The organism is Nocardioides sp. Root122 (assembly GCF_001425025.1).
Taxonomy (GTDB): Bacteria; Actinomycetota; Actinomycetes; order Propionibacteriales; family Nocardioidaceae; genus Nocardioides.
Window position 1 is genome coordinate 339,959 of the sequence record NZ_LMDE01000001.1, and the last position, 226,563, is coordinate 566,521.

216 protein-coding genes, 4 tRNA genes and 3 riboswitches (2 of these 223 only partly in view) are annotated in these 226,563 nt (G+C 71.4%); of the genes, 124 read left to right on the forward strand and 96 right to left on the reverse strand.

The genetic code is table 11. From position 1 onward, the window contains the following. Positions 1–550, reverse strand: the 5' portion of a protein-coding gene (locus ASC64_RS01570) for a lysophospholipid acyltransferase family protein (RefSeq protein WP_056905759.1). 224 nt of this gene lie to the left of the window's left edge; 550 of the gene's 774 nt are visible here — the first part of the coding sequence; the start codon lies at positions 548–550; its stop codon lies beyond the left edge, outside the window. Between the two features lie 92 nt (positions 551–642). Next, positions 643–1,428 carry a pentapeptide repeat-containing protein gene (locus ASC64_RS01575; protein ID WP_056905760.1) on the reverse strand — a complete coding sequence of 262 codons (786 nt, stop codon included), beginning with the start codon at positions 1,426–1,428 and terminating at the stop codon, positions 643–645. Positions 1,429–1,702: 274 nt separating this feature from the next. On the opposite strand from ASC64_RS01575, the gene ASC64_RS01580 reads away from it, so the two are divergent. Genes ASC64_RS01580 through ASC64_RS01590 form a run of 3 tightly spaced genes read left to right on the forward strand, consistent with a single transcriptional unit; the run spans position 1,703 to position 4,465 of the window. Further along, on the forward strand, positions 1,703–3,199 hold the full coding sequence (locus ASC64_RS01580) for a cobyric acid synthase (RefSeq protein ID WP_056905761.1): 1,497 nt from the start codon (positions 1,703–1,705) through the stop codon (positions 3,197–3,199). After that, positions 3,196–3,936: a cobalt-precorrin-6A reductase gene (locus ASC64_RS01585; protein ID WP_056905762.1), complete on the forward strand. Its 741-nt coding sequence runs from the start codon at positions 3,196–3,198 to the stop codon at positions 3,934–3,936. Before ASC64_RS01580 ends, ASC64_RS01585 begins: the two co-directional genes overlap by 4 nt. A gap of 28 nt (positions 3,937–3,964) precedes the next feature. Then, positions 3,965–4,465, forward strand: coding sequence for a general stress protein (locus ASC64_RS01590; RefSeq protein ID WP_056905763.1), 501 nt, complete (start codon positions 3,965–3,967; stop codon positions 4,463–4,465). Between the two features lie 65 nt (positions 4,466–4,530). On the opposite strand, the gene ASC64_RS01595 is transcribed toward ASC64_RS01590, so the two are convergent. From ASC64_RS01595 to ASC64_RS01625, 7 genes are all read right to left on the reverse strand, one after another. Continuing rightward, positions 4,531–5,484, reverse strand: coding sequence for a cobalamin biosynthesis protein (locus ASC64_RS01595; protein WP_235563474.1), 954 nt, complete (start codon positions 5,482–5,484; stop codon positions 4,531–4,533). Positions 5,485–5,492: 8 nt separating this feature from the next. Further along, a complete protein-coding gene (locus ASC64_RS01600) occupies positions 5,493–6,293 on the reverse strand; it encodes a CbtA family protein (RefSeq protein WP_056905765.1) in 801 nt (266 codons plus the stop codon). Positions 6,294–6,302: 9 nt separating this feature from the next. Then, a complete protein-coding gene (locus tag ASC64_RS01605) occupies positions 6,303–6,518 on the reverse strand; it encodes a CbtB domain-containing protein (RefSeq protein ID WP_056905766.1) in 216 nt (71 codons plus the stop codon). A gap of 75 nt (positions 6,519–6,593) precedes the next feature. Continuing rightward, the gene (locus tag ASC64_RS01610) at positions 6,594–9,086 is read right to left on the reverse strand and encodes a cobyrinate a,c-diamide synthase (RefSeq protein WP_082550190.1); all 2,493 of its coding nucleotides are present in this window, start codon (positions 9,084–9,086) and stop codon (positions 6,594–6,596) included. After that, entirely contained in the window at positions 9,083–9,697 is a 615-nt protein-coding gene (gene cobO, locus ASC64_RS01615) for a cob(I)yrinic acid a,c-diamide adenosyltransferase (protein WP_056905767.1), read from the reverse strand. The genes ASC64_RS01610 and cobO overlap by 4 nt, the downstream gene beginning before the upstream one ends. Before the next feature lies 1 nt (position 9,698). Further along, complete coding sequence (bluB, locus tag ASC64_RS01620) at positions 9,699–10,325, reverse strand: 5,6-dimethylbenzimidazole synthase (RefSeq protein WP_056905768.1); 627 nt, start codon at positions 10,323–10,325, stop codon at positions 9,699–9,701. Further along, positions 10,322–12,367 carry a magnesium chelatase subunit D family protein gene (locus ASC64_RS01625; protein WP_056905769.1) on the reverse strand — a complete coding sequence of 682 codons (2,046 nt, stop codon included), beginning with the start codon at positions 12,365–12,367 and terminating at the stop codon, positions 10,322–10,324. Before ASC64_RS01625 ends, bluB begins: the two co-directional genes overlap by 4 nt. A gap of 24 nt (positions 12,368–12,391) precedes the next feature. After that, positions 12,392–12,539: riboswitch (cobalamin riboswitch) on the reverse strand. Positions 12,540–12,557: 18 nt separating this feature from the next. Here ASC64_RS01625 and cbiE point away from each other — a divergent pair. Next, entirely contained in the window at positions 12,558–13,766 is a 1,209-nt protein-coding gene (cbiE, locus tag ASC64_RS01630) for a precorrin-6y C5,15-methyltransferase (decarboxylating) subunit CbiE (protein WP_056905770.1), read from the forward strand. Between the two features lie 25 nt (positions 13,767–13,791). On the opposite strand, the gene ASC64_RS01635 is transcribed toward cbiE, so the two are convergent. Continuing rightward, complete coding sequence (locus ASC64_RS01635) at positions 13,792–14,271, reverse strand: SRPBCC family protein (protein ID WP_056905771.1); 480 nt, start codon at positions 14,269–14,271, stop codon at positions 13,792–13,794. 206 nt (positions 14,272–14,477) lie between these two features. On the opposite strand from ASC64_RS01635, the gene ASC64_RS01640 reads away from it, so the two are divergent. The 3 genes from ASC64_RS01640 (at position 14,478) to ASC64_RS01650 (ending at position 17,127) form a co-directional block, all read left to right on the forward strand. After that, positions 14,478–16,130 carry a helicase gene (locus ASC64_RS01640; protein ID WP_235563476.1) on the forward strand — a complete coding sequence of 551 codons (1,653 nt, stop codon included), beginning with the start codon at positions 14,478–14,480 and terminating at the stop codon, positions 16,128–16,130. A gap of 144 nt (positions 16,131–16,274) precedes the next feature. After that, on the forward strand, positions 16,275–16,745 hold the full coding sequence (locus ASC64_RS01645) for a hypothetical protein (RefSeq protein WP_056905773.1): 471 nt from the start codon (positions 16,275–16,277) through the stop codon (positions 16,743–16,745). Positions 16,746–16,851: 106 nt separating this feature from the next. Then, a complete protein-coding gene (locus ASC64_RS01650) occupies positions 16,852–17,127 on the forward strand; it encodes a hypothetical protein (protein WP_056905774.1) in 276 nt (91 codons plus the stop codon). Positions 17,128–17,250: 123 nt separating this feature from the next. Here ASC64_RS01650 and ASC64_RS01655 read toward each other — a convergent pair whose 3' ends face one another. The 5 genes from ASC64_RS01655 to ASC64_RS01675 all read right to left on the reverse strand — a co-directional run bounded on the left by ASC64_RS01655 (position 17,251) and on the right by ASC64_RS01675 (position 22,001). Continuing rightward, a complete protein-coding gene (locus tag ASC64_RS01655) occupies positions 17,251–17,988 on the reverse strand; it encodes a cobalt-precorrin-4/precorrin-4 C(11)-methyltransferase (protein WP_056905775.1) in 738 nt (245 codons plus the stop codon). Beyond that, positions 17,985–19,517: a precorrin-2 C(20)-methyltransferase gene (locus ASC64_RS01660; protein ID WP_056905776.1), complete on the reverse strand. Its 1,533-nt coding sequence runs from the start codon at positions 19,515–19,517 to the stop codon at positions 17,985–17,987. The genes ASC64_RS01655 and ASC64_RS01660 overlap by 4 nt, the downstream gene beginning before the upstream one ends. After that, entirely contained in the window at positions 19,514–20,167 is a 654-nt protein-coding gene (locus tag ASC64_RS01665; protein WP_056905777.1) for a precorrin-8X methylmutase, read from the reverse strand. Before ASC64_RS01665 ends, ASC64_RS01660 begins: the two co-directional genes overlap by 4 nt. Before the next feature lie 50 nt (positions 20,168–20,217). Then, positions 20,218–20,294, reverse strand: a riboswitch (cobalamin riboswitch). A gap of 156 nt (positions 20,295–20,450) precedes the next feature. After that, positions 20,451–20,951: a GNAT family N-acetyltransferase gene (locus ASC64_RS01670; protein WP_056905778.1), complete on the reverse strand. Its 501-nt coding sequence runs from the start codon at positions 20,949–20,951 to the stop codon at positions 20,451–20,453. 237 nt (positions 20,952–21,188) lie between these two features. Continuing rightward, positions 21,189–22,001 (reverse strand): nitrite reductase, encoded by an 813-nt coding sequence (locus ASC64_RS01675; RefSeq protein WP_056905779.1) that lies wholly within the window; start codon positions 21,999–22,001, stop codon positions 21,189–21,191. Positions 22,002–22,172: 171 nt separating this feature from the next. Continuing rightward, positions 22,173–22,311, forward strand: a riboswitch (cobalamin riboswitch). A gap of 30 nt (positions 22,312–22,341) precedes the next feature. Here ASC64_RS01675 and cobN point away from each other — a divergent pair. From cobN to clpB, 3 genes are all read left to right on the forward strand, one after another. Then, positions 22,342–26,040, forward strand: a complete 3,699-nt coding sequence (gene cobN, locus ASC64_RS01680; protein ID WP_056905780.1) for a cobaltochelatase subunit CobN — start codon at positions 22,342–22,344, stop codon at positions 26,038–26,040. Next, a complete protein-coding gene (gene cobF, locus ASC64_RS01685; protein WP_235563477.1) occupies positions 26,037–26,765 on the forward strand; it encodes a precorrin-6A synthase (deacetylating) in 729 nt (242 codons plus the stop codon). Before cobN ends, cobF begins: the two co-directional genes overlap by 4 nt. A gap of 237 nt (positions 26,766–27,002) precedes the next feature. Further along, positions 27,003–29,591: an ATP-dependent chaperone ClpB gene (gene clpB, locus ASC64_RS01690; RefSeq protein ID WP_056905781.1), complete on the forward strand. Its 2,589-nt coding sequence runs from the start codon at positions 27,003–27,005 to the stop codon at positions 29,589–29,591. Between the two features lie 75 nt (positions 29,592–29,666). Here clpB and ASC64_RS21875 read toward each other — a convergent pair whose 3' ends face one another. From ASC64_RS21875 to ASC64_RS01720, 7 genes are all read right to left on the reverse strand, one after another. Then, on the reverse strand, positions 29,667–29,828 hold the full coding sequence (locus ASC64_RS21875; protein ID WP_156384951.1) for a hypothetical protein: 162 nt from the start codon (positions 29,826–29,828) through the stop codon (positions 29,667–29,669). Between the two features lie 52 nt (positions 29,829–29,880). Continuing rightward, positions 29,881–31,557 carry a WXG100 family type VII secretion target gene (locus tag ASC64_RS01695; RefSeq protein ID WP_056905782.1) on the reverse strand — a complete coding sequence of 559 codons (1,677 nt, stop codon included), beginning with the start codon at positions 31,555–31,557 and terminating at the stop codon, positions 29,881–29,883. Further along, a complete protein-coding gene (locus ASC64_RS01700; RefSeq protein WP_156384952.1) occupies positions 31,554–32,582 on the reverse strand; it encodes a hypothetical protein in 1,029 nt (342 codons plus the stop codon). Before ASC64_RS01700 ends, ASC64_RS01695 begins: the two co-directional genes overlap by 4 nt. A gap of 60 nt (positions 32,583–32,642) precedes the next feature. Beyond that, positions 32,643–33,041 (reverse strand): DoxX family protein, encoded by a 399-nt coding sequence (locus ASC64_RS01705; protein WP_283099927.1) that lies wholly within the window; start codon positions 33,039–33,041, stop codon positions 32,643–32,645. Between the two features lie 199 nt (positions 33,042–33,240). Further along, on the reverse strand, positions 33,241–34,653 hold the full coding sequence (locus ASC64_RS01710) for an FAD-binding oxidoreductase (RefSeq protein ID WP_056905785.1): 1,413 nt from the start codon (positions 34,651–34,653) through the stop codon (positions 33,241–33,243). 43 nt (positions 34,654–34,696) lie between these two features. Then, the gene (locus ASC64_RS01715; RefSeq protein ID WP_056905786.1) at positions 34,697–35,035 is read right to left on the reverse strand and encodes an ArsR/SmtB family transcription factor; all 339 of its coding nucleotides are present in this window, start codon (positions 35,033–35,035) and stop codon (positions 34,697–34,699) included. 1 nt (position 35,036) lies between these two features. Continuing rightward, positions 35,037–35,678: an SRPBCC family protein gene (locus tag ASC64_RS01720; protein ID WP_056905787.1), complete on the reverse strand. Its 642-nt coding sequence runs from the start codon at positions 35,676–35,678 to the stop codon at positions 35,037–35,039. A gap of 147 nt (positions 35,679–35,825) precedes the next feature. On the opposite strand from ASC64_RS01720, the gene ASC64_RS01725 reads away from it, so the two are divergent. The 3 genes from ASC64_RS01725 to ASC64_RS01735 all read left to right on the forward strand — a co-directional run bounded on the left by ASC64_RS01725 (position 35,826) and on the right by ASC64_RS01735 (position 39,665). Beyond that, positions 35,826–36,326 (forward strand): hemerythrin domain-containing protein, encoded by a 501-nt coding sequence (locus tag ASC64_RS01725; protein WP_056905788.1) that lies wholly within the window; start codon positions 35,826–35,828, stop codon positions 36,324–36,326. A gap of 61 nt (positions 36,327–36,387) precedes the next feature. Beyond that, positions 36,388–37,776 (forward strand): NAD(P)-binding protein, encoded by a 1,389-nt coding sequence (locus ASC64_RS01730; protein WP_056905789.1) that lies wholly within the window; start codon positions 36,388–36,390, stop codon positions 37,774–37,776. A gap of 86 nt (positions 37,777–37,862) precedes the next feature. Then, positions 37,863–39,665, forward strand: coding sequence for a sensor histidine kinase (locus ASC64_RS01735; protein WP_156384954.1), 1,803 nt, complete (start codon positions 37,863–37,865; stop codon positions 39,663–39,665). Here the strand turns inward: ASC64_RS01735 and ASC64_RS01740 are convergent. After that, positions 39,637–40,101, reverse strand: coding sequence for a GNAT family N-acetyltransferase (locus ASC64_RS01740; RefSeq protein ID WP_235563478.1), 465 nt, complete (start codon positions 40,099–40,101; stop codon positions 39,637–39,639). The two genes, ASC64_RS01735 and ASC64_RS01740, sit on opposite strands and share 29 nt — an antisense overlap. Before the next feature lie 85 nt (positions 40,102–40,186). Between ASC64_RS01740 and ASC64_RS01745 the strand changes: the two genes are divergently transcribed. After that, positions 40,187–41,098, forward strand: a complete 912-nt coding sequence (locus ASC64_RS01745) for an SDR family oxidoreductase (protein ID WP_056905791.1) — start codon at positions 40,187–40,189, stop codon at positions 41,096–41,098. Positions 41,099–41,221: 123 nt separating this feature from the next. Here ASC64_RS01745 and ASC64_RS01750 read toward each other — a convergent pair whose 3' ends face one another. The 5 genes from ASC64_RS01750 to ASC64_RS01770 all read right to left on the reverse strand — a co-directional run bounded on the left by ASC64_RS01750 (position 41,222) and on the right by ASC64_RS01770 (position 45,386). Beyond that, complete coding sequence (locus ASC64_RS01750; protein WP_056905792.1) at positions 41,222–42,043, reverse strand: hypothetical protein; 822 nt, start codon at positions 42,041–42,043, stop codon at positions 41,222–41,224. Beyond that, positions 42,040–43,026 carry a PfkB family carbohydrate kinase gene (locus tag ASC64_RS01755; protein ID WP_200937431.1) on the reverse strand — a complete coding sequence of 329 codons (987 nt, stop codon included), beginning with the start codon at positions 43,024–43,026 and terminating at the stop codon, positions 42,040–42,042. Before ASC64_RS01755 ends, ASC64_RS01750 begins: the two co-directional genes overlap by 4 nt. Next, the gene (locus ASC64_RS01760) at positions 43,023–43,568 is read right to left on the reverse strand and encodes a cysteine hydrolase family protein (protein WP_056905794.1); all 546 of its coding nucleotides are present in this window, start codon (positions 43,566–43,568) and stop codon (positions 43,023–43,025) included. The genes ASC64_RS01755 and ASC64_RS01760 overlap by 4 nt, the downstream gene beginning before the upstream one ends. A 109-nt stretch (positions 43,569–43,677) precedes the next feature. Further along, on the reverse strand, positions 43,678–44,493 hold the full coding sequence (locus ASC64_RS01765; protein WP_056905795.1) for an ABC transporter permease: 816 nt from the start codon (positions 44,491–44,493) through the stop codon (positions 43,678–43,680). Continuing rightward, positions 44,490–45,386: an ABC transporter ATP-binding protein gene (locus ASC64_RS01770; protein ID WP_056905796.1), complete on the reverse strand. Its 897-nt coding sequence runs from the start codon at positions 45,384–45,386 to the stop codon at positions 44,490–44,492. Before ASC64_RS01770 ends, ASC64_RS01765 begins: the two co-directional genes overlap by 4 nt. A 169-nt stretch (positions 45,387–45,555) precedes the next feature. Here ASC64_RS01770 and ASC64_RS01775 point away from each other — a divergent pair, with 169 nt between their 5' ends. Next, complete coding sequence (locus ASC64_RS01775; RefSeq protein ID WP_056905797.1) at positions 45,556–46,629, forward strand: hypothetical protein; 1,074 nt, start codon at positions 45,556–45,558, stop codon at positions 46,627–46,629. A gap of 70 nt (positions 46,630–46,699) precedes the next feature. Then, entirely contained in the window at positions 46,700–47,587 is an 888-nt protein-coding gene (locus ASC64_RS01780; protein WP_156384955.1) for a hypothetical protein, read from the forward strand. 17 nt (positions 47,588–47,604) lie between these two features. On the opposite strand, the gene ASC64_RS01785 is transcribed toward ASC64_RS01780, so the two are convergent. After that, positions 47,605–48,780: a pyridoxal phosphate-dependent aminotransferase gene (locus tag ASC64_RS01785; protein ID WP_056905799.1), complete on the reverse strand. Its 1,176-nt coding sequence runs from the start codon at positions 48,778–48,780 to the stop codon at positions 47,605–47,607. A 57-nt stretch (positions 48,781–48,837) separates the two neighbouring features. Between ASC64_RS01785 and pyrE the strand changes: the two genes are divergently transcribed. Continuing rightward, positions 48,838–49,365, forward strand: coding sequence for an orotate phosphoribosyltransferase (gene pyrE, locus ASC64_RS01790; protein WP_056905800.1), 528 nt, complete (start codon positions 48,838–48,840; stop codon positions 49,363–49,365). A gap of 22 nt (positions 49,366–49,387) precedes the next feature. Here the strand turns inward: pyrE and ASC64_RS01795 are convergent, their stop codons facing one another. Next, a complete protein-coding gene (locus ASC64_RS01795) occupies positions 49,388–50,134 on the reverse strand; it encodes a DedA family protein (RefSeq protein ID WP_235563479.1) in 747 nt (248 codons plus the stop codon). Positions 50,135–50,171: 37 nt separating this feature from the next. Here ASC64_RS01795 and ASC64_RS01800 point away from each other — a divergent pair, with 37 nt between their 5' ends. After that, a complete protein-coding gene (locus ASC64_RS01800) occupies positions 50,172–50,864 on the forward strand; it encodes a TrmH family RNA methyltransferase (RefSeq protein ID WP_056905801.1) in 693 nt (230 codons plus the stop codon). Here the strand turns inward: ASC64_RS01800 and ASC64_RS01805 are convergent, their stop codons facing one another. From ASC64_RS01805 to ASC64_RS01825, 5 genes are all read right to left on the reverse strand, one after another. Continuing rightward, on the reverse strand, positions 50,865–51,599 hold the full coding sequence (locus ASC64_RS01805) for a septum formation family protein (protein WP_056905802.1): 735 nt from the start codon (positions 51,597–51,599) through the stop codon (positions 50,865–50,867). A gap of 91 nt (positions 51,600–51,690) precedes the next feature. Next, the gene (locus tag ASC64_RS01810) at positions 51,691–52,197 is read right to left on the reverse strand and encodes a SigE family RNA polymerase sigma factor (protein WP_056905803.1); all 507 of its coding nucleotides are present in this window, start codon (positions 52,195–52,197) and stop codon (positions 51,691–51,693) included. After that, complete coding sequence (locus ASC64_RS22610) at positions 52,194–52,991, reverse strand: hypothetical protein (protein WP_056905804.1); 798 nt, start codon at positions 52,989–52,991, stop codon at positions 52,194–52,196. The genes ASC64_RS01810 and ASC64_RS22610 overlap by 4 nt, the downstream gene beginning before the upstream one ends. A 62-nt stretch (positions 52,992–53,053) precedes the next feature. Beyond that, positions 53,054–53,536, reverse strand: coding sequence for a SigE family RNA polymerase sigma factor (locus ASC64_RS01820; RefSeq protein WP_056905805.1), 483 nt, complete (start codon positions 53,534–53,536; stop codon positions 53,054–53,056). Beyond that, the gene (locus tag ASC64_RS01825; RefSeq protein WP_056905806.1) at positions 53,533–54,645 is read right to left on the reverse strand and encodes a hypothetical protein; all 1,113 of its coding nucleotides are present in this window, start codon (positions 54,643–54,645) and stop codon (positions 53,533–53,535) included. Before ASC64_RS01825 ends, ASC64_RS01820 begins: the two co-directional genes overlap by 4 nt. Before the next feature lie 159 nt (positions 54,646–54,804). Between ASC64_RS01825 and fbaA the strand changes: the two genes are divergently transcribed. After that, positions 54,805–55,839: a class II fructose-bisphosphate aldolase gene (gene fbaA, locus ASC64_RS01830; protein WP_056905807.1), complete on the forward strand. Its 1,035-nt coding sequence runs from the start codon at positions 54,805–54,807 to the stop codon at positions 55,837–55,839. A gap of 62 nt (positions 55,840–55,901) precedes the next feature. Here fbaA and ASC64_RS01835 read toward each other — a convergent pair whose 3' ends face one another. From ASC64_RS01835 to ASC64_RS01855, 5 genes are all read right to left on the reverse strand, one after another. Then, positions 55,902–57,419: a DHA2 family efflux MFS transporter permease subunit gene (locus ASC64_RS01835; RefSeq protein ID WP_082550192.1), complete on the reverse strand. Its 1,518-nt coding sequence runs from the start codon at positions 57,417–57,419 to the stop codon at positions 55,902–55,904. A gap of 125 nt (positions 57,420–57,544) precedes the next feature. After that, positions 57,545–59,260 carry a monocarboxylate uptake permease MctP gene (gene mctP, locus ASC64_RS01840; RefSeq protein WP_082550112.1) on the reverse strand — a complete coding sequence of 572 codons (1,716 nt, stop codon included), beginning with the start codon at positions 59,258–59,260 and terminating at the stop codon, positions 57,545–57,547. Then, positions 59,257–59,472: a DUF3311 domain-containing protein gene (locus ASC64_RS01845; protein ID WP_056905808.1), complete on the reverse strand. Its 216-nt coding sequence runs from the start codon at positions 59,470–59,472 to the stop codon at positions 59,257–59,259. The genes mctP and ASC64_RS01845 overlap by 4 nt, the downstream gene beginning before the upstream one ends. A 167-nt stretch (positions 59,473–59,639) precedes the next feature. Next, a complete protein-coding gene (locus ASC64_RS01850; RefSeq protein WP_156384956.1) occupies positions 59,640–60,404 on the reverse strand; it encodes a YoaK family protein in 765 nt (254 codons plus the stop codon). A gap of 28 nt (positions 60,405–60,432) precedes the next feature. Continuing rightward, positions 60,433–60,858 carry a DUF3151 domain-containing protein gene (locus tag ASC64_RS01855; protein WP_056905809.1) on the reverse strand — a complete coding sequence of 142 codons (426 nt, stop codon included), beginning with the start codon at positions 60,856–60,858 and terminating at the stop codon, positions 60,433–60,435. A 37-nt stretch (positions 60,859–60,895) separates the two neighbouring features. Between ASC64_RS01855 and ASC64_RS01860 the strand changes: the two genes are divergently transcribed. Next, positions 60,896–61,360, forward strand: coding sequence for an acyl-CoA thioesterase (locus ASC64_RS01860; RefSeq protein WP_056905810.1), 465 nt, complete (start codon positions 60,896–60,898; stop codon positions 61,358–61,360). Positions 61,361–61,420: 60 nt separating this feature from the next. Here the strand turns inward: ASC64_RS01860 and lysS are convergent, their stop codons facing one another. Beyond that, complete coding sequence (gene lysS / locus ASC64_RS01865) at positions 61,421–63,136, reverse strand: lysine--tRNA ligase (RefSeq protein WP_056905811.1); 1,716 nt, start codon at positions 63,134–63,136, stop codon at positions 61,421–61,423. 251 nt (positions 63,137–63,387) lie between these two features. Between lysS and ASC64_RS01870 the strand changes: the two genes are divergently transcribed. After that, positions 63,388–64,377 carry a helix-turn-helix transcriptional regulator gene (locus ASC64_RS01870; protein ID WP_056905812.1) on the forward strand — a complete coding sequence of 330 codons (990 nt, stop codon included), beginning with the start codon at positions 63,388–63,390 and terminating at the stop codon, positions 64,375–64,377. A 67-nt stretch (positions 64,378–64,444) separates the two neighbouring features. Here ASC64_RS01870 and ASC64_RS01875 read toward each other — a convergent pair whose 3' ends face one another. Next, positions 64,445–65,356, reverse strand: coding sequence for a diacylglycerol/lipid kinase family protein (locus tag ASC64_RS01875; protein ID WP_235563480.1), 912 nt, complete (start codon positions 65,354–65,356; stop codon positions 64,445–64,447). A 180-nt stretch (positions 65,357–65,536) separates the two neighbouring features. Between ASC64_RS01875 and ASC64_RS01880 the strand changes: the two genes are divergently transcribed. The 4 genes from ASC64_RS01880 (at position 65,537) to purB (ending at position 70,148) form a co-directional block, all read left to right on the forward strand. Beyond that, positions 65,537–66,820: an adenylosuccinate synthase gene (locus ASC64_RS01880; RefSeq protein WP_056905813.1), complete on the forward strand. Its 1,284-nt coding sequence runs from the start codon at positions 65,537–65,539 to the stop codon at positions 66,818–66,820. After that, positions 66,817–68,085, forward strand: a complete 1,269-nt coding sequence (gene purD, locus ASC64_RS01885; protein WP_056905814.1) for a phosphoribosylamine--glycine ligase — start codon at positions 66,817–66,819, stop codon at positions 68,083–68,085. The genes ASC64_RS01880 and purD overlap by 4 nt, the downstream gene beginning before the upstream one ends. Positions 68,086–68,146: 61 nt before the next feature. Further along, positions 68,147–68,713, forward strand: a complete 567-nt coding sequence (locus ASC64_RS01890) for a TetR family transcriptional regulator (RefSeq protein WP_056905815.1) — start codon at positions 68,147–68,149, stop codon at positions 68,711–68,713. A 7-nt stretch (positions 68,714–68,720) separates the two neighbouring features. After that, complete coding sequence (gene purB / locus ASC64_RS01895; RefSeq protein ID WP_156384957.1) at positions 68,721–70,148, forward strand: adenylosuccinate lyase; 1,428 nt, start codon at positions 68,721–68,723, stop codon at positions 70,146–70,148. 123 nt (positions 70,149–70,271) lie between these two features. On the opposite strand, the gene ASC64_RS01900 is transcribed toward purB, so the two are convergent. Continuing rightward, complete coding sequence (locus tag ASC64_RS01900) at positions 70,272–71,708, reverse strand: MFS transporter (RefSeq protein ID WP_056905817.1); 1,437 nt, start codon at positions 71,706–71,708, stop codon at positions 70,272–70,274. Positions 71,709–71,794: 86 nt separating this feature from the next. Between ASC64_RS01900 and ASC64_RS01905 the strand changes: the two genes are divergently transcribed. From ASC64_RS01905 to ASC64_RS01980, 16 genes are all read left to right on the forward strand, one after another. Beyond that, the gene (locus tag ASC64_RS01905) at positions 71,795–72,064 is read left to right on the forward strand and encodes an acylphosphatase (RefSeq protein ID WP_056905818.1); all 270 of its coding nucleotides are present in this window, start codon (positions 71,795–71,797) and stop codon (positions 72,062–72,064) included. Positions 72,065–72,208: 144 nt separating this feature from the next. Continuing rightward, complete coding sequence (locus ASC64_RS01910; RefSeq protein ID WP_056905819.1) at positions 72,209–72,757, forward strand: antibiotic biosynthesis monooxygenase; 549 nt, start codon at positions 72,209–72,211, stop codon at positions 72,755–72,757. A 97-nt stretch (positions 72,758–72,854) separates the two neighbouring features. Then, on the forward strand, positions 72,855–74,243 hold the full coding sequence (locus ASC64_RS01915) for a serine hydrolase domain-containing protein (protein ID WP_056905820.1): 1,389 nt from the start codon (positions 72,855–72,857) through the stop codon (positions 74,241–74,243). A gap of 32 nt (positions 74,244–74,275) precedes the next feature. After that, a complete protein-coding gene (locus ASC64_RS01920) occupies positions 74,276–75,910 on the forward strand; it encodes an ABC transporter substrate-binding protein (RefSeq protein ID WP_056905821.1) in 1,635 nt (544 codons plus the stop codon). A 4-nt stretch (positions 75,911–75,914) separates the two neighbouring features. Further along, entirely contained in the window at positions 75,915–76,934 is a 1,020-nt protein-coding gene (locus tag ASC64_RS01925; protein WP_082550113.1) for an ABC transporter permease, read from the forward strand. 42 nt (positions 76,935–76,976) lie between these two features. After that, positions 76,977–78,926 (forward strand): dipeptide/oligopeptide/nickel ABC transporter permease/ATP-binding protein, encoded by a 1,950-nt coding sequence (locus ASC64_RS22945; RefSeq protein ID WP_056906250.1) that lies wholly within the window; start codon positions 76,977–76,979, stop codon positions 78,924–78,926. Then, positions 78,923–79,669 (forward strand): ABC transporter ATP-binding protein, encoded by a 747-nt coding sequence (locus ASC64_RS01935; protein ID WP_056905822.1) that lies wholly within the window; start codon positions 78,923–78,925, stop codon positions 79,667–79,669. The genes ASC64_RS22945 and ASC64_RS01935 overlap by 4 nt, the downstream gene beginning before the upstream one ends. Next, complete coding sequence (locus ASC64_RS01940) at positions 79,666–82,995, forward strand: serine hydrolase (RefSeq protein ID WP_056905823.1); 3,330 nt, start codon at positions 79,666–79,668, stop codon at positions 82,993–82,995. The genes ASC64_RS01935 and ASC64_RS01940 overlap by 4 nt, the downstream gene beginning before the upstream one ends. Beyond that, complete coding sequence (locus ASC64_RS01945; protein ID WP_082550114.1) at positions 82,992–84,266, forward strand: M20 family metallopeptidase; 1,275 nt, start codon at positions 82,992–82,994, stop codon at positions 84,264–84,266. The genes ASC64_RS01940 and ASC64_RS01945 overlap by 4 nt, the downstream gene beginning before the upstream one ends. 32 nt (positions 84,267–84,298) lie before the next feature. Then, positions 84,299–85,171, forward strand: a complete 873-nt coding sequence (locus ASC64_RS01950) for a GNAT family N-acetyltransferase (protein ID WP_156384958.1) — start codon at positions 84,299–84,301, stop codon at positions 85,169–85,171. Further along, entirely contained in the window at positions 85,168–86,274 is a 1,107-nt protein-coding gene (menC, locus tag ASC64_RS01955) for an o-succinylbenzoate synthase (protein WP_056905824.1), read from the forward strand. The genes ASC64_RS01950 and menC overlap by 4 nt, the downstream gene beginning before the upstream one ends. Before the next feature lie 83 nt (positions 86,275–86,357). Beyond that, a complete protein-coding gene (locus ASC64_RS01960; protein WP_056905825.1) occupies positions 86,358–88,016 on the forward strand; it encodes a PucR family transcriptional regulator in 1,659 nt (552 codons plus the stop codon). 41 nt (positions 88,017–88,057) lie between these two features. Then, positions 88,058–88,960: a phosphoribosylaminoimidazolesuccinocarboxamide synthase gene (locus ASC64_RS01965; protein WP_056905826.1), complete on the forward strand. Its 903-nt coding sequence runs from the start codon at positions 88,058–88,060 to the stop codon at positions 88,958–88,960. Beyond that, positions 88,849–89,409, forward strand: coding sequence for an SRPBCC family protein (locus ASC64_RS01970; RefSeq protein WP_268788220.1), 561 nt, complete (start codon positions 88,849–88,851; stop codon positions 89,407–89,409). Before ASC64_RS01965 ends, ASC64_RS01970 begins: the two co-directional genes overlap by 112 nt. A gap of 31 nt (positions 89,410–89,440) precedes the next feature. Continuing rightward, positions 89,441–91,006: a long-chain-fatty-acid--CoA ligase gene (locus tag ASC64_RS01975; RefSeq protein ID WP_056905828.1), complete on the forward strand. Its 1,566-nt coding sequence runs from the start codon at positions 89,441–89,443 to the stop codon at positions 91,004–91,006. After that, positions 91,006–91,191 carry a hypothetical protein gene (locus ASC64_RS01980; protein ID WP_056905829.1) on the forward strand — a complete coding sequence of 62 codons (186 nt, stop codon included), beginning with the start codon at positions 91,006–91,008 and terminating at the stop codon, positions 91,189–91,191. The genes ASC64_RS01975 and ASC64_RS01980 overlap by 1 nt, the downstream gene beginning before the upstream one ends. A gap of 58 nt (positions 91,192–91,249) precedes the next feature. On the opposite strand, the gene ASC64_RS01985 is transcribed toward ASC64_RS01980, so the two are convergent. After that, positions 91,250–92,152 carry a DUF72 domain-containing protein gene (locus ASC64_RS01985; RefSeq protein WP_235563481.1) on the reverse strand — a complete coding sequence of 301 codons (903 nt, stop codon included), beginning with the start codon at positions 92,150–92,152 and terminating at the stop codon, positions 91,250–91,252. Between the two features lie 79 nt (positions 92,153–92,231). On the opposite strand from ASC64_RS01985, the gene purS reads away from it, so the two are divergent. The 3 genes from purS to ASC64_RS02000 are packed head-to-tail and all read left to right on the forward strand — an operon-like array spanning position 92,232 to position 93,621. Beyond that, positions 92,232–92,516, forward strand: a complete 285-nt coding sequence (gene purS, locus ASC64_RS01990) for a phosphoribosylformylglycinamidine synthase subunit PurS (protein ID WP_056905830.1) — start codon at positions 92,232–92,234, stop codon at positions 92,514–92,516. Continuing rightward, complete coding sequence (gene purQ / locus ASC64_RS01995; protein ID WP_056905831.1) at positions 92,513–93,181, forward strand: phosphoribosylformylglycinamidine synthase subunit PurQ; 669 nt, start codon at positions 92,513–92,515, stop codon at positions 93,179–93,181. The genes purS and purQ overlap by 4 nt, the downstream gene beginning before the upstream one ends. Further along, on the forward strand, positions 93,178–93,621 hold the full coding sequence (locus ASC64_RS02000) for a DUF3817 domain-containing protein (protein WP_056905832.1): 444 nt from the start codon (positions 93,178–93,180) through the stop codon (positions 93,619–93,621). Before purQ ends, ASC64_RS02000 begins: the two co-directional genes overlap by 4 nt. Positions 93,622–93,732: 111 nt before the next feature. Here the strand turns inward: ASC64_RS02000 and ASC64_RS02005 are convergent, their stop codons facing one another. The 3 genes from ASC64_RS02005 to ASC64_RS02015 all read right to left on the reverse strand — a co-directional run bounded on the left by ASC64_RS02005 (position 93,733) and on the right by ASC64_RS02015 (position 96,694). After that, positions 93,733–95,088 (reverse strand): glycoside hydrolase domain-containing protein, encoded by a 1,356-nt coding sequence (locus ASC64_RS02005; RefSeq protein ID WP_056905833.1) that lies wholly within the window; start codon positions 95,086–95,088, stop codon positions 93,733–93,735. 83 nt (positions 95,089–95,171) lie between these two features. After that, positions 95,172–95,603, reverse strand: coding sequence for a hypothetical protein (locus ASC64_RS02010; RefSeq protein WP_056905834.1), 432 nt, complete (start codon positions 95,601–95,603; stop codon positions 95,172–95,174). Further along, positions 95,600–96,694 (reverse strand): hypothetical protein, encoded by a 1,095-nt coding sequence (locus tag ASC64_RS02015; RefSeq protein WP_056905835.1) that lies wholly within the window; start codon positions 96,692–96,694, stop codon positions 95,600–95,602. Before ASC64_RS02015 ends, ASC64_RS02010 begins: the two co-directional genes overlap by 4 nt. Before the next feature lie 151 nt (positions 96,695–96,845). Between ASC64_RS02015 and ASC64_RS02020 the strand changes: the two genes are divergently transcribed. Beyond that, complete coding sequence (locus tag ASC64_RS02020; protein ID WP_056905836.1) at positions 96,846–97,226, forward strand: hypothetical protein; 381 nt, start codon at positions 96,846–96,848, stop codon at positions 97,224–97,226. A 1-nt stretch (position 97,227) separates the two neighbouring features. Next, on the forward strand, positions 97,228–98,412 hold the full coding sequence (locus tag ASC64_RS02025; RefSeq protein WP_056905837.1) for a hypothetical protein: 1,185 nt from the start codon (positions 97,228–97,230) through the stop codon (positions 98,410–98,412). Between the two features lie 12 nt (positions 98,413–98,424). Here ASC64_RS02025 and ASC64_RS02030 read toward each other — a convergent pair whose 3' ends face one another. Further along, a complete protein-coding gene (locus ASC64_RS02030; RefSeq protein ID WP_235563482.1) occupies positions 98,425–99,852 on the reverse strand; it encodes an MFS transporter in 1,428 nt (475 codons plus the stop codon). A 170-nt stretch (positions 99,853–100,022) separates the two neighbouring features. On the opposite strand from ASC64_RS02030, the gene ASC64_RS02035 reads away from it, so the two are divergent. Continuing rightward, entirely contained in the window at positions 100,023–100,571 is a 549-nt protein-coding gene (locus tag ASC64_RS02035; protein ID WP_056905839.1) for a TetR/AcrR family transcriptional regulator, read from the forward strand. 77 nt (positions 100,572–100,648) lie between these two features. After that, positions 100,649–102,931, forward strand: a complete 2,283-nt coding sequence (purL, locus tag ASC64_RS02040) for a phosphoribosylformylglycinamidine synthase subunit PurL (protein WP_056906253.1) — start codon at positions 100,649–100,651, stop codon at positions 102,929–102,931. 116 nt (positions 102,932–103,047) lie between these two features. On the opposite strand, the gene ASC64_RS02045 is transcribed toward purL, so the two are convergent. Further along, positions 103,048–103,794 carry an ABC transporter permease gene (locus ASC64_RS02045; RefSeq protein ID WP_056905840.1) on the reverse strand — a complete coding sequence of 249 codons (747 nt, stop codon included), beginning with the start codon at positions 103,792–103,794 and terminating at the stop codon, positions 103,048–103,050. Continuing rightward, on the reverse strand, positions 103,791–104,804 hold the full coding sequence (locus tag ASC64_RS02050) for an ATP-binding cassette domain-containing protein (RefSeq protein WP_056906254.1): 1,014 nt from the start codon (positions 104,802–104,804) through the stop codon (positions 103,791–103,793). Before ASC64_RS02050 ends, ASC64_RS02045 begins: the two co-directional genes overlap by 4 nt. A gap of 61 nt (positions 104,805–104,865) precedes the next feature. On the opposite strand from ASC64_RS02050, the gene ASC64_RS02055 reads away from it, so the two are divergent. Then, positions 104,866–105,822, forward strand: a complete 957-nt coding sequence (locus tag ASC64_RS02055; protein ID WP_200937435.1) for a helix-turn-helix transcriptional regulator — start codon at positions 104,866–104,868, stop codon at positions 105,820–105,822. Between the two features lie 53 nt (positions 105,823–105,875). On the opposite strand, the gene ASC64_RS02060 is transcribed toward ASC64_RS02055, so the two are convergent. Beyond that, positions 105,876–107,144: an MFS transporter gene (locus ASC64_RS02060; protein ID WP_056905842.1), complete on the reverse strand. Its 1,269-nt coding sequence runs from the start codon at positions 107,142–107,144 to the stop codon at positions 105,876–105,878. Positions 107,145–107,212: 68 nt separating this feature from the next. On the opposite strand from ASC64_RS02060, the gene ASC64_RS02065 reads away from it, so the two are divergent. The 19 genes from ASC64_RS02065 to purM all read left to right on the forward strand — a co-directional run bounded on the left by ASC64_RS02065 (position 107,213) and on the right by purM (position 127,048). Next, a complete protein-coding gene (locus ASC64_RS02065; RefSeq protein WP_056905843.1) occupies positions 107,213–107,785 on the forward strand; it encodes a winged helix-turn-helix domain-containing protein in 573 nt (190 codons plus the stop codon). 130 nt (positions 107,786–107,915) lie between these two features. Then, entirely contained in the window at positions 107,916–108,671 is a 756-nt protein-coding gene (locus ASC64_RS02070; protein WP_235563483.1) for an alpha/beta hydrolase family protein, read from the forward strand. A 100-nt stretch (positions 108,672–108,771) separates the two neighbouring features. Beyond that, the gene (locus ASC64_RS02075) at positions 108,772–109,119 is read left to right on the forward strand and encodes a sterol carrier family protein (RefSeq protein ID WP_162245758.1); all 348 of its coding nucleotides are present in this window, start codon (positions 108,772–108,774) and stop codon (positions 109,117–109,119) included. Next, positions 109,116–110,018 carry a 2-hydroxyacid dehydrogenase gene (locus tag ASC64_RS02080; RefSeq protein WP_056905844.1) on the forward strand — a complete coding sequence of 301 codons (903 nt, stop codon included), beginning with the start codon at positions 109,116–109,118 and terminating at the stop codon, positions 110,016–110,018. Before ASC64_RS02075 ends, ASC64_RS02080 begins: the two co-directional genes overlap by 4 nt. A gap of 59 nt (positions 110,019–110,077) precedes the next feature. Further along, positions 110,078–112,495 (forward strand): phosphoketolase family protein, encoded by a 2,418-nt coding sequence (locus tag ASC64_RS02085; protein WP_056905845.1) that lies wholly within the window; start codon positions 110,078–110,080, stop codon positions 112,493–112,495. Positions 112,496–112,551: 56 nt separating this feature from the next. Continuing rightward, positions 112,552–113,358 (forward strand): GNAT family N-acetyltransferase, encoded by an 807-nt coding sequence (locus ASC64_RS02090; RefSeq protein WP_056905846.1) that lies wholly within the window; start codon positions 112,552–112,554, stop codon positions 113,356–113,358. Between the two features lie 150 nt (positions 113,359–113,508). Beyond that, positions 113,509–114,699 (forward strand): substrate-binding domain-containing protein, encoded by a 1,191-nt coding sequence (locus ASC64_RS02095; protein ID WP_056906257.1) that lies wholly within the window; start codon positions 113,509–113,511, stop codon positions 114,697–114,699. A gap of 6 nt (positions 114,700–114,705) precedes the next feature. Next, entirely contained in the window at positions 114,706–115,470 is a 765-nt protein-coding gene (locus ASC64_RS02100; protein ID WP_056905847.1) for an ABC transporter ATP-binding protein, read from the forward strand. Then, positions 115,467–116,228, forward strand: a complete 762-nt coding sequence (locus tag ASC64_RS02105) for an ABC transporter ATP-binding protein (RefSeq protein ID WP_056905848.1) — start codon at positions 115,467–115,469, stop codon at positions 116,226–116,228. The genes ASC64_RS02100 and ASC64_RS02105 overlap by 4 nt, the downstream gene beginning before the upstream one ends. Beyond that, a complete protein-coding gene (locus ASC64_RS02110; protein ID WP_056905849.1) occupies positions 116,225–117,100 on the forward strand; it encodes a branched-chain amino acid ABC transporter permease in 876 nt (291 codons plus the stop codon). Before ASC64_RS02105 ends, ASC64_RS02110 begins: the two co-directional genes overlap by 4 nt. Further along, positions 117,100–118,194 carry a branched-chain amino acid ABC transporter permease gene (locus ASC64_RS02115; RefSeq protein WP_056905850.1) on the forward strand — a complete coding sequence of 365 codons (1,095 nt, stop codon included), beginning with the start codon at positions 117,100–117,102 and terminating at the stop codon, positions 118,192–118,194. Before ASC64_RS02110 ends, ASC64_RS02115 begins: the two co-directional genes overlap by 1 nt. Further along, positions 118,191–119,750: a class I adenylate-forming enzyme family protein gene (locus ASC64_RS02120; RefSeq protein ID WP_056905851.1), complete on the forward strand. Its 1,560-nt coding sequence runs from the start codon at positions 118,191–118,193 to the stop codon at positions 119,748–119,750. The genes ASC64_RS02115 and ASC64_RS02120 overlap by 4 nt, the downstream gene beginning before the upstream one ends. Then, positions 119,747–120,442, forward strand: a complete 696-nt coding sequence (locus ASC64_RS02125; RefSeq protein ID WP_082550116.1) for a TetR/AcrR family transcriptional regulator — start codon at positions 119,747–119,749, stop codon at positions 120,440–120,442. The genes ASC64_RS02120 and ASC64_RS02125 overlap by 4 nt, the downstream gene beginning before the upstream one ends. Next, positions 120,439–121,350, forward strand: a complete 912-nt coding sequence (locus ASC64_RS02130; RefSeq protein WP_056905852.1) for an alpha/beta fold hydrolase — start codon at positions 120,439–120,441, stop codon at positions 121,348–121,350. The genes ASC64_RS02125 and ASC64_RS02130 overlap by 4 nt, the downstream gene beginning before the upstream one ends. A gap of 43 nt (positions 121,351–121,393) precedes the next feature. Beyond that, positions 121,394–122,755: a dipeptidase gene (locus ASC64_RS02135; RefSeq protein ID WP_056905853.1), complete on the forward strand. Its 1,362-nt coding sequence runs from the start codon at positions 121,394–121,396 to the stop codon at positions 122,753–122,755. 65 nt (positions 122,756–122,820) lie between these two features. Further along, on the forward strand, positions 122,821–123,285 hold the full coding sequence (locus ASC64_RS02140) for an SRPBCC family protein (protein ID WP_056905854.1): 465 nt from the start codon (positions 122,821–122,823) through the stop codon (positions 123,283–123,285). Further along, positions 123,282–124,319: an NAD(P)H-binding protein gene (locus tag ASC64_RS02145; protein WP_056905855.1), complete on the forward strand. Its 1,038-nt coding sequence runs from the start codon at positions 123,282–123,284 to the stop codon at positions 124,317–124,319. The genes ASC64_RS02140 and ASC64_RS02145 overlap by 4 nt, the downstream gene beginning before the upstream one ends. Before the next feature lie 70 nt (positions 124,320–124,389). Continuing rightward, positions 124,390–125,922 (forward strand): amidophosphoribosyltransferase, encoded by a 1,533-nt coding sequence (purF, locus tag ASC64_RS02150; RefSeq protein ID WP_156385005.1) that lies wholly within the window; start codon positions 124,390–124,392, stop codon positions 125,920–125,922. Between the two features lie 28 nt (positions 125,923–125,950). Then, a complete protein-coding gene (gene purM / locus ASC64_RS02155; RefSeq protein WP_056905857.1) occupies positions 125,951–127,048 on the forward strand; it encodes a phosphoribosylformylglycinamidine cyclo-ligase in 1,098 nt (365 codons plus the stop codon). Positions 127,049–127,057: 9 nt separating this feature from the next. Here the strand turns inward: purM and ASC64_RS02160 are convergent, their stop codons facing one another. After that, complete coding sequence (locus tag ASC64_RS02160) at positions 127,058–128,092, reverse strand: alginate O-acetyltransferase AlgX-related protein (RefSeq protein ID WP_156384959.1); 1,035 nt, start codon at positions 128,090–128,092, stop codon at positions 127,058–127,060. Positions 128,093–128,281: 189 nt separating this feature from the next. Between ASC64_RS02160 and ASC64_RS02165 the strand changes: the two genes are divergently transcribed. Continuing rightward, positions 128,282–128,473: a DUF3073 domain-containing protein gene (locus tag ASC64_RS02165; protein ID WP_056906259.1), complete on the forward strand. Its 192-nt coding sequence runs from the start codon at positions 128,282–128,284 to the stop codon at positions 128,471–128,473. 172 nt (positions 128,474–128,645) lie between these two features. On the opposite strand, the gene ASC64_RS02170 is transcribed toward ASC64_RS02165, so the two are convergent. From ASC64_RS02170 to ASC64_RS02195, 6 genes are all read right to left on the reverse strand, one after another. Beyond that, positions 128,646–129,737: a Glu/Leu/Phe/Val family dehydrogenase gene (locus tag ASC64_RS02170; protein ID WP_056905859.1), complete on the reverse strand. Its 1,092-nt coding sequence runs from the start codon at positions 129,735–129,737 to the stop codon at positions 128,646–128,648. Positions 129,738–129,839: 102 nt separating this feature from the next. Continuing rightward, the gene (locus tag ASC64_RS02175) at positions 129,840–131,150 is read right to left on the reverse strand and encodes a hypothetical protein (RefSeq protein WP_056905860.1); all 1,311 of its coding nucleotides are present in this window, start codon (positions 131,148–131,150) and stop codon (positions 129,840–129,842) included. Between the two features lie 67 nt (positions 131,151–131,217). Continuing rightward, positions 131,218–131,294, reverse strand: a tRNA-Phe gene (locus ASC64_RS02180). A gap of 50 nt (positions 131,295–131,344) precedes the next feature. Beyond that, a complete protein-coding gene (locus tag ASC64_RS02185) occupies positions 131,345–132,679 on the reverse strand; it encodes a sensor histidine kinase (protein WP_056905861.1) in 1,335 nt (444 codons plus the stop codon). After that, positions 132,676–133,785: a cytochrome P450 gene (locus ASC64_RS02190; RefSeq protein ID WP_056905862.1), complete on the reverse strand. Its 1,110-nt coding sequence runs from the start codon at positions 133,783–133,785 to the stop codon at positions 132,676–132,678. Before ASC64_RS02190 ends, ASC64_RS02185 begins: the two co-directional genes overlap by 4 nt. A gap of 226 nt (positions 133,786–134,011) precedes the next feature. Then, a complete protein-coding gene (locus ASC64_RS02195) occupies positions 134,012–134,404 on the reverse strand; it encodes a response regulator (RefSeq protein WP_056905863.1) in 393 nt (130 codons plus the stop codon). A 155-nt stretch (positions 134,405–134,559) separates the two neighbouring features. Between ASC64_RS02195 and ASC64_RS02200 the strand changes: the two genes are divergently transcribed. From ASC64_RS02200 to ASC64_RS02210, 3 genes are all read left to right on the forward strand, one after another. Then, positions 134,560–134,632, forward strand: a tRNA-Glu gene (locus tag ASC64_RS02200). Between the two features lie 82 nt (positions 134,633–134,714). After that, a tRNA-Asp gene (locus ASC64_RS02205) sits at positions 134,715–134,791 on the forward strand. Positions 134,792–134,877: 86 nt separating this feature from the next. Then, positions 134,878–135,231: a metallopeptidase family protein gene (locus ASC64_RS02210; RefSeq protein ID WP_056905864.1), complete on the forward strand. Its 354-nt coding sequence runs from the start codon at positions 134,878–134,880 to the stop codon at positions 135,229–135,231. A 43-nt stretch (positions 135,232–135,274) separates the two neighbouring features. On the opposite strand, the gene ASC64_RS02215 is transcribed toward ASC64_RS02210, so the two are convergent. Next, positions 135,275–136,207 carry an ATP-binding protein gene (locus ASC64_RS02215; RefSeq protein WP_056905865.1) on the reverse strand — a complete coding sequence of 311 codons (933 nt, stop codon included), beginning with the start codon at positions 136,205–136,207 and terminating at the stop codon, positions 135,275–135,277. A gap of 203 nt (positions 136,208–136,410) precedes the next feature. Here ASC64_RS02215 and ASC64_RS02220 point away from each other — a divergent pair, with 203 nt between their 5' ends. Next, complete coding sequence (locus ASC64_RS02220; protein WP_056905866.1) at positions 136,411–137,892, forward strand: NAD(P)/FAD-dependent oxidoreductase; 1,482 nt, start codon at positions 136,411–136,413, stop codon at positions 137,890–137,892. A 60-nt stretch (positions 137,893–137,952) separates the two neighbouring features. On the opposite strand, the gene ASC64_RS02225 is transcribed toward ASC64_RS02220, so the two are convergent. The 13 genes from ASC64_RS02225 to ASC64_RS02280 all read right to left on the reverse strand — a co-directional run bounded on the left by ASC64_RS02225 (position 137,953) and on the right by ASC64_RS02280 (position 148,846). Continuing rightward, positions 137,953–139,209, reverse strand: a complete 1,257-nt coding sequence (locus tag ASC64_RS02225; RefSeq protein ID WP_056905867.1) for an NAD(P)/FAD-dependent oxidoreductase — start codon at positions 139,207–139,209, stop codon at positions 137,953–137,955. A gap of 57 nt (positions 139,210–139,266) precedes the next feature. Then, entirely contained in the window at positions 139,267–139,716 is a 450-nt protein-coding gene (locus ASC64_RS02230) for a hypothetical protein (protein WP_056905868.1), read from the reverse strand. 87 nt (positions 139,717–139,803) lie between these two features. Beyond that, positions 139,804–139,977: a hypothetical protein gene (locus ASC64_RS21880; RefSeq protein ID WP_156384961.1), complete on the reverse strand. Its 174-nt coding sequence runs from the start codon at positions 139,975–139,977 to the stop codon at positions 139,804–139,806. A 75-nt stretch (positions 139,978–140,052) separates the two neighbouring features. Beyond that, positions 140,053–140,652, reverse strand: a complete 600-nt coding sequence (gene idi, locus ASC64_RS02235) for an isopentenyl-diphosphate Delta-isomerase (protein ID WP_056905869.1) — start codon at positions 140,650–140,652, stop codon at positions 140,053–140,055. A 92-nt stretch (positions 140,653–140,744) separates the two neighbouring features. After that, entirely contained in the window at positions 140,745–141,599 is an 855-nt protein-coding gene (locus tag ASC64_RS02240; protein WP_056905870.1) for a phosphatase PAP2 family protein, read from the reverse strand. Beyond that, positions 141,596–142,096, reverse strand: a complete 501-nt coding sequence (locus ASC64_RS02245) for a hypothetical protein (RefSeq protein WP_056905871.1) — start codon at positions 142,094–142,096, stop codon at positions 141,596–141,598. The genes ASC64_RS02240 and ASC64_RS02245 overlap by 4 nt, the downstream gene beginning before the upstream one ends. After that, positions 142,096–143,241 carry a glycosyltransferase gene (locus tag ASC64_RS02250; protein ID WP_056905872.1) on the reverse strand — a complete coding sequence of 382 codons (1,146 nt, stop codon included), beginning with the start codon at positions 143,239–143,241 and terminating at the stop codon, positions 142,096–142,098. The genes ASC64_RS02245 and ASC64_RS02250 overlap by 1 nt, the downstream gene beginning before the upstream one ends. Then, on the reverse strand, positions 143,234–144,628 hold the full coding sequence (locus ASC64_RS02255) for a cytochrome P450 (protein WP_056905873.1): 1,395 nt from the start codon (positions 144,626–144,628) through the stop codon (positions 143,234–143,236). The genes ASC64_RS02250 and ASC64_RS02255 overlap by 8 nt, the downstream gene beginning before the upstream one ends. Next, the gene (locus ASC64_RS02260; RefSeq protein ID WP_056905874.1) at positions 144,625–144,960 is read right to left on the reverse strand and encodes a lycopene cyclase domain-containing protein; all 336 of its coding nucleotides are present in this window, start codon (positions 144,958–144,960) and stop codon (positions 144,625–144,627) included. The genes ASC64_RS02255 and ASC64_RS02260 overlap by 4 nt, the downstream gene beginning before the upstream one ends. Then, positions 144,957–145,283: a lycopene cyclase domain-containing protein gene (locus ASC64_RS02265; protein ID WP_056905875.1), complete on the reverse strand. Its 327-nt coding sequence runs from the start codon at positions 145,281–145,283 to the stop codon at positions 144,957–144,959. The genes ASC64_RS02260 and ASC64_RS02265 overlap by 4 nt, the downstream gene beginning before the upstream one ends. A 7-nt stretch (positions 145,284–145,290) precedes the next feature. Further along, complete coding sequence (gene crtI, locus ASC64_RS02270; protein ID WP_056905876.1) at positions 145,291–146,901, reverse strand: phytoene desaturase family protein; 1,611 nt, start codon at positions 146,899–146,901, stop codon at positions 145,291–145,293. After that, positions 146,898–147,782, reverse strand: coding sequence for a phytoene/squalene synthase family protein (locus tag ASC64_RS02275; RefSeq protein ID WP_056905877.1), 885 nt, complete (start codon positions 147,780–147,782; stop codon positions 146,898–146,900). Before ASC64_RS02275 ends, crtI begins: the two co-directional genes overlap by 4 nt. Further along, on the reverse strand, positions 147,779–148,846 hold the full coding sequence (locus ASC64_RS02280; RefSeq protein WP_082550118.1) for a polyprenyl synthetase family protein: 1,068 nt from the start codon (positions 148,844–148,846) through the stop codon (positions 147,779–147,781). The genes ASC64_RS02275 and ASC64_RS02280 overlap by 4 nt, the downstream gene beginning before the upstream one ends. Positions 148,847–148,904: 58 nt before the next feature. Between ASC64_RS02280 and ASC64_RS02285 the strand changes: the two genes are divergently transcribed. Both ASC64_RS02285 and serA read left to right on the forward strand, forming a co-directional pair. Further along, positions 148,905–149,756, forward strand: a complete 852-nt coding sequence (locus tag ASC64_RS02285) for a DICT sensory domain-containing protein (protein ID WP_082550119.1) — start codon at positions 148,905–148,907, stop codon at positions 149,754–149,756. A gap of 249 nt (positions 149,757–150,005) precedes the next feature. Continuing rightward, positions 150,006–151,202, forward strand: a complete 1,197-nt coding sequence (gene serA / locus ASC64_RS02290) for a phosphoglycerate dehydrogenase (protein ID WP_056905880.1) — start codon at positions 150,006–150,008, stop codon at positions 151,200–151,202. Positions 151,203–151,256: 54 nt separating this feature from the next. Here the strand turns inward: serA and ASC64_RS02295 are convergent. Beyond that, a tRNA-Lys gene (locus ASC64_RS02295) sits at positions 151,257–151,329 on the reverse strand. 207 nt (positions 151,330–151,536) lie between these two features. Here ASC64_RS02295 and ASC64_RS02300 point away from each other — a divergent pair. Both ASC64_RS02300 and ASC64_RS02305 read left to right on the forward strand, forming a co-directional pair. Further along, positions 151,537–152,679 carry a carboxypeptidase regulatory-like domain-containing protein gene (locus tag ASC64_RS02300; RefSeq protein WP_156384963.1) on the forward strand — a complete coding sequence of 381 codons (1,143 nt, stop codon included), beginning with the start codon at positions 151,537–151,539 and terminating at the stop codon, positions 152,677–152,679. 140 nt (positions 152,680–152,819) lie between these two features. Continuing rightward, complete coding sequence (locus ASC64_RS02305) at positions 152,820–155,351, forward strand: nidogen-like domain-containing protein (protein WP_056905882.1); 2,532 nt, start codon at positions 152,820–152,822, stop codon at positions 155,349–155,351. Positions 155,352–155,424: 73 nt separating this feature from the next. Here the strand turns inward: ASC64_RS02305 and ASC64_RS02310 are convergent, their stop codons facing one another. After that, a complete protein-coding gene (locus tag ASC64_RS02310; protein ID WP_056906260.1) occupies positions 155,425–156,114 on the reverse strand; it encodes a DUF981 domain-containing protein in 690 nt (229 codons plus the stop codon). 169 nt (positions 156,115–156,283) lie between these two features. On the opposite strand from ASC64_RS02310, the gene ASC64_RS21885 reads away from it, so the two are divergent. The 5 genes from ASC64_RS21885 to ASC64_RS02330 all read left to right on the forward strand — a co-directional run bounded on the left by ASC64_RS21885 (position 156,284) and on the right by ASC64_RS02330 (position 159,337). Next, positions 156,284–156,451 carry a hypothetical protein gene (locus ASC64_RS21885; RefSeq protein ID WP_156384964.1) on the forward strand — a complete coding sequence of 56 codons (168 nt, stop codon included), beginning with the start codon at positions 156,284–156,286 and terminating at the stop codon, positions 156,449–156,451. Then, positions 156,451–156,642 (forward strand): hypothetical protein, encoded by a 192-nt coding sequence (locus ASC64_RS02315; protein WP_056905883.1) that lies wholly within the window; start codon positions 156,451–156,453, stop codon positions 156,640–156,642. Before ASC64_RS21885 ends, ASC64_RS02315 begins: the two co-directional genes overlap by 1 nt. Next, the gene (locus ASC64_RS02320) at positions 156,636–157,277 is read left to right on the forward strand and encodes a TetR/AcrR family transcriptional regulator (RefSeq protein ID WP_056905884.1); all 642 of its coding nucleotides are present in this window, start codon (positions 156,636–156,638) and stop codon (positions 157,275–157,277) included. Before ASC64_RS02315 ends, ASC64_RS02320 begins: the two co-directional genes overlap by 7 nt. A 126-nt stretch (positions 157,278–157,403) precedes the next feature. Then, a complete protein-coding gene (locus ASC64_RS02325; RefSeq protein WP_156384965.1) occupies positions 157,404–158,552 on the forward strand; it encodes a glycosyltransferase in 1,149 nt (382 codons plus the stop codon). 38 nt (positions 158,553–158,590) lie between these two features. Then, entirely contained in the window at positions 158,591–159,337 is a 747-nt protein-coding gene (locus ASC64_RS02330; protein ID WP_056905886.1) for a copper homeostasis protein CutC, read from the forward strand. A 1-nt stretch (position 159,338) separates the two neighbouring features. On the opposite strand, the gene ASC64_RS02335 is transcribed toward ASC64_RS02330, so the two are convergent. Continuing rightward, on the reverse strand, positions 159,339–160,841 hold the full coding sequence (locus ASC64_RS02335; protein ID WP_235563484.1) for a M81 family metallopeptidase: 1,503 nt from the start codon (positions 160,839–160,841) through the stop codon (positions 159,339–159,341). Between the two features lie 320 nt (positions 160,842–161,161). Between ASC64_RS02335 and ASC64_RS02340 the strand changes: the two genes are divergently transcribed. After that, on the forward strand, positions 161,162–161,365 hold the full coding sequence (locus ASC64_RS02340; protein ID WP_056905888.1) for a cold-shock protein: 204 nt from the start codon (positions 161,162–161,164) through the stop codon (positions 161,363–161,365). A 199-nt stretch (positions 161,366–161,564) separates the two neighbouring features. After that, positions 161,565–161,729, forward strand: coding sequence for a hypothetical protein (locus tag ASC64_RS22460; protein ID WP_200937437.1), 165 nt, complete (start codon positions 161,565–161,567; stop codon positions 161,727–161,729). A 15-nt stretch (positions 161,730–161,744) separates the two neighbouring features. Here the strand turns inward: ASC64_RS22460 and ASC64_RS02345 are convergent, their stop codons facing one another. Beyond that, a complete protein-coding gene (locus tag ASC64_RS02345) occupies positions 161,745–162,794 on the reverse strand; it encodes a hypothetical protein (protein WP_056905889.1) in 1,050 nt (349 codons plus the stop codon). Between the two features lie 44 nt (positions 162,795–162,838). Between ASC64_RS02345 and ASC64_RS02350 the strand changes: the two genes are divergently transcribed. The 6 genes from ASC64_RS02350 to ASC64_RS02375 all read left to right on the forward strand — a co-directional run bounded on the left by ASC64_RS02350 (position 162,839) and on the right by ASC64_RS02375 (position 169,263). Further along, entirely contained in the window at positions 162,839–163,696 is an 858-nt protein-coding gene (locus ASC64_RS02350; RefSeq protein WP_056905890.1) for an NUDIX hydrolase, read from the forward strand. 195 nt (positions 163,697–163,891) lie between these two features. After that, entirely contained in the window at positions 163,892–165,013 is a 1,122-nt protein-coding gene (pstS, locus tag ASC64_RS02355; protein WP_056905891.1) for a phosphate ABC transporter substrate-binding protein PstS, read from the forward strand. A 103-nt stretch (positions 165,014–165,116) separates the two neighbouring features. Further along, positions 165,117–166,058 carry a phosphate ABC transporter permease subunit PstC gene (gene pstC, locus ASC64_RS02360; protein ID WP_056905892.1) on the forward strand — a complete coding sequence of 314 codons (942 nt, stop codon included), beginning with the start codon at positions 165,117–165,119 and terminating at the stop codon, positions 166,056–166,058. Then, positions 166,055–167,146 (forward strand): phosphate ABC transporter permease PstA, encoded by a 1,092-nt coding sequence (gene pstA / locus ASC64_RS02365; protein ID WP_056905893.1) that lies wholly within the window; start codon positions 166,055–166,057, stop codon positions 167,144–167,146. The genes pstC and pstA overlap by 4 nt, the downstream gene beginning before the upstream one ends. A 42-nt stretch (positions 167,147–167,188) precedes the next feature. Next, the gene (gene pstB, locus ASC64_RS02370) at positions 167,189–167,968 is read left to right on the forward strand and encodes a phosphate ABC transporter ATP-binding protein PstB (RefSeq protein WP_056905894.1); all 780 of its coding nucleotides are present in this window, start codon (positions 167,189–167,191) and stop codon (positions 167,966–167,968) included. A 224-nt stretch (positions 167,969–168,192) separates the two neighbouring features. Further along, positions 168,193–169,263, forward strand: coding sequence for a hypothetical protein (locus ASC64_RS02375; RefSeq protein WP_056905895.1), 1,071 nt, complete (start codon positions 168,193–168,195; stop codon positions 169,261–169,263). 138 nt (positions 169,264–169,401) lie between these two features. Here ASC64_RS02375 and ASC64_RS02380 read toward each other — a convergent pair whose 3' ends face one another. The 4 genes from ASC64_RS02380 to ASC64_RS02395 form a co-directional block, all read right to left on the reverse strand. Continuing rightward, positions 169,402–170,397, reverse strand: a complete 996-nt coding sequence (locus tag ASC64_RS02380) for an inorganic phosphate transporter (protein ID WP_056905896.1) — start codon at positions 170,395–170,397, stop codon at positions 169,402–169,404. Between the two features lie 4 nt (positions 170,398–170,401). Next, positions 170,402–171,019, reverse strand: coding sequence for a DUF47 domain-containing protein (locus tag ASC64_RS02385; RefSeq protein ID WP_056905897.1), 618 nt, complete (start codon positions 171,017–171,019; stop codon positions 170,402–170,404). A 120-nt stretch (positions 171,020–171,139) separates the two neighbouring features. Next, positions 171,140–173,317, reverse strand: a complete 2,178-nt coding sequence (locus ASC64_RS02390) for an RNA degradosome polyphosphate kinase (protein ID WP_082550120.1) — start codon at positions 173,315–173,317, stop codon at positions 171,140–171,142. A 46-nt stretch (positions 173,318–173,363) separates the two neighbouring features. Then, complete coding sequence (locus tag ASC64_RS02395; protein ID WP_056905898.1) at positions 173,364–173,726, reverse strand: DsrE family protein; 363 nt, start codon at positions 173,724–173,726, stop codon at positions 173,364–173,366. A 23-nt stretch (positions 173,727–173,749) separates the two neighbouring features. Between ASC64_RS02395 and ASC64_RS02400 the strand changes: the two genes are divergently transcribed. From ASC64_RS02400 to ygfZ, 3 genes are all read left to right on the forward strand, one after another. Further along, complete coding sequence (locus ASC64_RS02400) at positions 173,750–174,244, forward strand: FABP family protein (protein WP_056905899.1); 495 nt, start codon at positions 173,750–173,752, stop codon at positions 174,242–174,244. An 8-nt stretch (positions 174,245–174,252) separates the two neighbouring features. Next, positions 174,253–174,666: a Fur family transcriptional regulator gene (locus ASC64_RS02405; RefSeq protein ID WP_056905900.1), complete on the forward strand. Its 414-nt coding sequence runs from the start codon at positions 174,253–174,255 to the stop codon at positions 174,664–174,666. A 103-nt stretch (positions 174,667–174,769) separates the two neighbouring features. Further along, entirely contained in the window at positions 174,770–175,705 is a 936-nt protein-coding gene (gene ygfZ / locus ASC64_RS02410; protein WP_056905901.1) for a CAF17-like 4Fe-4S cluster assembly/insertion protein YgfZ, read from the forward strand. 78 nt (positions 175,706–175,783) lie between these two features. Here the strand turns inward: ygfZ and mshD are convergent, their stop codons facing one another. Beyond that, the gene (gene mshD / locus ASC64_RS02415) at positions 175,784–176,599 is read right to left on the reverse strand and encodes a mycothiol synthase (RefSeq protein ID WP_056905902.1); all 816 of its coding nucleotides are present in this window, start codon (positions 176,597–176,599) and stop codon (positions 175,784–175,786) included. Between the two features lie 10 nt (positions 176,600–176,609). Beyond that, positions 176,610–177,389, reverse strand: a complete 780-nt coding sequence (locus ASC64_RS02420) for a winged helix-turn-helix transcriptional regulator (protein ID WP_056905903.1) — start codon at positions 177,387–177,389, stop codon at positions 176,610–176,612. A 43-nt stretch (positions 177,390–177,432) separates the two neighbouring features. Here ASC64_RS02420 and ASC64_RS02425 point away from each other — a divergent pair, with 43 nt between their 5' ends. Next, a complete protein-coding gene (locus tag ASC64_RS02425; protein ID WP_156384966.1) occupies positions 177,433–177,801 on the forward strand; it encodes a MoaD/ThiS family protein in 369 nt (122 codons plus the stop codon). 215 nt (positions 177,802–178,016) lie between these two features. Further along, entirely contained in the window at positions 178,017–180,128 is a 2,112-nt protein-coding gene (locus tag ASC64_RS02430) for a hypothetical protein (protein WP_156384967.1), read from the forward strand. A gap of 83 nt (positions 180,129–180,211) precedes the next feature. Here ASC64_RS02430 and ASC64_RS02435 read toward each other — a convergent pair whose 3' ends face one another. Further along, positions 180,212–180,637, reverse strand: coding sequence for an Hsp20/alpha crystallin family protein (locus ASC64_RS02435; protein WP_056905905.1), 426 nt, complete (start codon positions 180,635–180,637; stop codon positions 180,212–180,214). A gap of 159 nt (positions 180,638–180,796) precedes the next feature. On the opposite strand from ASC64_RS02435, the gene ASC64_RS02440 reads away from it, so the two are divergent. From ASC64_RS02440 to ASC64_RS02460, 5 genes are all read left to right on the forward strand, one after another. Then, complete coding sequence (locus ASC64_RS02440; RefSeq protein ID WP_056905906.1) at positions 180,797–181,078, forward strand: MerR family transcriptional regulator; 282 nt, start codon at positions 180,797–180,799, stop codon at positions 181,076–181,078. A 40-nt stretch (positions 181,079–181,118) separates the two neighbouring features. Further along, positions 181,119–181,673: a TlpA family protein disulfide reductase gene (locus ASC64_RS02445; RefSeq protein ID WP_056905907.1), complete on the forward strand. Its 555-nt coding sequence runs from the start codon at positions 181,119–181,121 to the stop codon at positions 181,671–181,673. A 281-nt stretch (positions 181,674–181,954) separates the two neighbouring features. After that, the gene (locus tag ASC64_RS02450; RefSeq protein WP_082550121.1) at positions 181,955–182,449 is read left to right on the forward strand and encodes a DUF4395 domain-containing protein; all 495 of its coding nucleotides are present in this window, start codon (positions 181,955–181,957) and stop codon (positions 182,447–182,449) included. 92 nt (positions 182,450–182,541) lie between these two features. Next, positions 182,542–183,390, forward strand: coding sequence for a sulfurtransferase (locus ASC64_RS02455; RefSeq protein ID WP_056905908.1), 849 nt, complete (start codon positions 182,542–182,544; stop codon positions 183,388–183,390). Further along, entirely contained in the window at positions 183,390–183,704 is a 315-nt protein-coding gene (locus ASC64_RS02460) for a DUF1416 domain-containing protein (RefSeq protein WP_056905909.1), read from the forward strand. The genes ASC64_RS02455 and ASC64_RS02460 overlap by 1 nt, the downstream gene beginning before the upstream one ends. A 67-nt stretch (positions 183,705–183,771) precedes the next feature. Here ASC64_RS02460 and ASC64_RS21890 read toward each other — a convergent pair whose 3' ends face one another. Continuing rightward, positions 183,772–185,007: a hypothetical protein gene (locus ASC64_RS21890; RefSeq protein WP_156384968.1), complete on the reverse strand. Its 1,236-nt coding sequence runs from the start codon at positions 185,005–185,007 to the stop codon at positions 183,772–183,774. A gap of 184 nt (positions 185,008–185,191) precedes the next feature. On the opposite strand from ASC64_RS21890, the gene ASC64_RS02470 reads away from it, so the two are divergent. The 12 genes from ASC64_RS02470 (at position 185,192) to ASC64_RS02525 (ending at position 200,624) form a co-directional block, all read left to right on the forward strand. Next, positions 185,192–186,673 carry a sensor histidine kinase gene (locus tag ASC64_RS02470; RefSeq protein WP_056905911.1) on the forward strand — a complete coding sequence of 494 codons (1,482 nt, stop codon included), beginning with the start codon at positions 185,192–185,194 and terminating at the stop codon, positions 186,671–186,673. A gap of 331 nt (positions 186,674–187,004) precedes the next feature. Beyond that, positions 187,005–188,798: a polysaccharide biosynthesis protein gene (locus ASC64_RS02475; protein WP_156384970.1), complete on the forward strand. Its 1,794-nt coding sequence runs from the start codon at positions 187,005–187,007 to the stop codon at positions 188,796–188,798. Next, positions 188,798–189,943, forward strand: coding sequence for an aminotransferase class I/II-fold pyridoxal phosphate-dependent enzyme (locus ASC64_RS02480; protein WP_156385006.1), 1,146 nt, complete (start codon positions 188,798–188,800; stop codon positions 189,941–189,943). Before ASC64_RS02475 ends, ASC64_RS02480 begins: the two co-directional genes overlap by 1 nt. Continuing rightward, on the forward strand, positions 189,940–190,551 hold the full coding sequence (locus tag ASC64_RS02485; protein ID WP_308195181.1) for a sugar transferase: 612 nt from the start codon (positions 189,940–189,942) through the stop codon (positions 190,549–190,551). Before ASC64_RS02480 ends, ASC64_RS02485 begins: the two co-directional genes overlap by 4 nt. Further along, positions 190,544–191,188: a NeuD/PglB/VioB family sugar acetyltransferase gene (locus tag ASC64_RS02490; RefSeq protein WP_200937439.1), complete on the forward strand. Its 645-nt coding sequence runs from the start codon at positions 190,544–190,546 to the stop codon at positions 191,186–191,188. The genes ASC64_RS02485 and ASC64_RS02490 overlap by 8 nt, the downstream gene beginning before the upstream one ends. Beyond that, on the forward strand, positions 191,185–192,399 hold the full coding sequence (locus ASC64_RS02495; RefSeq protein WP_056905914.1) for a glycosyltransferase family 4 protein: 1,215 nt from the start codon (positions 191,185–191,187) through the stop codon (positions 192,397–192,399). Before ASC64_RS02490 ends, ASC64_RS02495 begins: the two co-directional genes overlap by 4 nt. 42 nt (positions 192,400–192,441) lie before the next feature. Then, the gene (locus ASC64_RS02500; RefSeq protein WP_056905915.1) at positions 192,442–193,692 is read left to right on the forward strand and encodes a nucleotide sugar dehydrogenase; all 1,251 of its coding nucleotides are present in this window, start codon (positions 192,442–192,444) and stop codon (positions 193,690–193,692) included. Between the two features lie 65 nt (positions 193,693–193,757). Next, entirely contained in the window at positions 193,758–194,891 is a 1,134-nt protein-coding gene (locus tag ASC64_RS02505; protein ID WP_162245759.1) for a glycosyltransferase family 4 protein, read from the forward strand. A gap of 4 nt (positions 194,892–194,895) precedes the next feature. Then, complete coding sequence (locus ASC64_RS02510) at positions 194,896–195,921, forward strand: polysaccharide biosynthesis protein (protein WP_056905917.1); 1,026 nt, start codon at positions 194,896–194,898, stop codon at positions 195,919–195,921. Then, on the forward strand, positions 195,918–196,769 hold the full coding sequence (locus tag ASC64_RS21470; RefSeq protein WP_082550124.1) for a dTDP-4-dehydrorhamnose reductase family protein: 852 nt from the start codon (positions 195,918–195,920) through the stop codon (positions 196,767–196,769). Before ASC64_RS02510 ends, ASC64_RS21470 begins: the two co-directional genes overlap by 4 nt. Beyond that, positions 196,766–198,334, forward strand: coding sequence for a lipopolysaccharide biosynthesis protein (locus ASC64_RS02520; RefSeq protein WP_056905919.1), 1,569 nt, complete (start codon positions 196,766–196,768; stop codon positions 198,332–198,334). Before ASC64_RS21470 ends, ASC64_RS02520 begins: the two co-directional genes overlap by 4 nt. Next, positions 198,270–200,624 carry an O-antigen ligase family protein gene (locus tag ASC64_RS02525; RefSeq protein ID WP_082550125.1) on the forward strand — a complete coding sequence of 785 codons (2,355 nt, stop codon included), beginning with the start codon at positions 198,270–198,272 and terminating at the stop codon, positions 200,622–200,624. The genes ASC64_RS02520 and ASC64_RS02525 overlap by 65 nt, the downstream gene beginning before the upstream one ends. 372 nt (positions 200,625–200,996) lie before the next feature. Here ASC64_RS02525 and cysN read toward each other — a convergent pair whose 3' ends face one another. Together cysN and cysD are read right to left on the reverse strand one after the other, a co-directional pair. Then, positions 200,997–202,298, reverse strand: a complete 1,302-nt coding sequence (cysN, locus tag ASC64_RS02530; protein WP_082550126.1) for a sulfate adenylyltransferase subunit CysN — start codon at positions 202,296–202,298, stop codon at positions 200,997–200,999. Next, entirely contained in the window at positions 202,298–203,212 is a 915-nt protein-coding gene (gene cysD / locus ASC64_RS02535; protein WP_056905921.1) for a sulfate adenylyltransferase subunit CysD, read from the reverse strand. The genes cysN and cysD overlap by 1 nt, the downstream gene beginning before the upstream one ends. Before the next feature lie 103 nt (positions 203,213–203,315). On the opposite strand from cysD, the gene ASC64_RS02540 reads away from it, so the two are divergent. Beyond that, complete coding sequence (locus ASC64_RS02540; protein WP_056905922.1) at positions 203,316–204,491, forward strand: glycoside hydrolase family 16 protein; 1,176 nt, start codon at positions 203,316–203,318, stop codon at positions 204,489–204,491. A gap of 80 nt (positions 204,492–204,571) precedes the next feature. Next, on the forward strand, positions 204,572–207,265 hold the full coding sequence (locus ASC64_RS02545) for a tetratricopeptide repeat protein (RefSeq protein ID WP_056905923.1): 2,694 nt from the start codon (positions 204,572–204,574) through the stop codon (positions 207,263–207,265). A 5-nt stretch (positions 207,266–207,270) separates the two neighbouring features. Here the strand turns inward: ASC64_RS02545 and dtd are convergent, their stop codons facing one another. Then, the gene (gene dtd / locus ASC64_RS02550; RefSeq protein ID WP_056905924.1) at positions 207,271–207,699 is read right to left on the reverse strand and encodes a D-aminoacyl-tRNA deacylase; all 429 of its coding nucleotides are present in this window, start codon (positions 207,697–207,699) and stop codon (positions 207,271–207,273) included. 17 nt (positions 207,700–207,716) lie between these two features. On the opposite strand from dtd, the gene ASC64_RS02555 reads away from it, so the two are divergent. Both ASC64_RS02555 and ASC64_RS02560 read left to right on the forward strand, forming a co-directional pair. Then, complete coding sequence (locus ASC64_RS02555) at positions 207,717–208,541, forward strand: 3-keto-5-aminohexanoate cleavage protein (RefSeq protein ID WP_056905925.1); 825 nt, start codon at positions 207,717–207,719, stop codon at positions 208,539–208,541. A 105-nt stretch (positions 208,542–208,646) separates the two neighbouring features. Next, on the forward strand, positions 208,647–210,626 hold the full coding sequence (locus ASC64_RS02560; RefSeq protein WP_162245760.1) for an acyltransferase family protein: 1,980 nt from the start codon (positions 208,647–208,649) through the stop codon (positions 210,624–210,626). A 51-nt stretch (positions 210,627–210,677) separates the two neighbouring features. Here the strand turns inward: ASC64_RS02560 and ASC64_RS02565 are convergent, their stop codons facing one another. From ASC64_RS02565 to cysC, 3 genes are read right to left on the reverse strand one after another with little or no spacing between them, the layout of a single operon-like run. Continuing rightward, positions 210,678–211,685, reverse strand: a complete 1,008-nt coding sequence (locus ASC64_RS02565; protein ID WP_056905927.1) for a sulfite exporter TauE/SafE family protein — start codon at positions 211,683–211,685, stop codon at positions 210,678–210,680. Next, a complete protein-coding gene (locus tag ASC64_RS02570; RefSeq protein WP_056905928.1) occupies positions 211,685–212,230 on the reverse strand; it encodes an arsenate reductase/protein-tyrosine-phosphatase family protein in 546 nt (181 codons plus the stop codon). Before ASC64_RS02570 ends, ASC64_RS02565 begins: the two co-directional genes overlap by 1 nt. After that, a complete protein-coding gene (cysC, locus tag ASC64_RS02575) occupies positions 212,227–213,459 on the reverse strand; it encodes an adenylyl-sulfate kinase (protein WP_056905929.1) in 1,233 nt (410 codons plus the stop codon). Before cysC ends, ASC64_RS02570 begins: the two co-directional genes overlap by 4 nt. A 40-nt stretch (positions 213,460–213,499) precedes the next feature. Here cysC and ASC64_RS02580 point away from each other — a divergent pair, with 40 nt between their 5' ends. Then, entirely contained in the window at positions 213,500–214,474 is a 975-nt protein-coding gene (locus ASC64_RS02580; RefSeq protein ID WP_056905930.1) for an asparaginase, read from the forward strand. A 10-nt stretch (positions 214,475–214,484) separates the two neighbouring features. Here the strand turns inward: ASC64_RS02580 and ASC64_RS02585 are convergent, their stop codons facing one another. Continuing rightward, positions 214,485–214,937: a VanZ family protein gene (locus ASC64_RS02585; RefSeq protein ID WP_082550128.1), complete on the reverse strand. Its 453-nt coding sequence runs from the start codon at positions 214,935–214,937 to the stop codon at positions 214,485–214,487. 128 nt (positions 214,938–215,065) lie between these two features. On the opposite strand from ASC64_RS02585, the gene ASC64_RS02590 reads away from it, so the two are divergent. The 3 genes from ASC64_RS02590 to ASC64_RS02600 all read left to right on the forward strand — a co-directional run bounded on the left by ASC64_RS02590 (position 215,066) and on the right by ASC64_RS02600 (position 216,640). After that, positions 215,066–215,467: a helix-turn-helix domain-containing protein gene (locus tag ASC64_RS02590; protein ID WP_056905932.1), complete on the forward strand. Its 402-nt coding sequence runs from the start codon at positions 215,066–215,068 to the stop codon at positions 215,465–215,467. 32 nt (positions 215,468–215,499) lie between these two features. Continuing rightward, positions 215,500–216,255 (forward strand): hypothetical protein, encoded by a 756-nt coding sequence (locus ASC64_RS02595; RefSeq protein ID WP_056905933.1) that lies wholly within the window; start codon positions 215,500–215,502, stop codon positions 216,253–216,255. A gap of 91 nt (positions 216,256–216,346) precedes the next feature. Next, a complete protein-coding gene (locus ASC64_RS02600) occupies positions 216,347–216,640 on the forward strand; it encodes a DUF2516 family protein (protein ID WP_156384973.1) in 294 nt (97 codons plus the stop codon). Positions 216,641–216,647: 7 nt separating this feature from the next. Here ASC64_RS02600 and ASC64_RS02605 read toward each other — a convergent pair whose 3' ends face one another. From ASC64_RS02605 to ASC64_RS02615, 3 genes are read right to left on the reverse strand one after another with little or no spacing between them, the layout of a single operon-like run. Next, positions 216,648–218,066 (reverse strand): sugar nucleotide-binding protein, encoded by a 1,419-nt coding sequence (locus ASC64_RS02605; RefSeq protein ID WP_056906266.1) that lies wholly within the window; start codon positions 218,064–218,066, stop codon positions 216,648–216,650. Continuing rightward, a complete protein-coding gene (gene rfbB, locus ASC64_RS02610; protein ID WP_056905935.1) occupies positions 218,066–219,064 on the reverse strand; it encodes a dTDP-glucose 4,6-dehydratase in 999 nt (332 codons plus the stop codon). Before rfbB ends, ASC64_RS02605 begins: the two co-directional genes overlap by 1 nt. Positions 219,065–219,089: 25 nt before the next feature. Continuing rightward, positions 219,090–220,976: a DUF4012 domain-containing protein gene (locus ASC64_RS02615; RefSeq protein ID WP_156384974.1), complete on the reverse strand. Its 1,887-nt coding sequence runs from the start codon at positions 220,974–220,976 to the stop codon at positions 219,090–219,092. Between the two features lie 63 nt (positions 220,977–221,039). Between ASC64_RS02615 and rfbA the strand changes: the two genes are divergently transcribed. Then, positions 221,040–221,906, forward strand: coding sequence for a glucose-1-phosphate thymidylyltransferase RfbA (rfbA, locus tag ASC64_RS02620; RefSeq protein ID WP_056905937.1), 867 nt, complete (start codon positions 221,040–221,042; stop codon positions 221,904–221,906). 159 nt (positions 221,907–222,065) lie between these two features. Here the strand turns inward: rfbA and ASC64_RS02625 are convergent, their stop codons facing one another. Together ASC64_RS02625 and gmd are read right to left on the reverse strand one after the other, a co-directional pair. Continuing rightward, positions 222,066–223,028 carry a GDP-mannose 4,6-dehydratase gene (locus ASC64_RS02625; protein WP_235563485.1) on the reverse strand — a complete coding sequence of 321 codons (963 nt, stop codon included), beginning with the start codon at positions 223,026–223,028 and terminating at the stop codon, positions 222,066–222,068. Further along, a complete protein-coding gene (gmd, locus tag ASC64_RS02630; RefSeq protein ID WP_056905938.1) occupies positions 223,025–224,005 on the reverse strand; it encodes a GDP-mannose 4,6-dehydratase in 981 nt (326 codons plus the stop codon). The genes ASC64_RS02625 and gmd overlap by 4 nt, the downstream gene beginning before the upstream one ends. A gap of 44 nt (positions 224,006–224,049) precedes the next feature. Here gmd and galE point away from each other — a divergent pair, with 44 nt between their 5' ends. The 3 genes from galE to ASC64_RS02645 all read left to right on the forward strand — a co-directional run. Next, positions 224,050–225,063, forward strand: a complete 1,014-nt coding sequence (galE, locus tag ASC64_RS02635; RefSeq protein WP_056905939.1) for a UDP-glucose 4-epimerase GalE — start codon at positions 224,050–224,052, stop codon at positions 225,061–225,063. A gap of 170 nt (positions 225,064–225,233) precedes the next feature. Further along, positions 225,234–225,884, forward strand: a complete 651-nt coding sequence (locus ASC64_RS02640; protein WP_056905940.1) for an N-acetylmuramoyl-L-alanine amidase — start codon at positions 225,234–225,236, stop codon at positions 225,882–225,884. A 131-nt stretch (positions 225,885–226,015) separates the two neighbouring features. Then, positions 226,016–226,563, forward strand: the 5' portion of a protein-coding gene (locus ASC64_RS02645) for a hypothetical protein (RefSeq protein ID WP_056905941.1). 325 nt of this gene lie beyond the right edge of the window; 548 of the gene's 873 nt are visible here — the first part of the coding sequence; the start codon lies at positions 226,016–226,018; its stop codon lies off the right edge, out of view.

A 226,563-nucleotide genomic window follows, 5' to 3' on the forward strand; every position in this document is an offset into this window, starting at 1 on the left:
TGCCCAGCAACCGGCCGAGGATGCGGCGCCTGCCGACGACCCGGTGCGCGCCGACCATCGCGACGGGCACGACGGGCGCGCCCGTGCGCAGCGCCAGGCGGACGGCGCCGGTCTTGCTGCGCTCGGGCCACTGGTCGGGGTCGCGGGTGATCCGTCCCTCGGGGAAGAGCCCCACGGCCTCGCCCGCGGCGAGCGCCTCGGCGGCGGCGTCGAGCGAGCCGGCCGCGCTGCTCGTGCCCCGCAGGACGGGGATGAAGCCGAGGCGCCGGACGACCGGTCCGACGAGCCCGGAGCGGAAAGCGCCGCCGGTGGCCATCAGCCGCAGTGAGCGACCGAGGCGACGGCCGACGAGGGCGAGCAGGATGCCGTCGGCGAAGCTGGTGTGGTTGGAGACCACGATGACCGGGCCGTCCGGGAGCTCGTGGCTCGGCACGTGCCGGCGGGTGAGCTCGACCCGGCTGACGAGGGAGACCACGGTGCCGAGGAGGCCGGCGGCGACGGCGTAGAGGAGGGCGGCGCGCAGTCCGGGGCGTTGCCAGGAGGAGTCCATGCGCCGAGTGTCGGGCACCGGACGCCGCCGCGCCCTCGGTATCCGCACTCAGATCGTGCGGCCCGCGTGGGCCATCCGCCGGACGCTCGGCGTCAGGCCGCCCAGTGCCCCGGACGCCGCAGCCCGGCGGGCAGCACGGTGGCGGCGTCGCCGATGGCCGCGTTGACCTGCGGCTGGGTGAGGAAGAGCGTGGTGGACAGGTCGCAGCCGCGTAGGTCGGCGTCGCGCAGGTCGGCACCCAGCAGGTCGGCGTCCGTCAGGTCGGCCTCGCGGAGGTTCGCGCGGATGAGGACCGCGCCGCGGAAGGTCCAGCCGCGGTGGTCGCCCGCCAGCGTGCGGCCGGCCAGGTCGGCGCGCGTGAGGTCGGCCGTGGCGGGGTGCGAGCGGCGTACGCGCGTGCTGGCCTCGGCGAGCAGGTCGCCGACGCGCGCGTGCAGCTCGTCGAGGTCGAAGGTCAGCACCGACTCGGGGTCACGCCCGGTCACCGCCTCGACCTCGGTCCGGGCCGCGTCGGCGGCCGGGTGGGGGGAGCGCCGGGAGACCTCGGTCAGGTGGACGAGCATCTCGTGCAGCTGGCGCATCACCGACAGGACCGCGGCCATCTCGGGGAGGTTGTCCTGCTCACGCCACGAGACGCCGGCGTAGGTCACCTGGGAGACCTGCTGGCCGGCGCCGAAGCACTCGAAGACGGTGCACCCGGGCCAGCCGTCCTGGCGCAGGGTGGCGTGGACGCGGCAGCGGTCGTCGTCGGCGAGGTTCAGGCACGGCGTGCCGCCCGGCTTGTCGACGCCGAAGCCCGCGGAGGCGGAGAAGGGGAGCAGGACGCAGCAGAGCCCGAAGCACTGCGAGCAGTCGGAGGAGAGCTCGGGTGACGCCACCGGCGCATCGTGCCAGACGGGCGGTGGGGCCCGCGTGGGACTCAGTACCAGTTGTGCTCGATCGCCAGGGCGTTGAGGAACGCCAGGACGAGGAAGACGCTCACGATCACCCGGTTGTCGAAGATCAGCTTGCCCATACCGCAACTCTGCCCGACCGTCTCAGGAATGGAACAGATGGTCGGTAAAGATTCCGTCTGGACTGCCTCCAGTCCGGGGCCGCCCGGTCGTCGGTCCCGCGCGGAGCGGGAGGTGCGGAGACCCTAGGCTGGCGTCCGTGAGCGCGCTGCTGGTCGCCGGGACGACGTCGGATGCGGGCAAGACCATCGTCACCACCGCCCTGTGCCGGGCGTTCGCCCGACGGGGGATCAAGGTCGCGCCCTTCAAGGCGCAGAACATGTCGAACAACTCGATGGTCTGCGCCACCGCTGACGGCCACGGTGCCGAGATCGGTCGGGCGCAGTGGATCCAGGCCGTCGCCGCGGGCGCTGATCCGGAGGCCGCCATGAACCCGGTGCTGCTCAAGCCGGGCGGCGACAGGCGCAGCCACGTCGTGGTGATGGGGCAGCCCGGCGGGACGATCGACTCGAAGGACTTCGTCGGGGGCCGCACGCACCTGCGCGACGCGGCCTACGCCGCGTTCGACGACCTCTCTTCCCGCTACGACCTCGTCGTGGTCGAGGGCGCGGGCAGCCCGGCGGAGATCAACCTGCGCGCCGGCGACTACGTCAACATGGGCCTCGCGCAGCACGGCTCGGTGCCGACCGTCGTGGTCGGCGACATCGACCGGGGCGGGGTGTTCGCCGCGTTCCTCGGGACGGTGGCGCTGCTGTCGGCAGCCGACCAGGCGCTGGTCGCGGGCTTCGTGGTCAACAAGTTCCGCGGCGACCTCGACCTGCTGCGCCCGGGGCTGACCGAGCTGCGGCAGCTGACCGGCCGCGAGGTGTACGGCGTGCTGCCGTGGCACCCCGACCTCTGGCTCGACTCCGAGGACGCGCTCGACCTGGCCGGGCGCCGCGCCCCGGACGAGCAGGCGCGACTGCGCGTCGCCGTGGTGCGGCTGCCGCGCATCTCCAACTTCACCGACGTCGACGCGATGGGCATCGAGCCGGGCGTCGACGTGGTCTTCGCCTCCGACCCGCGCGCGCTGGCCGGCGCGGACCTCGTGGTGCTGCCCGGCACGCGGGCGACGCTCTCCGACCTCGACTGGCTGCGCGCCCGCGGGCTCGACCGCGCGGTGCTCGCGCACGCGGCCGCGGGCAAGCCGGTGCTCGGGATCTGCGGTGGCTTCCAGATGCTGGGGCGGCGGATCACCGACCCGTCCGGGGTCGAGGGCGACGCCGGTGCCGACGTCGAGGGCCTGGGGCTGCTCGACGTGACGACGACGTTCGCGCCGGACAAGGTGCTGCGGCTGCCTCGTGGCTCCGCCTTCGGTGCGGAGGCTCACGGCTACGAGATCCACCACGGCCGGGTCACCCGGCACTCCGGCGACGAGTTCCTCGGCGGAGCGCGGTCGGGTGCTGTCTTCGGGACCATGTGGCACGGCAGCCTGGAGGGCGACGACCTGCGGCGGGCGCTGCTGGCGGAGGTGTCCGCGGCGGCAGGGACGTCGTACGAGCCGGGGGCGGTGAGCTTCGCAGAGATGCGTGAGCGTCGCCTCGACCTGCTCGGTGACCTGGCCGAGGAGCACCTCGACCTCGACGCCCTGCTGTCGCTCGCGTGGTCGGGCGTGCCGGCCGGTCTTCCGGCGCTGGAGCCGGGAGCGTCGCGATGAGGGTCCTGCTGCTCGGCGGCACGAGCGAGGCGCGCGAGCTGGCGGTCCTGCTCGTCGAGGCCGGGGTCGACGTGGTGTCGTCGCTGGCCGGCCGGGTCGAGCGGCCGCGACTGCCCGCCGGGCCCGTGCGGATCGGCGGCTTCGGCGGCGTGTCCGGGTTGTCGGACTGGCTGGTCTCGCACCGGATGGATGCGGTCGTCGACGCCACCCACCCCTTCGCCGAGGGCATGTCGGCCAACGCGCTCGCCGCCTGCTCGTCCCTCGGCCTGCCGTTGCTGCGGCTCGCACGTCCCGGGTGGTCCGACGCGCCGGGCGCCGACGGCTGGACCTGGGTCGACGACCACGCCGCTGCGGCCGCGACCGCCGCGTCGTCGGGGCAGCGGCCGTTCCTGACCGTGGGGCGGCAGCCGCTCGAGCACTTCGTCTCGCCGCTGGCGGCGGTCCGGGCGGTCGTGCGGGTCGTCGACCCGCCGGAGATCGAGGTCCCGTCGCCGTGGGAGGTCTACCTCGACCGCGGCCCCTACGACCTCGCCGGGGAGCTGTCGATGATGGCCGAGCACGGCATCGACGTACTTGTCACCAAGGACTCGGGCGGTCGCTACACCTGGCCGAAGATGGCAGCTGCCGACCAGCTCGGTGTGCCGATCGTGGTCGTGCGGCGCTCCGGTGCGACCGACGGGGTCGAGACCGTGCCGGACGCGGCTGCTGCGGCGGCGTGGGTCCGGCGGCAGGGCTGACGCTGCGCGCGGTCGTATCGTGGAGCGCATGTCGACCCCGGGCCTTGACCCCGCCTCGCCCCTCAAGCTGCAGTTCCCGCAGTCGCTGGCGGTCTACGACGACTACGCCAAGGCGCAGAAGACCGTCGACTTCCTCGCCGACGCCGAGTTCCCGGTCGAGCAGCTGATGATCGTCGGCACCGACCTCAAGCGCATCGAGCGCGTCACCGGTCGGCTGACCTGGTCGAAGATCGCCGTCGGCGGCCTGCTCTCCGGGCTGTGGTTCGGCGTCTTCATCGGCTTGATCTTCGCGCTCTTCACCAACGCCAACCTGGTGTCGGTGCTGCTGAGCACCGCCTTCATGGGGGCGACCTTCGGTCTGGTGTGGGCGCTCCTCGGCTACGCCTTCACGCGGGGCCAGCGGGACTTCTCCTCGGTCACCCAGGTGGTGGCGACGAAGTACGAGGTGCTGGTCGAGAACAAGCACGCCGCCCGGGCGCGTGAGCTGCTCGCCGGGCTGCCGGGCGCGCTGCCCGACCCGTTCGCCTGAGCGCCCGTCGCCCCATCTGCCGACACCGTGCAGGCAGTTCGCTCGCGGGCCGGGCGTGTCCGCGCTCAGGACGGCCGCGACCTCCCGCGAACTGCCTTCCTGGTGCAGGCAACGAGCGCGGCTGTAGCGACGGCGCCGGTGCCGACGTGGCGGGCCAGCCGGACCGCGCGGTCGATGTCGTCACGGGTCGGAGGAGGGCCGTCGCCGAGCAGCACGCGGTCCTCGATGCCGTAGGCGTAGTGGTTGCGCCCCCCGAGGCGTACGCCGAGCGCGCCGGCGAAGGCGGCCTCCACGACTCCCGCGTTGGGGCTGGGGTGGCGGCGGGCGTCGCGCGCCCAGGCCTTGAGCGCCGCGGCCGGTGAGCCACCGACGGTGGGCGCGCAGGCGGCGGCGAGCAGTCCACTGAGCCGCGCGCCCGGCAGGTTGAGCAGGTCGTCGAAGCGGGCCGATGCCCAGCCGAAGCGGCCGTAGCGCTCGCCGTGGTGACCGACCATCGCGTCGAGGGTGTTGACCGCGCGGTAGCCGAGCAGGGCGGGGACACCCAGCAGCGCACCCCACACGAGGGGAGCGACGACGGCGTCCGAGGTGTTCTCCGCGACCGACTCGACGGTCGCCCGGCTGACCTCGCCCTCGTCGAGGAGGGAGGTGTCGCGCCCGACGAGGTGCGTCAGCCGCTGGCGGGCCCCGGGGAGGTCGCCCTTCTCGAGCAGCCAGTGGACAGCCATCGCCTCCCGACCCAGCGAGGTGCCGCCGAGGACGGCCCACGTGGCGGCCGCGGTGACGAGGGTGTGCGCGACCGGGTGGCCGCGCGTGCGCAGCTCCTGGCCGAGGCCGCCCCCCGTGGCGGCCCCGGCCAGGAGGACCAGGTGGACGACGCCGCGCGCTCGCGAGTCGGCGTACGTCCTGTGCTCGATGGCGGCGGCTGCGCGGCCGAAGCCGGCGACGGGGTGCCACCGCTGGGGGTCGCCGAAGCGCCTGTCGGCGAGGTGGCCGAGCACGATGCCCAGTGCCCGGCTCACCCCGACGCTCACAGCGATGCCGCGAGCTCCTTCCTCGCCTGTGCCGCGCTGTGCTGGCGCCAGGTGCGGTCGACGAGCGCGGTCAGCGCCGCGCCGATGACGGCCCACAGGGCGACCAGCGTCAGCAGCGACGCGATCCGGAAGTCCCACAGGAGGCCGGCCGGGAAGCTGCCCAGCTCGTCGATCTTCGGGAAGGCGAGCGCGGCGACGGCGACCACGGCGACGTACGTCGCTGCGCCGGCGAGGACGCCCGGCACCCCGGTCCACCGTCGAGCGGCCCGGCGGGCCACGGCGACCGCGGCGAGCACGCCGAGCACCGAGACCGCGAGGAACCCGAAGTAGACGGCCGTCCGGCTGTCGATCGTCTCGCCGGAGCCGACGGCGGGTGGGGTGGCGGGGTACTTCAGGAACGGCACCACGCTGAACGACACCGCGGCCAAGAGCGCCATGACTGCCGTGCTCGCGGCCGGTCGGAGCCCGCCGAGCCGGCCGAGACCGGCGGCGGCGAGCAGCCCGGTGAAGCCGCCGAGCACGACGCCGAGGGCGAGCGTGCCGGTGGCTAGCCCGAGGGTGGACTGGGTGGTGCGGGAGACGACGGCTTCGTCGCCGTGGGAGTGGCCGGCCGCGTCCTGGGACGGGTCGGCGTGCGTGTGGTCGTGCCCGTCGGAGGCCGGGGCGCCGGCAACCTCTTCGAGGGCGATGGCCTTGTCGATCTGCGGTTCACCGACGGTGTACGCCACGACGAACGCAGCGATGCCGGCGAGCAGACCAGCGAGAAGACCGTGGACCAGGAAGGTGCGGGTGGTCATCCCCGGCCGTCAGTGGCAGGGGAAGCCGAGCAGGTGCCGGCCGTCGTGGACCCACTCGTGGATCGCGGTGCCCTCGGGGATGGTGATCGCGCCCTGCACCGAGCTGATCAGCACCAGCACGGTGAGGGCGAACAGTGCGCCGAGGGCGAGCCAGGGAGCGAGCTCCCGGACGGGGATGGCCAGCTCGGAGGGAGCGGCAACAGGGGTGGCGAAGGCGTGGGCCATGGTGTCTCCTTCGGGATGAAAGCGTCCCGGGTTGATGGGGAGTGACTTCCAGTCCGTCGGGTCTGACTTCACCGCTCAGAGCGGTGTCACAGTAGCGCCACTGCGCCGGATTCCCACCGGCTTCCTCAGGACTGGGTGGAGCGAGCGTAGCGCACCGAGGAGGTCGTCGGTCACCGACTTTCGTCGGGCCGAGATCCGGACCCACTCGTCGTCCAGGCCGGGGAACGTGTCGGCCCTCCGGACCGCGAAACCCAAGCCCCGCAAGGTTTTCCGGCTCCCGCTGCCGGTGCGCGCAAGGACGTACGGCGCGGTGCTGGGGACGGTGTCGATGCCCAGCTCGCGCAGCCCGTCCTCGAGGTGGCGCCGGCGTGCGTGCAGCTCGCGCGCCCTCTTCCTGGCTTCTTCCCGTGCCTGCTCGCTGCTGGTGGCGACGAGGGCGGCGATGGCCGGCGCGGAGACGGACCACGGGGTCTGCCGTCGTCTGAGCTCCTCGACGACGTTCGGCTCGGCGAGGAGGTAGCCGGCGCGGATGCCGGGGATGGACCAGATCTTGGTGAGGCTGCGCAGCACCACGAGTCCGGCGTGCCTCTGGTCGGCCAGGGTCTCGATGTCGTCGTCGAGGAAGGCCTCGTCGACGACGACCAACCGGTGGGGTCTCGTGAGGCTCCTGATCGTGTCGGCCGGGTGGCGTACGCCGGTCGGGTTGGTCGGGTTGCCGATGATCACGAGGTCGGCGTCGTCCGGGATCTGGCCGGGCGTCAGGCGGAAGCCGTCGTCGTGTCGCAGGACGACCTGCCCCGGCGTGTGCCCGGCCGTGCGGAGCGCGACCTCGGGCTCGGTGAACTGCGGATGTACGACGACCGGGTGCCGCCACTCTCTCAGTCTCGCGACCAGGGTGAAGGCCTCGGCGGCGCCGGCGGTGGCGAGGACGTCCTCTGCGTCCCGCCCGTGCCGCTTGGCGACCGCGCGCTCGGCCTCGGTCGCGTCGGGATAGGTGTCGGCGTCTGTCACGGCCTCGACCAGCGCTACGTCGAGCCAGGTCGGGCGAGGGCCGTCGAAGACGTTGACGGCGAGGTCGACCAGTCCCGCTCCGGTCTCCTGGTCGCCGTGGTGGCGGAGGTCCGGGCCGCGGTGCTCACTGGCGGCCTGCACGAACCGCATCGCGAGCTGCGGGTGGCCGGCCCAGTGGGTGTGGAGGTAGGTCGCGTGCAGGCTCGGGGTGGCGATGCCTTCCTCGTGGGGGAGGTGCCAGGCGGCCTGCCCGGTGTGCGCGCGGGTGAGGTGGGTGCGGTGGAACTCGTGGCCGGTGACCTCCTCACCAGCTCGCGCCAGGAGATTGTCGGCCGGAGCGGTCGCGGTCCGGTAGGACAGCGTCAGCCGCGATGCCATCTCGGCGACCGCGTCGACGGCGCCGACCATCGGGACCGCGGGTCCGTCGGGGCCACGCACGGACTCGCAGAGGTAGAGCAGACCGGCACACTCGGCCACGGTCGGCAGCCCGCGCTGGATGGCCGTGCGGATGTCGCGCCGCAGGCGCTCGTTGTCCCCGAGCTCGGCTGCGTGCATCTCGGGGAACCCGCCGCCGAGGTAGAGGCCGGTCGTGCCGTCCGGGAGCCGGGCGTCGGTGAGGGGGTCGAAGTCCACGACCTCCGCCCCTGCTGCACGCAGGAGCTCCACGGTCTCGGCGTACCGGAACGTGAACGCCCGCCCTCCGGCCACCGCGATGCGCGCCCTGCCACCACGCCCCGACTCGGTGGTTGAGGTGCGAGCGAAGCGAGCCTCGAAACCACGTGGGTCGGAGGTTTCGAGGCTCGTCGCCGGCGCTCCTCGCACCTCAACCACCGAGGAGGCCGGATCCCAGGGCGCCTCGTGCAGCTCCGGCGCCGCCGACGCCAGCCGGACAACAGCAGCGAGGTCCACCTTCTCCGCGATCTGAGCAGCGAGCCGATCGAGCGCCGCAGCCGCATCCGCGCGCTCGGCCGCAGGCACCAGCCCGAGGTGCCGACTCGGCGCCTCGATCCCGTCGTCGCGCTGCAGGATCCCGAGCACCGGCAGCCGGTCGCCGATGGACCGCACGACCTCCTCGGCATGCCGCGCCGACCCCGCCTTGTTGAGGATCACCCCGACCACGTCGACGGGCGGCTGCGACCAGGTGCAGAGCCCGTGGATCGTCGCCGCGATGGTCCGCGACGCCGACGAGATGTCGACGACGAGGACGACGGGGGTGCGCGTCACGGCGGCCACGTGGGCCGTCGATGCGAATCCGTCGCCACCGATCTGGCCGTCGTACAAGCCCATCACGCCCTCGATCACGGCGAGGTCCGCGCCGGCGGCACCGTGCAGCAGCAGCGGGACGAGGCGCTGCTCGCCGACGAGGTGCGGGTCGAGGTTGCGGCCGGGGCGACCGGTGGCGAGCGCGTGGTAGCCGGGGTCGATGTAGTCGGGGCCGACCTTGTGGCCGCTGACGGTGTGGCCGGCGCGGGCAAGCGCGGCCATCAGCCCGGTGGCGACCGTGGTCTTGCCGTGCCCGGAGGCGGGTGCGGCCACCATGAGCCGCGGCAGGCTCACCACTCGATGCCCCGCTGGCCCTTCTGCCCGACCTCCATCGGGTGCTTCACCTGGCCCATCTCGGTCACGAGGTTGGCCGCCTCGATGAGCCGCGGGTCGGCGTGCCGGCCAGTGATCACGACGTGCTGGCGACCGGGGCGGTCGACGAGCGTGGCGACGACGTCGTCGACGTCGACCCAGCCCCACTTCATCGGATAGGTGAACTCGTCGAGGACGTAGAGGTCGTGCCGCTCCTCGGCGAGCGCCCGCTTGATCTCGGCCCAGCCCTCGGCGGCGTCGGCGGCGTGGTCCTCCTCGGTGCCCGCCTTGCGCGACCACGACCAGCCCGAGCCCATCTTGTGCCAGGCGACGGGACCACCCTCACCGGTCTCCTCGTGCAGCTCGCCGAGGCGCTCGAGCACGGTCTGCTCGCCGATGCGCCACTTGGCGGACTTCACGAACTGGAAGACACCGATGCTGAAGCCCTGGTTCCACCCGCGCATCGCAAGCCCGAAAGCGGCGGTCGACTTCCCCTTGCCGGGACCGGTGTGGACCATGATCAGCGGGCGGTTGCGCCGCTCGCGCGTGGTGAGCCCGTCGTCGGGGATCGTGGTCGGGACGCCCTGCGGCATGTCAGCCCCTCCAGCTCTCGAGGTGGATCGCCTCGTCGAGGCTCCGGCCCTTGCGCCAGCCGTGGCGTACGAGGTCGGGCACCGCCTGCAGGTGCCGCACCGGCCCGAGGCAGAGCCACGCGACCGGGCGTACGCCGTCGGGCAGGGCGACGAGGTCGGCGAGGAACTCCTCGCGGTAGAACGACACCCACCCCACGCCGAGGCCCTCGGCGGTGGCGGCGAGCCAGAGGTTCTGGATGGCCAGGCAGGTGGAGTAGAGGCCGGTGTCGGCGATCGCGTGACGGCCGAGCACGTGCTGCCCGCCGCGGCTCTCGTCGTACGTCACCACGACGCCGAGGCCGGACTCGCGGATCCCCTCGACCTTGATCTTCTCGAAGGTCTCCCGCCGCTCGCCCTCGAGCTGCTCGGCGAACGTCTGCCGCTCGGTCTCGACGTGGTCGGCGAACTCTGCTCGCGTTTCCTCGTCGAAGACCAGGACGAAGTCCCACGGCTGGCTGTGCCCGACGCTCGGCGCCTCGTGCGCCGCCTGCAGGATGCGCCGCAGCTGCCCGAGGTCGACGGTCTCGCCGCTGAACTCGGCTCGTACGTCGCGCCGGCGGGCGATGACGTCGTACAGGTCGGTGCTCACGCGACCCTCGCCACGTCGGTCAGCACCCGGGCGCTGACGTCGGCGAGGGGGAGGTGGATCGCTTGCATGTGCCGAGCCAGCTCTCCGGCTAGTCCCATACGAAATGAACCGCTATCGCAGTCGACGACGACCGCAGTGGTCTGCTGCTCGGCGATCCACTGCGCTGCCTGACGGCTCCGGTGCACGGCGTCGGGGCCGTGGGTGGCGCGGCCGTCGGTGATCACGATGAGCAGCGGTCGTCGTCGCGGGTCGCGCACCTTCTCGATCCGCAGCACCTCGGCGGCGGTGAGCAGGCCCTCGGCGAGGGGAGTACGCCCTCCTGCCGGCAGGTCGGCGAGCCGCTTCGCCGCGATGTCGACCGAATGGGTCGGCGGCAGCGCGACCTCGGCGCCGTCGGCGCGGAACGTGACCAGCCCGACCTTGTCGCGACGCTGGTAGGCGTCGAGCAGCAGGCTGAGGATCGCGGTCTTCACCTGCTCCATCCGCTTGCGCGCGGCCATCGAGCCCGACGCGTCGACGCAGAAGAGCACGAGGTTCGCTTCCCGCCCCTCCCGTCGCGCGGTGCGGAGGTCGGTCGCCTCGAACCTGATCCGACCGTTGGTCCTGCCCCTGCTCCGCTGGTGCGGGGCGGCGGCGCGGATGGTCTCCACGAGGTGCAGCCCGCCGTTGCCGGTGGGGTCCGCCCCGACGCGACGCCCGTTCGACGTCAGCGCGCGCGACCGCTTCCCCGACTCCCCCGCGCCCGTGCCGGTGACTTCGAACCGCCGCACCTTGTACGGATCCGCGACCCCCGCAACCTCAGTGGGTCGAGTGGCCGACGAGGAACGAGGAGGCGTATCGAGACCCGGATCCCCGGTCGCCTGACCATCCAAGCCGTCGGACGTGTTGCGATCCGGCTGCTCCGGCGACCGCTCCGTCTCACGTCCCTCGCCATCCTCGGAGGTCATACGGTCAGGGCCACCGTCTGCCCCGTCCGTATGACCTCCCGGGTCGTCAGGCTTGGGAGGCATCGGCGGCTCAGGCTCCGGCTCCTCATCCCCCAAGACCTGGTCCAGCAGCTCCTCATCGATCCCAGGCGCATCGAACGGATTCCGCCGCCGTCGGTGCGGCAGCGCCAGCAGCGCGGCCTGGCGGATGTCGGCCCGCGTGACGGAGGTCCGTCCATGCCAGGCAGCATGAGCGATCGCCGTACGCGTGGTGACGATGTCGGCGCGCATCCCGTCGACCTCGAAGGCGGCGCAGACCTCGGCCACCTTGGTGAGCACCGCGTCGGTGAGCTCGACCTCGGGCAGCAGCGTGCGGGCGGCGGCGATCCGGTTGGTCAGCGCGCGCTCGGCGTCGGCGTACGACTCCACGAACGCCTGCGGGTCGGCGTCGAAGGCGAGGCGGCGGCGGACGACCTCGGCGCGCAGCTGCGGGTCGCGCGGTGCGGCGATCTCGACGGTGAGGCCGAAGCGGTCGAGGAGCTGCGGCCGGAGCTCGCCCTCCTCGGGGTTCATGGTGCCGACGAGCACGAAGCGGGCGGCGTGCGCGACCGAGACGCCGTCGCGCTCGACGGTCGAGCGGCCCATCGCGGCGGCGTCGAGCAGCAGGTCGACGAGGTGGTCGTGGAGGAGGTTGACCTCGTCGACGTAGAGGATGCCGCGGTGCGCGCGGGCGAGGAGGCCGGGCTCGTACTCGGCGACGCCGTCGGCCAGCACCTTGGACAGGTGCAGCGAGCCGAGCACGCGGTCCTCGGTGGCGCCGACGGGCAGCTCGACGAGGCGTACGGGTCGGGTCTCGGTCTCCGCGTCGCGGGGCCAGGCTCCGTCGGGGCTCGTCTCACCGGGGGCGCTGCTGAACCGGTCGCCGGCGACCACCTCGATCGGCGGCAGCACGGAGGCAAGGGCGCGCACGGTCGTGGACTTGGCCGTGCCCTTCTCGCCGCGCACCAGCACGCCGCCGACCTCGGGGGAGATCGTGGTGAGGATCAGGGCGAGCGTCATGTCGTCGCCTGTGTCCTTGGAGGGGACGACGGCGGACAGGGGGTACTGCAGTGGCATGGGGGCTCCCGCTCTCGTTGCCATCTTCATGGGCGGCGGGAGGCCGGTCTTCGGACTTCTCGCAACGCCGGAGTTCGACGTCTCGAGTCACCGCAGCGGGCCCTGTGTCGGAATCTCACCGACTTCCCAGATTCTCCCCAGACTTCGGGGCACCTCTCGCCAAGTGCCGGCCACGATAGCGTCTGCGGCCATGTCTGCCACTGGGGTGCCCACGGAGGTCGTGGTCGTCGGCATCGGCGCCGACGGCTTCTCCGGTCTTTCGCCTTCATCGCGCGAGCTGGTGCTCGGGGCGGCGGTGCTGTGGGGCGGGTCGCGGCACCTGTCGCTCGTGCCATCGGTGCCGGGTCAGTCGCGGATCCCGTGGCCCTCGCCGCTGGCTTCCGGGCTTCCCCGTCTTCTTGCTGAGTACGCCGGCCGTCCGGTTGTCGCCCTCGCGTCCGGCGACCCGCTGGTCTCCGGGATCGCGACGACGCTGCTGGAGTACGGCGCTCCGGTGCGGGTGGTGCCGGCGGTCTCCTCGGTCTCGCTCGCGCGGGCTCGGATGGGATGGTCGTTCGAGTCGTGTGCGGTGGTCACCGTGGTCGGGCGCTCGGTGTCGCGGGTCCTGCGCGAGTGTGCACCCGGACGGCGCCTGCTGGTGCTGTCGTCGAATGCGTCGACGCCGGCGGAGGTCGCCTCGCTGCTGACATCCTCGGGCTGGGGCGCCTCGAAGTTGACCGTGCTGGGCGACCTCGGCTCGTCGTCAGAAGCGTTGGTCTCGGGTCATGCCTCGTCTTGGTCCGAGGTGTCGCCCGCGCTTAACGTGATCGCCATCGAGGTCTCCGGGAACGGCCTCGCCTCCTGGGCGGCCGGTCTCCCCGACGACGCGTTCGAGCACGACGGCCAGCTCACCAAGCGCGACCTCCGCGCCTCCGCCCTCGCCCGGTTGATGCCCGCACCAGGCCAGCTCCTCTGGGACGCCGGCGCCGGCGCCGGCTCGGTCGGTATCGAGTGGATGCGCGCCCATCCCACCTGCCGCACGGTCGCCGTCGAGTCCGACCCCGAACGAGCCGCCCGCATCGCGCGCAACGCTCAAGCCCTCGGCGTCCCCGACCTCGAGGTGGTCGAGGGCCGCGCCCCCTCTGCTCTCGCGGGCCTCGAGGCCCCGGACGCCATCTTCATCGGCGGCGGCGCCACCCGAGAAGGCGTCCTCGAAACTTGCGTGAGCTCGATCAAGCCCGGCGGCCGCCTCGTCGTCCACGGCGTCACCCTCGAGACGGAGACGCTGCTGGCGAAGGCGTACGCCGACCACGGCGGCGAGGTCACGCGCATCGCGGTCGAGACAGCGGCGCCTGTCGGCACCTTCACCGGCTGGACCCCCGCGCGCGCAGTCACGCAGTGGGCCTGGCTGAAGCCCTGACTCTCGTGTTGCGGCAGCCCGCGCGTCAGTCGCGCGTGAGGATGGCCTCGAGCTCCGTCAGTGCGCGTTCGGCGTACCCCATCCACATGCGGCCGATGACGCTCGTGGTGAGCCGGGCCGGCGAGGTCTTCGGGTAGAAGGTCCAGGCCCAGCCGATGCGAGCACCCTCATCGTGCGGGGCGATCGTCCAGGCTCCGTCGATGGTGCGGACGAAGTGCCGGAGCGGCCCTTCGATCTCGTCGAGCCGGTAGGCGAAGTGGTGCGGGCGTTCGATCTCGGTCAGGGTCTCGCGGAGCCGGCCGCCGTCGGCAAGCACGATCGTGCGGGTCTGTCCGACGACGCCCCAGTCGCCGGGCTGATCGGTCACGTCAGTGACGGCCGGCATGGCCGCATAGCGCCGGGTGAACACGTCCGTCAGCCGGGCGTTCATCAGCCGGGCGAACGCAGCATCGGGGTCGACTGACATCACCCGCGACGCTTCGACCCGGTGACCCGACACGCCCATCACACTACGCGAGCCCTCGCCCGGTGGGAGGCCGCCTTGGGCTGTCGGAGTGAACCCGCGGTCGTCCCGCGCTGAGGACGCGGGCGAGGCTGCCCGGTTCGTGGAGGAGACCCGGATAACGTCCGGAGGTGGCCAGCTCCCGCCGATCCAGCACTCGTCGCCGGAGCGCGCCCCCGCGCCGGAAGGGCACGAAGCAGCCGAGGCCGTTGCCCACCGCCGGGCCCGGCGAGCGGGTGTGGGTGCTCGACGTGCCGTACGGCACCCAGGCCGAGGGCGCGAGCTGGCACCCCGCCGTGAAGACCCACCTGTTCGTCGGGCGCGCACTGCCCGAGCACCTCAAGCCGTACGCCCCGGGCCCCCACACGCTCGGCCGGTTCATCGAGAACACCCTCAACCCCGACCACCCGACGCCCGACCCCGAGCCGACCGACGCGCTCGAGCCGCGGCGGATCCAGTTCGAGGCGGCCGATGCGATCGCGGCGCGCGCCGAGGCGGGCGGGCGTCTTTTCCTGCTCGCCGACGAGCCCGGTGTGGGCAAGACGATCTCCGCCGTCCTCGGGGCGACGGCTGTCGGCGACCTCCGGGGTGCGCAACGGGTGCTGGTCGTCGCCGACCGGCCCGCCGCGATCACCATCGGCCACTGGTGCCGCACGATCACGGCGCTCGGCGACGGCGGTCTGGAGTGGGTGGTGATCACGTGGGACCGGCTGGAGAAGGTGAAGGACCACGCCTGGGACGTGATCATCGCCGACGAGGCCCACGCCTTGCGCCGTACGACGACGAAACGGTGGAAGCTGTGGGCGCGGATCTCCGGTCACGGGAAGCCGCACGACGCGGCGCCGTTCGTCATTGCGACCACTGCGACGCCGGGGCACACGCCGCTCGAGCTGCCGTACCTCGCCCCGGCCTATGCGCAGGTCCTCGGCGAGCCGATGAAGGAGTGGACGAACGCGACGAAGCCCGGCGAGGTGTTCGCCGACGCGCTCGAGCGCCACGGTGTCGGCGTGGAGCGGGGTCGGTACGGCGCGGCGTGGACCACCGACCCGGCGCGACGCGCGGCGGACCTCAAGCTCGTGCGCGGCTGGCTCGACGAGGAGCGGCCGCCGGCGATGCTGCACCGCGCCGCCCCGTGGGGGCCGGTGCCGATCTCCGGGATGCCGGTGGCGCTGTCGCCAGCGGAGCGGACGGCATACGTTGCCGAGTGGGGCGAGTTCTGCCGCGAGATGGACATCGCCCGGCGCGGCCGCAACGTGGCCAAGGGGCGAGCCGCGCTCCTGCGCTTCCGGCAGAAGGCGGGGCTCATCCGCGTCGACTCGACCGTCGCCTGGATCGCCCAGCAGGTCGAGGCGGAGCGGCAGGTGGCGTGCTCGGTCGAGTTCGTCGCGACCGCCGCGGACCCGATCGCCGGCCGGCTGCGCGACTCCGGCATCGAGGTGGCCACGATCTATGGCCGTGACCGCTTCGACCCGGAGGTCGAGCGGCTCCGTTTCCAGACCGGCGAGGCGAAGGTGTGCGTCTTCACCACCGTCGCCTCGATCAGCCTCCACGCCGGCGAGACCCTTGCCGACGGCCGCCAGGCGAGCACGGACCCGCGGGTCGGTGTCTTCCACCAGGCGCGCTTCTCCGGCATCGCCGGACGGCAGGTGACCGGCCGTACGCACCGTGACCACCAGGTGTCGCCGTGGCACATCGCCTATGCCGAGGGCACGGTCGAGGAGCAGGTGGGCAAGGTGATGGTGGAGCGGATCGCCGCCGCCTCCGACACCGTGGGCAGCGACACCACCGGTCTGGCCGACCTCGCCGAGCTCCTCGGGGCCGACTGGCTGCCCGCCGCGACCCTCACCGAGGACGGTGGCTGAGCGGGGCCGGCGAGACCGCGACAAGGGACCAATTGGCAAGCCGCCCACACCGGGCGATCATGGGTGCACTGACAATGGTCACGTGACAACGGCTCGGACCCGAGCCAGCACACCCAGAGCCGGCACGCATCCATGGGGAGAAACATGTCGAACACTGAGTACTTCCCGCGCGAGGACCGCACCTCCGGGCCGAGCCACGACAGCTACGCGGCGACGGAGGGCACCGCACCGACGCCCTCCTCCTCGCAGGGGGATGCGTCCGTCGCCCGCGCGCTCGAGATCGCTGCCATGACGGCCGACCAGCTCGTCGCCGACGCCAAGGCCGAGGCCGAGGCCCTGGTGAACGAGGCGCGAGCCTCGGCTGACGAGACCGCGCGGGCGAGCCGCGACGAGGCGGACCGGGCCGCGGCCGAGCAGGCCCGCGCCAGGTCGGAGCAGGCCGCTGCCCTCGACCGCGAGCGTACGACGGCCATGGCCGGCCTCGTCGACGAGAAGGCTGCCCTCGAGGCCGAGGTGGCCTCGCTCCGTCAGGCGGCGACCGAGCAGCGCGACCAGCTGCGCCGGCTGCTCACCGAGCAGCTCGCCTCGATCGACGAGATGCACGTCGAGCCGTAGACGCCAGCCCTAGCGAGGGGGTCGTGCCTCGGGCCCTCGGTTTGTGCCTGCACCGGATCCGCGCAATGGTGGAGGGGACACGCACTCCATACGGAAGGAGAGCCAGATGCTTGCTCTCACCGAGAACGTGACCGAGATCGTCAACAAGCTTGCTGAGGAAGTGCCGGAGATGTCCGGCGTCCGGATCGCGGCCGAGGCCGACGGGCAGTCCCTGTCCGTCAGCCCCGCCGACCACGCGGTCGACGGCGACCAGACCATCGAGCAGGACGGTGCCACCGTCTGGGTCGAGGCCAACGCCGCCCAGGCCCTCGACGGCATGGTGCTGGACGGCGGCGTGGACGCGGACGGCAACATCCAGTTCGCGTTGGGCCAGCAGGCCTGATCGACAGCTGCGAGAAGCCCCGGGCCTCTGGTCCGGGGCTTCTTTCTGTGCCGGGGGGTTTCGAGGCTCGCTGCGCTCGCACCTCAACCAACGAGGGGGCCGGCGTCCTCGACCAACGGTGGATCAGGCTCTCGGGCGGTCGGCTGTGTAGAGCCAGGACTCGGTTCCCTCACGCGCCAGTGCCCAGCCGACGAGGATGACCGCGGCCTGCGTGAGGCCAGCGGCCTCGACCTGGCCGGCGATGTCGGCGAGCGTGCCGCGCAGGACCAGCTCGTCGGGCTGGCTGGCTCGGTGGACGACGACAGCGGGGCAGTCCGCGCCGTACTCGTCGACCAACGACTCGGCCAGTGAACGCGTCCTGGTGATCGCGAGGTGGAGAACCAGCGTCGCCCTGGTTGCCGCGAAGGCGGCCAGCGATTCGGTCGGCGGCATCGCGGTCGAGCGGGCCTGCGTCCTCGTCAGCACCACCGACTGGGCGACGAGCGGGACGGTGAGCTCGCGGCCGACGGCGGCAGCAGCGGCGGCGTACGCCGGCACGCCCGGGCACACGTCCCATGCGACCCCGGCCCGGTCGAGGCGGGCGGTCTGCTCGGCGAGTGCGGAGTAGAGCGACGGGTCGCCGGAGGTGAGGCGGACGACCTCCTTGTCGTCCTCGGCCGCGGACACCATCACCGCGGTGATCTGGTCGAGGTCGAGGCGCTGGGTGTCGACCTGGCGGGCGTCGGGGCAGTGGGAGAGGACCTCGGCGTCGAGGTACGTCCCCGGGTAGAGCACGACGTCGGCGGCCGCGAGCAGCGACGCAGCGCGCAGGGTGATGAGGTCGGCCGCGCCCGGGCCGGCGCCGACGAAGTGGACGGTCACTCCACGAACCTCGGCGTCCAGACCTGGCCCGTCGCGGTCACGGTGGTCGACGAGGCGCCGACGATCAGCAGGCACTTCATGTCGACCGTGTCGGCCTCGAGCTCGGCGAGGGTGGTCACGGTCAACGACTCCTCGGCGCGGCCGACGTCGCGACCGACCACGACGACCGTGTCGGGGCTGCGGTGCTCGAGGAAGAGCTTCTGCAGGTCGGCCACCTGTGTGGTGCGGCTGCGCGAGGCGGGGTTGTAGACCGCGAGCACCAGGTCGGCATCGGCGATCGCGTGCAGGCGCTTCTCGATCACCGGCCACGGCTTGAGCCGGTCGCTCAGCGACACGACCGCGAAGTCCGCGCCGATCGGGGCGCCCGCCTTGGCCGCGACGGCCTGGACGGCGCTGACGCCGGGGAGGACCTCGATGGGTACGTCGGGGTAGTCGGCCGCTGCCTCGAACACCGCGCTCGCCATCCCGAAGACTCCGGCATCGCCGCCGGACACGACGGCCACCTTCTCGCCGCTTCTCGCGAGGTCCAGGGCGAGGCGGGCGCGGTCGACCTCGACGGTGTTGCCGGATGCGTGGCGGGTGAGGCCTTCGCGCTGGGGGACGCGGGCGACGTACGGGGCGTAGCCGACGACGTGGTCGACGTCGGCGAGGGTTTCCTGGGCCTCCGGGGTGAGCCACGTGTCCGGGCCGGGGCCGAGGCCGATGACCTTGAGCGGGTGTGGTTTCGAGGCTCGCTGCGCTCGCACCTCAACCACCGAGGGCTGGCCGTCCGACTCGACCAACGGTGATCGGCGGCCGGTCGGGTCGTCGGCCACTGAGTCTCCCGGGACGACGATCAGGGAGAAGTAGGGGACGGACGTGGGGTCGACGTCGACCACGGGCATCCAGCGCTCGGCGGGCATGGAGGCGCGTTCGACGTACTTCGCGTGCTCGAGGCGGCCGGCCTGGCGCAGCGCCTCGACGACGCCGGGGAAGGTGCGGCCGAGCTTCATGATGATCGCGCCGTCGGTGTCGGCGAGGCGGCGGGCGAGCTCGGGGACGGGGAGGGTGCCGGGGAGCACGGTCAGCACGTCGGTCTGGCGCACGAGCGGCGAGGCGAGGACGGCGGTGGCGGCGGCGAAGGCGGGTACGCCGGGGACGACCTCGGTCTCGAAGCGGTCGGCCAGCCGGTCGTGGAGGTACATGAACGAGCCGTAGAACAGCGGGTCACCCTCGGCGAGGACCACGACAGTGCGGCCGGCCTCGAGGTGGGCGCCGAGGCGGGCAGAGCAGGACTCGTAGAACTCGGCCATCGCGCCGGCGTACCCACCCGGGTGAGCGGTCGTGCCGGTGGTGACGGGGTAGCGGAGCTCCTCCTCGATCGCCGTCGCCGGGATCAGCTCGGCGGCGATGGTGCGGGCGTTGGAGGTCTTGCCGACGCCGGCGTGGAAGGCGATCACGTCGGCCGACTCGATGAGCCGGGCCGCCTTGCGGGTGATCAGCTCGGGGTCGCCGGGGCCGAGCCCGACGCCGTACAACCGGCCGCTCACTCCTGCTCCTGGGCGAGCGCGTTGAGGGCCGAGGCCGTCATCGCCGAGCCGCCGCGGCGGCCGCGGACGGTGAGGTAGGGGATGTCCAGATCGACGTCCTCCAACGCCTGCTTGGACTCGGCGGCGCCGATGAACCCGACCGGGCAGCCGACGATCGCGGCCGGGCGCGGAGCGCCGTCGAGCAGCATCTCGAGGAGGTGGAAGAGCGCGGTGGGGGCGTTGCCGATCGCGACGACCGCGCCCTCGAACCGGTCCTCGAGCAGGGACAGCGCGGCGGCCGAGCGGGTGGTGCCCATCAGCATCGCGATGTCGGGCGTACGCGGGTCGTGCAGCGCGCACAGCACCTCGTTGTCCCGCGGGAGGCGCTTGCGGGTGACGCCGCTGGCGACCATGTGCGCGTCGGTGATGATCGGCGCACCGGCCTCGAGCGCGCCGCGCGCAGCGCTGACGAGGCGGGGGTGGATGACGAGGTCGTCGGTGAGGTCGGTCTGCCCGGTGCCGTGGACCATGCGTACGGCGACGCGTTCGGCGTCGGCTGGCAGGTGGGCGAAGCGGGCCTCGCGGCGGATGGTCGCGAACGACTCGTCGTAGATCGCGGCGCCGTCGGCGACGTAGTCGAAGCGGCGGGTGGGACGGGACAACAGGCTCATCACGGCTCCTCGGGGTTCGCGCCCCTGGTCGGCTGGTAACGCCGCGCGGACAGTGTCTGGCTCGACCTCCCGTGTCGCTGGAGGTCTGACAGTGGCGGAACCGCCCCGGACTCGCACCGGGTTCCTGTGTCGCGTGACGGGGGCAGCCTAGGGCAGTCGCGCGCGACGGGGGTCGACGCGTGTCCGGATCCCAGTTCGCCGCGGCGCGGCGGGCCCCTAATGGGTGGCGGCAGATTGCGCGGAGGCGGTCCCCGGAGGTGCGATGTGCCGCCACCCCTGGGGCTCAGGCGGGCGCGCTGGCTCGAGGGTCGGCGAGCCAGCGCCACCGGTGGAGCGTGGCCGATCGTCCTCGGTGGTCGCCCTCGACGGTCTGCCAGAGGTCGAAGCCGGCCCGTCGCGCGACGGCCGCGCTCGCCGCGTTGCCGTCGACGGTCACGATGGTCACCGCCGGTCGATCGTGTCCGGCGGCCCAGTCCAGCAGAGCCTTCACGCACGCGGTGGCGATGCCGCGTCCGCGCGCGGTCGGCAGGAGGGCGTACATCGCCTCCGGCACCGCCTGGCCCAGCGAGCCCAGCCCACACGTGCCGTGGGCGACGTCGTCCTCCCAGATGGCGTAGCGCTGGGTCGCGCCCTGGCGCGCCCGCTCCTGCTGGCGGGCGACCCGGGACCGCGCCTCCACCTCACTGAGGTCGGCCGGGTACGACGTCCACCGCACGACCTCTGCGCAGCGCGAGAGCTGCTGCTCCAGGCGCCAGTCGTCGTCCGTGATCGCCCGCAGCGTCAACGGTCCGCACGGTAGCTCGGGCGGAGGGAGGGGAAGCGGCACGGAGTCATCGTGTCAGCGTGGTGGGGCCACTCGGCGCAGCCCGTCGTTTCGAGGACGAAGCAACGCCTGGACCTGAAGCTCCTCGACCAGCGCGGGCCGGGATCGGAGCACCACGCAGGCAGTTCGCTGCCGCGTCGCGGACATCGAGCGTGGCCATTGCGCGTCCGGCCGCGAACTGCCTGCATGGTGTCGACGTCAGTAGGCGATGAGGGACTTCCAGGGTGTGACGACCAGGTGCTCGCTCAGATCGCCGATGGCTGCGCGGTCGAGGACGCCGCCGGGGACCTCGAGGTGCGTGATGCCCTCCGCCATGTCGCCGTACGGCGGTGGGGGGCTCGCCGTGGGCAGGTGCGGGTCGGCGTCGCTGGACGCGGGCGGGACGGGGAGCTCGTCGACGTGCCAGGCGGTCTCGCGGACCTGCTGGAAGGCGCGGGCGAGGCCGGCGAGGCGGGCCGCCGCTTCGTGGAGCGGGACCACCGGACCCCAGTGGGTGCTGCCGACCCTCAGCTGGACGGTCTCCGCGTCGAGGGCGACGAGGCCGAGGTCGCAGGAGCGGTCGATCAGGTCGCCGCGGCCGTCGTCGAGGACGAGCAGGAAGCGGCCGGGGAGCTTGGCGAGGGACGGCGTCGCGCAGATGCGCTCGTCGAGCTCGGCGGTCACCGGGCGGAGGTCGGCGCGGCCGCCGTGGAGACCGGTCAGGGGGGAGACGAGGATGTTGCGCACCAGCTCGTGGTCGGGGTGCGGGAGCAGGCCGGTCGCGCGGATCGCCTCGACGACCTCGGTCGGAACGTCGTCGCCCGACAGGGGCAGGGCGCGGAGCTGGAGGTTGGCGCGCTTGGTGAGGTGGACCTCGCCGTCGCCGTAGGCCTCGGCGACGTCGAGGAGGGCGGCGAGCTTCGTACGGGTGAGGTGGCCGCCGGGGATGCGGAGGCGGACCAGGGCGCCGTCGTCGGCCGGCCAGGGGCGGAAGACGCCCGGGCAGAGGTCGGCTCGGGTGCGCTCGGTCACGGAGTGATCTTGGCACTCGGAGCTGGGGGTCTCGTGATGGGCGCTGCGCGCCCTCCTCAACCAACGGATGGTGGCGGGGTGATCGTGGAGCCCGCGAGTCACCATGTGGCACGGGGGCTCCACGATGTCGGGTCGTGGTTTCGAGGCTCGCTTCGCTCGCGCCTCAACCACCGAGAAGAGGGGGCGCTAGGCTGCCGCTGCCACCTGCGTGGAACCCAGGAACCCGGTGCGAGTCCGGGGCGGTTCCGCCACTGTGAGGGCCTAGAGAATGGGCCTGAGCCAGACACTGGACCACGCGGGATCCGACTAACGAGGGGCGAGAACCCCGCGGGAGGAATCCGTGCGCATCGCACTGCTGTCCACGTCCGACACCGATCTGCTGAGTGCCCGGGCGTCCGGCGCGGATTACGTCCTCGCCAACCCGGCGCGGCCCGGCCACCAGTCGATGGCCGAGGTCATCGAGGGCTGCGACCTCGTCGTCGGCCGACTGCTCGGCTCGCCGCAGGACCTGTGCTCCGGCTTCACGCGCGTCGCCGCGACCGGCAAGCACGTCGTCGTGCTGGGGGGTGAGCAGGCGCCCAGCGCCGAGCTGATGGAGCTGTCGTCGGTGCCGATGGGCGTCGCGGCTGAGGCACATCGCTACCTCGCCGAGGGCGGTCCGGAGAACCTCCGCCAGCTGCACGCCTTCCTCTCCGACACGGTGCTGCTGACCGGTGAGGGGTTCGCGCCGCCGGCGGAGCTGCCGCAGTGGGGGTTCGCTGAGAGGGCGGAGGTTTCGAGGCTCGTCGCTGGCGCTCCTCGCACCTCGACCACCGAGGCGGCTGGCGCTCCTCGCACCTCAACCACCGAGAAGAGCAGAGTCGGTGTGCTCTACTACCGCGCCCACGAGGCGAGCGGGAACACCGCCTTCGCGCACGCGCTGGCCGACGCGATCGACGCGACGGGGGAGGCGGTCGGCGTACCGGTCTTCGCGGGGTCGCTGCGCTCCGCGCCCGGCGAGCTGTACGACGCCCTCGGCACGCTCGACGCGCTGATCGTGACCGTCCTCGCGGCCGGCGGCTCCGTCCCGGCGGGCGCCAGTGCCGGCGGGGACGACGAGTCGTGGGACGTCGCGCGGATGTCGGCGCTCGACATCCCGATCATCCAGGGCCTCTGCCTCACCAGCAGCCGCGCGGAGTGGGAGGCGTCCGACGACGGCGTGAGCCCGCTCGACTCTGCGACGCAGATCGCGATCCCGGAGTTCGACGGGCGGATCATCACCGCGCCGTTCTCCTTCAAGGAGGTCGACGCCGACGGCCTCCCGCACTACGTCGCCGACCCCGAGCGGTGCGCGCGCGTCGCCGGCATCGCGGTCCGGCACGCGCGCCTGCGCCACGTCCCGAACGCCGAGAAGCGGCTCGCGCTCGTGCTGTCGGCGTACCCCACCAAGCACGCGCGCATCGGCAACGCCGTCGGGCTCGACACCCCCGTCTCCGCGATCCGGATGCTGCAGCGGCTGCGGGCTGAGGGGTACGACCTGGGATCGGGGAACGTGGTCACGGACATCCTCGACCGCGACGCGACGGACACCGAGAAGGGCGATGCGCTGATCCACGCGCTGATCGCGGCAGGCGGGCAGGACGAGGAGTGGCTGACGCAGGCGCAGCTGACCGACGCGCACGTGCGGATCACCCCGCAGCAGTACGCCGAGTGGACCCGCGACCTGCCCGACGACCTGCGGGCCGACATGGTCGAGGCGTGGGGCGAGGCGCCCGGCTCGCTGTTCGTCAACGACGCCGGGGAGCTCGTGCTGGCGACGGTGCGGGCGGGGAACGTGGTGCTGCTGATCCAGCCGCCGCGCGGCTTCGGCGAGAACCCGATCGCGATCTACCACGACCCCGACCTCGCGCCGACGCACCACTACCTCGGTGCCTACCGCTGGCTGGGCAGGGCTGTTCAAGAGGGAGGCTTCGGGGCCGATGCGGTCGTGCACCTCGGCAAGCACGGGTCGCTCGAGTGGCTCCCCGGCAAGAACGCCGCGCTGTCTGCGTCCTGCGGCACCGACGCGGCGCTCGGCAACCTGCCGATGGTCTACCCGTTCCTCGTCAACGACCCCGGCGAGGGCGCGCAGGCCAAGCGGCGCGCGCACGCGACGATCGTCGACCACCTCGTGCCGCCGATGGCGCGCGCGGAGTCGTACGGCGACATCGCCCGCCTCGAGCAGCTCCTCGACGAGCACGCCAACATCGCCGCGATGGACCCGGCCAAGCTGCCGGCGATCCGCGGCGAGATCTGGCAGCTGATGCATGCCGCTGAGATGCACCGCGACCTCGGGCTGGACGAGCAGCCGGACGACGAGTCCTTCGACGACTTCATCATGCACGTCGACGGCTGGCTGTGTGAGATCAAGGACGCGCAGATCCGTGACGGGCTGCACGTGCTCGGCGAGGCGCCTTCCGGCGAGGCGCGGGTGAACCTCGTGCTCGCGATCCTGCGCGCGGCGCAGGTGTTCGGCGGCCAGGCGCAGGCGGTGCCGGGCCTCCGCAGTGCCATCGCAGGTTTCGAGGCTCGCTTCGCTCGCACCTCAACCAGCGATGTCTCCGAGCTGCCGACCGTCGAGGTCGACCGGATCGAGGCGATCGCGCGGGACCTGGTCGAGCAGATGGACAAGGCCGACTGGGATCCCGCTCGCGCGAAGGAGCTGCACGACGACCCCGAGGTGGTGCGGGTGCTGGAGTTCGCTGCCACCCAGGTCGTGCCCCGGCTCGCGCGGACGACCGACGAGCTGGACGCCGTGGTCCACGCGCTCGACGGCGGGTTCATCGCCGCCGGCCCGTCGGGGTCGCCGCTGCGCGGGCTGGTCAACGTGCTGCCGACCGGCCGGAACTTCTACACCGTCGACCCGCGCGCGGTCCCGTCGCGGCTGGCGTGGCAGACCGGGCAGGCGATGGCGGAGTCGCTCGTCGCGAAGTACGTCGAGGAGACCGGCTCCTGGCCGCAGTCCGTGGGCCTCTCGGTGTGGGGCACGAGTGCGATGCGCACGAGTGGCGACGACATCGCCGAGGTGCTCGCGCTGCTCGGCGTCCGGCCGGTGTGGGACGAGGCGTCACGCCGCCTCAACGACCTCCAGCTGATCCCGCTCGACGAGCTCGGCCGCCCGCGCATCGACGTCACGGTGCGGATCTCCGGCTTCTTCCGTGACGCCTTCCCGCACGTGGTCGCGATGCTCGACGACGCCGTACGCCTGGTGGCCGGACTCGACGAGCCCGACGAGCACAACTACGTCCGTGCCCATGCCCGCGCCGACCTGGCCGAGCACGGCGACGAGCGGCGCTCCACCACCCGCATCTTCGGCTCCAAGCCCGGGTCGTACGGCGCCGGGATCCTGCAGGTCGTCGAGTCCGGCAACTGGCGCAGCGACAACGACCTCGCGGAGGTCTACACGGCTTGGGGCGGCTTCGCCTACGGACGTGACCTCGACGGGGCGCCGGCCGCGGACGACATGCGCACCAACTACCGCCGGATCAAGGTCGCGGCGAAGAACGTCGACACCCGCGAGCACGACATCGCCGACAGCGACGACTACTTCCAGTACCACGGCGGCATGGTCGCCACCGTGCGTGCGCTGACCGGCAGCGACCCCAAGGCGTACGTCGGTGACTCGACGTCCCCGGACGCGGTGCGGACCCGGACGCTGCAGGAGGAGACGAACCGCGTCTTCCGGGCGCGCGTCGTCAACCCGCGCTGGATCGCGGCGATGCAGCGCCACGGCTACAAGGGCGCCTTCGAGCTCGCCGCGACCGTCGACTACCTCTTCGGCTTCGACGCGACGGCGGGCGTGGTGCACGACTGGATGTACGAGTCGCTGGCCAAGGAGTACGTCCTCGACGAGACCAACCAGCAGTTCCTCCGGACCTCCAACCTCTGGGCGCTGCGCGGCATCGTCGAGCGGCTGCACGAGGCTGGCGAGCGCGGTCTGTGGGAGTCGCCCGACGCCGACGTGATGGCCGCGCTCCAGCAGGTCTACCTCGACGTCGAGGGCGAGCTGGAGGACCGGTGATCGAGCTCGGCGTCTCCCGGGTCCGCATCATCGGCATCGGCTGCCACCCGGGTCAGCTGACCGCCGAGTCGCGCGCCGCGATCGCTTCGTGCGACTACATCATCGCGGCGGACAAGGGACCGGGTGACCCGCTGCTCGCGCTCCGCCGCGCGATCTGCGCCGATGTCGGCGTCGAGCTGGTCGCCGTCGCCGATCCGCCTCGGGATCGCGACGACCCGGCCGACTACGACGGCGCGGTCCTCGACTGGCACGACGCGCGGGCGGCGGCGTACGACTCCGTCATCCTGGACCGCCCGGGCACGGTCGGCTTCCTCGTCTGGGGCGACCCGGCGTTCTACGACTCCACGATCCGCGTGGTCGAGCGCCTCCGCCTGGAGTACGACGTCCTGCCCGGTGTCTCCGCGCTCTCGCTCCTCGCCGCCCGCCACCGCGTCGTGCTCCACGAGGTCGGCAGGCCGGTGCTGGTGACGACGGGGCGGCGACTCGTGGCCGAGGTGGCCGCCGGCCACGACAACCTCGTGGTGATGCTCGACGGCCGGCTGCAGGCGGCCGACCTCGACGGCGACTGGGACATCTGGTGGGGCGCCAACCTCGGCAGCCCGCACGAGGAGCTGGTGGCCGGACGGCTCGGGGACGTCGTGTCGTCGATCCGCCAGGCGCGGGAGCGGGCGAGGGACGCCGACGGCTGGGTGATGGACACCTACCTCCTCCGGCGGCGCCGCTGACGCCGCTGCGCTCGCTCCTTGGTGGTTGAGGTGCGAGGAGCGCCAGCGACGAGCCTCGAAACCTGGATCAGCGTGGTTTCGAGGCTCGCTGCGCTCGCACCTCAACCACCGAGGAAGTTCGAGGAAGAAGCGGCAAAGATCTCAAAGTTGAGGGGAATCGACTCAACTTCTGGCGCGTTGGAGCAGGTGGGACCAGAGTTGGTCCCGAGCAGACACTCGTGACCAGGAGGACCTGAGTTGAGCCAGTTCGGTGCCGAGAAGTTCACCACGCGCAGCCGTGAGGTGATCGAGGCTGCCCAGCTCGCCGCCACCACCGGCGGCAACACCCACACCGAGCCCATCCACCTGCTCGTCGCCCTGCTGAAGCAGGAGGACGGCACCAGCCGCAGCCTCGTGCAGAAGGCGGGCGTCGACCCGGCGATCCTGCTCGCCAAGGCCGAGGGCGCCCAGCAGCAGCTGCCGCGCGCGTCCGGCTCGACCGTCCAGCAGCCGAGCGCGTCCGCGGCGCTGACCCGGGTGCTGGCCCAGTCGCTCGACCTGGCCGGCTCGATGAAGGACGACTACGTCGCCACCGACCACCTCCTCGTCGCCATCGCGACCGTCGAGTCGCCCGCGCAGAAGGTGTTGACCGACGCCGGCCTGTCCGCCGACGGCCTGCGGGAGGCCATCACGGCTGTCCGCGGCAACCGCCGGGTGACCAGCGAGGCCGCCGAGGCGTCGTACGAGTCGCTGGAGAAGTACTCCGTCGACCTCACCCAGGCCGCCGAGGACGGACGGCTCGACCCGGTCATCGGGCGTGACGCCGAGATCCGCCGCGTGGTCCAGGTGCTGTCGCGGCGCACCAAGAACAACCCCGTGCTCATCGGCGAGCCGGGCGTCGGCAAGACCGCCGTCGTCGAGGGCCTCGCCCAGCGCGTCGTCGCCGGCGACGTGCCCGACTCCCTCAAGGGCCGGCGCGTGCTGAGCCTCGACCTGGCGGCGATGGTCGCGGGCGCGAAGTACCGCGGCGAGTTCGAGGAGCGGCTCAAGGCCGTCCTCGAGGAGATCAAGGACGCCGGTGGGCAGGTCATCACCTTCATCGACGAGCTGCACACGGTCGTCGGCGCGGGCGCCGGCGGCGACTCCGCGATGGACGCCGGCAACATGCTCAAGCCGATGCTTGCCCGCGGCGAGCTGCACATGATCGGCGCGACCACGCTGGACGAGTACCGCGAGCGCATCGAGAAGGACCCCGCGCTGGAGCGCCGCTTCCAGCAGGTCTTCGTCGGCGAGCCGTCGGTCGAGGACACCATCCAGATCCTGCGCGGCATCCAGGAGAAGTACGAGGCGCACCACGGCGTCCGGATCACCGACGCCGCGCTCGTCGCCGCCGCGACGCTGTCCGACCGCTACATCACCGGCCGCCAGCTGCCCGACAAGGCCATCGACCTCATCGACGAGGCGTCGTCGCGCCTGCGGATGGAGCACGAGTCCTCGCCCGAGGAGATCGACCAGCTCCGCCGCCAGGTCGAGCGCCTCAAGATGGAGGAGTTCGCGCTGGCCAAGGAGACCGACGACGCGTCCCGCGAGCGGCTCGAGGTGCTGCGCAAGGACCTCGCCGACAAGGAGGAGGAGCTGCGCGGGCTCGAGACGCGGTGGGAGCGCGAGAAGGACCAGCTCCAGGGTGAGGGCGAGCTGCGCCGCCAGCTCGACACGCTGAAGATCGAGGCGGAGAAGAAGCTGCGCGAGGGCGACCTCGCCGGTGCCAGCGAGATCCAGTACGGCCGGATCCCCGACCTCGAGAAGCAGATCGCCGAGGTCGAGAAGGCCGAGGCCGTCGACCTCGAGCCGCTGGTCGGCGAGGAGGTCGGTGCCGAGCAGATCGCCGACGTCGTCGAGGCGTGGACCGGCATCCCCACCGGCAAGATGCTGCAGGGGGAGACCGCCAAGCTCCTCGAGATGGAGTCGGTCATCGGCGAGCGCCTCATCGGTCAGCGCGCGGCCGTGACCGCGGTCAGTGACGCCGTACGCCGCTCGCGTGCGGGCATCGCCGACCCCAACCGGCCGACCGGCTCGTTCCTGTTCCTGGGCCCCACCGGCACCGGCAAGACCGAGCTCGCCAAGGCGCTCGCGGACTTCCTCTTCGACGACGAGCGGGCGATCGTCCGCATCGACATGAGCGAGTACAGCGAGAAGCACTCGGTCTCGCGGCTCGTCGGTGCGCCTCCCGGCTACGTCGGCTACGACGAGGGCGGCCAGCTCACCGAGGCCGTGCGGCGACGCCCCTACAGCGTCGTGCTGCTCGACGAGGTGGAGAAGGCGCACCCCGAGGTCTTCGACATCCTGCTGCAGGTGCTCGACGACGGCCGGCTCACCGACGGCCAGGGTCGCACGGTCGACTTCCGCAACACCCTGCTGATCCTCACCTCCAACCTCGGCTCGAACTTCCTGGTCGACCCGATCCTGGAGCCGGTCGCGAAGAAGGAGTCGGTGATGGGTGTGGTGCGGTCGCACTTCAAGCCCGAGTTCCTCAACCGGCTCGACGAGGTCGTCATGTTCGACGCGCTGTCGAAGGACGATCTGGCCCACATCGTCGACCTGCAGCTCGCGCTGCTGGAGAAGCGGCTCGCGGTCCGGCGGATCACCATCTCGGTGACCGACGCGGCGCGCGCCTGGCTGGCCGAGACCGGCTTCGACCCGGCGTACGGCGCCCGGCCGCTGCGACGGCTCATCCAGTCCGCCATCGGCGACCCGCTGGCCCGGAGGCTGATCGCCGGTGAGGTCACCGACGGTGGCTCCGTCACGGTCGACGCGGGTGAGGACGGGCTCTCCCTCCTCGCTGGTTGAGGTGCGAGGAGCGCCAGCGACGAGCCTCGAAACCGCGCAGGTCAGTGTGGTTTCGAGGCTCGCTGCGCTCGCACCTCAACCACCGAGCCAGGCGACCGGGCCGTCCCAGTCCCAGTGGGGGAGCGGGAGGTCGTCGGGGACGTCGTCCTTCGACCGGCCCCAGGCCTGGAACGGGCCGGTCGCGGCCCAGTCGACGTACGCCGTGATGGCCCGGCGCAGCCGCGGGTCGTCGGGCACGCCGGCTCGACCTGCGGACTGTGGCCGTCGGCCGCCTCTGATCGACCGGTCGTCAGCCGGGGGTGATGCCGTGGAAGGCGCCGCCGATGACGTCGTCGGTGCGCTGGTAGTCGCGGGCGGAGTCCATCAGGTTGTCCGAGACGAGGGCGACGGCCTTCGAGCCGGAGCGCAGGCTGTCGGAGGCCGCGTCGAGCAGCGTCGTCACGGCCGACGCGAACCCGCCGGCGCCGGGCACCTCCCCGAGGTCGTCGGCGTGGACCTTCACCCCGCGCACGGTCGAGGACGCCGAGGACAGCTGGCTGCTCGGCCGGTCGAGTGCGTGCGAGGCCTCGCGCAGCGTGCCGGGCTGGACGTCGAAGTCCGCGCCGAGGCCGAGCGCCGAGAGGGGGGTGATCGTCAGGTAGGGGTTGGCCCAGAGGTCGTCGTCATCCGACTTGCCGGGAAGCCAGCCCCAGTCGGTGCCGTCGTCGGAGTACTGGTCGGCCGTCGACTCGTAGGTCGTGAGGAGATTCCCGTCCACCTCCACGACACCCTCGGCCATGTTGGGCAGCGTGTAGGGATCGCTGCGGTCGCCGGTCTCGCGGTCCTGCACGATCAGCGAGCCCTCGTCGAAGCGGTTGGGCGAGGTGCTGAAGACGAACTCGCCGTCGCGGACCACCAGGCCCTGCGCCTTGTCGGGGGTGTCGTGGACCTCCGGGTCGCCGTGGGCGTCGAGCGCTGGCTGCCACGTACCCGAGGGTCCCTTCTCGTAGACGTAGAGCTTGTCGGCGTCGTAGTCGCCCAGGTAGAGCCTGCCGTCGTGGATCGCGGAGTAGGAGCCTCCGGACGCGACGTCCTGGACGCTGCTGGCGTTGACCGTGCCGCCGTTGTGCTGGCCCCGGATCTCCGACATGGAGTAGGTGTAGACCTTCCCCTTGTCGACCACGACGACGTCGTCGCCCTGCACGCTGACGCCACCCGCGTGCGACGGCCCGCGGAGCGGTGGGTCGGCGTACGGGTCGTGCAGCCCGGCGAGGTCGACGTCGCCGAGCTCCTGGCCGGTGACCGCGTCGACCAGCGCCAGCGTGGACGTCCCGTCCTTGGTGTAGTAGCTCATCACGTAGGTGCCGGTGCGCGGGTCGTAGCCCAGCCCCTGCGGGGTGAGTCCGCGGTCGTCACCGGTGGCCAGGGTGTTGGGGATGAGTGGGCCGAAGGTGCTGCCGCTCTCCTCGGCCCACTCCTTGTTCTTCGCCAGCCCCTGCTCGACCCACTTCCGGGTCTCCTCGTCGAGGCTGTCGAGGTCGACGTCCTCGCCCGTGATGACGGCGGCGACGGCGGTCAGCTGCTGGCCGTAGGTGGCGCCGACCTCGACCAACCGGGTGCGCACGACCATCGCGAGGATCCCCTCGAGGACCGGGATCAGGTCGCCGGGACGGTTGCGCCAGAAGGAGATGTAGTGGTCGGCCTGCTGCACCGCGGTGTCGTACGCCGCCGCCGCGACGTCGAGGGCTCCCCGCGCGCGGGCGACGGCGGAGCGGTTGACCGAGACGCCGTTGGCGAGCTGGGTGATGCGGGCCTGGAAGCCGACGGCCGCCGGCCCGCTCCAGTCGGTCGTCGCGGCGGCGTCGTGGATCCGGCCACGCGCGTCGTCGAGGTCGTGCCCGACGTCGGCGAGCGTGTCGGCCGCCGACGTCAGGGCGCCCTTGTTGCCCGAGACGATGCGCCGGTGGTCGATCTCGGGGTCGATCACGACCCACCTCCGGGTCTGCCGAGGTCGAGGCCCTCGTCGCCCGCGCCGACCGGGAACCGGACCCGGGCGCCGGCGGTGCCGTCCACCCGGGCGCACGCGCCCTCGGGGACCTCGCACGTGACCAGGGTCGCCGTGTTGTCGGGGCCGAGGTCCTGCCCCGCGCCGGGGCCTGCGATCGCGATGCCGACGACGGTGGCCTCGTCGAGCCACCACCGCAGGTCGCGACGGGGCGTGCCGGTCCGGATCGGGACCGGCGCGCCGTTGGCGGAGACCACCCGGTCGTCGAAGCCGCGGTCCTGGATCGTCCACTCCCCGTCGGGGCTCACGGGGTCGGATGGGCGGCGGAATCCCGACTCGAGCGGCTCACCCTCGCCGTCGGGCAGGGTGAAGAAGAAGTCGCCGAGCCCCTCGACGACGGCCGCACCGTTGTCGGGGAACCGGACGCCGAGGTACACCTCGGGGTAGTCGTGCTCCAGGTCGTCCTCGTCGGGGTCGCCCATGCCGTCGGCGGTCTCCACCACCCGCTCGCCGGTGGTCGTGTCGACGACGATCGCGGTGCCGCGCGGCTGGCCGCTGAAGTCGTCCTCCGGCCCCGAGGTCGCGTCGACGAACCCCAGGTAGCGGCCGTCCGGGGAGCTGCCGATCGACTCGACGTAGACCGTCACTCCGGTGTCACTCACCGTGCCGTCGCGGCCGGCGAAGTGGAGCGGACCGGTGGACGTGCTGGAGTGCCGGCCGGCCGACTCCTCGCTCTCGGCTGGGGTGAACCAGACCCCGTCGCCGGCGACGACGTACGTCGTGAGGGGCCCGCCCACGTCGATCGTCGTGCCGTCGGAGAGGTGCACGACGCCGTCCGCCGCCCAGATGAGCCCCGAGGTGTCGACGGGGTCCGTGCTCGTCCACGCGGCCATGCCGGCGGCGGTCGTCCCGCCGTCGGTCGGACCGGTGGACGGGTCCGAGCAGCCGGCGGTCAGCAGCACGGCTGCTGCGAGCGCGAGCCGCGCGACGGTCCCTGTCCCTGGCATGGGAGGAGTCTGCCCCGGCGCCCCTGTGGACAAACCGGCCGCCTCACCAGGCTCGGCGAGTCACTCGCCGGTGTCGACCTCTTCGGTCGCCAGCTCCTCGTCCCGCCGGGCCTCGGACCGCCGGCTCAGCCAGCCACCGCCCCACAGCGCGGCGAGCACCAGCACGGGCTGGAAGAACAGCCGGATGAACCGGGCGCGGTCGGTGTCGAGGCCGAACGCGTCGGTGCCCTCGACGTACTGCGCGATGTTGCCCGGGAAGATCGCGACGAAGAAGGCTGCGAGGAGCGCGCCGACGGTGCGCCGGTGCTTCGGCAGTGCGACGAACGCCGCGCCCAGGCTGATCTCGACGATGCCCGACCCGACGACGGTGAGGTCCTCGTCGAGGGGGAACCAGTCGGGCACCTGCGCCTGGAACTCCTGGCGCTGGGTGGTCAGGTGCAGCACCCCCGCGCCCACCATGAAGGAGCCGAGCAGGACGCGTCCGAGGGTCTGTGCCTTCACGGCCTCCACCCTAACCACGCCCCGAACCCCGGTAGTCCCCTACGTTCTGAACGCGGCGGCGCGGTCGGGCCGTGCGAAACGTAGGGGACTACCCGTCCAGAACGTAGGGGACTACCCGTCCAGAACGTAGGGGACTACCCGTCCAGAACGTAGGGGACTACCCGGGCGGCAGGAGGACGCCGGGGTTCATCAGGCCGTCGGGGTCGATGGCCCGCTTCAGCGCGCGCATCAGGTCGACCTCCACGTCGGACTTGTACGACGCCGCTGCCGCCGCCTTCGTCCGGCCGAGCCCGTGCTCGGCGCTGATCGAGCCGTGGGCCGCGGCGACGGCGGCGTAGATCGCCGAGGACAGGTCCGCCGCCGCCGCGCGGAGGTCGTCGTCGCGACCGACGGGCGCGTTGAGGTTGTAGTGGAGGTTGCCGTCGCCCACGTGGCCGTAGGTCACCAGCCGCACGCCGGGCAGGACCTCCTGGAGGCGCGGCCCCATCGCCTCGGTCCAGTCGGCGAGGTCGGCGATCGGCAGGGTCACGTCCTGCTTCAGCGTCGCGCCCTCCACCTTCTGCGCCTCCGAGATGCCCTCGCGCAGCGCCCACAGCGCGTCGCGCTGGGCCGGGCTGCCCGCGATCGCGGCGTCCGAGGCCAGGCCGTCCTCCACCGCGGCGCCCAGGACCGCCTCGAGCGACTCGTCGAGCCCGTCGTCGGTGGGGGAGCCGGCCAGCTCCACCAGGACGTACCACTCACTCGGCTCCGCCAGCGGGTCGACGGCACCGGGCAGGTGGGCGAGGACGAGGTCGATGGCCTGCCGGTTGGCGATCTCGAAAGTCGACAGGTGCACGCCCGCCTCGCGCTGCGCGATCGCGAGGAGCGACACCGCGGCCGCGACCGACGGCACCGCGACCCACGCGGTCGCGTGCCGGGGCGTCGGCGGGAAGAGGCGCAGCACCGCTCCGGTGATCACGCCGAGCGTGCCCTCGGAGCCGACGAACAGCTGGGTCAGGTCGTAGCCGGTGTTGTCCTTGCGCAGCCCACGCAGGCCGTCCCACACGCGGCCGTCGGGCAGCACGACCTCGAGGCCGAGCACCAGCTCGCGGGTCATGCCGTAGCGGAGCACGGCCGTGCCCCCGGCGTTGGTGGCGAGGTTGCCGCCGATCGTGCAGCTGCCCTCGGAGCCCAACGACATCGGGAAGAGCCGGCCTGCCGCGGCCGCGGCGGCCTGCACCTCGGCCAGCACGACGCCGGCGTCGACGGTGATCGTCCCGGCCACCGGGTCGACGTCGCGGACCGTGCGCATCCGGCCGAGCGAGATCACGACCTGGCTGCCCGAGCCGTCCGGGACGCCGCCGCCGACGAGGCCCGTGTTGCCGCCCTGCGGCACGAGCGGTGTCCCTGTCGCGTGGCAGGCAGCCACGACGGCGGAGACCTCGGCCGTCGAGCCGGGCCGGACCACGGCGAGGGCACGACCGGCGTGCACGCCCGTCCAGTCCACGACGTAGGCCGCCACCTCGTCGTCGGACGTGAGCACGTGGGCGTCGCCGACGGCCTCGCGGAGCTGGTCGAGCAGGTCGTTCACGGGTGTCTCCTCGGTGGGTGGGGTGCTCAGCCGAGCACGTATCTCAGTTCGCGTCGAGTCGACGGTCCATCCGGCCGCGGGCGATCTCGATGCCGAGCGCGTCCAGCTTCTGGTCCCAGAACACTCGGAACCGTTCGACCCAGGCGTCGACCTCCTTCAGCCCGGCCGGGTCGACGGCGTAGAGCCGGCGCGTGCCCTCGGCCCGGACCGTGGCGAAGCCGTTGTCGCGCAGCACGCGCAGGTGCTGGCTGACCGCAGGCTGGCTGATCCCGAACTCGGCGCCCACGGCCGAGGCCACGTCGCCCGCGCTCGTCTCCCCATCGGCGAGCAGCTCGAGGATGCGACGGCGTACGGGGTCGCCGAGGACGTCGAAGGCGTGCACGTCAGGCCGGGGGCTCGGCGCCGGTGTAGAACGCCGCGGTGCGCTGTGCGGCTGCGCGCGAGGCCGCCGGGTTGCCGGAGGCCAACGCGTCCGCCTCGCCCCATGCGGTCGCGGAGGCGCTCATGAAGCCTTGGCCGTCAGCGCTCGCACCCCAGCCCTCGACCTCCTCGTGCGCGATCGGGGCCCCGGTCGCGAGGTGCTCCGCGAGCCCCATCAGCCCGAGCTCCCAGCCGACGCCGACGGCACCCGGGCCGTACGTCGTCATGTGCGGGTTGTCGCGCACGTCGGCCGCGTGGCGGAGGGTCAGCGTCGCGCCCTCGCCCGCCTCCGCCAGGTGCACGTCGACCCAGGAGGTGTCACCCGCGAACTCCCAGGTGATCGCGAGGTGCGTCGGCTGGTCGCAGGTCAGGACCTCGCCTCCGGCGTTGTTCTCGACCTGGAAGCGCCCGCCGAGGCGGAGGTCGCCGGTGACAGGCGCGAACCACCGGGCGATCCGCGCGGGGTCGGTGACGGCGTCCCAGAGGTCGTCGACGTCGGTGGGGTAGGTGCGTGAGGCGACCACGACCTTGACGGGCGTGCCCTCGTGGGTGCTGTCCTCGACGGTGCGCGTGATGGCGCCCAGGTGCTTGGCTACGTCGAACATGGGACCACGGTTTCATTCCAGACTTATATAAGTCAAGATCGATGAAGGGATCGCTCCCACGCAGTGGACCAGTCCGCGCGTTGAGCCGTCGCGGTTCGGGGTACTCCCGGGGCTCAGCACCGCAACGAGCCACACGGAGGCACCCCCATGTCGAACGACGCCATCGTCCTTCTCAAGGAAGACCACAAGCAGGTCCGGAAGGTCTTCCGCGACTTCCAGTCCGCGGGCGAGGACGCCACCGAGCGCAAGGGCCGCCTGGTCGAGCAGATGATCGGGCTGCTGACCCAGCACACCTACATCGAGAACGAGGTCATGTACCCGCGCGTGCGCGAGCTGCTCCCCGACCTCGAGGACGACGTGCTCGAGTCCTACGAGGAGCACCACGTCGCCGACGTCCTGGTGATGGAGCTGTCGGGCATGAAGCCCACCGACGAGCGCTTCGACGCCAAGACCACGGTCCTGATCGAGAACGTCCTGCACCACATGGACGAGGAGGAGCAGGACTGGTTCCCCAAGGTGCGCGACGGCCTCGGCCGCAAGGCGCTGCAGGAGATCGGCGAGGAGCTGCTCGCGGCGAAGAAGAAGGCGCCCACCAAGCCGTCCCAGCCGAGCGCCCTGAAGAAGACCGTCGACGCGGTGCTCGACTGACGCACGACTGACGCTCGGCCGTCCGTGGCGCGGCCGGCGGCGCGGTGCCATCGTGTGAGGTGTGACCTCACTCCTCGACGCGACCCACCTCGTCGTCGGCGCGGGTGCGACCGGCCTGGCCTTCGCCGACGCGCTGGTCGACCACTCCGACGCCCGCGTGGTGCTGGTCGACCGGCGCTCGGGCCCCGGCGGCCACTGGCGTGAGGCCTACCCGTTCGTCCGGCTGCACCAGTCCTCGGCGTTCTACGGCGTGCCGTCCACGCTGCTCGGCGGCGGCCGCCTGCAGGACACCGGCCCCGAGGCGGGACTGCAGGAGCGGGCCTCGCAGACCGAGATCGTCGGCTACTACGAGCGGGCGCTCGCGCGGCTCGAGGCGACCGGCCGGGTGCAGCTCCTCACCGGCACGGAGCACGTCGACGGTGAGGTCGTCTCGCTCGACACCGGCGAGCGGACGGCCGTGCCGCCCGGCTGTCGGGTGGTCGACGCCCACTACCTCGCGCCGACCATCCCGGCCGAGGTGCCGCCGCCCTTCGCGGTCGACGGCGCGCACGTCGTCCCGGTCAACGACCTGGCGCGGCTCGCGGACTCCCCGAGCCAGTACGTCGTCGTGGGCTCCGGCAAGACCGCCACCGACGCGATCGTCTGGCTGCTCCAGGGCGGCACCGACCCCGACACGATCCGGTGGGTGCGCCCGCGCGAGCCGTGGATGTTCAACCGGGCCGTGGTCCAGCCCGACCCCGCGATCTTCCTCGGCATGGCCGCCGACGTCTGGGAGTCCGCGGCGCGCGCCTCGTCGCTCGACGACATGTTCCTCCGGTTGGAGGACGCCGGGGTGATGCTGCGCATCGACCGGACGCTCACCCCGACGATGGCCCGCGCGCCGACGATCGGGCAGTGGGAGGTCGACCTGCTGCGGACGGTCGAGGACGTCGTACGCCTCGGGCACGTGCGCTCCGCCGAGCGCGGTCGCCTCGTCATGGACGGAGGCGCGGCGGCGATCGCCGACGACGCGCTGGTCGTGCACTGCGCCGCCAGCGGCCTGCAGATGCCGCCCCTCGTGCCGGTGTGGCGACCCGAGGTGATCACCCTCCAGCCGATCCGGGCCGGCTTCCCTTGCTTCGGCGCGGCCCTCATCGGCTACGTCGAGGCGACACGTCGGGACGACGCGGAGAAGAACCGCCTGTGCCCGCCGAGCCACTACGGCAACACGCTCGCGGACTGGGTCGAGATGAACCTGCTCGGCAGCCGCGCCACCGCGGCGTTCACCAGCGAGCCGGACGTCAAGGCGTGGGCCGAGTCCGTGGCGCTCTACCCCGGTCGCGTCACACCCGACCACGCCTCCTCGCCCGCGCTCGACGCTGCCCGCGAGCGGCTGGCGGCGTACGCCCGGCCCGGGACGGAGCGGGCGGTCGAGCTCGTGGACCATGCGCGCCGTTCGCCCCGCCCGTGATGTGAGCGACTTCACCGACTCCACCCCCATGGTCCGTCTTTACCTGAGAAGGTGTGGTTGACAGGGGAACGACTTCAGGGGTGCACGTGCAGGAAGCAGTCGCAGCTCGGGCCACGGACCACCCGTGGTCCGACGAGCAGACGCGTGAGCACCTGCAGGTGCTCGTCGAGGGCGTCGCCACGCTCGCCGGGTTCGAGCAGGCGGCCATCAGCCTGCGCCGCGACGACGAGTTCGAGGTCGTCGCGTGTGCCGGCGAGGGCCTGGCCGAGACGATCATGGGCCGCCGCCTCCCCGCGTACATGGTCGAGGGCGAGCTCGCCAACGCCGACGAGTGGGGGTCGTGGCTGTTCGTCCCGCACGAGCGGGCGTTCCAGGAGCTCATCGAGCACAGCTTCATCCCGGTCGTCGCCGAGGTGGAGGGGCCCAATGCCTGGCACCCGCTCGACGCGCTCACCTCACCCGTGCGCGACGACGACGGCGTCATCCGTGGCCTGCTCTCGGTCGACGAGCCCCGCGACGGCCACCGTCCCGGGCCCGAGCAGCTCGAGCTGCTCCAGAAGTACGCCGGTGTCGCGCGCACGCTGGTGTCCCTGGCGCTCGAGCGCGAGGAGCTCGCCGAGCGGGTGCGCATCACGACCCAGGCTCGCGAGATCGTCCGCCAGGCGCTGGGTGAGCCCACGCTGGGCCAGGTCATCGAGGCCTGTCGCTCGACGCTCGTGCACTGCTTCGACGCCCTCGGCATGTGGCTCACCGCCTTCGACGAGGAGGGTGGCTCCTCGACCGTCTGGTACGCCCAGGGCTCCGAGGTCGACCCGCTGTTCTCCGAGATCGACGACGTCGTGATCCGGCTCGCGCACCGCTACTGGGCCGACCAGTACGTCGCGCCGTTCTCCCGCCGCGGCGCCGACCAGCCGGGCCTGCCGGCCGACGACGCCGAGAGCCTGCTCACCTTCCTCGACGGCCTCGGCATCGGCTCGGTGTTGTTCGTCCCGCTGGGCGCGGGTCCGGAGTGCATGGGGTTCCTGTGCCTCACCCGCGCCCCCGGCGAGCGCGAGTGGAGCCAGGTCGAGTGCGACGCGGCGCTCGACATCGGCCGCGACCTCGGCCGCGCGGTCGCCACCGCGCGCCAGCTCGACCGCGAGCGTGCGGTCGCCGACCGGCTGCGCCTGATGGACGGCTACCGGCTGGAGCTGGTCAACACGCTGGGCCACGAGCTGCGCACGCCGCTGTTCTCGATGACCGCCAACCTCGAGATGCTCGACACCGACACCCTCCCCGAGGAGGACCAGCACTCCGTGGCCGCGGCCACCCGCGCGGCGGCCCGCATGCAGGCCGTCATCGAGGACCTCCTCAACGTCGCCCAGGTGGCCGACCCGCTGCACGAGTTCATCCCCGAGCAGGTCGACCTCCGCCAGACCCTCCTCGACGTCGTCGAGGAGTGCCAGCACGCCTCGGTCGCGAAGTCGCAGACGTGCGACCTGGTCGTGCCCGACGAGCCCGTGCTGGTGTCCGGCCGCCCCGAGGAGCTGCACCGGATGCTGGCCAACCTCGCCAGCAACGCCATCAAGTACTCCGACGAGGGCGGCGTCGTCAACGCCCGCCTCGAGCGCTCGGACGACGACGTGCGCGTCGTCTTCTCCGACTCCGGCATCGGCATCAGCGACGCCGACCAGCGCCAGCTGTTCCGCGAGTTCTTCCGCTCCACGAACCCCGACGCGCTCGCCCGCCCTGGCACCGGGCTGGGGCTGGCGATCGTCGACCGCATCGTGAAGCGGCACTCCGGCAGCGTCGAGCTCGCCTCGGAGCTCGGCAAGGGCACGACCGTGACCGTCACGCTCCCGCCCTACGACGAGGACGAGTTCAGCCGGTCGCCGTCCGCATCGTCATGAACGTGCTGTTGGGGTCGGCGACGTAGCTGCCGAACGGCCCGCACGGCACGAAGCCCGCCTTGGAGTAGAGCGCGCGCGCCGGCTCGAAGAACGCCATGCTGCCCGTCTCGAGCGACACCCGCGTGACGCCGCGGTCGCGCGCGTCTGCCAGCACGTGGGCGAGCAGCCCGGACGCCACCCCACGACCTCGCACGCGCGGCTCGGTGCGCATGCTCTTGAGCTCCTCGTGTCCGTCCCCGAGCGCGGCGAGGGCCGCCGTGCCGACGATCCCGTCGGCGTCGGTCGTCACCCACATGCGCACGTGCGGCGCCCGGAGCGCCGCGAGGTCGAGCGCGTGCCGGCTCTCCGACGGTGCCGTCGGCGCCAGGTCGTCGAGGTGGGCCTGCAGGAACGCCGCCAGCCGCGGGTCCGCGAAGTCGGCCCGGGTGATCGTCACGGGGACAGTCTGGCTCGTCGATGTTTCGCGCAGGTGTCGCGCGGCGCCCCTGCATCGTCCGCCCCGTGCCGGGTACCCGGGGTGCATGAGCGACGCAGACCAGACCCGGCAGGACCCCACCGAGGTGCACGAGCAGCCCGACACCGAGGGTGAGCAGCTGCCCACGCCCGGTGACGAGCGATCGGTGACCAGCGAGATGGACGAGAAGCCCGACCACGGGGAGGACTCGTACGTCGGTCACGACCGGCTGCTCGACCAGGTCGCGGTCATCACGGGCGGGGACTCCGGCATCGGCCGGGCCGTCGCGCTCGCGTTTGCGCGTGAGGGCGCTGACGTGGTGATCGCCTATCTCGACGGGGAGGACGACGACGCCGAGGAGACCCGGCGCATCGTCGAGGACGCCGGCCGCCGGTGCGTCCTCGTGCCGACCGACCTCGTGCAGGAGGAGGCGTGCCAGGCACTGGTCGACCGGGCCGTCGAGGACTTCGGCCGGATCGACATCCTGGTCAACAACGCGGCGTACCAGATGGCGCAGCCTGGCGGGATCGCCGACATCACGACCGAGCAGCTCGACCGGGTGATGCGCACGAACGTCTACGCCATGTTCTGGCTGTGCAAGATGGCGCTGCCGCACATGGTGCCCGGGGCGTCGATCATCAACACGTCCTCGATCCAGTCGTCCTCGCCGTCGCCGGAGCTCCTCGACTACGCCACCACCAAGGCGGCGATCGTGAACTTCACCCGCGGCCTGGCCCAGTCGATCGCCGAGAAGGGCATCCGCGTCAACGCCGTCGCCCCCGGCCCGATCTGGACGCCCCTCATCCCGGCGACCATGCCGCCCGAGAAGGTCGAGTCCTTCGGCGAGCAGACCCCGATGGGCCGCGCCGGCCAGCCGGCCGAGGTCGCCACCGCCTTCGTCTTCCTCGCCTCACCCGAGTCGAGCTACATCACCGGCGAGGTCATCGCGGTCACCGGAGGCGGCCCCGTCACCATGTGACCGCCCTGCCGTTGGTCGAGGAGGTCGCGCACCTTCGTTGGTCGAGGAGGTCGCGCAGCGACCGTCACGAGACCTCGAGCCGTGTCCGGTGGTCTCGACACGCCGCTCGCTGGCGCTCGCGTGCTACTCGACCATCTCGGGGTTCGCGTACCCCTCGCGATAGCTCGGGCGGCTCGGCGCCCAGCCCGTCGACCGGAGTCGCGCGTTCGAGAGCCGCTTGCCGTGCCCCTGCGCCACGTCGGCGGGCGGGGGAGCGGGGGCGCCGAGCTGCTCGGCGAGGAACGCGGCGACGTCCCCCATCTGGGCAGGTACGTCGTCGGTGCCGAGGTAGAGCCGCTCCGGCTCGTCGGTCATCGTCAGCAGGTGCACCACCGCGGCGGCGGCGTCCTCGCGGTGGATCCGGTTGGTCCACCGGTGCGGGTCGGATACCCGGCCCTCGCGGACCATGTCGAGCAGTCGCGTGCTGCTGCCGCCGTACAGTCCGGAGAGGCGCAGCACCGTGCCGTGGGGGAGGCGCTCGTGGAAGGTCTCCTCGGCCGCGACGAGCATCCGGCCGGGGCCGTCAGACGGGTCGGGCGCCGCCGTCTCGTCCTGCACCCCGGGGCGGTCGCTGCTGCCGTGGACGGCGGTCGACGAGACCAGGACGGCGCGCTCCGGCGCCACTGGCAGCGCGTCGAGCGCCCGCGCCATCCCGTCGACGTACGTCGCCCGGTAGGCCTCCTCGGTCCGCGGACGCGCGGTGAGCGCGACGACCACGAAGCGCGGACGTACGTCGGACAGGTCGGGCGGGCCCGCCGTCAGGTCGACCGAGCGGCCGACCAGCGGGGACGGGACGGCTGAGGCGTTGCGGCGCAGCGCGAGCACGTCGTGGCCGAGCGCGGCGAGCCGGAGACCGACCGCGGCGCCGAGGTCGCCGGCGCCGACGAGGAGGACGTCCGCTGTCACGGGGGCAGGGTAGCGAGCGGTGAGCGACCGGCGAGGAAGTCGTCGACCTCGGCCGCGGTCGGTGCGGACTCCGGCCCGCGCCGCGTCACCTTGATCGCGGCGGCCGCGTTGGCGCGCCGGCAGCCCTCCACCCACGGCGTACCGGCGGCCACCTCGGCCAGCAGCGCGCCCGTGTGCGTGTCGCCGGCGCCGTTGGTGTCGACCGGCTTCTGCGGGAAGCCAGGGACGTACGTCGTCTCGGTGCCGACGCGGACCGCGCACCCCTGCGGCCCGTCGCGGACGATCGCGACGGCGTCGCCGCGGAGCAGGGGAGCGACGGCGGTGGTCAGCCCGGCCAGGTCCGTGGGCGGCTCCTGCCCGACCGCGCGCAGGATGTCCTCGGCCTCCTCGGCGTTGCTTGACCAGACGTCGGTCAGCTCGAGCATCGCCTCGCGGACGTGCTCGCTGAGGGTGGCGAACGCCGCTCCCGGGTCGAGCACGACGACCACGTCGGGGTGCAGCGTCGGCAGCCAGGCGAGCAGCGGCTCGCCGGTGGCGGCGAGGGCGAGCGAGAAGCCGGTGACGCAGACCAGGTCGCCGGGCTGCGGGTCGGAGGTGGCCAAGGACTCGACGCTGATCCGGCGCTCGGCGCCGAGCGTCGTCACGAAGGTCCGCTCGGCGCTCGGCTCGACCATCACCACGCAGATGCCGGTGTCGAGTCCCTCGACCGGTGGGGCAGACACCGCGATGCCTTCTGCGCCGAGGGCGGAGCGGATGAGGTCGCCGTGGGGGCCGGTGCCGATCGCGCCGGCACCGACGCAGTCCGCGCCGAAGCGCGCCGCCGCGAGCAGCACGGTGACGGTGCCGCCCGCGTAGTCGGTGGCGGACGTGGCCATCACGTTCTGTCCGCGGTCCGGCAGGTCGGGCACCTCGACGACCACGTCGACCAGGGCCTGGCCGGTGTGGATGACCCGGCTCACCGGGTGGTTCGCTGGGCGAGTCACTGCGCGAGGACCTCGTCGGTGGTGGCGAGCGTGATCTGCGGGGGATAGAGCGCCATCACGTCCATCGCGGCCCGGTGGTTCTCCGGCGTCGAGCCGGCGCAGGCGTCGGTGACGACCGTGATCGTGGCCCCGGCGTCGGCCGCGGCGAGCGCCGTGGAGACGACGCAGCAGTCGGTGGAGACGCCGGCCAGGACGAGGTGCGGGGTGGGGCCGGTGACGGCCTGGAGCGCGTAGCCCCACTTGCCGAAGGTCGGCAGCGAGACGACCTCGCTGCCGAGGTCGGCCAGCTCGGGGACGACCTCGAGCAGCGGGTCGCCCTCCGGGACGTTGGCGAACGGCCACGCCTCGAGGTAGGCCGCCCAGCTGCCCTGCGGGTCCGGCGCGGGGACCCAGCGCGTGACGACGGTGCGTTCGCCGGCCGCGGCAGCGAGTCGTCGTACGGGGGCGACGATGTCCGGGAACATCGGCGAGCCCCACTGGCTCGCGGCGTCGGCGAAGATCCGCTGCGGGTCGATCACGACCAGCCAGGCGTCGGGGTGCATGCCGCCACCTTGTCAGAGAGCTCCGCCCGTCGGCACCACCTGGAAAGACGTCGGCGGCCACCGGTCCCCCGACCGGTAGCCGCCGACTCGCCTGAGGTGAGCAGGGGGACTACTTCACCTCGGCACGCAGGACCGCGCGCAGGCCGATGGCCAGCGGGATCCAGAGCCACACGAGGGTGGTGACACCGAGCTGGGACCACTGCTCGCCGGTCATCGACCCGTTGTAGAGGGCGGACGAGGCGTAGTTGATGTCCAGCCAGGGTCCGTTGTCGCGCCACCACTCCTGGGTCGAGGCGAACGCGCTGCTGATGGTGGGCAGCAGGGCGGTGTAGACGAAGTACGCCACGACGGCGCCGGCGGAGTTGCGGATCAGCACCGCCAGCATGAAGCCGATCGCCATGCCGATGACGTTGGCCAGGACGATGTAGCCGAACTCGGTCAGCGAGACGTTCCAGGTGGTGTCGACACCGGCGATCGCGGTGCCCACGAGGTTGCCGAGGGCGCCGATCACTGCCGCGAGCACCATCGACACGATGGCGACGCCGAGGATCGCCACGGCCTTGGCGAAGATGACCCGGCCACGGTGCGGCACCAGGGTGAAGGTCGTCAGGCCGCTGCGCTGGCTCCACTCGCCGGTCAGGGCGAGGATCGCGACCACGGGGAGCAGGATGGACATCGGGGCGCCGATGGCCGTCGCGAACGTCTCGTAGGTCAGCTCGTCGCGAGGAGCGAAGACGATCACCGCTGCGGTGGCGAGCAGCGCGGCGATGCCGATGCCCGCCACGAGCCAGAAGCCGGCCCGGGTGTCGAACATCTTGCGGAGCTCGACGCCCACCAGGCGGGTCGTCGGGATCGGGGCGACCGACCGCGGGCGGCGGGCGGGGGCGTCGGTGGAGGCCGGCGGGGCCAGGGTCGTGGTGGTCATGCTGCTGCTCCTTCACGGGCGGTCTCGGCGGTGAGCTCGAGGAACATCTCCTCCAGGCCGGCGCCGTCGGCGGCGCGCAGCTCGCGCAGGACGACGCCGGCACGGTGTGCGGCCTCTCCCACGAGCTCGGGGTCGGCGTCGACGCGCAGGCCGCCGTCGATCGGGGTGGTGACGACGGACGCCTCGTGCAGGGCACGGGCCAGGCGGTCGGCGTCGGAGGTGCGGACGAGTGTGCCGGCGGCGGCCAGCAGCTCGGACTTGCTGCCCTGGGCCACGATCCGGCCCTGGCCGATCACAACGAGGTCGTCGGCGATGACCTCGATCTCGTGCAGGAGGTGGGAGGACAGCAGCACGGTGCCGCCGTCGTTCGCGAAGCCGCGGAGCAGGTCACGCATCCAGCGGATGCCGGCCGGGTCCAGCCCGTTGGCGGGCTCGTCGAGGATGAGCACCTCGGGGTCGCCGATGAGCGCGGTCGCGATGCCGAGGCGCTGGCGCATGCCGAGGCTGTAGTTGCGCACGCGCCGTCCGGCCTCGTCCTCGGTGAGGCCGACGCGGGCGAGGGTCTCGGCGACGCGGCTCTTCGGCAGGCCCATGGTCTGCGCTGCCACGGCGAGGATCTCGCGGCCGGTGCGGCCGGCGTGCTGGGCGGACGCGTCCAGCAGGACGCCGACCTCCAGGCCCGGGTTCGCCAGGTCGCGGTAGTCGCGACCGCTGATCGTGACGCGGCCGGAGGACGGGCGGGTGAGGCCGACCATGACGCGCATGGTGGTGGACTTGCCGGCGCCGTTGGGGCCGAGGAATCCGGTGACGCGCCCGGTGGCGGCCGTGAAGGACACGTGGTCGACGGCCGTGAAGGTGCCGTACTGCTTGGTGAGGGACTCGACGCTGATCATGGGTCACACCCTCGCCCCGAGCCGCACCCGCGCACATCGGGGACAGTGCGGAGACGGGCCCTGAGAGCGACCCTGAGAAACCCCCCAGCGCGTCCCCGGTCGGGTGGGGCCCGGCGCCGCACCTCACCCGTGTCGGGACGGGTTGGGGTGGGCTTGGGACAATGGCCCGGTGAGCAAGCCCACCGAGCAACGTCCGCCCCAGGTCAGCCTGGCGTCGGGCATCGTCATGTTCGCCTCGGTGCTGGTGCTGATCACCGCCTGGGAGCAGGTCGCCTCGCTCGGCTCGCTCGAGACCCAGGAGGCGATCGACACCTTCCTCACCGAGCCGCCGTTCTCCTCGCTCGGCCTCGACCTGGCCGCCACCCGCGACCTGCTGCGCATCACCTCGCTGGTGGCCGCCGGTGCCGCGTGCGCGACCGCCATCCTCGGCTGGTACGTCCGCAAGCCTGACCGCTCCGCCCGCCTCGGCCTCACGATCTTCGCGGTCCCGGCCTTCGTCGCCGGTGTCCCGTCCGGGGGCCTGGCGGGCGCCTTCGTCGCGGCCGGCGCCGCGATGCTCTGGATGATGCCCGCGCGGGAGTGGTTCGCCACCGGGAGGTGGACCCCGCCGACGCCCGTGTCGAAGCCGGACCCCGTCTCCCGTACGACGACCGGAGCGGCCGGACCACACCCGACGGCCCAGCCGGGTCCCGTGCAGCCGCCTCCCGCCGCGCGCCCCTTCGGCATGCCGGGCCAGCCCCAGCCCGTACGACCGGTGCCCGCTCCGCAGGGCCCGCCCCCCTCCTGGCAGCAGCGCCAGCTCCTGCACACCCGACCCGGCGCGATGGTGACCGCCTTCGTGCTCACCGTCGTGATGGCGGGCGGGCTGCTGGCCCTGTCGCTGCTGTGGATCGCCCTCGCCGGGATCTCCCCCGAGTTCCTGATGAGCGTTCTCGAGCAGCAGCAGCCCCAGCTCGTCGAGGACAGCATGACGCTCCAGCAGGTCCAGGGCACCGTCTACACCTACGCCGGCGCGTTCGCCGTGTGGTGCGTGGCCGCGCTCGTCTTCGCCGGCTTCGCCATGGCGCGGCGCGACTGGGCACGGCGAGCCCTGATGCTGACCGCCGCGTTCAGCGCCGGCGGCTGCCTGGTCTTCGTGCTCGACACGGTGCTGGTCATCATCCCAGCGGCCGCCGCTGTCGCCACGGTGATCTGCCTGCGCCGCATCGAGGTGCGGCGCTGGTTCGCGCTCGACCCGCGATGAGGCCCGTCCGACGCTGCGACCATCCCTGCGCCGGCCCGCGCTGCAACCGGTGACATGGTGAGATATGGGCATGAGTGAGCACCCAGGCCCGTCGCAGAACCCCTACGGCCAGCCCGTCCCGTCGGGCCAGGACAACCCCTACGGGCAGTCCTACGGCCAGCAGCCCGCGGGGCAGCAGCCCTACGGCTACGGGCAGCAGCCCTACGGCGGCGTGCCGACGCGCAGTGGCGACAAGCGCCCGGGCACGGTGACCGCCGCCGCGTGGATCACCATCGTCTTCTCCGCGATCACGGCGGTCCTCTTCGCCCTCGGCGGACTCGGCCTCCTCGTCGCGCGCGACGACGTGATCGCCGAGATGGAGCGGGTGCCGGAGTTCCAGGACGCCAACATCGACGCCGAGTCCGCGGTGGGCGTGCTGGTCGTCGTGCTGCTCGGGGTGGTCATCTGGTGCCTGGTGGCGGCGATCCTCGCGGTGTTCGTGCTCCGCCGCTCCAACGTCGCGCGCATCCTGCTCGTCATCTCCGCCGCGGTCGCCGCGGTCTTCGCGCTGATCGGCATCACGAGCGGCATCTCCCTCGTCCCGCTGGTCGCCTGCCTGGCCACGATCGTGATGCTGTTCGTCGGCGGCGCCGGCGACTGGTTCAAGCGGGTCCCCGACCTCGGCGGCTACCCCGGCTACCCCGGCGACCCGGCGGGCTACCAGGCCGGCGCCTACGGCGGCTACGGCTCGACGGGCGCCGACCCCTACCAGCAGCAGGGCCAGCAGCCCGAGCAGCAGACCCCCCAGGGCGGCACGGCCTATCCCGACCCGTACGGCAACCCCTACGGCACGCCGTCCCAGCCCCAGCCGGGCGGCTCGCCCAACCCCTACGGCCAGGTCCCGCCCACGCACCAGGACCCCGACGCCCCCGACGACGGGAACGGCGACCACCCGCCGCGGGACTACCCGGGCCGCTGACGCGGCCCGGCCCCGCCTCAGCGCGCCAGGTCGGCGGCAGCGAGACGGCGTACGCCCTCCTGGATCACGTCGGGCACCTTGCAGAATGCCCAGCGCACCAGCTGACGCCCCGCCTCCGGGTGGTCGTAGAAGCCCTGCGTCGGGATCGCCACCACCCCGGCACGCTCGGGCAGGGCCAGGCAGAACTCGCGACCGTCGGACCAGCCGAGGTGGCTGATGTCGGTCGTGGCGAAGTACGTCCCCTCCGGCACGCGGGGCGTCAGGCCGGCGGCCGCGAGGCCGCCGCAGAGCAGGTCCCGGCGGACCTGCAGGTCGCGCGCCAGCGCGCGCGGCCAGTCGGGCTCGTGGTCGAGGGCGTGCGCGATCGCAGGCTGCAGCGGTGAGCCGGAGGTGAAGGTGAGCCACTGCTTGGCGGCCAGCAGCGCCTGCACGAGCGGTGCGGGACCGGTGGCCCAGCCGACCTTCCAGCCGGTGAACGACCAGCTCTTCCCGGCACTCGACAGGGTCAGCGTGCGCTCCCACATCCCCGGCAGGGTCGCGATCGGGACGTGTCCCTCCGCGGAGAGGGCGTCGTCGAAGACCAGGTGCTCGTAGACCTCGTCGGTCACCACCACCACGTCGTGCGCGATCGCCAGGTCGGCGACGACCTGCAGCTCCTCGCGGGTCAGCACGGTGCCGGTCGGGTTGTGCGGGGTGTTGAGCAGGATCAGCCTGGTGTCGTCGGTGACGGCGGCCCGCAGCTCGTCGAGGTCGGGGCGGAAGCCCGGCGCGCGGAGCTGGACGGGGACGCGGCGCGCGCCGCACATCTCGAGCATCGCGACGTAGGAGTCGTAGTAGGGCTCAAGCACGACGACCTCGTCGCCGGGGTCGACCATGCCGAGCAGGGCGGCCGCGATCCCCTCGGTGCAGCCCGTGGTGACCACCACCTCGGTCGCCGGGTCGGGCGTCAGGCCGTAGTGGCGCTGCTGGTGCCGGGAGATCGCCTCGCGCAGTGCAGGCACGCCGATGCCGGGGGCGTACTGGTTGGCGCCGTGCTCCAGGGCGGCCTCGGCGGCGGCGATCACCGACGCCGGTCCGTCCACGTCGGGGAAGCCCTGGCCGAGGTTGAGCGCGCCGGTGCGCGCGGCGAGGGCCGACATCTCGCTGAAGACGGTCGGCGGGACGTGGGCCAGGCGGGCAGCGGTCCGGGACATGTCTCGACAGACTAGTGCGACGGCCGTGGTCGATCGCGCGTCGCTAGGGTGAGGCCCGTGGTTGACGAGACGCTCGCACGCGACATCGACGCCGCCTGCCGCCTGACCGGGGAGTTCGTCCTCCGGTCCGGCCAGGTCGCCGACACCTACTTCGACAAGTACCTCTTCGAGGCGCAGCCGGCCCTGCTCGACCGGGTGGCCACGCGGATGCTCGACCTGCTGCCGGAGGGCACCGAGCTCCTCGGCGGCCTCGAGCTCGGCGGCATCCCGATCGCCACGATGGTCTCGGCGAAGACCGGGCTGCCCGCGCTCTTCGTGCGCAAGATGGCCAAGGAGTACGGCACGTGCAAGCTCGCCGAGGGCCCGGACGTCGCCGGACGTCGGATCACCATCATCGAGGACGTCATCACCACCGGGGGTGCCGTGCGCGACGCCACCCGAGAGCTCCGGGCGGCCGGCGCCGTGGTCGAGGTCGTGGTCTGCGCGATCGACCGCTCACCGGCCGGCGAGAACCCGCTCGCCGACGTGGACCTCGAGGTGCGCTCGGTGCTGACCCGCGCCGACCTGGACGCCGTCCACCGCTGATCCTCCGCCGCCGGTTGCCCGGTCAGTCGACGTCGTGGCCGGTGATGTCGCGGTCGGGACCGCCGTCGTGCGGCCCGATCTCGGCGCCGGGGGCGCTGGTGCGCTTGTGCCGCCACCACTCGAACGCGATCGGGATGAGGGAGAAGGCGAGGATGACGACGATCAGCTTGTCGATGCTCTCGCCGAGCTGCGGGTAGGCGTCACCGAGGAAGAAGCCGAGCAGGCAGATCGACAGGACCCAGAGCACCGCGCCGACGAAGCTCCACAGGAAGAAGCGGTGCCGGTTCATCCGGGTCACGCCCGCCACCACGGTGATGTAGGTGCGCACGAAGGGCACGAAGCGCCCGATCACCAGCGCCTTGCTGCCGTGGCGGTCGAAGAACGCCGTGGTCTGGTCGAAGTACTTGCGCTTGATGATGCGCCCGTCGCGCTCGTAGAGCGGTGGCCCGATCCGCCGGCCGATCTCGTAGCCCACCACGTTGCCGAGGAACGCCGACCCGGTGAGCGCGGCGATCGCGATCAGCAGCTCGACGATGGGCGGTCCGGGGAACAGGTCCAGCTGGCCGGTCGCGATGAACAGGCCCAGCGCGAAGAGCAGGGTGTCGCCGGGCAGGATCGGGAAGAACAGGCCGCACTCGATGAAGACGATCGCCAGGCTGATCCAGAACAGCTCCGCCCCGAAGCGGTCCAGGAGCCAGTTCGGGTCCATCCAGTCGATGCCCAGCAGGAGCGGTGTCACGAGCCCGGCCGGGTCGAGGAGAGCGGTCACGCGCGCCACCCTAACCAGCGCTCCCTAGCATGCAGGCATGCAGGAGCACGATGCGCGCGACGGTGAGCGGGCGCCGTACGACCCGATGCCGCACGGCCCGCCCGAGGTGGGCGTGGGCCCCTGGCAGGGCGGGTGGCCGGACGGTGACCACTGGGACCCCGACCTGCTGCGCGAGGGCGACCGCCGCAACGTGGTCGACCGCTACCGCTACTGGAGCCTGGAGGCGATCGTCGCCGACCTGGACACCCGGCGGCACGGCTTCCACGTCGCGATCGAGAACTGGCAGCACGACTTCAACATCGGCACGATCGTGCGCACCGCCAACGCGTTCCTCGCCGCCGAGGTGCACATCGTCGGCAACCGCCGCTGGAACCGCCGCGGGGCGATGGTCACCGACCGCTACCAGCACGTGCGCCACCACCCCGACGCCGCGGCGCTGGCGGTCTACCTCCACGACCTCGAGCAGCCGGTGCGGCTGCTCGGCATCGACAACCTGCCCGGCTCGCTCCACCTCGAGACGATGGAGCTGCCCGAGCACGTGTGCTTCCTCTTCGGCCAGGAGGGTCCCGGGCTCTCGGCCGGCGCGCGCGAGGTGTGCGACGGGACGTTCTCCATCGCGCAGTTCGGCTCGACGCGCTCGATCAACGCCAGCGCGGCTGCCGCCATCGCGATGCACAGCTGGGTGCGGACGTACGCCGACCTCAGCGGCGACGACGCCTGGCGCGGGTGACTACTTCTTCGTCTGCGTGTAGCAGACGAGCGCGCGGTCGCCGACCTTCCAGTCGACCTTCGACGGCCAGCTGAACCGATAGGTCCGCGAGGTGGTCGCGCTGCGGCAGCGGTCGGTGCCGAGGCGCTTCCAGGCCTTCTCCTTCGGGTAGCGCTTGGCCTTGATCTTGATGGCCGCGGTGGCGCGGTAGGTGTGCTTCTCGGAGCAGGCCGTCACGGCGAAGTCCTGACCGGTGAGGCACCGGGAGACCGTCGACTTGTACGGGAACTTCCCGACGTCGAGCCGGCCGGGCAGCGGCAGGAGCTCCGTGCCGCCGAGGAGGACCAGGTCGCAGCGCAGCCATCGGGCGCCGGCGGCCTGCTGCTCCGCGGTCGGGACGAAGTAGCCGATGGCGTACGCCGTGAGCCGCACCCCGAGCTTGCTGGCACCGGCCGCCTCGCGCTGGGCGTCGTAGCAGGTCCGCACGGCGAGCTCGGTGAAGTCGGCGCTGTCGTAGGCGAGCCCTTCGGGCAGCGTGGCCACGGCCGTGACCAGTGCGGTGTGCGGTCCGCCGCAGTCGACCGCGGCCTCGCCGTAGCTCGGCAGGTCGAGCTCGGCGCGGCTCATGTCGGAGCACTGCCCGACGACCGGTGCCTGGAAGAGCGGGTCGGCCGCGCCCGCAGACGGGGCGATGGAGGTGAGGGCTGTCGCGAGGAAGCCGATGAGGGCGGCACTCGTCCCGAGTCGTCGTGTCATGGCGGTCAACCTAGGTGGCCACGGCTGGGTGTGCCATCAGCCTTCCGTACGACACGGCGAGCACGATCGCATCCGGCGTGGCGCCGGCTGCTCACCGGTGGGGGGCCAGCACCACCTCGAGCGCGGCAAGGCCACGGCTGCTGTGGCTCTTGACCGTCCCCTCGCTGAGCTGCAGCTCGGCCGCGGTCTCGCGGACGGAGAGCCCGAGCCAGTGCCGCAGCACGACCACCTTCCGCTGCTGCTCGGGCAGGGCCTGGAGCGCTGCGACGAGGGCCGATCGGTCCTCCGTCGGGGTGGACGCACGCCCGGGCCGGTCCGGTCCGGACTCGAGCGGGACCGTCCGCACCCGCCTGGACCGCCTGCGGTGGTCGTCGATGTTGACGTGCACGAGGATGCGCCGGATGTAGGCCTCTGGGCTGCCGTCCCGGGTCACGCGCGGCCACGCGACGTACAGCTTGGTCAGCGCGGTCTGGAGCAGGTCGTCGGCGTCGTGCCAGTCGCCGCACAGCGAGTACGCGATGGCGCGGAGGTGTCCCTGACGGGCCAGGACGAAGGCGCTGAACGCCTCGTCCCGGCTCCCGGACCCGCGTCGTCTCACGGCTGCGTGCTCGCGAAGGCGGCGACGAACTCCTCGAGGGTCTGGCCGGCCGGCGCGCTCCCGAACGACCCACCGCAGTTGCCCTCGGTCAGGGCGGCGAAGTACCTCGAGCCCTCGTAGGAGATCTCGACCGCGTGGCTCGGCCAGGTCCCGCACCATCCGGGGACGGGGTCGGGCAGGGCGCGGACGATCGTCGCTCCCGGCACGACGTAGAGGGAGCTGTTCCGGTAGGCCACCAGTGGCAGCGACGCGTAGTCGCCACCCGTCCCCACGGCCATGGGCAGGCCGCCGTCGATCACGTCCTGGCTGCGGACGACGAACTCGTTCAACGCGCCGCTGGCCGGCTCCACGATCTCGCTGGTCACCCCGTTGTCGGCGACCCAGAGGAGCACGAACCGGTGCTCCCCGCCCCGCTGCAGGTCGAGCGCGACCGAGGGCATCCCGCCCGCCACGTCGTCGAAACGGCCCAGGACCTCGACGTCGGGGCGAAGGGTGACCGCTCCATCGCCGTCGATCGCAGCCCAGCTGTCCTGCGAAGGCCAGGCCACCCGTCCCGGGTTCGACGGCGGACTCGGCTGCGGGCTCGGAGCACCGGCCGCGGTGACGACGGTGGCGGGCTCGTTCGGGAGTGCGGACCAGGCGGCGCCTCCGACGGCGACGACCGCGACCAGGCCCGCAGCGGCGCCGACGCGCCGCCTGCGGACGGCTCGACGTCCGGTGGCGAGCCGCTCGGCCACGGGCAGGTGCTCGGGACCGGAGTGCGCGATCTCGTCCAGGTGTTCCTTCAGGTCCATGGTGTCTCCCCGTGTCGTCCGATGGTGTCACCCATGGATACGTCTGCGACGGAGATCGGTTGTCATCGATGCGGAGCCAGCACCACCTCGAGCGCAGCCAGCCCGCGGCTGCTGTGGCTCTTGACCGTCCCCTCGCTGATCCGCAGCTCCGCGGCGGTCTCGCGGACCGAGAGCCCGAGCCAGTGCCGCAGCACGACCACCTTCCGCTGCTGCTCGGGCAGGGCCTGGAGCGCCTCGAACAGCGCCGAACGCTCCTCGAGCGCCGTCCCGGCCTCGGCCGCCGTGTCCGGCAGGGCATCGGTGGGCCGCTCCCGGCGCCACGGCCGCCGTGACTCGTCGATGTTGGCCCGCACCATGATCTGGCGGACGTAGGCCTCCTCCCCGCCCTCGTGGCGGATCCGAGGCCACGCGACGTAGAGCTTGGTCAGCGCGGTCTGCAGGAGGTCGTCGGCGCGGTGCCAGTCCCCGCACAGGGCGTACGCGATGCGGCGCAGGTGGGTCTGCCGGGCCGCGACGAAGTCCGAGAACGCTGCGTCGTGCTTCACCGCATGCCGCCTTCGTCGGCCTTGTCGTCGAGGAACGCGGCGAACTGGTCGAGCGTCTCGACCCCTGGCGCCTTCGATGCCGCGACCGTCGTGAGAGCGTCCTCGCCGGAGAAGCGGACGAGGAGGACGAACCAGCGCCGGTCCTCCCAGGTGACCACGCCGACGGCCGACGCGAGTGCCTCCTCCGTGCCGTACTCCGGGACGTCCGGGTCGGCCTGCTGCTCGAGGACCTCGACGCCCGGGAGTGCGGCCTCGAGCGTCCCGTCGGCACCGAGCTCGACCAGGCGCACGCCCAGGTCGCCCGACTGCAGCGCGACCTGGTCCTCGAGCCACTGGTCGAAGGTGACCCAACCGGAGTCCGACTCCAGCGACCAGGAAGCCGCCGCGCCGCCCTGGGTGAGGAGCATCCAGGTCGTCACCCCGTGCGAGCTCAGCACGAGTCCGAGCGACTCGTCCCCGGGCACGGGATCGGCGACCTGCCGGACCACCGTGACCCCGGGAGCCGGGTCGAGCTCGCCGCCGTGCCAGGTCACCAGCTCGTCGCTGCGGGTGGGGCCGTCGCCCGGTCGGGCGACGATCATCCCGCCGCCCTGCACCTGGTCCTGGACGAACGCGTCGAAGTCGGCGAAGGGCACATCCCCGGGGTGCACCGACTGGGAGGCGCCACTGCCGTCGCCCCACTCCAACGCCACCCACCACCGCTCGCCGCCGAAGCTGACGTCGAGCGCCACGGAGTCCGTGTCCTTGCCGGGGTAGAGGTCCTCGCGACGCTCGTGCACCACGGCGCCGTCCCGGATCTCCACGCCCTTGCCACCGAAGCGGGCGGGTGGCTCGTCCGCGCCCCACGGCAGGGACCCGTCGGAGACCTGCGAGGTCCCGCTCGGGTCCGTCGCCACCGGGGCGTCGGTGCCTCTCGGCGACCCGCCGGGGGCCGTGCCCCAGGCCACGCCCGCGACGACGGCGGCCGCCGCGAGGCCGGCGACGAGGGCGCGGCTGCGGCGACGGCGTACGGCGGTGTGCCCGGCCGCCACGAAGTGCCCGACAGGGACGTCGTGGCCGCTTCCGAACGAGGCGTCGAGCTCTCGTTGCCAGTCGATCTGCGCGGTCATGTCGTGGTCCTTCCCCCGGGGTGAGCCTTCCACCCGGTGACACGGAGCGGCGACCGCGTCGGTTGTCACGTCGTGAGACGTCGCCTCGCCCGGTCGCGGACTCGCCGGTAGCCACTAGGGTTGGCAGCGCCTGCCTGACCGCTTCAGAGGAGATCCCCGATGCCCATCGCCACCCCCGAGGTCTACGCGCAGATGCTGGACGCCGCGAAGTCGAAGTCCTTCGCCTACCCGGCCATCAACGTGTCGTCCTCCCAGACCCTCAACGCCGCGCTGAAGGGCTTCGCGGACGCCGGCTCCGACGGGATCATCCAGGTCTCGACCGGTGGCGCCGAGTACCTCTCCGGCCCCTCGGTCAAGGACATGGTGACCGGCTCGGTCGCCTTCGCGGCCTACGCCGCCGAGGTCGCCAAGAACTACCCCGTCAACATCGCGCTGCACACCGACCACTGCCCCAAGGACAAGCTCGACGGCTTCGTCCGGCCGTTGCTCGACATCTCCGCCGAGCGCGTGGCCCGCGGCGAGGCGCCGCTGTTCCAGTCGCACATGTGGGACGGCTCGGCCGTGCCGCTGGAGGAGAACCTCCAGATCGCCGAGGAGCTGCTCGCCAAGTGCGCCGCGGCCAACGTCATCCTCGAGATCGAGGTGGGCGTCGTCGGTGGCGAGGAGGACGGCGTCGCCAACGAGATCAACGACCAGCTCTACACGACCCCCGAGGACGCCATCGCCACCATCAAGGCGCTCGGTTCGGGTGACCGCGGCCGCTACATGACCGCCCTCACCTTCGGCAACGTGCACGGCGTCTACAAGCCCGGCAACGTCAAGCTCCGCCCGGAGATCCTCAAGTCGGCGCAGGAGGCGGCTGCCTCCGAGCTCGGCCTCGGCTCCGACGCCCGTCCGTTCGACCTGGTCTTCCACGGCGGGTCCGGTTCCACCGCGCAGGAGATCAGCGACGCGGTCGACTTCGGCGTGGTGAAGATGAACGTGGACACGGACACCCAGTACGCCTTCACCCGCCCGGTCGCGGCCCACATGTTCGCCAACTACGAGGGCGTGCTGAAGGTCGACGGTGAGGTCGGCAACAAGAAGATGTACGACCCCCGCGCCTGGGGCAAGGCCGGCGAGGCCGGGATGGCCGCGCGCGTGGTCGAGGCCTGCCAGAACCTGCGATCGGCGGGCACGTCGCTCGCCGGCTGATCATCACCTCGAGCGGTGCGTGAGGGCCTCCTCACGCACCGCTCGCGTGTGTCCGGAGTGCCTCAGTGCGCCGCCGGGGCAGCCGCCCCGGCGGGAGCCTCACCGAAGTGCTGGGGCCGCTCGAAGAGCAGCACCGCGACGACACCGAGCACCAGCACGGCGGGCAGGACGTACATCGCCTGCGACATCGCGGTGCTGAACGCCTCGTGCACCGCCTGGGGCAGCGTGCCGCCGAGGGAGGCCTCGGACGTGCCGCCGCCGGAGAGCCCGTTGGCCGCGAGGCGGCTGTCGATGAGCACGGCGATCGCGGCCGCCCCGACGACCGAGCCGATCTGGCGGTTGGCGTTGTAGATGCCCGCGCCGGCCCCGGCCTGGTGGAGCGGGAGGTTGCGGTTGGCCGTTGTGGTCAGTGGCGCCCACACGAAGGAGCTGCCCACGCCGAGCAGTGCCATCGAGCCGAGGACCTGCCAGAGCGGGGTGTCCGCGCCGAGCGAGGTGGCCAGCAGCACGAGCGAGATCGCCAGTACGGTCAGGCCGGCACTGGCGAGGATCCGCGGGTGGACCCGGTCGGTGAGCCGGCCGGCGATCGGCGCGAGCACGATCGACATGATCGCCATCGGCGCGAGCAGCAGGCCGGCCTGGGTGGGGGAGTCGCCGCGCACGAGCTGGGCCCACAGCATGAGCGGGAACCCCATCGAGGCGAAGACGAAGCCGACGCTGGTGATCGCGATGTTGGCCAGCGAGAAGTTGCGGTCGCGGAAGAGTGACAGCGGCATCAGCGGCTCGCGCGTGTTGCGCGACTGCCACCAGATGAAGGCCGCGCCGATCACCAGGCCCGCCACGATCATCGTGATGATCGTGGCCGACCAGTCGAGCTCGTGGCCTTCCTGGATGCCGAAGACCAGCAGCAGCAGCGCGGCACCGCTCAGCGCGACGCCGAGCCAGTCGAAGGAGTGCTCGTGCACCTCGAGGGACGGCACCAGGCGCCAGGCGAGGTAGAAGCCGACGACGCCCACCGGGATGTTGATGAAGAAGATCCACTCCCAGCCGGCCGCGTCGACGAGCACGCCGCCGAGGATCGGGCCGACGAGGGTCGCGACACCCGCCGTGGCACCCCACAGGCTCATCGCGGAGCCCCGGCTCTCCCGCGGGAAGATGCGGGTGATCACGGCCATCGTCTGCGGCGCGACGGCTGCGGCGCCGAAGCCCTGGAGGACGCGGGCGGCGACGAGCATCCAGATGCTGTCGGAGATCTGGAAGGAGAGCCCGCACCACAACGACGCGACGGTGAAGACCACGAGACCGCCGAGATACATCTTCTTGGGACCGATCCGGTCGCCGAGCCGGCCGGTGATGAGGATCGGCACCGCGTAGGCCAGGAGGTAGGCGCTGGTCACCCAGATGGCGTCGTTGACCGAGGCCCCGTGCGGGGCGTAGGTCTCGAGGATCGCCGGTGTCGCCACCGACACGATCGTCATGTCGACGAGGATCATGAAGAAGCCGACGCACAGCGCGCCCAGTGCGGCCCACGGCCTGATCTCGGTGTCGGTCGTCTGGTCGGAGCCCTTGGTGACGGTCACGGTGCCAGTGAACACCCGGGGAGCGACATCGATTCCCCCCGAGACGCGACGCGGGCGGTGCGGGAGGGGGAGCTCCTTGTCGGAGCTCCCCTCGCGCACCGCCCGGCCGGACGGCGTACGGGCGCCTACCGTGCGGGCGCGTTGCCCGCGATGTCGTCCGGGTCGCCGTAGGGGTCACCGTGGTGCGAGTGCTCCGAGAGGTCCTTCTGCACCCGCGGGTCGTCGGCGTCGGCGAAGTAGTCGAACGGGATCGTCTCGTCGGAGCCGTTCGAGGTCTTCATCGCGTTGAGGATCGCGCTGAGGACCACGGCGACGACGACGTTGAGCACGAACGCCGTCATCGCGATGTAGCCCATCTGCTCGATCCCCGGCATCAGGGCGAGGGAGCCGCCGAAGTGCTTGCCGGTGACCGGGTTGACGACCTGGTAGGCCTCGACGGTGCCGTAGACCATGGCGACGGCCCAGCCGGCGAGCAGGGCCCAGCGGTGGAACCAGCGCGTGAACAGGCTGAACACGACGGCCGGGAAGGTCTGGAGGATCCAGATGCCGCCCAGGAGCTGGAAGTTGATCGCGTTCTGCTTGTCCAGGGTGAGCACGAAGACCAGCGCGAACGCCTTCACCAGCAGCGACATCAGCTTGGAGACCTTGGCCTCCTGCTTCGGGGTGGCGTCGGGCTTGAGCCACTCCTTGTAGATGTTGCGGCTGAAGGTGTTGGCTGCCGCGATCGACATGATCGCCGCCGGCACGAGCGCGCCGATGGCGATGGCCGCGAACGCGACGCCGGCGAACCACGCCGGGAACATGTCCTCGAACAGCTGCGGGATGACGAGCTGGGCGTTGGCCTCGCCGTCGAGGCCGATCGGCTGCGTGCCGGCCGCGATGGCCACCCACCCGAGCAGCGCGAGCAGGCCGAGCACGAAGGAGTACGCCGGCAGGATCGCGGCGTTGCGGCGGATCGTGTTGCGGCTGTTGGACGACAGCGAGGCGGTGACGGAGTGGGGATACATGAACAGCGCCATCGCCGAGCCGAGCGCGAGCGTGGCGTAGGCCCAGCCGGCACCGACGCCCGGGAGGAAGGCGCCCGTCGGCTTGCCGGTGGCCTCGTTGACGGTGGCCATCTTCTCCTGCGCGGACCCGAAGATGTTGTCCCAGCCGCCGACCTGCCCGGGCAGGTAGACCACCGCCACGATGATCACCAGGTAGATGAGGATGTCCTTGACGAAGGCGATCACCGCAGGGGCACGCAGCCCGCTGGAGTAGGTGAAGGCGGCCAGCACCGCGAAGGCGATGAACAGCGGCGCGTCCTTGGCGAGGATGTTGTCGCCGCCGCCGACGCCGGCCACCTCGAGCACCGCCTGGATGCCCACGAGCTGGAGCGCGATGTAGGGCATCGTCGCGACGAAGCCGGTGACCGCCACCGCGAGCGAGAGCCCGCGGCTGTCGTAGCGCCCGCGGACGAAGTCGGCCGTGGTGACGTAGCCGTGCCGGTGGCTCACCGACCACAGCCGGGCCATGAAGATGAAGATGATCGGGTAGAGCACGATCGTGTAGGGCACGGCGAAGAAGCCGGCGACCGCGCCGGTCGCGAACATCGCGGCGGGCACGGCGACGAACGTGTAGGCCGTGTAGAGGTCGCCACCGAGCAGGAACCACGTGATCCAGGTGCCGAACTTGCGGCCGCCCAGGCCCCACTCGTCGAGCGACTCGAGCGACTCGCCGCGCTGGAAGCGCGACGCCATGAAGCCGGCCACCGTGACCAGCAGGAACAGGGCGATCAGCACGGCCAGGGCGACGCCGTTCACGCCCGTGCCGGCGGCCATCACCGTCAGGTGCGTCGTCATCGGTCCTCACCCTCCTGTCGCGTCGTCCGGCCGCGCGCGGAGAGCGTCAGCCGGTAGGCGGTCCAGGTCAGTGCCGAGCAGATGAAGACCCAGAGGAACTGGTACCAGAAGAAGAAGGGGAAGCCGAAGAGCTCAGGGTCGGTCCTGGCATAGCTCGGCACCCACAGGAGGGCCACGATCGGGATCAGGAGCAGGACGCCGGCGATCGCCATCTTGGTCTTGTCGGTCGGGGGTGGGCCCTGTTCGGGCCGCGACGGAGGTGTGTTCCCGGAAATCACCCGCGCGACCTTACTCCCGGCGTGACGGCCGTCACCCACCCCTGGGAGGGGCCGAGCTCGTGACCCGACGAGCGGTCGGTCTGGCGCGACGAGCGGTCAGGTCAGGGCAGCTTCACGCTGCGCCGGTGACGTCGTACGTCGGCGGCCAGCGGCGCCGCGGCCGCGGCCAGGAGCACGAGCGCCAGCGGGACCAGGGTGGCGAACCCGAACTCGAGGTAGCCGAGCGCCCCGAGGATCCCGCCGCCGAAGAAGAGCCCGACCAGGAGCGCCAGCACGCCGAGCTTGCCCAGGTCGGGGACGACCGGCGGCAGGCCGGGGGTGCGCGAGAAGTAGGCCAGCTTGCCGAGCTCGATCCCGATGTCGGTGATCATGCCGGTGACGTGGGTGGTGCGGATCTGGGCGCCGGAGATCTTGGTGATGATGGCGTTCTGCATGCCCATCGTGAAGCAGAGCACGGCGACGAAGACGAGGTCGCGGTGCCGCCACGCGAACTCCTCGGCCAGCAGGCCGAAGAGCAGGACCAGGAGCGCCTCGAGCACGAGCACGTTGGCGTACCTGCCGCGCAGCCCGCGGCGACGGCCCCAGTTGAACAGCAGCGCGCATGCTGCTGCGCCCGCCATGAAGGTCGCGATGCCCAGCAGGCCCGTCAGGACGACCGCGCTGCCGCCGAGGACCAGGTGGTCGGCGACGGAGGCGGTCAGGCCGGTCATGTGCGAGGTGTAGACCGACACCGCCACGAAGCCGACGGAGTTCAGCACCCCGGCGTTGAGGGCGAGCAGCGCGGCGAGCTGCACGTTGTGGGCCGGGGACCGCACCGGCCCGGCCACGGTCAGGAGGTAGCGCCGTACCCGGCCCAGGACCGTCAACGCGTGCTGCTCCCTCAGGCGTCCGGTCTCAGCCGAGCAGCTCGTCGGCCGCCGCGGCGCTGGAGTCGCGGAGGAAGCTCGAGCAGCGCTCCCACTCCTCGGTCTCCCCGATCGCCCGCGCGGCGAGCGCCAGGAGGGCCAGCGAGCGGAGGAAGCCGCGGTTGGGCTCGTGCTCCCACGGCACCGGGCCGTGACCCTTCCAGCCGTTGCGGCGCAGCATGTCGAGCGAGCGGTGGTAGCCGACGCGGGCGTAGGCGTAGACCGTCACGTCGTCCGCTCCGGCGTCCACCGCCTGCTGCGCCAGGGCCGCCCACGCGGCCGGCGACGCGGGGTGACGGCGTACGACGGCAGCCGGGGCGTCACCACCGGCGAGCTCGGCGTCGGCGGGGTCGGCGGGCAGGTGGGTGGGCGGGGGACCGGCCATCAGGTCGCCGCCGAAGGAACCGGAGGTCATGGGCCAACCCTAGGACCGGGTCGTGAAGACTGCGCCCATGGGTGAGACGTTCACGACCGAGATCCAGGCCCGCTACCGCGACATCAACCTCGCCGGCCACGTCGACAACGTCGAGGCGGTGCGGGTGCTCGACGAGGCCCGCTACGAGTTCCTGCGGTTCGCGCGGCTGCCCGGCCTGCCGGAGGAGGCCGCAGGCCTGCTGCACGGGACCGACCCCGGGGTGTCCGAGCTCGTCGCGTCGCAGACGATCGAGTACCACTCCGAGATGCGGTTCGTGCCCTACCAGCCGTTCCTCGCCGCGCTCTGGGTGTCGCGGATCGGGCGCTCCTCGTTCACCGTGTCCGCCGAGCTGCGGGTCGAGTCGGGCGGCCGCCCGGCGGCGGTGTGGGAGTGCGTGAACGTCCTCTGGGACCACCACGCCCAGGCGGCGTGGACGATCAGCGACCCCGTCCGGTCGGACCTCGAGACCTACTTCGGCGACCCGGTCGGCTTCCGGCGCTGACCCGCCGCTGGCGGGGCGACCTCACGTCATGCCGTAGGTCGAGCGGCCCATGGTCCGGGCTCAGCCGCCGAGGAGGTGGCGCACCTTCTCCGGTCCGAGCGCGAGCACCAGTGTAGGAAGGCGCGGACCGCGGTCGGCCGAGACGAGGAGGTTGTAGAGGAGCCGGAAGAAGTCCTTCTGGTCGGCCTTGACCTGGTCGGTCGGGGAGTCCTCGAAGCCGAGCCCGCGGGCGACCTTGGGCGTGCCGTAGACGACCGCGGTCACCGAGTCGAGGTCGGGCTCGGCAGGCAGCCGGTCCAGGAAGATGCGCAGCCAGAGCTCCTCGTCCTCGGTGAGGGAGGACAGCCGCTCGGTGTCCGGCGTCTGGCGGACCGTGGTGCGCTCGTCGGCCGGGACGTGCTCGGCGGTCCACTGCATCGCCTTGGACAGCCGCGGCTCGAGGTCGTCGACCGAGTCGTGGGGGAAGCCCGACGACTCGATGATGCGGGAGATGAGGTCCGCCGACCCGGCGGTCACGTCGGCGACCGACGACAGGGTGCGGAACGGGACGGGCACCGACGGCGTGGGCAGCCGCCCCGCGGAGGCCGTCTCCGACGCGCGGTGCCATGCCAGCGTCGCGACGTCGGACTTCTCAGCGGCCTTGCGGCCGAGCGCGTCCCACTCGTCGTAGAGGCGCACCACGGACGCGCCGAAGTCGATGTCGAAGGCCTGCGTCGGGGCGCGGCGGACGTAGAGCCAGCGCAGCATCGGCGACTCGAGGATGCGCAGCGCGTCGGTCGCGGTCGGCACGCCGCCGGCCGAGGACGACATCTTCTGCACGCCGGCGAACCCGACGAAGGCGTAGATCACGCGGGCCGGCGCACGCCAGTCGAAGATCGAGGAGACCAGCTCGGTGCCGACCGTGTAGGACGACCCGGGCGTCATGTGGTCGCGGCCGGCGGGCTCGAAGTTCACCGACTCGTAGGCCCAGCGCATCGGCCAGTCGACCTTCCACACCAGCTTGCCGTCGGTGTCGGTGGACAGGTCGGTGGTGCCCTCGTAGCCGCAGGAGGAGCAGGTGTAGGACAGCGTCGTGGTGGCGTCGTCGTACGCCGTGGTGGTGACGGTGTCGCGCCCGCACTGGCGGCAGTAGGGGCGGTAGGGGAAGCGCGCGATCGCGTCGGCGGAGGCGCCCGCGCCGGGGTCGCCCTCCTCGTCGTCCTCGTTGGCGACGGAGTCCGCCAGGTCGGCCGCCTCCTGCTCGGACGCGTCGTCGCCGGCGGAGACCTTCTTGGTGCGGTGCTTGGCCAGCACGGCCTCGATCTCGTCGCGGCGGGAGACCGCGAGGAGCACCTGGTCGCGGTAGGCGCCGGAGGTGTACATCTCGGTCTGGGAGACCTCCTCCATCTCCACGCCGAGCTCGCGCAGCGACTCCTGCAGCGGTGCCTTGAAGTGCTCGGCCCAGCTCGCGTGGCACTCCCACGGGTCGGGCACGGCGGTCAGCGGGCGGCCGATGTGCTCGGCCCACTCCGCGGGGACGCCGGCCGGCACCTTGCGGAAGCGGTCGAAGTCGTCCCACGAGTGCAAGTGGCGCACCGGGACACCGCGGCGCCGCAGCTCCTCGGCGACGAAGTGCGGGGTGATGAACTCGCGCAGGTTGCCCAGGTGGATCGGGCCGCTGGGGGAGGCGCCCGACGCGACGGTGACCGGGTTGCCCTCACCGGCGTGGCGTACGGCGTCGTCCGCCGCACGCGTCACCCAGTCGACCGGATCTCCCTGCTGTCCACCTCGTGCCATGCGCGCAAGGCTAACGAAGGACGCGACACGCACTGCGCGTGGGCAGAGGGGCCGGACACCGGTGGTTCGAAGCGCCCGTCGGGCCGGGAGACGGGGAAGCGTCGGAGTCGTCCCCCGCGGCGACTCCGACGCTGTGCTCCCGAAGGAGCCGACCGCGTCGCACACCCCCGCACGCGACTGGTCGCCCCAGTATGGAGTGGCCGGTCGCTGCCACGCGAGTCGTGAGTGCCGCTGGCACTAAACTGCCATCCATGCCCGGTGACCCGTCCTCCGTCCTCGCAGCGCTCGGCGTCGACCGCGCCACCGAGCACCTCTACTTCCGGCTGGTCCCCGTGTCGGGTCACACCCTGACCGGCGTCGCCCAGCTGGTGCAGGTGGGGCCCGAGAGGCTGCTGCGCGACCTCGCCCCGCTCATCGAGCGTGGCCTGGTGGTCCTGAACGGCGATCGCGTCGTGATTCCGACGCTCGCCGATGCGCTCTCCGAGCTCGTCCTGCTCGAGGCGCGGACGGCGGCCACCTCGGCCACCAAGCTGGCCGAGCTGGCCAGCGCCGTGCCCCACCTGGTCGCAGCCGCCACCCGCCCCGATCGCCAGCACCTCGCCGAGGTCCACCCGCTCGACGGCGAGCTGAGCTCGGGCGGCAACGCCCTGGAGCTGCTCCAGCTCATGGTCCGCACCAGCCGCGGCGACATGCTCTGGCTGCGGCCCGACGCCTGGGCGATGCCCCGGGAGTCGAAGGTGAGCGAGATGCTCGCCGAGGCGATCGCGTCTGGGCGGCGCTCCCGCGCCATCTACCCCGTCCGCGCGCTCACGGAGGCACCCGAGGCGCTGCGCGTCCGCGCCCGGCTGGGTGAGGAGGTGCGGGTGATGTCGGAGGTGCGCACCCGCATGTTCATCTTCGGCGACGCCCATGCGGTGCTGCCCGAGCCGCTCGGCTTCGTCGACGAGCCGCGTGTGCACATCCGGCAGCGCTCGATCGTGGCGGCGCTGACCATGTGGTTCGAGTCGATGTGGGCGAGCGCGGCGCCAGTGCCCGACCTGGAGGCCGGCGACATCAGCCTGGACGGGCGGCAGTTCCTGCTCGAGCAGCTGATGGCGGGGGAGACCGACGAGGTGATCGCCCGCAAGCTCGGCATCGGCCTGCGCACCGTCCGCCGCCGCATCGCGGCGCTGATGACCGAGCTGGGCGTCGACACCCGCTTCCAGGCGGGCGTCGAGGCCGTGCGCCGCGGCTGGCTCTGAGAGGTCGAGTGCGCAGCCCTGCGGCGACTGCTGCCGCGGGCACCCTCGACCCGAGGTCGGCCGCCCGTCAGGGCAGGATCATGGCGTACGCCGACGACTCGAGGCGCCAGCTGCGGCTGCGCTCCGGGCCGGAGATCTCGCCGTCGGCCGAGAGCCAGAACTCGTCGCCGCTCACCTTGACCGTCCGCCCGCGCAGGGTGGTCACGTCGTCGCGCTCGTCGTGCTCGCCCTTGCGGAGCCGCGCGACGTAGCCGAGCTTGGCCATCGGCTTGACGGCGCGGCTGATCATCACGTCGAGCAGCCCGTCCTCGGTGTCGGCGTCGGGGTTGAGCTCGGTGCCACCGCCGACGTTGCCGCCGTTGCCGATCGCCACCATGAGCACCGGCTGGTTGACGTCGTTGACGACGTCGCCGTCGAGCTCCACGCGCAGCCGCCAGCTCGGGGGGTGGAAGGCCGACAGCGCCGCACCGATCGGGTAGCCGAGCTTGCCGAGGTTGACCTTGCCGACGCCGACCGCGCCGAGCCGCGTCTTCCAGCGCGCACCCTTGCGGCTGGCCTGGGCGCCCACGCCGACGTGCACGTTGTTGACCACGATGTTGCCGGTCTCGTCGACGAGGAGGTCGACCTTGCGCGGTCGGCCGGTGAGCACGAGGCGCGCGGCCTCCTCGATCTCGAGGGGGATGTCGTTGCCGCGGGCGAAGTCGTTGCCGGTGCCCATCGGCAGCAGCCCCAGCGTCGCACCGGCCAGCTCGTGGCGCTTGTAGAGCGCCGTCACGACCGCGTGCAGGCTGCCGTCGCCGCCGGCGACCACGATCGTGCGCCCGCCCGCGCGGTGGAGCACCCCGTCGAGCTCGCCGGGGTTGGACGTCTTGGCGACCTCGACCGAGGCCTTCTCGCGCAGCACCTCGAGGGCCGTCGTCAGGCGCTCCTCGTCGGAAGTGCCGGCGTCGGCGTTGGTGATCACGAGCAGGGAGCGCACGGCCGGACACTAGCCCACCGGCGTACGACCGCGTCCCACCCACAGGTGTCCTCACTCGTCCGGGCCCGTTCCGCCGGCTCGGTGGCCCCGTCGGGGTGCGGTAACGTGGCGCCGCAAGAGCCCCGGTGCCTTGTGCCGGGGCTGTCGTCATTTTCTGCTGACGTGACTAGGAGGGCTGAGATGCCCGCGATCGTCGTGCTCGGCGCCCAGTGGGGCGACGAGGGCAAGGGCAAGGCCACGGACCTGCTCGCCACCACCGATCCCATCGACTTCGTGGTACGCACCAGCGGCGGCCACAACGCCGGCCACACCATCGTCGTGAACGGCGAGAAGTTCGCCACCCACCTGCTGCCCAGCGGCATCCTCACGCCGGGTGCCACCTCGGTCATCGCCGGCGGCGTGGTCGTCTCGCCGGAGGCGCTCTTCCGTGAGCTCGACGGGCTGATCGCGCGCGGGGTGGAGGTGGCCGACCTCAAGGTGAGCGCCAACGCCCACGTCATCGCGAGCTACCACGCCACGATCGACAAGGTCACCGAGCGCTTCCTCGGCAAGAACCAGATCGGCACCACCGGCCGCGGCATCGGCCCGGCCTACGCCGACAAGATCAACCGCGTCGGCGTCCGGATCGCCGACCTCTTCGACGAGAAGATCCTGACCCAGAAGGTCGAGGCGGCTCTCGACGTCCGCAACCACCTGCTCACCAAGGTCTACAACCGCCGCGCGATCGAGGTCGACGCGGTCGTGGAGGAGCTCACGTCGTACGCCGAGCGGCTCCGGCCGATGGTCTGCGACACCTCGCTGCTGCTCAACCAGGCGCTCGACGCCGGCCAGACGGTGCTGTTCGAGGGGGCGCAGGCGACGATGCTCGACGTCGACCACGGCACCTACCCGTTCGTCACCTCCTCCAACCCGGTGGCCGGCGGCGTGTGCGTGGGCGCCGGCGTCGGGCCGACCCGCATCGACCGCGTCATCGGCGTCATCAAGGCCTACACGACCCGCGTCGGCGCCGGCCCCTTCCCGACCGAGCTCTTCGACGAGGACGGCGTGCAGCTCCAGCAGCTCGGCGGGGAGATCGGCGTCTCGACCGGTCGCACCCGGCGGTGCGGCTGGTACGACGCGGTGGTCGCGCGCTACGCGAGCCGGGTCAACGGCCTCACGGAGTTCTTCCTCACCAAGCTCGACATCCTCGGTGCCTGGGACCGGATCCCGGTCTGCGTCGCCTACGAGATCGACGGCCAGCGGGTCGACGAGATGCCGATGACCCAGACCGAGTTCCACCACGCCACGCCCGTCTACGAGTACTTCGACGGCTGGAAGAGCGACATCTCCGGCTGCCGCAGCTTCGACGAGCTGCCCAAGAACGCCCAGGCCTACGTGCAGGCCCTCGAGGAGATGTCGGGCGCGAAGATCTGGGGCGTCGGGGTTGGTCCGGGCCGCGAGCAGACCGTGGTGGTGCACGGGTGAGGACCCTCGTCGTCGGCACGGGCGGGCGCGAGCACGCGCTCGCCATCGCCCTCTCCCGCGACCCCGGCGTGAGCGAGGTGCACGCCGCACCGGGCAACCCGGGCATCGGCGAGGTGGCCACGCTGCACGACGTCGACCCGATGGACGGCGCTGCCGTCGCCGCCCTGGCGACGTCGATCGGCGCGGACCTGGTCGTCGTCGGACCCGAGGCGCCGCTGGTGGCTGGTGTCGCCGACCCGGTGCGCGAGGCAGGCATCGCCTGCTTCGGCCCCTCCCGTGCCGCTGCCCGCCTCGAGGGGTCCAAGGCCTTCTCCAAGGACGTCATGGCCGTGGCCGGGGTGCCGACCGCGGGCTCGCGCACGTGCACGACCCCCGAGGAGGTGGCCGCGGCGCTCGACGCCTTCGGTGCGCCGTACGTCGTCAAGGACGACGCCCTCGCGGCCGGCAAGGGTGTCGTCGTCACCAGCGACCGCGACGAGGCGCTCGCGCACGCGGCCGGGTGCGAGCGGGTGGTCGTCGAGGAGTTCTTGGACGGGCCCGAGTTCTCGCTCTTCGTCGTCTGCGACGGCACGGTCGGGCGTCCGCTCCTGCCGGCGCAGGACTTCAAGCGCATCTTCGACGGCGGCCGCGGGCCCAACACCGGCGGCATGGGGTCCTACGCACCGCTCGCCTGGCTCCCCGACGGCATCGTCGAGACCGTCATGACGTCGGTGGTGGAGCCGACGCTCGCCGAGATGCAGCGCCGCGACGCGCCGTTCGTCGGGTGCCTCTACGTCGGCCTCGCCCTCACCTCCACCGGACCGCGGGTCATCGAGTTCAACTGCCGCTTCGGTGACCCCGACACGCAGCCCGTGCTGGCGCTGCTCACCTCGCCGCTGGGGGCCCTGCTGTCCGCGGCGGCTGCCGGGGACCTCTCCGCCGTGCCCGCACCGACCTTCGCCGACGGCGCCGCCGTCACCGTGGTGATGGCCAGCGCCGGCTACCCGGAGGGCTCCAGCACCGGTGACGTCATCGTCGGCACCGAGATGCTCGCGGCGGAGGACGACGTCGACGTGATCCACGCCGGCACCGCCCGCACGGAGGCCGGGCTGGTCACCGCCGGAGGTCGCGTGCTCGCCGTCCGCGCTGTCGGCAGCGACGTCGCCGACGCCCGCGCGAAGGCCTACGAAGGCGTGTCGAGCATCAGCTTCCCGGGCGCGCAGTGGCGCCGCGACATCGCCGCCGAGCCGCTCGGCGTGGTCGAGGGCGCCGCCCTGCTCGACTGATCGCGCCCGGCAGGGCCTCAGCGGACTGAACAACTGGATGGTTGGTTGATAAGTTCCGGCCATGGCACGCGACGCGGAGGCGACCCGGAAGCGCCTGCTGCAGGCCGCGGCCGCCGAGTTCGCCGAGCTCGGGATCGCCGGCGCCCGCGTCGACCGGATCGCCGTGGCCGCCCGCACCAACAAGGCGCAGATCTACCACTACTTCGGCAGCAAGGACGGGCTCTTCGAGGCCGTCCTCGCCGGGCTCCTGCACGACGTGCTGGAGGCCGACCCGTTCGACGCCGACGACCTGCCCGAGTCGATGGCGCGGGTCTTCGACCAGTTCGAGGACGACCCCTCGCTCGCGCGACTCGCCACCTGGTACCGCCTGGAGCGCGGCGCCGGCGACCCGCCCAACGCCGCGATCGTCGAGGCCAACGCAGGCAAGCTGGCCGCCATCCGTGCGGCCCAGCGCCAGGGCCGGGTCACCGACGCCTTCCCCGCGGACGTGCTGCTGGGGCTGCTGATCAGCGTCGCCACCACGTGGGCCTCCCTGCCGCCGGAGTACACCCCGTCGGCCCGCAACAACACCCGGCCCAAGCGCAGGGCGTCCGTGGTGGAGGCAGCGCGCCGGCTCGTCGCCCCGTGATGGGAGGATGAGGGCCGTGACCGTCCCCAACGTCCTGGCCACCCGCTACGCCGGCGCCGACCTCGCCGAGATCTGGTCGCCCGAGCACAAGATCGTCCTCGAGCGCCAGCTGTGGGTCGCCGTCCTCAAGGCCCAGCGCGACCTGGGCATCGACGTCCCCGACGGTGTCGTCGAGGCCTACGAGTCGGTCGTCGACCAGGTGGACCTGGCCTCCATCGCCGCGCGCGAGCGGGTCACCCGCCACGACGTGAAGGCGCGCATCGAGGAGTTCTCCGCGCTCGCCGGGCACGAGCACATCCACAAGGGCATGACCTCGCGCGACCTCACCGAGAACGTCGAGCAGCTGCAGGTACGCCGCTCGCTCGAGGTGGTGCGCGACCGCGCCGTCGCCGCGCTCGTCCGCCTCGGCCGGCTCGCCGCGGAGCACGAGGCGACCGTGATGGCCGGCCGCTCGCACAACGTCGCCGCCCAGGCGACCACCCTCGGCAAGCGCTTCGCCACCGTGGCCGACGAGATGCTCATCGGCGTCCAGCGGATCGAGGAGCTGCTCGACCGCTACCCGCTGCGCGGCATCAAGGGCCCGATGGGCACCTCGCAGGACATGCTCGACCTGCTCGACGGCGACGCCGACCGGCTCGACGACCTCGAGCGTCGCGTCGCGGCGCACCTCGGCTTCGAGCAGGTCCTCACCAGCGTCGGCCAGGTCTACCCGCGCTCCCTCGACTTCGACGTCGTCGCCGCGCTCGTCCAGCTCGTCAGCGGACCGTCCAACCTCGCCACCACGGTGCGTCTGATGGCCGGGCACGAGCTGGTCACCGAGGGCTTCAAGGAGGGCCAGGTCGGCTCCTCGGCGATGCCGCACAAGATGAACACCCGCTCCTGCGAGCGGGTCAACGGCCTCGCGGTCATCATCCGCGGCCACCTGTCGATGGTCAGCGAGCTCGCCGGTGACCAGTGGAACGAGGGCGACGTGTCCTGCTCCGTCGTGCGCCGTGTCGCGCTGCCGGACGCGTTCTTCGCCACCGACGGTCTCTTCCAGACCTTCCTCACCGTGCTCGACGAGTTCGGCGCGTTCCCGGCGGTCATCCAGCGCGAGCTCGACCGCTACCTCCCGTTCCTCACCACGACGAAGGTGCTGATGGCCGCGGTCCGCAACGGCGTGGGGCGCGAGGCCGCGCACGAGGCGATCAAGGAGGCCGCCGTCGGCACCGCGCTCGCGATGCGCGCAGGCCAGGCCGACAACGACGTCTTCGCCAAGCTCGCCGCCGACGACCGGCTCGGGCTGACCCGCGACCAGATCGACGCGCTGGTCGCCGACCCGATCGAGTTCACCGGCGCTGCCGTGGCCCAGACCCGTGCGGTCGTGGCCCGGATCGAGGCACTGGCGGCCCGCCACCCCGAGGCGGCGTCGTACGTCCCGGGCGCGATCCTCTGACCGACGGCCCTCCCGCCGGACCCGCGACGTGTCAGGCTCTCGCTGAACTTGTCAGGCCGTGCACGGGCCGACAAGTTCAGCGATCCGCGGTCAGCCGGGGATCACTGTCGGAGGCAGGGCGGCTCAGTCGCCGGCCCGCCAGGAGCGTACGGCGGCGGCGAGGGCGATCGAGAGGACGGCGAGCGCCGCCAGGAGCGCCGAGCGCGCCGCGACCGGGGCCGAGGTCACCGCGTTGACGGCCTGGTAGACGGTCATCAGCAGCGCGGCGCCGAGGGCGGAGCCGATCCGCTGCCCGGTCTGCAGCGCGCCACCGGCCGCGCCGCCCATCTCGGGCGGCACGTTGTCGAGGCTGAGGGTGAAGTTCGGCGAGATGACCCCGCCGCCGCCGATGCCGGCGAGGAACATCGCCGGGGCGAGCGTCCACCACAGGGTGTCGGAGGGCGACGTGACCAGCCACGCCGCGAGGGCGGTGCCGGTCATCATCACCGACAGCGCGACCAGGGTGACCCGGCGCCCGACGCGCCCGACGAGCCGTCCGGCCAGGGGTGAGGTGACGGCGGCGCCGAACGCGAAGGGGGTCATCAGGAGTGCGGCCTGCAGCGGGGTGAAGCCCTCACCCTCCTGGAGGTGGACGGAGAGCACCAGGAAGATGCCGGTGAAGCCGGTGAAGTAGAGGGTCCCGACGAGCAGGCCGTTGGCATACCCGGGCAGCCCGCGCAGCAACGAGACGTCGAGCAGCGGCGGCCGGCCACGGCCCACCGTGTGCACCTCCCAGCGCACGAACCGCCAGGCCAGCACAGGGAAGGCGATGAGCAGCACGAGCGGCAGCCCGGCGCCTCCCTCCAGGCTGATCAGCGGGTAGAGCACGGACAGCACCGCGAGGCCGAGCAGGAGCGCGCCGGGGAGGTCGACGCGGGGGTCGTCGCGCGCGCCCTCCTCCCGGGGCGGGTTGTCCGGCACCAGGCGGCGGATGAGCACCAGCGCGACGAGCCCGATCGGGACGTTGACCAGGAACAGCGAGCGCCAGCCGCGCTCGTCCCCGAGCAGCCCGATGAGCGTCCCGCCGATCAGCGGCCCGGTGGCCGAGGCGACGGCCACGGTGAAGCCGAACATCCCGAACGCCCGGCCGCGCTCCGGCCCGCGGAACAGCTGCTGGATCAGCCCGGAGTTCTGCGGGGTGAGCAGTCCTGCGCTGGCGCCCTGGGCGAGGCGGGCGACGACGATGGCAGCGGCGTTGGGAGCCAGCCCGACCGCCGCGCTCGACACGATGAAGCCGAGCAGGCCGATCGTCATCATCCGGCGCCGGCCGTGGGCGTCACCCAGCCGCCCGCCGGCCACCAGGGTCATGCCGAAGGCCAGGGCGTAGCCCGAGACCACCCACTGCACCGTGGCGGCGCTGGTGTCGAGACCCGCCCGGATGGAGGGGACCGCGACGTTGACGATGGTGACGTCGAGCAGCGACATGAAGCCGACCACCAGCGAGACCGCGAGGATCCGCCAGCGGCGCGGGTCGGGCTCGTACGTCGACTCGTCCGTCGGCTCCCGGGTCTTCTCGGTCATCGACGCCCAGCCTTGCACCCCGGAGCCAGCGCGGGCCCACCCCGAGGGGCTCACCGCGGAGGCAGGTCCCGTCGCATGATGGGGGCGTGAAGGCGGTGCAGGCACGGGTCAGCGGGCGGGTGCAGGGCGTGTCGTTCCGGTGGTACACCCAGGAGCAGGCCCGCTCGCTCGGGGTCGTCGGCTGGGTGCGCAACGAGCCCGACGGCTCCGTGCTGCTCCACGCCGAGGGCGAGCCCGAGGCCGTCGACGCCCTCGTCGCGTGGTGCCACCACGGACCAGCCCTCGCGCGGGTGTCGGGCGTGGCGGTCCGCGACGCGAGCCCGAGCGGTGCCGACGGCTTCGACGTGCGCTACTGACCCCCTCCGGCCGCGGAGTGGCCGGGATCTCGTCGCCGTCGGCTTCACCTGCACGGCCCGGCCGCCCGAGACTGGAGGGATGAACACCCCACGGCGTTCCTCTCCTCCGCTGCGCTCCCCCGAACAACACCGCGGGGACCCCGCATGACCGCCCCCGTCACCGTGTCCGTCACCCGTCACGTCGACCCGTCGCGCACCAGCGAGATGCTCGCCTGGGTGCAGGCGGGGACGTCGCTGGCCGAGAAGTTCGACGGCTTCCTCGGGTCGGGGTGGGTCCGCCCGAGCGAGGAGTCCCCCGACTGGCACATGCTCTACCGCTTCGCCGACGCCGACGCCCTCGCGGTGTGGGAGGCCTCCCCGCAGCGGGCCTGGTGGCTCGAGGCCGCGCAGGGCGACGTGGAGGAGAAGCAGCGTGAGCGGCGTACGGGCATCGAGGGGTGGTTCGACGAGCCGGCCTCAGTCGAGTCGCTCAGCGCCGCTCCGGTCGCACCGCCGCGCTGGAAGCAGATGGTGGTGATCTTCCTGGTCTTCCTCCCGCTCAGCCTGACCGCCAACGTCATCGCCTCGCACACCATCGCCGACTGGCCGCTCGTGCCGCGGGTCGTGCTCGTCACCACCGTGATGACGCCGCTGATGACCTACGTCTTCCTGCCGTGGATCACCCGCAAGATGTCGTGGTGGTTGCACCGCTAGGTCTGCGCGGCGAGTTGGTGCGGCCTGACGAGGAAGCACCCGGCACCTTGTCGTGATCGACCAACCCGGCGGCGGCCGCGGTTCCTAGCGTGGCCGTATGAGTGATCTGGAACACGTCGGCGAGTGGGTCGAGTCCCGTCTGCCGGAGCTGCTGGAGAAGTACGGCGTGCCCTCTGCCGCGTGGGCCGTCCTGCACGACGGTGAGGTGGTCGACGGCGCCGCCGGCGTGCTCCACCTGGGCACCGGCGTGACCGCCACCGCCGACTCGATCTACCAGATCGGCTCGATCACCAAGCTCTGGACGAGCAGCCTGGTGATGCGCCTGGTCGACGAGGGCCTGGTGGACCTCGAGGAGCCGGTGCGCACCTACCTCCCCGACTTCGCCATCGCCGACGAGGCGGCCGCCGCGCTCATCACCGTGCGGCAGCTGCTCAGCCACACGGCCGGCTTCGAGGGCGACATCTTCACCGACACCGGCGTCGGCGACGACTGCATCGAGAAGTACGTCGCCACGCTGGCGGAGGTGCCGCAGCTCTTCCCGCCCGGTGAGCAGTTCTCGTACAACAACGCCGGCTACTGCCTGCTGGGCCGACTGGTCGAGGTGGTGCGCCAGACGACGTACGACGAGGCGCTGCGGGAGCACCTCGTCGGGCCGCTCGGCCTCACCCACACCGCGGTCAGCGTCTACGAGGCGATCATGCACCGCGTGGCCATGGGCCACGTCGAGGCCTCGCCCGAGGAGGGGCTGCAGCCCGCGCCCTTCTGGTCGATGGCCCGCTCCAACACCCCCGCCGGCACCCTGCTCTCGATGCGGCCGCGCGACCTCGTCGAGTTCGCCCGGATGCACCTCTCCGACGGGCGCAGCGCCGACGGCACCCAGGTCCTCGCGGCCGGCACCCCGGCGCGCATGCAGGCGCGTGAGGTCGACCTCCCCGAGCTCGGCCTGATGGGCACCTCGTGGGGCCTCGGGTTCGAGCGCTTCGACACCCCCGACGGCGAGATCGTCGGCCACGACGGCAACACCATCGGCCAGGGCGCCTTCCTGCGGATGGTGCCGGCCACCGGCACCGCCGTCGCGCTCCTCACCAACGGCGGTGACGTCTTCGGCCTCTACCACGAGGTGGTCGGCCACGTGCTCCGCGAGCTCGCGGGGATGGCGCTGCCGGAGCTGCCGCACCCGCCTGCCGACCCGGAGCCGGTCGACGCGTCGCGCTTCCTCGGGACCTACTCCACCGAGCTCTACGACCTGACCGTCAGCCAGGACGACGACGGTCGGGTGTGGATCGAGCAGGTGCCCAAGGGCCTCCTCATCGAGATGGGCGGGCAGCACGAGCGCACCGAGCTCGTGGGCTACCGCGACGACATGCTCATCCCGCTCGAGGCGGACCGCGGCATGTTCATGCCCCACGCGTTCGTGGGCGACGACGGCGAGGGCCACGCCCTCTACCTCCACCTCGGCCGCGCCGTGCGTCGCGCCGGCGCCTGACCACCCTCCTCCCGAGCCGGAACGAGCCAGCCATGAAGCAGACCACTGTCCGCAACCCCGTCCGTACGTCCGTCCTCGCGGCCCCCGTCGCCGCGTCCCTCGTCGTGCTGCTCGCCGCGTGCGGGGGCGGGAGCGGCGCCTCGGGAGGAGGGCAGGGCGGGGGCGACGCGTCGTACGTCGACGACGCGACGTTCACCCTCGGCATGTCGTCCGACCCGGGCAACCTCGACCCGGTGATGGGTGCCGGCACGTCGCTGTTCACCGTGACCCAGTTCGCCTACGACCCGCTGGTGAGCGTCGACGGCGAGACGGGCGAGATCCAGTCACAGCTGGCCACCGAGTGGGACGTGCAGGGCACCACCGTGACGCTCACGCTGGCCGACGGCATCACCTGCGCCGACGGCACCGAGCTGACGGCCGGAGCCGTCGCCGACAGCCTCAACTTCGTCACCGACCCCAAGAACCAGAGCCCGTTCCTCGGCACCTTCATCCCGGTCGGGGCCAAGGCGAGCGCGGACGACGCGAGCCGCACGGTCACCCTCGAGCTCGACTCGCCCGCGCCGTTCGTGCTCAACGGCCTCGGCAACCTGCCGATCGTGTGCCCCTCCGGCACCGAGGACCGGTCCTCCCTGCGCCAGGCCACGGCCGGCACGGGACCCTACGAGCTGACCGAGGCGGCACCCGGCGACCACTACACGTACACCCTGCGCGAGGGCTACACGTGGGGCCCGGACGGTGCGACCACCGACGAGAAGGGCCTGCCGGCCACCGTCGTCGTGCAGGTCGTCGAGAACGAGTCGACCGCCGCCAACCTGCTGCTCTCGCGCGGCCTCAACGCCGCCTCCGTCTCCGGGCCCGACGCCCAGCGCCTCGACAAGTCCGGCCTGTTCAGCGCCGACTCGCCGGCCGTGGCCGGCGAGCAGTGGTACAACCACGCGGACGGGCGGGTGACCAGCGACCCCGACGTCCGGATGGCGCTCACGCAGGCCCTCGACCTCGACGAGCTGCAAGGTGTGGTGACCTCCGGCGAGGGCAGCACCCCGACGGTGCTCGCCGCCAACGAGCCCGTCGCCTGCCCGGGCGACTCGGTGTCGGGCTCCCTGCCCGCGCACGACCCGGACGCCGCCGCGGCCCTGCTCGACGACGCCGGCTGGTCCGAGGGCAGCGACGGCGTACGGACCAAGGACGGCAAGCCGCTCGCGGTGACCTTCCTCTACCAGAACAACCTCGGCAGCAGCGGTGACGCCGCTGCCGAGCTGGCCGTGCAGCAGTGGAAGGAGATCGGCGTCGACGCCACGGCGAAGGCGCAGAACGAGACCACGCTGACGGGGACGATCTTCGGTGCCGGCGACTGGGACGTGGCCTGGGTCGCGCTCAACGTGAGCAGCCCCGACCAGCTGGTGCCCTTCCTGTCCGGCCCCGCCGCGCCCGACGGCACCAACTTCTCCGCGATCTCCAACCCCGACTACGAGTCGGCGGTCAAGGAGGCCACGCAGCTGACCGGCACGGAGGGCTGCGACACCTGGCTCGAGGCCGAGTCCGGCCTGATCGCGAACGCCGACATCGTGCCGTTCGCCGCGACGCAGGCGCGCACCTTCGGCGCCGGCGCGGAGTTCGCGGTGCCCGGCCAGCTGCAGCCGCTCTCGATCCGGATGCTGGCCGAGTAGACCCGTGACCACCACGTCGACCCCGACGCTCGCCGACGCAGCGTCCACCAGCGCGGCCGCCGCGCCGCGCTGGTGGGAGCAGCCGTGGGTGCTCTTCGCCGCGCGCCGCGCGCTCCGGCTGCTGGTGTCGGTGTGGGTGCTGGTCACCGCGTCCTTTGCGATGATCCACCTCATCCCGGGGGACCCGGTCCGCGGCGCCCTCGGCCCCACGGCCCCCGCGGCCCTCGTGGAGGCGCGGCGCACGGCACTCGGCCTCGACGACCCGCTGCCCGTGCAGTACCTCCACTACCTGCAGGGGTTGTTCACCGGTGACCTCGGCACGTCGCTGATCTCGCAGCTGCCGGTCGTCGACGTGGTGGGCCAGCGGCTCCCGGCGACCCTCGCGCTCGCGGTGCTCGCGTTCCTCGCCTCGGTCGCGGTCGCGGTGCCGCTCGGCACCCTGCTGGGCGTGCTCACCCGCCGCGGCCACGGCCGGCGCACCGAGCTCGCCTTCACCACCACGAGCATCGTGGTGGCGACGGTGCCCGACTTCCTGATCGGCGTCGCGCTGGTCTACGTCTTCGGCGTCGAGCTCGGCTGGCTCCCCGTCGCGGGCAACGCCTCGGCGGAGGCCTACGTCCTGCCCGTGCTGTCGCTGAGCATCGGCCCGGCGGCCATCCTGGCCCGGATCGTGCGCGTCGAGATGGTCACCGTGCTCGAGGCCGACTACATCCGTACCGCGCGCGCCAAGCGGCTGCGCGCCCGGCGCATCCACCTCCGGCACGCGCTGCCCAACGCGCTCACGTCGGCGCTGACCCTGGGCGGGCTGCTGCTCGGCTCGATGGTGGCCGGCACGGTCCTGGTGGAGAACGTCTTCGCCTGGCCGGGCCTCGGCAGCACGATCGTCAGCTCGATCCTCAACAAGGACTACCCCGTCGTGCAGGCGATCGTGCTCGTCTACGGCCTCGGCGTGCTGCTGGTCAACACGGCCGTCGACGTCTCCCTGGCCCTGCTCGACCCGCGCTCGATGATCAGGGAGGGCTGAGCAGTGGCGAGCGACCACGGTCGGGCCCGACGCTGGCGCGGCGTGCTGACCACTCCCGTCGGTCTGACCGCCGCGGTGCTCCTGGTGGCGGTCGCCGTCCTCACCGTGCTGGGTCCGGTGCTGTGGGGGACGAGCGCCGACGCCGTCGACACCCGTGACGTGCTGGCCACGCCGTCGCCCGAGCACTGGGCGGGCACCGACAACCTCGGCCGCGACATCCTCGCGCGCACGCTGGTCGCGACCCGGCTCTCCATGGTGCTCGCCGTGTGTGCGATCACCGTGGCCGTGGCGGCCGGGCTGCTGCTCGGCGCCGCGCCCTACCTCCTCGGCGGTCGCGCCGGTCGGCTCGTGTCCGCTGCGGTCAACGTCGCGGTGGCGTTCCCGGGACTGCTGCTCGCCCTGTTCTTCGCCGTCGTGTTCGGCGTGGGTGCGACGGGTGCGGTGATGGCCGTCGGCCTGGCCGGCGCGCCCGTCTTCGCCCGGCTCACCCAGACGCTCGTGGCGCAGGTGGCGGGACGCGACTACGTCTCGGCCGCCCGGGTCGCGGGCGTGGGCCGGCTGCGGATCCTGCTCCGGCACGTGCTGCCCAACATCGCCGAGCCCCTGGTCGTCAACGCGACGATCGGTGCGGGCGGCGCGCTGCTCGCCTTCTCCGGTCTGTCCTTCCTCGGCCTCGGCGTGCAGTCGCCGGCGTACGACTGGGGGCGGCTGCTCTACGACGGCATCAGCGCCATCTACGTCAACCCCGCCGCGGCGCTGGCGCCGGGCCTTGCCGTGCTGCTCGCCGGGCTCGCCTTCAACCTCTTCGGCGAGTCCGTCGCCAAGGGCTTCGGGGTCCCGGTGCTGGTGGGCGCGCCCGAGCTGCGCAGCCGCGGCCGAGCGGCCGCCGCCGCAGCCGATGCCCCGACAGGGACGGACGGGGACCCGGACGAGGCCGCGGACGACGTCGTCCTGGAGGTCCGCGACCTCGAGGTGGTCTTCCCGACCGCGACCGGGACGGTGCGCCCGGTGCGCGGCGTCAGCTTCGACGTACGACGGGGTGAGGCGGTCGGGGTGGTGGGGGAGTCCGGGTCGGGCAAGTCGCTCACCGCCCTCGCCGTCTCCCGCCTCGTCAGCGAGGACGGCACGGTGCGCGCGGGGCGGCTCCGCTTCCTCGACCAGGACCTCACCGCGCCGGACTCGCCCGCGCTGCGACGGATGCTCGGCACCAGCCTCGCGATGGTCTTCCAGGACCCGATGACGTCCTTCAACCCGACGCGGCGCATCGGCCGGCAGCTGGCCGAGGTGGCGACCGAGCACCAGGGACTCGGCCGGGCGGAGGCCCTGGGCCGGGCCGTGGACCGGCTCGACTCGGTGCGGATCCCCGACGCGGGCCGGCGTGCCCGCCAGTACCCCCACGAGTTCTCCGGCGGCATGCGCCAGCGGGCCATGATCGGCATGGGCCTGATGGGGACGCCCTCCCTCGTCGTCGCCGACGAGCCCACCACCGCGCTCGACGTGACCGTGCAGCAGCAGGTCCTCGACCTGCTCGCCGAGATCCGCGCGGCCGACGACGTCGCACTGGTGCTGATCAGCCACGACGTCACCGTCGTCGCCGAGGTCTGCGACCGCGTCCTGGTGATGTACGCCGGCCGCATCGTGGAGGACGTGTCCGCCGCCGGCCTCGCCACCCGCGCCCAGCACCCCTACACCCGCGCGCTCGTGGCCGCCGTGCCCCACATGGACACCGACCTCGACCAGCCGCTCGCCACCATCCCCGGCCGGCCCGTCGACCCGGCCGAGGTCCCCGCCGGCTGCGCGTACGCCGCCCGCTGCCCGCTGGCCGACGCCCGCTGCCGTGCCGAGGACCCGCCGCTCGTGGCCGCCGTCGACGGCAGCCGGGTCGCCTGCTGGCACGCCGGCGAGCCGCTCCCCGACCCGGTGGTGCGCACCGCCGAGGACCGCACGGGCCTCGACGCGCTGGACGCCGACGAGCTGGTGGAGGCACCGTGAGCGAGCTGCGCTTCGAGGACGTCACCGTCCGCTTCGGCCGGACGACCGCCGTCGACCGGGTGAGCCTCACCGTGCCCGTCGGCACCGTGGTCGGTCTCGTGGGCGAGTCGGGGTCGGGCAAGTCGACCCTCGCCCGCGCCGCCGTCGGACTGACCGAGCCCGAGTCCGGCGCCATCACGCTCGGCGGTCGCCCGGTGCCCCACCGCGGCGCGCGACGCCCGCTCCAGATGGTCTTCCAGGACCCCTACTCCTCGCTCGACCCGCGCATGTCGATCGGCGACAGCATCGCCGAGGCGCTGCCGCGTGACCTCGACGACGTACGCGGTCGCCGGGCCCGTCGCGACGAGGTGGCCCGGCTGCTGGAGCTCGTGCACCTCGACCCGCACCGGGCGCGGGACCTCCCGGCCCGGCTCTCCGGCGGTCAGCGCCAGCGGGTCGCCCTGGCCCGGGCGCTCGCAGGCCGACCGGAGGTCGTCATCGCGGACGAGATCACCTCCGCCCTCGACGTCTCGATCCAGGGCGCGGTGCTCAACCTGGTCCGTGAGCTGCAGGCCGAGCTCGGCCTCTCGATGCTCTTCATCTCCCACAACCTCGCCGTGGTCCGCTACGTCGCCTCACGCGTCGCCGTGATGCAGGGCGGCCGGATCGTCGAGGAGGGCCCCACGGCCCAGGTGCTCGGAGCCCCCGAGCACGACTACACGCGCGAGCTGCTCGCGGCCGCCCCCGGAAGGAAGCCCTCATGAGCCACGCCCCCGACACGTCCGACACGTCCGGCGCCGTACGCCGCCTGCGCATCGACGACCTCGGCGAGCTGGCGGTGCCGTCCCAGCCGGCCCTCGCGCCGGACGGGACACGCGTGGCCTACACCCTGCGGACGATCGACGTCGCCGGCGACCGCAACGTCGACGAGCTGTGGTGGGTCGGGACCGACGGCGGCCCGGCCCGGCGGCTGACCCACGGACCGGAGGACTCCTCGCCGGTGTGGGCCCCCGACGCGACGCGGCTGGCGTTCGTGCGCGCCGGCCGGCTCGCGGTCCTGGCGACCGACGGTGGCGAGGTCGAGGTGCTCGACGGCGTCCCGACCGGTGTCGCGGCGCCCACCTGGAGCCCCGACGGCCGTCGCCTCGCCTTCACCGCGCCCGTCGACCCGGACGGCGCGGGCGGCGGCGGCCCGATGGTCTCCGACGGCATCGGCTACCAGTCCGACGGCACGGGCCTGCACGGCCGCGTCCGGACCCAGCTGTTCGTCGTCGACGCCGACGGCACCGGGCTGCGCCGGCTGACGAGCGGACCGCACGGCGTCGCGTCGCCGGCGTGGTCGCCCGACGGCTCCACGCTCGCCTTCACCCGCGGCTCCGAGGAGCGGTTCCGCACCCCGGTCCACGTGCTGGCCGTCGACGGCTCCGCGACCGACCTGCGCACCGTCGGGTTCGCGCACGGCGTCGCGCTTGCCGTGACGTGGTCCGCCGACGGTGACGCGCTGCTCGTCGTGGGGCACCCCGGCGACCCGGTGGGCCACGCCCGACTGGTGCGGGTGCCGCTCGACGGCTCGGACGTCACCGACCTCGCCGGTGCCCTCGACCGCAACGTGATGCCCGGCGCCCCGGCCTACCCGGGTGGCCTGCCGGTCGAGCAGGAGGGCCGGGTGTGGTTCTGCGTGCGCGACCGCGGGTGCACGCACCTGTGGTCCGCCTCCGCGGACGGCACCGAGCACCAGCCGCTGCTCGCCGGCGAGGGCCGGGTCGTGTCGGGGCTGTCCGTGGCGGCGGCCCGCGCCGCGGTCGTGCTCGCCACCCCGACGTCGTACGGCGAGGTGGTGCTGGTCGACCTCCCCGACGGGCAGGAGCGGGTGCTGACCGACCACGGGGCCGCGCTGGCCGACGTGGTGCACCACCCCCGTCGCGCGCGCACCTTCACGATCTCCGACGGCACCGAGGTCGAGGCCTGGTTGCTGCACGACGACGAGCCCGGCCCCAAGCCGCTGCTGCTCGACGTGCACGGCGGCCCCCACAACGCGTGGAACGCCGCCGCCGACGAGATCCACCTCTACCACCAGGAGCTCGTCGAGCGCGGCTGGGCGGTCCTGCTGGTCAACCCGCGCGGCAGCGACGGCTACGGCGAGCGGTTCTACGACGGCGTCCACGCCGCCTGGGGCGTGGCCGACGCGGCCGACTTCCTCGAGCCGATCGACGCCCTGGTCGCCGAGGGGCTGGCCGACCCCGCGCGGCTCGCGGTGGGCGGCTACAGCTACGGCGGCTTCATGGCCTGCTGGCTCACCGGCCACGACGACCGCTTCGCCGCCGCCGTCGCGGGAGGCACGGTCAGCGACCTGGCCAGCATGTACGGCACCAGCGACGACCTCTGCCTGAGCGCGTACGAGCTCGGCGGCGCGCCCTGGGAGGAGCCGGACCTCTACGCCGCGATGTCGCCGATCACCCGCGTGCAGGACGTGCGCACCCCGACGCTCGTCTACCACGGCGTCGAGGACCGCACCTGCCCGCTGGGCCAGGCGCAGCAGTGGCACACGGCGCTGTGCGAGCTCGGCGTGCCGACGCGGCTGGTGCTCTACCCCGACGCCTCGCACGTCTTCGTCCTGCTCGGCCGGCCGTCGCAGCGGCTCGACGTCAACCGCCGCACCCTCGACTGGCTCGTCACCCACACCACGGGTGGCGGTCGGCCGCGCGCCGACCGCGCGCACTGGGAGCAGCGGCTCGCGGCGCTGGCCGAGCGGCACGGCGTGCCCGGAGCGCAGCTCGGCATCCTGCGCACCGGCGGGGGCGAGGACGACCTCGTCGTCGCGACGCACGGCGTGCTGCACGTCGGGACGCAGGCGCCGGTCACTCCCGACGCGGTCTTCCAGATCGGCTCGATCACCAAGGTGTGGACCGCCTCGGTGGTCCTCGCGCTCGTCGACGAGGGCCTGCTCGAGCTCGACACCCCGGTCGTCGAGGTGCTGCCCGAGCTGCGGCTGGCCGACCCGGAGGTCACCAAGGGCGTCACCGTGCGCCACCTGCTCACCCACACCAGCGGCATCGACGGGGACGTCTTCACCGACACCGGCCGCGGCGACGACTGCCTCGAGCGCTACGTCGACCAGCTGGGCGACGCGGGGCAGAACCACCCGCTGGGCGTGACCTGGTCCTACTGCAACTCCGGCTTCTCGCTGCTCGGCCGCGTGATCGAGGTGGTCACCGGCCTCACGTGGGACGAGGCGGTGCGGCAGCGGCTGTCGACGCCGCTCGGTCTCGAGCGGGCGGTGACCCTTCCGGAGGAGGCGCTGCTCCACGCCGCCGCGGTGGGCCACGACGAGCGCGACGGCGAGACCGTCACGGCCGCCGCGTGGCAGCTGCCCCGCTCGCTCGGACCCGCCGGGCTGGTCACCTGCTCGGCGGCCGACGTGCTGGCGTTCGCCCGCATGCACCTCACCGGCGGTCGGGCCGCCGACGGCACCCGGGTGCTCTCCGAGGAGTCGGTCACGGCGATGGCCGCGCACGAGGCGGAGCTGCCCGACCCCTACATCCTCGGCGACTCGTGGGGCCTGGGCTGGATCCGCTTCACGTGGGACGAGCAGCGCCTGATCGGCCACGACGGCAACACCCTCGGGCAGGCGGCGTTCCTGCGGATGCTGCCCGACCCCGACGGCGACGGCGGTCTCGCCGTCGTGCTGCTCACCAACGGCGGGCACACCCGCGACCTCTACGAGGACCTCTACCGCGAGGTCTTCGCCGAGCTCGCGGGCGTCTCCATGCCCGAGCGGTTCGGTCCCCCCGACGAGCCGGTCGACGTCGACGTCACGCCCTTCCTGGGCCGCTACGAGCGCACGTCGGTGCAGATGGACGTCGAGGACTGCGCCGACGGACCGGTCCTCCGCACCACGCTCGTGGGTCCGCTGGCCGAGCTCGAGTCCGTCCCGGTCGAGGAACACCCGCTCGTGCCCGTGGGGCCCGGCCTGTTCGCCGTACGCCCGGAGGGGACCGAGACCTGGGTCCCGGTCACCTTCTACGAGCTGACCACGGGCGAGCCGTACCTCCACATGGGCGCACGCGCCACCCCGCAGGTCCGCCCATGAGCCGCACGACCCTGGCGGCGGACGCCATCGACCTCGACGCCCTGCTCGACGACGTCCGCACGCTCGTCGAGTGCGAGTCTCCGTCCGCCGACCTCGCCGCCGTCGCACGCTCGGCGGATGTGGTGGCCGAGGTCGGCACGCGCCGGCTGGGCGTGGCGCCCGAGCGGATCGTGCTCGAGGGCTGCACCCACCTGCGGTGGCGGCTGGGCAGCGCACCCTCACGCGTCCTGCTGCTCGGCCACCACGACACGGTCTGGCCCGTCGGCACGCTGGCCCGGCGTCCCTTCGCCGTCGACGACGGCGTGCTCCGCGGCCCGGGCTGCTTCGACATGCTCACCGGCCTGGCCATGGCGTTCCAGGCCGCTGCCGGGACGGACGGGGTCACCCTCCTCGTCACCGGCGACGAGGAGCTCGGCTCGCCCACCTCGCGGGCACTGGTGGAGGAGGAGGGCGCTGCTGCCGAGGCGGTGCTCGTCCTCGAGGCCTCGGCCGACGGCGGCGCGCTGAAGACCGAGCGCAAGGGCGTCTCGTTGTACGACGTCGACGTGACCGGCCGCGCCGCCCACGCCGGGCTCGAGCCCGAGAGGGGCACCAACGCCGCCGTCGAGCTCGCCCACGTCGTGCTCGCGCTGTCCGGCCTCGGCGACGCCTCGGTCGGTACGACGGTGACGCCGACCCGCGCCACCGCAGGCACCACCACGAACACCGTGCCCGCCGCGGCGAGCGTCGCGGTCGACGTACGCGCGCGGACGGCCGAGGAGCAGCGGCGCGTGGACGCCGCCGTCCGGTCCCTGCGCCCGGTGCTGCCCGGCGCCGGGCTCGCCGTGCGCGGCGGGCCCAACCGGCCGCCGCTGGAGGCGTCGGCCTCCGCCGCCCTCTTCGACCGGGCGTGCGAGGTCGCCGCCCGGATGGGCCTCCCGGACCTCACCAGTGCGAGCGTCGGCGGTGCGTCCGACGGCAACTTCACCGCCGGGGTCGGCACCCCCACCCTCGACGGGCTGGGCGCGGTCGGCGGCGGGGCCCATGCCGAGGACGAGCACGTGCTGGTCGCCGAGCTCCCCGGCCGCACCGCCCTCCTCTGCGCCCTGGTCGCCGACCTCCTCGGTACTCCCCTACGTTCTGGACGCGGTGGTGCAGGACGTAGGGGACTACCGGACGGGGCAGACCTGGGTAGTCCCCTACGTTCTGGACGCGGTGGTGCAGAACGTAGGGGACTACGGCTGGACGAGCGGACGAACCCGGACGCCCCGACTGGTGGGGCACGACCATGACGCTGCCCCGCAAGGCGACCAGCATGGGAGCCATGAGGACGTCGAGCGCTGTCGCCACCGACCTCGACGCCGCGGTCCAGGGGGCCGACGCCGCCGCCCGCGCGGCGGGGGTCACCGTGCGCAGCCTGGAGGACCTGCCCGACCTCGAGCAGGCGGTCGCGCTGTTCGCCGACATCTGGCGGCGTGAGGCGAGCCCGCCGCTCACCCTCGAGCTGCTGCGCGCCCTCACGAAGGCGGGGAACTACGTCGGCGGTGCCTTCGTCGACGGTCGCCTCGTCGGGGCGTGCGTCGGCTTCTTCCACGCGCCCGAGGAGGACAGCCTCCACAGCCACATCGCCGGCGTCGCGCCCGGTGCCGCCGGGCGCAACATCGGGTTCGCCCTCAAGCTCCACCAGCGCGCGTGGGCGATCGGCCGCGGCGTCGGGGAGATCGCGTGGACCTTCGACCCGCTCGTGGCCCGCAACGCCTGGTTCAACCTGACCAAGCTCGGCGCCAGCGCGACGGAGTACCTCCCCAACTTCTACGGGCCGATGGACGACGGCATCAACGGTCGCGACGAGTCGGACCGACTGCTGGTGCGCTGGCGGCTGACCGACCCCGCGGTCGTGCTGGCCTGCGCCGGCGGCGGCGTCGGCGCGGTCGCGGACGACCTGCGGGCAGGTGGCGCCATCGTCGCCCTCGGCTCCGACGAGGCGGGCCGGCCTGTCCCGGGCCGCCTCGACGGGCCCGTCTCACTGGTCGCGGTGCCCTCGGACGTCGCGCTCCTGCGCGGCGCCGACCCGGAGACCGCCGCCCGCTGGCGGATCGCCGTGCGCGAGGCGCTCACCGCCCTGCTGACCGACGGGGCAGGGCGCATCGAGGGGTTCGACCGGGCAGGTTGGTACGTCGTGAGGAGAGAGCTGTGAAGATCACCGGCGTCGAGCTGCGACGCATCGCCATGCCCCTGGTGGCGCCGTTCCGGACGTCGTTCGGCACCGAGACCGCGCGCGACGTGCTCCTCGTGCGTGTCGTGTCGGAGGACTCCGAGGGCTGGGGGGAGTGCGTGGCGATGTCCGCGCCCCTCTACAGCTCGGAGTACGTCGACGCGGCCGCCGATGTGCTGCGCCGCTACCTGGTGCCCCGCCTGGTCGCCGACGGCCCGTGCTCGGCGCCCGACGTGGCGCACCGGTTGGCACCGGTGAAGGGCCACCGCATGGCGAAGGCGGCGCTCGAGACGGCGGTGCTGGACGCCGAGCTCCGGGCCGAGGGCCGGTCCTTCGCACGCGAGCTCGGTGCGGTGCACGACCGCGTGCCGTGCGGGGTGTCGGTCGGGATCATGGACTCCGTGCCCGCGTTGCTCGACGCCGTCGACGGCTACCTCGCCGAGGGCTACGTGCGGATCAAGCTGAAGATCGAGCCCGGCTGGGACGTCGACCCGGTGCGGGCGGTGCGCGAGCGCTTCGGCGACGACGTGCTGCTCCAGGTCGACGCCAACACCGCCTACTCGCTCGCCGACGCGCCCCACCTCGCGCGGCTCGACCCCTTCGACCTGCTGCTGATCGAGCAGCCGCTGGAGGAGGAGGACGTGCTCGGCCACGCCGACCTGGCCCGCCGGATCCGGACGCCGGTGTGCCTCGACGAGTCGATCACCTCCGCGCGCGACGCCGCGGCAGCCATCCGCCTGGGCGCCTGCAGCATCGTCAACATCAAGCCCGGCCGCGTCGGCGGCTACCTCGAGGCGCGACGCATCCACGACGTCTGCGTGGCCGCCGGCGTACCGGTGTGGTGCGGCGGGATGCTCGAGACCGGTCTCGGGCGGGCGGCCAACGTCGCCCTCGCGGCGCTGCCGGGCTTCACCCTCCCCGGCGACACGTCCGGTTCGGGCCGCTACTACGCCGAGGACATCACCGAGCCGTTCGTGCTCGACGACGGCCACCTCGCCGTCCCGACCGGGGCGGGCCTCGGGGTCGCCCCGCTGCCCGACCGCCTCGAGGAGGTCACCACCGCGACGGAGTGGCTCGCCCTCTGAGGTTCGTCGGAACGCACCAGTCCGGACCGTGAATTCGTCGTGCCGCACTGGCTACTGCCCCGACGGCTCCCTACGGTGGAGGCATGAGCGACGAGGCGGCGGGCGCGAGCCTCGCGCGGCTGCTGGACGACCTGGGTACGACGTTCCTCGACCTCGCCCACGGTGACGTGTCAGCCGCGCGCGGCATCGGCGGGGTCGTCATCCACGACCCGCTCGACCCGCCGTCGCTGCCGCCCCGCGCGATCGTGCTCGGCGTCGGGGTCGACTCCGCCGCCCAGGTGGTCGAGCTGCTCCGTGGCCTCGGCCCCGGGGGTGCGGCCGGCCTGGTGCTGCGGGCTCCCGTCCCGCTCACCGCCGAGGTGCGCGCTGCCGCCGACGAGGCCGGGGTCGCCGTGCTCGGCCTCAGCCGTGGCGCGTCGTGGGCCCAGCTGAGCGAGATGCTCCGGTCGCTGCTTGTCGCGGGGGACACCGGTCCGGCCACCGGCGAGCCCGACTCGCTCGGCGGTCTGCCTTCGGGCGACCTGTTCGCGGTCGCCAACGCGCTGTCGGCCCTGCTCGACGCGCCGATCACCATCGAGGACCGCAGCTCGCGCGTGCTGGCGTTCTCAGGGCGACAGGACGAGGCCGACCCCTCGCGGGTCGAGACGATCCTCGGCCGTCAGGTGCCGGGGCACTACATGAAGGTGCTGCAGGAGCGCGGCGTCTTCCGCGACCTCCACCGCTCCGACCGGCCGGTCGTCGTCGACCCGTTGCCGGGCGTCGACGGGGAGATGACGCTGCCCCGGGTGGCGGTGTCCGTGCGCGCCGGTGACGAGGTGCTCGGGTCGATCTGGGCGGTCGTCCCGGAGCCGTTGAGCCCCGAGCGCCTCGGCGCGCTCACCGACTCCGCCAAGCTCGTGGCGCTGCACCTGCTGCGGGTGCGTGCCGGCGCCGACGTACGCCGCGGGGTGCGCGCCGACCTCCTCGCCTCCGCCCTCGCCGGCGGCGCCTCCGCCCCCGACGCGCTCGAGCGCCTCGGGCTCGCCGGGCAGCCCCTGCTGGTGGTCGGGATGACCCTCGACGAGGTGCACGCGGTCGGGCACGACATCGACGACGCGTCGCTCACCCACGAGCGGCAGCGGCTCGGCGACGCGTTCGCGCTGCACCTCGCCGCGGTCCACCCGCGCTCGGCGGCCGCGTCCCTGGGCGACGTGACCTACGGGCTCCTGGCGATCTCCGGCGAGGTCGACCTCGCCGAGGAGCGGGCGACGCGACTGGTGCGCGACTTCATCGACCGGATCGGCGAGCGGATGCGGCCGGTCGCCGCGGTCGGCACCGTCGCCGCCGACTTCTCGGGCATCGCGCGCAGCCGCACCAGCGTCGACCGGGCGCTGCGGGTGCTGCGCCGCGGCGGGGGCGAGCGCCGCATCGGCCGGCTCGAGGACCTCCAGGGCGAGGCGCTCGTGCTCGAGCTGCAGGACCTCGCCTCGGCCCGCGGCGACGAGCCGACCGGGCCGCTCGCCCGCCTCGTGGCGTACGACGCCCGGCACCGCTCCGCGCTCGTCGACACCCTGCGGGCGTGGCTCGACCACTTCGGCGACGCGGTCGCCGCGGCCGACTCGCTCTTCGTCCACCCCAACACCTTCCGCTACCGCCTCCGCCGCGCTGCCGAGGTCGGCCGGGTCGACCTCGACGACGCCGACCAGCGGTTCGCGCTGATGCTGCAGCTGCGGGTGCTGACCGCTCCGTCCGGATCGCGCTGAGGGGGCGTACGTCGTGGGTCGCGTGCCGTTAGGCTCGGCGCGTGGCCGAGCTGAACATCCCCGCAGCGCCCGTCATCGACGGCACCACCCACCTCCACTCGGGCAAGGTGCGTGACCTCTACCGGATCGACTCCGGCGAGCACGAGGGGCGGTTGCTGATGGTGGCCAGCGACCGCATCTCCGCCTACGACTTCGTCCTCGACACGACCATCCCCGACAAGGGCGAGATCCTCACCCGCATGTCGCTGTGGTGGTTCGACCAGCTCGCCGGCCTGGTCGGCAACCACGTCGTGTCCACCGACGTGCCCGCGTCCGTGGCCGGTCGCGCCGTGGTCTGCGAGCAGCTCGACATGTTCCCGGTCGAGTGCGTGGCCCGCGGCTACCTCACCGGCTCCGGCCTGCTCGACTACCAGCGGACCGGCGAGGTCTGCGGGATCCCGCTGCCCGCGGGCCTGCAGGACGGCAGCCACCTCCCCGAGCCGATCTTCACCCCGGCCACGAAGGCCGCCCTCGGCGACCACGACGAGAACGTCGACTACGAGGCCGTCGTCGAGGCCATCGGCGACGACGCCGCCGCCGAGCTGCGGATGCTGACCATGGAGGTCTACGACCGGGCCCACGCGATCGCCCGGGAGCGCGGGATCATCCTGGCCGACACCAAGCTGGAGTTCGGCCGCCGCCCGGCGTCCGAGGGCGGCACCACGATCCTCGCCGACGAGGTCCTCACCCCCGACTCGAGCCGCTTCTGGCCCGCCGACCAGTGGCAGCCCGGCCGCGCCCAGCCGTCGTACGACAAGCAGATCGTGCGCGACTGGCTCACCGGCGAGTCGGGGTGGGACCGCACCTCGGGCGAGGCGCCACCGCCGCTGCCCGACGCCGTCGTGGAGCGCACCCGTGCGCGCTACGTCGAGGCCTACGAGCTCCTGACCGGGGAGACGTTCTGACCACCCGGCGCTTCTCCGCCACCGAGGAGATGCCGCACACGGCGGAGCAGGCGTTCACCTATCTCGTCGACCCGCGGCTGCGCCCGGAGTGGCAGTCAAGCCTGCTCTCGACCGACGTGCCGGAGGACGAGGAGCCGCACCTCGGCCAGGCGTGGACCGAGCTGACCGTGGTCGGCGTACGCCCCAGCCTGGTCGTCTTCGAGTTCGTGCCCTACCGGTCGTGGGCCGAGCGCGGCACCTGGCGCGGCGTCGAGGCGACGCTGCGGCTGCGCTTCACCGAGACCGCGCGCGGTTGCCGGGTCGTCGCCGAGGGCGAGGTGACCGGCTCCGGCGTCTACGCCGTGGCGGCCGGGAGCTCCGGCCTGCTGGCCGGCCGCGCGATCGCCGCCGACCTCCGCACCGCCACCCACCGCATCGCGCAGCGCAAGGAGCGCCCGGCAGACGGGTGACGCACTCGTGACTGGTGAGTAGGTTGGCGCCATGCCGAACCTCTCCTCGCTCCTCGAAGGCACCGCCACTGCGCACCCGGACCGTACGGCGGTGGTGCTGGGCGACACCCGGCTGACCTATGCCCAGGTCAACGCCGCCGCCAGCCAGGTCGCCAACCTGCTGGTCTCGCGCGGCATCGAGCCGGGCGACAAGGTCGCGCTGAGCTGCCCCAACCTGCCGTACTTCCCGATCGTCTACTACGGCATCCTCAAGGCCGGCGCGACCGTGGTGCCGCTCAACGTGCTGCTGAAGGGCCGCGAGGTGGCCTACCACCTCGACGACTCGGATGCGAAGGCCTACTTCTGCTTCCAGGGCACGCCCGAGCTGCCGATCGGGGCGGAGGGCCACGCCGGCTTCCAGCAGGCCGACGGATGCGAGCACTTCTTCGTCATCACCGCCGACCCCACGGCCGCGTCGCCGATCGAGGGTGCCGAGACGCTCGGCCAGGCCCTCGTCGGCCAGTCGCCGGTCTTCGAGAGCGTCGAGGTCGGTGCCGACGACACCGCCGTCATCCTCTACACCTCGGGCACCACCGGCCAGCCCAAGGGCGCCGAGCTGATGCACCGCAACATGATCAGCAACGCCCTGGCCAGCGACGCCCTCTTCGGCGCCGACCCCGAGCGGCCCGACACCCTGCTGTGCGTCCTGCCGCTCTTCCACTCCTTCGGCCAGACGGTGATCATGAACGCCGGCTTCGCCTTCGGTGGCACCGTGGTGATGCTGCCGCGCTTCGAGGCCGGCGCCGCCCTGTCGCTGATGGACAAGGAGGGCGTCACCTTCTTCGCCGGCGTGCCGACGATGTACTGGGGCCTGCTCGGCGCCCTCGACGACTCCGGCGTCGACGTGAAGAAGCTGGCCGAGCAGATGCGGGTCGCCGTCGCGGGCGGCTCCGCGTTGCCGGTCGAGGTGCACAAGGAGTTCGAGCGCCGCTTCGGCGTCACCATCCTGGAGGGCTACGGCCTGTCGGAGACCTCGCCGGTGGCGAGCTTCTCGGTGTGGGGCGAGCCGGTGCGGGTCGGGTCGATCGGCAAGCCGATCCCCGGCGTCGAGATGAAGCTGATCAGCCCGGAGCCCGGCGTGCGCGAGGACGTCGAGGACGCCGCGGACGTGGTCGGCGAGATCGCGATCAAGGGCCCGAACATCATGAAGGGCTACTACGGCCGACCCGACGCGACCGCCGAGGCCATCGTCGACGGCTGGTTCCGCTCCGGCGACCTCGGCCGCAAGGACGCCGACGGCTGGTACTACATCGTCGACCGGTCCAAGGACATGATCATCCGCGGCGGCTACAACGTGTACCCGCGCGAGGTCGAGGAGGTGCTGCTCACGCACCCCGACGTCTCGCTCGCGGCCGTCATCGGCGTGCCCGACCCGAGCCACGGCGAGGAGGTCAAGGCGGTCGTGATCCGCAACGAGGGCGCCACCGTCACCGAGGACGAGCTGGTGGCGTGGGCCAAGGAGCAGATGGCGGGCTACAAGTACCCCCGCATCGTCCAGTTCGTCGACGCCCTCCCGATGACCGCGACCGGCAAGATCCTCAAGCGGGAGCTCACCTGATGCGGGCCCTCCTCATCGCCCTCGGGGTGGTGATGGTGGCGACCGGTGTGGTGTGGACCGCGCAGGGCCTCGGCTACCTCGAGGGCAGCCTGATGACCGACCAGAGCATCTGGGCGATCCTCGGCCCCCTCGTCGCCGGGCTCGGCGTCGGCCTGGTGGTCGTCGCCGCCCGCCGCCGGGAGTGAGGCGGCCCGGTCGCGCACCCGGGAAGGCAGTTCGCGTCCATCGCCGTCGTGCTCACGCTCAGCGTCGGTGCTCCACGCCCGAACTGCCTGCCTGGTGCTCGCGCCCGGACGGTGCGATCCCCAGCCGCTCCTGGAGGGCGATGGCGTCGAACGGCGCGTGCACCTTGGCGTCGTTGTCGAAGTAGACCAGGACGTCGAGCCCCTGGGCGTCCCACTGGCGCACCTTCTCGGCCCAGTGGTCGAGAGCCTTCTCCGAGTAGCCGCTGGTGTAGAGCTCCTGGTCGCCGTGGAGCCGGACGTACGCCAGGTCGCTGGTGACCTCGTCGAACATCGGCCACGTCCCCGCGGAGTCGGCGACCACCATCCCGATGTCGTGCGCGCGCAGCAGCTCGCAGAACTCCGGCGTCCAAAAGGACTGGTGGCGCACCTCGAGCACGTGGCGCAGTGGCCGGTCCTCGGGACTCGCGGTGTCGGCGGGCTCCTTGAGCTTGGACGCGTCGTGGTGGGCCGCCGCGAACGCGGACGCCTCCGACGTACGTCGTGGGAGCAGGTCGAAGAACGCGGCGAGCCGGTCGGGGTGGAACCCGAGGTTCGGGGGCAGCTGCCACAGCAGCGGGCCGAGCCGCGCGCCGAGGGAGAGCACGCCCGAGGCGAGGAACGTGCCCAGGGGGGCCTCGACGTCGACCAGCTTCTTCATGTGCGTGATGTAGCGCGGGCCCTTGACCGCGAAGAGGAAGTCCTCGGGCACCTCCGCGGCCCACGCCCGCCAGCTCGACGGTCGCTGCAGCGAGTAGAACGAGCCGTTGACCTCGATCGTGGTGAGCCGTCCGGCCGCGTGCTCGAGCTCGCGACGCTGGGGGAGACCGGTCGGGTAGAAGACGCCGCGCCAGCCGGCGTACCGCCAGCCGGAGATGCCGACCCGGATCATGGGCTCCGCGTACCCGCGCAGCTGTCCGCGCATGCGTGCCCCGCGCGGCGCGCGCTGCGGGACGTCACTAGAATCGAGCACGCCCCCTCCAGCCTGTCCCCAGGAGCACTCCGTGGCCCGAGTCGTCGTCGACGTCATGCCCAAGCCCGAGATCCTCGACCCCCAGGGCAAGGCGGTGCTCGGAGCGCTGCCCCGCCTCGGGTTCGACCTCGTCACCGATGTCCGCCAGGGCAAGCGGTTCGAGCTCCAGGTCGACGGCGAGATCACCGACGCGGTGCTCGCCGAGATCGAGCGGGTCGCCGGGACGCTGCTGTCCAACCCGGTCATCGAGGACTACGAGGTCCACGTCGAGGAGCACTCGGTCGCCGAGGTCGCGCACGAGGCCGGCCGCGCATGAAGGTCGGGGTCGTCACCTTCCCCGGCTCGCTCGACGATGTCGACGCGCGCCGGGCGGTGCGCATCGGCGGCAACGAGGCGGTCGCGCTGTGGCACGGCGACGAGGGCCTGCAGGGCGTCGACGCGGTCGTGCTGCCCGGCGGCTTCTCCTACGGCGACTACCTCCGCTGCGGTGCCATCTCCCGCTTCGCGCCGGTGATGACCGCGGTGATCGAGGCGGCCGGCAAGGGGATGCCGGTCCTGGGCATCTGCAACGGCTTCCAGATCCTCTGCGAGTCGCACCTGCTGCCTGGCGCGCTGATCCGCAACGACCACCGCAAGTTCGTGTGCCGCGACCAGCGGCTGCGCATCGAGCGCGTCGACACCCCGTGGACCTCGGCCTACGCCGCAGGCGCCGAGGTGACGATCGTGCTCAAGAACGGTGAGGGCGGCTACGTCGCCGACGAGGCGACGCTCGACCGGCTCGAGGGCGAGGGCCGCGTGGTCGCGCGCTACCTCGACGACAACCCCAACGGATCGCTGCGCGACATCGCCGGCGTCTCCAACGAGCGCGGCAACGTCGTCGGCCTGATGCCGCACCCCGAGCACGCCGTCGAGGACCTCACCGGCCCCGGCACCGACGGGCTCGGCTTCTTCACCTCCCTGGCGGAGAAGGCGTTCGCATGACGCCGGTCCGCCTCTACCGCCTCGTCGCGCGCGCCGAGGCCGTCACCTGGGCGCTGCTGCTGACGGGCATGTTCCTCAAGTACGTCACCGAGACCACCGAGCTCGGCGTCCAGGTCTTCGGGATGGTCCACGGCGTCGTCTTCATCGCCTACTGCCTGACCACGGTGCTGCTCTGGATCGACCAGAGGTGGGCGCTGAGCCGGGTCGCGCTCGGCCTGCTGGCCGCGATCCCGCCGTTCGCGACGGTGCCCTTCGAGCGCTATGCCGAGCGCGCCGGGCTCCTCGGTGACACGTGGCGCCTGCGCACCGCGGCCCCCGCCGGTCTCCTCGAGCGGCTCGCTGCCTCGCTGCTCCGCCGGCCCGCCCAGGGCCTGGTCGTCGGGCTCCTCGCCGTCGCCGGCCTCACCGGCGTCGCGCTCGTCGTCGGCCCGCCCGCCTGACTCCAGTGATCCCCGGCCAGCCGGGGATCACTGAACTTGTCAGGCGTTGCAGGGGCCGACAAGTTCAGCGATACCCGGTCAGCCGGGGATCCCGAACGATGACCGTCGCGCTCAGAGGCCGCGCTGGAGCTTGTTCCAGGTCTGGGTCGTGGCCACGCCGGAGACGGTGATCCGCAGCCGCGCCTGGTAGGTCCGCAGGGCGGTCTCGGTCTTCGCATCGAACACGCCCGTCGCCCGGAAGCGTCCGGCCCCGGCCGCGTTGAGCGCCCGCTGGAGGCGGTGGACCGACTCGTCGGCGGAGCCGCGCTTGATCGTCGTACGCGCTCCGGCTGCGAGCAGGGCGGTCCAGTGCCGCTTCTCGAAGGTGTCGGACGGCGTGAACCGCCGCGCCGCCTGCCAGGCACGAGCCGCGGCGATCGTGGCCGCGTCGTAGCTGCCGTTGACGGGGCCGGCGTAGGTGCCCTGCTCGGTCAGCAGGCACTGCAGCACCTTCACGCGGGTCGTCCGTGCGGAGGTGGGGGAGAGCCTGGGGTACTTCCAGTAGCCCAGCCGCGTCCCCGGGCACCGGCCCTCGGCCACGGGCTGCGAGCCGGCGCCGAGGTCGATGAAGTTGCTGTCGATGTTGATCGTGACGCCGCCCCACGACTCGTTGTGGCCGCCGCGGTACTGCTTCATCCGGCCGCCGGGACGCCAGCCGTCCTCGGGGATGTAGGTCGTCGAGGTGTTGGCCGCGCCGTCCCACCGCGCGATCCAGATGCGGTCCGGCAGCGCGAACTGGCCCGGTCGCTGCACCCGTGCGTCGTCGATCATCTTGATGCCGGAGCTGGCGCTGGAGTAGAAGCCGGCGACGTAGCCGTGCTCCTTGATCCGCGTCACCCAGCCGGACACGAACACCAGCGCGGACTCGCGGCACGCGGTGTTGGTGAGGTCGAAGCCCTCGAGGTCGTACCAGATCGTGCTGCCCGGCCCGATGCCGTACGCCGTCGCGTCCGCGGCGTTCTTGTCGGCCTCGGCCGCGCCCTGGGCGGCGGCCGTGGCGTAGCCGCCGGCGGCCTTGTTCGAGATCGTGAAGTCGTCCTGGTAGCGCGGGAAGCGCGGCTGGCACGAGGCCTGGGGGCCGAGCGCGATCGGGAGCAGCCGCCAGCCGCGGGCCACCTGGGCGGCGACCCAGGTGGAGCTCAGGTTGGGCTGCGACCGGCACGCGCGGGAGTCACCCGAGATGTAGATCCCGACCGCGGAGAACGGCGACTTCGCCCACCACCGGTCCATCGCCGACTGGGTCGGCGCGAGGCACTGGTCGAAGCCGTAGCCCGTGAAGTCGCCGGGCGTGGCAAGGGCGATCTGCCGCTGGCTCGCGAGCCGAGGGCTGGCGCTCGACGGCTCGGCACCCGCCGGGGTCGACCCGACGAGGGGCGCGGTGAGCAGCAGCGCGAGGGCGGCGAGGAGCGTACGGGACAGGCGACGCATGGGTGACTCCAGCAGGGCGGGGAAGGGCGAGGCGACCGCCAGACAACCACACCAGTCACACGGGTAACAGGGCTTCGGATGAACTACAGCGGTGTAGTTCTGTCGCTGGTCGGCACCTCGTCGAGGAGGAAGTTGCCGTTGGCCTCTTCCTCCTCGATCAGCTCCTCGAAGGCCAGCGCGATGTCCTCCTTGTGCTCCTCGAACATCCGCGTGAGGTGGCCCTGCAGGAGGGTGCCGTGGGGCGACTCGCCCGAGAAGACCTGCTCCCAGGTGTCCTCGCCGTCCTTGATCTTGCCCACGAGGGTCAACATCTCCTCGCCGAGCTCACCCGACTCCGCCTGCTCCTCGAGTGCCTCCTTCTCCTCGTCGGTGAGGAGGGGGCGCGCGTTCAGCTGGTCGACGGTCGCCTTGAGGTCGGCCAGGCTCGCGGTGAGGTCCGCGCGGGACTCGGCGATCGCCGCCAGGATCTCGGCCTGGCTGCGGAGCTCGTCGCTCGGCTCGCGGGGTGCGGTCATGCGAGTGCGGGAGCGACAGGCGCGACGGGCGCCGCCGGCGCACGCTGGCCGATCGTCGGCGTGGCGACCGAGCCGGGGTCGCGAATCACGCTGCTCGGCGTGCCCGTCGCCGTCGGCGCGGTGGGCGTGGAGACCGGGGCCTTGTCACCGTCGAAGAAGCTCTTCACCGTCTCGATGAAGGACCTCACCTGCTTGAGGATGGTGATCAGCTTCATGATCGCCTTGTAGGCCTTCATCACGGCCTGGAAGGCCTGCCACACCGCCTGCACCACGCGCGCCCAGCCGACGCCCGGGATGCTCATCGTGGCGAGCGCCGAGGAGACGGTCTGGACGGCGGACTTCACGCACTGCACGACCGCGAGCGCGGTCTGCCACGCGTCGCGGCAGATCTGCACGATGTTCTGACCCATCTGCACGAGCTGGCCGGCCTGCCGGTCCAAGGACCCGACCCAGGTGCCGATCTGCGCGATCGCCGCGTCGGACGCGCCGCCCTGCCAGGTCCGGGAGATCGTCTCGCCGCCGCTCTGGAGGTTGGCGGCGACGCCCCTCATCGAGGTGCCGAGGCAGCCGAAGGACGATCCCTGCGAGGACGCACCGACGACGTCGCCGCCGATCTTCTCCGCGAGCTCGGCGCGGATGTCGAAGCCGGTGAGCATGCGGACGAGGTCGCACACGGTGTCGTAGGGGAAGCCGAAGCTGATCTGCGGCAGGCTCGTCTCGGTCGGTCCGGCCCGACGGATCGTCGTGTCGGCGACGTCGTAGAAGCTGCTCGACCCGTCGCGGCCGTCGATGCCGGCGGCCCGGTGGCGGCGTACGACGCCGTCCTCGGTCAGCGTGAAGTCGCGGGCCGTCGCACGCAGCGCCTCGGCGTGGTCGCCGACGCCGGTGCCGTTGTCGGTCAGCGACTGGTGCACCGACGGGAGGAGGGAGTTGTAGGCGCCCATCATCGTCTCGAGGATCGGCCCGAAGTCGGTCTGCACGAGGCTGTGACCGCCGTTGCGCGCGATGCCGGTGAGGTCGTCGCTGGCGCGCTGCACCTGCGCGGACCATGCGTCGAGCTCCGAGAGGTCGACGGTCATCACGGCGTTCATTCGCGTCTCCTGGGGGCCGAGGGGAGGAGGTCGAGCTGTGCCGGTCCACGTTCCCCGAAGTCATGGCTGCGAAACCGCCGGCCGCCATTTGTTTGCCCACAGGCTCCGGCGAGGGGTGTTTGGACCCTGTCGACGCGGGTATCCCGCAGGGGTGAGCGAGAGCGGCAAGCGGTCCCTGATGCAGGTCGAGCCGACCAGGCTGGTCGAGCTCGCCGCGTCCTCGGAGGCCGTCCTGTCCGCGATGGCCCACGACTGGTCGATGGCCCTCGACGACCTCGCCGGCGCCTGCGCGGCGCTCGGTGACGCCGCCGGCACGCGCAACGTCGCCGCCTCCTACGCCGACTCGCTGGCCGACGCCGGTGAGGTCGTCGCCGCACTGACCCATGCCCTCGCCCTCGGCGTGGACGGCCTGGTCGACGCCGCGCACGACGCGGTGAGCACTGACGAGACCGCCGCGTCCGAGCTCGACCGCGCGACCCACCGGATGGGCGACGGCGGCTTCGGCCGACTGCCCGGGCACGGGGGGCGCTGACGTGCCGGCCAACCTCTGGGAGCTGCGCTCCGACGTGCGACCGCTCGACGTGGCCGCGGTGCGATGGGGCGAGGTCGCGGCCCTGATGACCAGGCGCGGCGACGAGATCGTCGCCGCCGCCCTGCGCGCGACCGAGGGCTGGGACTCCGCGGCGGCCGAGAGCTATGACCGGTTCCGGCGCCAGGTGCTGGTCAACCTCGACCGCTTCACCACTCTCGCCACCCAGATCGCCGGGTCGCTGCAGGCGGTCAGCAGCATCATCACCGCGGCGCAGAAGGAGCTCGACCAGGCCTGGACGAAGGTCGAGCTGGTGCCCCACGAGGTCGTGGGCGAGACCCGCTACCTCGTGTTCCGGCCCGACGCGGACGAGGACCGCGCCACGGTGAGCGCGGGCGAGCAGGAGGCCGAGGAGATCCGCCGGCGGCTGACGCTCTCGCTCGACCAGGAGAGCACCCGGCTGCGCTCGGCCCGCGCGGAGTTCGTCATGGTCCGCACCGAGCTGGTCACGCTGACCGGGGGCACCTTCGCCCGTGGCCTCCAGATCGGTGAGGACGAGTCCGGGGTGGGCACGGTCCCGGTCCCCAGCACCTCCGTCCTGGGCTCCGCCCAAGGTGGAGCCGGGGGAGCGGGCGGGGTCGCCGGGGCGGCCGGGTTGCCGCCGATCGCCCCGATCTCGGTCTCCGTGCCGCACCTCAGCGGGATCACGGCCGCGGGCCTGGCCCCCATCATCGCGACCGCCGCCGGCGGTGCCCCCGGGCTCCGCGGCGCGTCCCGGCCGCCCGCGACCGGCGCTCCGGCGACGGGCGGCATGGCCGGGGGCATGGGCGTGCGGGCCGGGACGATGTCGCGCGGCATGGCCGGTGGCCGCGGCGGTTCGCAGCGGCTGGCGACGTCCCGGCTGTCGGGCCAGGACGACGACTCCCGGCCCGTCCGCGACAAGGACCTCGCGCGCGACGCGGCGAAGGAGGCCAAGCGTGCTGCGCTGGAGGAGAAGCGGGCCGCGCGGGCCGCGCGCAAGGCCGAGCGCGAGGCGGGCAAGGACGAGCGGGCCCGGCTCGCGGAGCCGGAGGTCGAGGAGACCGACGAGACCCGGGACGTCCTCACCGTCGTGGAGGCAGGCGAGGCCGCCCACGACGACGCCCCCGCCATCGGCCGGGAGGCCGACGACAGGGGCGCGGGTCGCTGATCGGTCGAGGGGTCAGGCCGCCTCGGCGACCACCTCCGGTTCGAGGTCGCGCACGTCCGGCTCGACCTCGGCCCGCGGCGTACGGATGACGACCGTCACCACCAGCAGGGCGAGGGCCGCGAAGCCGGCCGAGGTGAGGAAGGCCGCCTGGAGCCCGGGCACGAACTGGCCCGGCACCGCGCCGGCGGCGTACACCGAGACGATCACCGCGACGCCGACGGCGCTGCCGAGCTGCTGCGTGGTCTGCAGCAGGCCCGACGCCGAGCCGGCGTGCTCGTGCTCGACGCCCGCGAGCACGGTGACGGTGATCGGCATGAACACCAGTCCGGTGGCCAGGCCGGCGATCAGCATCGGGCCGAACACGGCGCCGAGGTAGGTGCCGGTCGCGTCCGCGCCGCTGAGCCAGGCGTAGCCGACCGTGAGGGCGGCCGTGCCGGTCATCAGCATCGCGCGCGGGCCGACCCTCGCGATCAGCCACGGGGTGATCCGCGACATCCCGAAGATGCCCAGGCTGAAGGGCAGGAACGCGAACCCGGACATCAGCGGGCCGAAGCCGAGCACGGTCTGGACGTACTGGACGACCAGGAAGAACATCGACAGGTTCGCGCCGATGACCAGGGCCATCGCGGCGAGCGCGCCGATGCGGCGACGGCTGCGGACCAGGTGCGGCTGCACCATGGGGTGCGGGTGCCGGGTCTCCGTGCGGGCCAGCAGCACCAGGAGGGCCGCGCTGAGGACGAAGCCGCCGACGGTGCGGGCCGAGCCCCACCCGTGCTCGGGAGCTCCGATGAGCGCCCAGACCAGCGAGACGGCGCCGATCGTCGCGCTCGCGGCGCCGACCAGGTCGAAGCGGCCGGGACGCCGCGGGGTCTCGTCGACGAAGCGGCCGACGAGCAGCAGCACGGCGATGCCGAGCGGCACGTTGATGAAGAGCGTCCAGCGCCACGAGCCGACGTCGGTCAGCAGGCCGCCGAGGATGAGGCCGATGGACGCGCCACCGGAGGAGACGGCGCCGAACAGCGCGAAGGCGCGGTTGCGGGCGGCCTCGTCGGGGGCGCTGGTGGTGAGCAGCGCCAGCACGCTCGGTGCGGCGAGCGCGGCGCCGACGCCCTGGAGGGCGCGGGTCGCGACCAGCTGGCCGGGCGTCTGCGCCAGTCCGCCGAGCGCGGAGGCGAGGGTGAACACGGCCAGGCCGGCCTCGAAGGCGCGGCGGCGGCCGAAGACGTCGCCCAGGCGGCCGCCGAGGAGCAGCAGTCCGCCGAAGGCGAGGGTGTAGGCGTTCAGCACCCACGACAGGGATGCCGGGCCGAAGCCCAGGTCGCCGTCGATGCGGGGGAGCGCGACGTTCACGACGGTCGCGTCGAGCACGATCATCAGCTGGGCGACCAGGACGATCGCGATGCCGGCGGCGGCGCGGCCGGCCTGGGGCGGGAGGTCCACGGGAAGGTCCCGGTGGGATCCCTGCGGACGCAGGGAGGTGGTGGATGACATGAGGTGCGGTCCTGTTCTGGCCTCGTGGGCCGAGGTACAGTAGATCCGGAGGGTGACTCCGCTTCCTCCACGACAATACGGAGACTGTCTCCGTTTAGCAAGCCCGAGGTGAAATTTCCTTGCGAGCCGACGCCCAGCGCAATCGCGACCGCATCGTCGAGGTCGCCCGTCAGGTGTTCCGTGAGCAGGGCTACGACGCCTCCCTCGACCTCATCGCCAAGCAGGCGGGCGTCGGTCCGGGAACCCTCTACCGGCACTTCCCTACCCGCGACGACCTCATCGACGCCGTCATGCAGGCCTGGGTCCACCACGTGGAGGAGACGGCCGACAAGGCGCTCGCCCACGAGGGCGGGCCGCGCGAGCGACTGCTCAACTGGTTCGAGGAGTACGTCCGGCTGATCAGCGTGCACAAGGGTGGCCCGGCGAAGATCACCGGCGCGATGGGTGACGAGGCCTCGCCGATCCGCACCAAGTGCCAGGTCCTCCAGTCCGCGGGCGGGCGGGTCCTCGACCAGCTGCGCGCGGAGGACGCCGTACGCGACGACGTCACCTCGCTCCAGGTCGCGCGCCTCGTCGGCGGTGTCGCCACCGTCGCCGACGCCTCCGAGCTCGACCTCGAGGCCGTGCGGCCGATGCTCGAGGTCGTCGCCGACGGACTGCTGAAGTAGGCAGGCGCACGCGCCGGTAGATTGGTGCCGTGCCCGACACGAGCGCCCCGCAGTCCGCTTCTCCCACCGGCTCCGGCCTGACGACGTCCGGCGCGACCGGCACCCTCGACACGGTGGCCCACGCGGCCGCCGACGCCGAGCGCGAGCAGCCGTGGGCCGAGCTCGGTCTCAAGGCCGACGAGTACGCCCGGATCCGCGAGATCCTCGGCCGTCGTCCCACGAGCTCCGAGCTCGCGATGTACTCGGTGATGTGGAGCGAGCACTGCTCCTACAAGTCCACCAAGGTGCACCTCAAGCAGTTCGGGGAGATCCCGCAGGAGACGCCGGTGGGCAAGATGCTGGCCGGCATCGGGGAGAACGCCGGCGTGCTCGACATCGGCCAGGGCTACGCGGTGACCTTCAAGGTCGAGAGCCACAACCACCCGTCCTTCGTGGAGCCCTACCAGGGCGCGGCGACCGGCGTCGGCGGCATCGTCCGCGACATCCTCGCCATGGGCGCGCGCCCCGTCGCGGTCATGGACCCGCTGCGCTTCGGCCCGCTCGACGCCCCCGACACCGCGCGGGTGCTGCCCGGGATCGTGGCCGGCGTGGGCGGCTACGGCAACTGCCTCGGCCTGCCCAACATCGGTGGCGAGGCGGTCTTCGACGAGACCTACGCCGGCAACCCGCTCGTCAACGCCCTCTGTGTCGGCGTGCTCCGCCACGAGGACCTCCACCTCGCCAACGCCACCGGAACGGGCAACCAGGTGGTGCTCTACGGCGCCCGCACCGGCGGCGACGGCATCGGCGGGGTGTCCGTGCTCGCGAGCGAGACCTTCGACGAGACGGGTCCCGCGAAGCGGCCCAGCGTGCAGGTCGGCGACCCCTTCATGGAGAAGCTGCTCATCGAGTGCACGCTCGAGCTCTTCGCCGCCGGCGTCATCGCCGGCATCCAGGACCTCGGCGGGGCCGGCCTCTCCTGCGCCACCTCCGAGCTGGCGTCGGCCGGCGACGGCGGCATGCACGTCGAGCTCGACCGGGTGCCGCTGCGCGACTCCACGCTCGCGCCGGAGGAGATCCTGATGAGCGAGTCGCAGGAGCGGATGATGGCGGTCGTCGAGCCCGGCGACGTCGCCGCGTTCATGGCGATCTGCGAGAAGTGGGACGTCGAGGCCGTGGTCGTCGGCGAGGTCACCGACACCGGCCGGCTGCACATCGACTGGCACGGCGAGCGCGTCGTCGACGTACCCCCGCGGTCGGTGGCGCACGACGGCCCGACCTACCAGCGGCCCTTCGCTCGCCCCGACTGGCAGGACGCGCTGCAGGCCGACGACGCCTCGGGCCTGGCGCGTCCGGCGTCCGGCGACGAGCTGCGCGACACGCTGCTGCGGCTGGTCGCCTCGCCCAACCTCTGCGACAAGTCGTGGATCACCGACCAGTACGACCGCTACGTCCAGGGCAACACCGTCCTGGCCCAGCCGTCCGACTCGGGCATGGTGCGCGTCGACGCCGACACCAACCTCGGCGTCTCGGTCTCGACCGACTGCAACGGTCGCTTCGCCAAGCTCGACCCCTACACCGGTGCGCAGCTGGCGCTGGCCGAGTCCTTCCGCAACGTCGCGACCGGCGGCGCCCGCCCGCTGGCCGTCTCCGACTGCCTCAACTTCGGCTCGCCCGAGGACCCCGACGTGATGTGGCAGTTCGCCGAGGCCTGCCGGGGCCTCAAGGACGCCTGTCTCGAGCTCGGCGTCCCCGTCACCGGCGGCAACGTCAGCCTCTACAACCAGACCGGAGAGACGGCGATCCTGCCGACCCCGGTCGTGGCGGTCCTCGGCGTCATCGACGACGTCACCCGTCGTACGCCGACCGGCTTCGGGGCTGCGGGTGAGCGGGTCTTCCTGCTCGGCGAGACCCGCGACGAGCTCTCCGGGTCGGAGTGGGCGCACGTCGTCCACGGCCACCTCGGCGGGATGCCGCCCCGCCTCGACCTGGCCGCGGAGCAGGCCCTGGCCTCGCTGCTGCAGGACGCCTCGCGCGATCGCGTCGTCACCAGCGCCCACGACCTGTCCGAGGGCGGGTTGGCGCAGGCGCTGGCCGAGTCGACCTTCGGCAACGGCGTCGGCGTCTCGGTGTCGCTGTCCGGCGTGGCCGACGACCCGTTCGTCGCGCTGTTCTCCGAGTCGACCGCCCGCGTCCTCGTCACGGTGACCGAGGAGCAGGCCGACGCGCTGGTCGCGCTCGCCCAGCGCCACGGCGTACCCGTCGCGCCCCTCGGGCGCACCGGCGGCGACACGATCTCCGTCGAGGGCGCCTTCGACCTCCCCGTCGCCGAGGCCAAGGCGGCCTGGCAGGCGACGTTGCCGGCGGTCCTCGGCTCCTGAGGGCCTGGCTCCGGAGTCCCCGGACAGCCGGGGACTCCAGCCGCACCGTGGAGTCCCCGCGCCACCAGGCGGCCCGCGGACTCCATGGTGTCCGCCGACAGGCGGCGCGCCCGGTCCTAGCTCGAGCGGCGCATCGCCCGTACGCCGACCCAGAGCCCGAGGGCCGCGACCACGGCCGCGCCCGCGACACCCTGGGCGACGACGTCGACCGGGAAGGTGCCGGCGAACAGCACCCGCACCGCGTCGACGACGTACGTCATCGGGTTGAGGGTCGAGACCACCTCGAGCCAGCGCGGGGCGCCGTCCATCGGCAGCAGCACCCCGGCCGTCAGCAGGGCCGGGAAGAGCAGCGTCTGCTGGACCGTCCAGAACATCCAGTCCTGGCCCTTCGACGCCAGCGCGAGCGCGAACGACAGCGCGCCAACCCCGATGCTGAAGAGGGACAGCACGGCCGCAGCCGTGAGGACGCCGGCGAGGTGCAGGTCGAAGCTGAAGGGGGTCACGACCGCGACGATGATCGCGACCTGCATGAGCATGGGCACGACCTCCTTCAGTGCGCGGCCGACGAGCAGCGACGAACGGCCGAGGGGCGAGACGAGCTGGCGCTCGTGGGAGCCCGACTGCATCTCCTCCATGAGGTTGGCGCCGGTGAACGACGCGCCCATCAGGGCGGTCATCGCCACGATGCCGGGCACGAACCACTGGAGCGCGGACCCGGACGCCATCTGCGGCAGCAGCGGTGCGAAGAGGCCGAGGAAGACGAGCGGCTGGATCATCGCGAAGACGACCGCCATGGGCTCGCGCCAGACCGGCTTGAGCTCGCGGTTCATCACGTTGACGGTGTCGGACACGAACGTGCTCATGCTGCGACCTCACTGGTGGTCTCGGTGTCGGAAGGGGTGGACTGGGTCTCGCGGAGGCTGCGACCGGTCAGGTCGAGGAAGACGTCGTCGAGGGTCGGGCGGGCGACCTCCACCCGCGTCGGCGGTACGCCGTCCGCCGCAAGGTCGGCGAGCAGCTCGCCGACCATCACGGAGCCGTCCTTGACCCGCAGGTCGACCGAGGTGTCGGTGACCTCGACCCGTGACTCCGGCACCCGCGACAGCCGGCTGGCGGCGCGCGCCGCGGAGGCAGGGGAGGCGAAGCCCAGCCTGAGCAGGTCGCCCAGGCCGCTCTTGAGCTGCGCGGCCGTGTCGTCGGCGATGACCCGGCCGTGGTCGACCACGATCACCCGGCCGGCGAGGGCATCGGCCTCCTCGAGGTAGTGCGTGGTCAGCACGACCGTGCTGCCGCTCTCCGCGTGCAGGCGCTGGATCAGCCCCTGCAGGTTCGCCCGGTTCTGCGGGTCGAGCCCGGTCGAGGGCTCGTCGAGGAAGAGCACGCGCGGCAGGTGCACGAGGCCCATCGCGATGTCGAGCCGCCGGCGCTGGCCGCCGGAGAGCGAGGAGACCTTGCGGTCGGCGACCGCCCCGAGGTCGAGGTCGTCGATGAGCTCGCCCGCTCGCCGCTGGGCGTCGGTGCGGGAGAGGCCGTGGGCGCGGCCCTGGCTGACCAGCTCGTCGCGGCCGAGCTGGCGGTGGCCGGCGCCGTTGCCCTGCCCGACGAAGCCGATGGCGTGGCGTACGTCGCGCTGGCCGGTCACCACGTCGTGCCCGGCCACGCTGGCGGTGCCCGACGTGGGCGGGATGAGGGTGGTCAGCATCCGCAGGGTGGTCGACTTCCCCGCCCCGTTGGGGCCGAGGAAGGCGACCAGCTCGCCCTGCCCGATCTCGAGGTCGAGGCCCTGGACGGCCTCGACGGTCTGCTTGCGCGAGGTGAAGTGGCGGGTCAGGCCACGCGTCACGATCGCCGGTCCGGAGTTGTTGTAGGTCATGACCACCACGCTAGGAAGCCATGCGGTCAGTTCCTGACCGCAATCGAACTAAAGTGGGGACATGAGCACGAGCGAACGGATGCTGCGGTTGCTGTCCTTGCTCCAGACCCACCGCTACTGGCCCGGCCCCGAGCTCTCCGAGCGACTCGAGGTCAGCCCGCGGACGCTGCGCCGTGACGTCGACCGCCTGCGCGACCTCGGCTACACCGTCGACGCGGTCCGCGGCGCCGCCGGCGGCTACCAGCTGCGCGCCGGCGGCTCCCTCCCGCCGCTGCTCCTCGAGGACGAGGAGGCCGTCGCGGTGGCGGTCGGGCTGCGCACCGCCGCGGCGGGCGCGGTCGCGGGGATGGACGACTGGTCGGTCCAGGCGCTCTCCAAGGTGCTGTCGCTGATGCCGCCGCGGCTGCGCCGCCAGATGGACGCGGTCGCCAGCCAGACCGACTCGCCCGGGCCGTGGGAGGGCGCCCCGGTCTTCGACGCCGCCGTGCTCACCACTCTCGCCCAGGCCTGCCGCGACAGCGAGCTGCTCCGCTTCGACTACACCGCCCGCGAGGGCGAGGCGTCCCACCGACGGATCGAGCCCCTGCGCCTGGTCTCGCTGGGACGCCGGTGGTACCTCGTCGCCTGGGACCGCGACCGGATGGACTGGCGCAGCTTCCGCCTCGACCGCATCGCCGACCCGGAGCCCACCGGGCAGCGGTTCCGGCCCCGCGACCTCCCGGCCGACGACGCCCTCGCCTTCGTGCGGCAGGGCATCTCGCGCATGCCCCAGCGGTACGCCGTACGCGCGCGGGTCGCGATGTCCGCCGACGACCTCGCCGCTCACGTCGGGCGCTGGGGCACCGTCACGCCCGACGGTGCCGGCTGCGTCCTGGAGATGAACGTCGACGACCTCGGCTGGCCGGTCATGGTGCTGGCCGGGACGGGTGCCGACTTCGTGGTCGAGTCGCCGCCCGAGCTGGTGGAGAGGGTCGCCGAGGTGGGGGCCCGCTTCTCCCGCTCGGCCGGGCCGGGGTAGTCCACCGGCGAACGGTCGTCCTGGGGGCTTCGGGACAGCCACTTCCCGGTGGACTACCCCGCCAGGAGCGCGGCCGGGGCGGGCTCGGGATCGTCCACGTCCTCGACCTCCCACTCGGAGGGGCGGGGCACCGACCGGATGGAGCGGCTGGACGTCAGCAGGAGCGCGAGCAGGGCCGAGGCCAGGACGAGCGCGGTGACCGCGGTGGTGCCGCCCTGGTGCTCGAGGAGCCAGCCGCCGAGCAGCGGGGCGAGCGGCATGACCGACATCGACACGAACTGGCTGGTCGACCCCACCCGACCCTGGAGGTGGGCAGGCGTGACCGCCATCCGGTACGAGCTGATCCCGGCGTTGCCGACCGGGTTGAGCAGCAGCAGGAGGAACGTGCTCACGCACGCGGTCGCCACGCTGTCGGACAGCGTCAGCGGCACGAGCGGCAGGCAGCACGCCCACCCGATGAGCACGGTCAGCCGGCCGGTCGGCATCCGGTGGATCAGGCTCGGGGCGATCATCGACCCGAGGATCCCGCCGACCCCGGCGGCGGTCGAGACCAGGCCGATCTGCGCGGCCGGCACCCCGCCGGCCACCATCCGCAGCACGACCACGAAGAACAGCGCGTTGACCACGAGGTTGGTCAGCGACGACCACACCATGAGCGTGCGGAAGAACGGGCGCGCCCACATGAAGCGGAAGCCCTCGGTGAGCTGCCGGCGCAGCGGCTCGCTGCGGCGGTGCGGGGCGGACAGGTCGGTCCGGACCCGGCTCACGGTCACGCAGGCGAGGGCGTACGACGCCGCGTCGACGGCGAACGGCAGCCAGCGGGTGACGGCGTACAGCGCGCCGCCGAGCGGGCCGCCGAGCAGCGAGGCGACGTGCTGCCGGGCCTGGTTCTGGCTGAGGGCGGTCGGGAGGTCCTCGGTGGACACGACCGATCGGATCGCCGACATCTGGGCCGGGCTGAACGCGCCGGCCGCGATGCCGCTGACGAGCGCGACGGCGACCAGGTGCGGGAGCGTGAGCGCACCGAGAGCCCCGGCGACGGCGAGCGAGGTGTAGGCCAGGCACCCGGTCGCGCTGGAGGCGAGCATGATCCGCCTCCGGTCGACCCGGTCGGCGAGCACGCCTGCGGGCAGGAGGGTCGCGCACAGCCCGCCGAGGTACGCCGCCTCGACGAGGGCCGCGACGAGAGCCGAGCCGCTGAGGGCGTAGGCGATGAGCGGGAAGACGAACATCGACAGCGCGCTGCCGAGCTCGCTTGCGGTGTCACCGATCCAGAGGACGGTGAAGTCACGGTTCTTCGAGAGCTGGCGGTATCCGGGCACATCCGCACCATAAAGTGCGCAAGCAATGTTGCGCAATAGAGCGTGCGCAATTGGGTAGGGTGGCGCACATGGCCGAGCCGCAACCGCTGAGCGACCCGCGCGTCCTGCGCGCCATCGCGCACCCCGTCCGCACCCGGATCCTCGACGAGATCTCCGCCACCGGTCCGGTCCGTGCCGCCGACATCGCCCGCGAGCTCGGCATCCCGGCCAACCAGGCCAGCTTCCACCTGCGCCAGCTCGCGAAGTACGGCCTGGTCGAGGAGGCGCCGGAGGAGGCGCGCGACAAGCGCGACCGGGTCTGGCGGGCGACGGCGGAGCAGGGGTTCAGCGTCAACCTGAGCCAGCTCGCCGAGGCCCCGGGGGGTCGCGCCGCGGTGGAGGTCTTCCGCAGCACCAAGACGGCCTCGCTCCACGAGGTGGTCGATCGCGCGTTCGCGATGGGCCGGCAGGAGGGTCGGGGGGTCTTCGCCGTGTCCGACCACGCGGTCAGGCTCACCGACGAGGAGGCTCACGAGCTGCGCGGCGAGATCGACGCCGTGATCGAGGCGTGGGCCGAACGCACACGGGGCCGCGAGCCGGGTCGCCGGACCTACCAGGTCGTGCAGATCGTCCAGCCGCGCGCGGACGGGGCCGGGGACTGACGCGGCGGCGACCGAGCCGCCGACCGTTCTGCTCCGAACCACGGGCATGCGCCGTCGTACGCTTCTGGCCCTGCCCGCGCTCGGGCTGGTCACGCCCGCCCTGCTGAGCGCCTGTTCCGAGGAGTCGCCCGTGCCCACCTCCGAGCCAGCACCCGCCGCGCCGGCGGGGGCCGACGGTGCCGAGGTCGTCACCTACGGCGCCGACCCCTCGCAGCTCGCCGAGCTGTACCGCCCGGCAGGGGCCTCCCGCGGCGTCGTGGTCGTCATCCACGGCGGCTTCTGGAAGTCCGCCTACGACCTCACCCTCGGCCAGCCGCTGGCCCGGGCGCTGGCCGACCGGGGCTGGACGGCGTGGAACATCGAGTACCGCCGGGTCGGCAACGGCGGCGGCACCCCGGAGACGTTCGACGACGTCGCTGCGGCCATCGACGCGCTCGCCGACGTGGCGGACCTCGACCTGACTACGGTCGTCACCCTCGGGCACTCCGCCGGCGGCCACCTCGCCGTCTGGGCCGCCGGGCGCGAAGGGCCGCGGGTGCGCGTCACCCACGCGATCTCCCAGGCCGGCGTCCTCGACCTCGTCATGTCCGAGCGGATGGGCCTGGGTGGCGGCGCGGCCGCTGCCCTCCTCGGCCACGTGCCCGGGCCCGACGACGCGCGGTGGGACCCGCAGCAGCAGATCCCCCTCGACGTACCCGTGTGGTGCGTGCACGGCATCGACGACGAGGTCGTCCCGCTCGGCCAGTCCGAGGGATACGTCGTCGACGCGCAGGCCGCCGGCGCGACCGCCGAGGTCATCCGGGTGGCCGGCGACCACTTCGTCGTCATCGACCCGGACTCGCCCGCCTGGCAGGCCCAGCTGGAGATCCTCGACTCGATCGCCTGAGCACCGTGCAGGCAGTTCGCGTCCGACTGGGTCGGGTCGACGCTCGAGCGTGCGCGACCTGGCGCGAGCTGCCTGCACCATGTCCGTCTAGCCTCGGTGTGTGCCCGCCCGACTCAAGGTCCTGACCCCCGACCAGCTGGCGACCGCGGCCGCCGCGGCCGACACCAAGGCCCTGGTCAAGCACTACCTCGCCGTCCTCGAGGAGCGCGCGCCCGGCCGCTCGGTCGAGGTGCGCGTCCCGCCCTTCGCCGCCGTCCAGGCGATCCCCGGCGTGCGGCACACGCGCGGCACGCCGCCGGCGGTCGTCGAGACCGACGCCGAGACCTGGCTGGCGGTCGCCACCGGACGTACGACGTGGGCCGAGGCGCTGGACTCGGGGCGGGTCGCGGCCAGCGGCGAGCGCACCGACCTGACGCCCTACCTCCCGCTCACGGGGGAGCAGGCGTGAAGGCTGCGCTCGCGACGCAGGAGCTCGTCGAGGCCGTCGGGCCGGTCGACGGCGTCGAGGTCGTGGTGTGGAACGGCGACGGACCCCCGCCCGAGGGTGACGTCGACTTCTGGGTCCCCCACTACGCGACCCGCGCCGACGTCATCGACCGCGGTCACCTCCTCCGCGGGCTGCGGGTGGTGCAGCTGCAGAGCGCCGGCTACGACGGCGTGGCCGGCCGCCTCCCCGACGGGATCACCCTCTGCAACGCGACCGGCGTCCACGACGACGCCACGGCTGAGCACGCGGTCGGGCTGGTCCTGGCCAGCCTGCGCGGCATCCCGGAGGCCGTGCGGAGCCACGGGCACTGGACCTCCGACAAGATGCGGCGATCGCTCGCGGACTCGCGCGTGCTGGTCCTGGGCTACGGCTCGATCGGCCGGGCGCTGGCCGAGCGGCTGCTGCCGATGAAGACCTCGATCACGGCCGTCGCCACGCGCGAGCGCGACGACGACCTGATGGGCCGGGTGCGCGCGATCGCCGACCTGGGCGACCTCCTGCCCGATCAGGACGTCGTGGTCGTGCTCGTCCCGCTCACCGACGCCACCCGGGGCCTGCTGGACGGCGACGCCCTCGCGCTGCTGCCCGACGGCGCGCTCGTGGTCAACGTGGCGCGCGGTCCCGTGCTCGACACGGACGCCGTGCTCGCGCACGCCGGACGGCTGCGCTTCGCCCTCGACGTCACCGACCCCGAGCCGCTCCCCGACGGCCACCCGCTCTGGGACGCCCCCGACGTGCTCATCACCCCGCACGTCGCAGGAGGTACGACGGCGATGCTGCCGCGGGTCTCCGCGCTGGTCCGCGACCAGCTCCGCCGGATGGTCGCAGGCGAGCCGCTGGCCAACGTGGTGAGCGGCTGAGGCGTCCAGCGCGGCACCGGAGGGGATGCGCGAGGCGCCGGGTTCCGGTACGAAGGACCATGGCGTCCCTCACCGATGACGAGGTCCAGGACCTCGACCTGTGGTTCCGCGCGGCCAACTACCTCGCCGTCGGGCAGATCTACCTGCTCGGCAACGCGCTGCTCGAGCGCCCGCTCGAGCGCGACGACATCAAGCCCCGGCTGCTCGGCCACTGGGGCACGACACCCGGGCTCAACCTCGTCTGGACCCACCTCAACCGGCTGATCCGCGAGCGCGACACCAACGCGATCATCCTGTGCGGGCCGGGGCACGGCGGTCCCGCGGCCGTGGCCAACGCCTGGCTCGAGGGCACCTACTCCGAGGTGTTCCACGCCGTCAGCCACGACGGCGACGGGATGTCCCGGCTCTTCCGGCAGTTCTCCTTCCCCGGCGGCATCCCCAGCCACGTCGCTCCGGAGACACCGGGGTCCATCCACGAGGGCGGCGAGCTGGGCTACGTCCTCTCGCACGCCTATGGCGCCGCGATGGACAACCCCGACCTCCTGGTGACCGCGGTCGTCGGCGACGGCGAGTTCGAGACCGGCCCGCTCGCCGCGAGCTGGCACGCCAACAAGTTCGTCGACCCCGTGCACGACGGTGCCGTGCTGCCGATCCTGAGCCTCAACGGCTGGAAGATCGCCAACCCGACGATCCCCGCACGCATCCACCGCGACGAGCTCGAGAGCCTGCTGCGCGGCTACGGGCACCACGTGCTCACGGTGGAGGGCGATGACCCTGCCGACGTGCACCGCCAGATGGCCGCCGCCCTCGACGAGGCGCACGACATGATCCGCGACATCTGGCGGGCCGCCCGCGAGGACGGCGACGTGGAGCGTCGGCCGTGGCCGATGATCCTGCTCGTCACGCCCAAGGGCTGGACCGGGCCCGCCGAGGTCGACGGCAAGCCGGTCGAGGGGACCTGGCGGGCGCACCAGGTGCCGCTTGCGGGCACCCGCGAGAACGACGACCACCGGGCGCAGCTCGAGGAGTGGCTGCGGTCCTACCGCCCGGACGAGCTCTTCGACGACGACGGCCGCCCGGTCGAGGCGATCCGGGCGCAGGCGCCGGTCGGTACCCGCCGGATGAGCGCCAACCCCCATGCCAACGGCGGTCTGCTCAAGCGCCCGTTGCGGCTGCCGGACTGGCGCGGGTCGGCGGTCGAGGTGGAGCGACCGGGCGCCTCGGTGCACGAGCCCACCCGCGTGCTCGGGCAGTACCTCGTCGACGTGGTGCGCGACAACGACACCAACTTCAAGATCTTCGGCCCCGACGAGACCGCGTCCAACCGCCTCGACGCGGTCTACGAGGTGACCGACAAGGTGTGGGCCGCGGACCTCATCGACGTCGACGAGCACCTGGGGCGGTCCGGCCGCGTCGTCGAGATCCTCTCCGAGCACACCTGCCAGGGCTGGCTCGAGGGCTATCTCCTGACCGGCCGGCACGGCCTCTTCAGCTGCTACGAGGCCTTCATCCACATCGTCGACTCGATGCTCAACCAGCACGCCAAGTGGCTCAAGACGACCCGCGAGATCGAGTGGCGACCGCGGATCGCGAGCCTCAACTACCTGCTGAGCTCGCACGTGTGGCGCCAGGACCACAACGGCTTCTCCCACCAGGACCCCGGCTTCATCGACCACGTCGTGAACAAGAAGGCCGAGGTCGTCCGGGTCTACCTGCCGCCGGACGCCAACACCCTGCTCTCGACGATGGCGCACTGCCTCGAGAGCGAGCACTACGTCAACGTCGTGGTGTCGGGCAAGCAGCCCAGCTTCGACTGGCTCGGCCCCCAGCAGGCCGACCTGCACTGCGCCCGGGGGCTCGGCATCTGGGACTGGGCCTCGAACGACGAGGGCGATCCCGACGTCGTCATCGCGGCCGCGGGCGACGTACCCACCCTGGAGGCGCTCGCCGCGACCTCGATCCTGCGCGAGCACCTGCCGGAGCTGAAGATCCGGTTCGTCAACGTGGTCGACCTGATGCGGTTGCAGGACGAGCGCGAGCACCCGCACGGGCTGGGCAGCCGGGAGTTCGACACGCTCTTCACCACCGACAAGCCGGTGATCTTCGCCTACCACGGCTATCCGTGGTTGATCCACCGGCTGACCTACCGCCGCACCAACCACGACAACATCCACGTGCGCGGCTACAAGGAGGAGGGCACGACCACCACGCCCTTCGACATGGTGATGATGAACGACATGGACCGCTACCACCTGGTGATCGACGTCATCGACCGCGTGCCCGGTCTCGGCCAGCGTGCCGCCGAGGTGCGCCAGCTGATGACCGACACCCGCAGGCGGGCGCGTCAGTGGACCCGGGACCACGGTGACGACCTCCCCGAGGTGCGCGACTGGCGGTGGGACCCCGGGGCCCAGCCCGAGCGGGGCGAGTCCCCGTCGACGACGGCCGACCCGGACACCTCGGCCGACAACCTGTAGCAGGCGCTGTAGCGGGCGCGCTCGGAGGCCGGGTGCCGAGGGGCTAGCGTGCGGCCATGCATGTCACCTCACTCGGCTTCCGGACCGACCTGGCCCTCCTGACCTCGTCCGGGAGCGTCGTCGAGGACCGCGGCACGCACCTCGTGGTGCGCTCGCCCGAGAACCCGTCCTACTTCTGGGGCAACTTCATCCTGCTCGCGCAGCCGCCAGCGCCGGGCGGCGAGAAGGAGGTCACGGCCGCGTTCCACACCGAGTTCCCGGCCGCCGACCACGTCAGCATCGGCATCGACGCCGCCGACCTCTCCGACGAGTCGCGCGCGGCGTTCGAGGCCGCCGGGATGACCGTCGACGTGGCGACGGTGCTGACCACGGGCACGCTGCAGCCGCCGCGCGAGGTCGAGGCCGAGGTGCGTGAGCTCGTGGGCGACGAGGACTGGGAGGCGCGGGCGCGGCTGAGCCAGCAGCTCTACCCGCAGACGTCCGAGCAGTCGTTCATGCGGTTCGCCCGCCAGAAGAACGCCCAGGAGCGCCGCCTCGTCGACGCCGGCCGCGGCACCCGGTTCGGCGCCTTCGTCGACGGGGTCCTCGCCTCGACGGCGGGGATCTTCGTGACCGACGACGGCATCGCGCGCTTCCAGAGCGTCGAGACCCACCCCGACCACCGCCGCCAGGGCCTCGCCGCCGCGGTCGTGCACGCGGCCGGCCAGCACGCGCTCGACCAGCTCGGCGTACGCACGCTCGTGATCGTCGCGGACACCGACGGTGACGCGATCGGCGTCTACCGCCGGCTCGGCTTCACCGACTCCGAGCGCCAGCTGATGATGGAGCAGCGGAGCGGCGACTGGGCGACGTCGGACGCCTGACCGCCGACGCCGGCACCGCCCGTAGCGATCCAGCGCCGCACCCCTCCCCGGGTGACAGGCGATGCTTGACAGCGCCTGCCTACCGCACTAGTTTTCCAAAACCTGAATCAGGTCTCAGGTTGGAGACCTCGAGCGAAAGGCATGGGAGACATGCGGATCACCACACACCACGTCCTCGGCCCGGTCGCCGCGGCGGCCGTCCTGGTCCTGTCCGCGTGCGCGCCCAGCGCCGACGACGGGGCGGCGGGAGCGGACGCCGAGACCATCGAGGTCGGGGTCATCACCTCCGAGACCGGCCCGTTGGCGGCATACGGCCAGGCGTTCCTCGACGGCTTCGACGCCGGCCTCGACTACGCCACCGACGGCACCGGCGAGGTCGACGGCATCACGATCGAGGTGCGCAACGGCGACGACGCCGGCGACCCCGACAAGGCCGTCCAGCTCACCAAGGAGTACATCGGTGACGGCGTGAAGGTCCTCACCGGCACCGTGTCGTCCGGCGTCGCGCTGGGCATGGCCGAGCAGGCCGAGCAGAACAAGGTCCTCTACGTCTCCGGTGCCGCGGCCGCCGACGCCATCACCGGCCTCAACGGCTACACCTTCCGCTCGGGTCGCCAGAGCATGCAGGACGTCGCCACCGCGGGCACGTTCCTCGACGACGTCGACGGCCAGAAGGTCGTCGTCTTCGCCCAGGACAACGCCTTCGGGCAGGGCAACGCCGCGGCCGTCGACGCGCTCCTCGGCGCCCAGGGCGCGACCGTCGAGCCGCTCCTGGTCGGCGAGGACATCAAGGAGTTCACCTCCTTCGCCCAGCAGCTCAAGGACGCCGAGCCCGACCTGGTCTTCGTGGCCTGGGCCGGCGAGACGACCGGCTCGATGTGGCAGTCGCTGGAGCAGCAGGGCGTCTTCGACGCCGCCCCGGTCGTGACCGGCCTCGGCGACGTGGCGTCGTACGGTGCTTACGGCCCGGTCGCAGGGAAGATCAGCTTCCTCAGCCACTACTTCGCCACCGCGCCCGACAACGACGTCAACGCCGCGATGGTCGAGGCCGTCGAGGGGGCCGGCTCGACCGCCGACCTCTTCACGCCGGACGGCTTCACCGCCGCCCAGATGATCGTGCACGCGATCGAGGAGGGCCAGGGTGACGTCGACGCGATGGTCGACGCGCTCGAGGGCTACACCTTCGACGCGCCCAAGGGCTCGGTGACCGTCCGCGAGGGCGACCACGCGCTCCTGCAGGACATGTACCAGGCGCGGCTGGTCAAGGACGGCGACACCTGGACGCCCGAGCTCGTCGAGACGGTCGCCGCCGCCGACGTCGCCCCGCCCGAGGCAGGCTGAGCGACGGTGACGAAGTCCGCCACGCCCGCGCTGCAGGTGAAGGACCTCGGTCTCAGGATCGGGGGCGCCACGATCCTCGAGCAGGTCGACCTCGAGATCGAGAAGGGCGCCTTCATCGGCGTGATCGGCCCCAACGGTGCCGGCAAGACGACGCTCTTCAACGTCGTCTCCGGCATCTCCAGGCCGACCTCCGGCACCGTGCACCTCGACGGCCGGGACATCACCGGCATGTCGGTGCACCGCCGCGCGCGGGCGGGGCTGGGACGTACGTTCCAGACCTCCAGCCTCTTCCCCCAGCTCACCCTGCGGGAGAACGTCCGGATCGCCAGCCAGGTCGCGCTCGGCGGCAGCCTGTCGCCGTGGCGCTTCCCGCGACCGGGCGATGCCGCCACGCGCGCCGCCGAGGAGCACCTCGCCGAGGTGGGCCTCGGCGACAGGCTGGACCTGCTCGCCGGAGGGCTGTCCCACGGCGACAAGCGCAAGCTCGAGATCGCCGTGCTGCGCGCCACCGACGCGCACGTCGTGCTCCTCGACGAGCCGATGGCCGGCGTGGGCTCGGGCGACGTGGGCGCCCTGTCCGAGACGATCCGCGAGGTGCACCGAGAGCAGGGCTCGACGGTGCTGATGGTCGAGCACCACATGGAGGTCCTGCTCGGCCTCGTCGACAAGGTGGCCGTCATGTACTTCGGCACGATCATCGCCTTCGACACCCCGGAGGCCGTGATGGCCGACGCCCGGGTGCAGAGCGCCTACCTCGGGAGCACGGCATGAGGATCACCCCCGACAACAGAGCCCCGGCGAGCTCCCCGGTCCTGGTCGTCGAGCACCTGTCGGCGTCCGTCGCCGGCCAGCAGGTCGTCGAGGACGTGTCCTTCACCGTGCCCGCCACCGGCATCACCGCCGTCCTCGGGCGCAACGGCGTCGGCAAGACCTCCACGCTCAAGGGCCTGATGGGGCTCTACCGGCGCTCGGGTGCGGTCACCCTCGCCGGCGAGCGCATCGACGCCCTCCCGACGCACAAGGTCGTCCAGCGCGGCGTCGGCTACGTCCCGGAGGACCGCGAGGTCTTCGCTCGGCTGACGGTCGCGGAGAACCTCCGCCTCGCCGAGCGGGCGGGCAGTGCCACGCCCGAGCGCCGCGAGCTCGTGAAGCGGCTGTTCCCCGACCTGGTGCAGCGCCGCCACCAGATGGCCGGCACCCTCTCCGGTGGCCAGCAGCAGATGGTCGCGCTGGCCCGGGTGCTCCTCAACGACAACCGCGTCCTCCTCGTGGACGAGCCGACGAAGGGCCTCGCCCCGCTGATCGTCGAACAGGTCGCCGAGGCGCTGCGCGAGGCGTCGGTGACGGTGCCGATCCTGCTGGTCGAGCAGAACCTCGAGGTCGTACGCCACCTCGCCGGCGAGGCCGTCGTCATCGCCGGCGGCCGGGTCGTCCACACCGGCTCCGCGACCGAGCTGCTCTCCGACGAGTCCCTGACCCGGCGGCTGCTGGGCGTCCACACCGACACCGACCGGGAGGTGCACCCGTGAGCACCGTCGTGCTGCTGCTCGCCACCGGCCTCGGCCTCGGCGCGCTCTACTTCCTCGTCGCGTCGGGCCTGTCCCTGATCTACGGCCTCATGCACGTGCTCAACTTCGCGCACGGCTCGTTCCTCACCCTGGGCGCGTTCCTCGGCTGGGCCGCCGCGCAGCGGCTCGATGCCACCAGCTGGACCGGCTTCGTCGCCTCGATCCTCGTGGGCGCCCTTGTCGGGGCGGTGGTCGCGGCGCTGACCGAGCTGCTGCTGATCCGCCCGCTCTACGAGCGCCACATCGAGCAGGTGCTGGTCACCGTCGGTCTGTCGCTGGCCACGGTCGCGCTGTTCGAGGGCATCTGGGGCACCGACCCCGACTTCATCCGCGGCCCCGCGTGGATGGACCGCACGACCGGCGTCCTCGGCGCGCGGATCCCCAACGACCGCTTCGTCATCATCGGGATCGCCGTGCTCGTGCTGGTCGCGATCGTGGTGTTCCTCCGGAAGACGCGCTACGGCATGGTCATCCGCGCCGGCGTCGAGAACCGGGCGATGGTCACCGCCCTGGGCATCGACGTACGCCGCTCGTTCACCCTCGTCTTCGCCATCGGCGGCGCGGCGGCCGGGCTCGGCGGCGTGCTCGCGGCCCACTACTTCGGCTACGTCTCACCGTCCCTCGGTGGCAGCCTGCTGATCTTCGCGTTCATCGTGACGGTCATCGGCGGCCTCGGCTCGCTCACCGGCGCCGCGATCGCGTCGGTGCTGGTCGCGCTGCTCCAGCAGTTCGCCAACTACTACGCAGGCGGCACGGGTGACTTCGTCATCGTGCTGGCCCTGGCCGGGGTCCTGCTCGTCCGGCCGTCCGGACTCCTGGGGAAGGCAGCCTGATGCGCGCCAAGATCGTCCCGCTCGGACTGGGCGCGGCCCTGGTCGTCGTCCTGGCCGTCCTGCCCCTGCTCTCCATCCAGGTCCCCGGGATCCTGCCGGGGCCGACGTACACACCGGGATCGCTGCAGCTGCTCGCGCTGTGCATGGTCTACGCCGCCCTCGCGCTGTCCTACAACCTGCTGCTCGGCACGGGCGGGCAGCTGTCCTTCGGGCACGCCCTCTACTTCGGGGGCGGCGCCTATGGGCTCGGCATCCTCCTGGAGCGCACCGACCTGGCGCTGTGGCCGGCGGTCGCGCTGACGCTGGCGGGCGTGGGCGCCATCGCCGTCGTCACGGGAGCCGTCAGCCTCCGGGTCACGGGCATCCCGTTCGCGATGGTCACGCTCGCCTTCGCGCAGGCCGGATCGGTGCTCGTGCGCCGCAACCCCGACGGGCTGACCGGGGGAGACGAGGGCCTCTCCGTCGACACCGAGCACGTCCCGGCCGCCCTCGTCGGCGTGGTCCACACGCGCAACCTCTACTGGCTGGCCCTCGCCGTCGTGGTGGTCGCCTACCTGGTCGTCCTGTGGATCGACCGCTCGCGCGTGGGCCACGTCGCCGCGGCGGCGCGGGAGAACGAGCTGCGCGTGCGCGCGCTCGGCCTGCAGCCCTACGCCGCCAAGCTCGTCGTGTTCGTCGCAAGCGGCCTGCTCGCCGCGCTGGCCGGGGTGGCCTACATGCTCCTCCAGTCGGGCACGGTCCCGCGCTCGGTGGGTGCCGACCTGACGATCACGGTGCTGGTGATGGTCGTGCTCGGTGGCGTGGGGTCGCGCTGGGGCGCGATCATCGGCGGCGTGCTCTACACGCTGCTCAACCAGCGGCTCACGCTGCTCGCCCGGTCCGACGCCGTCGAGTCGCTTCCGTCCTGGCTGCACGTCCCGCTCTCCGAGCCGATGTTCATCCTCGGGGGGCTCTTCGTCCTCGTCGTCCTCTTCGTCCCGGGCGGCATCGCCGGTACGGCGACGCGGCTGACCGGTCGCCGACGGACGCGCACCGGCGTCGCGGTCCTGGAGGCCGCGGACTCCGAGGAGCGCGCCCTGGAGCCGCAGCCGTGAACGACTCCCACACCCTCGGCCGCTGGCTCGTCGACAGCGCGCGCCGCCATCCCGGCAAGGTCGCGATCGACGACCGCGGCGTGACGGTGACGTACGCCGAGCTCGAGAGGCGCAGCGACGAGCTGGCCCGCTCCTTCGCGCGGGCCGGCTTCGGCATCGGCGACCGGGTGGTGACCCTGTCGGGAAACTCCGCCGACCACGTCGTGCTGTTCTTCGCCTGCGCGAAGGCCGGACTGGTGCTGGTGCCGCTGTCGTGGCGGCTCACCCCCTCCGAGCTCGGCCCGCTCGTGCGGACCGCGCAACCGGTCCTGGTGGTCGCCGAGGAGGCCCTGGCCCGCCTCGCGCGCGAGGCGATGGAGGTGGCCGCCGTGACCGCGCCCCTGGCTACGCCCGGCACCACGGGCGTCGAGGCCACGGTGCCCACGCGCGAGCCCGAGCCCGGCGGGACCTGGCCGCCCGCCCGCGGTCCCGTCGACGACGAACCGGTCCTGGTCATCTTCACCTCGGGCAGCGAGGCCATGCCCAAGGGCGTGGTGCTGAGCCACGCGAACTGCTTCTGGAACAGCCTGGCGATGGCCCAGGCGATGGGCCTCTCGGAGCACGACGTCGTGCTCGCGACGCTGCCCCAGTTCCACGTCGCCGCGTGGAACTGCCAGCCGTTGGCGGCCTGGTGGCACGGGGCCACCGTGGTGCTCGAGCGGTCCTTCGAACCATCGCGCGTGCTGCGCCTGGTGAGCGACCGACGGGTCACCACCACGATGACCGTGCCGACCCAACTGCACCTCCTGGCCTCCGACCCGGGCTTCGCCGACGCCGACCTCTCCTCGCTGCGCCAGGTCGTGGTCGGTGGCGACTCGCTGTCCGAGTCGCTGCGCGCGACGTGGGCCGCGCACGGCGTGGAGGTCGCCCACGGCTACGGACTGACCGAGGCGTCGCCCAACGTGCTCTACCTGCCGCCGAGCCGCGCGGCCGACCACGCTGGCGCCGTCGGGTGGCCCTACCCGTACGTCGAGGTGCGCCTCGTCGAGCCGGCCGGTGGGTCGGCCGGGGCGGTCGTCGACGGCCCGGGCACCGGCGAGCTCCAGGTGCGTGGCCCGGGTGTCTTCTCCGGCTACCTCCACGACCCCGAGCGCACCACGACGGCGTTCTCCGGCGACTGGCTGCGCACCGGCGACCTCGCCGAGCGCGACTCCGACAACTGCTACCGCATCGTCGACCGGCTGAAGAGCATCTACATCTCCGGCGGCGAGAACGTGGCCCCGGCCGAGGTGGAGGCCGCGCTGGTGCGGCACCCGCTGGTGGCGGACGCCGCCGTGGTCGCGGTGCCCGACGAGGTGTGGGGCCAGGTCGGCATCGCCTTCGTCGAGCCGGTCGCGGGGGTCGGCCTGACCGAGCGCGAGGTGCTCGACCACGCCCGCCGGCACCTAGCGGACTTCAAGCTGCCGCGTCGCGTCCACGTCCTCGCCGAGCTGCCCCGCACCGGCATCGGCAAGATCTCGCGCACCGACCTGCAGGACGCCGCCCACCCATCCGTCGTACGAGGAGCGCAGCCGTGACCGCACCCGACTTCAGCGAGCTCGAGCGCCGCGCCGACCCGCTGGCACCCGAGGCCCCCCGACGTACCAAGCGGGGCGAGGCCACGCAGCGCAAGCTCCTCGAGGCGGCCGAGGCCGTCTTCGCCGAGATGGGCTACCACGAGGCCTCGATCGTCAAGATCACCGAGCGGGCCGGCATCGGGCTCGGCACGTTCTACCTCTACTTCGACAGCAAGCAGACGATCTTCGAGGCGCTGGTCATCGACCTCAACCGCCGCGTGCGCCACTCGATGGCCGAGGCGATGGCCGGTGCGTCGTCCCGCCTCGAGGCCGAACGGGCGGGCTTCGCCGGCTTCTTCCGGTTCACCGCCGAGCACCCCGCCCTCTACCGCGTCGTGCGCGAAGCCGAGCTCGTGTCGCCCGAGGCGTTGCGGCTGCACTACACGCGCATCGTCGAGGGGTACGTCGAGGGCCTGCGCAAGGCACAGGCCGCCGGCGAGGTCTCCGACATCGACCCCGAGGTGGCGGCGTGGGCGCTGATGGGCATCGGCGAGCTGGTCGGGGCGCGCTACATCCTCTGGGAGCGCGACGACGACGACCGTCGCCCGACCGAGCTGGACCCCCACGTCTTCGCCCACATGATGCGGTTCATCGAGACCGCCCTGGCCCCGCGACCCCCCAAGGGCGTCGCCGACGAGAAGGCAACGCCATGAGCAAGCGCTACCGCACCACCGACGTCCCGGTCTCCGGTGGGACGCTGCGGGTCGGCGTCTGGGAGGCGGACGTCCCCGACCCTGCGACGGCGCCCACGGTCGTGCTCGTGCACGGCATCACGGCGTCCCACCGCTCGTGGCAGGTCCTGGCCGGCCTGCTTCCCGGCGTCCGGCTCGTCGCGCCGGACCTGCGCGGCCGCGGCCGCAGCCACCCCGAGACGGTGCCCGGGAGCCCGACCGGCATGTCGGCGCACGCCGACGACCTCGCGGCGGTCCTCGACCACCTCGACGTCGACCGGACCCTCGTCGTCGGCCACTCCATGGGTGCGTTCGTCGCCGTGGTGCTCGCTGACCGCCACCCCGAGCGGGTGTCGCGACTGCTGCTGGTCGACGGCGGGCTGCCCCTCGCCGTGCCCAACGACCTGTCCGCCGACGAGGTGATCTCGCTGGTGCTGGGACCCGTCGCCGAGCGGCTGGCGATGCGGTTCGCGTCCGTCGAGGAGTACTACGACTTCTGGCGGCGCCACCCGGCGTTCGCCCGCGACTGGACGCCGGCGCTGGAGGACTACCTCGCCTATGACCTGGTTGGCGAGGAGCCCGAGCTGCGTCCGGCCACGAGCTACGACGCGATGGCCGCCGACACCGTCGACATGAACACCGGCACGGCCCTGCGCGACGCGCTCGGCCGGATGCACCACTCCGCCCTGCTGCTGACTGCCCCGCGCGGGCTCTTCGACGAGACGCCCGGGCTCTACGAGACCTCCCGCCTGGCCGGGATGCTGGAGGCGCTGCCGACGCTCAACGCCCGTGAGGTGCCAGACGTCAACCACTACACGATCACCATGGCCGAGGCCGGCGCGAAGGTGGTCGCCGAGGCGGTGCTGGCCGAGCTCTCGGCTGACCGCTGACGCTGATGTCGTCGTCGTCCTGACTGGCCCCTAGGGTGACGTCATGACTGTCGACATCAGCGCTCGTCTCGCCGAGGTCATGCCCGGCATCCGCCGTGACCTCGAGGACCTGGTCCGCATCGAGTCGGTGTCCGCCGACCCGGCTCGCGCGGGAGAGGTCGAGCGCAGCGCCGAGGCCACGCGCGACCTGTTCGCGGCGGAGGGCTTCGAGTGCGAGATCGTCCGCGCCCACGACGGCGCGCCGCCGGCCGTGATCGCGAAGAAGGCCGGCCCCGAGGGTGCGCCGACGGTCCTGCTCTACGCCCACCACGACGTCCAGCCCGAGAACGACCACGCGGACTGGGACTCTGCGCCGTGGGAGCCCACGGCACGGGAGGACGCGCGCGGCGACCTCCGTCTGTATGCGCGCGGTGCCGCCGACGACAAGGCCGGCATCGCCGCCCACCTGGGCGCGGTCCGGATCTTCGGCGACGAGCTCCCGGTCAACCTGGTGATGTTCATCGAGGGCGAGGAGGAGGTCGGTTCCGACACCCTCGTCGAGCTGCTCACCACCTACCAGGACCGCCTCGCCGCCGACGTCATCGTCATCGCCGACTCCGGAAACTGGGACATCGGCGAGCCCGCCCTGACCACCAGCCTGCGCGGCCTGGTCCGGATGGACGTCGAGGTCCGCACGCTCACCCACGCCGTGCACAGTGGCATGTGGGGCGGCCTGGTGCCCGACTCGATCATGGCCCTGAGCAGGCTGATCGCCAGCCTCAACGACGATGCCGGTGACGTCGCCGTCGAGGGCCTGCACTCCGGCCCGGCGGCCGACGTGGAGTACCCCGAGGCTCGCCTGCGCGCCGAGTCCGGCGCCGCCGAGGGCATCGAGTGGATCGGCTCCGGCTCGGTCGTCGAGCGGCTCTGGACCAAGCCGTCGATCAGCATCACCGGCTTCGACGCGCCCAAGGTCGACGGGGCCTCCAACACCCTCATCCCCACCGCCCGCTGCCGGATCAGCATGCGCATCGCCCCCGGCGACACCACCGCCAACGCGGTGGCCTGCCTGCAGGCGCACCTCGAGAAGCACACGCCGTGGGGCGCCACGCTGAGCACGACCGTCGTCGACACCGGTGAGGCCACCCAGATCGACGCGACCGGACCGGCGTACGACGCCGCGCGGGCCGCGTTCGCCGAGGCGTGGGACGGCACCGCGCCGGTCGACATGGGCGTGGGCGGCTCGATCCCGTTCATCGCCGAGTTCCTCGAGGCCTTCCCGCAGGCCAGCGTGCTGGTCACGGGCGTGGAGGACCCCGACACCCGGGCCCACGGCGCCAACGAAGGCCTGCACCTCGCCGAGTTCGAGAAGGTCGTCAAGGCTGAGGCCCTGCTGCTCCGCAACCTCGGCGAGCTGTCCCGCTGATCCACGCCGTCCGTCCACCGCCCAGGGGTGAGCCCCGCCCTCGGGCACGTCGGTAGGTTGACGCCATGGCGACCTTCCGAGCCGGCGACCGATCCACAGCCGTGCTGCGCTCCCCGCGCAGCGAGGTATGGGCCGCCCTGGTCGATGCCGACCTGATCGCGCGCATGACGCCCTACGTCACCGGGATCGAGGTCGACGGCGAGCGGTGGACCTGGCGGATGGGCACGATCCCGGTGCTGGGCGTCTCGGTGGCACCGCGGTTCACCGAGGTGATGACCTTCGCGCCCCAGGACCGCATCGACTTCACCCACGACCCAGCGCGCCCCGACGAGATGGCCGCGGTCGAGGGCACCTACCTCCTCTCCGACCACGACGACGGCACGCAGGTGAGCATCGAGCTCGACATCTCCTGCACCCTCCCGCTCCCCGGCCTGACGCGACCCGCCGTCGAGCGGGTGATGGCCGGGGTCGTGAAGCACATGGGCACCGTCTTCTCCCGCAACCTCCTCAAGCACCTGGGTGAAGCGTGAGGGTCCTCGTCCTCGGGGCGACCGGCTACGTCGGGTCCCGCCTCGTGCCGCACCTGCTCGAGCACGGCCACGACGTCGTGGCCGCGTCGTCGTCCGTGCCCGACCCCGACCGGTTCGGCTGGGACGAGCGGGTCGAGGCGATCCGCTGCGACGTCACCGACGCGGAGGCCGTCGCAGCGGCGGTCGACGGCGCCGACGCGATGGTCTACCTCGTCCACTCGCTCGACCGCACCGACTTCAGCGACCGCGACCGCCGGGCAGCCGACACCGTGGCCCGCGCCGCCGAGGCGGCCGGCGTACGCCGCATCGTCTACCTGTCCGGCCTGGTCCCCGACGTGCCCGAGTCCGAGCTCTCCGCCCACATCGCCTCGCGCCTCGAGGTCGAGCGGATCCTGCTCGACGCGGGCACCAGCGCGGTCGCGCTGCGGGCAGGCGTCGTCCTCGGCGCCGGGTCGACCTCGTTCGAGATCATCCGGCAGATCGCGACGCTCTTCCTCGTCCAGCCGGTGCCGACCTGGATGTACCACTCGGTCCAGCCGGTCGCGGTCTCCGACGTGCTCCGTGCGGTCCGCGAGCTCCTCGGCTCGACCGTCGAGGGCGACGTCGACCTCGGCGGTCCCGACGTGCTGTCCTACCCCGACCTGATGAGCACCTGCGCCCGCGAGGCCGGCCTGTCGCGCGTCAGCGTCCCCACGCCGGTCGCGCCCCCCGGGCTCGTCGGCCTGGCGACGGCCCTCGTGACCACCGCGCCGTTCCACACCGTCACCGCGCTCATCGAGTCGCTGCACCACGACATGGTGTGCCGTCCCGGACACACGTGGGTGCCGGCGCAGGGTGGCGAGCTGCTCGACGTGGGGGAGGCGGTCCGCCGCGCGTCCACCCCGCTGTACGCCGGCCCGGAGGGCGCGCTGCCCTCCGACCCGGCCTGGACCCGGCCGCTGCCCGCGCTGGACGTCGTACCCCTCCCGGCGGTCGGGAAGGCCGCCGCCCGGCTCGCCGTGCACCGGCTCCGGTCCCTGCTCCCCGGCACCTGACGTACCGACGTACGTCGTCAGTGCGGCGATGCCGCCCGACGCCCGTAGACTGCAGACCGTGCCTCAGCCGATGAGCAAGCGGACGGGCGGCGACGGCCGCCTGACCACGGCAATCGATCCCCAGGACCAGGGCCCGCAGGACGCATGCGGCGTCTTCGGTGTCTGGGCCCCCGGCGAGGACGTCGCCAAGCTGACCTACTTCGGGCTCTACGCGCTGCAGCACCGCGGCCAGGAGTCTGCGGGCATCGCGGTCAGCAACGGGCGCCAGATCCTGGTCTACAAGGACATGGGCCTGGTCTCCCAGGTCTTCGACGAGTCGACGCTGGAGTCCCTCAAGGGGCACCTCGCGATCGGCCACTCGCGCTACTCCACGACCGGCGCGTCCACGTGGCAGAACGCCCAGCCGACGTTCCGGCCCACCGTGGACGGGTCGATCGCCCTCGGCCACAACGGCAACCTGATCAACACCCACGAGCTCGCCCAGATGGTCGCCGACCTGCCCGGTCCCGACGGTGAGCTGGAGCTGCACACCCGTCCGGTCGAGGAGTCGACCAACGACACCAGCCTCGTCACCGCGCTCCTGGCGCACCACCCCGACACCTCGCTCGAGCAGCGCGCGCTCGAGGTGCTGCCGCAGGTCCGCGGCGCCTTCTGCTTCGTGTGGATGAACGAGGGCACCCTCTACGCCGCCCGTGACCCGCAGGGCATCCGTCCGCTCGTGCTCGGCCGCCTCGACCGCGGCTGGGTGGTCGCCAGCGAGGACGCCGCGCTCGCCACGATCGGCGCGAGCGTGGTCCGCGAGGTCGAGCCCGGCGAGATGGTCGTCATCGACGAGAACGGCCTGCGCTCGCACCGGTTCGCCGAGGCCGACCGCAAGGGCTGCGTCTTCGAGTACGTCTACCTCGCCCGCCCCGACGCCACCATCAGCGCCCGCAGCGTCCACGAGTCGCGGGTCGAGATGGGTCGTCAGCTCGCGCGCGAGTTCCCCGTCGAGGCCGACCTCGTCATCCCGGTGCCCGAGTCGGGGACGCCGGCCGCGGCGGGCTACGCCGAGGAGTCGGGGATCCCGTTCGGCCAGGGCTTCGTCAAGAACGCCTACGTCGGGCGCACCTTCATCCAGCCCAGCCAGACGCTGCGCCAGCTCGGCATCCGGCTCAAGCTCAACGCCCTCGAGCACATGATCCGCGGCAAGCGGATCGTCGTGGTCGACGACTCGATCGTGCGCGGCAACACCCAGCGCGCCCAGGTGCGGATGCTGCGCGAGGCGGGCGCGCTCGAGGTGCACGTGCGGATCTCCAGCCCGCCGGTGAAGTGGCCGTGCTTCTACGGCATCGACTTCGCCACCCGGGCCGAGCTGATCGCCAACGGCCTGACCCCCGAGGAGATCGCCGCCAGTGTCGGGGCCGACACGCTGGGCTACATCTCCCTCGACGGGATGATCGACGCGACCAAGCAGTCGCGCGAGACCCTCTGCACGGCCTGCTTCACCGGCGAGTACCCCGTCGAGCTGCCCGACGAGAGCCTGCTCGGCAAGCACCTGCTCGAGGCGACGCTGCAGTCGCCCACGATGGGCCGGGCGCTGCCGGTCCTCAACAACCCCTGATCCGCACGCCGCCAGTCTGAGGAGCCCCGTGTCCGACCAGCAGCCCACCGCAGCCGAGGGGGCCTATGCCGCCGCCGGAGTGTCGATCGAGGCGGCCGACCGCGCGATCGACCTGATGAAGGGCTGGGTCGAGAAGGCCCGTCGCCCGGAGATGATCGGTGGGCTCGGCGGCTTCGCCGGCCTCTTCGACGCCTCCGCGCTCACCCGCTACGAGCGTCCGCTGCTGGCCACGTCCACCGACGGCGTCGGCACCAAGGTCGCGATCGCCCAGCTGATGGACGTCCACGACACGATCGGCTTCGACCTCGTCGGCATGGTCGTCGACGACCTCGTGGTGTGCGGCGCCGAGCCGCTGTTCATGACCGACTACATCGCCTGCGGCCGGGTCGTCCCCGAGCGCATCGCGGCGATCGTCAAGGGCATCGCGGAGGCCTGCGTCGTCGCCGGCTGCGCGCTCATCGGCGGCGAGACCGCCGAGCACCCCGGCCTGCTCGACCCCGACGACTACGACGTCGCCGGCGCGACCACCGGCGTCGTCGAGGCCAGCAAGCTGCTCGGCCCCGGCCGCGTGCGCCCCGGCGACGTGGTCATCGCGATGGAGGCCAGCGGACTGCACTCCAACGGCTACTCCCTCGTGCGCCACGTGCTGCTCGGCTCGCCCGGGTCCGGCGGCGCCGGCTGGACCGTCGAGCGCCACGTCGACGACTTCGGCCGCACCCTCGGTGAGGAGCTGCTCGAGCCGACCCGCATCTACGCCAAGGCCTGCCTCGACCTGGCCGAGCGCACCGAGACCCACGCCATGTCGCACGTGACCGGCGGAGGTCTCGCCGCCAACCTCGAGCGGGTGCTCCCCGAGGAGCTGTCGGTCCGCATCGACCGCTCGACGTGGACGCCGCAGCCGGTCTTCGACGTCGTACGCCAGGTGGGCGGGGTGCCGCAGGCCGACCTCGAGGCGACGCTCAACTGCGGCGTGGGCATGGTCGCGCTGACCGCACCCGAGTCGGTCGACACCGCCATCTCCGTGCTCGCCGGGCACGGCATCCGCGCGTGGGTCGCCGGTGAGGCGCGCACCGACGCCGACCAGGGCGGCCGCGTCCTGCTCGAGGGCCAGCACCCCGGCTGGTGACGCCAGGGGTCAGCGCGAGAGCGCGGCCTCGACCTGGTCGACGAACTCCTGCGTGGCCACCGACGAGTGGGTCAGGGTGCGCTGCGCCACCTCGATCACGACGGTGTCGGCCGCCGCGACCTGGCGCGCCAGCACGCCGGTGTCGAGGTACTGGAACCACGCGAACGCGCCACGCTCGACCAGCGGCATGGTGAGGTCGAGCCCGGCGTAGGAGAACGAGTCGCCGATGAGCAGCGTGCGGCCCGGCAGCGTGCCGTCGCCCGTGACGGTCTTCCAGAGCAGCGGGCCGAACGACTCAGTGGCCGGGTCGAACGGGGTCGGTCCGGGGATCGCCTCGAGCGTGTTGCCCGTGCTGAAGGCCCGCGACGGCGCGGACTCCACGTCGTCGCGCCCGGCCATCACATAGAGGTCGCCGTTGCGCTCGAGGATGCCGTCGGTGACCTCGACCCCGTCGGCGACCGCTGGGTCGAGCCGGTCGAGCACCTCGAGCAGCCACAGGCTCGCGCCGTACGACGTCCAGTGCGAGTCGCCACGCCAGTAGACCTGCTCGCCGTCGGCGTCTGCCCCGCGCAGCAGCGCGAGCGTGTCGACGTAGTGCTGCTCGTCGACCGTGCCGAGGAGGCGCTCCTGCCAACGCTGGTTCTCTCGGAAGCAGGCGTCCTGCGGCACCGTGTCGGGCAGCCGGTCGACCAGGGTCGTGGACTTGTCGGGGACGACCGTCCACGCCACGTCGCGCCCGGACCCGGCGATCACCTCGGCCAGGTCGCTGAGCGAGGCGAGGTAGTCGTCGAAGTGCTCACCGCTGCCGCAGGACAGGTCGAAGTCGGTGCCGATGAAGAGGTAGCCGTCGCGGCCCTCGACGGTCTGCGGCGCGGAGCCGTCCAGCTCGTGCAGGCGCGGTGACGGTACGTCGCTGGGGGCGCCCGTCCGGCCGTCGCCGGCGTCGCTGTCGGGGCCCGTGGCGTCCGAGGAGCAGCCGGCGAGGCCGAGGACGATCGTGGCCAGGAGGGTCACGAGGGCGGGGGGCCCGGGGCGGCGCAGCACGGGGGCAGTGTGCCCCAGCAGGGCCCCGGCTGCGGTATTTCGCTCCCGGCGGAACGAAAAGCGGTGTCGTGGTGTGCGGGAACAGCCACCGCTCAGGTAGCGTTGTCCCCACGATATGTAACCGATCAGACCGGGCGCGTCGAGGATCTCCTCGACAGCCCCGGCCAAGTGTGCGAGGGGGTCGACCCTATGGGGCGCGGCCGAGCGAAGGCGAAGCAGACGAAGGTCGCACGCGACCTGAAGTACCGGACCCACGAGACGGACTTCGGCGCGTTGGCGAAGGAGCTGCACGGTGAGGACACCCATCCCCGGCCGACGGAAGTCGAGCCGGACGACGACGAATGGTCGGACTATGCCGATCCGCGTCGTCGCGCAGACTGACCCACGCGCTGCCTGATCGAGCGCAGCTCCACCCCGGGACACCGGGCGTACGACCGCGCCCTCACACCGACCGGGCACTTCATCCCCGTCAGACATGACGACCGGGCCCTTCGTCGCGCGCGAGGCGGGACGAAGCGCCCGGTCAGTGGCCAGGACGGGGACGAAGCGCCGGTCAGCCGAGGTAGAGGCCGCGCAGGCGGCCGACCTCGCGCATCCGGCGCTCGGCCAGGCGGTCGGCTGCGGCCGCGGTGGTGACGCCGTCGGCCTTGGCGAGCTCGAAGACCTTGCGGGTCGTCTCGAAGATCCCGGTCGCGCGCTGCTTGGCGCGCTCGAAGGAGAAGCCCTCGAGCTCGTCGGCGACCTGGATCACGCCGCCGGAGTTCACGCAGTAGTCGGGGGCGTAGAGGATGCCGCGCTCGTCGACCTGCTTCTCGATGCCCGGGTGGGCGAGCTGGTTGTTGGCGGCGCCGCAGATGATCGTCGCCTGCAGCACCTCGAGGACCTCGTCGCTGATCGCCCCGCCCATGGCGCACGGCGCGTAGACGTCGATCTCGCTCGCGACGAGCTCGTCGGTGGAGGCGACGGCCTGCACCTGCGGGAACTCAGCGCGGATCGCCTCGACGGAGGGAGCGTGCACGTCGGTGACGACGACCGTGGCGCCGTCCTCGATCAGGTGGCGGACCAGGTGGCGCCCGACCTTGCCGACGCCGGCGATGCCGACGGTGCGGCCGGCGAGCGTCGGCTCGCCCCAGACCTGCTCGGCGGCGGCGCGCATGCCCTGGAAGGTGCCGAAGGCGGTCAGCACCGAGCTGTCGCCCGCGCCGCCGTGGGCGACGGTGCGGCCGGTGACGAAGTCGCACTCGCGGGCGATGTGGTCCATGTCCGGAGAGTTGGTGCCCACGTCGCAGGCGGTGAAGTAGCGCCCGTCGAGCGACTGCACGAAGCGGCCGTAGGCACGCAGCAGCGCCTCGGTCTTGAGCGCCGCCGGGTCGCCGATGATGACGGCCTTGCCGCCGCCGAGGTCGAGGCCGGCGAGCGCGTTCTTGTAGGACATGCCGCGCGAGAGGTTGAGGACGTCGACGATCGCGTCATCGGTGCTGGCGTAGGGGTAGAACCGCGTCCCGCCCAGGGCCGGGCCCAGTGCCGTGGAGTGGATGGCGATGATGGCCTTGAGGCCCGTCGCCTGGTCATTGCAGAAGACGACCTGCTCGTGCTCGCTCCCGAGCTCGAAGACGTCGACTCCCGAACTGCGTGCTCCTGACATTCCTGGATCCTTTTCTGGTGGGTGCGGCCGCGGGGTGTGCGGACCTGGTCAGCGCGGTCGAGGGGTGGTGACCGCCGTCACCCTCAGGGTAGACCCGCGCACTCACCGCGACCGCATCACCACGAGGTCCCCGTGGGTGCCGTAGCCGAGCAGCTTCCCGCCGGCCGGGCGCCCGTTGAAGGAGGCCATCAGCCACGCCCCGTCGAGGTGCGCGAGGGTCGGCCACGGCAGGTTGGTGGGGTACGGCGCGTCGAGCACGCCGCGGTCCTGCATCGCCAGGTCGAAGACGGGGAACCGGGCCCGGCGGCCCCGTTGCGAGTCGCGACCGTCGCTGGCCAGGACGACCAGCTCGCCGTCCACGTCGAGCAGCGTGGTGCCCTCCGTGGCGGTGCGGTCGGCGGCCGCGCCGAGCAGGTGCAGCTCCTCGAGCGCGGGTCCACCGGCGACGGCGGGGTGGAAGTCGAAGAACCTCCGCGCGCTCACGAAGCCGACCAGCCACCGCCCGTCGCGGCGCACGAGGTGCGGGTCCCAGGTGGCGATCGAGTCAAGCCCGTCGGTGGGCAGCGGCAGCTCGCGGGTGTCGAGGACGTGGCGGCCGTGGAGCAGGTCGTCGTCCGAGCCGGCGAGGGTGACCCGCAGCCCCGACGGCGTACGTCGCCCGACGCGCGTGCGCGGTTGCTCGAAGTCGCCCCACGTGCTGGTCGCCACCAGCCAGCGGCCCTCGCTGCGGAGCAGGTGGGTGGCGTGGTCGCCGAAGACGCCCGGCCGGTCGGGGCGTCGGAAGAACAGGTCGGCAGTGTGGGTCACCTCGACGGCGTCGGGGTCGAAGCGCCACACGCTGGTGTGCGCGGTGTCGAAGAAGCCCGGCCCGGCCGAGGTCGCGGTGAGCCAGAGGCTGTCGTCGTCGCGCAGCGGCGTACCGTCCTCGTCGGTCACGAACCGCACGTCGCGCACGCCGAGCTGGCCGAACCCGCCGGCGGTGCCGCCCCCGGCCGGGAGCTCGACCTGCAGCCCCGCCAGGGCCGCCTCGTCGCGGGTGTCGACCACCCCACGGAGGTCGTGGCGGGCGCGGGCCACCCATCGGTCGCCCTCACGGCACCACGCGGTGACGTGGGTGCCGGTGAGGGACAGCCCGAGGCCGGTCGGGGACTCGGCGCGGTGGAAGCGCCGGCTGCGCAGCGTCCCGCTACCGGTGACCTCGAGCGCGACCGACCCGTCGTCGACGCGGGCCGTGAGGCGGTGCCCGCCGAGGTGCAGGGCGAGCGCGCCCTCGGGGCCCGACGTCGCGGCGACGTACGGCGCCGGGCTGGGCAGCGGCGACGTCCCTGCCACGTCCGTGGTCACCTGGACGGCGCTGGGTGCGACGAGGTCGATCGGGCGGAGTCGGCGCACGATCTCGAGGCGGGGGAGCACCGGGCCATTGTGGCGGGAGACACCGCAGGGCCCCGATCGGGACGCGATCGGGGCCCTGCGGCGTGTGTGGTGGCCAGGGGCGGGGTCGAACCGCCGACCTACCGATTTTCAGTCGGTCGCTCGTACCAACTGAGCTACCTGGCCAACGCGGAGGAGACTACCGCAGCCCCCTGGGGTGGCGGGAATCGGCCGTCTCACACGCCGTACGGCGCCTTCGCTGGCAGCTCGAGCCAGAAGGACGAGCCCACGCCGACCGTCGAGGTGCCCTGCACCGCGCCGCCGTCGCGCTCGGCGATCGTGCGCGAGATCGAGAGGCCGAGGCCGCTGCCCTTGGTCGCCGAGCCGGCGAAGCGCACGAAGGGCTCGAAGACCCGCTCGACCTGGTCCGGGGTGAGGCCCGGTCCGTCGTCGCGGACGATGATGCGCACCATCTCCTGGCCGCTCTCGCCGAGCAGCGACTCCGCCGACAGGTGCACCGACCCGCCGGCGGACCGGTGGTAGGCGATCGCGTTGCCGACGAGGTTGGTGAGCACCTGGCGTACGGCGGAAGGGTGCGCCCAGACCGTGAGCGCCGGGTCGACGTCGACCCGGATCCGCACACTGGCGTTGAGCGCCGGGACGCGGTGCCAGTGGACGACGTCGGCGATGGCGTCGGCGACCACGACGTCCTGGCGCTTGTCGTCGTTGGAGAAGGCGCGCCCGGCGCCCAGCAGGCTGTCGACGACGGAGACCAGCTGCTCGCAGGCGCGCAGGATCACGGGGCCGTCCTTGAGGAGCCCGGCGGACACCGGCTCCTGCGGGTTGTCGGCGGCGTCGTCCATCAGCACCTCGGTGTAGCCCATGATCGCCGCCAGCGGTGTGCGCAGCTCGTGGCCCACGGCGGCGAAGAAGTGCTGGTTGGCCAGCTGGGCCTCGTTGCCGGCCTCGATGGCCTCGACCAGCGCGCGCCGGGAGTGCTCGAGCTGGAGGCGGGAGGAGATCGCCGCGTTGAGGAGGTGCAGGTCGTCGATCAGCGCGGCGGGCCACGCACCCGGGCTCGTGCTGCCGACGGACAGGCTCCCGAACATGGTGCCCGCGGACGAGTAGATGGTCGCGATCAGGCTGCGGACGCCGACGCCGGCGAGCTCCCTGCGGTCCTGCTCGGCCTCCGGTGGCAGCAGGTCGGTGTCGAGCAGGACGACCAGGTCGTCGCGGCGGGCGAACTGCGATAGCCACGGCATGCTCAGCGCTGCCTCGGGCCCGGCGCCGGGGTCGGGGAGGATCGAGGACGGTGACCCCGGCCGTACCCACTCCCGGACCCAGGCGCGGCCGCCCAGCATCATCCAGACCGAGGGGTCCACGGGTGTGAAGCCGACCAGTGACGTCGCCACGGCGTCGACGCGCGGGTAGGTCAGCAGGTGGGTGGCCGCCAGCTCGATGGCCTCGTCCAGCGCAATCTCGCTGGCGAGGACGGCGGCGGTGAGGATGGCGACGGCAGGGGAGACCTCGCCCTGCGCGGTGGCGTCCTGGAGGGCGGGGTGGTCGCTCACCGTGCCCCACCTCCTGCCGCCTCGGTCGTGAACCTGCACGGTAGCGGTGCGAGCCCCCGGGTCTGGTCGATTTCGACGTCCGCGGCCAACCGCACCCCGTGTGCGAGGGCCCACTCCGCCAGCTCGACGAGGACGGCGAGCCCGAGCGTACGTCCGGGGCAGGAGTGCGGCCCCGCGCCGAACGGCAGCCACGCCCCGGGACGCCGGGTCTCGTCGCCCCACCGTCCGGGGTCGAAGTCCGCGAGGCCGTCCGGTTCGCCGGGCACGAGCTCGGGGAGGCGACCCAGCAGCAGTGGACTGACGAGGACGACCGCACCGGCCGACAGGTGCTGACCGGCGAGGTCCACCTCGGTGGTGGTGAGGCGGGCGGTGATCCAGGTCGGTGGCGTCACCCGCAGCGACTCCCAGACGGCGTGGAGCGCCTCGACGTCCGGCGACGGCTCACGACCGAGCCAGGCGAGGAGCCACGACCCGGCCGCGATGGGCACCTGGATCCCGGCGGCGAGCATGGTCGCCGCCTGCTGGGGCGTGCCGGGGAGGTCCTCGATCGGCGCGAGGGTGTCCTCGAGCCGGAGGCGGGCGTCCCGCTCGCCGCGGCGGGTGCGGCTCCAGCGCCGCGGCGCCCTGGCCGCCGAGATCACGGGTGCGAGCGCGTCGATCCACGCCAGCACACCCTCGGCCACGGCCTCGCGCTGTGCGGGGCTCGCCCCGGGGAGGAGCGCGTCGCAGGTGGAGCGGGCCACCGGCCGTCGCAGCAGCACCATCGCGTCGTACGCCTCGCCGGGCCTCGCGCGGTCGTGCGCAGCGATCGCCTCGGGCCAGAGCTCGGCGAACGTGGCCACGCCGCGGGCCACCTGGGCCGGCGTCAGGGGCGCGAAGGTGAGATGACCCGAACGGGTCTCCCCGCGGCTGGCCGAGAGGTCGCCGCTGCGGCTCACGTCGCTGGGGAAGTCGAAGTGGTCGACGTCGGTGAGGACCTGCCTGGCCTGTGCCGGCGTGGTGGTGAGCCACGGGCCGTGCGGGCCCAGGGCGACGATCCCGGACCGAGGGGCCGCGAGGACAGCGCCGAGCCGACCGCCGGCCGACTCGGCGCTGCCCACGTGCATCACTGGTGGTGCGTCACCCTTCGGGTGCCGTGCGCTCAGCGGCCGCCGGGGGCGGGGCGCCACATGTACATCGCCTGCAGCTGGTTGGCGGAACGCTTGGACTCGATGTGGGTGCGGATGCGCTTCATCATGGTGTTCTCCAGGGTTGGGGTTGGCGCACGTCTGGGGAGACGTGCAGGTGTGACACCACCCGGAGGCCAGGACCCGGTGTTGCTTCAGGGACGGGTCAGGACCCCACGTCGCGCAGTGTCTCCTCGATCAAATCAGTCAATTGCTGAATACGCAGCGGCTTCTGCATCACAGTTTCGACTCCGAGCTCCTGGAGGACCGCTCGGTGCTCGCCCGCCCAGGCGCTGATCACGACCACCTTGGTGGCCGGAGCGACGTCGGCGTGCTCCCGCATCCACCGCACCACGTCGACGCCGTTCATGCGCGGCATGGTGAGGTCGAGGAGCATCACGTCGAAGGAATCGCGCTGGAGGATCTCCACGGCGTCCTGGCCGTCGACCGCCGTCGAGGCGACGTGACCGGCCCTCTCGACGAGGCGACAGAAGACGTCCCTGATGTCCTCGTTGTCATCGACGACGAGGAAGCGCAACTGCCGAGACGCGGTGCCCACGGGGCAAGGCTAGTGAACTCCGGCCGGTCGCGGCGCATCATCTGGACAACTGACCAAATTTCGCGTGTCGGGACCGCTCGTCCGGGTTGGGTGGGCGGTGCGTGCTGCCCCTATGCTGTACGACGCCCGACCCGGGCTCGTCCCGGGCCGAGCTGGCCCCCATCGTCTAGCGGCCCAGGACCCCGCCCTTTCACGGCGGTAGCGCCGGTTCGAATCCGGTTGGGGGTGCGACCGGGCCCGTGGTTCCCGCCGATTTGGTGGACTGCGACGGGCATGGGTTACAGTTCCACCCGCTTCACAACAAGCACCTGGCCCCGTAGCGCAGTTGGTTAGCGCGCCGCCCTGTCACGGCGGAGGCCGCGGGTTCGAGTCCCGTCGGGGTCGCCAACGCATGCAGGAATCAGGGAGAGCCACCAGGCTCTCCCTGATCTGCATTTCAGCCCGCCCTTCGCCCCCTTCCCTAGGCTGACGGCATGCCGATCGACCTCGACCCCGACGCCTTCGACGCGATGGTGGGCCGGGCGCTCGACGACCTGCCCGACGACCTGGTCCGGCTCGTGGACAACGTCGTGGTCCTGGTCGAGCCGGAGGCGCCGGCCGACGATCCCGACCTCCTCGGGCTCTACGACGGACTCGCGCTCACCGAGCGTCCTGCCAACCACGCGGGCGAGCTCCCCGACCGGATCCTGCTGTTCCGCGGCCCCTTGCTGGACATGGCCGACACGGTCGAGCAGCTCGAGGAGGAGGTGCGGATCACCGTGGTGCACGAGGTGGCCCACCACTTCGGGCTCGATGACGCCCGGCTCCACGAGCTCGGGTGGGGCTAGCCGCCGACGCGGACCAGGTCGGTGCCGCGCAGCCGCGCCGGGCTCACCCGACCTGGCTGGTGGAGTGCGTCCCGCCCTGGCGCCCCGCCCAGGGCGTGGCCTCGGCGCCGTCGAGCTGGTGCACCAGCTCGCGAAGCAGCCAGTTCTGGAGGTCGCGCTGGCCCGGGGTGCGGGCCATCGAGAGCAGCCGCTCGGCACGGCAGAACGCGTCCGCCACGTCGAACATCTCGGTCATCGTCACGAAGATCGGGGCGGCCTCGCGGACCATGGTGAAGGACAGGTCGGCACGCGGGCGGCCCTCCTGCTCGGCGGTGCGGATCTGGGTGCGATAGGTCTCGGGGAACTGGCGCTCGAAGCTGGCGAACATCGCCGTCAGGTCGCCGGCCAGGGGGTAGTCGGACTGGTGGGAGAGGGACAGCAGGCGCAGCTCGCGCCGCAGCTCGTTGTACTGCCGGTGCAGCGAGGTGTAGAGGGGGACGTCGATGCCGAGGAGGCGGATGTCCACCGCGGCGTCGCTGGTGGGCTCGGAGCCCTCCTGGGAGTGGTGGTCGATGACCCACTCCGCGGCGCCGTCGTCGCGCATGTGCGGTGCCGGCTCGAACCAGACGATCTTGCCGTCGTTCTCGATCGTGGCGCCCCAGGCGATGGCGCACTGCGCCACCATCGCGAGCCCGCGGCCGAAGGTGAGCAGCAGGTCGAGGTCGTCGTCACCGGGCATCCGCACGGGCGGCACCGGGGGGCTGGTGGAGCCGTCGGCCACCTCGATCCGGGGATGGCTCGCGGTGCCGCGGACCCGCACCTTGAAGGGCGCGTTGGCGTGGATGATCGCGTTGGCCACGAGCTCCGAGACGCCCAGCTCGGCACACTCCACGAGGTCGGTGCGCTCGAGCCGGTGGCAGATGTCGCCCACCCATCGCCGGGCGTCGGCCGCGGCGCGCGGCGACGGCGCCAGGGTCAGCTCGGAGGTCAGCGGCACTGGGACTCTTTTCGGGGGCGTGGGTAGTCCAGCGGGCATTCACTACCCGGTTCGGCAGTGGCCGAAACCTGGTTGAGACCCTAACTTCTCGAGGGGCCCACTGGGGCGTGTGAGCAACCAGACGCGTACGGCGTTTCGCATCTGGCGGGTGCACAAGAGGACAATGGGTACCCAGAGATGGACCTACGACCCTAGGAGCTTCCATGGCCACGACGCAGGCGACCCGCCACAAGGTGGTCGTGATCGGCTCGGGCTTCGGCGGCCTGTTCGGCACCAAGGCGCTGCGCCGGGCCGACGTGGACGTCACGGTCATCGCCAAGACCACCCACCACCTCTTCCAGCCGCTGCTCTACCAGGTCGCGACCGGCATCCTGAGCGAGGGCGAGATCGCCCCGCCCACCCGCGAGGTCCTCAGCGGGCAGGACAACGCCAATGTCATCCTCGGCGAGGTCACCGGCATCGACCTCGAGGCCCGCACCGTCACCTCGCAGGTGCTCGGCCGCGACACCGTGACGTCCTACGACTCACTGCTCGTCGCCGCCGGCGCCAGCCAGTCCTACTTCGGCAACGACCACTTCGCCGAGTTCGCCCCGGGCATGAAGAGCATCGACGACGCCCTCGAGCTGCGCGGGCGAATCTTCGGCGCCTTCGAGATGGCCGAGCTCGGCGCCACCCGCGGCGACGACGTCGACCACCTGCTGACCTTCGTGGTCGTGGGCGCCGGCCCGACCGGCGTGGAGATGGCCGGCCAGATCGCCGAGCTGGCCCACAACACCCTGCGCAAGGACTTCCGCGCCATCAACACCCGGCAGGCACGCGTCGTCCTCGTCGACGCCGCACCGCAGGTGCTGCCGCCCTTCGGCGCCAAGCTCGGCGAGAAGGCCAAGAAGGAGCTCGAGAAGCTCGGCGTCGAGGTCATGCTCGGCGGCATGGTGACCGAGGTCGACGAGCGCGGCCTCGAGGTGAAGTTCAAGGACGGCCGCGTCGAGCGGATCAACTCCGTCGCCAAGATCTGGGCCGCCGGCGTGCAGGCCAACCCGCTCGGCCGCACCCTGTCGGAGCAGACCGGTGCCCCGCTCGACCGCGCGGGCCGGATCGCGGTCAACCCCGACCTCACCCTCCCCGGACACCCCGAGGTCTTCGTGGTGGGCGACATGATCGCGCTCGACAACCTCCCCGGTGTCGCGCAGGTCGCCATCCAGGGCGCGAAGTACGCCGCCAAGGAGATCCGCAACCGCGTCGAGGGCAAGCAGCCGCAGCAGCCGTTCAAGTACTTCGACAAGGGCTCGATGGCGATCATCAGCCGCTTCCGTGCCGTCGCGATGGTCGGCAAGCTCCGCCTCACCGGCGTGGTCGCGTGGCTGATGTGGCTCGGTGTGCACCTCGTCTACCTGACCGGCTTCAAGAACCAGGTCTCCGCGCTGATGCGGTGGGCGATCACCTTCATCAGCAACAACCGGTCCGAGCGCACCACCACGGAGCAGCAGATCTTCGCGCGTGCCGCCCTCGCCCGGCTGCGCCGCGGTGCGGCCGACCTGGTGTCCGACCCGGGCATCTACGACGCGACCCGCGCGATGGTCGAGGAGACCCGGCGCCAGGAGCTCGAGGCTGCTGCCGTGCGCGAGGCCGAGCTCACCGACTCCGGAGTCCGAGGCGTGCCGGCCGATCGCGTCGGCGGCGCCTGACCCGCAGCCCGGTCCGACCGGCCCCGCGCCACGTGGGCGCGGGAGCCGGTCGTACGCCGCTCAGCGCAGCGGGTCGAACGCCACCAGCTCGGGCGGCGTGGACCCCGAGGCGATCCGGTGCGCCAGCAGCTTGCCGGTGAGGGGGCCGAGCGCGATGCCCCACATGCCGTGCCCGCCGGCGACGAACACGGCGGGCGCCTTCGTGCGGCCGATGAGGGGCAGCCCGTCGGCGGTGCACGGACGGGAGCCGACCCACTCGTCGCGCCGGTCGTCGAGGTCGACACCGTCCAGGAGCGGACGGGCGGCGTCGACGATCGCACCGATGCGACGCTGGTCGAGAGCGGCGTCGGGAGCGCGGAACTCCATCATCCCGGCGACCCGCAGGCGCGGACCCTCGGCGGCCTCGATGGGCGTGCAGGCCACCCGCTGGGCCGGGAAGTAGACCGGCGACTGGGGCAGCCGGTCGCCGGTGACGCTGAACGAGTAGCCCCGCCCCGCCTGCACCGGCTGGCGTACGCCGAACTGGCGGGCGAGGTGGCCGACCCAGGCGCCGTTGGCGAGGACCACGTGGTCGTAGCCGCCCGGCTCGTGGTACTGCTCGCGCGTCGTGACGTACGCCCCGCGCGCGGTCTCGCTCACCCGGTCCACGGTGGCGCCCTCGACGAGCTGCCCGCCGCGCGCCACGAAGGAGGCGGCGAGGGCCGCGAGGAACTGCGGCGGGTTGAGGTAGCGCTGGTCGTGCAGCAGCACCGCGGAGGCGACGGTGGGCGACAGCGACGGCTCCACGACGCGGGCCTCGGGCCCCGACAGGACGTCGTACTTCACGTCCTGTCCGGCGTCACGGATCTGCTCGAGCTCGTGGACGAACGGCTCCTGGTCCTCGAGCGTGCGGAAGGCCGCCACGAACGGGTGCGCCTCGTGGACGGCGGACGCGACCCCGCCTGCGGTGAGCTCGTCGAAGGCGGTCAGGGCGCGTCGGTTCATCGGCTCGTAGGCGCGCATCCCCAGGCCCCACCGGCGCGCGGTGCTGTGCCGGGCGAACCCGGCGAGGAACCGGAGGAGGCGGGGGTCGGGCCGCAGCGGCAGGTAGACCGGCGACGAGGGGCGCCCGATGGCGCGGATGCCGTAGCCGAGGACCGCCGGCTCGGGCAGCGGCGCGGTCAGGGCGGGGGTCAGCCAGCCGGCGTTGCCCCACGAGGAGCCGGCGGCGACGTGGTCGCGCTCGTAGACGGTGACGTGGAAGCCGTGCTCCTGGAGGAACCAGGCGGTCGACAGGCCGACCATCCCGGCTCCGACGACGGCAGCGCGCTGGGACATGGGGACCAACTTTCTACGGAGAGCTGTCGGGGGAGAGCTGTCTGGGAGGGGAGGGCGTCAGCGGACGCCGGGGTCGCACGAGGTGCAGGCGTCCTGCCACGGCTCGCGGTCGAGCACCCGGGCGGGGATCACGGTCCCGCAGTGGGCGCACGTCCCATAGGTGCCGGTGCGGATCCGGGCGCGGGCGTCGCGGACCTGGTCGACGAAGCGGGCGACGATGCGGCGGTGCGCGGCGGCGACGACGTGGTCGGGCGTCGGTGGCAGGGCGTCCAGCTGGGCCTGCCGGGCCCGCTCGAGGCGGGCCAGGTGCTCGTCGACCTCGGCGAGGGTCGGCGGCAGGCCGTCCTCGAGCTGGGGAAGCGCGACGAGCCGGGCGGCGGGCCCGTCGTCCCGCGCGGTCCGGCGCGGGGTGTCCGGTCCCGGACCGTCCGCGGGCGGACGGTGCGCGCCTGGGGTGCCAGTGGTGATCTCAGCGGTGGTGCGGGGTGGGGCAGTGTCGATGGTCATGGTGCGGTCCTCGGCCGACGCTGCGCAGCCCCGGTCCGGGGCTGCGCGATGGACGGGTGCCGCGACGCGGTGCACCCGGTGGTCAGCTCAGCGGACGGGCGGGGCGCGGTCGACGCTGCGACGCAGCACGTCGAGTCCGCGGATGCCCCGGGCCTCCTCGCTCAGCTCGATCGCGAGCAGCGCGGCACCGGACGGCACGTGGGAGGGCAGGTGGCAGCGGTCGGCCGTGTGGGCCGTTCCGAGTGCCGTGATCGCCTCCATGCACTGGACCCTAGCAACGTTCCTGCGCAAAGCCAGTCGGCGACGTGGGCGGCGCCGGGCGCCGCGTCGGAGGGGTCAGGTGCGGGCTGCGGGGGGAAGGTCGGCGTCCGCCGCTGCGGGCGCGTGAGCCGGGTCCTCCGGCAGCTGGAGCACCTGCTCGCGGCACCAGTGCGAGACCTCGCGGCTCCCGCCGATCACCTCGTCGCGGAAGGACGTCCACGGCTCCCAGGCCGCGTCGGCCACCTCGTCGGGGTCGGGGCGCAGGGCCTCTGCGTCGGGCACCCGCGCCACGAAGACCGGGCACATCTCGTTCTCCACGATCCCGTCCTGCTCGGCGCGGTAGCGGAAGGCCGGCAGCACGAGCCGGAGGTCCTCGACGTCCGTCCCGAGCTCCTGGCGCACCCGGCGGCGTACGGCGTCCGCGAGCCGCTCGCCCGGACCGGGGTGGCCGCAGCACGCGTTGGTCCACACCCCCGCGAAGGTGCGCTTGTGCAGTGCCCGACGGGTGAGGAGGACCCGTCCCGCGTCGTCGAAGAGGTAGCAGGAGAAGGCGAGGTGGAGCGGGGTGTCGGCATGGTGCACCGACGCCTTGTCCTGCGTGCCGACGGCGTGCCCGGCCTCGTCGAGCAGGACGACGGACTCGAGGCTGGTCGGGCTGGTCGGGGTGGCGGTCATGCGGGCACCTCGTTCGATCGGACGGGTCGGTGGGCAGCGGTGGCGGGGCACAGGGGCGGGCATGGTGGCCCGGGGCGTCGGCGGGACCCCGCTCATCGTGCACCGCCGGGGGACGGGTCGGGGTCGCGGGGCGGGGCCAGGGCGCGACCTGCGACCACGCCGACGGCGGCGACGAGCCAGCCCGCGAGCACGTCGGCGACGTAGTGCTCGCCGGTGTAGACGAGGGTCAGCGCCATGGCGAGGGCGTACGCCGCCAGCAGCAGGCGCCCGAGCCGGGACACGGAGGACCAGAGGAACAGCGCCACGAGGAGCGCTGCCCCTGCGTGGAGCGAGGGCATCGCCGCGACGGGGTTGCTGCCGCTCTGGCCGAGCTCGGTCAGGCGGGCGACGACGTCGAGGTGGAGCCACTCCCACCCGAGGTCGGAGACGCGTCGGACGTCACCGATCGCCCCACGCTCGGCAGCGAGCCACGGCGGCGCGGCCGGGTAGGCGACGTAGCCCACGACGCCGACCAGCGTCATCGTCAGGACCGCCGCCACCCATTCACGGAAGCGGTCGCGCAGCCGGAACCACGCGACGGCGGTGAGCAGCGGGATGCTGACGAAGTGGGTGACGTAGACCAGCGCGGCCACCGCGTCGTACCAGTGCGGGGTGCCGTCCAGCAGCCGTGCCTGCAGCCAGACGGTCGGGACGCTCCCGAAGAGCGTCTCGTCGACCCGGGCCGGGCCGAGCACGTGGAGCGCGGCGCCGATCCGGTTGGTGGCGGCGCCCTCGCCGGTGCCCAGCGGTGCGGTGACCCACTGCGCCACCCAGTAGGCCACCAGGATGGTGCTCAACGGCGACCAGGCAATGAGGAGCTGGGCGATCGGCCCGTGGCGCGTCCCGCTGTCCCGGCTCTCGGCCGGGACGGTGGCGGTCCCGGCCCGCGGCCGGGCCTCGGTGCTCATCGCGGGGTCCTGCGTCGTTCGAGCCGCGCGAGCAGCGCCTGGGTGCGGAAGCGGTTGTAGCGCTGGATGAGGATGAACGGCAGGTTGACCAGCACGCCGTAGGCCACGAGCAGCGCCGCCGCCAGCGGCGGGTTCCAGACCAGGAAGAGCGGCGAGCACGCCATCGCCCACCAGTGGGTCAGCTCGGCCCGGCGGGTCTCGCGCACGAAGAGCCGCAGGCCCTCGACGTCGCGCGCCGGCAGCTCGCGCTTGCTGATGCCGCCGTCGAACAGGGCACCCGCCTCCGGCAGGCGGTCCTTCCAGCGGTGGATGCGCAGCGTGCGCCGGTAGAGGCGTCCGTCGTCCTCGAAGCGCCGCGCGCGCAGCAGCCGGCCGTCCCGCGCGAGCCGGCGGTCGCTGAGGCGGTGGGCGGCGTAGCCCGTGCCGGCGTGGAAGGCGCCCCAGGCGACGACGTCGACGGCGATGGTGGCCCACACGGGCATCACGTAGCGCAGCATCAGCCGACCTCCCGGGCCCGGGCGTCGTCGCGGAGGTCGACGGTCCGTCCGCGCCACCGCACCGAACGGCGTACGACGGTGAGGAGGGCGGAGCGCGCGAAGACGAGGTCGAAGGCCAGGAGCGGCACCGGGAAGAGAGCCCAGGTCCACCACCGGAACGTCCCCGCCCGGTGCAGCAGACGCCGCAGCTGCCAGGACGTGAGGAGCCAGCCGAGCACCCAGACGATCGCGCTCCCGGCCGCCAGGTCGCGACCCGCGATCGCGCCGGCGAGCGACAGCAGCACTCCGGCCGCGACCGCGTGGTGGACGGAGATCCAGAGCACGGTCGCCAGCGATGCGCGGGGGTCGGCCGCCGCGGCCCCGGAGGCGATGTTCTTGGTCCAGCCCGACACCAGCTGTCCGACGCCGCCGGGATAGCTCCGCATCGCGACGGCGGGGCCGCCGACCGCGCACGTCACCGGGAGGCCCGCGCGGTCGTAGGCCTGCGCGAGACGTACGTCGTCGAGGATCTCGCCGCGGACGACGGCGTGCCCGCCTGCCGCGGTGTGGTCGCGGCGCGAGGTGAGCAGGCACGGGCCGAACGCCATCGGCCGGCGCGGGGCGCGTCCCGTGAACGCGTCGCTCGACATCAGGGCGACGACGTTGAAGTAGGCCGAGAGCTGCTCGTGGCCCTCCGGCACGCGGTGGTGCGGCTGCACGGAGACCAGCCCGCCGTGCTGCTCGTGCAGCTCGAGGAGGCCGCCGAGGGCGTCCGGCGCGAGCACCGTGTCGGCGTCGAGGAAGAGCAGCAGGTCGCCGGTCGTCGCCTCGGCGCCGACGTGGCAGGCCCACGCCTTGCCGGTCCAGCCGGCCGGTGGGGATCCCGCGGCGAGCACCCGGGCACCGCCCTCCCGCGCCACGGCGGCAGTCCCGTCGCTGGAGCCGTCGTCGACGACGACGACCTCCGCGACCGGCACCACGGATGCGTGCAGGGCGGCCAGCAGCGCGGGCAGGGACTGCTCCTCGTCGCGGGCGGGGACCACCACGGAGACCCACGGACCGCGCGTGCGGCCCCGGCCCGGCGGGACGGTCCGCAGGTCGCGCAGCAGGAGCACCGGCACCGCGGCCGCCACCAGGACGAGGAGCAGCAGGGCGACGTCAGCCACGGATGTCCTTCCGGAGCCGGGTGAGCACCAGCGGCATCCCGCCCTCCGGGTGGACGGCCACCTGCGCCTGCGCACGGGGACGGCGCCAGCCCGGCGGGGTGCTGACCCGGTGCGCGGACAGCAGGCGGTCGAGGACCACCGCCATCTCGCCGATGGCGAACTCGCGACCGATGCACAGCCGCGGCCCGAGCCCGAACGGCAGGTAGCCCGAGCGGGCCGCGGCGGGGTCCAGGAACCTCTCGGGACGGAACGCGAGCGGGTCGGGCCAGAGGTCGGCACGACGGTGGACGACCCACGGGCTGATGATGGCCAAGGTGCCGGCCGGCACGTCGGTGCCGCCCAGCGCGTCGGGGCCGTAGGAGCGACGCGAGATCGCCCAGGCCGGAGGGTAGAGGCGCAGCGCCTCGTCGATCACCGCTCGCGTCCACGGGATCCGGTCGCGGTGGTCGAGCATCGAGACCGGCGCCGGCAGCGCGGCGAGCTCGGCGCGTGCCTGCTCCTGCGCCTCGGGGTGCTCGGCCAGCAGCATCAGCGTCCAGGTCAGCGCGGCGGCGACCGTCTCGTGCCCGGCGATGACCATCGTGACGAGCTCGTCGCGCACCTCGTGGTCGCTCATGCCGCTGTCGAGGAGCAGGCCCAGCAGGTCGTCGCCGTACGCCGCCCCGGACCCGGCCCGCCCGCGGACGCGGCGCTCGGCCACGAGCTGGGCCGTGATGGCGTCGAGGCGGCGGCGGGTCAGCCGCAGGCGGACGTTGGTCGGGGTGGGCGCCCACCGGGCGGTGGGCAGGACCGAGCGGCCGAGGCGGACCACCAGCTCGGCGGCGTTGCTGGTCGCGTCGAGCAGCTGCTGGGCGTGGCCGGACAGGTCGGTCGAGAACAGTGCCCGACCGACGGCGTCGAGCCCGACCCGGTGGGTCAGCGAGGCGACGTCGACGACCCGGTCGGCGCCTGGGGCGAGGTCGGCGAGGCCGCGGGTGAGGGCCGCGTCGGCTGCCGCCCGGACCTCGTCGCTGACGGCCTCGAGCCGCTGGTGGTGGAAGGCGGGTGCCGCGGCCCGGCGGTGCTCGATCCAGCTCGGCTCGGACGAGGCGAGCAGCCCCTGGCCGGTGACGCGCGCCAGGGCGCCGTACTGGACGGTCTTCTTGCCCCAGTTGCGCGCGTTGCCCTGCAGGACGTGCCGCACCTCGTCGGGGTCGTTGAGCAGGAGGGCCGGCGCGCCGGGCACCGGGAAGGACACGCGGTCGCCGTGCTGCGCGGTCACCTGCACGAGGAACGACAGCGGGTCGCGGCGCACGGACCGGAAGGCGCGCGCCATGTCGAACGGCGTCGGTCCGGGCACGCCGATGTCGGTCGGCTGCATCGACTGCAGACGGGAGGCGACGGTCATCGGGCGCCCTCCTCACGTGTGCGGCCCAGCCACGTCCACGCCACGCACGACGTGAGCACGAGGCCGAAGCCGAACAGCAGGTCCTCGACCGGGGCGTAGAGGATCCGCCAGTGGCCGAGCAGCACGACGCGCTCGTCGCCCAGGATGGTGGCGGGGTCGTACTGCACGATCGTGCGGCCGGTCAGCCAGCCGTTGGTGAGGAGCTGGAAGAACACGATGATCGCGTAGGCCGACCACCAGTCGCGGGTGCTCGTGATGCGCGTGCGCGCGATCCAGCGGTCGACCGCGATCGCGACGGGCACGCCGAGCACCGCGAGGAGCGTGTAGGTCATCGGGCCGCACCCCGCCGTCGGGCGACCTTGACCGCCTCGAACGTGAGCACCGAGACGACCGGGATCACCACGAAGAAGCCGATCTCCTCCAGCGGCAGCCCAGCCACCCGCGGTGGCAGGGTCTGGTCGGCGTCGAACCACCAGTGGTCGGCGTGGGTCGCGTAGAGGTCCCAGACGAGGAACGGCGTCCCGGCCAGGACCACGGTCAGCGCCAGCCGGCGCGGCTGGCGCAGCACCGACAGCCGGAAGGCCGGGACCAGCGGCAGCGTGCCGACCAGGCAGAACGCCAGCATGGCGACGTAGGCCCAGTGGGGAAGACTCATCCGGCGATCATCCGCTCACCGGCAGCACCGTGCGGTCCCCGCTCAGCCGCTTGAGCACGAGCTCGGCGCTGATCAGGCACATCGGCAGCCCGACCCCGGGCACCGTGCTCGCACCCGCGTAGAGCAGCCCGTCGACCTTGCTCGACGTGTTGCCGGGCCGGAGGAAGGCACTCTGGCGCAGGGTGTGCTCGAGGCCGAGGGCGCCGCCGCGCCACGCGTGGTAGCGGGTCGCGAAGTCCTCCGGGCCGAGGGTGTGCCGCACGCGGATCCGGTCGCGCAGGTCGGGGATGTCCGCCCAGCCGGAGATCTGGTCGATCGCGGCGTCAGTCGCCCGCTCGACCGCCTCGGAGCCCTGTCCGTCGTCACCACCGTGCCCGATGGAGACGTCCGCGGGGACCGGGACGAGGACGAACAGGTTCTCGCACCCCTCCGGCGCCACGCTCGGATCGGTCTCGGACGGCTTGCAGACGTAGACCGACGCCGGGTCGGGCACGCGCGCCTGGCTGCCGAAGATGTCGCCGAAGTTGGCGCCCCAGTCGGTGGTGAAGAACAGCGAGTGGTGCGGCAGCTGAGGCAGTCGGCCCTCGACGCCGAGCATCGCCAGGACAGCGCCGGGACCGGGGGAGCGGTCGCGCCAGGCGGGCTCGGGGTGGGTCTGCAGGCCGGGCTCCAGCAGCGCCGTCTCGAGGTGGTGCAGGTCGGCGGCGCCGACGACCGTGTCGGCGAGGAGCGTCCCGTGCTGCCCGCTGCGGGCGTACTCGATGCCTTGGACCTCGGCCCGCCCCCAGGCCCCGGGACGCGTGACGACGCGCGTCACCTCGGTGCCCGTGTGCAGGCGGGCGCCGTGCTTCTCGGCGAGCGCGGCGATGACCTCGATGAGGCGCGTGAAGCCGCCCATCGGGTAGAGCACCCGGTCGCCGAGGTCGAGGTGGCTCATCAGGTGGTACATGCTCGGCGCGCGGCTGGGGGAGGACCCCAGGAACACCGCGGGATAGCCCAGCACCTGCCGGATCCGCGGGTCGCTGAACCGGGCGGCGACGTGGTTCTGCAGCGACCGGGTCAGCAGCCGTCCCAGCGTCGGCGTGCGTCGTACGACGTCGGGGTGCAGGAAGGCGCCGGCGGAGTCGAAGTTGCTGTAGAGGAACCGGCGCAGCGCCATGTCGTAGGTCGAGCCGGCCGACTCGAGGTAGGCGTCGAAGCGAGGGCCGGAGCCGGGCTCGAGCGACTCGAAGAGCGCACGGTTGTGCGCCCGGTCGGGTCGTACGTCGACCGGGTCGGGGTCGGCCTCGAAGAACACCCGGTAGCTCGGGTCCAGCTCGACCAGGTCGAGCTCGGCCGCGGCGGAGGTGCCGAGGAGCTCGAAGAAGTGGTCGAAGACCTCGGGCATGAGGTACCACGAGGCGCCCGTGTCGAAGCGGAACCCGTCGCGCTCGACGCTGCCGACGCGGCCGCCGAGGTCGTCGTTCTTCTCGACCAGGTCGACGCTGTGGCCGCGGGAGGCTAGCAGCGCGGCCGTGGCGAGGCCGGCGATGCCGCCGCCGACCACGACGACCCGCCGGGTCTCGCCGGAGGGAGCCGGGGTGCGCGGGACGAGTCCCGCAGGCAGGAAGCTCCTCATGCGCGGCCTCCGTAGAACGCGCCGGCGGCGATGCGCAGCTTGACCGGGCCGGGCACGCGGACCCGGGCACGGCGGATCTCCGGGGCAGGTGTGGCGTGCAGCCGGTCGGCGAGCTCGGCGAACGTGGCGTGCGCAGCGGAGACCGCACGGCGGCTGCTCGCGGGCAGGTCGGGGACCACGGCCGCCGCGGCGGCCAGGTCGGCGTCGATGTCGTCGAGGATCCGGTTGCGGTCGGCGTCGCAGAACCGCTCGAGGTCGAGCCCCGGGAAGTAGCCCCGGTGCAGGACGTCGTGGTCCTCGGCGAGGTCGCGCAGGAAGTTCAGCTTCTGGAACGCCGCACCGAGCCGCCGCGCGCCCGGCGCCAGCGCGTCGTAGGCGGCGCCGCGGTCGGGCGGGCCGTCGGGCGCGGCGAGGAAGGCGCGCAGGCACATCAGCCCGACCACCTCGGCCGAGCCGTAGATGTAGCGCTCGAAGCTCTCCTGGGTGTGCTCGCGGGTGTCGAGGTCCATCCGCATCGAGGCGAAGAAGGGCGCGACGAGCTCGTCCTCGATGCCCACGGCCATGGCCGTGCGGGCGAAGGCGTGCACGACGAGGTTGCCGCTGTATCCCGTGTCCAGGGCGTGGCGCACGTCCTGGTGCAGCCAGGTGAGCATGCGCTCGCGGGGCCCGGCGGCGAGCTCGGGGTCGGGGTTGTCGACGATCTCGTCGGCCACCCGGACGAGGGCGTAGACGTTGCGCACCTGGGTGCGCACCGGCTCGGCCAGCAGCCGCGACGCGAGGCCGAAGGAGCTGGAGTACTCCCGGATGACGAGGGCGGAGCTGCCCTCGGAGACGGTGTCGTAGAGGTCGCGCGGGGCGGACCGCCGGACGAAGAGGTTCATGCCGCGACCTCCTCGCCCGCAGGGACCGCCGCCGGTGGAGCGAGCACGGCGTCGAGGAAGCCCGGCACCAGGCCGACCTCCTCGAGGACGGCCCGGGCCGCGGCCAGGTGCTGCTCGGCGAGGTCCTCGACGAAGGCGCGCGAGCCGCAGCTCGTCAGCAGCCGGCGGACCTCCTCCAGCTCCTCCTCGTCGAGCTCGCGTCCGACGTGGTCCGCGATCCGGACCCACTCCTCCGTCGACCCGGCGTGCACGAGCAGCGGCGTCTGCTTGCCCGTGCGCAGGTCGTTGGTCGTGCTCTTGCCCGAGTGGCGGGGGTCGCCGAAGACGCCGATCACGTCGTCGGCCAGCTGGAAGGCGACGCCGAGCGCGCGGCCGGCCTCGCCGAGGCGGTCGATGGTCGCGGCGTCCGCACCGGCGAGGACCGCGCCGGCCTGGAGCGGGAGCGCGAAGGAGTAGGCGCTGGTCTTCTGCTCCTCCATCAGGAGGCTCGCGTCGAGGGTCGCGGGGACCGCGTCGAGCGAGAGGCGTACGTCGGCGAGCTCGCCCGCCGCCGTGGTGTGCAGCGCGGCGTCGAACAGGTCGAGCAGCCGGTCCACGACCGGTCGTGGGGCGCCGGAGGTGGCGACCGCACGGATGGTGGCTGCCAGGGCGAGGTCGCCGGCCAGGATCGCCGCGGTCCGGCCGTAGCCGGCCGCCGGCTCCGCTGCCACGCCGAGGGCGAGGGCCGCGTCGCGGAAGGTGCCGCTGACGTTGGGTCGCCCGCGTCGCACGTGGTCACCGTCGATGACGTCGTCGTGGATGACGAACGCCGTGTGCAGGAGCTCGACCGCGGCGCCCACCTCGGCAGCGGCCTCGTCCAGCGTCCCGCCGAGCGCCCGGTGCGTGGCGACCAGCAGGGCGGGCCGGAACCGCTTGCCGCCCTCGGTGGCGCTGACCAGCGACTCCCAGAGCCGCGCGTGCTCGGGGTCGGTGGCGGCCGCGCGCGCCCGGCCGGACTCCAGCAGCCGGGCGAGAGCCTCGTCGGTCGAGAATGAGGTCATCCGGTCCTCCCCGTTCCTCGTCATGCGGGACAATCTATGCAAGACTTCCAACTAAATCTAGGCAGAGCGAGGAGATTTCACGATGCAGCCAGCGCCCTCCCCGTTGAGCATCGGCGACCTGGCCGCCCGCACTGGGGTACCCATTGCCACCATCCGTAGCTGGGAATCGCGCTACGGGTTTCCGTCGCCGTCCCGCGCGGGGGGTGGTCACCGGAGGTACGCCGAGGGCGACGTCGCCGCTGTCGAGGAGGTGCTGGCCCACCGTCGGGCCGGGCTCTCGCTCGAGGCCGCGGTCCGTCGCGCGACCACGGCGCCGGCCAGCCCGCGCTCGGTGTTCGCCGAGGTGCGCCGCCACCACCCGGAGCTGATGCCGCAGGTCCTCTCCAAGGCCACCCTCGCCGCCCTGAGCCACGCGATCGAGGACGAGTGCTGTGCGCGCGCCGCCGTGCCCCTGCTCTTCGGCGGCTTCCAGCGCGAGCAGTTCCTCCGCCACTCCCAGGCCCGCTGGGCCGAGCTGGCCCGGACCGCCCGTGCCGCGGTCGCCTTCGCCCACTCCGCCTCACCGGCGCCCATCGCCCCCGGTGTGCTCACCGAGGTGCGGCTGCCCGACGACGCCTTCCTCAACAGGGAGTGGTTCGTCGTCTGCGACGCCGCCGACCTCCCGGCGTTCCTCGCCGCCGTGGAGCTGCCCCGCGAACGACCCGTCCCGGACGGTCGGCGCGCCTTCGAGGCGCTCTGGTCGGTCGACCCGCAGGTGGTGCGCACGGCCAGCCGTGCGGCCGCGGCGATCGCCGACGACTACCGGCCCGACTGGCGCCCGCCGGGCGGTCCCCTGCCGGAGGCCGACGACCCCGCACCCGCGTCCAACGACCTTGCCCGCGCCTCTGCACTCTTCGACCGGATGCTCGGCTACGTCGAGGCCTCGCGCACCTGATCGGCCGTCAGGACCGGGAGACCGCCCTCGCCCGGCGGGCTCCACCTCCGGGGCACGATGGGTCGGGCGCGCACGATCGCTCGGGCATCTGGCCGTACGGCGCCCCGTCGGCCGGGTCTCGGGGTAGTCCACCGGGCAGTGGCTGTCCGGTGGCCGTCTCTACGACCACACCCCGGTGGACTACCCGCCGGTGTCTCTCGGTACGGCGTCGGTCGAGGCACCCATGCGGGACTGCCCTAGCGTGAGGGCATGAAGGCGTTGGTCCTGGAGAACATCCATCAGTCGGCTGTGTCGGTGCTCGAGTCCCGCGGCTACGAGGTGGACCTGCGCTCGGGCGCGATGAGCGAGTCCGAGCTCCTGCACGCGCTCGAGGACGTGACCCTGCTGGGGATCCGGTCCAACACGACCGTGAGCAGGCGGGTCCTGGAGGAGGCGGCCCCCCGCCTGGAGGCGATCGGGTGCTTCTGCATCGGCACCAACCAGGTGGACCTGGCCGCCGCCGCCGAGCGGGGTGTCGGTGTCTTCAACGCGCCGTACTCCAACACGCGGAGCGTGGTCGAGCTCGTGATCGGCGAGATCATCGCGCTGGCCCGGCGGCTCCCCGAGAAGATCCAGCGGATGCACGACGGCGTGTGGGACAAGTCGGCGCGGGGCAGTCACGAGGTGCGGGGCCGGACCCTCGGGATCGTGGGCTACGGCAACATCGGCACCCAGCTCTCCAACGTGGCCGAGGCGCTGGGGATGCGCGTCGTCTTCTACGACAAGGCCGATCGCCCGGCGCACGGCAACGCGCGGCGGATGACCTCGCTCGCAGAGCTGCTCGAGGTCGCCGACGTGGTCAGCCTCCACGTCGACGGCCGGCCGGGGAACGCGGGTCTCTTCGGCGCCGAGGAGTTCGCGGCCATGAAGCCGCGAGCCCTCTTCATCAACGCGTCGCGGGGCATGGTCGTCGACTACGACTCGCTCCGCAGCCACGTCCTGTCCGGACACATCGCGGGCGCTGCGGTCGACGTGTTCCCCGTCGAGCCGAAGGTCCAGGGCGAGGAGTTCGAGTCCGTGCTGCGCGGGCTCGACAACGTGATCCTGACCCCCCACGTCGGCGGGTCGACGCAGGAGGCACAGGAGGAGATCGGCTGGTTCGTGGCCGAGAAGCTCGCCGGGTTCGCCCGCGAGGGGAGCACGGCGCTGTCGGTCAACCTCCCGCAGGTCCTCCCGCCCCCGCTGCCGACGGGCCACAGACTGGGCTTCCTCCACCACAACGTGCCGGGGGTGCTCGCCGACCTCAACGCGGTGTTCGCCAGCGCGGGCGACAACGTGATCGGCCAGCACCTGTCGACCCGCGACCACCTCGGGTACGTCATCACCGACGCGTCCGAACCGCTCTCGGACCAGGCCATCGAGGACCTCCGGCGCTCCGAGCACTGCCTGTGGGTGCGGACCTGGTGAACCTGCGGCGGCCGGGAAGCGGCCGGTCCAGCGCGCGGAAGATTTCGAGAGCGGTAGGCCTCCAGGGGCTCGAACCCTGAACCAACGGATTAAAAGTCCGCTGCTCTACCCATTGAGCTAGAGGCCCGGGACATGGGGACCTTCATCGGATCAGTCCTCTGCAGAACCCATGGCCTGCCCGCAGTATCCCAGAGGCGACGAGCGGTGACGGCGGCTGCTCCCGGCGGGACCATCGTCCGCAGAGGTCACCCCTATTGGGGATTTCGTCATTCAGGGGGTCGCGGGTGCCTCTGCGGTGGGAAGGTTCTCGGGGCATTCTCGGAGGGGGAAAACCATGCCGGCTTCGCGTTCCAACCGACTTCTCTGCGCGCTCGCGGCGACGCTCGCCCTGGTGGCGGCCACGCTCGCCGGGCCGGGCGGCTCGGCCTCGGCCGAACCGGCGCCCGGTGTGGGCCAGCGCGGGCAGCACGCCGTCGACGGCAAGCCCGGGCCGTGCGCCAGGCCCGGGACCGGGAAGCACAAGCGCGCCTGCCGGCTCGAGGTGAAGGCGCCGAGCAGTGCCGCCACGCCGAGCGTCGTCCTGAGCGGCCGCGCCCCGAGGCGCAGCACCATCGCGGTCTCCGGCGGCGCCGCCCCGGTCACCACTGAGGCGGGCCCCAAGCGTCGGTTCAGCGTCACCGTGCCGCTGGTGCCCGGAACGCGCAACCGCCTCATCGTCGCCGCCAGCCTCACCTCCGGCAAGCGTGTCACCACGATCCGGCGCCGCGTCTCGGTCGTGCAGACCGCCGCCACCGGCAGCGCGCAGGTGAGCGGCGTGGTCGTCGACGCGACCGGGGCCGCCGTGCCCGGCGCCACGGTGCGCTACGGCGACCGCACGACCACCGCCGCCGCCGACGGCAGCTGGTCGCTCGCCGGCGTCCCGGCGGGCGGGGTCACCGTCCGGGCCAGCGCGCCCGGCCACCTGACCGCGACGGCGACGGCCTCCGCCCAGGGCTGGGCGGTCCCGATCCTCAAGGAGCTGGCCCACCCGGTCCGGATCAGCAAGCGCGGCAAGACCCTGCGCGGTCCCGGCTACAAGGTCATCGTCCCGCGCGGCGCCCTGCGCCGCGCGACCCGCGTCAGCATCACCCCCCTCACCAAGGCCACGCCCCTCGACGGCAGCACCTTCCCGATCGTCGACATCTCGCCCAGTGGGCTGCGCTTCCGCAAGCCGGTCAAGGTGGTCTTCGCCCGGGACCTCACCCAGGCCGCTCAGAGCCGCCCGGTCGTCCTGGGCGTCAACCCGGACACCGGCCGGGTGACCGCCCTGCCGACCAAGGTGGTCAAGGGCTCGATCGTCACCTGGGTGAGCGACGTCGACGGGGCGGAGCTGGTCCTGCCCCAGGCGGCCCTGGCGCCCGACGAGAACGACCCTGGGGCTGCAAGCCCTATCCCTCGGCCAAGCTGGCGATCTCGGTCCGCTGGTCCCTGCGCCTGACGCTGATCCCGTTCCTGCACGCCCGGATCGGTGCTGACTCCTCCACGCAGTGGGGCTTCTACCTCGCCGGCGGACCCGCGACCCCGGGCTTCAAGCTCGGCTACACGGCATCGGGGCTCGAGGAGTTCAAGAACGCTCCGATGACCGCCACGGCGCTCGACAGGGTCCGCAACCGGCTGGACGCAGAGATGACCTCCGGGACCGTTCCGGCCCTCCAGGACCCGGCCAGCCCCGCCGCCAAGGAGCTGATGGCCTTCGGGGGAGGCGCCGACGTCGGCGTCGGGCAGAAGCTGGACATCAACTACGACGCCGCCTTCACCGTGCCCGGCAACACGGTCGGCGGGGTCGGGCAGGCGTCCAGCGCCCTGGGCAGCCGCCCCGATCGCCGCGACATCACCGGACGCGTCGAGTTCCGCCCGGAGGCGGACGGCAACGGCGTGCTGACCAAGGTCGAGGCGGTGCTCCCCAAGCCGCACCTCGAGGTCAACGACAGCATCGACCTGTGCCCCGGCGACCTGGGCGGTGGTCCGGAGGTGCTGGCGACCATCCCGCTCAGCCGGCTCGAGGTGACGCCCGACCCCGACCAGGGCGGCACGATGACGACGCCGGTCTTCAACCGCGCCGAGGTCGACCTCGACAAGGAGATCCGGCTCGACGTCACCGACCGCTACGAGACCAACGACCGTGACGGTGACGGGATCCCGGACCGGCAGCCGTGGTCAGGCGCCTCGTACGCGCTCGACAACTGCCCGGCCGACCCCAACCCGGACCAGGCCGACGAGGACGGTGACGGCGTCGGTGACGCCTGCGACGAGGAGGAGCCGCCGCCACCGGACGAGCCGGCCGACTCGGGCTCCTTCGGCGACCCGCACCTGGTCACGTTCGACGGGGTCTCCTACGACTTCAACGCCGCCGGCGACTACGTCGCCGCACGCAGTGACGACGGCACCTTCGAGATCCAGTTCCGCTTCTTCCGCCGTACCGAGGGCGGCACGATCTCGCAGAACCACTCGATCTCCTACAACCGTGGCGCCGCCATGCGGGTCGGTGGCTCGGTGCTCGCCTTCGGTGACGACGCCAACACGGACCTGCACGCGCCTCTCGCGGCCACCCTGGACGGGGAGCCCCTCGCGGTGACCACCACGCCGACGCAGCTTCCGGGCGGTGCCACCGTGCGGCTCGACCCTTCGGGCGACGGCGACATCGGCGGCACCTTCCGGGTGGTGACCTGGCCCGACGGCACCACGGTCCGGGTCGGCCCGCAGGCGGCCTACGCCTACATGCTGGTCACGCTGAGCAGCGAGCGCCGCGGCACGGTCTCCGGCCTGCTCGGCGACGCCGACGGCGCCGCGGTGGGTGACCTCGCCACCGCCGCCGGCGTCGCGCTCACCGACCCGGACGACCCCGACCAGCTCTACGGCGACTTCGCGCCGAGCTGGCGGGCCCAGGGCGCGCAGTCCCTCTTCGAGACGCCGCTGCCGGCGGCCGTCGTCGACCCGGCGCGCCCGGCCGCCGTGCTCACCCTGGCCGACCTCTCCGACGCCGAGCGGGCCGCCGCGGAGCAGATCTGTCGCGACAACGGCGTGGTCGCCGGCTCCGGGCTGGAGCAGTGCATCCTCGACGTCGCGATCAGCGGCGACGCGGCCTTCGCGCAGAACACTGCGGGGATCGCCGACCTGGTCGCGGGCACGGTCTCGTCGGGCTCGCTCACCACCCAGGTCGAGACCAGCTCCACGGCGACGGTGCCGGCCGAGGTGGTCGGCAGCCTCGACACCGCCGGCGCGGTGGACGTGGTCTCGCTGCAGCTGGGCGCGGGTTCGGGTCTCCGGGTCGATGCGACTGCCTGCCCCGAGCCGAGCACCTTCGACGTCACGCTCCTCGACCCGGACGGTCGCGTCGTGACCAGCAACGGTGGCAGCGACTGCGGAACGCTGGCGGCGCAGATCGCTCGCGCCGGCACCTACCAGCTGCGGATCCACGACACCGGCGGCTTCACCGGCGCCTACCGCCTGACGCTGAGCGCGGCCGGTCTCGGCAGCACCTGCCAGGCCAACCAGGTGGGCCCGAACGACGACGACTCATCACCGGAGATCACGCTGCCGTTCAGCCCGCGGTTCGGCGGGCAGGCGCGCAGCTCGCTGTGGGTCAACACCAACGGCAACGTGACCTTCGAGGGCCCGCGCTCGACCTACACGCCGTACGCGCTGGCCGATCTCGGCGAGCCGATGGTGGCGGCCTGGTGGTCGGACGTCTACACGGCCGTGCCCGGCACCGGAGAGGTGCGCTACGGACTGGGCTCGGTCGGCGGGCGACAGGCGTTCTGCGTCGACTGGGACGAGGTCGCCTACTACGGCGGCGAGGACGACACGACCAGGCGGAACTCCTTCCAGCTCTACCTGGTGGACCGCGGGGACGTGAGGTCCGGTGCCTTCGACATCGTGCTCGTCTACGAGAAGCTTCGCTGGGAGACCGGTGTGGCGTCCGGGGGCACGGGCGGGCTCGGCGGGTCCAGCGCCGCGGTCGGCTACACCGACGGGACCACCGCGGGCACCTTCGAGGTGCCGGGCTCTCGTACCCCCGGTGCGCTACTCGACGGTGGTGCGCAGAGCCTCACCGCGGGCTCGACCGGGAGCACCCAGCCCGGGACGCACGTCTTCGAGGTGCGGGAGTAGCGATCCCTCGAGCGAGGGATCGGCCCCCGTGGACCGTGGTCCACGGGGGCCGACATCGCGTCAGGTGGTCAGGTCACCACTTGTGCATGGTGCCGTGCTCGATGTTGTAGTACATCCCGATGTGCGTGTAGAAGTTCATCGCGCCGAAGAGCAGGAACACCGTGCCGCCGATGACCCAGGCCCACACGGCCCAGCGCAGCAGCTGCGGGCGGTCGGTCCACAGGGCGATCGCGAAGAGCAGCGCACCGACGGCGACGACGCCCCACAGGCCGCCGAGGAACAGCGCCTCGAGGATCGGCAGGTGGCCGAAGCGGCCGCTGATCGGCTCCTCCGGCGGCGCGGCGCCGAGCTGGAAGCGCACGAACGCGACGGCCAGCACGGCCATGCCGAGGCCGAGCGCCCCGACGAAGATGCCGACCGGCTTGAAGGCCGCCAGCGTGGCGGCGTTGGCCTCCTCGACCGCACCGGCGTACAGGCTGCGGTGCCGCCACAGGTAGACCGCCGCGAAGAGCAGCAGTGCGCCGAAGCCCGCGGCGGGCTGGCCGAAGGCGATGTTGGCGTACTCGAAGCCGTTGCCGCCGAACGGCCAGGTGACCGTCGTGTGGATGCCCAGGGCGAGGAGCAGGACGCCGGTCACGGCGAAGAAGCCGGCCCATCCCTCGCTGTCGATGCGCCTGGACCTGATCAGCTGCGCCAGGAATGCGGCGAAGCCGAGAAGTCCGGCGCCCGCCGTCAGTGCCACCAGCTCGTTGTAGACGACCATGACGTCCACGCTCCTCTCGCGCCTGTTCCTCGGCGCCTTGTCTGTGATGACGGGCATAACGCTACGTTTGGCGTATCGATTCCCGCGGCGCGGTGAGGTGCGCCACTTGAGCTCCCGCCTAATTCCGATACGATAGGCGTATCGGAACAAGTCGGAAGGAGTGGATGAGATGCCCAGCGCCGAGGTGATGATGTTCCTGGCGGCGACCCTGCTGGCCGGAGGACTGACGATGGGTGGCGTCACCCTCGTCTTCTTCCTCGACCAGTGGCGCGCGGACGCCCCGCCACGGAGCGCCGACGCTGAGCGGGAAGCGAGTCCGTTCGACAGGGCGGCGTGATGGCCGTGCACGCGCTGATGGTCCTCGCGGCCTTCACCCTGGCGGCGATCGTGACCTACGCCGTCGTGCTGGCGGTGCTGACCGCGGCGTCGTCCGCCTCGGAGGAGCCGTGGCTCGACGCTCACGCGGATGCGGACGACGACGACCCTGAGGTCGGCTCCGAGCGCCGTACGACGCCGGTGTCATGCTGACCACCCGCCCCGACGACCCTGACGGAGACCGCGTGCCCCCTGCCGACACACCGCCCGTGCGGCCCCGGCCGGGGCGCCCGCGCGAGGCCTCGCTCGACCAGCGACTCCACGCCGCCGTGCTGGAGCTGCTGCGCACCCGTGGTCCCGCTGCGGTCACCATCGACGCCGTGACGTCCGCGTCGGGCGTGGCGAAGACGTCGATCTACCGCCGCTACGCCAACCGCGCCGAGCTGCTCACCGCCGTCCTGTCCGCTGCCATCGGCAGCCCCGACGTGCCGGTCGAGGGGGACGTGCGGGGGAAGATCCGTGCCGCCCTCGACCAGGTGTGGCACCAGATGGGCCACGTCCTGGGGCCCGGTGGGCTGGCCGCCATCGTCGGCAACACCGACCCGGAGTTCACCGACCTGTTCCGCGCTGCCCTGCGCCCCTACGTCGAGGCCCTGGTCGGCCGGATCCGCGACGACGTGGCGGGCGGGCTGCTGCGCCCGGACCTCGACGCCGAGGGCGTGGTGAGCCTGATGGTCGGCGCCTACCTCGGCGAGCTCGTCCGGCACGGCGGGGTCGCACCCGACTGGCTGGACCGGTCGCTCGAGATGTTGTGGGTCCTCATGGCGCGTCCCGCTCGTGGGGCGTAGGACGAGTCGAGCCGCGCCGCTACGGCGGGCCCTCATCTGGGCGATGCCGCAGGAGCGGCAGTGGGGGAGACTCGGCACCAGGACGCGTCTCGCATCGATCGATGACCTGCGCGCCGTAGGAGGCAGGTGGATCTCGTGCGGGTCCTGTTCTCCTCGACGTCCGGCTACGGGCACGTCCTGCCGATGGTCCCGCTCGCCCGTGCGTTCGTCGCGGCCGGGCACACCGTCCTGTGGGCGACTGGGGCGGACGCGACGCGCCTCGTCGCCGACCGGGGGCTGGAGGCGGTGCCTGCCGGTCTGGCGGGCCCGGACCTCCTGGCGGGGAGGAAGCGGGTGCATGCCCTGGCCGCGGACGTCGCACCCGTCGAGCGGGCGGCGTTCGTGTTCCCACGGCTGTTCGGCGAGCTGTTGACCGCACCGATGGCCGCGGACCTGTTGCCGCTGGCGCGCGAGTGGCGCCCGGACCTCCTGGTCCACGAGCACGGCGAGCTCGCCTCTCCTGTGGTCGGGGCCGTGCTCGGGGTGCCGAGCGTCACCCACGCGTTCGGCGGCGCGATCCCGCGCGAGATCGTCGACTCGGCCGGGTGGGCGGTGGCGTCGGTCTGGGCCGAGCACGGGCTCGACCCCCCGCCGTACGCCGGTTGCTTCACCACGCTCTACCTCGACATCTGCCCGCGGTCGGTGCAGTCGGTCGACATGGGCCACATCGGTGCCGTGCACCAGCTGCGACCCGTCGAGCAGGTCTCGCACGCGGCCCCGGACGAAGAGCCGCCGCTGGTCTACCTGACCCTCGGCACGGTGCAGAACCGCGCGCCGATCCTGCCGACGATCGTGGCCGCGCTCGGCGGCCTCCCGGTCCGGGTGCTCGTCGCCGTCGGTCCCGACGGTGATCCCGCCGCGCTGGACCCGCTGCCCGGCAACGTGCGGGTGGAGAGGTGGGTCGACCAGGCGGCGGTGCTGGAGCGGTGCGCAGTCGTGGTGTCGCACGCCGGCTCCGGCACGTTCCTGGGGGCCTTGGCGGCGGGTCGTCCGCAGCTGTGCCTGCCGCTCGCTGCCGACCAGTTCCGCAACGCCTCCGGGGGTGAGTCGAGCGGCGCGGCACTGGTGCTCGTCCCCGGGCAGGTCAGCGCCCAGTCGGTCGTCGACGCCGTGACCCGCCTGCTCGTCGACGACACGTTTGCCGGGGCGGCGCGGGTGGTGTCCGGCGAGATCGCGGCGATGCCGTCTCCGGCCGAGGTGGTCGACGTGCTCGTGGGAGAGGGCGGCTTGCGCTGAGCGCCCGCAGGACCGATGCGGCGGCATAGCGTGTACCCGTGAGCCACAGCGACCCCGCCCGCACCCTGGTCGAGATCTGCCTCGAGGACGTCGGGGGAGCGGCCGTCGCCGCCGGGGGTGGCGCCGACGCGCTGGAGGTGTGCGCCGGGCTCGCCGACGGCGGTACGACGCCGACGCTGGGCTTCGTGCGCCACTGTGCCGAGGAGGCCGCGGGCCTGGAGATCCGGGTGCTGGTGCGCGCCCGCGCCGGCGACTTCGTCCACTCCGTGCAGGAGCTCGACGTGATGGCGGCCGACATCGAGGCGACGCGCTCGGCGGTCCCGGCCGGCACGCGGCTCGGGTTCGTGATCGGCACGCTCCAGCCCGACGGCGACGTCGACGCCGGTGCCGTACGCCGCCTGGTGGCCGCGTGCGGCGGCTCGCCGGTCACCTTCCACAAGGCCTTCGACTCCGTGCCCGACAAGCGGTCGGCGCTGCCGCTCCTGCGCGACCTCGGGATCAGCCGGGTGCTCACCTCGGGCGGCAGCGGGCCGGCCGTCGACCACCTGCCAGCCCTCGCGGACCTGGTGCGGCGCGGGGGAGACGACGTACGGATCGCGGTCGGCGGCGGGGTCCGGCCCGGCAACGTCGCCCGGATCGTCGACGAGACCGGCGCCCGCGAGGTGCACCTCCGTGCGCCCGGCAGCGTCACCTCGGCGGGCGTGTCCGCGGGCTACGACGACGGGAGTCGCAGTGTCACCAGCGCGGCCGTCGTCGCGGAGGTCATGGCCGCCCTCCGCCGCTGAGTCACCCAGTCGTGTCGCCGGGGAACAGCGCCGCGCCAGCCAACGGGTCCACCCCGGAGACGTCGTCGAGGGGGAACATCGGCCGGCGCACCCGCCGGTGCCCGAGCCGCGCCAGGTCCTGGTCGACCCCGCCGGGAGTGAGCGCCAGCATCCAGTCGGCGGCCATGTCGAACAGCTCGGGCTCGAGGTAGCCGATCTTCACGACCACGATGTCGGCGCGGCGTGGGTCCAGCCCGAGCCGGGTGAAGTCCGACTCGAGGTGGTAGGGCCGGCGCCGCCGGGTCACGACCACGTCGACGTGGGGCGTGCGGACCACGACCTCGAGGTTGTCCTCGCCCGGCACCACGGCCACCACGCGACCGCTGAGCTCCACGGGCGGCGCGGGGCGGTCGTCGACGCGGGCGCCGACCCTCAGGCGTACATCCGCACCGACCCCGGCCTCCTGCGCCGCCAACGCCCCGGCAGCGTCCGGGACCGACGCATAGATCGCGCGCTTGCCGCTGGCCGCCAGCGCCGGGCTCGCCAGCAGCTCGGCCAGCGTCCACGTCACGTCACCGGCCCCACCGGCGGTCGGGTTGTCGCCGGAGTCGGAGACGAAGTACGGCGCCGCCGGCGACTCCACGGCTGCCGCGAGCACCTCCTCGAACGACCCGGTCGGCGCCACGAAGCCGAACTCCTCGCGCCGCGCCCACAGCTCGCCCGCCAGCGCGGCGGCCTCGGTCCTGGCCAGCTCCGCGTCGTCGCCGACGACCATGACCACGGCGCAGTTGCGGGGCTCGTCGGCCCACGGGTAGCCGATCCAGATGCCCGCGTCGAGGATGCCGTCGAGCGCCTCGATCTCGGGCACCCGGGCGTACAGGCTCGTCGCCGGCTCCTGCCGGGTGCTGGTCATCTCGCCGGGCAGCAGGATCGGCACCGGCACCCAGGCCTTGGCCGGCCGTCGGCGCCCCCGGGGGAGGGCGAGCCGGTCGAGCAGGTTGCGGGCCGCCCGCTCCTTGGTCTCCTGCCAGTCCACGTGCGGCGCCGTGCGGTAGGTCGTCAGCAGGTCGACCGTCGCGGCGAGGGTGTGCGAGACGTTGCCGTGGAGGTCCATGCCGCTGCTGATCAGGCAGTCGGCGCCGACGACGGCCCGCACGGCCAGTGCGAGGTCGCCCTCCATGTCGTCGAGCCCGACGACGCTGGCCGCCCCGTGGATGTCGAGGACGAGCCCGTCGAGCGGCGCCTCGGACGTGGCCGCGACCAGCCCGGCGAGGATCTCGGCCTTCAGTGCCGCGTAGTCCTCGGCCGGGATCGCGCCGCCGGCGATGTTGCGTGCCTGCAGGACGCCGATCCACTCCGCGCGGTCGGTCAGCGACCCGCCCTCGCGCCAGAAGTCCCACGCGTCGAGCACCTCCCGGCCGCGGCGCGGAGACAGCATCGCGGCCGTGGTGAGGGCGGGGGAGAACGTCGAGGCCTCCAGGCTGATGCCGCAGACGGCGACGCGCGGACGGGCGGGGTCGGTCACCCGACCGATGGTGTCAGGACGGGCGTACGCCGGCCCTGCCGGGGCGCGTGGCAGGAGAGCGGAGCAGCCCCCTCGGCGAGCCCGTTGGCCGACTGTTCATCACCGCGTCCAACTCCACCGGTGACGTGGCGCGAAATGTTGGTAGGGTTTGTCGTGCAACAGGTGCAAGTTCCAGCAGGTCGACGCCCGCGGAGTTTGTGATCCAACGGCGTTTGTTCTTCGGGCCCTGCCAGCTCGTGAGTCGCAAGCGGCGTGTCACCGCATCTGGTGCGGGTCGCCGAGGTGGCGGCTCACGCCCCGACAAAGGAGTAACGAGCGACATGGCTCAGGGCACCGTTAAGTGGTTCAACGCCGAGAAGGGTTTCGGCTTCATCGCGCAGGAGGACGGCGGCGACGACGTCTTCGTGCACTACTCGGCCATCCAGAGCCAGGGCTACAAGTCCCTGGACGAGAACCAGAAGGTCGAGTTCGACGTCACCCAGGGCCCGAAGGGCCCCCAGGCGGAGAACGTTCGTCCGGTCTGATCGTCGGACGCTGGACTGAGGTCCAGTTCTGATCACTGCTCCGGCCTCTCCCCTCTATTGGGGAGGGGCCGGAGTAGATTTAGCGGGAGACTAGTGACACGAAAGGGTCATTGGCCGGGCAGCACCTGTCGTGGACACTGGACCTGGCGACGTACATTTGAACGCGGGAGCACGGCCTGCAGAGCGAGGGAGGGTGACGATGCACGACCAGTTCGACGTGACCCTCGAGGACGGCGACCTGCTCGGCGAGGTGGAGCTCACGACCACGCTGATCATCGCCGCGAGCGAGTCCGAGGAGCACCTCTCCCAGGACGAGATCGACCGGCTGCTCGGCGTCACGCCGCGCAAGCCCTCCGAGGACTGACCCGGCTCACGCGCCTCAGCAGGTCGCGAACAGCACCGGCCCGCTCGTCAGGTCCGACAGCACGTACTCGCCGTCCGCGGGCCGCAGCTCGAGCGTGATCTCGCGCCCGTCCGAGCCGGCGTCCTTCACCGAGAAGCGGTCGCTGAAGTCGCCACCCTGACCGGGTGCCGGCCCGGCAGCGAGCCGGGCCCGCGCGTCGGCGTCGCCGGGAGCGTCGTCGGCGTCCTCCACCTGGAGCACCGCGCGGACGTCGCCGCCGGGCTCCAGCCCCATCGCGAAGCCGGTGAGCGGGTGTACGCCGCCCGCTGCCGCGACCAGCTGGTCGGCCTCGGCCTGCGCGTCGTCGTCGGCCTGAGACATCGCCAGCTCCTCGCACGCGTGGTCGCCCGTGTAGACCGCCGCGGCGAGCGGGGCGTCCAGGGCGCCGGCCACGTCGGCCAGGTCGTCGGCGCCGTCGGCATCGCCGCGGACCACGTCGAGGACCTTCTCGAGGAAGGGCGCCTGGTCGGAGGCGAGCACGAGGCCCTGGTCGCCCAGCAGCGCGAAGTGCTGGAGCTCGGGGGTCAGCGTCGCCCCCACCCCGGAGAGGACATCCGGTCCGCCGACCCACACGCCGTCGGCCTCCTCCGGCTCGTCCCAGCCGAGGTCCCGCAGCCGGTCCGCGAGGTCGCCCGTGTCGATGTCGTCACCGACGCCCATCACCTCGACGGCGCCGGCGTCGGACTGCGCCAGCAGCTCCCAGTCGAGCGTCGCGGGGGAGAGGCCCAGCTCCTGCTGCATCACACCGGCGGACGTGCTGAGCGCCGACATCGAGGACAGGTCGCGTGCGAACGCGTCGGCGAGGAAGGCGTCGACCGCGGCGGGGTCGGAGTCGGCGTCGACGTCGGCATCGAGCTCGGCGCGGACGCGCGCCCAGTCGGTCCACGTGGCCCTGCTGGTGGCGGCCGGGACGAGGTCGAGCGCCCGCTGGAGCGGCGTACCCCGGTCGCCCAGGCGGAAGGCGACGAGCCCCGCGACGAGCACCACGAGCACGCCCACGAGGGCGAGGACGGCACGGCGTGGCACGGTCGGGCTCCTCGTGGATCGGGAATGGGTGTGACACTACTTCCATGGAGCCCCGCGACGTGCGCGCTGCAGGCGCCGTGGTCACCCGCAAGGGCGGCGAGGTCCTGCTGGTGCACCGGCCCAAGTACGACGACTGGTCCTTCCCCAAGGGCAAGCTCGATCCCGGCGAGCACGTGGTCACCGCGGCAGTGCGCGAGGTGGCCGAGGAGACCGGCCTCGACGTACGCCTCGGGCCGGCGCTGTCCTCGCAGCGCTACCGGATGTCCAACGGCCGGTTCAAGTCGGTGGACTACTGGACCGGCCGCGTGCTCGGCAGCGACGACGTCAGCCGCTACCGGCCCAACGACGAGATCGACTCCGTCCAGTGGGTGCCGTGGGACGCCGCGATGCGCCGGCTCACCTACTCCTACGACCGCGACACCCTCGCGGAGGCGAAGCCACTGCGGCGCAAGACCCGTGCCCTGGTCGTGCTGCGGCACGGGAAGGCGCGCTCGCGCGACAGCTGGCGCAAGGACGACCGGCTCCGCCCGCTCCTGAGGCTCGGGGAGGGCCAGGCGCAGCACCTGGTCCCGTTGCTCGCGGCGTTCGACGTCACCTCGGTGCACACCTCGTCGAGCACCCGGTGCGTGCAGACCGTGACGCCCTACGTCGACACGACCGGGTGGCCGGTCAAGAAGTACGACGAGCTGAGCGAGGAGGACGCCACCCCGGAGGGCGTCGTCGAGCTCGTCGACGCGCTGCTCGACAGCGGCGAGAGCACCGTGCTGTGCACCCACCGCCCGGTGCTGCCCGCGGTGCTCGACGCGCTGCGCCTGCCCGAGGTCAGGCTCGAGCCGGGCGGGATGCTGGTCGCGCACCACCGCAAGGGCCGCGTGGTCGCGACCGAGGTCCTGCAGCCCTGAGCCTTGTAGGACTCCCGGGGTCGCTCGTCAAGCGCAGCCGGGCGAGTTCATGTGATCGCCGTCTCACGCACGAATGTGCGACGCCATCCGGCCCGGCCGAGTTCACGCTGCGTTCACCGACGACGCCGTGGTCGTTCTCCTGCCGTGCCTAGCGTCCCGATCGTCAGCAATCACAAGACTTTCAGGAGCACTGAAGTGAACCGCACTTCTTTCCGCAAGCTGCTTGCCCCGAGCGTGGCAGTGCTTGCCCTCTCGATCTCCCTCACCGCCTGTGGTGCCGGGAACGAGAGCGACGCCGCGGCGTCCGACGGCTCGAGCGAGGCCACGGGCGGCCTGTCCGGCGACCTCAGCGGCGCCGGTTCCTCCGCCCAGGAGAAGGCCCAGGGCGCCTGGGCCACCGGCTTCCAGGGCATGAACGACGGCAACGTCACCGTCAACTACGACCCGGTCGGCTCCGGCGACGGTCGTACGAACTTCATCGAGGGTGGCGTCAGCTTCGCCGGCTCCGACTCCTACCTCAACGACGACGAGGGCGAGCTCACTGCTGCCAAGGAGCGCTGCAACGGCGAGGACCCGATCGAGGTCCCCGCCTACGTCTCCCCGATCGCCGTCGCGTTCAACGTGGAGGGCGTCGACTCGCTCAACCTCGACGCCGACACGATCGCGCAGATCTTCGACGGCAAGATCACCAGCTGGGACGACCAGGCGATCGCCGACCAGAACCCCGACGCCACCCTGCCGGACCTGGCCATCACGCCGGTCCACCGCTCGGACGACTCGGGCACCACCAAGAACTTCACCGACTACCTCGGCAAGGCCAGCTCGTCGTGGTCCTACGAGGCCGAGGACGCGTTCCCGGTCAAGGGTGGCGAGGCCGCCGAGGGCACCTCGGGCGTCATCTCCGCCGTCTCGGGCGGCAAGGGCACCATCGGCTACGCCGACGAGAGCCAGGTCGGCGACCTGTCCGTCGTCTCGGTCAAGGTCGGCGAGGAGTACGTCGCCCCGTCCGCCGAGGGTGCCGCCACGGTCGTCGAGGCCTCCCCGGCCGCCGAGGGCCGTGCCGACGTCGACATGGCCGTCGACATCGACCGCGAGACCACCGAGCCGGGTGCCTACCCCGTCGTCCTGCTCAGCTACGTCATCGCCTGCCAGACCTACGAGGACCAGGCCGAGGCCGACCTGGTCAAGGGCTACCTGTCCTACATCGTGTCCGACGAGGGCCAGCAGGCAGCGTCGGAGGAGGCCGGCTCCGCGCCGCTCTCCAGCTCGGTCGCCGAGAAGGCGCAGAGCATCGTCGACGCGATCACCGCGGGCTGATCCACCGGTCGGCGGGTACTCCGCCGACCACCCACGCCGGGTGCGGCGGGCCGGGCAACCGGCCCGCCGCACAGGCGCATGAAACGACTGAGTGAGGTAGCACGTGGCAACCACCGTTGTTGCTGAGGACACCGGCCGGGCCAGGCCGCGGCTCGGCGACCGGGTCTTCTCCCGGCTCGCCCTGGCTGCGGGGATCGCGATCCTTGCCGCCCTGGCAGGCGTCTTCATCTTCCTGGCGATCGAGGGCGTCCCCGGCCTGTCCAAGCCGGCCGAGTTCTACGGCAGCGCAACCAGCTTCTGGGGCTACGTCGCGCCGCTGCTGTTCGGCACGGTGCTGGCCGCGGTCATCGCGCTCGTCGTCGCCGTCCCGCTCGCCTGGGGCGTCGCGCTGGTGGTGAGCCACTACGCCCCCAAGTCCATCGCGACCCCCATCGCGTACGTCATCGACCTGCTCGCCGCCGTGCCGTCGGTCGTCTTCGGCCTCTGGGGCATCAGCGTGCTGGCACGCGAGCTCCAGCCGGCGTACGTCTGGCTCGACGAGAACATGGGCTGGCTGCCGTTCTTCGCCGGCCCCGCGTCGGGCACCGGGCGCACCATCCTGACCGCCGGGCTGGTGCTGGCGATCATGATCCTGCCGATCATCACCGCGATCTCCCGCGAGGTGTTCGCGCAGACCCCGCGCCTGCACGAGGAGGCCGCGCTGGCCCTCGGCGCCACGCGCTGGGAGATGATCCGGATGGCCGTCTTCCCCTACGCCCGTTCCGGCATGGTGTCCGCGGTGATGCTCGGTCTCGGACGTGCCCTCGGCGAGACGATGGCCGTCGCGATGGTCCTCTCGCCGGGCGGCGGCATCTCGCTCAACCTGATCTCCAGCAGCAACCCCGCCTCGATCGCGTCCAACATCGCCGCCAACTACAAGGAGGGCACCCCGGGCAAGATCCAGGTGCTGATCGCGACCGGCCTGGTGCTGTTCCTGGTGACGTTCCTGGTGAACTTCGCCGCGCGATGGATCGTCACCCGCAGTGAGAGGAAGCTCCACCGATGAGCGTCACGACTGCTCCCGTCCGCACGGCCCCCGAGGCGGTCTCCTTCACCGCGGCCAGGCTGCCCCGCATCGCGCCGGCTCTCGTGGCCGTCGTGGCCGTCGCGGCTGCTGCGCTGCCGGTGCTCCTCCTCGGCTGGGGCCCGGTCGCCTGGGCGATCCTGTCCGCTCTCGTCTTCCTCGTCGCGCTCCCCGTCTGGGCCGGTGTGGTCGAGGGACGTCGCGGCGCCACCGATCGGCTGATGACCGGCCTCGTGTGGACCGCCTGCGCGATCGCGGTCGTGCCCCTGGCCTCGCTGCTGTGGACGGTCGTCGACCGCGGTCTGCCGCGGATCAGCTCCACCTTCCTGACCTTCTCGATGTATCGCACGAGCCTGGACCAGGAGGTCGGCATCTACCACGCGCTGATCGGCACGCTGCTGATCACGATCGGCGCGGCCGTCATCTCCGTGCCGATCGGCATCATGGCCGCGATCTACCTCATCGAGTACGGCAAGGGCAGCCGGCTGGCCGGGTGGATCACCTTCCTCGTCGACGTGATGACCGGCATCCCGTCGATCGTCGCCGGACTGTTCGCGTTCTCGGTCTTCATCCTGCTCTTCGGACCGAGCTACCGGTCTGGCATCGGCGGCTCGGTGGCGCTGTCGCTGCTGATGATCCCGGTGGTCGTTCGCTCGACCGAGGAGATGCTGCGCCTCGTGCCGGCCGACCTGCGCGAGGCGTCGTACGCCCTGGGCGTGCCGAAGTGGCGCACGATCGTCAAGGTCGTGCTGCCGACCGCGCTGGGCGGCATCGTGACCGGCGTGACCCTCGCCATCGCCCGCGTGGTCGGTGAGACCGCCCCGTTGCTGCTCATCGCCGGTCTGACGACGCGCACCAACTTCAACCTGTTCGACGGGCGGATGACGACCCTGCCAGTGTTGATCTACACCCAGAACGCCAACCCCGGCATCGCCGAGACCCCGGGCGGCACGCCGCCGGGCGTCGAGATCGCTTGGGGTGCAGCGCTGGTGCTGATCGTGATCGTGATGCTGCTGAACCTCGTGGCGCGCGTCATCGGCAGGATCTTCGCCCCCAAGACCGGCCACTGAGCCAGACCCAGATCTTCCGGAAGACAAGAGAGACCCACCCCCATGGCCAAGAGCATCACCGTCGACTCCCTCGACATCTACTACGGCGACTTCCTCGCCGTCGAGGGCGTCAGCATGACCATCAAGGCGCGCTCCGTCACTGCCTTCATCGGCCCCTCCGGCTGCGGCAAGTCCACCTTCCTGCGCTCGCTCAACCGCATGCACGAGGTGATCCCCGGTGCCCGCGTCGAGGGCAAGGTGATGGTGGACGGCCAGTCGCTCTACGACAGCGCCGTCGACCCGGTCGCCGTACGCCGCCAGATCGGCATGGTCTTCCAGCGGCCGAACCCGTTCCCGACGATGTCGATCTACGAGAACGTGCTCGCCGGCAACCGACTCAACTCCAAGAAGATGAAGAAGTCCGAAGCCGACGACGTCGTCGAGCGCTCGCTCAAGGGCGCGAACCTCTGGAACGAGGTCAAGGACCGCCTCGGCAAGCCCGGCATGGGCCTCTCCGGCGGCCAGCAGCAGCGCCTGTGCATCGCCCGCGCGATCGCCGTCGAGCCGCAGGTCCTGCTGATGGACGAGCCGTGCTCGGCGCTCGACCCGATCTCCACCTCGGCCATCGAGGACCTGATCCACGAGCTGAAGACCGACTACACGATCGTCATCGTCACCCACAACATGCAGCAGGCCGCCCGCGTCTCCGACGAGACCGGCTTCTTCAACCTGAAGGCCGCCGGCGAGCCCGGCCACCTCGTGGAGTTCAACTCCACCCAGAAGATGTTCGCCAACCCCGACAACGAGGCCACCGAGGCCTACATCTCCGGCCGCTTCGGCTGAGCGCTCGCCCGGGTTGGCCCAGGGCGCCCTGGGGGGGGTAGTTAGGGACGTTCTGGTGGTGAGATCGGGGGTTCGACCCACCAGACCGTCCCTAACTACCCCCCGGGGAGGTGGGGCACCGTAGCGGGCCAGCAACTGTCCCCAGGACGGCCTGAGGCCGCCCCGGCCGGTCAGCTGTGGATCGCTGCCGCGCCGCATCCAAACCGTCGGCCATCGTGCCTCCGATGGAGGAGTACGGCGTAGGTGCGTGGCCGCTCCAAGGGTTCGGTCCGCGCGAGGGCCTGCCGCCCGGGACGGTGTGGCCGTCGCGCCGCGAGGACGAGGGCGGCCCGACCGAGTGGCAGACGCGCTCGGGTGCGTTCCGGCGTACGAGCAGGGGGCTGTGGGTGGCCGCCGAGGTGCAGCGCACCCTCGAGCAGCGCATCGTCGAGGCTGCAGCGTGCCTTCCGTCCTACGGGGCGGTGACCGGCTGGGCCGCACTGCGCTGGCAGCGAGCGATGTGGTTCCAGGGCTCGTGGCCGGACCAGACACCACGTCCGGTGGCGCTGGCGGTGGGCGACCAGCACGCCCTACGACCGCAGCTGGGACTCCAGGTCAGTCAGGAGATCCTCCCGCCGGGCACCATCCGCCGGGTTCGGGGTCTCAGGGTCACGTCGGCACTTTGGAGCGTGGCCTACGAGATGAGGAAGGCGCCGAGCGAGGAGGCGGCCGTTGTCGCCTTCGAGCTGGCGGCGCTGCACGACCTCGTGTCGATCGCCGAGCTGGCTGCGTACGTCGACACCGCGCTGTGGGTGCGGCAAGGCGTGCCACGGATCCGCGCCCTGCTGCCCCACCTCGACGAGAACAGCTGGTCGCCCACCGAGCCGATCATGCGCCGGACCTGGTGCCTGTCCCACCATCCCAGGCCGCTCACCAACCATCCTGTCTTCACGCGTGACGGGCGGTTCGTGGGCACTCCCGACCTCCTCGACCCTGACGCAGGCGTCTACGGCATGTACGACGGCGCGCTGCACCTGGCAGGGAAGGCGCGGCAGAAGGACGTCGTCAAGGAGGCGGCGTACCGCGCGCTCGGCCTCGAGGGGGTGACCATGATGGCGGGCGACCTTGCAGACCGCGAACCCTTCGTCGCCAGGCTCCGCGAGGCCTACACGCGCGCCGCGCACCGACCCCCCGAGCGGCGCCGCTGGAGCACCGAGCTGCCGCACTGGTGGATCCCCACGTTCACCGTGGAGCAAAGGCGCAGGCTCTCCCCGGAGCAGCGGGTCCGCCTTCTCGGGTACCGGCCGGCGGCCTGAGGCCGGCCGACGCCTGCCACGTGCCCGTCTCGGGGTAGTTAGGGACGTTCTGGGAGGTCAGTCGCCCGTTTCGCCTACGAGAACGTCCCTAACTACCCCCCCAGAGAGCCGAGCGCCGGGCGGAGCCGGCGACCAACGTCAGGGGAGGAAGAGGTGCGCGATCCCGTAGCAGATGGCGGCGGCGAGGGCGGCGGCCGGGAAGGTCAGCACCCAGGCCGTGAGGATCGACTTCGCCACGCCCCAGCGGACGGCGGAGAGGCGCTTGGTGGCACCGACGCCCATGACCGCGGAGGTGATGGTGTGGGTGGTCGAGATCGGCGCCTCGAAGACGTACGACGTCGTGTAGAGCACGCCGGCGGCCACCGACTCCGCCGCGAAGCCGCGGGGCGGGTCGAGGTGGATGATGCGGCGCCCGAGCGTGCGCATGATGCGCCAGCCGCCGGACCACGTGCCGAGGGAGATCGCCGTCGCGGCAGCCAGGATGACCCAGAGCGGGAGGCCGTCGGACTCGGAGACGTAGCCACCGGTGAGCAGCGCCAGGAAGATCACGCCCATCGTCTTCTGGGCGTCCTGCAGGCCGTGGCCGAGCGCCATCGCCGCGGCGGAGACGGTCTGGGCGACCTTGAAGCCGCGGTTGGTGCGTCCCGGGTTGGCGTTGCGGAAGAGCCACATGATCGCCAGCATCAGCAGGAAGGCGAGCGAGAAGGCGACGACCGGCGACAGGAACATCGGGATGACGACCTTGTCGAGCACGACCGCCCAGTTGGTCGTCGCGCCCGCGACCACCGCCGCGCCGCAGAGGCCGCCGATGAGGGCGTGCGAGGACGACGACGGCAGGCCGAAGTACCACGTGATGAGGTTCCACGTGATGGCGCCGAGGAGGCCGCACATCACGATGACCAGTCCGTGGGAACCGGGGCCTGGGTCGATGGTGTCGGAGACGGTGTGGGCCACCTTTTGGCCCAGGAACGCACCGACGAAGTTCATGACGGCCGCCATGGCCAGCGCCACGCGGGGCTTCAGGGCCCCCGTGGACACGGACGTGGCGATCGCGTTGGCAGCGTCGTGGAAGCCGTTGGTGTAGTCGAACACCAGGGCGACGGCGACGACCGCGATGATGATCGCGATTTCCATCGAGTCAGGACTCCTTGACGGCGATCTGCTCCACGATGTTCGCGACCTTCTCGAACGCGTCGATCGCCCCCTCGAGGGACTCCACGACGTCCTTCAGCTTCAGGACCTCGAGCGCCTCGTACTCGCCGCTGAACAGGTTGGCGAGGATGCGGCGGTAGGACTTGTCGCCGGTGTTCTCGAGGCGGTTGATCTCGATCCAGTACTCGTCGAGCGAGCCCATCGACTCCAGCTTCGGCATCGCGGCCGCGGTGAGCTCGGCGCAGCGCTGCAGCACCTCGACCTGCTGGGTGGTCTCCGGCGGGAGCGAGGTGACCTCGTAGAGGAGGACGAGGTCGACGGCCTCGTCCATCATGTCCATCACGTCGTCCAGGGCCGAGGCCAGCGAGTAGATGTCCTCGCGGTCGAACGGGGTGACGAAGGTGCTGTTGACGCGACGCACGATCGAGTGGGTGGTCTCGTCGGCAGCGTGCTCGGCCTCGCGCATGCGCTGGGCGATCTCGGGACGGGAGGCCCCTTCGGCAAGCATCTCGCTGAGGAGCTGCGCTCCGACGACGAGGTGGCCTGCGGCTTCGCTGAACAGGTCGTAGAACGAGCTGTCGACAGGGCGGAACTTCAAACGCACGGTGAACTCCGAACGGGGGGCGGATGAACCGGGAAACATGCTAGGGGGTGATCCGCTCGAGAACGCAACCGCGAGCCGTGTGACCGGCGCCGCTCCGCCCGGCGAGGCCTGAGGACGCCCTCAGCGGCGGCGGGTGCGCTGGCGCGCGATGAGCGCGTCCTGCAGGTGTCGTACGCCGCTGTGGTGCCGCCACTCGCCGTCGGCCCCCAGCTCCCAGGCGGAGGTCTCCTCGTCCAGCGCCAGGTCGAGGAGCGCGCGGATCTCTTCGACGACGTGCTCGTCGCGCAGCCGGACCAGCACCTCGACGCGACGGTCGAGGTTGCGGTGCATCATGTCGGCCGAGCCGATCCAGGCGGCGGGGTCTCCGTCGTTCTCGAACCAGAACACGCGGCTGTGCTCGAGGAAGCGGCCCAGGATCGACCGGACCCGCACCGTCTCCGACAGCCCGGGCACGCCGGGGCGGAGGGCGCAGATGCCGCGGATCACCAGCTCGACGGGCACGCCGGCCTGCGAGGCGAGGTAGAGCGCGTCGATCACCGCCTCGTCGACCACCGAGTTCGCCTTGATCCGGATGCCTGCCCGGCGGCCGGCCTGCTGGTGGGCGACCTCCTGGTGGATCTGCGCGATCAGCCCGTCGCGGACGCTGTCGGGCGCCACCAGCAGGTGCTCGTAGGTGGTGTTGCGGCTGATCCCGGAGAGGTTGTTGAACAGCAGCGCGACGTCCTCGCCGATCTCCGGGTCGGAGGTCAGCAGGCCGAGGTCCTCGTAGAGCCGGGCGGTCTTCGGGTTGTAGTTGCCGGTGCCGAGGTGGACGTAGCGCTTGATCCCGTCGGGCTCGTCGCGCACGACCATGGACAGCTTGCAGTGGGTCTTGAGGCCGACCAGACCGTAGACCACGTGGCAGCCGGCGTGCTCGAGCTTGCGCGCCCAGCGGATGTTGGCCTGCTCGTCGAAGCGCGCCTTGATCTCCACGATCACCAGCACCTGCTTGCCCGCCTGGGCCGCGTCGATGAGCGCCTCGATGATCGGGCTGTCGCCGGAGGTGCGGTAGAGCGTCTGCTTGATCGCCAGCACGTGCGGGTCGGCGGCGGCCTGCTCCAGGAACCGCTGCACGGAGGTGGCGAAGGAGTCGTAGGGGTGGTGCAGCAGCACGTCGTGGCGCGACACCGAGTCGAAGACGTCGACGGGGGAGGCGGACTCGACCTCGGCCAGGCTCGGGTGCGTCGAGGGGAGGAAGCCGGCGTACTTGAGGTCGTCGCGGGGCAGGTCGGCGATCGAGTTCAGGCCGGTGAGGTCGAGCGGGCCGGGCAGCGAGACCACCTCGTCGCGGCGTACGCCGAGCTCGGAGACCAGGAGCTCGAGCACCTTCGGGTCGATCGACTGCTCGACCTCGAGCCGGACGGGAGCGCCGAAGCGGCGCCGCAGCAGCTCCTTCTCGAGGGCCTTGAGGAGGTTCTCCGCGTCGTCCTCCTCGACCTCGAGGTCCTCGTTGCGGGTGACGCGGAAGGTGTGCGCGCCGAGCACCTCCATGCCGGAGAACAGCTTCTTGAGGTGCTCGCCGATGACGTCCTCGATGGGCACGAAGCGCTGGTTGCCGAGACCGACGAAGCGGCCGAACGTCGGCGGCACCTTCACACGGGCGAAGTGCTCGGTGCCGGTCTTCGGGTGCCGCACCACCACGGCGAGGTTGAGCGAGAGCCCCGAGATGTACGGGAACGGGTGCGCCGGGTCGACGGCCAGCGGCGTCAGGACCGGGAAGATCCGATCCTTGAAGAGCTTCTTGCAGACCTTCTGCTCCTCGCGGTCGAGCTCGGCCCAGCGGACGATCTCGATGCCCTGGTGGCCGAGCTCGGGGAGCAGGTCGACGAGGGCCTGTGCGTGCCGCTCCATCAGCTCACGACACGTCGACCACAGCTGGTCGATCTGCTCGCGCGGCATCAGCCCGCTCGCGGCCCGGACGGCCACTCCGGCGTCGATGCGCCGCTTGAGACCGGCGACGCGCACCATGAAGAACTCGTCGAGGTTGCTGGCGAAGATGGCCAGGAACCGCACGCGCTCCAGCAGCGGAAGGGTCGGGTCCTCCGCGAGCTCGAGGACCCGCTGGTTGAACCGCACCCACGAGATCTCCCGGTCGATGAACCGGTCGTCGAACTTCTCCACGGCCTCGATCGCGGCCTCGTCGGGCTGGTAGGGGGGCTCGACGTCGAACACCTCGGTCGGGTGGCCGAACGGCTGGTCGACCGGCCCCTCCTCCACCGACGGGGAGACAGCGCTGGTGAGGGTGGCCGGGTCGGACATGTCGACCAGTGTGGCACCGAAAGGTGAACGCGAGATGACGCTCGTGTCAGTAGACGAGCGCCTGCACGCCGTCACCGAGGACCTGCTCGGCGAACACCGCGGCGCCGGCGATCGTGATGCCCTCGCGCAGGTCGCCCGCCGAGAGCCCGCGCCGGGCCGCGCACTGCGAGCAGACCGTGATCGTGCCGCTCGACAGCACGGCGTCCATCAGCCGGTCCAGGGGAGTGGCCAGGTCGAGCTCGAACGCCTCCGCCCGGCCCGGTACGCCGAACCACGCGGCCTCGCCGGTCAGCCAGAGCGAGACCTCGGCCCCCGACGCGGCGGCGGCCGCTGCCACGGTGAACGCCTGGTTGCAGCGCTCGGCGTCCTCGGCTCCGCAGGTGACCTTGACGACCAGTGAGCGAGGCATGGGGCCACATTAGAGTGAGCGCCATGCCTTTCGAGCTGCCGGACAACCTGCACCCCAACTGCGGCCCCGTCGCCTGGCTGCTCGGCACGTGGCGGGGCAACGGCCACGGCGCGTACCCGACCATCGAGTCGTTCCAGTTCGGCCAGGAGCTGATCTTCACCCACGACGGCCGGCCGTTCTTCCACTACATGTCGCGCGCGTGGATCGTCGACGAGCAGGGCGAGTTCGTCCGCGACGCCGCGATGGAGACCGGCTTCCTGCGCTGCCCCGAGCCGGGCAAGGTCGAGTTCCTCCTCTCGCACAACATCGGCTTCTCCGAGATCTGGTACGGCGCTGCGGAGGGCGGCAAGGTCGAGATGCACACCGCCGGCGTCGCCTACACCGAGACCGCCAAGCACGTCGACGCGGGCTCCCGGATGTACGGCAACGTCGACGGCGACCTCCTCTACGCCTACGACATGGCCGCCGTGGGCCAGAAGCTCCAGCCGCACATCTGGGCGCGCCTCCAGCGGGCCTGAGCGGGACGATGAGTGACGACCTCGCCGCCCGGCTGCGCGAGCAGGGGTTGCGACTCACCCCCCAGCGCGAGCTGATCCTGCGGGCCGTCGACGAGCTGCGCCACGCCACTCCCGACGAGGTGCTGGTCCACGTCCGCGGCCAGGTCAGCTCGGTCAACGCCTCCACCGTCTACCGCACGCTCGAGGTGCTCGAGGAGCTCGGGCTCGTGCGCCACACGCACCTCAGCGACCGCGCGCCGACGTACCACTCCGTGCACGAGCACGAGCACGTCCACGTCGTGTGCCGCACCTGCCACACGGTGCTGTCGTACGACCCCGACCTCGTCGCCCCGGTCGTCGCCGCGCTGGCCGAGGACGGGTTCACCATGGACGTCGGTCACCTGGCCATCTTCGGCACCTGCGCGGACTGCGCTGGCAGCTGAGTCGCCCAGCGACTCAGGGGCGACCCACGAGCGACTCAGCACCCGCCGGAGGCTGTCATCCCACCGCTGGGGCAGCCAGCCCACGCCGCCTAGACTCGACGGCATGGCCAGCCCCCTCCTCGCCCTGCCCGGAGCCGTCGCCGTCGACGGCATCGACGCCCCGGTGGCCGCGCACTACGGCTCGTTCAACACCGAGCAGCGCGGCCTCGCGCGCGGGGACGGCTTCGTCGACCTCTCGCACCGTGACGTGCTGCGCATCTCCGGCCCCGAGCGGCTGAGCTGGCTGCACAACCTCACGACGCAGTACTTCGACGGTCTCGCCCCCGGCACCTGGACGCAGGCGCTGGTCCTCAGCCCGCAGGGCCACGTCGAGCACGCCTTCGCCGGCGTCGACGACGGCGAGGCGTTCACCGCGCACACCGAGCCCGGCGCGGGGGCGGCCCTGGTGGAGTGGCTCGAGCGGATGAAGTTCATGACCCGCGTCGAGGTCGCGCTCGTCGACGACCTGGCCGTGATGTGGCGCCCGGGTGAGGGTGCGGGCCGCTACGACCTCGTCCCGCGCGACCGCATCGAGGCGTACGCCGACGCTGCCGGCCCGGCTGCCGGGCTCTGGGCCTTCGAGGCCCTGCGGATCGAGCGCGGCGAGCCCCGGTTCGGGATCGACACCGACCACCGCACCATCCCCAACGAGGTCGGCTGGATCGGCCCGGCCGTCCACCTCGACAAGGGCTGCTACCGCGGCCAGGAGACCGTCGCCCGTGTGCACACGCTCGGCCGGCCGCCGCGCCGGCTGGTGCTGCTGCACCTCGACGGCTCGGAGAACCGGCTGCCCCCCGCGCACTCCCCGGTCTCCCTCGACGGCCGCGACATCGGCTTCGTCGGGTCGAGCGCGCGCCACCACGAGCTCGGGCCCATCGCGCTGGCGCTGGTCAAGCGCAACGTCCCGGTCGACGCCACGCTGACCGTCGACGAGATGCCGGCGACCCAGGAGGTCGTCGTCGACCCCGAGGTCGGCCTGCACGTCCGCCCCCTCCGCTGAGCCACGCCGTTCCGTCATACGAAGCCGAACCGACGCGGTCGGAGACGTATGACGGACCCGGCGGCAGCCGGAGAGCCCTCAGCCCCGGCGGCGGTACTGCACGTGCGTGTCCGCATCGGCGTGCGCGAACCCGAGGCCCGAGTAGACCGCGACCGCCGGGGCGTTGTCGGACTCGACGTAGAGCAGCACCTCGTCCACCCCGAGGCCGGCCAGGTGGTGCAGCCCGGCGAGGGTGAGCAGCTTGCCCAGCCCGCGGCCCTGCGCGGCGGGGGCGATGCCGACGACGTAGACCTCGCCGTGGCGGGCGTCGTGCTGCTTGGTCCAGTGGAAGCCGAGCACCCCCGACGCGTCCTCGGCGACGAGCAGCCCGGCAGGGTCGAACCACGGCTCCGCCATCCGTCGCGCGAGGTTGTCGAGGTCCATCGCGCCCTGCTCGGGGTGGTGCGCGAAGGCGGCCGCGTTCACCGCGACCACCGAGGAGGCGTCGCTGTCGCGGTAGCCGCGGACCGTCACCCCGGACGGCACGGAGAGAGCGGGGAGGGGGAGCGAGGTCGGTCGCCGCATCACCCAGAGGTCGCGCACCCGGTCCCATCCGTGGCTCGCGGCCAGGCGCGCCGCGGCCGGGTGGTTGCCGTGGGACCACGCCGTGAGCGGACCGTCGTACGACGCCTCGGTGCGGGTCAGCAGCGCCGAGCCGGTCCCACGCCCGCGCGAGGCCGGGTCGACGGCGAGCGAGAGGTCGCCGTCGTGCACGAGGGCGAAGCCGCCGGACTCGGTGAGCACGGTGGCGGTGCCGTCCGCCAGCGCCATGCGGGCGGCCTCGTCGAGCGGCGCGGCCCCGTCGACGGCCTCGGCGGCACGGGCGATCTCCTCGACGCGGTCACCGGTCTCCATGCCGGTGAGACTAGCCAGTGACGCTGCCGCGGCCCGCCCCGTCACGGGAGCTGGAGCCCGCAGCAGAGCCCTGGACCGTGCCGGTCCCGGGGCCGCCCTCGGAGTCCTTGTCGCGGGTCGGGACGACGAAGCGGTAGCCGACGTTGCGGACCGTGCCGATGTGGTGCTCGTGCTCGGTGCCGAGCTTGGCGCGCAGCCGGCGTACGTGCACGTCGACGGTGCGGGTGCCGCCGAAGTAGTCGTAGCCCCAGACCTCCTGCAGCAGCTGCTCGCGGCTGAAGACGCGGCCGGGGTGCTGGGCGAGGTACTTCAGGAGCTCGAACTCCTTGTAGGTGAGGTCGAGCGGGCGGCCGCCGATGCGCGCGGTGTAGGTGGCGTCGTCCACGACGACCTCACCGCGGTGGATCACGTGGGCCGCGGGGTCGTCGGGCGAGGCGGCGCTGCTGCGGCCGATCGCCAGCCGGATCCGCGCGTCGAGCTCGGCGGGACCGCAGGTGTGGAGCACCACGTCGTCCATGCCCCAGTCGTGGGCGACCACGGCGAGGCCACCCTCGGTCACCACGAGCAGCACCGGCGCGTCGGCGCCCGTCGTACGGATCAGGCGGCACAGGTCGCGGGCGGCCGCGAGGTCCTGGCGACCGTCGACCAGCACCAGGTCGCTGTCGGGGGCGTCGAGCAGCGCACTGCCCTGCGCGGGCAGGATCTTCACCGTGTGCGAGAGGAGCGCGAGCCCGGGGAGCACCTCGGCCGAGGGCTGCAGCGCACCCGTGAGCAGCAGCAGGGCGCTCATGGCGGGCCCTCCTCTCAGCCGGGGATGAGGAAGGATATCCCGCATGAGCACGGCATCCGGGCCTGATCGCCTCCATGAGACGAGCGAGGGGGCGAGCACGGGGACGACCTCAGGGACGACCTCGGGCGCGCCCGACGGCACGCCGGCGGGGACCGTCACGGTCCGCTACTGGGCGGGTGCCCGCGCGGCCGCCGGCGTCGCCGAGGACACCTTCGAGGTGCCCGGCGACCTGCCGCTCTCGGAGGTGGTCGGCCTCGTCCTCGTGCGTCACCCCGACGACCGGATGGCACGCACCGTCGCCGTGTGCTCCGTGCTCCTCGGCGACCAGCCGGTGCGCTCCCAGGACCCCGCCTCGGTGGTCGTCGCGCCGGGGACCGTGGTCGAGCTGCTGCCCCCCTTCGCCGGCGGCTGACGCAACGGGTCCCGGACCCGGGGTTTGAGAGGGGTCCGAACGGGTCAGGATGCACGTGTTCGGAGTCCCATGGCTCCGCAACGGGGGACGTGCCGGTCTCGGCGACGCAGGGTCGCCGGCTGGTTCGCGCGCCCCCATGCAGTGATGACGAACAACTAGGGGGAACCAGGATGCACGCTGGGTCTGTGGGGGCGCGCTCGCGCCTCACTTCGGTCGTGGCAGCGGGTGCGCTCGCCGCGGCAGCGCTGGGTGCGGTGTCCGCCGCTCCGGCCAACGCCGCCGTGATGGTCAGCGGCAGCACGATCGACGCCGCCGGCAACTACGTCGAGGGCTCGATGTCGGTCTACAGCACCGCCGGTGACTATGTCGGCAACTACGTCGTCGACAGCGGCACCTTCGACATCCCGCTCGAGAACGGCAGCTACAAGCTGCGGTTCTACCCGACGCCGGAGTACTCGCCGGAGTGGTACCGCGACAAGGCGGACGAGGCGACGGCCGACGTCGTCACCGTCGCCGGTGCCGCGCAGACCCTGTCGCCGTGGACCATCGAGCGGGCGCCGAGCGTGACCGGCCTCGTCCGGACCGCCGACGGTCGCCCGGTCCGGAACGCCTCCATCCGGGCGTACGACACCACCACCGGCGACCCGGTCGGCAGCGACTCGGCCAACCGTGACGGCTCCTTCCGTGTCGGCACGACCGCGCCGTCGGTGAAGCTGGTCTTCAGCGGCAACGACCCCGACAGCGGCGACGAGCTCGCGACCGAGTGGTACAACGACAAGGCCTCCGAGGCTGCCGCCGACCCCGTCGGTCCCACCGCCGCCGGCACCGACGTCGGCGTCGTCACCCTCGCGCCGGGCGGCTCGATCTCCGGGCGCGTCACCAACGACTACGCCCAGCCGATCGCCCGCGTCCAGGCGTGCAGCAACGACGGGTGCGACTACACCGACGCCAACGGCGTCTACACGATCGAGGGCGTCTCCACCGGCACGCACCAGGTCGCGTTCTACGACGAGATCGGCGAGTACTACGGCGAGTACTGGAACAACGTCGCCTTCGACTCCCCGGCCGACCCCACCCCGGTCACCGTCGCTCCCGGCCAGGCCGTCACCGGCATCGACCCCGTGCTGACGCTCAAGCCCGCCGCGACGCCCAACGGCGTCGACGTCAGCGGCACGGTCCGCGACCAGCTCGGCAGCCTCGGCATCGGCTACCAGATCGACGTCATGGACACCCCGGCCGACCCGCGGGACGCCAAGGTGGTCGCCTCCACCTACAGCAACCGCGCCGGCCAGTACCACTTCGCGCAGCTCGACCGGATCGCCGGCGAGACCGAGTTCAAGCTCGTCGTCCGCACCGACCAGGCGCCGCGCGAGGAGGGCGACTTCCTCCGTCGTACGACGTGGTCGGGCGACAAGCTCGGCTACGACACCGCCGCCGTCATCACCGCGGCCCCGCGCACCCTCGACTTCACCCTGCCGGTCTCCGGTGGCGTGAGCGGTGCGGTCACCAGCGAGGCCGGCGGCGTCCCCGAGGACGCCTGGGTCTCCTTCCGTGACGCCGAGAACAACACCGCCGGTCAGGCCTACGAGTTCAAGCCCGACGGCTCGTACGACGTCCGCACCCTGTGGGCGGGCACCTACACCGTCCAGTTCGGCGGGGACCACCACGTCGCCGAGTGGTGGAAGGACGCCCTCCCCGAGGACGCCACCATGATCACCGTGACGCCCGGTCAGCTCACCACCGGCATCTCCGCCGCCCTCACCAAGGACGTGAAGGCCGTCGAGCGCCCGGAGGTCGCGGGTAACGCCTGGGTCGGCAAGACCATCCGGCTCGACAAGGGCCGCTGGAACACCGAGGCGCGGTCGGTCTTCACCTACGAGTGGCTCGCCGGCACCACCGTCGTCGGCACCGGCCCCTCGCTGAAGATCACCAAGTCGATGCTCGGCAAGAAGGTCACCGGCCGCGTCACCAACGACGCCGGCTTCGCCCAGGGGCAGGCCGTGACCGCCACGACGCCGAAGATCGGCTACAAGCCGAAGGTGAAGGCCAAGGTCTCCAAGAAGTCGGCGGCCATCACGCTGAAGGTCAAGCCCCTCAAGGCCAAGAAGGTCAAGGCCACCATCGCCGTCTTCGAGATCGTCGGTGTCAAGAAGAACGGCGAGGAGAAGACCAAGAAGCTCGGCAAGGCCAAGATCAAGAACGGCGCCGGCGTCGTCAGGTTCAAGAAGACGCTGGGCAAGGGCAAGCACAAGCTCGTCCTCACCGTGAAGGGCAAGGGCAAGGTCGGTTCGGGAGACATCCGGACGAGGGTCAAGATCAAGCGCTGACCCCGGCACAACAGCGACGGGCCCCGCGGAGCACTGCTCCGCGGGGCCCGGTCGTGAGAGGCCTGGCCACCCCTCCGTCGCGGTCAGGCCTCGATCGCGGTGCGGTCGCCGGCGTCGGTGCGCACCTCGATCTTGCGCGGCTTCGCCTTCTCCGCCACGGGGACGTGCAGGCGGAGGACGCCGTCGCGGTAGGCCGCCTCGATGTGCTCGAGGTCGAGGTTGTCGCCCAGCACGAGCTGGCGGCTGAAGGCGCCCCGCGGACGCTCCGACGCCAGCATCTGCCAGTCGCCGTTGTTGGCCACCCGCTCGGCACGGATGGTCAGCACGTTGCGCTCGACGTCGAGGTCGACCGATTCCGGGCTCACGCCAGGCAGGTCGAACTCGAGGACGAAGCGGTCACCCTCGCGCCACGCGTCCATCGGCATGGCGACGGGGCGGTTCGTGGTGCCCATGAGCTGCTGGGTCAGCCGGTCGAACTCGCGGAACGGGTCTGCGCTGCGGATCAGCATGGTGTCTTCCTCCTGGTTCTGGGTTCGGGGCGAGGCCCTGCGTGAGTGCCTCTGATCTGTAACCGTGGTTATAGGTTTCTTATATTCCAGATGCCAGGCAGAATCAAGTCGACATCCGGCCCGATCTCCGGGCCGGCGCGAGGTCGAGGAGGCGGTGACATGGCGCGACGCGAGGTCGGGGTCTTCGCGATCTCCGTGGCGGCTGAGATGACCTCGCTCCAGATCCAGAACATCCGCGTCTACGAGCGCCGCGGCCTGGTCGATCCCGACCGGACGGCGGGCGGCACGCGGCTCTACAGCGAGGACGACATCGACCGTCTCCACCGGATCCGTGACCTCCTCGCGGCCGGGCTGAACCTCGCCGGCATCGCCGCCGTGCTCGAGCTCGAGGTCGAGGTCGGTCGCCTTCGCGAGCGGCTCGCCAAGCTCGAGGCACGCTGACCCGGGAACATCTTCGCGCCGCCCGCGCGTTGAGCGCTGCGTGACCCCCGGAGCCTGGATCGCCGTCGCCGCCGTCGCGCTCGCCCTCGGCGTCGGGCTGTGGCGCCTCGGCACCGACGGCCGCTTCCGCGGCACCCACGCCGTACGCCAGCCCGCTCCGGACGGTGCGGCGCTGCCACCCGTCGATGATGGCGCCCCGGCGCAGGACCGGTTGCTGGTCGAGGACGGCGCCCCGGCGTCGAAGCCCCCGCTGGTCGAGGACGGCGCCCCGGCGCCCGTCACGAGACCCCCCGGCGCCGACCTCGTCGCCGCCGTCGGCGGGTCGCTGGGGGAGCGGGCCACGCTGCTGCAGTTCTCCAGCGCCTTCTGCGCACCGTGCCGCGCCACCCGTCGCGTGCTCGGCGAGGTCGTCGACCTGGTCGACGGCGTGGCCCACGTCGAGGTCGACGCCGAGCACCACCTCGACGCCACGCGCGCCTTTGGCATCCTGCGCACGCCCACCACGGTGGTCCTCGACGCCGCCGGCCGCGAGGTCACCCGCGCCACGGGGGCGCCGACCCGGGCCCAGGTCCTGAGCGCGCTCGGCACCGTGTGATCTCACGATATGGATGCACGGACCGCATCGTGAGACGCGGAGTGTCTGTGCTGCCGGCACGGCCTACTGTCGTCCCCATGTCCTCGACCATGCTCACCCGGCGCCGCGCAGTGGATCACTGCCGCGTGCGCTCGGCGCTGTGTCGAATGTCCTGACGGGTCCACCAGGCCTGCACGTCTGAGTCCGCGACGTTGTCGGACCGACCTTGGTGGGACCCGTGCGCTGCGCACGTCTTCGGCGCGCCCGGACCGAGCCGGGCCACGACCCCACCCAGGAGTGACATGTCCACCACCCACACCGGCCTGCCCGGCAACGACACCGCCGCACGTCGTACGTCGACGGGCGTGCGCCCGCCGGACGGCGCGATCGACCCGCGAGGGCCCCAGCTCGCCGCAGGCCTGACCGCCGTCGTGCTCGTGGCGGTGCTGCTGCTGCCCGAGCCGTGGAGCATCGCGCTGCTCGCAGTGCAGGCGGCGCTCTTCGCTGTCGGTGCCGTGCACGGCGTCCAGGCCACTCCGCACGCCTGGCTCTTCCGCACGCTCGTCCGTCCGCGGCTGGCGCCGCCGACCGACTGGGAGGCGCCCGAGCCGCCGCGGTTCGCCCAGGCCGTCGGCCTGGCCTTCGCGGTCGTCGGCCTGCTGGCCCTCCTCGCCGGAGCGACGTTGCTGGGGCAGGTCGCGGTCGGGTTCGCCCTGGTGGCCGCGCTGCTCAACGCACTCTTCGCCTTCTGCCTCGGCTGCGAGGTCTACCTGCTCGCCCGCCGCCTGACCGCCTGACACACATCTCGCTGGTTGAGGTGCGAGCGCAGCGAGCCTCGAAACCAGTCCCTGACACCGCAGATCCACCACCACCAAGGAGCACAACCACCATGAGCCGCGAGAACTCGCTCGTCACCGCCCAGTGGGTCGAGGACAACCTCGACACCGACGGAGTCGTCCTCATCGAGGTCGACGAGGACACCACCGCCTACGACAAGGGCCACATCCGGGGAGCCATCAAGCTCGACTGGACCACCGACCTCCAGGACCAGGTCCGCCGCGACTTCGTCAACAAGGCGCAGTTCGAGGCGCTGCTCTCCGAGCGCGGCGTCTCCAACGACGACACCGTGGTGCTCTACGGCGGCAACAACAACTGGTTCGCCGCCTACGCCTACTGGTACTTCAAGCTCTACGGCCACCAGGACGTCAAGCTCCTCGACGGCGGCCGCAAGAAGTGGGAGCTCGACTCCCGTGAGCTGACCGACGAGCTGCCGACCCGCGAGAAGACGTCGTACACCGCCAGCGAGCAGGACACCTCCATCCGCGCCTTCCGCGACGAGGTCGTCGCCGCGATCGGCACGCAGAACCTCGTCGACGTGCGCAGCCCCGACGAGTACGCCGGCCGGCTGCTCGCGCCGGCCCACCTGCCGCAGGAGCAGGCCCAGCGCGCGGGCCACATCCCGACCTCGGTCAACGTCCCGTGGAGCAAGAACGCCAACGACGACGGCACCTTCAAGTCCGACGACGAGCTCAACGCCCTCTACGACGAGGTCGGCTTCGACGCCGACAAGGACACCATCGCCCTGTGCCGCATCGGCGAGCGGTCGTCGCTCACCTGGTTCGTGCTGACCGAGCTGCTCGGTCGCAAGAACGTGAAGAACTACGACGGCTCGTGGACCGAGTACGGCTCCCTCGTCGGCGTTCCCGTCGCCCTCGGCGACGAGCCGGGTGACGCCTGATGTGCGGCGCGACCGAGGGCGGCCTGTCGCTCGACGGCGTCAACGTCGCCAAGGAGGCCGTGATCCAGGGCCAGGTCCTGCGCGGTGGCGCGTCGGGGGGAGAGCCGGTCCCCAACGCCTATGTCCGTCTCCTCGACCGCAGCGGCGAGTTCACCGCGGAGGTCCCGACCTCCGCGACCGGGCACTTCCGCTTCTTCGCCGGCGACGGTGAGTGGACCCTGCGCACGCTCGCGCCGAAGGCCGAGCCGGTTGACACTCGCGTCGTGGCCGCGACCGGCTCCGTCGCCGAGGTCCAGGTGCTCGTCACCGCCTGAGCGCCACGCACCAGATGCCGAAGGGGCTCCGACCACACGCTGGTCGGAGCCCCCTTTCGGCTGTACGTCAGTCGGCCGTGCGGGGCGACTCGATCATGACCGGGACGAGGCCGACCTTCACCCGCTTCGCCGATCCGATCGGTCGCACCGTGCCGTCGGGGGAGGACACCGTCGTCGTTCCGGCCGGAGCGAGGACGCGCCGGTTCTTCCCCGACACGGTCCAGACGACCCGGCGCTCGACGCGCTTGGTGGTGAAGAGGCAGGTGTAGAGGTCGTCGCGCTTGACCGTGCAGCCCTTGGCGCGGGTGCCGATCAGCCAGGGCTGGATCTCGCCGAACGCCTTGCCCGGCGGCGCGACCTGGCTGTCGTCGGTGAGCATGTTCGTGTTCAGGATCGGCAGAGGCTTCGACCATCGATACCAGTACACCCGCTGGGTACCGATGGATGCGTTGAGGACGTAGGTCTTCACCACGTTGGCGACTTGCTCATCGACGCTGATCGGGATTGTGGGGTTCGGACCAAGCACGTCGTAGTTGATCTCTACGATCCAGATCGGCCCTGAGAAGCCTTGCTTTGCCGTCATGCGACGGAGCTTCTTCACGAGTGCGATTCCCTTTTCAGGGCCATGACGGGGAAGGGGATACCCGCTGAGGGTGGCAACATCCAGCCAGTTTCCGACGGGCTGGCCGTGGACCCGCTGGCTCCAGAACTTGCGGAACCACTTGCGGTTCGCGCGATAGCGGAGCGGCCCATGAGGCGCGACGACCAGTGCGCCGGATGCGTGCGCGCGAACTTCCTGTGAGGCTACCCACGCCATCATCGCCATGTGACGCTCGGTGCCCAGATAGTTGCCAGGCGCGTTCATCTCTGCCCAGAGCTGGTAGTCAACGCGGGTGCCGTACCGCTTCGCCAAGGCACGCATGAATGCGCGATAGGCGCTGAGCCGGGGCGGGCGAAGGTAGCTCCACTGCGGCGAAACGTATTCCCCCACAGCGTGAAAGGCGGGCGTGTGGAAGATCGTGAGCAAGGGGCGTGAATGGTTCTCCGTCGCCTTGTCGACGCGGGCGTCGAGGGATGACCAGTCGTAGCGCCCTCGTTTGGTCTCGATGTCTGACCAGTCCAGCAGGAGGCGCACCGTGGGCATCGGCACCACCGTCGCAGAGGGGTAGACGGAGTCCATGCCGAAGAACTCCGGCTTGATCCTCTCGGCGTGCGCCGACGGGAGTGGCGACCAGGAAACCAGAGCCGCAACGAGGGCGCCGACCGCGGCGTGAACGACAGTACGGAAACGAGGAGTGTTCATCGCGAACGAAGGTAACAGTGGACGACACGTCAGCTGGATTCGCGACGCCAGCGTGAACAGCTCGCCACGCCGGGCGGCGATGTCGTTTCCTCATTTTCGTCTCAGTTATGCCGAAGGCCCGTACCGAACGGCTCCGAGTCCCTACCGTGGTGGGTCCGGGCTCAGGTGTGCGAAGGGGGGTCTCGTGACTCAGCAGACGCGTCTGCCCGAAACCGACGACCTGTGGCGCCTGACCGTCGAGCACTCTCCGGTCGGGATGGCCCTCGTGTCACCGGAGGGCGACTTCCTCACGGCCAACGTCGCGTTGTGCGACATGCTGGGCTACGACGCCGACACCATGGCGACGTTGACCTTCCAGGACATCACCCATCCCGACGACCTCGCCAGCGACCTGCGTCTGGTCGACCAGGCGCTGGCCGGTGAGATCACCTCCTACCGCATCACCAAGCGTTACCTGCGCGCCGACGGGTCCGTCCTCATTGGCGACCTGTCCGTGGCGCTGCTCCGGGCGCCGGACGGCGCACCGATCCACTTCATCTCGCAGATCGCCGACCTGACGGAGCGGCACGCCTTCGTGGAGCGCCTCGACGCGGCCGAGGCCGCCGTGGAGTCCGAGCAGCGCAAGGCCGAGGCGGTCTTCGACACGGTGGCGGTCGGGCTGCTCCTCCTCGATGCCGACGGTGCCTATCAGGGCTACAACTCGCGGCACCAGGACTTCATGGACCTCGCCTTCCCCGACGGTCACCTCGGCCGCGTGGGGCAGACCGGCCACCTCTTCGACGCCGAGCACGGACGCCCTCTCACGGCCGAGGAGATGCCGACGACCCGGGCGGTCGCGGGGGAGGAGTTCGACGACTTCCGGCTCTGGGTCGGCGCCGACTCGGAGCGTCGGCGGGCCCTGTCGGTGTCGGCCCGCTCGGTCCGGGACCGGTTCGGCACCCTGACCGGTGCCGCGCTCGCCTACCAGGACGTCACCGAGCTGATGCGGGCGATCAAGGTCAAGGACGACTTCGTCGCCTCGGTCTCCCACGAGCTGCGCACCCCGCTGACGTCGGCCATGGCCTACCTCGAGCTCATCGAGGACTCCACCAACATCGGTCCTGACGTGCGGCAGCAGGTCGCTGCGGCCCGTCGCAACATCCTCCGGCTATCGCACCTGGTGGCCGACCTGCTCTTCTCGACGCGGGCCACCTCCGGATCGACGATCATCGACCCCTACCGCGTCGACGTGGTCACCCTCGTGTCGGAGGCGCTCGAGTCGGCGGCTGTCGATGCTGCGGGCGCGGGCGTGGCGCTAGAGGCTGACCTTCCCGACTCCCTCGTGGCCGTCGCGGACGGGATGCGCCTGCGGCAGGTCGTGGACAACCTCCTGGCCAACGCGATTGCATACACCGCGCGGGACGGCCGCGTCACGGTCACGCTCGGCGCGAGCGAGCGCCACCTCGAGATCACGGTCGCCGACACCGGCGAGGGCATGGACGAGGAAGACCTGCGCGACGTCTTCGTGCGCTTCCACCGCGGCGAGAACGCCCGCCGACGCCAGGTGCCCGGCACCGGCCTCGGCCTCACCATCGTGCGGACCATCGTCGAGGCCCACGGCGGCAAGGTGTCCGTGGATAGTGCACTCGGCGTGGGCACGACGGTGCGCGTGCTGTTGCCGCGCTGAACCGCCAAGTGCGCCTCCACCCTTTCGGGTGGTGGACGTGTGGCGCGCCGTTGGTGTGATGTAGAAAAGGTGACATGACGTCCACATGTTGAAAGTCGCATGACGTCGATTTCGTCAGCCATCCGGCCAGTGTCAACATAGCCTTGACTGGCTCGTCTCGTTGGACAGCCAGGACTCGCCGAGTCGTGGGGATTCGGCGCCGCTCTACAAGGGGATTCTTCATGCCGCAGCTCGACAGCAGCGGAGCAGCACTGCTCCATCGGCTCGAGGAGCAGGCCCAGTGACCCTGCTTATCCAGTCCGCTGTCCGAGGGCGGCGTACGGCAGTGCTGATGGCTTTCGACGCCTTGGCGCTATTTGGGGCCTACCTCTTCGCGGTCGTCTTGCGCTACGAGGTGCTCGACGGCACCACCCTCCGCGACGGAGTTCTGGTTGCTGCAGCGGCGGTCATCCTCCAGTGGGCCATTGGGCTTCTCGGACGGGTCTACCTCGGGCGCGTTGGCGTCGCCACCAACGAAGAGACCCTCCTGCTCGGCTCAGCCACCGCCGTAGCGGGATTTGCGATCTTCGTTGCCAACGCTGTCGCGGACCCTCACTGGGTCGCGCGGAGCGTTCCTATCACCGGGACGTGCCTGGGCTTCTTCATGATGCTCATCACGCGCGCGTTGTGGCGTCGCCTCACCATGCGACTGGCACCGGTCTCGTCGGCATCGGGCCAGCGCGCCATCATCATCGGTGCGGGAGGCAGCGGCGCTCGTCTGGTGCACTCGATGCGCTCGCACCCGGAGTCCGGACTCGTGCCGCTCGGGTTCCTCGACGACGACCCGTGGATGCGAAACCGGCGCCACTTCGGCGTGGCAGTGCTCGGCACGACGGCGGACCTCGAGCGGGTGGTGGCGTCGACGGGTGCCACCGCTGTGGTCGTGGCCCTCCCGGGCGCCAGCAAGGAAGTGATCAAGCCTCTCGTGGATCGTGCGGCGCGCTTGGGCATCACCATCAAGGTGCTGCCGCCGTTCGCCGAGTCCTTCGCGTCCCGCGCAGACGTCCGTGACGTCCGTGACGTCAACATGACCGACATCCTCGGCCGCGCAGCCGTCGAGACCGACCTCGAGGCGATCGCCGGTTACGTCACCGGCAAGCGCGTGCTCGTCACCGGAGCCGGTGGCTCCATCGGCTCCGAGCTCTGCCGCCAGCTGAACCGCTACGGACCGGCGGAGCTGATCATGCTCGACCGTGACGAGTCCGCCCTGCACGCGGTCCAGCTGTCCATCCACGGACGCGCGCTGCTCGACAGCCCCGACGTGGTGCTCAATGACATCCGCGACGAGCCGGCTCTCCGGCGCATCTTCCAGGACCGGCGTCCCGAGGTCGTGTTCCACGCTGCGGCCCTCAAGCACCTCCCGATGCTCGAGCAGTATCCCCACGAGGCCTTGAAGACCAACGTGCTGGGCACCGCCAACGTGCTCCGTGCCGCCACCGACGTGGGCGTGTCGACCTTCGTCAACATCTCGACCGACAAGGCCGCCGACCCGACGAGCGTGCTGGGCTACTCCAAGCGCGTGGCTGAGCGCCTGACCGCGGCGACGGCCAAGGAGGCGGACGGCGCCTACATCAGCGTCCGCTTCGGCAACGTCCTCGGCTCGCGGGGATCGGTGCTGCACACTTTCACGGCTCAGATCGCCTCGGGTGGACCGGTGACCGTGGTCCACCCCGAGATCACCCGCTACTTCATGACCGTCGAGGAGGCCGTCCAGCTGGTCATCCAAGCGGGTGCCATCGGCGAGGACGGCGAGGTGATGATCCTCGACATGGGTGAGCCGGTGAAGATCGTCGACGTCGCCCGCCAGCTCATCGCGATGTCCGGCAAGAACGTCGACATCGTCTATACCGGTCTGCGCGAGGGCGAGAAGCTGCACGAGAGGCTCTTCGGCGGCGCCGAGAGCGACGAGCGGTCCAAGCACCCGCTCGTCTCGCATTCGGCGGTGAGCCCGCTGTCGACCAATGTCGTGCACGCCTTCGACCTGGGTGCGACCGACTCGGACGTGCTCGAGGCATTCGAGGACTGGGTGCACCTGCCCGATCCAGAGCACTCGATGTTTGGCGATGCCCACCACCGGTCAGCATGATGAGTTCAGGGACTAAGGCGGCTACTCGGATCCTTCTCTCACCCCCAGATGTGGGTGAGGTCGAGCAGGAGTACGTCATGCGCGCCATGCGCTCGGGCTGGGTGGCCCCTGCCGGTCCCGACCTCGATGCCTTCGAAGCCGAGATGGCCTCACGCGTCGGCGTGAAGCACGCCGTAGGCCTTGCCTCCGGCACGGCCGCTTTGCACCTGGCATTGGTGTCGTGGGGCGTAGGGCCAGGTGACGTTGTGCCCGTGTCGACCTTCACCTTCGCAGCGACCGTGAACGCTATCCGCTATGTCGGAGCCGAGCCCTTCTTCGTCGACTGCGACGACACCGGCAACATGAGCCCGACGCTGCTGCAGGCTGCCGTGGACCTACTCCGGTCAGAGGGACGCAGCGTGCCCGCGATCGTTCCGGTCGACATGCTGGGCAAGTGCATCGACTATGACGCGATCGACCAGATCGCGACGTCCGCTGGTGCCCGGCTCCTGTGCGACGCTGCGGAGTCGTTCGGTGCGACCTATCACGGCAAGCCGGCCGGATCCTTCGGTCGGGCCTCGGTGGTTTCCTTCAATGGCAACAAGATGATGACAACGTCGGGCGGCGGCATGCTGCTCACCAACGACGCCGCGCTTGCCCAGCACGTCCGCAAGCTCTCCACCCAAGCGCGTGAACCGGTGCCGCACTACGAGCACACCGAGGTTGGCTACAACTACCGTTTGTCCAACATCCTCGCGGCGCTCGGCCGAGCCCAGCTCGTGCGGCTGGACCACATGCTCAAGCGCCGCAGGGAGTGGCGTGAGCGTTATCGCGCCCTCTTCGCCGACCAACCGGGCGTGTCGATCCTCGGCGGCGCCGACGACGGGGGCGACAACTGCTGGCTGACCGCGATCGTCGTCGACCCCAACGCGTCGTCATGGTCTGCTGCTGACCTCGGGGCTGCGCTCGACCGTGCCAACATCGAGACGCGTCCGGTCTGGAAGCCGATGCACCTCCAGCCTGTGTCTGCCGGACTGGCGGGAGTGCTCGACGGGACGTCGGAGCGCATCTTCGAACGCGGCTTGACGCTCCCAGCCGGCTCGGTACTGTCGGACGATGACTTCGAGCGAATCGAGCGAGCGATCCTCGGGGTGATCTCTGAGTGAAGCCCTACTACCCCGTCAAGCGTGGCATGGACGTGGTGGTGGGATCAGCCGCGCTGATCCTTTCCGCCCCGTTGCAGCTCGTCATTGCGCTGCTTGTCCATCGCAAGCTGGGTTCGCCCGTCCTCTTCCGCCAACCGCGGCCCGGCAAGGACGGCCAGATCTTCGAGCTGGCCAAGTTCCGCACGATGCTCGAGCCCGATGAGTCGCGAGGTCTCGTCACCGACGAGCAGCGAATGACGGCCTTCGGTGCGTTTCTGCGCTCCACCAGTCTCGACGAGTTGCCGACACTTTGGAACGTGGTGCGAGGGGACATGAGTCTGGTCGGACCGCGCCCTCTACTGGTGCAGTATCTCGATCGGTACACGCCAGAGCAGGCGCGGCGGCACGAGGTTCGCCCTGGTGTGACTGGGCTGGCCCAGGTGAGTGGTCGCAACGCCATCACCTGGGACGAGAAGTTCGCGAGGGACGTGGAGTACGTCGACAACCACAGCCTGCGCCTCGACGTGAGAATCCTGTGGCGTACGGTGGTTCAAGTGCTCAAGCGCGATGGGATCTCGGCTGCGGGAGACGCAACCATGCCGGAGTTCAATGGTCGCAGTCGTGCCTGAAGACCTTGTGATTGTCGGGGCTGGCGGCTTTGGCCGTGAGACCGCCGACGTGGTTGAGGCGATCAACTCCGTGGAGGGTTCGCCACCTTGGCGTCTCATCGGCCTTGTGGACGACAGCCTGACGGCATGCAACGCCAATCGCCTCCGTGACCGTGGGCTGTCGCACCTGGGGTCGCTCGACGATCTCGTCGCGCATCGGGATCGTCCTCGATACGTCGTAGGAATCGGAGCGCCATCGGTGAGGCGACGTGTCGCCAAGCGCCTCGACGCAGCCGGCTTCTCGGCGGCGACGCTCATCCACCCGCAGGCGACGACCGGCTCACTGGTGACGATCGGATCCGGGTCCGTGGTCTGTGCCGGCGCTCGGCTGACCACCAACATAGCGCTGGGCAATCACGTCCACCTCAACCCCAATGTCACTGTTGGCCACGACACCAAGATCGGGAGCTTTGTCAGCATGAACCCTTCGTCCTCTGTTTCAGGCGATTGCCTCGTCGAGGACGACGTTCTGATCGGAGTGGGCGCGGTGGTGCTCAACCAGGTTACGGTCGGTCAGGGAGCCGTTGTCGGCGCCGCCGCGTGCGTTGTCCGTGACGTGGCGCCCGGAGTGATCGTGAAGGGCGTCCCCGCTCGATGAGGATCGTCTACCTGCACCAGTACTTCAACACTCCAGCGATGAGTGGAGGTACGCGTTCCTATGAGATGGGCCGTCGTTTCGCGGCTGCCGGGCACGATGTGCACATCATCACGAGTGACCGATCGGGTGTGGGCGGGAAGGGATGGCGCGTTGAGATGATCGACGGCGTCAGCGTTCACTGGTTCCCAGTCGAGTACGACAACTCGATGTCCTACGCTCGTAGGGTTCGCGCCTTCGTTGAATTTGCCGTGGCGAGCGCGCGTCGAGCTGCTTCCTTGCGCGGAGCGGTGGTGTTTGCGACGAGCACACCGCTGACCATCGCCATCCCTGGAGTCTTCGCGAAGCGGCGTATGCGCGTCCCGATGGTCTTCGAAGTTCGCGACCTATGGCCAGAGCTTCCGATCGCCATGGGGGCGTTACGGAATCCAGTCCTTAGATGGGCTGCGCACGTTCTAGAGAAGTGGGCGTACCAGAATTCGGACCAGGTGATCGCGCTGTCTCCCGGCATGGCCGAAGGGGTCGCCAACGCGGGATACCCTCGCGAGAAGGTGCACGTCGTCCCGAACTCCTGCGATCTGGACCTGTTCGCCGGCTGTGATGAGGCTGGCGCGGCGTTCCGACTGGCGCGACCCTGGTTGGGGCAGCGGCCCCTGGTCGTCTACGCAGGGACGTTTGGGCACATCAATGACGTGGAGTACTTGGTCTCACTTGCAGCCGAGATGAGACGGAATGCGCCCGATGTTGCGTTCTTGGCCGTTGGGGCAGGCACGTCGTTCGACGCGATCGAGAACCTCGCCAGGCAGCGTGGCGTGCTCGGCGTCAACTTTTTCCTGGAGGGTCCGATGGCCAAACAGGACATTCCTGCTCTCTTGAACGCGGCCACCATATGCACGTCCTTGTTCAAGCCCATCCCTGCGATGGAGGCAAACAGTGCCAACAAGTTCTTCGATGCATTGGCCGCTGGTCGGCCCGTCGCAATCAACTACGGTGGGTGGCAGGCTGACCTCCTGGCACAGCGCAGGGCAGGGCTCGTGCTTTCGCGCGACCCCGCCGATGCGGCAGCGTCAGTCGTCGAACTCATCGGCAATTCGAGCCTGCTCCACGAGACCGGACTCAACGCTCGACTCCTAGCGGAGACAGATTTCTCGCGAGACCAGCTCGCAGAGCAGCTCTTGGCCGTCCTTGACCAGTCGGCTGCCGCCCGAGGCTGAACCAGCCATCACAGACTCCACGATCAACTTGCAAGGGAATCAATGAACAACGTCGTCATCATCGGACTCGGTTACGTGGGACTTCCCCTAGCTGCCGCGGCATCTGCAGCGGGCTTCTCCGTCACTGGGCTCGATCGTTCTGCTCGCGTGGTTGAGGGGCTGTCCGCCGGTCGCTCCCACATCGACGACTTGGGCGACGAAGACGTCAAGCACATGCTCGAGAACGGGTTCGTCGCCACCAACGACGAGACCGTGCTGGAGACCGCCGACACCGTCGTCATCTGCGTGCCTACCCCTTTGACACTAGACGGAAGCCCCGACCTCGGGGCGGTGCGCAGCGCTTCGGAGGCGGCTGCCAGTCGCCTGCAGCGCGGGGCGCTTGTGGTGCTTGAGTCCACGACCTTCCCTGGAACGACCGAAGATGTTCTTCTTCCCATGTTTGCAGGTCGGGGTGATGTCGGCGTCGACTTCTATCTCGCTTTCTCCCCAGAGCGGGTTGACCCTGGAAACGAGCAGTTCACGATCACCAACACCCCCAAGGTGGTGGGAGGTCTGACGCCGGCCTGCTCAGGCAAGGCGGAAGAGTTCTACTCGCGCTTTATCGACACGGTGGTCGTCGCCAAGGGTGCGAGGGAGGCGGAGACGGCCAAGCTGCTAGAGAACACTTACCGACACATCAACATCGCTCTCGTCAATGAAATGGCTCGTGTATGCCACGAGATGGACATTGACGTGTGGGACGTGATCCGGTGCGCAAGCACCAAGCCTTTCGGGTTCCAGGCTTTCTACCCGGGTCCGGGGGTAGGCGGGCACTGCATCCCAATCGATCCGAACTACCTGAGCTATGCGGTGAAGTCTCGGCTCGGGTATCCGTTGAGGTTCGTCGAATTGGCTCAAGAAATCAACTCGACAATGCCAAGCTACGTCTTCCGGCGCGTTCAGGATCTCCTCAACGACCAAGGCAAGGCTGTGCGCGGTTCGCGCGTCCTGCTCGTGGGGGTGACCTACAAGCCGAATATTGCGGATCAGCGGGAGTCGCCCGCCGTGGATGTCTATGCCCACATGACCGCGGCTGGAGCCGAAGTCGTCTACTTCGATCCGATGGTGGATGACTGGGCGCCAGCGCGAGTGTCAGTGCCGAAGCACCGGGACATTGGTGACGTGACCGACGTCGACGCCGTGGTCGTGTTGCAGCACCATGAGGGGGTCGACCTCAGTGCCATGCTTGCATCCGGAGCGACGATCCTGGACACACGCGGCAAGATCGATGGGCCGAGTGTGGTGCGACTGTGATCCGGAACCCGAGCAACGGGTCCAACCGTCACATCCCCCGAGTGCGGATGGTGATTCAGCCCACGGTGAGCCACTATCGCGAACCGCTGATCCGCGAATTGCTGGACTCACCCCGCGCTGACTTCTCGCTCTTCGGCATCAGGGGTGCCAGCGGCACGTCATCGGCGGTCAACCGCATCAGGGACGCGTCAGATGACGCACTAGATCAAGTACAACTCGTCGACACCTATTGCTTCCGCGAGCTTCGGTGGGAGCGGGGCGTCGTCAGAACTGCAATTCGAGGCGACTTTGATGCATTGGTCCTTGAGGGCAGAATCTACACGCTGTCAACTCTTCTTGCATTGATCGTGGGCCGAACCTTGAAGCGGCCCGTCTACTTGTGGGGGCACGGGTGGAAGCGCGACGAGTTCGGAATTAAGCGCATGATACGCGTCAACTACTACCGACTCGCGGCTGGTCTTCTTCTCTACGGAGACAAGGCGCGGGAACGCGCGATCACATACGGACTGGATCGGCGGAAGATCGATGTGGTCGGCAACAGCATCTACAGCATGCGCACCTTGCGCGATCTTCCGTACCGCAAGACAAGATCTGACAACGGGACGTTCCGGCTGATCGTGTCCTGTCGCCTGACGCCGCGTCACCACCTTGAGCTCTTGGCTGATGCAATGAGTGATTTGAAGGAGACTCTCGATATTGCGATCACAGTGGTGGGGGACGGCAGTGAGCGAGAAGGACTTGTTGAACTTTTTGCCAGAAAAGATCTCAAGGCGGAGTTCCATGGCGCAGTCTTCGACGAGGCACGCCTGGCTGGGCTTTACCGCAACAGTGATCTCGCGGTCTCACCCGCTGCTTCCGGTCTCAACGTGATCCAGGCGCTTGGCTTCGCGACCCCGATTCTTGTCCCAGACGAGGATCCGGCGGCAGGGCCCGAGCACGAGGCGGTCGTGCATGGCCGTACTGGTTTGAAGTTTCGGCACGGGGATTCACGTGATCTGGCGCGCGCCATCGCAGCGGCGGCTGAGGACGGGGAGTCGCTGCTTCGTATGGGTTCTGCGGGCCGAAAGCGCGTGGAATCTCGATATGTCGCGGAGATGCACGCGCAGGCAATCACAGACGCCGTCCTCAGGACTCTATGCCACCCAACTGAAAGCGCTCAATCGCTTTTGACCGAAGAAGAGCACAAAAGGAATAGCTGATCAAATGTTTACAGGCAAGAAGTTCTTAGTCACGGGTGGAACCGGCTCTTTCGGGACGACCGTCACTCAAGCGCTGCTGCGAACCGACTGTGAAGAAATCCGCATCTTCTCTCGCGATGAGAAGAAGCAGGACGACATGCGTCGATCGCTGTCCAGCGATCGGGTTCGCTTCTACTTGGGTGACGTGCGCAACGCTTCGAGCCTCGAAGGGGCCGTGCAGGATGTCGACTTCATATATCATGCTGCTGCGCTGAAGCAGGTGCCATCGTGCGAGTTCTTTCCCATCGAGGCTGTGCAGACCAACGTGATCGGCACTCAGAACGTGCTTGATTCGGGCGTGCGAGCTGGGGTCGAGCGGATCATTTGTCTGTCAACCGACAAGGCCGCCTATCCTGTCAATGCGATGGGGATATCAAAGGCGATGATGGAACGTGTCTTTATGGCACACTCGCGCACCAGCGAGTCCCGCGGCACCGTCATTGCAGGCACGAGATACGGCAATGTCTTGGCGTCACGTGGATCCGTCGTTCCACTCTTTATCGAACAGTGTCTTAGTGGGCAGGACCTGACAATCACTGAACCGTCCATGACGCGCTTCCTGATGACTCTGGAGCATGCCGTCGACCTCGTGATGTTCGCGTTCAGCAACGCACAACCAGGCGACCTCATGATCCAAAAGGCGAAGTCAGCGCGCATCGGGGACCTGGCCCAAGCCATAATCGAACTGTTTGAGAGCGAAAGCTCAGTCAAGGTCATAGGGCTGCGCCACGGGGAGAAGAAGCATGAAGTCCTGATGACCGAGGAAGAGTCGGTCAGGTCGGTCGACATGGACAACTATTACCGTGTAGTCGCAGACAACCGCGACCTCAACTACGGGAAGTACTTGGATCAAGGAGACTATGGTCGTGTAGCGGCCCATGAGTACTCGTCGGATCAGGGCGATCTGCTCGACGTGGAGGGAATTAAGGAACTCCTCCTCCAAGTGCCGGAAGTTGTGCGCGCGGTCGAGACTAGGACCCACATCGCATGAACAGAGTTCTGATTCTCGGTGGCAGCGGGATGGTGGGCCATGTGGTGGCCACCCATCTTCAGTCGCGAGGATTCGACGTGCTCGCCGTCTCGCGCCGAGCTGTCCCTGGCGTGTCGTGTCTCAGTCTCGACCTCGAGCACCAAACTGATGATCTGGCGCTTGAGATCGCCAAGGGCTATGACACTGTCCTGAATTTTGCTGGCGTATTGAACCGCGATGCAGAGCGCAATGCGCCGAGGACCGTTCTTCTCAACTCATGGCTTCCCTATTGGTTGCGGGATCGTTGCGCTGACGCGGGCGCTCAACTCGTTCACATGAGTACCGACTGCGTCTTCTCTGGCGCACGGGGCGAATATGCCGAAGACGACCTTCCAGATGCTCTTGACCTCTACGGTCGGAGCAAGGCGCTAGGGGAAGTTGTTGAAGGCGCCCTGACCATCAGGACCTCTGTCGTTGGACCTGACATGTTTGCCTCTGGCGTCGGACTGTTCAACTGGTTCATGGCGCAATCAGGCTTCGTCCGCGGTTACGCCAATGTCCCTTGGACTGGAGTGACGACGTTGCAGCTCGCGAAGGCGCTAGAGGAGATGATCCCAGCGCGCCGACGCAACGGTCTGATACAGCTGGTGAATGGAGAGTCGATCAGCAAGTATGATCTGTTGCGACTCTTCAACGAGTATTTCCCGCGAGTCGAAAGGGTGGAGAAGGACACGAGTATCAGCCTTGACAAGTCATTGTTGCGGTCGGAAGGCGACGTTCCGCTGATTCCGTCGTACCGGACTATGGTCGCAGATATTGCTGGCTGGGTCGACGCCTATCCTCACCTGTACCCTCACTACCGAAGGTGATTGTCTCGAAGGCGCGGAACAACTTCGTCGCGAACCTGGTCGCTCGTGTCTGGTCCGCGATGTCGGTCTACTTCTTTCTGCCAGCGTATCTGGGTGTTCTGGGCAGGGAGGCATTCGGGCTCGTCGCCTTCTTCGCAACAATGAATGTTGCCATCACGGTCCTCGTCTCTGGCTGGACGCGTGCATTGCGCTTCGAGTTTTCCAAGCCGGGAGACGATCTTGTTGACCGAAGACGTAAGTACGAGCTTCTTCGCTCATACGAAGTTGCGTGTCTTGCTGTCGCTGCTGGCGTAGCGGTCGTCGGTATGGCACTTGCGCCAATCATTACGCGCCACGTCCTCACCTTTGAAGGACTGCAGGCGGCAGACGTAACGAGCGCGATTCGTCTCATGTTCTGTTGCGTGGCCGCCCAGCTCTTGGCATCTGCCTTCGCCAGTTGTCTTCACGGGCTACTCCGACAGGTCCGGGCGACAGTGTCCGAAGTGGTGTGGGCGACCACCAGAGCCGTCACTGCATGGGCGTTCGGCATGCTTACGGGGGGTGACGTAGTTGCGTTCTTCGCCGGATTTTTCGTCGTGGACATCGGCTACGCATTCGCATTGCGGCTGCAAGCATTCGCGGCGCTGGAGCGTGATGCGCGTACTCCGTGGTCCATTGGTGGACTGAGGGACCTCCGGATCCTCGCCGCAATGTCCCTCGGGGTCAGCGTAACGTCAATCGTGTACTTCTTTAACACTCAGATTGATCGGGTTGCGATCGGCAAAGTCTTGGGGCTTGCCGATCTAGGCGCATACAACTTGGCGGCGGCGCTTGCGCAGGTGCCGATCGTGTTGACTACCGCTGTAGCGGTGACTGCCTTTCCTGTATTTGTGCGGGTGTTTCACCGAGATGGGCGTCAAGGACTCGGTGAACTCGTGCTCAGAGTTGGCCGACCATTGAGTTGGGTTGTGGCAACTCTTGCGGCGCATCTGAGCGTTTTTGCCCCTGAGATATTGACGGTTTGGCTCGGCGATGCGTCGTTGGGGGCAGAACTCCGATGGGTCGCCTTTGGGCTCATCGGGGGGTCCGCCATGCTGGCGCTGCAACAACTCACCTACGAGGCACTGCTAGCGCAGTCCGTCACGAGGGTGAATCTCGTGATGAGCTTGTCAATGTTGCCCTACTCTGTGGTGGCAACGCCCCTCTTGGTCGGCAATTTCGGCCTGGTTGGAGGCGCCTTTTCGTGGCTCGCCCTGATGACTGCGAGCACCTGCTGCTACCAAGCATATGTCCACGCCAAGTACTTTGAAGTAGGCGCTGCGCGGTCGGTTCTCACCGGGGTGATTGCCCCCTTCTTCATCGCCTTTGGGTGGGCGCTGGCGGCGGCCTCGCTGGCATCGCGGTTGACGCCTGACGATCTCGGTCGCTTGGCGGTGGCTGGTGTGTCCGGAATTCTTAGCGTTGTGATCGTTCTACCAGTCCTGAGCAAGGACATCCGGTTGTCGAAATTAAGGAAGACCAGTGCAGGAAACCGGCTACCTCTTGACGGTGTTCATTCCCACGAAGAACCGAACACTCTACCTTGAGGAGACGTTGGCAACCCTCGTAGGATTTCAAGATCCGCGTGTGGAAATCGTGGTACATGACAATTCCGACGACGCAGCGGTCCTAAACGAGATCGTGTCGGGATTAGCGTGGCCTCACCTCCGCCTCGAGCACTCACACGAGACCCTTTCTCAGACCGGCAATAGCGATCGGGCCGCGGTACTTGCAAGCGGCATGTACGTGACGTACCTGGGTGATGATGACTGCATCACCCCGGCGTTTGTGGACATGGTTCAGGCGCTTGCTGACTCCGACATCGAGGCGGCCAACTTTCCGTTCGCTAGATACTATTGGCCGGACGTCGTATTCAAGGGTCATCAGTACCCTTCGCTGTCGATCCCACTGGCAGAGACGCGGTGCGAGCGCGTTGACGTTGCGGGGGCCCTGCAATCAGTCCTTCGCCGTGGCGGCACTGGTTTGGGAGACCTTCCTCGTGTCTACCACGGCGTAGTCCGTCGCGATGTCTTGACTTCGGTGTATACCAAGTCGGGCAGCAATTTTCCCGGTCCCAGCCCTGACATGGCCAACGGTGCCGCGCTCGCCGTTGTTTCCGAGACGCTCGTTCACCTGCCTGTTCCTGTTCTCGTCAATGGCGTCGGTTATCACAGCGCCGGTGGGCGAGGGGTCCGGGGCGAGCACAAGGCGTCTCTCAAGGATGTGGAGCAGCTGCCGCCGGACGTTGAAGATGATTGGGATCCACGTATCCCGAAGGTCTGGCTGGGTCCGACGATTTGGGCGCAGTCGCTGGTGACGGCACTGAGACGGATGGGTCAAGAGGCGCGCACCTCCGATCTGTCCCTGTTCCGCCTGTACGCCTTCGTACTGGCATTCCACCCTGACTGTTGGCGCCAAGTAGTCACTGCTGGTGTACGCGCGCCGTTTGCTCTCATGGGTGCGCTTGTCTGGGTCGTGTTCACTTTCGCTTGGCGGAGTGCCATGTTCGTGAAGAACCGGTGGAGGAGGACTCCCGCCGAACGGGTGGCAGTAGTAGCCGATTGCGCATCGATCAGCTCCGCGGTCGCAGAGGCAGACCTGGTGTGCAGGAGCCGGGTGAATGAACTCGGCGGCTGGGCGACGGTCGTGGGGACGGCCAAGACGACCAGTCAGCAGTTTCGTAGACCGTCCAGTGGGAGACTGAGCGACGCGCTGCCGCCGGCATTTCTTGTGTTGTTGTTGTCTGCTGGATACATGAAGGGCCACCCGCTTCTCTCGTGGCTGCCATTCGACCTAACGGCAGCGGCTGCGGTCCTGACTTTGCTCGCACTCGTGCATGAGGCGGCCACGCTTCACGACTGGTTTCCGCCCCGGGGGGGTGGTGCGGTCGTCGCACTGGTTGTACTTAGCGCACTCGGCTACCTCGTGGCCCCGACCTCGGAGTATGCGGAGCAGAAGCGAATTCTTCTGCTGTTGACGTTGATCTCAGCACTGGGCGGCCTCTACTTGGTTCGGTCCCGCTTGCGTTTGATCTGGCTGCTTCGATGGACCGTGGGCGTTGGGCTCGTTGTTGTGTTGTTCGTGTGGGTATCCCCGGTCAATGTCTACGGCCGCGTATCTTTCGAAGGAGGGGGAACGATCAGCGTGGCGCGCGCGACCGGGGGTGCCCTGCTGGCTTTGCTCGCGTTGACAGTCGGACGTAGCGTTCGCATATGGGTCGCCGCGGGACTTGCCATTCCTTTGGTGCTGACTCTTAGCGGTACGGGGCAGCGCGCGCCTCTGTTGGCTGTGGGTATCGCGCTGCTTGTCGTGGGCGTCTTTCGGCCTGGCCCGCGTCGGCTTCGAAGAGCGATCGTCACCTTCGCAGCTCTCGGGCTCGCCGGTGCAGTTGCCTATGCGGCCGCGGGTGAGGCTGGACGGTCTCGCCTCCAGTTGCTATTCGAGGCCGACAAAGGTGCGAGCGCATCTGTGCGAGAAGAGATGTGGAGTCGTGCTTGGGGAGCTGTCTGGCAGCACCCCTTGGGAATGGGTTGGGGTGAACTGGGCGGAGTCATCGCGCCGTTCCAGCACCCTCACAACCTGGTTCTCGAGATCTCGGCAGAAGCGGGGTGGGCGGCGGGCGTCACGACAATCGCCGTTGTGTTGTTGGCTGTCGTACGCATTCGTCGTCTCGCCGAAGATCCCTACGCTGCTGGCCTCATGATGCTCTTGGTATTCGTCGTCTTCAACGCGTTGGTGTCGGGCGACGTGACGGAGAATCGTGCGGTCTTTGCGTACTCAGCCATTGCGCTGGTCGCTCCTTGGGCTCTTCGTGATCGTCACCCGTCAAAGATGTGATGTCGCCGCATCGTGACTTCCGGAGGATCGACACATGCCCGAGGCGTGGTCTGCGTTCGAACGGATCGGACTCCCCGGATGGTCGCTGATGCATCGAGTCAGCGACGTCTCGTCGACGGCAGCCGAAGGTTGTCGCCGGTGGGCCCGCACCGGCGAGATCCCGTCAGCCGAGCGCGAGCAGGACACCGCGTGGCCCACAACCACCGTGAAAACCACAAGAGGCCGTGAAGGTGCAGCGTGTTTGTAACGCCACGAGGCCCCGACCGGACGGTCGGAGCCTCGTGGCGATTTGCTCTTTGACTGCGTTCTGCGCGCCTTCCTCAACCAGCGGTGGGTTGGCCGAGCGCCTTCCTCACCTAGCGGTCTGCTTGGTCAGCTGCCGCTGTTGATCATGCCGGCACCGACGGTGACGCCGGTGGCTTCGTCGATCAGGATGAACGAGCCGGTGGTGCGGTTCTTCGAGTAGGGGTCGCACAGCAGCGGCACGGTGGTGCGCAGCTGGACGCGGCCGATCTCGTTGAGCCCGAGCTCGCCGGCCTCCTGGTCGCGGTGGAGCGTGTTCACGTCGAGGCGGTACTGGATGTCCTTGACCATCGCGCGGCCCGTGCGGGTCGTGTGCTTGATGGCGAGCTTCTGCCTCGGCTTGAGAGGCTCGTTGGTCATCCAGCAGACCATCGCGTCGATGTCCTGCGACGGCTTCGGGGAGTTCTTGACGCGAGCGATCATGTCCCCACGGGAGACGTCGACGTCGTCCTCGAGGTGGACGGTGACCGACATGGGCGGGAACGCCTCGGCGATCTCGGTGTCGAAGAGCTCCACGCGCGAGATGGTCGAGGTCATGCCACTCGGCAGGACGACGACCTCGTCGCCCTTCTTCAGCACGCCTCCGGCCACCTGTCCGGCGTAGCCGCGGAAGTCGTGGTACTGGTCGGACTTGGGGCGGATGACGTACTGGACCGGGAAGCGGGTGTCGACCAGGTCGCGGTCGGAGGCGACGTGGACGTGCTCGAGGTGGTGCATCAGCGTCGGGCCGGAGTACCACGGGGTGTTCTCGGACCGGTTGACGACGTTGTCGCCCTGCAGCGCCGAGATCGGGATGACCTCGAGGTCGGGAATGTTGAGCTTCGTGGCGAACTGCGTGAACTCCTTGTGGATCTTCTCGTAGACGTCCTTTGACCAGTCGACGAGGTCCATCTTGTTGATCGCCAGCACCAGGTGCGGCACGCGCAGCAGCGACAGCAGCACCGCGTGGCGGCGCGACTGCTCGGTGAGGCCCTGGCGGGCGTCGACCAGCACCAGGCCCAGGTCGGCGGTCGAGGCGCCGGTGACCATGTTGCGGGTGTACTGGATGTGGCCGGGGGTGTCGGCGATGATGAACTTGCGCGCCGGGGTCGCGAAGTAGCGGTAGGCCACGTCGATCGTGATGCCCTGCTCGCGCTCGGAGCGCAGGCCGTCGGTCAGCAGCGCCAGGTCGGTGTAGTCGTAGCCCTTGGACTGGCTCGTCGACTCCACCGCCTCGAGCTGGTCCTCGAAGATCGACTTGGAGTCCAGCAGCAGGCGGCCGATGAGGGTGGACTTGCCGTCGTCGACCGAACCGGCGGTCGCGAACCGGAGCAGGTCCATCTCGCCCTGGGCCATGGTGTGGGCGTCGCTGGTCTGGGGGGTGCTGGCCATCAGAAGTAGCCTTCCTTCTTGCGGTCTTCCATGGCTGCTTCGGAGAAGCGGTCGTCACCACGGGTCGCGCCGCGCTCGGTCACGCGGGCGACGGCGATCTCGTCGATGATGGCTGCGGTGTCTGTCGCCTCGGACTCCACGCAGCCGGTCTGGGTGCGGTCACCGACGGTGCGGAACCGCACCATCTTCTTCTCGACCGTCTCGTTGCCCTTGGGCTGGATCTCGGGGCCGAGCGAGAGCAGCATGCCGTCGCGCTCGATGACCTCGCGCTCGTGGGCGAAGTAGATCGAGGGGATCTCGATCTGCTCGCGGTGGATGTAGTGCCAGATGTCGAGCTCGGTCCAGTTGGACAGCGGGAAGATGCGCATGTGCTCACCGGCGTGGATGCGACCGTTGTAGAGGCTCCACAGCTCGGGACGCTGCATCTTCGGGTCCCACTGGCCGAAGTCGTCGCGGTGGGAGTAGACGCGCTCCTTGGCGCGGGCCTTCTCCTCGTCGCGGCGCCCGCCACCGAAGGCGGCGGTGAAGCTGTTCTCCTCGATGGCTCCGAGCAGCGTGCCGATCTGCATCCGGTTGCGGCTGGTCTTGCCGTCGTCGACGACGTGACCGGCGGCGATCGCCTCGTCGATGGTGGCCACGATCATCCGGGCACCGAGTCGCTCGACCCACGAGTCCCGGGTGTCGAGCACCTCCTGGAAGTCGAGGCCGGTGTCGACCTGCAGCAGCGGGAACGGCAGCTTGGCCGGGAAGAACGCCTTCTCCGCCAGGCGGAGCATCACGATCGAGTCCTTGCCGCCCGAGAACATCAGGACCGGCTTCTCGAACTCGGCGGCGACCTCGCGGAAGATGTGGATCGACTCCGCCTCGAGCTGGTCGAGCTGGCTCAACCGATAGTCGACATGGGTGTTGGTCATGGCGTAGCAAGGACCTCTCTTGGGGACAGCAGCCATCATCGTAGCCACGCGCGACGCCCCGGTGAATTCGCGTCGCGGGGAGCGGTCGGCCAGACTCGGCGGAATGTGGCCCGCCCCCCGACTCGCGCTCCGCTCCCGACAGCCCCGCCGCCTGCTGTGCGGCCTGATGGCCGTGGCCTTCGTCACGGCGGGTTGCTCCGGCTCCGGCGACGACGGCCCGCCGTCGTACTCCACCAGCGACAAGCTCGAGGTGCGGGTCCTGCCGCAGCTCGCGGCCACGGGCGAGGACCTGGAGTCCGCGGACGACGCAGCCTGGGTGGTCGACGCCACCCTCGACGGTGCCAGTGAGGGCACGACCGTCACCCTCTACGCCACCACCGATGACGGCGGGTGGGAGTCGGTCTCGGAGGAAGAGACGGACGAGGACGGCCAGGTGGCGCTGACCACCCGCACGTCCGGCGACCTGCAGGTGGTGGTGGGCGACGGAGACGACGCCATCGGCGCCAAGGTCTCCACCAGCGACGCACCCGAGGCCACCTTCACCGACGACTTCGAGAAGGACACGGTCGACGAGGGCACCGAGGGCAACTGGATCACGCGCAGCCAGGGGCACATCGGCGTCCGCACCTGCTCGCAGGCGTCGGAGAAGGGCGCCGAGGTCGAGGACGGGGTTCTCGTGCTGAGCGTGCTGGAGGACCCGGACAAGGGCGACTGCCGGCTCCCCGGCCGCCGCAAGGAGTTCCCCTACCGGCTCAACGGCCACGTCGGCACCGAGAACCTCTACGGCTTCACCTACGGCTTCGCGGCCGCACGGATCAAGACGCAGTCGGCTCGCGGCCAGCACGCCGCCTTCTGGATGCAGGCCGCCGGTGGCCAGACCGCCGGGGGACCGAAGAAGGGCGGCGCCGAGATCGACGTGATGGAGTACTTCGGCGACGACCACCCCGAGGGCGGCCTCACCAGCTTCACCTACTACCTCGACGCCAAGGGCAAGAAGCAGACCAAGGGTGGCTGGGTGCCCGACCTCGACCAGTACGGCGACGGGTGGTCCGACCAGTACCACGTGTTCTCGGTCGAGTGGTCGCCGAAGGAGTACGTCTTCCGCATCGACGGCCAGGTCACGCACCGGATCAAGGGCCAGACCTCCGGCCGCGAGGAGTTCCTGATCCTGAGCCTGCTCTCCTCCGACTACGAGCTGCCCCGCTTCAACGGCGAGCTGCCCGAGCACATGGAGGTCGACTGGGCGCGGGTCTGGGAGACCGGGCCGGGGAAGTCCTGACCGCGTTCGCGGGTGGAGAACAGCGGCAGCTATTTGGCGAACAGCTGAGCACCAGCCTTAAGGCGGATTAGCGTTGCTGCGTGGGGGAAAGCGCGCTCGTCGGCATCCAGGTCCATCGTCTCGTTGACACACTGGTGGAGCAGTCCGCCAGTAGCGGATTCCGTTACGTCGAGTTGGTCGCGCCGTCGGGGGCAGGGAAGTCGCGAATCGTCAGAGAGTTCTACCGACGTCTCGCTGAGCAGCAGAGTGCACCACCGTATTGGCCTCTGGACCTCATGGGCGGTGACGCGGACCGGGATCCGGTCGCCGGACGCAAGGTGATCGGTCCGTCGCAGCACGTTGTCGCTGCGCCCCCGGGTGCGCTCCCGGAGTACCTCTGGCTGACTGCGTGTCCCGCACCGCGCACTGATGGCGAGCTCTCGTCGACGCTCTCTCAGCTCGTCAATCAGTTCGACACGCACGAGGTCCCCCTAGTGGTCGTGGCACTGGATCGCGCGGGTGCGGGGGAAGGACTCGCGTGGCTGCGGGACCAGCTCATGGACGGCCTGCGAGATGAAGCGGTCGGGATTGCGACAGAAAAGACAAAGGTTGCGATCGAGCGACTGCTCGACTTCAGTCTCCCGGGTGCCGGGACTGGCCTGGGTATCGCGCGACGGCTGGTATCCAGGCGACGAACTCGAAGCGGCCAGTTGGCCGCCATCGCCGACGGACATGAGCTCAAGCTGGACAATGGTGAGCTCGCTGACCGGCTCCGCGACCAGATACTTGAGGTGGCCGCCACTGGCATGCGTGTGGTGATGGCCGTCGAGGATGCCCATCTGATCGATCCGGACATGTCTCGACTAATCCGATCGCTGCACGATGGCGACGTCGACGTGATGGTCGTTGCCAGCGTGTGGCCGGAGGGAACCCGCCGGCAGACCTATGCGCAGCTCATCGAGTGCGTGCGAGTTGGTCAGAACCCGTCCGGATACCGCCGTCTGGTCCTTGACGCATGGACAGACGACGAGCTGGCAGAGCTCGTTCTCAGCATCTATCCACGGACCTCGGATGACGTTGTGCAGGCCCTCGTGGCTCGATTCCGCACTCCGCTCAGCCTTCTCCTCTGCCTCAGCCTCGAGGTGATCCGCGGCAGTGCCTTGGACGGTCGGTTGGACATTGCGCCGACAGATCTCAGTGCAATCGCGAGCGATCCGCAGGGCCTGATGCGACAGAGGTGGTCGGAACTCGACCACTCGGTGCAAGGCGCACTCTCCCTGACGATGGCAATGACAGGAGCACAGGGATTCGAAGGTGGGCTGCGGTTCGTGCGTTCGGTGGCCCATGAAGTCGGTAGCGAGAGGCAGGACGAGTTCGGCCGCGCGCTGGAGGATGCACTTCGGCAAGTTCATTGGCTTGCCGAGCTGGTCGATGGAGTCGACGGGTATCGAGAGCCACTCCTCGCCGAGGTGGTTCTAGGTGAGATCGGTGGTCGCTACCTGAGCTCGCACCTCGCTGACCTGGCTGCGGTGGTCTGGTCTCGCATCTGGTCCCGCCTGCAGCTCGCACTGCTCCGCGACGAGCCCAGCGCGGACGAGGAGGTTCTTGCGCGGTGGGGTAGAGCCTTGTTGAAGCGCATCCAGGACGCTCCCAACGGTGCGGAAGACGCGTGCCGGCTTGTCGAGGCGCGCGGGTTGCTAGCCCGCAAGGAGGCGACTGCGGCGCTCAGTGTGTTGGACGATCCTGGCGTACTTCCATGCTGGGATGCGCCGTACGTCACGGAGCTGCAGTGCGAGCTCTACCGAGCACTTCGAGATTCGAGCGACCTTCCGTCGGCTATCGCGGTGGGTGCACGGCTCGTCCTGGCGAACGCCGACGGCGACATCTCCCCGGACGTCATGGTGCCGCTGCGGCTGGACGTCGCTCACTGGATGAGAACGTCCGGAATGCTCGATGCGGCAGAGAAGGAATATGCAGGGTTGTTGGCTTCGCTGCAGCAATCGTCAACGCGATTCCGAGACGTAGCCGTGGCACGGATCGAACACGCGAGCGCAGTAGGCTACTTGGGGGACGCCGACGACGCTGAAGCGGCGCTGGCTGAGGTCGCTGCTGATTGCGCACGTGAGCTAGGCCCCGACGACCCGCTGACTCTCCGCGCCGAAAGGTCCAGGTGGAGATGGGCAGGATCAGGCGGGCGCGTCATCACGGCATGCACCGGGCTGCAGGCGGTGTGGGAGCGGATGGTCGCGATTCTTGGCCCCGACCACCCCAGCACGCTGTTCGCGTTGAGCAACCTTGCGCACTTCACCTCCAAGCGCGGCGACCACGCCCGAGCGCAACAGATGCTGGCCGCGTGCGCGGACGGACGCCGACGGGCACTCGGATTGACGCATCCTCACACGATCGACAGCCTGAGAAACGAGACGAGGGAAGCGCGCTACGTCGAAGGGCCGGCGGCCGCAGCTGCTCGATACGTCGGCCTGCTGTCGGGTGAGCTCAGGGCACTTGGCGAATCGAGTCCGATGGTGGTGACCACCAACCTCGATCTCGCCATCGCGTTGGGGGAAGCAAAGGACATCGAGGCGAGCAGGCAAATCGCGCATCGCATGGTTGTGCAGATTGGCACCGCGCCCACGCGACCGCAACTCATGAGTCAGGCATGTGAGTACGGCGACGTCGACGGAGCAATTCAGCGCATCATGACTCTCGCTGAACTGCTGCAGCCACACGCCCCTAGCGCCCCCGCTGCTGCCGCCCTCGAGCGCTGGGCCCGGATTCTTCGCGGGCAGCTCTGATGTCCTTACGGCGACTCGAGGACGAGCGTGATCGGCCCGTCGTTCACGCTCTCCACGCGCATGTCAGCTCCGAAACGTCCGCGTGCGACGTCGGCGCCGAGCCGCTCGAGCTCGGTGCACACGGCCTCGTAGAGCGGTTCGCTCACCGGGCCCGGGGCAGCGGCTTGCCAGGTGGGGCGCCGACCCTTCCGCGCGTCGCCGTACAGCGTGAACTGGCTGACCACCAGGACCGGCGCACCCACGTCGCTGGCGCTCTGCTCGTCCCGCAGCAGACGCAGGTCCCAGACCTTGCGCGCGGTCCACGTGACCTCTGCGGCTCCGTCGTCGTGGGTGACGCCGAGGTAGACCAGGAGGCCCGGGCGATCGAGCTCGCCGACCACCCCGCCATCGACCCGGACGCTGGCGGAGAGGACCCGCTGGATGACCGCACGCATGGTGCAAGGATGCCGCCATGTCTGATGCGTTGCTGATCACGGTCGCTCCCACCGGAGCCGAGACCGCCAAGGCCGACTGCCCGCAGCTCCCCACCACCCCGGAGGAGATCGCGCGCACCGCAGCCGAGTGCGAGGCGGCCGGCGCCGCGATGATCCACATCCACGTCCGTGACGGGGAGCACGCCCCCACCCTCGAGCAGCCGCTGCTGCGCGAGTGGGTCGCGGCCGTCCGGGAGTCGTCCTCGCTGGTGGTGCAGCTCTCCAGCGGCGGATCGGTGCACGACCCGCTCGACAAGCGCCTCGAGGTCCTCGACGCCGAGCCCGACTCGTGCTCGCTGACCATGGGCACGACGAACTTCGGCGACGACGTCTTCCTCAACCCGTGGCCCTTCGTGAAGGACCTCTACCAGCTCGCCCTGGAGCGGGGGATCGCGCCGGAGTTCGAGCTCTTCGACCTCGGTCAGGTGCACGCCCTCGGCCGGCTCATCCGCGAGTTCGGCACGCCGGCGGGCGGCAAGGTCCACGTCGACTTCGTGATGGGCGTCCCCGGTGGCATGCCGGGCACCGCTCCCGCCCTCGTGGCCGGAGTCGCCGCGCTGCCGCCCGAGGTGACGTCGTGGTCGGCGACCGGCATCGGCCGCTCCACCCTCTCGGTCGCGATGGCCTCGCTGTCGATGGGTGGGCACCTGCGCGTCGGCATGGAGGACGTGCTGACGATCAGCCGCGGCGTGCCTGTCGAGTCCAACGCCCAGCTCGTCGCGCGCGCCGTCGAGCTCGGCCGGATCGCGCAGCGTACGCCGATGACGCCGACGGACTGCCGCGCGCTGCTCGGCCTGGCCTGAGGGCCATGGCCGGGCCTGGGACGTGCCGCGCGAGTGGACGAGGAATCTCTCGCCGTCGTTCATCGAATGGGCCGCGTGGCGGTCTCCGACTTAGAGTCGGGCGCGATGACCCACGAGAAGGCGCGCCCGCCGCTGCGGGCCGACATTCAGGCGCTACGCGCGTTGGCTGTGATTCTGGTGGTCGCAGGGCACGCGTGGCCCCAGTACCTGCCCGGCGGCTTCGTCGGCGTCGACGTGTTCTTCGTCATCTCGGGCTATCTCGTCGCCGGCAGCATCCTTCGCACGGTCGCGAGCGGCGAGCGCGTCTTCGTGCTTGCGTTTCTCGCCCGACGCGCTCGGCGGATCCTTCCCGCTGCCGCGGTCGTGGCGCTCCTGACGACGCTGATCTTCAGCGTCATCCTCGACCCGCTGGAGTCGAGCCGGTACGTCCGGGACGGTCTGGCAGCGATCTTCTTCGTCGCCAACTTCCGATCGCACTCGAGCGAGGCGGGCTACTTCTCGGTCGTGGATCCGTCGCCGCTGCGGCACTACTGGTCCTTGGGAGTGGAGGAGCAGTTCTACCTGGTCCTGCCCGTGGCTGCGATCCTCATCCTCGGGTTGAGGATCCGCGGCCGGGCAGTGCTTGCGCTCGTTGCGCTTGCAACGATGCTCTCGTACGTTGGCGGGGTCTGGCTCGCTTCGCGCGACCCAGGACTCGCCTTCTACATGCTCCCCTCGCGGGCATGGGAGTTCGGCGCCGGCGCCGCCGTGGCTCTCATTCCGACGCTTGCTCGACGGACGCACGCATCAGCAGTTGGTGTGGCTGGCCTGGTCGGCGTTGTGGGGGTGGCCGCCTCGGTGACGATGCTCGCGCAGGACAGCCTCGTTCCGGGGCCTAGGCTCCTCCCGGCCGTTGCGGGCACCGCCCTCATCCTCTACGCAGGGTCCTCGGCACGGCCGCTGACCGGTCGGTGGATGTCGCCATTCGTGTGGCTGGGAGATCGAAGCTACGCGCTCTACCTGACGCACTGGCCGCCGATCGCCTGGCTGCTGATCCGGGAACAAGGTGGAACGGCCTCGACGTGGGCGACGCTGACCGCTCTCGTCATCGCTCTCTTCATCGCGATGGTTCTTCACGCACTCATCGAGCGGCCGATACATCGCGGCGCTCCTCGATTCAGGCTCACCCAGTCTCGACGTACCCAGCTGGCCTTGGCCCTCGTGGCCGTCAGCGCTGCTGTGGTGTCGACGGTTCCGCTCGTCGTCACTCTCCACTCGGACCGGATGAGCCGTCCGCCAAGTGATCGGGAAGTCCTTTCTGGCCCCCTCACCAACCCGGGATTCGTGCCCTCGAACGTCACTCCAACTCTGGTTGAAGCCCGTACCCTCAACGGCCTGTACCAGGGATGCCACGGGACCGCCGATGTCGTCGAGCCGCACCCGTGCTCGTACGGCCCGGCCGCTGCGCCTGCGCTTGTCGTGGTCGGGGACTCTCACGCCGCCAACTGGTACGACGCGTTCAGAGCGGGATTCCCGGACAGTCGTGTCAGCTTTCTGACCCACACGGCCTGTCCCCTCTACGACCTCGATGTCGAGGCCAAAACGCCGTGTGACGAGTGGCGCCAGAACGCACTGGACTATCTCTTGGAGGTCCGTCCCGAGGCTGTGGTTCTCGCCAACTACAGCGGCGGACAAGCCTCGGCGGACGGCAAGTCCGATGCGGCTGGCAGGTTCCTCGCAGGTTGGCGATCCACGCTGTCTGTGCTCGAGCCGTTGCCGCGCGTAATTGTCCTGGGCGACGTGCCCATCGCGCCGTTCGACCCGCCGAGGTGCTTGGCCAAGCACATCGGTGACGCCCGAAACTGCGACTTCGTTCCCGTGACGTGGACCTCGGACTGGAACGAGATGGAGCGTGACGTCGTCACCGAGAACGGCAGACCGTGGGTCGAGACCACTTCTTGGTTCTGCAGTGACCGGTGCGCCAGCTTGGCGGGCAGCATCCAGATCTGGCGGGATGCGGCCGGCCACCTCACGCCTGAGTCGTCCCGCCTGGTCGCACCGCGAGTACGTGAGGCCATCGGTGGCCTCGTGCCGGCCCTCAACTGACCTCAAGCGGCCCGTCGACTTCGCCGGCTTGCGATGGCCCGCGCGGTGGCGTTACGTGCCGTCGACTTTCTTCATGCCGACCACGCCGGGGCGGTAGCTCGGATCCTCGAGCTGGGCGATGGTCGGCGAGCCGAACATCGGCAGTCCCTGCTGCTTGCGCAGGAAGCCCCACACGATCGGCAGCACGATGAGCACGAAGAGGCCGACCCCCGCGATGAGCATGGGGTGGGTCTCGTCGTCGCCGGCGCCCAGGGGCGCCCACCCGGCCTTGTCGAGCAGGGCGACGCCGCTCATCGTCAGGACCACGACGATGCCGCGGCGGATGAACGACTGCGGCACGCGAGGGGCGATCGTGGAGCCGATCAGCGTGCCCGGGACGGAGCCGAGAACGAGCGGGATCAGGATGCTCCAGTCGAGGCCGTGCAGGACGATGTTGGAGATCGCAGCGGCCAGCACGAGCGGCACGGCCTGGACGAGGTCGGTGCCGACGAGCCGGACAGCGGAGAGGCCGGGGTAGAGCATCAGCAGCGCGATCATGATGACCGAGCCGGAGCCGACACTGGTGATGCCGACCAGCAGGCCGCCCAGCGCGCCGACCAGGAGGGTCGGAATCGGACGGATCGCGGGGTTGTCGTCGGGGTGCTCGCCCCCGCGGACCCGCAGCAGGTTGAGGTAGAGGCGCAGGGCGTACGTCGCCGCCGCGAGCAGCAGCGCGAAGCCGATGGCGAGCTTGAGGGTGTCGTCGATGTCCTCCGGGTCGACCACCCACGAGACGAGGTGTGGACCGAGGAGCGCCATCGGGATGGACCCGAGCATCAGCCACTTGGCCAGCTGCAGGTTGGGTGAGCCCTCGCGCTTGTGCACGATCGCGCCGCCGGTCTTGTAGACCGCGGCGGCGGTGAGGTCGGCGGTGACGACGGTGGCTGCCTCGCCGACGCCGAGGAAGATCAGGGCGGGCGTCATCAGCGCGCCGCCGCCCATGCCTGTCAGCCCGACCACGATGCCGACGAGGAAGCCGGCGGCGAGGATCGAGAAGAAGGTGGCGGTGATCCAGTCCATCAGCTCTCCTGCTCGGGTGCGGCCTGCTCGGCCAGCCGGGGCACGATCTCGCCCAGCATGGCAGTGATTGTGCCGGTCGCCTGCGCGGACGCCGCCGCCCCGCGCCGGTAGGGGTCGGCCACGTCGTCGGCGGGCCGGGGCGGGGTGCGGCGTGCGCCGGCCTCCGCGATGAGCTCGCGTCCGGACAGCCCCGGGATCTGGGCGATGGTCGCCGCGAACTGGCCGAGCGTGAACACCTTGCGGTGCAGCTGCGGCTGCTCGTCGAGGATGTGGGTCCGGTGCGAGCCCTCAGCCGTCAGGACCAGGTCCGCCTCGGCCAGGATCTCGCGCGTGAGGCGTCGGCTCCTGAACTCGTCGCCGAGGCCGGGGGTCAGGGTGACGGCCATGTCCTGGTTGAGGGGGTGGTCGTCGTAGCCGTGCGTCCCGGCGCTCGCGAACGTCACGCTCGCCTCCTCGCCGGCCATCTCCCGGGCGAGCAGCTCCATCACCGGCGAGCGGCAGATGTTGGCGGTGCAGACGAAGAGCACCTCGAGGGGCTCGCTCATGCGCTGGCCGCGCCCGGACCGCCAAGGTGGAGGTAGCCGGCGTCGTCGAGCGCGACCAGGACGTCCTCGAGCGCGTCCTCGATGGTGCGGCCGGTGGTGTCGACGCGCACGGCCGGGTCGAGGGGCTCCTCGTAGGGCGAGGAGATGCCGGTGAACTCGGGGATCTCTCCGGCGCGAGCCTTGGCGTAGAGCCCCTTGCGGTCGCGTCGCTCGCACTCCTCCAGCGGGGTGGCGACGTGCACGAGGAAGAAGGCGCCGCCGGCGGCCTCGACCATCTGCTGCACCTGGTCGCGGGTCTCGGCGAACGGGGCGATCGGCGAGCAGACCGCGACCCCGCCGTGGCGGGCGATCTCCGCGGCGACCCAGCCGATGCGGCGGATGTTGGTCTCCCGGTCGGTCTTGGAGAAGGTCAGGCCGGCGGAGAGGTGACGGCGTACGACGTCGCCGTCGAGGCTCGTCACGGTGCGGTCGCCCTGCTCGAGGAGGAGGTCGATGAGGGCGCGGGCGAGGGTGGACTTGCCGCTGCCGGAGAGACCGGTGAAGAACAGGACGAGGCCCTGCTCCTCGGGCGCCGGCTGGTCCTCCTCGACGATGGCGGCAATGGCCTGCGGATAGGGGGTTTCGAGGGTCGTCGCTGGCGCTCCTCGCACCTCAACCTCCGAGGACGAGGGGGTGGCGAGCGCGTGGACCGGGTCGGGGCCGGCGTAGGTGGCGAGGACCTGGGCGCCGAGGTCGTGGTCGGTGGCGGCGTCGCCGTGCGACGGCAGCGGCACGGCGACCACGGAGGCGTCGTCGAGCAGGTCGGCGGCGGCGAGGGTCGCGCGCACCAGCGCGACGGGGGAGAGGGAGGGCGTGCCCGTGCCCATCAGGGCGACCAGGACCACGCGACCGAGGCCGCGCAGGTCGTCGAGGTCGGCCTCCGTGAGCGCGTCGACGACCGGGACGAACGTGGCGCCGGCGTGCTGCTCGCGCGCCTGGGCGGGAGTGAGGTGCAGCCGGCGGAAGGGGCCGTACTGCGCGTGCGTCAGCGGCTCGAGGGAGCCGTCCGCGGAGACCCGCGCGAGCGGCAGGCCCTCCGGGTCGACCAGCTCGGCCTCGGCGGCCCCGTCGGGGAGGGTCAGCGTCACGGGGGAGCCCGGCTCGTTGAAGCGGGTGACGGGCGCGTAGGCGCCGGAGACGAGGAGCTCCAGGTCGTCGAGCTCGGCCGGGGTCGGGCAGTGCTGGATCACCCGCGCATCCTCTCAGACCTGTGGTCGGTAGCCTGCGCCCATGTCTGCTGGTCTGTCTGCTGGTCTGCCCGTCGTCGCCGAGATCGTCCGCTCCGGGTTCGTGGAGGGACACCACTACGGATCGATCGTGGCGCTGGCTGCCGGCGGGTCGGTCGACTGGTCGGTCGGCGAGGTCGACGTGCCGGTGCTGCCGCGCTCGAGCAACAAGCCGATCCAGGCGCTCGCGATGGTGGAGCTCGGCCTCGACCTGCCGCCGGAGCTGGTGGCGCTGGCGTGCGCGTCGCACTCCGGCGAGCCGTTCCACGTCGACGGCGTACGCCGGATCCTCGCGTCGGCCGGGCTGGACGAGTCAGCGTTGCAGACCCCGGCGGACTACCCGCTCGACGACGACGCGCGCGAGGCCGTGGTCCGCGACGGCGGCTCGCGGTCGCCGATCCTGATGAACTGCTCGGGCAAGCACGCGGCGATGCTCGCGACGTGCGTCCTGCAGGGCTGGGACACCGCCACCTACCTCGCGCCCGACCACCCGCTCCAGCAGGCGATCTCCGCCACCTTCGCCCGCCTGACGGGCGAGCCGGTCACCACGGTCGCCGTCGACGGCTGCGGTGCGCCGCTCCTCTCGACCTCGCTCGTGGGCCTGGCGCGGGCGTTCGCGGCGCTGGCCACCGCGACCGAGGGGCCCGAGCAGCGCGTCGCCGAGGCGATCCGCCAGCACCCCCAGTACGTCAGCGGCACCACGCGCGACGAGCTCCGCCTGCACCGGGCGATCCCCGGCCTGATCGGCAAGGCGGGCGCGGAGTCGTGCTACGCGATCGCGCTGCCCGATGGCCGTGCCTGGGCGCTCAAGACCGACGACGGCGCAGCCCGGGTACGCCCGGTGCTCATGGCCGAGGCGCTACGGCGCTCCGGCGTGCTGGACGAGCCGGGCGTGGACGGCGAGGCGGTCGCCGAGACCGGGCGCCACGAGCTCCTGGGTGGCGGGAAGCCGGTCGGAGAGATCCGCGCGGCGTTCTGAACGTGGACGTCTAAAGGGTCCTGTACCGCTCGTCGCCACCGAACAGCCGGACGACGATCGTTCCAGCGAAGGCGCCCACCAGGGCGCCGAGGGTGTTGGCCACGATGTCGGCGTGCGTGGCCGAGCGCTCGTTGAGCGCCACTGCCTGGATCACCTCGACGGCGAAGGACGCCACGAAGCCGCCGGCGGTCCAGTCGCGCCACGTGAGGCGCGCCCACAGAAGGGCGCCGAGGAAGGGCACGGGCGCGAACGCCACCACGTTGAGCACGAACTCCACGCGGGACAGGGCCGTCAATGAGGACGGCAGACCTTCCTCTGCTCCGACGCGAGCCACGGTGTCGACCAGCCACGTGGGGCCGGCGGGGGACGGCGCGAGCAGCGCAATGGCGAGCACCGCGAGCCACGCCACCAGCAGTACCGCCACCACTCCGCGAGCGGCCGGATGGAGCTGTCGTCTGGGCATCGTCCGATCCTATGGGGTCCACCTGGTGGCGCTGCTGTTAGCGCGCATGTGCGCTTGTGCATTGGGGTGTGAGGGCACTCACTGCCCATATGTTTGCAATTTGCTAACTCAGTTAGCACACTGGAGGTATGAGCAAGGACAAGAGTGACAAGGGCGCCAACAAGTCCGTCGTCAACTCCCTCGGCGACTACCTCAAGGAGCAGCGCCTCGCGGCGCGGCTCTCGCTCCGCCAGCTCGCCGATCAGGTCGGCGTGAGCAACCCCTACCTGAGCCAGATCGAGCGTGGGCTGCGCAAGCCCTCCGCCGAGGTGCTCCAGCAGCTGGCCCGTGCGCTGCGGGTCTCGGCCGAGCAGCTCTACGTCCGGGCCGGCATCGTCCACCCGGACACCGAGCAGGCCGGGTCCGTCGAGCTCGCCGTCCTCGCCGACACCGGCCTGACCGAGCGGCAGAAGCAGTCGTTGCTCGACGTGTACGCCTCGTTCCTGGCGCTCAACAACCACCCGGGCCAGACCCCCGAGCAGTCCCACTAGACCCCACGAACCACCCACAGAAGGAGAAGGACATGGCCACCGCCAAGTTCGACATCAAGACCGAAGCCCTCAGGCCCGTCCTGGCCGGCGTCGGCGTCACCGACCTCGCCGTCGAGGTCGTCCGCGAGGCCGTCGCCGACGTGCAGAAGCGCGTCGCGGCCGCCCAGAAGACCGCCACCGCCCGCGTGGCCGACGTACAGAAGACCGCCGGCGACCCGAAGGCGCTGCGCGACCAGGCCGTGACCGTCGTCTCGGCCCGTGTCGACGCCCTCGCCAAGGACGCCCAGGCCCGCCGCGCCGCGGTCGAGGCCCGCGTGGCCGAGCTGCAGGCCGAGGCCAAGGCGTACCCCGCCAAGGTGACCACCCTCGTCGACGGCAACGTCGCCGCGGCCACCGCGACCTACGTCGGGCTGGTCAAGCGGGGCGAGTCGCTCGTCGGTCGCATCCGCCGCCAGGAGTCGACCAAGGCCACCGTGAGCTCCGCCAGGACCACGGTCGCCAAGGCGAAGACCACCGCCACCCAGGCCAGGAAGGCCGCCGAGGCCCAGGTCGAGGCCGCTGACAAGACCGCCGCCACCAAGGTCGCGCCGAAGCCGAAGCCGACCGCCAAGAAGGCCACCCGGAAGGCCGCCGCGAAGAAGGCGTCCGCGACGACCGCTCGCAAGGCGGCGGCCAAGAAGACCACGGCCGCCCAGAGCAGCGCCAAGGCCACTGCCACGGCGGCTCAGAAGACCGCGTCCAGCGCGGTCCAGGCCGTCACCGAGGCCGCCGAGAAGGTCGGCGACTGAAGAGACGATGAGCAGCTGATGCTGTTCTGAGCAGGACGCGGGCCCCGTCGACACGGCGGGGGCCCGACCTGTGTTCGCCTACGATGTGCTCGTGAACATCTACGAGCTCCAGGGCACGTTCTACCTCGTCGTGCTCGTGGTCATGCTCGCGGTCAAGGGATTCGCGTTCATCAACTCGCTGACCTACTCCACCGAGGCCTACGAGGCGGCGGGCAAGCTGACCAAGACCGCCTGGTGCGCGATCACCGGCCTCGGCTTCGCAGCCCAGCTCATCCTGCTGGGCTCGCCCCTCAACATCGTCAGCCTGGCCTTCACCATCGCTGCGCTCGTCTACCTCGCCGACGTCCGGCCCGCGCTCAAGGAGGTCACCTCCTACCGGAGGTAGTAGCACATCAAGCCAGGTAGCGGTCCAAGGCGACAAGCGCGTCCTCGGGCTCGAAGCCGGTGGCCCGGATCTTCTCGAGCGACATCGCCGAGTGGAGCGGGCGCGGTGCGAACGGGTTGCCCTGTGCCAGCACGCCCTCGGCGTAGGCCTCCGTGCTGGTGCCGGAGACGTCGTCGGCGCTGCGGCCGGAGCGCTCGAAGACCGCCTGCGCGATCTCGCGCCACGACATCGCCGGACCGCCGTTGGAGAGGTTGTAGGTGCCGTGGGGCGCGCCCGACTCGAGCAGGTGCCGGATCGCCCGGACCAGCTCGTCGGTGAAGGTGAGCCGACCGACCTGGTCGTCGACGACGCTGGGGGAGACGCCCTTCTCGGCGAGCGTCTGCATGGTGCGCACGAAGTTCTTGCCCTCGCCGATCACCCAGCTGGTGCGCAGGAGGTAGTGGCGCGGCGCGAGGCCGACGGCGAGGTCGCCCGCCGCCTTCGACTGGGCGTAGACGCCGAGCGGGGACAGCGGCTCGTCCTCGGTGTGGCCGGGCTCGAGCGGAGCGGTGCCGTCGAAGACGTACTCGGAGGAGACGTGGACCAGCGTGAAGCCGTGCTCGCGTGCCAGCCCGGCCAGCGTCGCCGGACCGGAGGCGTTCGCGGCCCAGGCGGTCACCCGGCCCTCGGCGGTCTCGGCGGCGTCGACGGCGGTGTAGGCCGCCGCGTTCAGCACGACGGCGTACTCGTGCCAGGGCCAGGCGGCCACGGCCTCGGAGTCGGTCAGGTCGAGCGCGGTCACACCCTCGCCCTCGACGAGGTCGACGCGGTCGGCCTCGGGGTAGGCGCCGTGCAGGGCGCGGCCGAGCTGGCCGAGGGCGCCGACGATCAACGTCTTCTTCGGCGCCATCGGCACGACGTCGGCCAGGCGAGGGTTGTTGTGGTCCTTCTCGGAGATCTCGGCCTCGTCGAGCGGGATCGGCCACGGGATGCCGGCCGACTCGTCACCGAGGTGGAGTGCCGGGTAGCTCACGCCGGGACGCCAGTGGTCGTTGACGAGGTAGGTGTAGGCGGTGTCGTCCTCGAGGGCCTGGTAGGAGTTGCCCACGCCGCGCGGCACGAAGACCGCGATGGACGGGTCGACCTCGATGTGGAAGGTCGTGCCGAAGGTCTCGCCCTCACGCATGTCGACCCAGGCGCCGAAGATCCGGCCCGTCGCCAGCGAGATGTACTTGTCCCACGGCTCGGTGTGGATGCCGCGCGTCGCGCCGCGGGAGGCGTTGAAGGAGATGTTGTTCTGCACGGGGCCGAAGTCGGGCAGCCCCAGGGCGACCATCTTCTCGCGCTGCCAATTCTCCTTGAACCAGCCGCGGGAGTCGCCGTGCAGGGGCATCCGCACGACCAGCAGCCCCGGGATCGGCGTGGTCTCGACGGTGAGGTCCGCCATCACTGGCCCTTCTGGGCGTACTTCGCCTCGGTCGCGTCCTTGTGCGGACGCCACCAGTCCTCGTGGGACTGGTACCACTCGATGGTGTTGGCCAGGCCGGACTCGAAGTCCTGGAACTGCGGCTGCCAGCCGAGCTCGTGACGCAGCTTGCCCGACTCGATCGCGTAGCGCAGGTCGTGGCCGGCGCGGTCGTTGACGTGGTCGAAGGCGTCCTCGGGCTGGCCCATCAGCTTGAGGATCAGCCGGACCACCTCGAGGTTGTTCTTCTCGCCGTCGGCACCGATCAGGTAGGTCTCGCCGATGCGGCCCTTCTCCAGGATGGTGAGCACGGCGGAGGAGTGGTCGTCGGCGTGGATCCAGTCGCGGACGTTCTCGCCGGAGCCGTAGAGCTTGGGGCGGATGCCGTCGATGACGTTGGTGATCTGGCGCGGGATGAACTTCTCGATGTGCTGCCAGGGGCCGTAGTTGTTCGAGCAGTTTGACACGGTCGCCCGGACGCCGAAGCTGCGGACCCAGGCGCGGACGAGGTGGTCCGAACCGGCCTTCGACGCGGAGTACGGCGACGAGGGGTTGTAGGGGGTGTCCTCGGTGAAGCGCTTCGGGTCGTCGAGCTCGAGGTCGCCGTAGACCTCGTCGGTCGAGACGTGGTGGAGGCGCTTGTCATGCTTCCGCACCGCCTCGAGGATCTGGTAGGTCCCGAGGATGTTGGTCTTGATGAAGGGGCTCGGGTCGTGGAGCGAGTTGTCGTTGTGCGACTCCGCCGCGTAGTGGACGACCGCGTCGTGGGCCGCCACCAGCGGGTCGACGACGTCCTCGTCGGCGATGTCGCCGACCACGAGCTGCACCCGGTCCTCGGGCAGCCCGGCCAGCGACTCCTTGCTCGCGGCATAGGTCAACTTGTCGAGCACCGTGATCCTGAGGTCGGTGTGCTCGATGAGGTGGTGCACGAAGTTCGACCCGATGAACCCCGCGCCTCCGGTCACAAGAAGGCGTTCCATGGCGGGGAGTCTAGGGGCCGACGGCTCAGTCGGCCGAGCCGGTGATGCTGAAGCTCGGCTGCGTCGTCAGCGCGGGGTTGTCGTACGTCGCGACGCCGGCGCCCGTGCGGGTCCAGCCCTCGGGCAGCTCGTCGACGTCGTAGCCCTTGGGCCAGTGGACGGTGACCTGCAGCGACTGCGGGACGACCATGCCCTGCGGCGTGGCGTCGAGGTGGTAGGTGAGCGTGCCGCCCTCGGCTACGGCGGCAGCCGGGACGACGTACTCGAGCACGGCGTCGCGAGTCTCGCCCGGCGCAAGGTTGAGGCGAAGTAACTTGTAGGGGCGTCCGTAGTAGTCGAAAGCACGCGTGCCCTGTGCCTTGCCCGCAGCGGTCGCACGTGTGAGCTCGGCCCCATTCGGGAGGAAAGCGCCAATCGTCATGCCGTTCCAGCGTGTGACGTAGCTGCCGCCGCGCGGATCGGGGTAGTACTGGGTGTAGGGCGGCGAGTCGTTGTGAACCCGGATCGTCATGCGTACTTGGGCCGAGCCGTCCTCGCGGAGCTGGACGTCGCTGGTCACGGCCCGCTTCTGCCAGTAGTCCGACTTGCTGACGTTGGTGTTCTGGTTGAAGACGGCGACGTAGTCGTGTTCTGTATCTGATAGTTCGCCGGTCACGCTGATGTCGGCCAATGCAGCCTGAACCTCGGGGTCGCGCATCCACAGCGCGAAGTGCCGTCCCTGTGCGGCACTCCGCAGGGACTCGATCTTCTCGAGACCCTTGCCAGGCGAGAGGAGCCGCTCGGCGAAGACCGGCACGATGGCCCGGTTGAGCTCCTTGCGAGCCGCGTTGTCGGGATAGGCGTCGTAGTCGCCGATGAGCGCCTTTGTGAAGTTGCTGGAGTCCAGTTGGCCATAGATCGGAGCCTCGATGGGCCCGGTGACCCGCAGCATGTCGGACAGGGCAACGACGTCGACTGCGATCAGACCGTCGATTTCTTGATCCATACGCCGCGCCCAGCCCCGCAGGACCTCCTCGCCCGACACCGACCACTCTGGCGCGAAGGTCGCCGTTGAGAGTCGAAGCTTGCCGTTGTGGAAGGGGTTGCCCTCGACCTTGTCCCACCGGCCCACCCGATAGAGTCGGCGATTGGTGAAGTCCATCGGCTTGCCCATGGTCAATGCCCCGTCGGTGACGTTCAAGGGCACGAAGGTCAGCGGTGCTCCTCCCGAGAATCGCTGCTCGCTGGGGTTGAGGAGCGCCAGAAGGTAGGTCTTCTCCCCATCGGCGGCGAAGAGCTTGGGCAGCGCATCGGAGAGCGGCTTGAACCGTCGCGCGCTGGAGGCCAGGGGGTCGACGATGACGACGGCGTCGTCGCGAGCGTCCGCGACCTTGGTGCCGATGCCGAGCGCCGAGTCGTGGACCTCGGAGAGCTCCTGCTGGACGGTGTCGAGGCTGGTGCTGGCGCTGGAGACCGCACCCACGACCTTGGTGAGGGTGGGGACGTCGACCGCGCCGTCCTCGAAGAGCGTGGCCTTCTTGCCGTCGACCAGCGGCCACGTCTCGACGCCGACCTCGGCCACGGACGTGAGCTCGTCCAGCGCGTTGCCCATGTGGCGTACGTCGGCGACGGGCCGCCCGATGATCGGGATCAGGCTCCAGACGTCGCCGCCGATGCCCTGCATGGCGTCCTGCACCTCGTCGGCGTGGTGGCGCGCGCTATCGATGTGCTCCTTGGCCCGATTGAACTTCTTGGCCGTCAGCGCCGCCTTGGCCGCCTCGAGGTCCGCCTTCGCGCTCTCCGCCGCGGCCGGCGCGTTGCGGAACGGGAGGGCCAGCAGCCCCAGCAGCACGAGCAGGAGGAACAGTCCGCCGACGATCATCCAGGGTCGCAGGGAGCGATCGGACGAGGTCGAGCGGCGGAGAGAACGCATGGGCTCGATGGTCTCAAACCGGGTCGACCACCCGAAAATCGGCGGACCCCTAGGCTGACCCCCATGCGAGGAATCATCCTGGCCGGTGGCACCGGCTCCCGCCTGCACCCGATCACGCAGGGCATCAGCAAGCAGCTGGTCCCGGTCTACGACAAGCCGATGATCTACTACCCGCTGTCCACGCTGATGCTCGCCGGCATCCGGGACGTGCTGATCATCACCACCCCCCACGAGGCCGACGGCTTCCACCGGCTGCTGGGCGACGGCTCGCAGTTCGGCATCAACCTGACCTTCGCGGTGCAGCCCAGCCCCGACGGCCTCGCCCAGGCGTTCATCATCGGCGCCGACCACATCGGTGACGAGCGGTCCGCCCTCGTCCTCGGTGACAACATCTTCTACGGCTCCGGCCTCGGCCAGCAGCTGCTCCGCTTCAAGGACCTCGACGGCGCCGCCGTCTTCGGCTACCACGTCGCCGACCCCCGTGCGTACGGCGTCGTGGAGTTCGACGACCAGGGCCGCGCCCTCTCCCTGGAGGAGAAGCCGGAGCACCCGAAGAGCGAGTTCGCCGTGCCCGGCCTCTACTTCTACGACAACGACGTGATCCAGTACGCCGCCGAGCTGGCGCCGTCGGCGCGCGGCGAGCTGGAGATCACCGACCTCAACCGGCGCTACCTCGAGGAGGGCCGCCTCCACGTCGAGGTGCTCCCGCGCGGCACCGCCTGGCTCGACACCGGCACGTTCGACTCGCTCAACGACGCCTCCAACTTCGTGCGCACCATCGAGGGCCGGCAGGGCTTCAAGGTCGGCGCCCCCGAGGAGGTCGCGTGGCGGATGGGCTGGCTGTCCGACGACGAGCTGGCCGCCCGCGCCGAGCCGCTGCGCAAGAGCGGCTACGGGGAGTACCTGCTCAGCCTGCTGACCCACGCCTGACGTCCGCGGCCGCTGGCGCTCCTCGCGCCTCAACCTCCGAGGGTGGCGCTTCGTCTGACGTCGGCGGCCGCATCTGTTCGGTGGTCGAGGTGCGAGCGCAGCGAGCCTCGAGACCACGTGGTGCTGGTTTCGAGGCTCGTCGCTGGCGCTCCTCGCGCCTCAACCGCCGAGGGTGGCGCCTCGCCTGACGTCCGCGGCCACCATGCGGGCCACGATCTCCTCGAACGCCACGGTCGGCTCCCAGCCGAGCACGTCGCGGGCGCGGGAGGCGTCGCCCACGAGCTCGGTGGGGTCGGCCGGGCGGAAGAAGGCGGGGTCGCTGCGGACCAGCGGCTCCCAGTCGGACTCGGCGATGTCGACCGCAGCGAACGCGGCACCGACGAAGTCGCGCACGGAGTGCGCCCGGCCCGTCGCGACGACGTAGTCCGCCGGCTCGGACGCCCGGGCCGCGCGCACCATGGCGTCGACGTAGTCCGGCGCCCAGCCCCAGTCGCGGCGTGCGTCGAGGTTGCCCAGGACCAGCTCGTCGGCCTCGCCGCCGGCGATCGCGGCCACGGTGGCGGTGATCTTGCGGGTGACGAACCGCTCGTGCCGGCGAGGCGACTCGTGGTTGTAGAGGATCACGCTCGACACGTGCAGGTCGCGCTGCCGCAGCACGTGGGCCGAGAGGTGCGCGAACGCCTTGGCTGCGCCGTAAGGGTTCACCGGCCGGACCGCGGTCTCCTCGGTCTGCGGTGACTCGGTGGGCTCGCCGAAGATCTCCGCGCTCGACGCCTGCACGACGCGTACGTCGCCCAGCCGGCGCGCAGACTCCATCAGCGCGACGGCGGCCTGGCCGTTGACGTGGGCGGTGCGGTCGGGCTGCTCCCACGACTGCGCAACGGAGCTGATCGCGGCCAGGTTGTAGACCTCCTGCGGCGCCACCTCGTGCAGCAGGCGGCGGGTCGCCTCGAGGTCGCCGAGGTCTCCGGCGTGCAGCACCACCTCGTCCGGGCAGTGCGCCGGGTGCCCGTCCGCCTCCAGCACGAGGGCGTGGACCTCCATGCCCTCCTCGACGAGGCGCTCCGCGAGGTAGGTGCCGTCCTGCCCGCCGATGCCCGTGATGAAGGCGCGAGCGGTCACCAGCCGGCCTTGACCGCCGCGATGTCGCTGTCGACCATCATCGCCACGAGCTCGGGGAACGAGACCGTGGGCGTCCAGCCGAGCTTCTCCTTGGCCTTCGACGCGTCGCCGATGAGCAGCTCGACCTCGGCGGGGCGCATGAAGCGGGGGTCCTGGGTGACGTGCTTGGACCAGTCGTCGATCCCCACGTGCGCGAAGGCGGCGTCGAGGAACTCGCGGATGGAGTGGGTCTCGCCGGTGGAGATGACGTAGTCGTCGGCCTCGTCCTGCTGCAGCATCCGCCACATCGCGTCGACGTAGTCACCGGCGTAGCCCCAGTCGCGTCGCGCGTCGAGGTTGCCCAGTGCCATCGAGTCCTGCTGGCCGAGGTGGATCCGGGCCACCGCCTGGCTGATCTTGCGGGTCACGAACTCCGGCCCACGGCGCGGCGACTCGTGGTTGAACAGGATCCCGGAGGAGGCGTGCATGCCGTAGGACTCACGGTAGTTGATCGTCATGTAGTGCCCGTAGACCTTGCTCACGCCGTAGGGCGAGCGCGGCCACAGCAGGGTGCTCTCCGACTGGGGCACCTCCTGCACCTTGCCGAACATCTCCGAGCTCGACGCCTGGTAGAAGCGGATGCCCGCGGGGTCGTCGCCGGCGTGGAGGCGTACGGCCTCGAGCATGTTGAGCACGCCCATGCCGGTCACGTCGCTGGTGACGAACGCGTTCTCCCACGAGTAGGCGACGAAGGAGATCGCACCGAGGTTGTAGACCTCGTCGGGCTGGCTGTCGCGCATCGCGCGCATCAGGCTGGACAGGTCGGTGAGGTCGCCGTTGTGGAGGGTGACGTCGGGGACGACCTTCTGGACGAGCTCGCGCCGGGGGTTGTTCTGGCCACGGATCAGGCCGTGGACGTCGTACCCCTTCTCGAGCAGCAGCTCGGCGAGGTAGAGGCCGTCCTGGCCGGTGATTCCCGTGATGAGCGCGGCTGGCATGCGGGCAGTCTGGCACGGAAGGGACACCCCTTAGGCTCGGATGCATGAAGATCCTCGTCAGCGGCGGCGCCGGCTACATCGGCTCGCACACCGTCATCCAGCTCGTCGCGCACGGCCACGACGTGGTCATCGTCGACAACTTCAGCAACTCCAACCCCGTCGTGCTGGGCCGGATGGAGGCGCTGACCGGGACGTCGCTGACGCTGCACTCCTTCGACCTGTGCGACTACGACAAGACCGAGCACCTCTTCGCCGCCGAGGACTTCGACGCGGTCATCCACTTCGCCGGCTACAAGGCCGTCGGGGAGAGCGTGGCCAAGCCGCTCGACTACTACGAGAACAACCTGGTCTCGACCTTCTCGCTCGTGCGGGCGATGCAGAAGTACGACGTCGACAAGCTCGTCTTCTCATCCAGTGCCACGGTCTACGGCACCGAGCAGGCCGGCGCGACCGAGGACCAGCGCACCTTCGCCACCAACCCCTACGGCTGGACCAAGGTGATGCAGGAGCAGATCCTCAAGGACGTGGCGGTCGCCGCGCCCGAGATGCGGTTCGCGCTGCTGCGCTACTTCAACCCCGTCGGTGCCCACGCGTCCGGAACGATCGGCGAGGACCCGTCCGGCATCCCCAACAACCTGACGCCCTACATCGCCCAGGTCGCGGTCGGCAAGCGCGACAAGCTCCAGGTCTTCGGCGACGACTACGACACCCCCGACGGCACCGGCGTGCGCGACTACATCCACGTCGAGGACCTCGCGGCCGGCCACGTCGCCGCCCTCGAGGAGCTCACCCGCACCGACCGGCCCGTCAACGTGTGGAACCTCGGGTCCGGCCACGGCACGAGCGTGCTGGAGATGCTGCACGCCTTCGAGCGCGCCGTCGGCCGCGAGCTGCCCTACGAGGTCGTCCCGCGCCGGCCCGGTGACGTCGCCACCTCCTACGCCGACCCGAGCAAGGCCAACGCCGAGCTCGGCTGGAGCACGAAGAAGTCCGTCGACGAGATGGCCGCCGACGCGATGCGCTGGCAGTCGCAGAACCCGCAGGGGTTCACGGGCTGATGCTGCTGCGGGTCGCGGCCATCGCGCTGCTGGTGCTGCTGGCTGGTCTCCCGGCCGCGTCCGGGGCCACTTCTGGGGTAGTTCGGGACGAACCGGTCGGATTCTCGGCCCAGGACCCACCATTTCGTCCCGAACTACCCCGGAGACGTGCGCAACCCCTCGCCGGGAAGGTGGTCGTCGTCGACCCCGGCCACCAGCTCGGCAACCACAACTACCCCGCGCAGATCAACCGCCCGGTGCCGGCCGGTGGCTTCAGCAAGCCGTGCAACACGACCGGCACCGCCACCAACGGCGGCTACCCCGAGGCCACCTTCGCGTGGCAGGTCTCCCGGCTGGTCACGCGACGCCTCCGTGACCTCGGTGCCACCGTCCGGCTCACCCGGCACAGCAACCGGCAGGACCGGTGGGGCCCGTGCGTCGACGCCCGCGGCCGCGCCGGCAACGGCATGCCGGCCGACCTGAAGCTCTCGATCCACGCCGACGGCTCGTACGCCGCCGCAGCGCGCGGCTTCCACGTCATCGCGCCGGCCGACCGGGCGCCGTGGACCGCCGACATCTTCGGCCCGTCGAGGCGGCTGGCGACCGACGTGAAGTCGGGGCTCCTGGGCCGCGGCTTCGTGGCGGCCAACTACGTCGCCGGCGGTGACGGGCTCGACGTCCGCTCCGATCTCGGCACGCTCAACCTCTCCGACGTACCCACCGTGATGGTGGAGCTGGGCAACATGCGCAGCGCCGCCGAGGCGCGGGTGATGACCTCGCCCCGGGGGCGGGCGCGCTACGCCCGCGGGCTGGTGGCGGGGGTGCGCGGCTTCCTGCGCTGACACCGTGCAGGTAGTTCGGCCGCCGGGCGACTTGCCCGAGCGCGGTGCGCGCCGCGCGAACCTCGAACTGCCTTCACGGTGCTTGTGGAGAGAGCGAGCGACCGCGGCGTGGGTGCTGACAGCCTGACGTCGTGGACCCGGTCGACGCGCTTCGCGAGCTGGGCGGCGTGGCGCCGTTCGGCGAGCTCATCGCGCTGACGACCCGGGCTCAGGTCTCGGCAGCGATGGCAGCAGGTCGGATCCACAAGCCTCGCCAGAACAGGTACTGCCTGGCCGATGCCGAGGGCGCCATGCGGGCAGTCGCCGCCACGGGCGGCACGGCGTCCCACCTCAGCGCTGCGCAGGAGTTCGGCTGGAAGCTCAAGCACGACCCGGTCCGGCCGTGCATCACGCTCCCGCGAAGTGCGCGCAAGCCCGCGGGCAGCTACGAGCTGCACTGGGCCGACCTGTCCGAGCGTGAGCGCCGCCGGAACGTCACGTCACGGACGCGCACAGTCATCGACTGCGCGAGGGCGTACGACTTCGACGTGGCCCTGAGCGTCGCGGACTCGGCGCTGCGTGAGGGCATCATCGATCGCGACGACCTACTCGTCGCCGCCGCACGCAGCCCGCGGACCGGTCGCGCCAAGGCGGTGGGGGTGGCCCGCGCGGCCTCTCATCTCCGCGCGAATCCCTTCGA

What these genes read in the sequence shown, in the direction of transcription:
- ASC64_RS02580 (WP_056905930.1), top strand. Translation starts at nt 213,500, where the DNA reads ATGTCTGCTGGTCTGTCTGCTGGTCTGCCCGTCGTCGCCGAGATCGTC.
- ASC64_RS01870 (WP_056905812.1), top strand. Translation starts at nt 63,388, where the DNA reads ATGCCCGGTGACCCGTCCTCCGTCCTCGCAGCGCTCGGCGTCGACCGC.
- ASC64_RS01765 (WP_056905795.1), bottom strand. Translation starts at nt 44,493, where the DNA reads ATGACCACCACGACCCTGGCCCCGCCGGCCTCCACCGACGCCCCCGCC.
- purB (WP_156384957.1), top strand. Translation starts at nt 68,721, where the DNA reads ATGAGGGCCGTGACCGTCCCCAACGTCCTGGCCACCCGCTACGCCGGC.
- ASC64_RS02585 (WP_082550128.1), bottom strand. Translation starts at nt 214,937, where the DNA reads ATGCCCAGACGACAGCTCCATCCGGCCGCTCGCGGAGTGGTGGCGGTA.
- galE (WP_056905939.1), top strand. Translation starts at nt 224,050, where the DNA reads ATGAAGATCCTCGTCAGCGGCGGCGCCGGCTACATCGGCTCGCACACC.
- ASC64_RS02460 (WP_056905909.1), top strand. Translation starts at nt 183,390, where the DNA reads ATGTGCGGCGCGACCGAGGGCGGCCTGTCGCTCGACGGCGTCAACGTC.
- ASC64_RS01855 (WP_056905809.1), bottom strand. Translation starts at nt 60,858, where the DNA reads ATGACCTCCGGTTCCTTCGGCGGCGACCTGATGGCCGGTCCCCCGCCC.
- ASC64_RS02425 (WP_156384966.1), top strand. Translation starts at nt 177,433, where the DNA reads ATGAGCACGGCATCCGGGCCTGATCGCCTCCATGAGACGAGCGAGGGG.
- ASC64_RS02220 (WP_056905866.1), top strand. Translation starts at nt 136,411, where the DNA reads ATGGCCACGACGCAGGCGACCCGCCACAAGGTGGTCGTGATCGGCTCG.
- ASC64_RS01960 (WP_056905825.1), top strand. Translation starts at nt 86,358, where the DNA reads ATGAGCGACGAGGCGGCGGGCGCGAGCCTCGCGCGGCTGCTGGACGAC.
- ASC64_RS02340 (WP_056905888.1), top strand. Translation starts at nt 161,162, where the DNA reads ATGGCTCAGGGCACCGTTAAGTGGTTCAACGCCGAGAAGGGTTTCGGC.
- ASC64_RS01720 (WP_056905787.1), bottom strand. Translation starts at nt 35,678, where the DNA reads ATGTTCGACGTAGCCAAGCACCTGGGCGCCATCACGCGCACCGTCGAG.
- ASC64_RS01915 (WP_056905820.1), top strand. Translation starts at nt 72,855, where the DNA reads ATGAGTGATCTGGAACACGTCGGCGAGTGGGTCGAGTCCCGTCTGCCG.
- ASC64_RS01590 (WP_056905763.1), top strand. Translation starts at nt 3,965, where the DNA reads ATGTCGACCCCGGGCCTTGACCCCGCCTCGCCCCTCAAGCTGCAGTTC.
- ASC64_RS01650 (WP_056905774.1), top strand. Translation starts at nt 16,852, where the DNA reads ATGCTTGCTCTCACCGAGAACGTGACCGAGATCGTCAACAAGCTTGCT.
- ASC64_RS01900 (WP_056905817.1), bottom strand. Translation starts at nt 71,708, where the DNA reads ATGACCGAGAAGACCCGGGAGCCGACGGACGAGTCGACGTACGAGCCC.
- ASC64_RS02005 (WP_056905833.1), bottom strand. Translation starts at nt 95,088, where the DNA reads ATGCGTCGCCTGTCCCGTACGCTCCTCGCCGCCCTCGCGCTGCTGCTC.
- ASC64_RS02310 (WP_056906260.1), bottom strand. Translation starts at nt 156,114, where the DNA reads ATGGTCGTCTACAACGAGCTGGTGGCACTGACGGCGGGCGCCGGACTT.
- ASC64_RS02065 (WP_056905843.1), top strand. Translation starts at nt 107,213, where the DNA reads ATGGCCGAGCCGCAACCGCTGAGCGACCCGCGCGTCCTGCGCGCCATC.
- ASC64_RS01770 (WP_056905796.1), bottom strand. Translation starts at nt 45,386, where the DNA reads ATGATCAGCGTCGAGTCCCTCACCAAGCAGTACGGCACCTTCACGGCC.
- ASC64_RS02455 (WP_056905908.1), top strand. Translation starts at nt 182,542, where the DNA reads ATGAGCCGCGAGAACTCGCTCGTCACCGCCCAGTGGGTCGAGGACAAC.
- ASC64_RS02615 (WP_156384974.1), bottom strand. Translation starts at nt 220,976, where the DNA reads ATGCGTTCTCTCCGCCGCTCGACCTCGTCCGATCGCTCCCTGCGACCC.
- ASC64_RS21880 (WP_156384961.1), bottom strand. Translation starts at nt 139,977, where the DNA reads ATGGAGGCGATCACGGCACTCGGAACGGCCCACACGGCCGACCGCTGC.
- ASC64_RS02350 (WP_056905890.1), top strand. Translation starts at nt 162,839, where the DNA reads ATGGAGCCCCGCGACGTGCGCGCTGCAGGCGCCGTGGTCACCCGCAAG.
- ASC64_RS01945 (WP_082550114.1), top strand. Translation starts at nt 82,992, where the DNA reads ATGAGCCGCACGACCCTGGCGGCGGACGCCATCGACCTCGACGCCCTG.
- ASC64_RS02570 (WP_056905928.1), bottom strand. Translation starts at nt 212,230, where the DNA reads ATGAGCGAGCCCCTCGAGGTGCTCTTCGTCTGCACCGCCAACATCTGC.
- ASC64_RS02480 (WP_156385006.1), top strand. Translation starts at nt 188,798, where the DNA reads ATGAGTTCAGGGACTAAGGCGGCTACTCGGATCCTTCTCTCACCCCCA.
- fbaA (WP_056905807.1), top strand. Translation starts at nt 54,805, where the DNA reads ATGCCCATCGCCACCCCCGAGGTCTACGCGCAGATGCTGGACGCCGCG.
- ASC64_RS02105 (WP_056905848.1), top strand. Translation starts at nt 115,467, where the DNA reads ATGAGGATCACCCCCGACAACAGAGCCCCGGCGAGCTCCCCGGTCCTG.
- ASC64_RS02165 (WP_056906259.1), top strand. Translation starts at nt 128,282, where the DNA reads ATGGGGCGCGGCCGAGCGAAGGCGAAGCAGACGAAGGTCGCACGCGAC.
- ASC64_RS02375 (WP_056905895.1), top strand. Translation starts at nt 168,193, where the DNA reads ATGGAGGAGTACGGCGTAGGTGCGTGGCCGCTCCAAGGGTTCGGTCCG.
- ASC64_RS21470 (WP_082550124.1), top strand. Translation starts at nt 195,918, where the DNA reads ATGAACAGAGTTCTGATTCTCGGTGGCAGCGGGATGGTGGGCCATGTG.
- ASC64_RS02210 (WP_056905864.1), top strand. Translation starts at nt 134,878, where the DNA reads ATGCCGATCGACCTCGACCCCGACGCCTTCGACGCGATGGTGGGCCGG.
- ASC64_RS02595 (WP_056905933.1), top strand. Translation starts at nt 215,500, where the DNA reads ATGGCCACCGCCAAGTTCGACATCAAGACCGAAGCCCTCAGGCCCGTC.
- mshD (WP_056905902.1), bottom strand. Translation starts at nt 176,599, where the DNA reads ATGGAGACCGGTGACCGCGTCGAGGAGATCGCCCGTGCCGCCGAGGCC.
- pstA (WP_056905893.1), top strand. Translation starts at nt 166,055, where the DNA reads ATGAGCGTCACGACTGCTCCCGTCCGCACGGCCCCCGAGGCGGTCTCC.
- ASC64_RS02265 (WP_056905875.1), bottom strand. Translation starts at nt 145,283, where the DNA reads ATGAGTCTTCCCCACTGGGCCTACGTCGCCATGCTGGCGTTCTGCCTG.
- ASC64_RS01860 (WP_056905810.1), top strand. Translation starts at nt 60,896, where the DNA reads ATGGGTGAGACGTTCACGACCGAGATCCAGGCCCGCTACCGCGACATC.
- ASC64_RS01600 (WP_056905765.1), bottom strand. Translation starts at nt 6,293, where the DNA reads ATGACCACCCGCACCTTCCTGGTCCACGGTCTTCTCGCTGGTCTGCTC.
- ASC64_RS02380 (WP_056905896.1), bottom strand. Translation starts at nt 170,397, where the DNA reads ATGGAAATCGCGATCATCATCGCGGTCGTCGCCGTCGCCCTGGTGTTC.
- ASC64_RS02540 (WP_056905922.1), top strand. Translation starts at nt 203,316, where the DNA reads ATGTGGCCCGCCCCCCGACTCGCGCTCCGCTCCCGACAGCCCCGCCGC.
- ASC64_RS01700 (WP_156384952.1), bottom strand. Translation starts at nt 32,582, where the DNA reads ATGCCAGGGACAGGGACCGTCGCGCGGCTCGCGCTCGCAGCAGCCGTG.
- ASC64_RS02260 (WP_056905874.1), bottom strand. Translation starts at nt 144,960, where the DNA reads ATGACCTACACGCTCCTCGCGGTGCTCGGCGTGCCCGTCGCGATCGCG.
- ASC64_RS01645 (WP_056905773.1), top strand. Translation starts at nt 16,275, where the DNA reads ATGTCGAACACTGAGTACTTCCCGCGCGAGGACCGCACCTCCGGGCCG.
- ASC64_RS02240 (WP_056905870.1), bottom strand. Translation starts at nt 141,599, where the DNA reads ATGAGCACCGAGGCCCGGCCGCGGGCCGGGACCGCCACCGTCCCGGCC.
- ASC64_RS01980 (WP_056905829.1), top strand. Translation starts at nt 91,006, where the DNA reads ATGCGGGCCCTCCTCATCGCCCTCGGGGTGGTGATGGTGGCGACCGGT.
- ASC64_RS02010 (WP_056905834.1), bottom strand. Translation starts at nt 95,603, where the DNA reads ATGACCGCACCCCGCGAGCCGAGCGACGAGCTCCGCAGCCAGGCCGAG.
- ASC64_RS01605 (WP_056905766.1), bottom strand. Translation starts at nt 6,518, where the DNA reads ATGGCCCACGCCTTCGCCACCCCTGTTGCCGCTCCCTCCGAGCTGGCC.
- ASC64_RS02495 (WP_056905914.1), top strand. Translation starts at nt 191,185, where the DNA reads ATGAGGATCGTCTACCTGCACCAGTACTTCAACACTCCAGCGATGAGT.
- ASC64_RS01805 (WP_056905802.1), bottom strand. Translation starts at nt 51,599, where the DNA reads ATGACACGACGACTCGGGACGAGTGCCGCCCTCATCGGCTTCCTCGCG.
- ygfZ (WP_056905901.1), top strand. Translation starts at nt 174,770, where the DNA reads ATGGCCAGCCCCCTCCTCGCCCTGCCCGGAGCCGTCGCCGTCGACGGC.
- ASC64_RS01625 (WP_056905769.1), bottom strand. Translation starts at nt 12,367, where the DNA reads ATGCCACTGCAGTACCCCCTGTCCGCCGTCGTCCCCTCCAAGGACACA.
- ASC64_RS02130 (WP_056905852.1), top strand. Translation starts at nt 120,439, where the DNA reads ATGAGCAAGCGCTACCGCACCACCGACGTCCCGGTCTCCGGTGGGACG.
- ASC64_RS02300 (WP_156384963.1), top strand. Translation starts at nt 151,537, where the DNA reads ATGCCGGCTTCGCGTTCCAACCGACTTCTCTGCGCGCTCGCGGCGACG.
- ASC64_RS02055 (WP_200937435.1), top strand. Translation starts at nt 104,866, where the DNA reads ATGAGCACGAGCGAACGGATGCTGCGGTTGCTGTCCTTGCTCCAGACC.
- ASC64_RS01920 (WP_056905821.1), top strand. Translation starts at nt 74,276, where the DNA reads ATGAAGCAGACCACTGTCCGCAACCCCGTCCGTACGTCCGTCCTCGCG.
- cbiE (WP_056905770.1), top strand. Translation starts at nt 12,558, where the DNA reads ATGTCTGCCACTGGGGTGCCCACGGAGGTCGTGGTCGTCGGCATCGGC.
- ASC64_RS21890 (WP_156384968.1), bottom strand. Translation starts at nt 185,007, where the DNA reads ATGAACACTCCTCGTTTCCGTACTGTCGTTCACGCCGCGGTCGGCGCC.
- ASC64_RS02000 (WP_056905832.1), top strand. Translation starts at nt 93,178, where the DNA reads ATGACGCCGGTCCGCCTCTACCGCCTCGTCGCGCGCGCCGAGGCCGTC.
- rfbA (WP_056905937.1), top strand. Translation starts at nt 221,040, where the DNA reads ATGCGAGGAATCATCCTGGCCGGTGGCACCGGCTCCCGCCTGCACCCG.
- ASC64_RS01880 (WP_056905813.1), top strand. Translation starts at nt 65,537, where the DNA reads ATGCCCGCGATCGTCGTGCTCGGCGCCCAGTGGGGCGACGAGGGCAAG.
- ASC64_RS02565 (WP_056905927.1), bottom strand. Translation starts at nt 211,685, where the DNA reads ATGGACTGGATCACCGCCACCTTCTTCTCGATCCTCGCCGCCGGCTTC.
- ASC64_RS02280 (WP_082550118.1), bottom strand. Translation starts at nt 148,846, where the DNA reads ATGACGAGGAACGGGGAGGACCGGATGACCTCATTCTCGACCGACGAG.
- ASC64_RS02510 (WP_056905917.1), top strand. Translation starts at nt 194,896, where the DNA reads ATGTTTACAGGCAAGAAGTTCTTAGTCACGGGTGGAACCGGCTCTTTC.
- ASC64_RS02225 (WP_056905867.1), bottom strand. Translation starts at nt 139,209, where the DNA reads ATGTCCCAGCGCGCTGCCGTCGTCGGAGCCGGGATGGTCGGCCTGTCG.
- lysS (WP_056905811.1), bottom strand. Translation starts at nt 63,136, where the DNA reads ATGGCACGAGGTGGACAGCAGGGAGATCCGGTCGACTGGGTGACGCGT.
- ASC64_RS02275 (WP_056905877.1), bottom strand. Translation starts at nt 147,782, where the DNA reads ATGAACCTCTTCGTCCGGCGGTCCGCCCCGCGCGACCTCTACGACACC.
- ASC64_RS01845 (WP_056905808.1), bottom strand. Translation starts at nt 59,472, where the DNA reads ATGGCGATCGCCGGCGTCCTGCTCCTGATCCCGATCGTGGCCCTCCTG.
- ASC64_RS02475 (WP_156384970.1), top strand. Translation starts at nt 187,005, where the DNA reads ATGGCTTTCGACGCCTTGGCGCTATTTGGGGCCTACCTCTTCGCGGTC.
- ASC64_RS02395 (WP_056905898.1), bottom strand. Translation starts at nt 173,726, where the DNA reads ATGCCTCGCTCACTGGTCGTCAAGGTCACCTGCGGAGCCGAGGACGCC.
- ASC64_RS02190 (WP_056905862.1), bottom strand. Translation starts at nt 133,785, where the DNA reads ATGCACGTGGGCAGCGCCGAGTCGGCCGGCGGTCGGCTCGGCGCTGTC.
- ASC64_RS01760 (WP_056905794.1), bottom strand. Translation starts at nt 43,568, where the DNA reads ATGCACCCCGACGCCTGGCTGGTCGTGATCGACCCGCAGCGGATCTTC.
- ASC64_RS02435 (WP_056905905.1), bottom strand. Translation starts at nt 180,637, where the DNA reads ATGCTGATCCGCAGCGCAGACCCGTTCCGCGAGTTCGACCGGCTGACC.
- ASC64_RS02140 (WP_056905854.1), top strand. Translation starts at nt 122,821, where the DNA reads ATGGCGACCTTCCGAGCCGGCGACCGATCCACAGCCGTGCTGCGCTCC.
- ASC64_RS01635 (WP_056905771.1), bottom strand. Translation starts at nt 14,271, where the DNA reads ATGGGCGTGTCGGGTCACCGGGTCGAAGCGTCGCGGGTGATGTCAGTC.
- mctP (WP_082550112.1), bottom strand. Translation starts at nt 59,260, where the DNA reads ATGACGACGCACCTGACGGTGATGGCCGCCGGCACGGGCGTGAACGGC.
- ASC64_RS02555 (WP_056905925.1), top strand. Translation starts at nt 207,717, where the DNA reads ATGTCTGATGCGTTGCTGATCACGGTCGCTCCCACCGGAGCCGAGACC.
- pstB (WP_056905894.1), top strand. Translation starts at nt 167,189, where the DNA reads ATGGCCAAGAGCATCACCGTCGACTCCCTCGACATCTACTACGGCGAC.
- gmd (WP_056905938.1), bottom strand. Translation starts at nt 224,005, where the DNA reads ATGCCAGCCGCGCTCATCACGGGAATCACCGGCCAGGACGGCCTCTAC.
- cysD (WP_056905921.1), bottom strand. Translation starts at nt 203,212, where the DNA reads ATGACCAACACCCATGTCGACTATCGGTTGAGCCAGCTCGACCAGCTC.
- ASC64_RS01940 (WP_056905823.1), top strand. Translation starts at nt 79,666, where the DNA reads ATGAGCCACGCCCCCGACACGTCCGACACGTCCGGCGCCGTACGCCGC.
- purQ (WP_056905831.1), top strand. Translation starts at nt 92,513, where the DNA reads ATGAAGGTCGGGGTCGTCACCTTCCCCGGCTCGCTCGACGATGTCGAC.
- ASC64_RS02015 (WP_056905835.1), bottom strand. Translation starts at nt 96,694, where the DNA reads ATGAACGCCGTGATGACCGTCGACCTCTCGGAGCTCGACGCATGGTCC.
- ASC64_RS02400 (WP_056905899.1), top strand. Translation starts at nt 173,750, where the DNA reads ATGCCTTTCGAGCTGCCGGACAACCTGCACCCCAACTGCGGCCCCGTC.
- ASC64_RS02050 (WP_056906254.1), bottom strand. Translation starts at nt 104,804, where the DNA reads ATGACCTACAACAACTCCGGACCGGCGATCGTGACGCGTGGCCTGACC.
- ASC64_RS02245 (WP_056905871.1), bottom strand. Translation starts at nt 142,096, where the DNA reads ATGCTGCGCTACGTGATGCCCGTGTGGGCCACCATCGCCGTCGACGTC.
- ASC64_RS02605 (WP_056906266.1), bottom strand. Translation starts at nt 218,066, where the DNA reads ATGGCGGACCTCACCGTCGAGACCACGCCGATCCCGGGGCTGCTGGTC.
- ASC64_RS02390 (WP_082550120.1), bottom strand. Translation starts at nt 173,317, where the DNA reads ATGTCCGACCCGGCCACCCTCACCAGCGCTGTCTCCCCGTCGGTGGAG.
- cysN (WP_082550126.1), bottom strand. Translation starts at nt 202,298, where the DNA reads ATGGCCAGCACCCCCCAGACCAGCGACGCCCACACCATGGCCCAGGGC.
- ASC64_RS02170 (WP_056905859.1), bottom strand. Translation starts at nt 129,737, where the DNA reads ATGTCAGGAGCACGCAGTTCGGGAGTCGACGTCTTCGAGCTCGGGAGC.
- ASC64_RS01665 (WP_056905777.1), bottom strand. Translation starts at nt 20,167, where the DNA reads ATGAGCCTGTTGTCCCGTCCCACCCGCCGCTTCGACTACGTCGCCGAC.
- ASC64_RS01585 (WP_056905762.1), top strand. Translation starts at nt 3,196, where the DNA reads ATGAGGGTCCTGCTGCTCGGCGGCACGAGCGAGGCGCGCGAGCTGGCG.
- ASC64_RS01800 (WP_056905801.1), top strand. Translation starts at nt 50,172, where the DNA reads ATGCAGGAGCACGATGCGCGCGACGGTGAGCGGGCGCCGTACGACCCG.
- ASC64_RS02285 (WP_082550119.1), top strand. Translation starts at nt 148,905, where the DNA reads ATGCAGCCAGCGCCCTCCCCGTTGAGCATCGGCGACCTGGCCGCCCGC.
- ASC64_RS01745 (WP_056905791.1), top strand. Translation starts at nt 40,187, where the DNA reads ATGAGCGACGCAGACCAGACCCGGCAGGACCCCACCGAGGTGCACGAG.
- ASC64_RS01985 (WP_235563481.1), bottom strand. Translation starts at nt 92,152, where the DNA reads ATGCGCGGACAGCTGCGCGGGTACGCGGAGCCCATGATCCGGGTCGGC.
- ASC64_RS02230 (WP_056905868.1), bottom strand. Translation starts at nt 139,716, where the DNA reads ATGACCATCGACACTGCCCCACCCCGCACCACCGCTGAGATCACCACT.
- ASC64_RS02450 (WP_082550121.1), top strand. Translation starts at nt 181,955, where the DNA reads ATGTCCACCACCCACACCGGCCTGCCCGGCAACGACACCGCCGCACGT.
- ASC64_RS02315 (WP_056905883.1), top strand. Translation starts at nt 156,451, where the DNA reads ATGGCCGTGCACGCGCTGATGGTCCTCGCGGCCTTCACCCTGGCGGCG.
- dtd (WP_056905924.1), bottom strand. Translation starts at nt 207,699, where the DNA reads ATGCGTGCGGTCATCCAGCGGGTCCTCTCCGCCAGCGTCCGGGTCGAT.
- idi (WP_056905869.1), bottom strand. Translation starts at nt 140,652, where the DNA reads ATGACCGCCACCCCGACCAGCCCGACCAGCCTCGAGTCCGTCGTCCTG.
- ASC64_RS02320 (WP_056905884.1), top strand. Translation starts at nt 156,636, where the DNA reads ATGCTGACCACCCGCCCCGACGACCCTGACGGAGACCGCGTGCCCCCT.
- ASC64_RS02440 (WP_056905906.1), top strand. Translation starts at nt 180,797, where the DNA reads ATGGCGCGACGCGAGGTCGGGGTCTTCGCGATCTCCGTGGCGGCTGAG.
- ASC64_RS02405 (WP_056905900.1), top strand. Translation starts at nt 174,253, where the DNA reads ATGAGTGACGACCTCGCCGCCCGGCTGCGCGAGCAGGGGTTGCGACTC.
- ASC64_RS02590 (WP_056905932.1), top strand. Translation starts at nt 215,066, where the DNA reads ATGAGCAAGGACAAGAGTGACAAGGGCGCCAACAAGTCCGTCGTCAAC.
- ASC64_RS01780 (WP_156384955.1), top strand. Translation starts at nt 46,700, where the DNA reads ATGAGTGAGCACCCAGGCCCGTCGCAGAACCCCTACGGCCAGCCCGTC.
- ASC64_RS02420 (WP_056905903.1), bottom strand. Translation starts at nt 177,389, where the DNA reads ATGAGCGCCCTGCTGCTGCTCACGGGTGCGCTGCAGCCCTCGGCCGAG.
- ASC64_RS02560 (WP_162245760.1), top strand. Translation starts at nt 208,647, where the DNA reads ATGACCCACGAGAAGGCGCGCCCGCCGCTGCGGGCCGACATTCAGGCG.
- ASC64_RS02090 (WP_056905846.1), top strand. Translation starts at nt 112,552, where the DNA reads ATGCATGTCACCTCACTCGGCTTCCGGACCGACCTGGCCCTCCTGACC.
- ASC64_RS22610 (WP_056905804.1), bottom strand. Translation starts at nt 52,991, where the DNA reads ATGGACCTGAAGGAACACCTGGACGAGATCGCGCACTCCGGTCCCGAG.
- crtI (WP_056905876.1), bottom strand. Translation starts at nt 146,901, where the DNA reads ATGAGGAGCTTCCTGCCTGCGGGACTCGTCCCGCGCACCCCGGCTCCC.
- ASC64_RS01950 (WP_156384958.1), top strand. Translation starts at nt 84,299, where the DNA reads ATGAGGACGTCGAGCGCTGTCGCCACCGACCTCGACGCCGCGGTCCAG.
- ASC64_RS02135 (WP_056905853.1), top strand. Translation starts at nt 121,394, where the DNA reads ATGACTGTCGACATCAGCGCTCGTCTCGCCGAGGTCATGCCCGGCATC.
- ASC64_RS02255 (WP_056905873.1), bottom strand. Translation starts at nt 144,628, where the DNA reads ATGACCGTCGCCTCCCGTCTGCAGTCGATGCAGCCGACCGACATCGGC.
- ASC64_RS02500 (WP_056905915.1), top strand. Translation starts at nt 192,442, where the DNA reads ATGAACAACGTCGTCATCATCGGACTCGGTTACGTGGGACTTCCCCTA.
- ASC64_RS01975 (WP_056905828.1), top strand. Translation starts at nt 89,441, where the DNA reads ATGCCGAACCTCTCCTCGCTCCTCGAAGGCACCGCCACTGCGCACCCG.
- ASC64_RS01705 (WP_283099927.1), bottom strand. Translation starts at nt 33,041, where the DNA reads ATGGTGGGCGCGGGGGTGCTGCACCTGACCACCCAGCGCCAGGAGTTC.
- ASC64_RS21885 (WP_156384964.1), top strand. Translation starts at nt 156,284, where the DNA reads ATGCCCAGCGCCGAGGTGATGATGTTCCTGGCGGCGACCCTGCTGGCC.
- ASC64_RS22460 (WP_200937437.1), top strand. Translation starts at nt 161,565, where the DNA reads ATGCACGACCAGTTCGACGTGACCCTCGAGGACGGCGACCTGCTCGGC.
- ASC64_RS02305 (WP_056905882.1), top strand. Translation starts at nt 152,820, where the DNA reads ATGACCGCCACGGCGCTCGACAGGGTCCGCAACCGGCTGGACGCAGAG.
- ASC64_RS02045 (WP_056905840.1), bottom strand. Translation starts at nt 103,794, where the DNA reads ATGAGCACGTTCGTGTCCGACACCGTCAACGTGATGAACCGCGAGCTC.
- cobO (WP_056905767.1), bottom strand. Translation starts at nt 9,697, where the DNA reads ATGCCGCAGGGCGTCCCGACCACGATCCCCGACGACGGGCTCACCACG.
- ASC64_RS02095 (WP_056906257.1), top strand. Translation starts at nt 113,509, where the DNA reads ATGCGGATCACCACACACCACGTCCTCGGCCCGGTCGCCGCGGCGGCC.
- purF (WP_156385005.1), top strand. Translation starts at nt 124,390, where the DNA reads ATGAGCAAGCGGACGGGCGGCGACGGCCGCCTGACCACGGCAATCGAT.
- serA (WP_056905880.1), top strand. Translation starts at nt 150,006, where the DNA reads ATGAAGGCGTTGGTCCTGGAGAACATCCATCAGTCGGCTGTGTCGGTG.
- ASC64_RS01725 (WP_056905788.1), top strand. Translation starts at nt 35,826, where the DNA reads ATGTCGAACGACGCCATCGTCCTTCTCAAGGAAGACCACAAGCAGGTC.
- ASC64_RS01825 (WP_056905806.1), bottom strand. Translation starts at nt 54,645, where the DNA reads ATGACCGCGCAGATCGACTGGCAACGAGAGCTCGACGCCTCGTTCGGA.
- ASC64_RS01910 (WP_056905819.1), top strand. Translation starts at nt 72,209, where the DNA reads ATGACCGCCCCCGTCACCGTGTCCGTCACCCGTCACGTCGACCCGTCG.
- ASC64_RS01890 (WP_056905815.1), top strand. Translation starts at nt 68,147, where the DNA reads ATGGCACGCGACGCGGAGGCGACCCGGAAGCGCCTGCTGCAGGCCGCG.
- ASC64_RS02085 (WP_056905845.1), top strand. Translation starts at nt 110,078, where the DNA reads ATGGCGTCCCTCACCGATGACGAGGTCCAGGACCTCGACCTGTGGTTC.
- ASC64_RS01785 (WP_056905799.1), bottom strand. Translation starts at nt 48,780, where the DNA reads ATGTCCCGGACCGCTGCCCGCCTGGCCCACGTCCCGCCGACCGTCTTC.
- ASC64_RS02115 (WP_056905850.1), top strand. Translation starts at nt 117,100, where the DNA reads ATGCGCGCCAAGATCGTCCCGCTCGGACTGGGCGCGGCCCTGGTCGTC.
- rfbB (WP_056905935.1), bottom strand. Translation starts at nt 219,064, where the DNA reads ATGGAACGCCTTCTTGTGACCGGAGGCGCGGGGTTCATCGGGTCGAAC.